This is a genomic window from Mumia zhuanghuii (assembly GCF_042681565.1).
Classification (GTDB): domain Bacteria; phylum Actinomycetota; class Actinomycetes; order Propionibacteriales; family Nocardioidaceae; genus Mumia.
In genome coordinates this window covers 1,288,142-1,507,751 of sequence record NZ_JBHUFT010000008.1, presented here as the reverse complement: position 1 = coordinate 1,507,751, position 219,610 = coordinate 1,288,142, and the positions used below count along the sequence as shown (strand labels likewise).

231 protein-coding genes, 1 tRNA gene, 1 pseudogene and 1 riboswitch (1 of these 234 only partly in view) are annotated in these 219,610 nt (G+C 70.4%); of the genes and pseudogenes, 115 read left to right on the top strand and 118 right to left on the bottom strand.

The features are described from left to right. From ACFSDF_RS15760 to ACFSDF_RS15750, 3 genes are all read left to right on the top strand, one after another. A protein-coding gene (locus ACFSDF_RS15760) for an alpha/beta fold hydrolase (RefSeq protein WP_377158195.1) crosses the window boundary here: on the top strand, positions 1–699 show its 3' portion. It extends 213 nt beyond the left edge of the window; 699 of the gene's 912 nt are visible here — the last part of the coding sequence; the start codon falls outside the window, past its left edge; it ends in the stop codon at positions 697–699. An 84-nt stretch (positions 700–783) separates the two neighbouring features. Next, positions 784–1,179 carry an SHOCT domain-containing protein gene (locus ACFSDF_RS15755; protein ID WP_377158193.1) on the top strand — a complete coding sequence of 132 codons (396 nt, stop codon included), beginning with the start codon at positions 784–786 and terminating at the stop codon, positions 1,177–1,179. A gap of 85 nt (positions 1,180–1,264) precedes the next feature. Then, positions 1,265–1,825 carry a DUF1269 domain-containing protein gene (locus ACFSDF_RS15750; protein ID WP_377158191.1) on the top strand — a complete coding sequence of 187 codons (561 nt, stop codon included), beginning with the start codon at positions 1,265–1,267 and terminating at the stop codon, positions 1,823–1,825. Between the two features lie 185 nt (positions 1,826–2,010). Here the strand turns inward: ACFSDF_RS15750 and ACFSDF_RS15745 are convergent, their stop codons facing one another. From ACFSDF_RS15745 to ACFSDF_RS15720, 6 genes are all read right to left on the bottom strand, one after another. Continuing rightward, complete coding sequence (locus ACFSDF_RS15745; RefSeq protein ID WP_377158189.1) at positions 2,011–2,472, bottom strand: GNAT family N-acetyltransferase; 462 nt, start codon at positions 2,470–2,472, stop codon at positions 2,011–2,013. 55 nt (positions 2,473–2,527) lie between these two features. Next, entirely contained in the window at positions 2,528–2,923 is a 396-nt protein-coding gene (locus ACFSDF_RS15740; RefSeq protein WP_243842987.1) for a DoxX family protein, read from the bottom strand. Between the two features lie 46 nt (positions 2,924–2,969). Continuing rightward, positions 2,970–3,875, bottom strand: a complete 906-nt coding sequence (locus ACFSDF_RS15735; RefSeq protein ID WP_167004117.1) for a DUF1838 family protein — start codon at positions 3,873–3,875, stop codon at positions 2,970–2,972. A 68-nt stretch (positions 3,876–3,943) separates the two neighbouring features. Next, complete coding sequence (locus ACFSDF_RS15730; protein WP_167004120.1) at positions 3,944–4,921, bottom strand: ArsR/SmtB family transcription factor; 978 nt, start codon at positions 4,919–4,921, stop codon at positions 3,944–3,946. Between the two features lie 245 nt (positions 4,922–5,166). Beyond that, positions 5,167–5,562: a VanZ family protein gene (locus ACFSDF_RS15725; protein ID WP_243842988.1), complete on the bottom strand. Its 396-nt coding sequence runs from the start codon at positions 5,560–5,562 to the stop codon at positions 5,167–5,169. After that, positions 5,559–6,065: a D-alanyl-D-alanine carboxypeptidase family protein gene (locus ACFSDF_RS15720; protein WP_243842989.1), complete on the bottom strand. Its 507-nt coding sequence runs from the start codon at positions 6,063–6,065 to the stop codon at positions 5,559–5,561. The genes ACFSDF_RS15725 and ACFSDF_RS15720 overlap by 4 nt, the downstream gene beginning before the upstream one ends. Before the next feature lie 87 nt (positions 6,066–6,152). Here ACFSDF_RS15720 and ACFSDF_RS15715 point away from each other — a divergent pair, with 87 nt between their 5' ends. Together ACFSDF_RS15715 and ACFSDF_RS15710 are read left to right on the top strand one after the other, a co-directional pair. Further along, positions 6,153–6,848 carry a response regulator transcription factor gene (locus ACFSDF_RS15715; protein ID WP_167004126.1) on the top strand — a complete coding sequence of 232 codons (696 nt, stop codon included), beginning with the start codon at positions 6,153–6,155 and terminating at the stop codon, positions 6,846–6,848. Next, positions 6,841–7,935 carry a sensor histidine kinase gene (locus ACFSDF_RS15710; RefSeq protein ID WP_167004129.1) on the top strand — a complete coding sequence of 365 codons (1,095 nt, stop codon included), beginning with the start codon at positions 6,841–6,843 and terminating at the stop codon, positions 7,933–7,935. Before ACFSDF_RS15715 ends, ACFSDF_RS15710 begins: the two co-directional genes overlap by 8 nt. A gap of 188 nt (positions 7,936–8,123) precedes the next feature. On the opposite strand, the gene ACFSDF_RS15705 is transcribed toward ACFSDF_RS15710, so the two are convergent. Both ACFSDF_RS15705 and ACFSDF_RS15700 read right to left on the bottom strand, forming a co-directional pair. Continuing rightward, positions 8,124–8,633: a flavodoxin family protein gene (locus ACFSDF_RS15705; protein WP_167004132.1), complete on the bottom strand. Its 510-nt coding sequence runs from the start codon at positions 8,631–8,633 to the stop codon at positions 8,124–8,126. After that, a complete protein-coding gene (locus tag ACFSDF_RS15700; RefSeq protein WP_377158185.1) occupies positions 8,630–9,004 on the bottom strand; it encodes a hypothetical protein in 375 nt (124 codons plus the stop codon). The genes ACFSDF_RS15705 and ACFSDF_RS15700 overlap by 4 nt, the downstream gene beginning before the upstream one ends. 178 nt (positions 9,005–9,182) lie before the next feature. On the opposite strand from ACFSDF_RS15700, the gene ACFSDF_RS15695 reads away from it, so the two are divergent. Continuing rightward, positions 9,183–9,758, top strand: a complete 576-nt coding sequence (locus tag ACFSDF_RS15695; RefSeq protein WP_167004137.1) for a TetR/AcrR family transcriptional regulator — start codon at positions 9,183–9,185, stop codon at positions 9,756–9,758. Between the two features lie 63 nt (positions 9,759–9,821). Here the strand turns inward: ACFSDF_RS15695 and ACFSDF_RS15690 are convergent, their stop codons facing one another. Next, entirely contained in the window at positions 9,822–11,681 is a 1,860-nt protein-coding gene (locus ACFSDF_RS15690) for a glycoside hydrolase family 3 protein (protein ID WP_377158183.1), read from the bottom strand. Between the two features lie 383 nt (positions 11,682–12,064). Further along, on the bottom strand, positions 12,065–13,027 hold the full coding sequence (locus ACFSDF_RS15685) for a DMT family transporter (protein WP_377158181.1): 963 nt from the start codon (positions 13,025–13,027) through the stop codon (positions 12,065–12,067). Between the two features lie 36 nt (positions 13,028–13,063). On the opposite strand from ACFSDF_RS15685, the gene ACFSDF_RS15680 reads away from it, so the two are divergent. Next, positions 13,064–13,636: a TetR/AcrR family transcriptional regulator gene (locus ACFSDF_RS15680; RefSeq protein WP_377158179.1), complete on the top strand. Its 573-nt coding sequence runs from the start codon at positions 13,064–13,066 to the stop codon at positions 13,634–13,636. Between the two features lie 20 nt (positions 13,637–13,656). On the opposite strand, the gene ACFSDF_RS15675 is transcribed toward ACFSDF_RS15680, so the two are convergent. After that, entirely contained in the window at positions 13,657–13,851 is a 195-nt protein-coding gene (locus ACFSDF_RS15675; RefSeq protein WP_377158177.1) for a hypothetical protein, read from the bottom strand. A 123-nt stretch (positions 13,852–13,974) separates the two neighbouring features. Then, a complete protein-coding gene (locus ACFSDF_RS15670) occupies positions 13,975–14,802 on the bottom strand; it encodes an MBL fold metallo-hydrolase (protein WP_377158175.1) in 828 nt (275 codons plus the stop codon). 123 nt (positions 14,803–14,925) lie between these two features. Here ACFSDF_RS15670 and ACFSDF_RS15665 point away from each other — a divergent pair, with 123 nt between their 5' ends. Beyond that, the gene (locus ACFSDF_RS15665) at positions 14,926–15,540 is read left to right on the top strand and encodes a dihydrofolate reductase family protein (RefSeq protein WP_377158173.1); all 615 of its coding nucleotides are present in this window, start codon (positions 14,926–14,928) and stop codon (positions 15,538–15,540) included. 18 nt (positions 15,541–15,558) lie between these two features. On the opposite strand, the gene ACFSDF_RS15660 is transcribed toward ACFSDF_RS15665, so the two are convergent. After that, positions 15,559–16,899: an FAD-dependent oxidoreductase gene (locus tag ACFSDF_RS15660; protein ID WP_377158171.1), complete on the bottom strand. Its 1,341-nt coding sequence runs from the start codon at positions 16,897–16,899 to the stop codon at positions 15,559–15,561. 90 nt (positions 16,900–16,989) lie between these two features. Between ACFSDF_RS15660 and ACFSDF_RS15655 the strand changes: the two genes are divergently transcribed. From ACFSDF_RS15655 to ACFSDF_RS15645, 3 genes are all read left to right on the top strand, one after another. Continuing rightward, complete coding sequence (locus ACFSDF_RS15655) at positions 16,990–17,592, top strand: DUF4304 domain-containing protein (protein WP_377158169.1); 603 nt, start codon at positions 16,990–16,992, stop codon at positions 17,590–17,592. A 255-nt stretch (positions 17,593–17,847) separates the two neighbouring features. After that, on the top strand, positions 17,848–18,252 hold the full coding sequence (locus tag ACFSDF_RS15650) for a VOC family protein (protein ID WP_167250141.1): 405 nt from the start codon (positions 17,848–17,850) through the stop codon (positions 18,250–18,252). Continuing rightward, positions 18,249–18,530: a winged helix-turn-helix transcriptional regulator gene (locus ACFSDF_RS15645; protein WP_377158167.1), complete on the top strand. Its 282-nt coding sequence runs from the start codon at positions 18,249–18,251 to the stop codon at positions 18,528–18,530. The genes ACFSDF_RS15650 and ACFSDF_RS15645 overlap by 4 nt, the downstream gene beginning before the upstream one ends. 442 nt (positions 18,531–18,972) lie before the next feature. On the opposite strand, the gene ACFSDF_RS15640 is transcribed toward ACFSDF_RS15645, so the two are convergent. From ACFSDF_RS15640 to ACFSDF_RS15630, 3 genes are all read right to left on the bottom strand, one after another. Beyond that, positions 18,973–19,383 carry a helix-turn-helix domain-containing protein gene (locus ACFSDF_RS15640; RefSeq protein ID WP_377158165.1) on the bottom strand — a complete coding sequence of 137 codons (411 nt, stop codon included), beginning with the start codon at positions 19,381–19,383 and terminating at the stop codon, positions 18,973–18,975. A gap of 78 nt (positions 19,384–19,461) precedes the next feature. Beyond that, a complete protein-coding gene (locus tag ACFSDF_RS15635) occupies positions 19,462–20,094 on the bottom strand; it encodes a dihydrofolate reductase family protein (RefSeq protein ID WP_377158163.1) in 633 nt (210 codons plus the stop codon). Positions 20,095–20,096: 2 nt separating this feature from the next. Continuing rightward, positions 20,097–20,720 (bottom strand): dihydrofolate reductase family protein, encoded by a 624-nt coding sequence (locus ACFSDF_RS15630; RefSeq protein WP_377158161.1) that lies wholly within the window; start codon positions 20,718–20,720, stop codon positions 20,097–20,099. Positions 20,721–20,795: 75 nt separating this feature from the next. Here ACFSDF_RS15630 and ACFSDF_RS15625 point away from each other — a divergent pair, with 75 nt between their 5' ends. From ACFSDF_RS15625 to corA, 4 genes are all read left to right on the top strand, one after another. Next, on the top strand, positions 20,796–21,674 hold the full coding sequence (locus ACFSDF_RS15625) for a LysR family transcriptional regulator (RefSeq protein WP_167004184.1): 879 nt from the start codon (positions 20,796–20,798) through the stop codon (positions 21,672–21,674). Between the two features lies 1 nt (position 21,675). Next, entirely contained in the window at positions 21,676–22,185 is a 510-nt protein-coding gene (locus ACFSDF_RS15620) for a GNAT family N-acetyltransferase (RefSeq protein WP_208322381.1), read from the top strand. Between the two features lie 120 nt (positions 22,186–22,305). Then, positions 22,306–25,572 (top strand): family 78 glycoside hydrolase catalytic domain, encoded by a 3,267-nt coding sequence (locus ACFSDF_RS15615; protein WP_377158158.1) that lies wholly within the window; start codon positions 22,306–22,308, stop codon positions 25,570–25,572. 101 nt (positions 25,573–25,673) lie between these two features. Further along, on the top strand, positions 25,674–26,690 hold the full coding sequence (corA, locus tag ACFSDF_RS15610; protein WP_377158156.1) for a magnesium/cobalt transporter CorA: 1,017 nt from the start codon (positions 25,674–25,676) through the stop codon (positions 26,688–26,690). 9 nt (positions 26,691–26,699) lie between these two features. Here corA and ACFSDF_RS15605 read toward each other — a convergent pair whose 3' ends face one another. Next, positions 26,700–27,299 carry a GNAT family N-acetyltransferase gene (locus tag ACFSDF_RS15605; RefSeq protein WP_167004190.1) on the bottom strand — a complete coding sequence of 200 codons (600 nt, stop codon included), beginning with the start codon at positions 27,297–27,299 and terminating at the stop codon, positions 26,700–26,702. Positions 27,300–27,385: 86 nt separating this feature from the next. Then, positions 27,386–28,066, bottom strand: a complete 681-nt coding sequence (locus ACFSDF_RS15600) for a GAF and ANTAR domain-containing protein (protein WP_167004193.1) — start codon at positions 28,064–28,066, stop codon at positions 27,386–27,388. 145 nt (positions 28,067–28,211) lie between these two features. On the opposite strand from ACFSDF_RS15600, the gene ACFSDF_RS15595 reads away from it, so the two are divergent. Both ACFSDF_RS15595 and ACFSDF_RS15590 read left to right on the top strand, forming a co-directional pair. Continuing rightward, entirely contained in the window at positions 28,212–28,787 is a 576-nt protein-coding gene (locus tag ACFSDF_RS15595; protein WP_377158154.1) for a dihydrofolate reductase family protein, read from the top strand. Positions 28,788–28,819: 32 nt separating this feature from the next. Continuing rightward, positions 28,820–29,371, top strand: coding sequence for a sugar O-acetyltransferase (locus ACFSDF_RS15590; protein WP_167004199.1), 552 nt, complete (start codon positions 28,820–28,822; stop codon positions 29,369–29,371). On the opposite strand, the gene ACFSDF_RS15585 is transcribed toward ACFSDF_RS15590, so the two are convergent. Continuing rightward, entirely contained in the window at positions 29,368–30,003 is a 636-nt protein-coding gene (locus ACFSDF_RS15585; protein WP_167250119.1) for a TetR/AcrR family transcriptional regulator, read from the bottom strand. The two genes, ACFSDF_RS15590 and ACFSDF_RS15585, sit on opposite strands and share 4 nt — an antisense overlap. Positions 30,004–30,176: 173 nt before the next feature. Between ACFSDF_RS15585 and ACFSDF_RS15580 the strand changes: the two genes are divergently transcribed. From ACFSDF_RS15580 to ACFSDF_RS15555, 6 genes are all read left to right on the top strand, one after another. Beyond that, a complete protein-coding gene (locus ACFSDF_RS15580; protein ID WP_167004205.1) occupies positions 30,177–31,400 on the top strand; it encodes an oxygenase MpaB family protein in 1,224 nt (407 codons plus the stop codon). Between the two features lie 62 nt (positions 31,401–31,462). Further along, entirely contained in the window at positions 31,463–33,748 is a 2,286-nt protein-coding gene (locus ACFSDF_RS15575) for a molybdopterin cofactor-binding domain-containing protein (protein ID WP_377158151.1), read from the top strand. 37 nt (positions 33,749–33,785) lie between these two features. Next, complete coding sequence (locus tag ACFSDF_RS15570) at positions 33,786–34,262, top strand: (2Fe-2S)-binding protein (RefSeq protein WP_167250113.1); 477 nt, start codon at positions 33,786–33,788, stop codon at positions 34,260–34,262. Between the two features lie 41 nt (positions 34,263–34,303). Further along, positions 34,304–35,020: a YwaF family protein gene (locus ACFSDF_RS15565; RefSeq protein ID WP_167004215.1), complete on the top strand. Its 717-nt coding sequence runs from the start codon at positions 34,304–34,306 to the stop codon at positions 35,018–35,020. A gap of 441 nt (positions 35,021–35,461) precedes the next feature. Continuing rightward, on the top strand, positions 35,462–36,040 hold the full coding sequence (locus ACFSDF_RS15560) for a dihydrofolate reductase family protein (RefSeq protein ID WP_167004218.1): 579 nt from the start codon (positions 35,462–35,464) through the stop codon (positions 36,038–36,040). 348 nt (positions 36,041–36,388) lie between these two features. Further along, positions 36,389–37,054: a GyrI-like domain-containing protein gene (locus tag ACFSDF_RS15555; RefSeq protein ID WP_377158148.1), complete on the top strand. Its 666-nt coding sequence runs from the start codon at positions 36,389–36,391 to the stop codon at positions 37,052–37,054. A gap of 258 nt (positions 37,055–37,312) precedes the next feature. Here ACFSDF_RS15555 and ACFSDF_RS15550 read toward each other — a convergent pair whose 3' ends face one another. Together ACFSDF_RS15550 and ACFSDF_RS15545 are read right to left on the bottom strand one after the other, a co-directional pair. Next, positions 37,313–37,813, bottom strand: a complete 501-nt coding sequence (locus ACFSDF_RS15550) for a DUF4383 domain-containing protein (protein WP_167004222.1) — start codon at positions 37,811–37,813, stop codon at positions 37,313–37,315. Positions 37,814–37,858: 45 nt separating this feature from the next. Further along, positions 37,859–38,431, bottom strand: coding sequence for a TetR/AcrR family transcriptional regulator (locus tag ACFSDF_RS15545; protein ID WP_377158146.1), 573 nt, complete (start codon positions 38,429–38,431; stop codon positions 37,859–37,861). A 53-nt stretch (positions 38,432–38,484) separates the two neighbouring features. Here ACFSDF_RS15545 and ACFSDF_RS15540 point away from each other — a divergent pair, with 53 nt between their 5' ends. After that, positions 38,485–40,140 carry an FAD-dependent oxidoreductase gene (locus tag ACFSDF_RS15540; RefSeq protein WP_377158144.1) on the top strand — a complete coding sequence of 552 codons (1,656 nt, stop codon included), beginning with the start codon at positions 38,485–38,487 and terminating at the stop codon, positions 40,138–40,140. 39 nt (positions 40,141–40,179) lie between these two features. Here the strand turns inward: ACFSDF_RS15540 and ACFSDF_RS15535 are convergent, their stop codons facing one another. Beyond that, positions 40,180–40,428 carry a hypothetical protein gene (locus ACFSDF_RS15535; RefSeq protein WP_377158142.1) on the bottom strand — a complete coding sequence of 83 codons (249 nt, stop codon included), beginning with the start codon at positions 40,426–40,428 and terminating at the stop codon, positions 40,180–40,182. Positions 40,429–40,616: 188 nt separating this feature from the next. On the opposite strand from ACFSDF_RS15535, the gene ACFSDF_RS15530 reads away from it, so the two are divergent. Then, positions 40,617–41,318, top strand: coding sequence for a GAF and ANTAR domain-containing protein (locus tag ACFSDF_RS15530; protein ID WP_167004234.1), 702 nt, complete (start codon positions 40,617–40,619; stop codon positions 41,316–41,318). A gap of 212 nt (positions 41,319–41,530) precedes the next feature. Here ACFSDF_RS15530 and ACFSDF_RS15525 read toward each other — a convergent pair whose 3' ends face one another. The 4 genes from ACFSDF_RS15525 to ACFSDF_RS15510 form a co-directional block, all read right to left on the bottom strand. Beyond that, entirely contained in the window at positions 41,531–42,097 is a 567-nt protein-coding gene (locus ACFSDF_RS15525) for a hypothetical protein (RefSeq protein WP_167250102.1), read from the bottom strand. Between the two features lie 88 nt (positions 42,098–42,185). Next, positions 42,186–42,737 (bottom strand): RNA polymerase sigma factor, encoded by a 552-nt coding sequence (locus tag ACFSDF_RS15520; protein ID WP_167004239.1) that lies wholly within the window; start codon positions 42,735–42,737, stop codon positions 42,186–42,188. A 77-nt stretch (positions 42,738–42,814) separates the two neighbouring features. After that, positions 42,815–43,840, bottom strand: coding sequence for a zinc-dependent alcohol dehydrogenase family protein (locus ACFSDF_RS15515; RefSeq protein ID WP_377158139.1), 1,026 nt, complete (start codon positions 43,838–43,840; stop codon positions 42,815–42,817). A gap of 70 nt (positions 43,841–43,910) precedes the next feature. After that, positions 43,911–46,118, bottom strand: a complete 2,208-nt coding sequence (locus tag ACFSDF_RS15510) for a glycoside hydrolase family 15 protein (RefSeq protein ID WP_377158137.1) — start codon at positions 46,116–46,118, stop codon at positions 43,911–43,913. Positions 46,119–46,346: 228 nt separating this feature from the next. Here ACFSDF_RS15510 and ACFSDF_RS15505 point away from each other — a divergent pair, with 228 nt between their 5' ends. After that, complete coding sequence (locus ACFSDF_RS15505) at positions 46,347–47,054, top strand: GAF and ANTAR domain-containing protein (RefSeq protein ID WP_377158135.1); 708 nt, start codon at positions 46,347–46,349, stop codon at positions 47,052–47,054. Positions 47,055–47,074: 20 nt separating this feature from the next. On the opposite strand, the gene ACFSDF_RS15500 is transcribed toward ACFSDF_RS15505, so the two are convergent. The 3 genes from ACFSDF_RS15500 to ACFSDF_RS15490 all read right to left on the bottom strand — a co-directional run bounded on the left by ACFSDF_RS15500 (position 47,075) and on the right by ACFSDF_RS15490 (position 48,819). Continuing rightward, the gene (locus ACFSDF_RS15500) at positions 47,075–47,242 is read right to left on the bottom strand and encodes a hypothetical protein (RefSeq protein ID WP_167004249.1); all 168 of its coding nucleotides are present in this window, start codon (positions 47,240–47,242) and stop codon (positions 47,075–47,077) included. Positions 47,243–47,446: 204 nt separating this feature from the next. Further along, entirely contained in the window at positions 47,447–48,286 is an 840-nt protein-coding gene (locus tag ACFSDF_RS15495; RefSeq protein WP_167250094.1) for an alpha/beta fold hydrolase, read from the bottom strand. 62 nt (positions 48,287–48,348) lie between these two features. Beyond that, the gene (locus ACFSDF_RS15490; RefSeq protein ID WP_377158132.1) at positions 48,349–48,819 is read right to left on the bottom strand and encodes a hypothetical protein; all 471 of its coding nucleotides are present in this window, start codon (positions 48,817–48,819) and stop codon (positions 48,349–48,351) included. 196 nt (positions 48,820–49,015) lie between these two features. Here ACFSDF_RS15490 and ACFSDF_RS15485 point away from each other — a divergent pair, with 196 nt between their 5' ends. From ACFSDF_RS15485 to ACFSDF_RS15475, 3 genes are read left to right on the top strand one after another with little or no spacing between them, the layout of a single operon-like run. Continuing rightward, positions 49,016–49,630 (top strand): DUF998 domain-containing protein, encoded by a 615-nt coding sequence (locus ACFSDF_RS15485; RefSeq protein WP_377158130.1) that lies wholly within the window; start codon positions 49,016–49,018, stop codon positions 49,628–49,630. A gap of 23 nt (positions 49,631–49,653) precedes the next feature. After that, positions 49,654–50,025: a YciI family protein gene (locus tag ACFSDF_RS15480; RefSeq protein WP_167004257.1), complete on the top strand. Its 372-nt coding sequence runs from the start codon at positions 49,654–49,656 to the stop codon at positions 50,023–50,025. A 10-nt stretch (positions 50,026–50,035) separates the two neighbouring features. Further along, on the top strand, positions 50,036–51,277 hold the full coding sequence (locus ACFSDF_RS15475; protein WP_377158128.1) for an RNA polymerase sigma factor: 1,242 nt from the start codon (positions 50,036–50,038) through the stop codon (positions 51,275–51,277). A gap of 63 nt (positions 51,278–51,340) precedes the next feature. On the opposite strand, the gene ACFSDF_RS15470 is transcribed toward ACFSDF_RS15475, so the two are convergent. Beyond that, positions 51,341–51,925 (bottom strand): hypothetical protein, encoded by a 585-nt coding sequence (locus ACFSDF_RS15470; RefSeq protein WP_377158126.1) that lies wholly within the window; start codon positions 51,923–51,925, stop codon positions 51,341–51,343. A gap of 337 nt (positions 51,926–52,262) precedes the next feature. On the opposite strand from ACFSDF_RS15470, the gene ACFSDF_RS15465 reads away from it, so the two are divergent. Both ACFSDF_RS15465 and ACFSDF_RS15460 read left to right on the top strand, forming a co-directional pair. Beyond that, positions 52,263–53,384 (top strand): YncE family protein, encoded by a 1,122-nt coding sequence (locus tag ACFSDF_RS15465; RefSeq protein WP_377158124.1) that lies wholly within the window; start codon positions 52,263–52,265, stop codon positions 53,382–53,384. Further along, positions 53,381–53,893 carry a hypothetical protein gene (locus ACFSDF_RS15460; protein WP_377158122.1) on the top strand — a complete coding sequence of 171 codons (513 nt, stop codon included), beginning with the start codon at positions 53,381–53,383 and terminating at the stop codon, positions 53,891–53,893. The genes ACFSDF_RS15465 and ACFSDF_RS15460 overlap by 4 nt, the downstream gene beginning before the upstream one ends. Positions 53,894–54,104: 211 nt before the next feature. On the opposite strand, the gene mdlC is transcribed toward ACFSDF_RS15460, so the two are convergent. The 7 genes from mdlC to ACFSDF_RS15425 all read right to left on the bottom strand — a co-directional run bounded on the left by mdlC (position 54,105) and on the right by ACFSDF_RS15425 (position 64,690). After that, positions 54,105–55,775 (bottom strand): benzoylformate decarboxylase, encoded by a 1,671-nt coding sequence (gene mdlC / locus ACFSDF_RS15455; RefSeq protein ID WP_167004263.1) that lies wholly within the window; start codon positions 55,773–55,775, stop codon positions 54,105–54,107. A 172-nt stretch (positions 55,776–55,947) separates the two neighbouring features. Beyond that, positions 55,948–58,539: a LuxR C-terminal-related transcriptional regulator gene (locus ACFSDF_RS15450; protein WP_377158120.1), complete on the bottom strand. Its 2,592-nt coding sequence runs from the start codon at positions 58,537–58,539 to the stop codon at positions 55,948–55,950. A 193-nt stretch (positions 58,540–58,732) separates the two neighbouring features. Then, positions 58,733–59,752, bottom strand: coding sequence for a linear amide C-N hydrolase (locus ACFSDF_RS15445; protein WP_167004267.1), 1,020 nt, complete (start codon positions 59,750–59,752; stop codon positions 58,733–58,735). 35 nt (positions 59,753–59,787) lie between these two features. After that, positions 59,788–60,393: a hypothetical protein gene (locus tag ACFSDF_RS15440; protein ID WP_208322384.1), complete on the bottom strand. Its 606-nt coding sequence runs from the start codon at positions 60,391–60,393 to the stop codon at positions 59,788–59,790. Positions 60,394–60,489: 96 nt separating this feature from the next. Beyond that, on the bottom strand, positions 60,490–61,896 hold the full coding sequence (locus tag ACFSDF_RS15435; RefSeq protein ID WP_167004270.1) for a glutamate decarboxylase: 1,407 nt from the start codon (positions 61,894–61,896) through the stop codon (positions 60,490–60,492). 63 nt (positions 61,897–61,959) lie between these two features. Then, positions 61,960–63,918: a YhgE/Pip family protein gene (locus ACFSDF_RS15430; RefSeq protein ID WP_377158117.1), complete on the bottom strand. Its 1,959-nt coding sequence runs from the start codon at positions 63,916–63,918 to the stop codon at positions 61,960–61,962. Between the two features lies 1 nt (position 63,919). Continuing rightward, positions 63,920–64,690 (bottom strand): P-loop NTPase family protein, encoded by a 771-nt coding sequence (locus ACFSDF_RS15425; RefSeq protein ID WP_377158115.1) that lies wholly within the window; start codon positions 64,688–64,690, stop codon positions 63,920–63,922. Positions 64,691–65,129: 439 nt separating this feature from the next. On the opposite strand from ACFSDF_RS15425, the gene ACFSDF_RS15420 reads away from it, so the two are divergent. The 5 genes from ACFSDF_RS15420 to ACFSDF_RS15400 all read left to right on the top strand — a co-directional run bounded on the left by ACFSDF_RS15420 (position 65,130) and on the right by ACFSDF_RS15400 (position 69,826). Beyond that, on the top strand, positions 65,130–65,903 hold the full coding sequence (locus tag ACFSDF_RS15420; protein WP_167004275.1) for an SDR family oxidoreductase: 774 nt from the start codon (positions 65,130–65,132) through the stop codon (positions 65,901–65,903). Between the two features lie 153 nt (positions 65,904–66,056). Continuing rightward, a complete protein-coding gene (locus tag ACFSDF_RS15415; RefSeq protein WP_377159068.1) occupies positions 66,057–67,103 on the top strand; it encodes an ABC transporter substrate-binding protein in 1,047 nt (348 codons plus the stop codon). Next, positions 67,100–67,957, top strand: coding sequence for an ABC transporter permease (locus tag ACFSDF_RS15410; RefSeq protein WP_377158113.1), 858 nt, complete (start codon positions 67,100–67,102; stop codon positions 67,955–67,957). Before ACFSDF_RS15415 ends, ACFSDF_RS15410 begins: the two co-directional genes overlap by 4 nt. Continuing rightward, positions 67,954–68,742 carry an ABC transporter permease gene (locus tag ACFSDF_RS15405; protein ID WP_377158112.1) on the top strand — a complete coding sequence of 263 codons (789 nt, stop codon included), beginning with the start codon at positions 67,954–67,956 and terminating at the stop codon, positions 68,740–68,742. Before ACFSDF_RS15410 ends, ACFSDF_RS15405 begins: the two co-directional genes overlap by 4 nt. After that, positions 68,735–69,826 (top strand): ABC transporter ATP-binding protein, encoded by a 1,092-nt coding sequence (locus ACFSDF_RS15400; protein ID WP_167004287.1) that lies wholly within the window; start codon positions 68,735–68,737, stop codon positions 69,824–69,826. The genes ACFSDF_RS15405 and ACFSDF_RS15400 overlap by 8 nt, the downstream gene beginning before the upstream one ends. A 46-nt stretch (positions 69,827–69,872) precedes the next feature. On the opposite strand, the gene ACFSDF_RS15395 is transcribed toward ACFSDF_RS15400, so the two are convergent. Further along, a complete protein-coding gene (locus ACFSDF_RS15395; protein WP_167004290.1) occupies positions 69,873–70,517 on the bottom strand; it encodes a TetR/AcrR family transcriptional regulator in 645 nt (214 codons plus the stop codon). Between the two features lie 96 nt (positions 70,518–70,613). Between ACFSDF_RS15395 and ACFSDF_RS15390 the strand changes: the two genes are divergently transcribed. From ACFSDF_RS15390 to ACFSDF_RS15370, 5 genes are read left to right on the top strand one after another with little or no spacing between them, the layout of a single operon-like run. After that, entirely contained in the window at positions 70,614–70,946 is a 333-nt protein-coding gene (locus ACFSDF_RS15390; RefSeq protein ID WP_377158109.1) for a (2Fe-2S)-binding protein, read from the top strand. Then, positions 70,943–72,136 carry an NAD(P)/FAD-dependent oxidoreductase gene (locus tag ACFSDF_RS15385; RefSeq protein ID WP_377158108.1) on the top strand — a complete coding sequence of 398 codons (1,194 nt, stop codon included), beginning with the start codon at positions 70,943–70,945 and terminating at the stop codon, positions 72,134–72,136. Before ACFSDF_RS15390 ends, ACFSDF_RS15385 begins: the two co-directional genes overlap by 4 nt. Further along, on the top strand, positions 72,133–73,533 hold the full coding sequence (locus ACFSDF_RS15380; protein ID WP_167004299.1) for a (2Fe-2S)-binding protein: 1,401 nt from the start codon (positions 72,133–72,135) through the stop codon (positions 73,531–73,533). Before ACFSDF_RS15385 ends, ACFSDF_RS15380 begins: the two co-directional genes overlap by 4 nt. Positions 73,534–73,546: 13 nt before the next feature. Next, positions 73,547–74,935, top strand: a complete 1,389-nt coding sequence (locus ACFSDF_RS15375) for an aldehyde dehydrogenase family protein (protein WP_167004302.1) — start codon at positions 73,547–73,549, stop codon at positions 74,933–74,935. Between the two features lie 4 nt (positions 74,936–74,939). After that, positions 74,940–76,325 carry an NAD(P)/FAD-dependent oxidoreductase gene (locus ACFSDF_RS15370; RefSeq protein WP_377158105.1) on the top strand — a complete coding sequence of 462 codons (1,386 nt, stop codon included), beginning with the start codon at positions 74,940–74,942 and terminating at the stop codon, positions 76,323–76,325. A 19-nt stretch (positions 76,326–76,344) separates the two neighbouring features. On the opposite strand, the gene ACFSDF_RS15365 is transcribed toward ACFSDF_RS15370, so the two are convergent. Both ACFSDF_RS15365 and ACFSDF_RS15360 read right to left on the bottom strand, forming a co-directional pair. Then, a complete protein-coding gene (locus ACFSDF_RS15365; RefSeq protein WP_377158103.1) occupies positions 76,345–76,671 on the bottom strand; it encodes an antibiotic biosynthesis monooxygenase family protein in 327 nt (108 codons plus the stop codon). 43 nt (positions 76,672–76,714) lie between these two features. After that, the gene (locus tag ACFSDF_RS15360; protein WP_167004311.1) at positions 76,715–77,461 is read right to left on the bottom strand and encodes a dienelactone hydrolase family protein; all 747 of its coding nucleotides are present in this window, start codon (positions 77,459–77,461) and stop codon (positions 76,715–76,717) included. A 172-nt stretch (positions 77,462–77,633) separates the two neighbouring features. Here ACFSDF_RS15360 and ACFSDF_RS15355 point away from each other — a divergent pair, with 172 nt between their 5' ends. Beyond that, the gene (locus ACFSDF_RS15355) at positions 77,634–77,903 is read left to right on the top strand and encodes a VOC family protein (RefSeq protein WP_347877934.1); all 270 of its coding nucleotides are present in this window, start codon (positions 77,634–77,636) and stop codon (positions 77,901–77,903) included. A 24-nt stretch (positions 77,904–77,927) separates the two neighbouring features. Here ACFSDF_RS15355 and ACFSDF_RS15350 read toward each other — a convergent pair whose 3' ends face one another. Beyond that, on the bottom strand, positions 77,928–78,869 hold the full coding sequence (locus ACFSDF_RS15350) for a GlxA family transcriptional regulator (RefSeq protein WP_167004314.1): 942 nt from the start codon (positions 78,867–78,869) through the stop codon (positions 77,928–77,930). Between the two features lie 70 nt (positions 78,870–78,939). Between ACFSDF_RS15350 and ACFSDF_RS15345 the strand changes: the two genes are divergently transcribed. Further along, entirely contained in the window at positions 78,940–79,998 is a 1,059-nt protein-coding gene (locus ACFSDF_RS15345; RefSeq protein ID WP_167004317.1) for a saccharopine dehydrogenase NADP-binding domain-containing protein, read from the top strand. 668 nt (positions 79,999–80,666) lie between these two features. On the opposite strand, the gene ACFSDF_RS15340 is transcribed toward ACFSDF_RS15345, so the two are convergent. Beyond that, the gene (locus ACFSDF_RS15340) at positions 80,667–81,524 is read right to left on the bottom strand and encodes a hypothetical protein (RefSeq protein WP_167004319.1); all 858 of its coding nucleotides are present in this window, start codon (positions 81,522–81,524) and stop codon (positions 80,667–80,669) included. Positions 81,525–81,671: 147 nt separating this feature from the next. Here ACFSDF_RS15340 and ACFSDF_RS15335 point away from each other — a divergent pair, with 147 nt between their 5' ends. Next, positions 81,672–82,436: a nucleotidyltransferase domain-containing protein gene (locus ACFSDF_RS15335; protein ID WP_167004322.1), complete on the top strand. Its 765-nt coding sequence runs from the start codon at positions 81,672–81,674 to the stop codon at positions 82,434–82,436. Here the strand turns inward: ACFSDF_RS15335 and ACFSDF_RS15330 are convergent. From ACFSDF_RS15330 to ACFSDF_RS15320, 3 genes are all read right to left on the bottom strand, one after another. Next, entirely contained in the window at positions 82,405–85,113 is a 2,709-nt protein-coding gene (locus ACFSDF_RS15330) for a glycoside hydrolase family 3 protein (protein WP_167004325.1), read from the bottom strand. The two genes, ACFSDF_RS15335 and ACFSDF_RS15330, sit on opposite strands and share 32 nt — an antisense overlap. A gap of 167 nt (positions 85,114–85,280) precedes the next feature. Beyond that, complete coding sequence (locus ACFSDF_RS15325; RefSeq protein WP_208322387.1) at positions 85,281–85,496, bottom strand: hotdog family protein; 216 nt, start codon at positions 85,494–85,496, stop codon at positions 85,281–85,283. Between the two features lie 159 nt (positions 85,497–85,655). Next, positions 85,656–86,078, bottom strand: a complete 423-nt coding sequence (locus ACFSDF_RS15320; protein WP_167004328.1) for an Hsp20/alpha crystallin family protein — start codon at positions 86,076–86,078, stop codon at positions 85,656–85,658. A 106-nt stretch (positions 86,079–86,184) separates the two neighbouring features. On the opposite strand from ACFSDF_RS15320, the gene ACFSDF_RS15315 reads away from it, so the two are divergent. The 4 genes from ACFSDF_RS15315 to ACFSDF_RS15300 all read left to right on the top strand — a co-directional run bounded on the left by ACFSDF_RS15315 (position 86,185) and on the right by ACFSDF_RS15300 (position 93,025). Further along, positions 86,185–86,460 carry a MerR family transcriptional regulator gene (locus ACFSDF_RS15315; RefSeq protein WP_167004331.1) on the top strand — a complete coding sequence of 92 codons (276 nt, stop codon included), beginning with the start codon at positions 86,185–86,187 and terminating at the stop codon, positions 86,458–86,460. Between the two features lie 54 nt (positions 86,461–86,514). Beyond that, positions 86,515–87,816: an MFS transporter gene (locus tag ACFSDF_RS15310; protein ID WP_167250077.1), complete on the top strand. Its 1,302-nt coding sequence runs from the start codon at positions 86,515–86,517 to the stop codon at positions 87,814–87,816. Further along, positions 87,813–90,602: a DUF2804 family protein gene (locus tag ACFSDF_RS15305; RefSeq protein WP_377158099.1), complete on the top strand. Its 2,790-nt coding sequence runs from the start codon at positions 87,813–87,815 to the stop codon at positions 90,600–90,602. The genes ACFSDF_RS15310 and ACFSDF_RS15305 overlap by 4 nt, the downstream gene beginning before the upstream one ends. A 290-nt stretch (positions 90,603–90,892) precedes the next feature. Next, positions 90,893–93,025, top strand: coding sequence for a DEAD/DEAH box helicase (locus ACFSDF_RS15300; protein WP_347877935.1), 2,133 nt, complete (start codon positions 90,893–90,895; stop codon positions 93,023–93,025). Between the two features lie 24 nt (positions 93,026–93,049). On the opposite strand, the gene ACFSDF_RS15295 is transcribed toward ACFSDF_RS15300, so the two are convergent. Continuing rightward, on the bottom strand, positions 93,050–94,495 hold the full coding sequence (locus ACFSDF_RS15295) for a DUF1254 domain-containing protein (protein WP_377158098.1): 1,446 nt from the start codon (positions 94,493–94,495) through the stop codon (positions 93,050–93,052). Between the two features lie 84 nt (positions 94,496–94,579). After that, positions 94,580–95,116, bottom strand: a complete 537-nt coding sequence (locus ACFSDF_RS15290; RefSeq protein ID WP_377158096.1) for a helix-turn-helix domain-containing protein — start codon at positions 95,114–95,116, stop codon at positions 94,580–94,582. Between the two features lie 77 nt (positions 95,117–95,193). On the opposite strand from ACFSDF_RS15290, the gene ACFSDF_RS15285 reads away from it, so the two are divergent. Further along, on the top strand, positions 95,194–95,562 hold the full coding sequence (locus ACFSDF_RS15285) for a hypothetical protein (RefSeq protein WP_377158094.1): 369 nt from the start codon (positions 95,194–95,196) through the stop codon (positions 95,560–95,562). Between the two features lie 35 nt (positions 95,563–95,597). Beyond that, on the top strand, positions 95,598–95,897 hold the full coding sequence (locus ACFSDF_RS15280) for an ankyrin repeat domain-containing protein (RefSeq protein WP_167004349.1): 300 nt from the start codon (positions 95,598–95,600) through the stop codon (positions 95,895–95,897). 3 nt (positions 95,898–95,900) lie between these two features. Here the strand turns inward: ACFSDF_RS15280 and erm are convergent, their stop codons facing one another. The 3 genes from erm to ACFSDF_RS15265 form a co-directional block, all read right to left on the bottom strand. Then, the gene (gene erm / locus ACFSDF_RS15275; protein ID WP_167004352.1) at positions 95,901–96,668 is read right to left on the bottom strand and encodes a 23S ribosomal RNA methyltransferase Erm; all 768 of its coding nucleotides are present in this window, start codon (positions 96,666–96,668) and stop codon (positions 95,901–95,903) included. 223 nt (positions 96,669–96,891) lie between these two features. After that, positions 96,892–97,542, bottom strand: coding sequence for a response regulator (locus tag ACFSDF_RS15270; RefSeq protein ID WP_167004355.1), 651 nt, complete (start codon positions 97,540–97,542; stop codon positions 96,892–96,894). After that, on the bottom strand, positions 97,539–98,642 hold the full coding sequence (locus ACFSDF_RS15265) for a sensor histidine kinase (RefSeq protein ID WP_167004358.1): 1,104 nt from the start codon (positions 98,640–98,642) through the stop codon (positions 97,539–97,541). Before ACFSDF_RS15265 ends, ACFSDF_RS15270 begins: the two co-directional genes overlap by 4 nt. Before the next feature lie 131 nt (positions 98,643–98,773). Here ACFSDF_RS15265 and ACFSDF_RS15260 point away from each other — a divergent pair, with 131 nt between their 5' ends. The 5 genes from ACFSDF_RS15260 to ACFSDF_RS15240 all read left to right on the top strand — a co-directional run bounded on the left by ACFSDF_RS15260 (position 98,774) and on the right by ACFSDF_RS15240 (position 102,865). Beyond that, positions 98,774–99,691, top strand: coding sequence for an ABC transporter ATP-binding protein (locus ACFSDF_RS15260; protein WP_167004361.1), 918 nt, complete (start codon positions 98,774–98,776; stop codon positions 99,689–99,691). Further along, positions 99,688–100,557, top strand: a complete 870-nt coding sequence (locus ACFSDF_RS15255; protein WP_377158093.1) for an ABC transporter permease — start codon at positions 99,688–99,690, stop codon at positions 100,555–100,557. The genes ACFSDF_RS15260 and ACFSDF_RS15255 overlap by 4 nt, the downstream gene beginning before the upstream one ends. A 118-nt stretch (positions 100,558–100,675) precedes the next feature. Further along, entirely contained in the window at positions 100,676–101,101 is a 426-nt protein-coding gene (locus ACFSDF_RS15250; protein WP_167004366.1) for a DUF6069 family protein, read from the top strand. Between the two features lie 49 nt (positions 101,102–101,150). Further along, the gene (locus ACFSDF_RS15245; protein ID WP_377158092.1) at positions 101,151–102,263 is read left to right on the top strand and encodes a sensor histidine kinase; all 1,113 of its coding nucleotides are present in this window, start codon (positions 101,151–101,153) and stop codon (positions 102,261–102,263) included. Further along, the gene (locus tag ACFSDF_RS15240; protein ID WP_377158091.1) at positions 102,260–102,865 is read left to right on the top strand and encodes a response regulator; all 606 of its coding nucleotides are present in this window, start codon (positions 102,260–102,262) and stop codon (positions 102,863–102,865) included. The genes ACFSDF_RS15245 and ACFSDF_RS15240 overlap by 4 nt, the downstream gene beginning before the upstream one ends. 9 nt (positions 102,866–102,874) lie before the next feature. Here ACFSDF_RS15240 and ACFSDF_RS15235 read toward each other — a convergent pair whose 3' ends face one another. After that, positions 102,875–103,546, bottom strand: a complete 672-nt coding sequence (locus ACFSDF_RS15235) for a SanA/YdcF family protein (protein WP_167004372.1) — start codon at positions 103,544–103,546, stop codon at positions 102,875–102,877. 90 nt (positions 103,547–103,636) lie between these two features. On the opposite strand from ACFSDF_RS15235, the gene ACFSDF_RS15230 reads away from it, so the two are divergent. The 7 genes from ACFSDF_RS15230 to ACFSDF_RS15200 all read left to right on the top strand — a co-directional run bounded on the left by ACFSDF_RS15230 (position 103,637) and on the right by ACFSDF_RS15200 (position 111,898). Beyond that, complete coding sequence (locus tag ACFSDF_RS15230; RefSeq protein ID WP_377158089.1) at positions 103,637–104,329, top strand: response regulator transcription factor; 693 nt, start codon at positions 103,637–103,639, stop codon at positions 104,327–104,329. Beyond that, positions 104,326–105,336, top strand: coding sequence for a HAMP domain-containing sensor histidine kinase (locus tag ACFSDF_RS15225; protein ID WP_167004378.1), 1,011 nt, complete (start codon positions 104,326–104,328; stop codon positions 105,334–105,336). The genes ACFSDF_RS15230 and ACFSDF_RS15225 overlap by 4 nt, the downstream gene beginning before the upstream one ends. Further along, positions 105,333–106,832, top strand: coding sequence for a DUF4153 domain-containing protein (locus tag ACFSDF_RS15220; RefSeq protein WP_167004381.1), 1,500 nt, complete (start codon positions 105,333–105,335; stop codon positions 106,830–106,832). The genes ACFSDF_RS15225 and ACFSDF_RS15220 overlap by 4 nt, the downstream gene beginning before the upstream one ends. A 321-nt stretch (positions 106,833–107,153) precedes the next feature. Then, positions 107,154–108,464, top strand: a complete 1,311-nt coding sequence (locus ACFSDF_RS15215) for a lipase family protein (RefSeq protein WP_167004996.1) — start codon at positions 107,154–107,156, stop codon at positions 108,462–108,464. Between the two features lie 49 nt (positions 108,465–108,513). After that, on the top strand, positions 108,514–109,425 hold the full coding sequence (locus ACFSDF_RS15210) for an ATP-grasp domain-containing protein (protein WP_377158086.1): 912 nt from the start codon (positions 108,514–108,516) through the stop codon (positions 109,423–109,425). A 35-nt stretch (positions 109,426–109,460) separates the two neighbouring features. Further along, entirely contained in the window at positions 109,461–110,699 is a 1,239-nt protein-coding gene (locus ACFSDF_RS15205) for a glycosyltransferase family 2 protein (protein WP_243845072.1), read from the top strand. Further along, entirely contained in the window at positions 110,627–111,898 is a 1,272-nt protein-coding gene (locus tag ACFSDF_RS15200; protein WP_167250050.1) for a hypothetical protein, read from the top strand. The genes ACFSDF_RS15205 and ACFSDF_RS15200 overlap by 73 nt, the downstream gene beginning before the upstream one ends. On the opposite strand, the gene ACFSDF_RS15195 is transcribed toward ACFSDF_RS15200, so the two are convergent. The 3 genes from ACFSDF_RS15195 to ACFSDF_RS15185 all read right to left on the bottom strand — a co-directional run bounded on the left by ACFSDF_RS15195 (position 111,852) and on the right by ACFSDF_RS15185 (position 115,666). Continuing rightward, a complete protein-coding gene (locus ACFSDF_RS15195; RefSeq protein ID WP_167004391.1) occupies positions 111,852–113,666 on the bottom strand; it encodes a sensor histidine kinase in 1,815 nt (604 codons plus the stop codon). The genes ACFSDF_RS15200 and ACFSDF_RS15195 overlap by 47 nt on opposite strands. Further along, the gene (locus ACFSDF_RS15190; RefSeq protein ID WP_167004394.1) at positions 113,663–114,718 is read right to left on the bottom strand and encodes a PIG-L family deacetylase; all 1,056 of its coding nucleotides are present in this window, start codon (positions 114,716–114,718) and stop codon (positions 113,663–113,665) included. Before ACFSDF_RS15190 ends, ACFSDF_RS15195 begins: the two co-directional genes overlap by 4 nt. A 93-nt stretch (positions 114,719–114,811) precedes the next feature. Further along, the gene (locus ACFSDF_RS15185; protein ID WP_167250048.1) at positions 114,812–115,666 is read right to left on the bottom strand and encodes a YybH family protein; all 855 of its coding nucleotides are present in this window, start codon (positions 115,664–115,666) and stop codon (positions 114,812–114,814) included. A gap of 31 nt (positions 115,667–115,697) precedes the next feature. Here ACFSDF_RS15185 and ACFSDF_RS15180 point away from each other — a divergent pair, with 31 nt between their 5' ends. Beyond that, positions 115,698–116,684: a sigma-70 family RNA polymerase sigma factor gene (locus ACFSDF_RS15180; protein WP_377158083.1), complete on the top strand. Its 987-nt coding sequence runs from the start codon at positions 115,698–115,700 to the stop codon at positions 116,682–116,684. Positions 116,685–116,688: 4 nt separating this feature from the next. Here ACFSDF_RS15180 and ACFSDF_RS15175 read toward each other — a convergent pair whose 3' ends face one another. Both ACFSDF_RS15175 and ACFSDF_RS15170 read right to left on the bottom strand, forming a co-directional pair. After that, positions 116,689–117,351: a response regulator transcription factor gene (locus ACFSDF_RS15175; RefSeq protein ID WP_167004417.1), complete on the bottom strand. Its 663-nt coding sequence runs from the start codon at positions 117,349–117,351 to the stop codon at positions 116,689–116,691. Further along, positions 117,333–118,619 carry a sensor histidine kinase gene (locus tag ACFSDF_RS15170; protein ID WP_377158081.1) on the bottom strand — a complete coding sequence of 429 codons (1,287 nt, stop codon included), beginning with the start codon at positions 118,617–118,619 and terminating at the stop codon, positions 117,333–117,335. Before ACFSDF_RS15170 ends, ACFSDF_RS15175 begins: the two co-directional genes overlap by 19 nt. Positions 118,620–118,748: 129 nt before the next feature. Here ACFSDF_RS15170 and ACFSDF_RS15165 point away from each other — a divergent pair, with 129 nt between their 5' ends. Together ACFSDF_RS15165 and ACFSDF_RS15160 are read left to right on the top strand one after the other, a co-directional pair. Next, positions 118,749–119,516 (top strand): ABC transporter ATP-binding protein, encoded by a 768-nt coding sequence (locus ACFSDF_RS15165; protein WP_377158079.1) that lies wholly within the window; start codon positions 118,749–118,751, stop codon positions 119,514–119,516. After that, positions 119,516–121,444: an FtsX-like permease family protein gene (locus tag ACFSDF_RS15160; protein WP_167250032.1), complete on the top strand. Its 1,929-nt coding sequence runs from the start codon at positions 119,516–119,518 to the stop codon at positions 121,442–121,444. The genes ACFSDF_RS15165 and ACFSDF_RS15160 overlap by 1 nt, the downstream gene beginning before the upstream one ends. A gap of 24 nt (positions 121,445–121,468) precedes the next feature. Here ACFSDF_RS15160 and ACFSDF_RS15155 read toward each other — a convergent pair whose 3' ends face one another. Beyond that, positions 121,469–121,972 (bottom strand): MarR family winged helix-turn-helix transcriptional regulator, encoded by a 504-nt coding sequence (locus ACFSDF_RS15155; RefSeq protein WP_167004430.1) that lies wholly within the window; start codon positions 121,970–121,972, stop codon positions 121,469–121,471. 79 nt (positions 121,973–122,051) lie between these two features. On the opposite strand from ACFSDF_RS15155, the gene ACFSDF_RS15150 reads away from it, so the two are divergent. Further along, positions 122,052–123,497, top strand: coding sequence for an MFS transporter (locus ACFSDF_RS15150; protein WP_208322877.1), 1,446 nt, complete (start codon positions 122,052–122,054; stop codon positions 123,495–123,497). Here the strand turns inward: ACFSDF_RS15150 and ACFSDF_RS15145 are convergent. Next, positions 123,445–123,891 (bottom strand): hypothetical protein, encoded by a 447-nt coding sequence (locus ACFSDF_RS15145; RefSeq protein WP_208322389.1) that lies wholly within the window; start codon positions 123,889–123,891, stop codon positions 123,445–123,447. The genes ACFSDF_RS15150 and ACFSDF_RS15145 overlap by 53 nt on opposite strands. Positions 123,892–124,009: 118 nt before the next feature. On the opposite strand from ACFSDF_RS15145, the gene ACFSDF_RS15140 reads away from it, so the two are divergent. Further along, the gene (locus tag ACFSDF_RS15140; protein ID WP_377158076.1) at positions 124,010–124,609 is read left to right on the top strand and encodes a TetR/AcrR family transcriptional regulator; all 600 of its coding nucleotides are present in this window, start codon (positions 124,010–124,012) and stop codon (positions 124,607–124,609) included. Between the two features lie 10 nt (positions 124,610–124,619). Here ACFSDF_RS15140 and ACFSDF_RS15135 read toward each other — a convergent pair whose 3' ends face one another. Then, positions 124,620–125,108, bottom strand: coding sequence for an FBP domain-containing protein (locus ACFSDF_RS15135; protein ID WP_167004436.1), 489 nt, complete (start codon positions 125,106–125,108; stop codon positions 124,620–124,622). Positions 125,109–125,581: 473 nt separating this feature from the next. Between ACFSDF_RS15135 and ACFSDF_RS15130 the strand changes: the two genes are divergently transcribed. The 5 genes from ACFSDF_RS15130 to ACFSDF_RS15110 all read left to right on the top strand — a co-directional run bounded on the left by ACFSDF_RS15130 (position 125,582) and on the right by ACFSDF_RS15110 (position 129,519). After that, a complete protein-coding gene (locus tag ACFSDF_RS15130; protein ID WP_167250030.1) occupies positions 125,582–125,971 on the top strand; it encodes a group I truncated hemoglobin in 390 nt (129 codons plus the stop codon). 4 nt (positions 125,972–125,975) lie between these two features. Further along, positions 125,976–127,130, top strand: coding sequence for a globin domain-containing protein (locus ACFSDF_RS15125; RefSeq protein WP_167004442.1), 1,155 nt, complete (start codon positions 125,976–125,978; stop codon positions 127,128–127,130). 6 nt (positions 127,131–127,136) lie between these two features. Continuing rightward, positions 127,137–127,688 (top strand): DivIVA domain-containing protein, encoded by a 552-nt coding sequence (locus ACFSDF_RS15120; protein WP_167004445.1) that lies wholly within the window; start codon positions 127,137–127,139, stop codon positions 127,686–127,688. A gap of 123 nt (positions 127,689–127,811) precedes the next feature. Next, positions 127,812–128,231: a YciI family protein gene (locus ACFSDF_RS15115; RefSeq protein ID WP_167004448.1), complete on the top strand. Its 420-nt coding sequence runs from the start codon at positions 127,812–127,814 to the stop codon at positions 128,229–128,231. Next, on the top strand, positions 128,209–129,519 hold the full coding sequence (locus ACFSDF_RS15110; RefSeq protein WP_377158073.1) for an RNA polymerase sigma factor: 1,311 nt from the start codon (positions 128,209–128,211) through the stop codon (positions 129,517–129,519). The genes ACFSDF_RS15115 and ACFSDF_RS15110 overlap by 23 nt, the downstream gene beginning before the upstream one ends. A gap of 15 nt (positions 129,520–129,534) precedes the next feature. On the opposite strand, the gene ACFSDF_RS15105 is transcribed toward ACFSDF_RS15110, so the two are convergent. Continuing rightward, positions 129,535–130,302 carry an SDR family NAD(P)-dependent oxidoreductase gene (locus ACFSDF_RS15105; RefSeq protein WP_167250028.1) on the bottom strand — a complete coding sequence of 256 codons (768 nt, stop codon included), beginning with the start codon at positions 130,300–130,302 and terminating at the stop codon, positions 129,535–129,537. Between the two features lie 95 nt (positions 130,303–130,397). Between ACFSDF_RS15105 and ACFSDF_RS15100 the strand changes: the two genes are divergently transcribed. Together ACFSDF_RS15100 and ligD are read left to right on the top strand one after the other, a co-directional pair. Next, positions 130,398–131,189 carry an isocitrate lyase/PEP mutase family protein gene (locus tag ACFSDF_RS15100; RefSeq protein WP_182397103.1) on the top strand — a complete coding sequence of 264 codons (792 nt, stop codon included), beginning with the start codon at positions 130,398–130,400 and terminating at the stop codon, positions 131,187–131,189. A gap of 41 nt (positions 131,190–131,230) precedes the next feature. Further along, a complete protein-coding gene (ligD, locus tag ACFSDF_RS15095) occupies positions 131,231–132,664 on the top strand; it encodes a non-homologous end-joining DNA ligase LigD (RefSeq protein WP_377158070.1) in 1,434 nt (477 codons plus the stop codon). Here the strand turns inward: ligD and ACFSDF_RS15090 are convergent. Next, complete coding sequence (locus tag ACFSDF_RS15090; protein WP_167004459.1) at positions 132,657–134,222, bottom strand: FAD-dependent monooxygenase; 1,566 nt, start codon at positions 134,220–134,222, stop codon at positions 132,657–132,659. The genes ligD and ACFSDF_RS15090 overlap by 8 nt on opposite strands. A gap of 118 nt (positions 134,223–134,340) precedes the next feature. Here ACFSDF_RS15090 and ACFSDF_RS15085 point away from each other — a divergent pair, with 118 nt between their 5' ends. Next, positions 134,341–135,825 carry an MFS transporter gene (locus tag ACFSDF_RS15085; protein WP_377158068.1) on the top strand — a complete coding sequence of 495 codons (1,485 nt, stop codon included), beginning with the start codon at positions 134,341–134,343 and terminating at the stop codon, positions 135,823–135,825. Positions 135,826–135,828: 3 nt separating this feature from the next. Here ACFSDF_RS15085 and ACFSDF_RS15080 read toward each other — a convergent pair whose 3' ends face one another. After that, positions 135,829–136,770 carry an MBL fold metallo-hydrolase gene (locus tag ACFSDF_RS15080; RefSeq protein ID WP_377158066.1) on the bottom strand — a complete coding sequence of 314 codons (942 nt, stop codon included), beginning with the start codon at positions 136,768–136,770 and terminating at the stop codon, positions 135,829–135,831. A gap of 86 nt (positions 136,771–136,856) precedes the next feature. Here ACFSDF_RS15080 and ACFSDF_RS15075 point away from each other — a divergent pair, with 86 nt between their 5' ends. Further along, positions 136,857–137,249, top strand: coding sequence for a MerR family transcriptional regulator (locus ACFSDF_RS15075; protein ID WP_167250020.1), 393 nt, complete (start codon positions 136,857–136,859; stop codon positions 137,247–137,249). 162 nt (positions 137,250–137,411) lie between these two features. On the opposite strand, the gene ACFSDF_RS15070 is transcribed toward ACFSDF_RS15075, so the two are convergent. Next, positions 137,412–138,059: a TetR/AcrR family transcriptional regulator gene (locus tag ACFSDF_RS15070; protein WP_167250018.1), complete on the bottom strand. Its 648-nt coding sequence runs from the start codon at positions 138,057–138,059 to the stop codon at positions 137,412–137,414. Positions 138,060–138,142: 83 nt separating this feature from the next. Between ACFSDF_RS15070 and ACFSDF_RS15065 the strand changes: the two genes are divergently transcribed. Continuing rightward, entirely contained in the window at positions 138,143–139,930 is a 1,788-nt protein-coding gene (locus ACFSDF_RS15065; RefSeq protein ID WP_377158064.1) for a bifunctional sugar phosphate isomerase/epimerase/4-hydroxyphenylpyruvate dioxygenase family protein, read from the top strand. A 20-nt stretch (positions 139,931–139,950) separates the two neighbouring features. On the opposite strand, the gene ACFSDF_RS15060 is transcribed toward ACFSDF_RS15065, so the two are convergent. Continuing rightward, on the bottom strand, positions 139,951–140,940 hold the full coding sequence (locus ACFSDF_RS15060; RefSeq protein WP_167004471.1) for a LacI family DNA-binding transcriptional regulator: 990 nt from the start codon (positions 140,938–140,940) through the stop codon (positions 139,951–139,953). Between the two features lie 79 nt (positions 140,941–141,019). Between ACFSDF_RS15060 and ACFSDF_RS15055 the strand changes: the two genes are divergently transcribed. The 6 genes from ACFSDF_RS15055 (at position 141,020) to ACFSDF_RS15030 (ending at position 146,394) form a co-directional block, all read left to right on the top strand. Then, on the top strand, positions 141,020–141,598 hold the full coding sequence (locus ACFSDF_RS15055) for a TRAP transporter small permease (RefSeq protein ID WP_167004474.1): 579 nt from the start codon (positions 141,020–141,022) through the stop codon (positions 141,596–141,598). Next, positions 141,595–142,869 carry a TRAP transporter large permease gene (locus ACFSDF_RS15050; protein ID WP_167004477.1) on the top strand — a complete coding sequence of 425 codons (1,275 nt, stop codon included), beginning with the start codon at positions 141,595–141,597 and terminating at the stop codon, positions 142,867–142,869. Before ACFSDF_RS15055 ends, ACFSDF_RS15050 begins: the two co-directional genes overlap by 4 nt. Further along, positions 142,866–143,819, top strand: coding sequence for a shikimate dehydrogenase (locus tag ACFSDF_RS15045; protein ID WP_167249998.1), 954 nt, complete (start codon positions 142,866–142,868; stop codon positions 143,817–143,819). Before ACFSDF_RS15050 ends, ACFSDF_RS15045 begins: the two co-directional genes overlap by 4 nt. A gap of 2 nt (positions 143,820–143,821) precedes the next feature. Continuing rightward, positions 143,822–144,841 carry a DctP family TRAP transporter solute-binding subunit gene (locus ACFSDF_RS15040; RefSeq protein WP_167004484.1) on the top strand — a complete coding sequence of 340 codons (1,020 nt, stop codon included), beginning with the start codon at positions 143,822–143,824 and terminating at the stop codon, positions 144,839–144,841. Continuing rightward, positions 144,838–145,818: a phosphotriesterase family protein gene (locus tag ACFSDF_RS15035; RefSeq protein ID WP_377158061.1), complete on the top strand. Its 981-nt coding sequence runs from the start codon at positions 144,838–144,840 to the stop codon at positions 145,816–145,818. The genes ACFSDF_RS15040 and ACFSDF_RS15035 overlap by 4 nt, the downstream gene beginning before the upstream one ends. Positions 145,819–145,881: 63 nt before the next feature. Further along, a complete protein-coding gene (locus ACFSDF_RS15030) occupies positions 145,882–146,394 on the top strand; it encodes a hypothetical protein (protein ID WP_377158059.1) in 513 nt (170 codons plus the stop codon). Positions 146,395–146,397: 3 nt separating this feature from the next. On the opposite strand, the gene ACFSDF_RS15025 is transcribed toward ACFSDF_RS15030, so the two are convergent. Then, the gene (locus tag ACFSDF_RS15025) at positions 146,398–147,294 is read right to left on the bottom strand and encodes a LysR family transcriptional regulator (RefSeq protein ID WP_377158057.1); all 897 of its coding nucleotides are present in this window, start codon (positions 147,292–147,294) and stop codon (positions 146,398–146,400) included. 92 nt (positions 147,295–147,386) lie between these two features. On the opposite strand from ACFSDF_RS15025, the gene gabT reads away from it, so the two are divergent. Together gabT and ACFSDF_RS15015 are read left to right on the top strand one after the other, a co-directional pair. Continuing rightward, positions 147,387–148,703, top strand: a complete 1,317-nt coding sequence (gene gabT, locus ACFSDF_RS15020; protein WP_167249990.1) for a 4-aminobutyrate--2-oxoglutarate transaminase — start codon at positions 147,387–147,389, stop codon at positions 148,701–148,703. 1 nt (position 148,704) lies between these two features. Further along, positions 148,705–150,183 carry an NAD-dependent succinate-semialdehyde dehydrogenase gene (locus ACFSDF_RS15015; protein ID WP_377158054.1) on the top strand — a complete coding sequence of 493 codons (1,479 nt, stop codon included), beginning with the start codon at positions 148,705–148,707 and terminating at the stop codon, positions 150,181–150,183. A 4-nt stretch (positions 150,184–150,187) separates the two neighbouring features. Here ACFSDF_RS15015 and ACFSDF_RS15010 read toward each other — a convergent pair whose 3' ends face one another. Continuing rightward, positions 150,188–150,820: a methyltransferase domain-containing protein gene (locus ACFSDF_RS15010; protein ID WP_167004501.1), complete on the bottom strand. Its 633-nt coding sequence runs from the start codon at positions 150,818–150,820 to the stop codon at positions 150,188–150,190. Between the two features lie 299 nt (positions 150,821–151,119). On the opposite strand from ACFSDF_RS15010, the pseudogene ACFSDF_RS15005 reads away from it, so the two are divergent. Next, a pseudogene (locus ACFSDF_RS15005) lies at positions 151,120–151,563 on the top strand (choice-of-anchor A family protein); the annotation flags it as partial. A gap of 273 nt (positions 151,564–151,836) precedes the next feature. Here ACFSDF_RS15005 and ACFSDF_RS15000 read toward each other — a convergent pair. Continuing rightward, positions 151,837–152,787 carry an NAD(P)/FAD-dependent oxidoreductase gene (locus tag ACFSDF_RS15000; protein ID WP_377158052.1) on the bottom strand — a complete coding sequence of 317 codons (951 nt, stop codon included), beginning with the start codon at positions 152,785–152,787 and terminating at the stop codon, positions 151,837–151,839. Between the two features lie 101 nt (positions 152,788–152,888). Here ACFSDF_RS15000 and ACFSDF_RS14995 point away from each other — a divergent pair, with 101 nt between their 5' ends. Further along, positions 152,889–153,488 carry a helix-turn-helix domain-containing protein gene (locus ACFSDF_RS14995; protein WP_167004505.1) on the top strand — a complete coding sequence of 200 codons (600 nt, stop codon included), beginning with the start codon at positions 152,889–152,891 and terminating at the stop codon, positions 153,486–153,488. A gap of 32 nt (positions 153,489–153,520) precedes the next feature. Here the strand turns inward: ACFSDF_RS14995 and ACFSDF_RS14990 are convergent, their stop codons facing one another. The 3 genes from ACFSDF_RS14990 to ACFSDF_RS14980 are packed head-to-tail and all read right to left on the bottom strand — an operon-like array spanning position 153,521 to position 155,492. After that, complete coding sequence (locus ACFSDF_RS14990; protein ID WP_377158050.1) at positions 153,521–154,450, bottom strand: hypothetical protein; 930 nt, start codon at positions 154,448–154,450, stop codon at positions 153,521–153,523. A gap of 27 nt (positions 154,451–154,477) precedes the next feature. After that, positions 154,478–154,939, bottom strand: coding sequence for a GNAT family N-acetyltransferase (locus tag ACFSDF_RS14985; RefSeq protein WP_167004510.1), 462 nt, complete (start codon positions 154,937–154,939; stop codon positions 154,478–154,480). 58 nt (positions 154,940–154,997) lie between these two features. Then, positions 154,998–155,492, bottom strand: coding sequence for a VOC family protein (locus ACFSDF_RS14980; RefSeq protein WP_377158048.1), 495 nt, complete (start codon positions 155,490–155,492; stop codon positions 154,998–155,000). 101 nt (positions 155,493–155,593) lie between these two features. On the opposite strand from ACFSDF_RS14980, the gene ACFSDF_RS14975 reads away from it, so the two are divergent. Beyond that, a complete protein-coding gene (locus ACFSDF_RS14975) occupies positions 155,594–156,733 on the top strand; it encodes a glucose-1-phosphate adenylyltransferase family protein (protein WP_167004516.1) in 1,140 nt (379 codons plus the stop codon). Positions 156,734–156,753: 20 nt separating this feature from the next. On the opposite strand, the gene ACFSDF_RS14970 is transcribed toward ACFSDF_RS14975, so the two are convergent. Next, complete coding sequence (locus ACFSDF_RS14970; RefSeq protein ID WP_243845070.1) at positions 156,754–157,413, bottom strand: nitroreductase; 660 nt, start codon at positions 157,411–157,413, stop codon at positions 156,754–156,756. Between the two features lie 10 nt (positions 157,414–157,423). Then, positions 157,424–158,041: a TetR/AcrR family transcriptional regulator gene (locus ACFSDF_RS14965; RefSeq protein WP_167004519.1), complete on the bottom strand. Its 618-nt coding sequence runs from the start codon at positions 158,039–158,041 to the stop codon at positions 157,424–157,426. Positions 158,042–158,118: 77 nt separating this feature from the next. Between ACFSDF_RS14965 and ACFSDF_RS14960 the strand changes: the two genes are divergently transcribed. Beyond that, the gene (locus tag ACFSDF_RS14960; protein WP_167004521.1) at positions 158,119–159,489 is read left to right on the top strand and encodes a pyridoxal phosphate-dependent decarboxylase family protein; all 1,371 of its coding nucleotides are present in this window, start codon (positions 158,119–158,121) and stop codon (positions 159,487–159,489) included. An 87-nt stretch (positions 159,490–159,576) separates the two neighbouring features. Beyond that, positions 159,577–160,809: an oxygenase MpaB family protein gene (locus tag ACFSDF_RS14955; protein ID WP_167004524.1), complete on the top strand. Its 1,233-nt coding sequence runs from the start codon at positions 159,577–159,579 to the stop codon at positions 160,807–160,809. A gap of 97 nt (positions 160,810–160,906) precedes the next feature. Here ACFSDF_RS14955 and lhgO read toward each other — a convergent pair whose 3' ends face one another. Continuing rightward, positions 160,907–162,106, bottom strand: coding sequence for an L-2-hydroxyglutarate oxidase (lhgO, locus tag ACFSDF_RS14950; RefSeq protein WP_167004527.1), 1,200 nt, complete (start codon positions 162,104–162,106; stop codon positions 160,907–160,909). Between the two features lie 64 nt (positions 162,107–162,170). On the opposite strand from lhgO, the gene ACFSDF_RS14945 reads away from it, so the two are divergent. Then, positions 162,171–162,914, top strand: coding sequence for a maleate cis-trans isomerase family protein (locus ACFSDF_RS14945; RefSeq protein ID WP_167004530.1), 744 nt, complete (start codon positions 162,171–162,173; stop codon positions 162,912–162,914). Between the two features lie 5 nt (positions 162,915–162,919). After that, entirely contained in the window at positions 162,920–163,516 is a 597-nt protein-coding gene (mug, locus tag ACFSDF_RS14940) for a G/U mismatch-specific DNA glycosylase (protein ID WP_377158044.1), read from the top strand. Positions 163,517–163,523: 7 nt separating this feature from the next. On the opposite strand, the gene ACFSDF_RS14935 is transcribed toward mug, so the two are convergent. Next, a complete protein-coding gene (locus tag ACFSDF_RS14935) occupies positions 163,524–164,288 on the bottom strand; it encodes an N-acetyltransferase (protein WP_167004536.1) in 765 nt (254 codons plus the stop codon). An 89-nt stretch (positions 164,289–164,377) separates the two neighbouring features. Here ACFSDF_RS14935 and ACFSDF_RS14930 point away from each other — a divergent pair, with 89 nt between their 5' ends. The 3 genes from ACFSDF_RS14930 to ACFSDF_RS14920 all read left to right on the top strand — a co-directional run bounded on the left by ACFSDF_RS14930 (position 164,378) and on the right by ACFSDF_RS14920 (position 167,899). Then, the gene (locus tag ACFSDF_RS14930; protein WP_167004539.1) at positions 164,378–165,313 is read left to right on the top strand and encodes an endonuclease/exonuclease/phosphatase family protein; all 936 of its coding nucleotides are present in this window, start codon (positions 164,378–164,380) and stop codon (positions 165,311–165,313) included. Positions 165,314–165,361: 48 nt separating this feature from the next. After that, positions 165,362–166,711, top strand: coding sequence for an NADP-specific glutamate dehydrogenase (gdhA, locus tag ACFSDF_RS14925; RefSeq protein ID WP_167004542.1), 1,350 nt, complete (start codon positions 165,362–165,364; stop codon positions 166,709–166,711). A 63-nt stretch (positions 166,712–166,774) separates the two neighbouring features. Beyond that, a complete protein-coding gene (locus ACFSDF_RS14920; RefSeq protein WP_167004545.1) occupies positions 166,775–167,899 on the top strand; it encodes an endonuclease/exonuclease/phosphatase family protein in 1,125 nt (374 codons plus the stop codon). Between the two features lie 24 nt (positions 167,900–167,923). Here the strand turns inward: ACFSDF_RS14920 and ACFSDF_RS14915 are convergent, their stop codons facing one another. Continuing rightward, entirely contained in the window at positions 167,924–168,763 is an 840-nt protein-coding gene (locus tag ACFSDF_RS14915) for a class I SAM-dependent methyltransferase (RefSeq protein ID WP_377158041.1), read from the bottom strand. A 95-nt stretch (positions 168,764–168,858) separates the two neighbouring features. Between ACFSDF_RS14915 and ACFSDF_RS14910 the strand changes: the two genes are divergently transcribed. Further along, positions 168,859–169,536 (top strand): winged helix-turn-helix transcriptional regulator, encoded by a 678-nt coding sequence (locus ACFSDF_RS14910; RefSeq protein WP_167004551.1) that lies wholly within the window; start codon positions 168,859–168,861, stop codon positions 169,534–169,536. 10 nt (positions 169,537–169,546) lie between these two features. Here ACFSDF_RS14910 and ACFSDF_RS14905 read toward each other — a convergent pair whose 3' ends face one another. From ACFSDF_RS14905 to ACFSDF_RS14885, 5 genes are all read right to left on the bottom strand, one after another. Next, on the bottom strand, positions 169,547–170,086 hold the full coding sequence (locus tag ACFSDF_RS14905) for a nucleosidase (RefSeq protein WP_167004554.1): 540 nt from the start codon (positions 170,084–170,086) through the stop codon (positions 169,547–169,549). A 9-nt stretch (positions 170,087–170,095) separates the two neighbouring features. Continuing rightward, entirely contained in the window at positions 170,096–171,142 is a 1,047-nt protein-coding gene (locus ACFSDF_RS14900) for a YihY/virulence factor BrkB family protein (protein ID WP_377158038.1), read from the bottom strand. Further along, entirely contained in the window at positions 171,139–171,429 is a 291-nt protein-coding gene (locus tag ACFSDF_RS14895; protein ID WP_167004560.1) for a YtxH domain-containing protein, read from the bottom strand. Before ACFSDF_RS14895 ends, ACFSDF_RS14900 begins: the two co-directional genes overlap by 4 nt. 63 nt (positions 171,430–171,492) lie before the next feature. Next, entirely contained in the window at positions 171,493–172,020 is a 528-nt protein-coding gene (locus tag ACFSDF_RS14890) for a PaaI family thioesterase (RefSeq protein ID WP_167004563.1), read from the bottom strand. Further along, positions 172,017–172,565, bottom strand: coding sequence for a winged helix-turn-helix transcriptional regulator (locus ACFSDF_RS14885; protein WP_377158036.1), 549 nt, complete (start codon positions 172,563–172,565; stop codon positions 172,017–172,019). Before ACFSDF_RS14885 ends, ACFSDF_RS14890 begins: the two co-directional genes overlap by 4 nt. Before the next feature lie 98 nt (positions 172,566–172,663). On the opposite strand from ACFSDF_RS14885, the gene ACFSDF_RS14880 reads away from it, so the two are divergent. Both ACFSDF_RS14880 and ACFSDF_RS14875 read left to right on the top strand, forming a co-directional pair. After that, positions 172,664–173,512, top strand: coding sequence for a CatB-related O-acetyltransferase (locus ACFSDF_RS14880; RefSeq protein WP_279587863.1), 849 nt, complete (start codon positions 172,664–172,666; stop codon positions 173,510–173,512). A 27-nt stretch (positions 173,513–173,539) separates the two neighbouring features. Continuing rightward, positions 173,540–173,824, top strand: a complete 285-nt coding sequence (locus ACFSDF_RS14875) for a hypothetical protein (protein WP_167004569.1) — start codon at positions 173,540–173,542, stop codon at positions 173,822–173,824. Between the two features lie 17 nt (positions 173,825–173,841). On the opposite strand, the gene ACFSDF_RS14870 is transcribed toward ACFSDF_RS14875, so the two are convergent. Next, positions 173,842–174,060 carry a hypothetical protein gene (locus ACFSDF_RS14870; RefSeq protein WP_167004572.1) on the bottom strand — a complete coding sequence of 73 codons (219 nt, stop codon included), beginning with the start codon at positions 174,058–174,060 and terminating at the stop codon, positions 173,842–173,844. Positions 174,061–174,130: 70 nt separating this feature from the next. Between ACFSDF_RS14870 and ACFSDF_RS14865 the strand changes: the two genes are divergently transcribed. Further along, positions 174,131–175,099, top strand: coding sequence for an L-lactate dehydrogenase (locus ACFSDF_RS14865; protein ID WP_377158033.1), 969 nt, complete (start codon positions 174,131–174,133; stop codon positions 175,097–175,099). Between the two features lie 4 nt (positions 175,100–175,103). Here the strand turns inward: ACFSDF_RS14865 and ACFSDF_RS14860 are convergent, their stop codons facing one another. From ACFSDF_RS14860 to ACFSDF_RS14850, 3 genes are read right to left on the bottom strand one after another with little or no spacing between them, the layout of a single operon-like run. Then, the gene (locus ACFSDF_RS14860; RefSeq protein WP_377158031.1) at positions 175,104–176,243 is read right to left on the bottom strand and encodes an FUSC family protein; all 1,140 of its coding nucleotides are present in this window, start codon (positions 176,241–176,243) and stop codon (positions 175,104–175,106) included. A 28-nt stretch (positions 176,244–176,271) separates the two neighbouring features. Next, complete coding sequence (locus tag ACFSDF_RS14855; protein ID WP_167004582.1) at positions 176,272–176,592, bottom strand: GroES family chaperonin; 321 nt, start codon at positions 176,590–176,592, stop codon at positions 176,272–176,274. Beyond that, positions 176,593–176,877, bottom strand: a complete 285-nt coding sequence (locus ACFSDF_RS14850; protein ID WP_167004585.1) for a DUF3618 domain-containing protein — start codon at positions 176,875–176,877, stop codon at positions 176,593–176,595. Positions 176,878–176,976: 99 nt separating this feature from the next. Between ACFSDF_RS14850 and bcp the strand changes: the two genes are divergently transcribed. Together bcp and ACFSDF_RS14840 are read left to right on the top strand one after the other, a co-directional pair. Then, a complete protein-coding gene (gene bcp, locus ACFSDF_RS14845; RefSeq protein WP_377158029.1) occupies positions 176,977–177,447 on the top strand; it encodes a thioredoxin-dependent thiol peroxidase in 471 nt (156 codons plus the stop codon). Positions 177,448–177,466: 19 nt separating this feature from the next. Further along, positions 177,467–177,548 (top strand) — tRNA-Leu (locus ACFSDF_RS14840). A gap of 338 nt (positions 177,549–177,886) precedes the next feature. Here the strand turns inward: ACFSDF_RS14840 and ACFSDF_RS14835 are convergent. Both ACFSDF_RS14835 and ACFSDF_RS14830 read right to left on the bottom strand, forming a co-directional pair. After that, positions 177,887–178,318 (bottom strand): VOC family protein, encoded by a 432-nt coding sequence (locus ACFSDF_RS14835; RefSeq protein WP_377158027.1) that lies wholly within the window; start codon positions 178,316–178,318, stop codon positions 177,887–177,889. Between the two features lie 4 nt (positions 178,319–178,322). Then, entirely contained in the window at positions 178,323–179,186 is an 864-nt protein-coding gene (locus ACFSDF_RS14830) for a helix-turn-helix domain-containing protein (protein ID WP_377158025.1), read from the bottom strand. A gap of 54 nt (positions 179,187–179,240) precedes the next feature. Here ACFSDF_RS14830 and ACFSDF_RS14825 point away from each other — a divergent pair, with 54 nt between their 5' ends. After that, positions 179,241–179,705, top strand: a complete 465-nt coding sequence (locus ACFSDF_RS14825) for a tRNA (cytidine(34)-2'-O)-methyltransferase (protein ID WP_377158023.1) — start codon at positions 179,241–179,243, stop codon at positions 179,703–179,705. 56 nt (positions 179,706–179,761) lie between these two features. On the opposite strand, the gene ACFSDF_RS14820 is transcribed toward ACFSDF_RS14825, so the two are convergent. The 5 genes from ACFSDF_RS14820 to murI are packed head-to-tail and all read right to left on the bottom strand — an operon-like array spanning position 179,762 to position 183,121. Next, positions 179,762–180,154, bottom strand: a complete 393-nt coding sequence (locus ACFSDF_RS14820; protein ID WP_167004600.1) for a hypothetical protein — start codon at positions 180,152–180,154, stop codon at positions 179,762–179,764. A 7-nt stretch (positions 180,155–180,161) separates the two neighbouring features. Further along, a complete protein-coding gene (gene rdgB, locus ACFSDF_RS14815; protein WP_167004603.1) occupies positions 180,162–180,776 on the bottom strand; it encodes an RdgB/HAM1 family non-canonical purine NTP pyrophosphatase in 615 nt (204 codons plus the stop codon). Continuing rightward, complete coding sequence (rph, locus tag ACFSDF_RS14810) at positions 180,773–181,504, bottom strand: ribonuclease PH (RefSeq protein WP_167004606.1); 732 nt, start codon at positions 181,502–181,504, stop codon at positions 180,773–180,775. The genes rdgB and rph overlap by 4 nt, the downstream gene beginning before the upstream one ends. A 37-nt stretch (positions 181,505–181,541) precedes the next feature. Further along, positions 181,542–182,303: an MBL fold metallo-hydrolase gene (locus ACFSDF_RS14805; protein WP_377158021.1), complete on the bottom strand. Its 762-nt coding sequence runs from the start codon at positions 182,301–182,303 to the stop codon at positions 181,542–181,544. Continuing rightward, the gene (murI, locus tag ACFSDF_RS14800; protein ID WP_377158019.1) at positions 182,300–183,121 is read right to left on the bottom strand and encodes a glutamate racemase; all 822 of its coding nucleotides are present in this window, start codon (positions 183,119–183,121) and stop codon (positions 182,300–182,302) included. The genes ACFSDF_RS14805 and murI overlap by 4 nt, the downstream gene beginning before the upstream one ends. Positions 183,122–183,263: 142 nt before the next feature. Between murI and ACFSDF_RS14795 the strand changes: the two genes are divergently transcribed. Continuing rightward, positions 183,264–183,767, top strand: a complete 504-nt coding sequence (locus ACFSDF_RS14795; protein WP_167004616.1) for a DinB family protein — start codon at positions 183,264–183,266, stop codon at positions 183,765–183,767. Between the two features lie 113 nt (positions 183,768–183,880). Here the strand turns inward: ACFSDF_RS14795 and ACFSDF_RS14790 are convergent, their stop codons facing one another. The 6 genes from ACFSDF_RS14790 to clpS form a co-directional block, all read right to left on the bottom strand. Beyond that, positions 183,881–184,828, bottom strand: a complete 948-nt coding sequence (locus tag ACFSDF_RS14790) for a PLP-dependent cysteine synthase family protein (protein WP_167004618.1) — start codon at positions 184,826–184,828, stop codon at positions 183,881–183,883. A 27-nt stretch (positions 184,829–184,855) separates the two neighbouring features. Further along, positions 184,856–185,134, bottom strand: coding sequence for a MoaD/ThiS family protein (locus tag ACFSDF_RS14785; protein WP_167004621.1), 279 nt, complete (start codon positions 185,132–185,134; stop codon positions 184,856–184,858). Beyond that, a complete protein-coding gene (locus ACFSDF_RS14780; protein WP_167004624.1) occupies positions 185,134–185,595 on the bottom strand; it encodes a M67 family metallopeptidase in 462 nt (153 codons plus the stop codon). Before ACFSDF_RS14780 ends, ACFSDF_RS14785 begins: the two co-directional genes overlap by 1 nt. An 80-nt stretch (positions 185,596–185,675) precedes the next feature. Further along, positions 185,676–186,146, bottom strand: a complete 471-nt coding sequence (locus ACFSDF_RS14775) for a 2'-5' RNA ligase family protein (protein WP_167004627.1) — start codon at positions 186,144–186,146, stop codon at positions 185,676–185,678. A gap of 31 nt (positions 186,147–186,177) precedes the next feature. Then, positions 186,178–186,759 carry a DUF2017 domain-containing protein gene (locus tag ACFSDF_RS14770; RefSeq protein WP_167004630.1) on the bottom strand — a complete coding sequence of 194 codons (582 nt, stop codon included), beginning with the start codon at positions 186,757–186,759 and terminating at the stop codon, positions 186,178–186,180. Beyond that, positions 186,756–187,061: an ATP-dependent Clp protease adapter ClpS gene (clpS, locus tag ACFSDF_RS14765; RefSeq protein ID WP_167005016.1), complete on the bottom strand. Its 306-nt coding sequence runs from the start codon at positions 187,059–187,061 to the stop codon at positions 186,756–186,758. Before clpS ends, ACFSDF_RS14770 begins: the two co-directional genes overlap by 4 nt. Before the next feature lie 58 nt (positions 187,062–187,119). On the opposite strand from clpS, the gene ACFSDF_RS14760 reads away from it, so the two are divergent. From ACFSDF_RS14760 to ACFSDF_RS14750, 3 genes are read left to right on the top strand one after another with little or no spacing between them, the layout of a single operon-like run. Continuing rightward, complete coding sequence (locus ACFSDF_RS14760; protein WP_167004633.1) at positions 187,120–188,430, top strand: fibronectin type III domain-containing protein; 1,311 nt, start codon at positions 187,120–187,122, stop codon at positions 188,428–188,430. A 21-nt stretch (positions 188,431–188,451) separates the two neighbouring features. After that, positions 188,452–189,771, top strand: a complete 1,320-nt coding sequence (locus ACFSDF_RS14755) for a nicotinate phosphoribosyltransferase (protein WP_255490664.1) — start codon at positions 188,452–188,454, stop codon at positions 189,769–189,771. Next, positions 189,768–190,322: an isochorismatase family protein gene (locus ACFSDF_RS14750; RefSeq protein ID WP_167004636.1), complete on the top strand. Its 555-nt coding sequence runs from the start codon at positions 189,768–189,770 to the stop codon at positions 190,320–190,322. The genes ACFSDF_RS14755 and ACFSDF_RS14750 overlap by 4 nt, the downstream gene beginning before the upstream one ends. A gap of 11 nt (positions 190,323–190,333) precedes the next feature. On the opposite strand, the gene ACFSDF_RS14745 is transcribed toward ACFSDF_RS14750, so the two are convergent. Beyond that, positions 190,334–190,930, bottom strand: coding sequence for an acyltransferase (locus ACFSDF_RS14745; protein WP_167004639.1), 597 nt, complete (start codon positions 190,928–190,930; stop codon positions 190,334–190,336). Next, positions 190,920–191,810, bottom strand: a complete 891-nt coding sequence (locus tag ACFSDF_RS14740) for an oxygenase MpaB family protein (RefSeq protein ID WP_167004642.1) — start codon at positions 191,808–191,810, stop codon at positions 190,920–190,922. The genes ACFSDF_RS14745 and ACFSDF_RS14740 overlap by 11 nt, the downstream gene beginning before the upstream one ends. A gap of 50 nt (positions 191,811–191,860) precedes the next feature. Here ACFSDF_RS14740 and ACFSDF_RS14735 point away from each other — a divergent pair, with 50 nt between their 5' ends. Beyond that, complete coding sequence (locus ACFSDF_RS14735; RefSeq protein WP_167004646.1) at positions 191,861–192,742, top strand: hypothetical protein; 882 nt, start codon at positions 191,861–191,863, stop codon at positions 192,740–192,742. On the opposite strand, the gene ACFSDF_RS14730 is transcribed toward ACFSDF_RS14735, so the two are convergent. From ACFSDF_RS14730 to ACFSDF_RS14720, 3 genes are read right to left on the bottom strand one after another with little or no spacing between them, the layout of a single operon-like run. Beyond that, positions 192,739–193,155: a hypothetical protein gene (locus ACFSDF_RS14730; protein WP_377158014.1), complete on the bottom strand. Its 417-nt coding sequence runs from the start codon at positions 193,153–193,155 to the stop codon at positions 192,739–192,741. The genes ACFSDF_RS14735 and ACFSDF_RS14730 overlap by 4 nt on opposite strands. Before the next feature lie 13 nt (positions 193,156–193,168). Further along, the gene (locus tag ACFSDF_RS14725) at positions 193,169–194,170 is read right to left on the bottom strand and encodes an alpha/beta hydrolase (protein WP_167004651.1); all 1,002 of its coding nucleotides are present in this window, start codon (positions 194,168–194,170) and stop codon (positions 193,169–193,171) included. A gap of 10 nt (positions 194,171–194,180) precedes the next feature. Beyond that, a complete protein-coding gene (locus tag ACFSDF_RS14720) occupies positions 194,181–195,554 on the bottom strand; it encodes an FAD-binding oxidoreductase (RefSeq protein ID WP_167004654.1) in 1,374 nt (457 codons plus the stop codon). 21 nt (positions 195,555–195,575) lie between these two features. Here ACFSDF_RS14720 and ACFSDF_RS14715 point away from each other — a divergent pair, with 21 nt between their 5' ends. The 3 genes from ACFSDF_RS14715 to ACFSDF_RS14705 are packed head-to-tail and all read left to right on the top strand — an operon-like array spanning position 195,576 to position 197,543. Next, entirely contained in the window at positions 195,576–196,073 is a 498-nt protein-coding gene (locus ACFSDF_RS14715; RefSeq protein ID WP_243842999.1) for an Lrp/AsnC family transcriptional regulator, read from the top strand. A gap of 7 nt (positions 196,074–196,080) precedes the next feature. Beyond that, a complete protein-coding gene (locus tag ACFSDF_RS14710) occupies positions 196,081–196,965 on the top strand; it encodes an SDR family NAD(P)-dependent oxidoreductase (RefSeq protein ID WP_208322394.1) in 885 nt (294 codons plus the stop codon). Further along, positions 196,962–197,543 carry a carboxymuconolactone decarboxylase family protein gene (locus ACFSDF_RS14705; protein ID WP_167004657.1) on the top strand — a complete coding sequence of 194 codons (582 nt, stop codon included), beginning with the start codon at positions 196,962–196,964 and terminating at the stop codon, positions 197,541–197,543. Before ACFSDF_RS14710 ends, ACFSDF_RS14705 begins: the two co-directional genes overlap by 4 nt. Here ACFSDF_RS14705 and ACFSDF_RS14700 read toward each other — a convergent pair. The 5 genes from ACFSDF_RS14700 to ACFSDF_RS14680 form a co-directional block, all read right to left on the bottom strand. After that, positions 197,516–198,922 carry a M1 family metallopeptidase gene (locus ACFSDF_RS14700; protein ID WP_167004660.1) on the bottom strand — a complete coding sequence of 469 codons (1,407 nt, stop codon included), beginning with the start codon at positions 198,920–198,922 and terminating at the stop codon, positions 197,516–197,518. The genes ACFSDF_RS14705 and ACFSDF_RS14700 overlap by 28 nt on opposite strands. Positions 198,923–198,940: 18 nt before the next feature. Continuing rightward, the gene (locus ACFSDF_RS14695; protein ID WP_167004662.1) at positions 198,941–200,752 is read right to left on the bottom strand and encodes a DEAD/DEAH box helicase; all 1,812 of its coding nucleotides are present in this window, start codon (positions 200,750–200,752) and stop codon (positions 198,941–198,943) included. Further along, complete coding sequence (locus ACFSDF_RS14690) at positions 200,752–201,792, bottom strand: M43 family zinc metalloprotease (protein ID WP_377158010.1); 1,041 nt, start codon at positions 201,790–201,792, stop codon at positions 200,752–200,754. The genes ACFSDF_RS14695 and ACFSDF_RS14690 overlap by 1 nt, the downstream gene beginning before the upstream one ends. Continuing rightward, a complete protein-coding gene (locus ACFSDF_RS14685; RefSeq protein WP_167004666.1) occupies positions 201,785–202,048 on the bottom strand; it encodes a DUF3039 domain-containing protein in 264 nt (87 codons plus the stop codon). The genes ACFSDF_RS14690 and ACFSDF_RS14685 overlap by 8 nt, the downstream gene beginning before the upstream one ends. A gap of 62 nt (positions 202,049–202,110) precedes the next feature. Further along, a complete protein-coding gene (locus ACFSDF_RS14680) occupies positions 202,111–202,716 on the bottom strand; it encodes a YqgE/AlgH family protein (RefSeq protein ID WP_167004668.1) in 606 nt (201 codons plus the stop codon). Positions 202,717–202,796: 80 nt separating this feature from the next. Between ACFSDF_RS14680 and ACFSDF_RS14675 the strand changes: the two genes are divergently transcribed. Further along, on the top strand, positions 202,797–203,594 hold the full coding sequence (locus ACFSDF_RS14675; RefSeq protein ID WP_167004671.1) for a MerR family transcriptional regulator: 798 nt from the start codon (positions 202,797–202,799) through the stop codon (positions 203,592–203,594). A gap of 142 nt (positions 203,595–203,736) precedes the next feature. Here the strand turns inward: ACFSDF_RS14675 and ACFSDF_RS14670 are convergent, their stop codons facing one another. The 8 genes from ACFSDF_RS14670 to ACFSDF_RS14635 form a co-directional block, all read right to left on the bottom strand. After that, positions 203,737–204,762 (bottom strand): DUF3048 domain-containing protein, encoded by a 1,026-nt coding sequence (locus ACFSDF_RS14670; RefSeq protein WP_167004674.1) that lies wholly within the window; start codon positions 204,760–204,762, stop codon positions 203,737–203,739. A 73-nt stretch (positions 204,763–204,835) separates the two neighbouring features. Further along, on the bottom strand, positions 204,836–205,426 hold the full coding sequence (locus tag ACFSDF_RS14665) for a C40 family peptidase (protein WP_208322395.1): 591 nt from the start codon (positions 205,424–205,426) through the stop codon (positions 204,836–204,838). Positions 205,427–205,432: 6 nt separating this feature from the next. Then, positions 205,433–205,588: riboswitch (cyclic di-AMP (ydaO/yuaA leader) on the bottom strand. 327 nt (positions 205,589–205,915) lie between these two features. Then, positions 205,916–207,055: a cysteine desulfurase family protein gene (locus tag ACFSDF_RS14660; RefSeq protein ID WP_377158007.1), complete on the bottom strand. Its 1,140-nt coding sequence runs from the start codon at positions 207,053–207,055 to the stop codon at positions 205,916–205,918. 1 nt (position 207,056) lies between these two features. After that, on the bottom strand, positions 207,057–207,911 hold the full coding sequence (gene nadC, locus ACFSDF_RS14655) for a carboxylating nicotinate-nucleotide diphosphorylase (RefSeq protein ID WP_167004680.1): 855 nt from the start codon (positions 207,909–207,911) through the stop codon (positions 207,057–207,059). After that, the gene (gene nadB / locus ACFSDF_RS14650; RefSeq protein ID WP_167004683.1) at positions 207,905–209,467 is read right to left on the bottom strand and encodes an L-aspartate oxidase; all 1,563 of its coding nucleotides are present in this window, start codon (positions 209,465–209,467) and stop codon (positions 207,905–207,907) included. The genes nadC and nadB overlap by 7 nt, the downstream gene beginning before the upstream one ends. After that, complete coding sequence (gene nadA / locus ACFSDF_RS14645) at positions 209,464–210,732, bottom strand: quinolinate synthase NadA (RefSeq protein ID WP_167004686.1); 1,269 nt, start codon at positions 210,730–210,732, stop codon at positions 209,464–209,466. The genes nadB and nadA overlap by 4 nt, the downstream gene beginning before the upstream one ends. 25 nt (positions 210,733–210,757) lie before the next feature. Further along, entirely contained in the window at positions 210,758–211,447 is a 690-nt protein-coding gene (locus ACFSDF_RS14640; protein ID WP_243843000.1) for an NUDIX hydrolase, read from the bottom strand. Between the two features lie 127 nt (positions 211,448–211,574). Continuing rightward, complete coding sequence (locus tag ACFSDF_RS14635) at positions 211,575–213,146, bottom strand: GGDEF domain-containing protein (RefSeq protein WP_167004689.1); 1,572 nt, start codon at positions 213,144–213,146, stop codon at positions 211,575–211,577. A 132-nt stretch (positions 213,147–213,278) separates the two neighbouring features. Between ACFSDF_RS14635 and ACFSDF_RS14630 the strand changes: the two genes are divergently transcribed. Continuing rightward, entirely contained in the window at positions 213,279–214,454 is a 1,176-nt protein-coding gene (locus ACFSDF_RS14630; RefSeq protein WP_377158004.1) for a glycoside hydrolase family 3 N-terminal domain-containing protein, read from the top strand. Between the two features lie 3 nt (positions 214,455–214,457). Here ACFSDF_RS14630 and poxB read toward each other — a convergent pair whose 3' ends face one another. Next, the gene (gene poxB, locus ACFSDF_RS14625; protein ID WP_167004692.1) at positions 214,458–216,191 is read right to left on the bottom strand and encodes a ubiquinone-dependent pyruvate dehydrogenase; all 1,734 of its coding nucleotides are present in this window, start codon (positions 216,189–216,191) and stop codon (positions 214,458–214,460) included. 124 nt (positions 216,192–216,315) lie between these two features. Here poxB and ACFSDF_RS14620 point away from each other — a divergent pair, with 124 nt between their 5' ends. Continuing rightward, positions 216,316–216,642: a TraR/DksA family transcriptional regulator gene (locus tag ACFSDF_RS14620; RefSeq protein ID WP_167004695.1), complete on the top strand. Its 327-nt coding sequence runs from the start codon at positions 216,316–216,318 to the stop codon at positions 216,640–216,642. 22 nt (positions 216,643–216,664) lie between these two features. Here ACFSDF_RS14620 and ACFSDF_RS14615 read toward each other — a convergent pair whose 3' ends face one another. Beyond that, positions 216,665–216,925 (bottom strand): hypothetical protein, encoded by a 261-nt coding sequence (locus tag ACFSDF_RS14615; RefSeq protein WP_167004697.1) that lies wholly within the window; start codon positions 216,923–216,925, stop codon positions 216,665–216,667. Positions 216,926–217,056: 131 nt separating this feature from the next. Between ACFSDF_RS14615 and ACFSDF_RS14610 the strand changes: the two genes are divergently transcribed. Both ACFSDF_RS14610 and ACFSDF_RS14605 read left to right on the top strand, forming a co-directional pair. Further along, a complete protein-coding gene (locus tag ACFSDF_RS14610) occupies positions 217,057–217,359 on the top strand; it encodes a hypothetical protein (RefSeq protein ID WP_167004700.1) in 303 nt (100 codons plus the stop codon). A 71-nt stretch (positions 217,360–217,430) separates the two neighbouring features. After that, positions 217,431–219,002, top strand: a complete 1,572-nt coding sequence (locus tag ACFSDF_RS14605) for a carboxypeptidase-like regulatory domain-containing protein (RefSeq protein WP_167004703.1) — start codon at positions 217,431–217,433, stop codon at positions 219,000–219,002. Here ACFSDF_RS14605 and ACFSDF_RS14600 read toward each other — a convergent pair. Further along, the coding region (locus tag ACFSDF_RS14600) for a class I SAM-dependent methyltransferase (RefSeq protein WP_377158001.1) at positions 218,992–219,610 on the bottom strand (619 nt) is incomplete at its 5' end. The genes ACFSDF_RS14605 and ACFSDF_RS14600 overlap by 11 nt on opposite strands.

The following is a 219,610-nucleotide window of genomic DNA, read 5'->3' as shown; positions in this document are numbered from 1 at the left end:
GAGGGGCCCGCGGGCATGACGGCGCACGCGCGGGACCTGGTCGCCGTGCTGGACGCCGTCGGTGCCGATGCGGTCACCGTGATCGGGCACTCGATGGGTGGCTTCGTCGCGTGCGTGCTCGCTGACCAGTTTCCGGACCGAGTAGGCAGCCTTGTGCTGCTGGACGGCGGGCTCCCGCTGGACGTCCCCGAGGGGCTCGACGCAGACGAGGTGATCGCCACCGTTCTCGGGCCGACCGCCGAGCGGCTCGCGATGGAGTTCGCCGATGTCGAGGCTTACTTCGCGTTCTGGCGCAGGCACCCCGCCTTCGCCGACGGCTGGTCTTCGGAGCTCGAGGACTACTTCGCGTACGACCTGGTCGGGGAACCACCGGCGCTGCGGGCGGCAACCAGCTACGCGACGATGTCCGAGGACACCGTCGACCTCAACGCAGGCGCCGCCCCTGCGCAGGCGATCGCGCACCTGCGGCACTCGACACTCTTTGTCACGGTGCCCCGAGGGCTGCTCGACGAGAAGCCCGGCTTGTACGCCGACGAGCGGATCCCCGCACTGCTCGCCGACAAGCCCACGATCCGGCACCACCGGGTCGACGACGCCAACCACTACACGCTCGTCCTGTCGGCACGCGGCGCGGACGCGGTCGCAGAACTGGTGCGTGACGAGGTTGCCTTGACCACCCCAGAAACATCCCACCCGTGAATTCAGACTGTCCGAGCCCGCCAGGCTCTGCCACACTCCGTCTACCCGGTCGACAGCGACCCGGCTCTAGGAGAAGAGGCTGCCATGGACTCCGTGACCAATGACTTCGGAGATGTCCTTCTCTGGTCCTTCTGGTTCTTCATCTGGATCGCCGCATTCATGGTGTGGGTCCGGTGCCTGTTCGACATGTTCGGCGACCACACGCTCAGCGGCTGGGCGAAGGCCGGATGGGCAGTGCTCCTCATCTTCGTGCCCTGGGTCGGCGCTCTGATCTACCTCATCGCACGCGGCCGAAGCATGACCGAACGGCAGCAGGCCAAGGCCCAGGAGGTCCAAGCCGCCCAAGCCGACTACATCAAGCAGGTTGCCAGCACCTCGACGTCGGCAACCGACCAGATCGCCAGCGCCAAGGCGCTCCTCGACTCCGGCGCCATCGACCAGGGCGAGTACGAGACCTTGAAGGCCAAGGCTCTCGCGTGACGCCGGCGGCATCACCCGCATCGGGTGATGCCGCAGCGTTCGTGCCGCCGAAGAGTGAGAGCCCTATCGATCAAGGGAGCTCGCCATGTCGGACGACAGCAACACCCCCAACCCTGACATCAACGCGGCCGTCGTCTCCGACGGCGCCTACACCCTCCTCGTCGCAGACTTCAGTGACACCAGCGCGGCATGGGAGGCGTACGAAACCCTCAAGGCCACCGAAGACGGCCGCACTGTCGAGATCGAGGGCGTGGTCGTGGTGACCCGCTCGGCCGAGGGCAAGCTGGCAGTCCAGAAGGCAACCGACCACAGCACGAAGACCGGGCTCAAGTGGGGCGTGGTCGGGGGCATTGCGCTCGGCGTGATCTTCCCGCCATCGATCCTCGGGACCGCGGTCGTCGGAGGCTCCGCGGGCGCCCTCGTCGGCAAGCTGCGTCAGCGCCACCACCACGGCGAGCTCGAGCAGCAGCTCGAGAACGCCATCCCGCCCGGACACTCCGGCCTGCTCGCGCTCGTCTCCGACCCCGGCGCCGTCAAGATCCGGAAGGCTCTCGAGCGGGCCGACGCCATCATCGAGTCCGCCATCGACACGGTCGAGGCTGATGACATCAAGGCGGCGGCCAAGCAGGCCCAGCAGGATGAATGAAGAAGCCGCGCTGCAGGCGAGCCGGACTGCGGGACTCGCCACTCTGGTCATCGGCGCAGCGTTGCTTGTCGGTCAGCCCCGGTGCGAGCGCGAGATCGACCAAGCCGAGCCTCCGCGCCGCGACCGACGACGACCGCGGTAAGGCTGCCAAAACCTTGCACGCGCTCGGACGCTGATCTTCGACCTCAGCGAGCCGCGCACACCTTCCGCATGTGCACCCGCCGGAACGGGTCTTCCGCAGCAACGCGCGTGATCTCGAAACCGTGCCGCTGATAGAAGGCGATGTTCTCGACCATCGTCTCGTGGGTGTAGAGGCGGACCTCGTCGTACCCGCGACTCGTCGCGCGGGCCTCGGCCCAGGCCAAGATCCCGCGGCCGAGTCCCCGCGACTGCCGCGCAGGTACGACCGCGATGTTCTCGACCAGGAGGTGGTCACCTCCCCCGCGGGTCACGACAACAGCGACGAGCTCGCCGGCCTCGCGTACGACGTGGACGTCCCCGTCCTCGATGTCACGCGCGTAGTCGGCGTTCATCGGTGCCGGCTCCTGCCCCATGCGCGGGACGTACGGCGCGTACGCGCTGCGCACCAGCTCGCGTACGGCCGTCGCGTCCGCAGGCTCGGCGGGTACGGGAATCACGTCAGGCACGCACCTCACGATCCTCCGTACGCCCAAGCCGCGCAACGACCCCGGGCGCTGCCAGTCAGCTCACGAGCGGGTAGGACCCGAAGCGACCCCACGCGATGAAGGCCGCGAGGGCGAGGTAGCCCCCGGTGAGCACGACGAGCGAGGATTGCCCCAAACGGCCGTGAGTGATCATCGCGCCGACCATGAGGACGACCCAGCAGGCTGCAGTCACGGGTACGAGCACCGGCGCAGCACCGACAAGGGCGGGCAGGACGAGGCCCACGGCGGCAAGAAGCTCGAGGACACCGAGCGTCTTGACGAAGCCGACGCTCGCGTCAGCGGTCCATTCGCCGCCGTGCTGCGCGGCCAGCCTCTCCTTGGGGACGAAGGTCTTGGTCACGCCGCCGACCAAGGCGACCACGGCCAGCAGACCGGTGGCGATCCACAACACCACGTTCATCTCGATGGTCATGCCATGAAGACACCGGGCGATCGCTCCGTGTGACAGATCGCGGCGGCTACGCCTCGCGCGGGGTGTCGCGGGCGTACGCCTCCCACGACGACAGGATCGGGCCGGACACGTCCCAGCCCTCCGGCGCCTCGAAGAACTCCGGGTGGTGCTTCTCGGTGTACGCACGGATCTTGGGCGGCACGTCGTCGAGCCCGCGGATCGTCTTGCGGCTGTGCAAGCGCCCGGTCATCACACCGCCCTCGAGTCCCGAGCCGCCCATCCGCATCCACGGCCAGAACGGCGAGACCCGCGAGAAGCCAGCACGGAAGTGCGCCGAGGCGAGGTCGCGGTCCTCCAGCTCACGCTTGGACGTGTAGATGACGAAGTGCTCCGACGGATTGATCGTCGCGCCCGTCGACGAGCGCGGCCAACCCGACGGCGTGACCGGGTTCGGATATTCGTGAGCGTAGTCCCACTCCAGCAGCACCTCGTCCCCGTACACCGCCCACGGAAGGAGGAACGGCAACGACCCGTCGTCGGAGGCATCGACGTTCTCGTTCATCGCGACGCCGTGCTCCTCGGCGTCACCGACGAACAGCCTCGGCATCTCGAGGGTCAGCTCGCCGCCGATCTTGTCGTTGAGGAACGGGAAGACGTCGACGGTCTCACCGGTGAACGGGTTGTCCCAGGTCTCGATGACCTCACCCGTCCGCAGGTCGTAGAAGAACCCGGTCTCCTTGCCGCGCATCTGCAGCCGCTCGTCCGCGCCCTCGCCGACGAAGCGAACCTTCGTGATCCCGGTGCCGGCGTACCCGAACAACGGCTGCTGCCTCGACGTCCCAATCGAGGCGTACATCGTGCCGTGGAACGTCGAGATCAAAGGGTCGTCGCCGAAGGTCCCCCACGTCTTGCCGAACGCGTACAGGTTGTCTCGCGGTGATGCGGCCAGGTCGAGCGGTACGAAGCTGGTCACGGTGGGTCCCTTCGTCAGCGCCGCCCTCCGCGGGCGGTGGTGGAGGGACGCTAGCACCGTGCGGCGCCTCAACGGGTCTGGCGCATCAGCTCGATGCCGAGCTGGGTGACGGAGTGCATCACGGAGTCGGTGTCGCGTCGACTGCTGATCAGCCCAGCCTCGCGCAGCGTACGAGTGTGATAGCTGACCGTCGCGGCCGAAATCCCCAGCTGGCGCGCGATCTCGGAGGTGGTGGCGCCGGCCGCGCAGGCCGCCAGCACGAGAGCGCGGCTGCCACCGATGAGGGCAGCAAGCGCCCGCTCCGGGTAAGCCGCGACGTGGTCCGCAGCAGTACGCGGCAGCGGATAGACGAGGACCTGCGGCAGCGACGGGTCTGCGAAGGTGACTGGCTGGTGCCAGCAGAAGTACGAAGGGACGAGGCGAAGCCCGCGTCCGCCGAGGTGGACATCGCGATCGTCGATGTGGTCGAGGACGCTGAGAACCGGCGGCTGCCAGCGGAACGCTGGGCCTAGACCTCGGAGAAGGCCATCCACTCCCCCATCCAGCAGATGGCGAGAGCGCACCGCCCGCTCGCCGTCGAGCAGGGCTTGCATCTCGCTGGCGACCGGCTCGATCACGACCTGGTGGTAGGCACGCAGCGTCTCGGTCAGGACACGTCGCTCTCGCGGCTCCGCGAGAGCACGCAGCATCGGCCCGTTTCCCTTGCGGAGATCGAGCCGTGAGATCTCTTGGGTGACCTGGCTCTCCGGGAGGGCGAGGATCGCGTCGAGCCCTGCGTCGAGGCTGTCCGCGCCCTCCCCAGGAGTGAGGAAGTCCGGGAAGTACTGGGCCCGCGGGTACAGCGGCATGAGCAGAGTGCGGACGGTGCGACCGAGTGCGGTGTCGCGCAGCGTATGAAGGGCGTGCTTGTGCCAGCGCTCGTGCGCCCAGCGCCCCCGGCGAGTCTGGAATCGGTGCAGGCTCGAGGCGATCTCCCACATCGGGTCGGGTTGGGCGGTGACCCTGGTCCGGGCAAGATCGAGCTCACTGAAGTGGATGCGAAGCACTGAATCCCCCTTGGTCAGGCTTCCGAGAAGAGTCACAGACTCAGGGACTCACCGCCCACCGCATTTCAAGCCTCGTCGAAATGGCTCCGCGGTCAAGCGCGTCCAGCAGATCGCGGGCATCACTGCCGACGGCGTCTACGGCCCGGGGACCCGGTACGCGATGCTGCACCGCCAGGATGCGTGGGAGGGCGACCAGGACCCCAACGTCTGCCGGAAGCTCTGAGCTCCTGACGGATCAGAACTCCTCACCGCCGGCGCCACCATCGGCGGGACGCGAGAGCGGCAAGCCCGGCGCCGGCGGTGTTGAGCAGGACGTCGTCGACGGAGGACACCCGGCCCTGTTGTGCGACGTACTGCGCGGTCTCGATCAGGACCGAGCAGACTGCCGCGACGGCGACGGTACGGGGGATGCACGCGAGCGCGCTGAACCGTACGGGGGCGAAGAAACCGAGCGCCGCGAAGACCAGCAGGTTCCCGACGATCTGGTAGGGCGGCATGCTCGACAGGTCCCGCAGCGGCACGAGACTCACCGTGCCGTGCGCGGCGCCGCCAGCCGGCCGCAGAGTGAGCCACACCCATGGCAGCGTCCCGCAGACGATGCCGATCTCGGCCAGCGTCGTACGCAGCGCCGGCCTGCTCACCGCTGCAGCCTCGGGTCGTGCGTGGGGTCGGCGTAGGTCTCCGGACACCCCTCGGCGATCGCATCGGGACGCAGCTCGAAGTGCCACGGTTCGTTGCCGTAGATCCGGCACAGCCCGAAGGAGGCGCCGTGCTCGGCCAGCCATGTCGCAGCCGACGACGGACCGATGTCGACCGCGTCGCCGTCCTCGTGCACCGAGGTGCCGGGACGCGCGACCCATCGCTCGGCCGCGTGGTCCGATCCAAACCGCGTGACTGCTTCCTGGAAGAGCTGCTTCTGGTAGCCGGTCGAGCGCCATCCGCTGGTGACCTCGAGCTCGACCCCGTCGTCGGCCGCTTCAGCCGCGGCCTCGCGCAGGGCGGCGAGGAGCTTCGGGTCGAGGTTCGCCACCGCCGCACGGGTCTGCTCCGGCGGATCAGCGGCCGGGCTGCAGCCGAGACAGAGCACGGGCGCCGCGACGGCAATCGTCACGGCGAGGGCGCGTCTTGCGTGGTTGCGGGACATGCCACCAGTCAAAGAAAGGTGGTGTTGCCAGCACGTACGCGGATTTCGATACGGCGACGATAGGCGGCGGGTCCCTACCATCGGAGCATGCGCGTACTGGTCGTCGAGGACGAGCCCCTGCTCGCGGAGGCCGTACGCGACGGGCTCCGGCTGGAGGCGATCGCGGCCGACCTCGCCGGGGACGGCGACACCGCGCTGGAGCTGCTGGGCGTCAACTCGTACGACATCGCCGTGCTCGATCGCGACATCCCCGGTCCCTCCGGGGACGAGATCGCCCGACGCATCATCGCCTCCGGCAGCGGCATGCCGATCCTCATGCTCACCGCGGCCGACCGCCTCGACGACCTGGCCTCCGGGTTCGGGCTCGGTGCTGACGACTACCTCACCAAACCCTTCGAGCTGCGGGAGCTGGTGCTCCGGCTGCGAGCACTCGACCGTCGGCGCGCGCACATCCGACCTCCCGTACGCGAGATCGCCGGCCTGCGGCTCGACCCGTTCCGCCGCGAGGTCTATCGCGACGGCCGCTACGTCGCCCTCACCCGCAAGCAGTTCGCGGTGCTTGAAGTCCTCATGACAGCCGAAGGCGGTGTCATCAGCGCCGAGCAGCTCCTCGAGCGAGCGTGGGACGAGAACGCGGACCCGTTCACCAACGCCGTGCGCATCACCGTCTCGGCCCTGCGCAAACGGCTCGGCGAACCCGGACTGATCGCCACCGTCCCCGGCGTCGGGTATCGCATCGACACGCAGCCCGAGACCGAGCGCGAGGGAGGCGATCGTGGCTAGAGCGCCGGGTCTCAGTGTCCGCCTCAAGCTCACGCTCAGCTATGCGGGCTTCGTCATGGTCACCGGTGCACTGCTGCTCGCCACCGTGTGGGTGTTCCTCCTGCGCTACGTGCCCGATCGCGCGAACCGCGGCCCCGGCCCCTTCACGCCCACGCGCTCCGACCTGCTGGAAGCCTTCGCGCCGAGAGCGGCCCAGGCGCTGGTGTTCCTGCTCGTCATCGGTGTCATCGGGGGCTGGCTTCTCGCGGGACGGATGCTTGCTCCCCTGACCCGCATCACCAACGCCACCCGCCGCGCGGCGACCGGGTCGCTCTCGCACAGGATCGAGATGGAAGGCCGCCAGGACGAGTTCCGCGAGCTCGCCGACTCCTTCGACACGATGCTCGGGCGCCTCGAGGCCCAGGTCGCCGAGCAGCAGCGGTTCGCCGCGAACGCCTCGCACGAGCTGCGTACGCCGCTGGCGGTCACGCAGACACTCCTCGACCTCGCCCGGAAGGATCCGAGCCGCGACCCCGCCGAGCTCGTCGACCGCCTCTACGCCGTGAACGCCCGGGCGATCGACCTCACGCAGGCACTGCTTCTGCTCAGCCGGGCGGATCAGGGCTCGTTCACCCGAGAGCCCGTCGACCTGTCCCTCCTCGCAGAAGAAGCCACCGAGACGCTCCTTCCCCTCGCGGAACGGCGCGGCATCACCCTCGAGACGTCCGGCGACGTCGCGACGACAGTCGGCTCACCTGCACTGCTGCTGCAGATGACGACGAACCTCGTGCACAACGCGATCGTCCACAACTCCCCCGACCAAGGGAGCGTGCGGGTCACCACCAGCGTCCAGTCGTCGGGCGTGCTGCTCACCGTGGAGAACACCGGCGCGAAGCTCAGCCCGCACCTGGTCGCCACGCTCGCCGAGCCGTTCAGACGCGGCTCCGACCGTGTCCACGACGACCACTCCGGTGTCGGCCTGGGACTGGCGATCGTCGAGCACATCGGCCGTGCGCACGACGGCACCCTCAGCCTCACCGCCCGCCCGGCCGGCGGGCTCTGCGTCACGGTACGGCTCCCCGCCGCACCACCACGACGCGAGAGGTGACGAGGCGTCGACAGCAACGACCAAGGCCGCCGAAGGGATGATCGAGGGAGGACCGTCGAGGCCGAAGCACTGTCAGAGGCGGTACGCAGCTCCACGTCAGGAAGACCGTGAACGACGGGCAGCGGTGGACCACGCTCGCCCAGAGCTACGGCGGGGATCGCCGAGCCAGCCCGCACGAAAATCAACCTTCACACGGTCAGGGACTGGATGAAGTCCTGTCCCCATCGGTGCGCGCGTCGAAGCTCCGCCTCGAGCAGTGGGCCTTGGACTCCCGTGACGTAGAAGCTCGGACCGCGTCGCGCGTCGTTGAATCCTCGCTTCTTGAGCGACTTGTATGCCGCTTTGGAGGCGGTGCCAGGCGTGAAGCGTGTCTTGGTCGAAGTATCGATCGTGACAACCGGGAGGTCGGCGACTGGCTGGAGGACCTCGATCCACTCACGGACTCCCCGCGTGTTGCTCGCGGTTGATCCCTTGGTCCGAGCTTGCTCTCGCGTCCGTGGAGTGGGCAGCGAGAAGTCGTGTGTGGGCGCCGCGACGATCACGGCCTTCAACCCGGCCGGCAGGGTCGCACCCGCATCGCCCGCCGTCACGATCAAGGTCCGGCTTGCCCCGAGGACGTCGGTGAGCCCTTCGGTGATCGCATCCGCGATCGCCGAGGTGTTGCCGAAGTAGGACTCGGTGGCGATGAGGATGCTCACTCCTTGATCCGTTCGGTGGTAGGAAGCCACGCGACCGCGAGGGCTATGGCGCCGAACACGGCCAGAGCAATGCTCACGACGCGCCACGAGAGCGGCAGAATGGGTGTCTCGTGCTCGAAGACGACCGCGGTGAAGATCAACAGTGCACTGCCCACCACGAAGCAGGCCGTGGACCACCACCGCGCCCAACTCGCCCCGCGCCACGTTACTGCGAGGGCGGTCGCCCACCCCAACGCTCCGAGACCGAACACGCTGTACAGGCAGATCCAGGGCACGATCGGGTCGGGGATCTGGCCGTATGGCTCGTAAAGCTCGTGGACGCGTGACGCGACGCTGTCACCGGTCGCCTGGTCGACAGCCATCCAGATCATGGCGACCACCGTGGCGGCCAATCCGAGTCCCAGACAGATTGACAGCGCGACCCTTCGTGACGCCGTGCGTTCTGATGTCATCACAACCCCTTAATTGACAGTCACTATCAGTTGATGGTGACTGTACTGAGCCGCAGAGGTAGTGTCAACTAGTAGTGACTTGCAGTATGATGGGCCAATGGCACCGGGGCTGAGAGAGCGCAAGCGGCGCACGGCGATGGGCCACATCCAGCGAGTCGCCCTCGACCTGTTCGACGAACGCGGCTACCAGCATGTGAGTGTCGAGCAGATCGCCGAGGCAGCAGATGTGTCACCGTCCTCGGTCTACCGCTACTTCGGCACCAAGGAAGGGCTCGTCCTCGCCGACGACTTCGACGCCCTGAGCGACGTCGAACTTGCCGCGGTTATCGACCCCGATGACCTGGTCAGCACCGTACGAACCGTTGTTGCACGGTTCGAGCCAGGCCCAGACCAACAAAACCCCGACGACAGCCTTGCACGACGACGTATTCGCTACTTCTTCGACGAACCAGCGGTCCGCAAGGCCTCTTACGAGACTCTGGCCAACGCTGTCGAACGGATTGCTCCGATCCTGACCGCGTCCGGTGGCCTCACCACCTCGGAAGCTCGCGTCGTGTCCTCTGCCTTGGTCTTCGGCTACTTCTCAGCACTTGAGCAGTGGCACCGCGACCCGGCCGGCCGGCCGATCGCCGATGTCCTCGAGGCCGCTCTCGGAGCGCTACGCCGCCTCTAACCCGAAGGCGGGCACCGTGGTCAGCGGAGGATGCGCCTTCGCTGACCACCGTGCCCGGCGCCCTCAGTAGCCGAGCCCGTGGCCGAACGGGAACAGCACCCCGGTGCCGTCCGCGCGCGGGATCGAGACCGGCAGCTTGCCGGTCGGGTTGACCTCACCGAACAGCACCCGTACGAGCGACTCGAGCTGGCCCACGGTGTAGCCGTAGGTGTCGAGCACGGTCGCGGCCTCCGGGAACGACGCGACGTCGTACGGGTTGCGCATCGCCGCGACGACGACCGGCTTCCCGGTCGCCAGCAACGCCCGTACGAGCGCCGTCTGCGCCACTGCTGCGGGGGTCGGCTGCCCGGTGTCCGCGTTGATGGCGTAGGCGTTATTGGTCGACACGACCACGAGATCGGAGTTCTGCGCGGCGGCGACGGCATTGGCGATCGCCGTTGCCGACGGTGTCGTGCCGGACTCGAGGACCTGCGTCGTCGCGCCTCGCGCGCCCATCGCGTTCGCGATGCCCTGCGTGGTCCCGACGCCCCACCCGGCGACGAGGACGCGGCGCGGACCGGCCGTCAGCGGAAGCAGCCCGGCGTCGTTCTTGACCAGCGTCGTGGTGCGGTTGGTGATCGCCTGGGCGTCGGCCAGGTGCTGCGGCGCACCCACGACCTGCGTCGCGGCGGCCGGGTCGACGAACGGGTCGCGGAAGATGCCCTCGCGGTGCTTGTGCAGCAGGATCCGATAGACCGACTCGTCGAGCCGCTTCTTGCTGATCTCACCGCTACGGACCGCGTCGAGCACCGCCCCGTACGCCACGTCCATCTGCGGCGGGACGAGCAGCTGGTCGGCGCCGGCGAGGAAGGCCCGGACCGGCGCGACGTCCGGCGGGTAGGTCGACGTCGCGCCCTGCATGTCGAGCGCGTCGGTGACGACCAGGCCGTCGAATCCGAGATCGTCGCGCAACAGCCCGGTGAGGATCTTGTGCGACATCGTCGCCGGCACGTCGGGATCGATCGCCGGCAGGACGACGTGGGCGGTCATGATCGTGTCGATGCCAGCGGCGATCGCCGCACGGAACGGCGGCAGGTCGACCGCCTCCATCTCGGCGCGCGTGTGGGTCACCTCGGGGAGCCCGAAGTGGCTGTCCTTCCCGGTGTCACCGTGGCCGGGGAAGTGCTTCGCGACGGCCGACACCCCGCCGGCGCGGTAGCCCCGGACCTGCGCCGCGACCAGATCGGACACGAGCGCTGGGTCGGAGCCGATCGACCGGATCCCGATGACCGGGTTGTTGGGGTTGACGTTGACGTCGGCCACCGGCGCGTAGTCCTGCGTCACGCCGACCGCGTCGAGCTCGGTGCCGATGACCTGCGCTGACCGCTTTGCGTCTGCCGCCGAACGACCAGCACCCAGCGCCATGTTGCCGGGCATCTGCGTCGCGGGAGCACCGAAGCGCGCCACGAGCGCGCCGCCCTCCTGGTCGACCGAGATCTGCAGCGGGATGCGACGCGGCTGCGCGAGCGCAGCGGCCTGCAGACCGTTGGACAGCGTCGCGACCTGGGCCGGGTCGCCGATGTTGTCATCGTTGTTGCGTGTCGTGTAGTAGATGACGCCGCCGGGTCGGTACTTCGCGACAGCCTGGGCCGGGGTGTCGACTCCATACATCCGCTGGTTGATCGCCTTCGCCGCGTCGCTCGGTGTGTTCGCGTCGCGGCCGGCTACCTCGATGACGAAGAGCTGGCCGACCTTCTCCTCGAGAGTCATGTGCCGGAGCTGGGAGATGATCTTGCCCCGGTACGGCGCATCACCGGAGTGCCCTGGGCCGCCGGCCGTGGCAGCGGGTGGGCCGAACGCCGCGGCCAGCACCAGGGCCAGGCCGAGGATCAAGAGCCGGAGCGGCGTCCGGCTCTCGCGGATGGATGCTGACCGACCGAACATGAGCGCCTCCGGGAGTGGCCGTTCGTGTGATGCGGATCACACGAACAGTAGCGCTTGACGTTCCAGAAAGCACTACCTCAGATTCACAGTTACGTACCGGATCATCCACACGCGAGGCGCACACCTCGGCGCAGCGTCAGCGCGTGGCCAGCGCCCGTCCGGCAGCAAGGGCCGCATCCTCGGCCTCCTTCTTCATCAGTGCCGCCGACTCGAGGAACGCGTCGAGTGCCGGGTTGACGCCGACGAGAGTGACCTCGCGCTCGACGACGGTCAGCTCCGCCTGCCAGACGTCGGCGACGATGCGGCGGAGGTAGCCGAGGTTGTGGTCCCACCCCTCCTTGGGCGTGCTGCGCGTCCAACGCGCCGTCGTACGGGGGCAGTCCTCACCGACACGGGCCGCGAGAAGCTCGAGGCGCTCGGTGAGGCCTCGCGAACGATCGTCGCCTCACGACGACCGTCGCTGCGGCAGCCAGCGCGAGCGCGAGTCCCACGATCGTCAGGGCAGTCAGCGGCTCGCCGTACAGCGCAGCACCCCACAGCGTCGTCACCCCGGGCACCAGGAAGAGGAGGGCGTTGGTCGAGGTGATGCCAACGCGTTCAATGAGGGCCCAGTAGGCGCCGTACGCGCCGAGCGTCGCCAGAACCACGAGCCAGGCCACCGCCAACCAGAACTTCCCCGACGCCGGCGGTACGGCGTTCCCGGTGGCAACCGCAAGCACGCTGTAGACGACGGCCGACGCCGCGCAGTGCACGGCGAGCGCACGTCGCGCGGTCGTGCGGATGACGTCGAGGCGGGACACGAAGGTTGCGCCCACCAAGCTGAGCATCCCGAGAAGTGGCACCGCGTACGCCCACAGCGGCGCTTCGGTGCCCGGAGACGCCACGTCGGCCCAGGTGACGACGGCAACGCCGAGGAGCCCGAGACCGAGCCCGATCCACTGTCGCCGGCTCGTCATCAGCCCGAGCAGGGGTGCGGCGAGCGAGGCCACGACGAGCGGCTGGATCCCGTCGATCAGGGCCGTCGTGCCGGTGCTCACGCCGAGCGCGATCGCCCAATAGACGGTCAGCGTGTAGCCGGTCTGCGAGAGCAGGCCCACGACGACCTGGCCGACGAGCTCGGCGCCGGACCACCTGGCGATCGCGCCACGTCCCCCCGATCGCAGGAACGCAAGGAGGATCACCGCGACGATGAGGAACCGCCACATCAGAACGGTCAGCACCGACGTGTCCGACGCGGTCAGCTTGGCGCCGACGAAGCCCGAGGACCAGCACACGACAAAGCCGACCGCGAGGACGACGGTGACGAGAGGTGCGGATCGAGGTATACCGATCGGTTTATCTCTCATCTCCGCAGACTATACCGATCGGTGTATTCTGACCAAATGGAATCTGCCATCGGCTGGACCCCCAAGGCTCGCGCCGTACTCGCGGCTGCGTCCGAGCTCTTCTACTCCCAGGGCATCCACGCTGTCGGCGTCGATGCGATCGCCGAGCACGCTGGGGTGACGAAGAAGACCCTGTACGACCGGTTCGGATCCAAGGACCGCCTTGTCGTCGAATACCTCGTCGACCGCGAGCAGCGGTGGCGCGACTTCCTGCTCCCCCGGCTCGAGGCCGCAGGCACAGACCCCGCCTCCCGGCTGGCGGCGATCTTCGACGCCGTCGCGATCTGGTCGGGCGACCACGGCGGCAAGGGGTGCAGCATGATCAACGCGCATGCCGAGATCAGCGACCCGTCACATCCGGCGTACGCGGTGATCATCGAGCAGAAGCGGTGGACCCTCGCGCTCTTCGCGGACCTCGCCCGCGACTCCGGTGCCGCCGACCCCGGCGCGGTGGCGGAGGACCTGATGATCCTGCACGAGGGAGCCATGGTCACCGCGGGCATGGGGGTCGTGCCGTCCGCGTACGACCGGGCGCGCGAGGCCGCGCTCAGACGCCTCCGCGCAGGCTGAGCGCCCGGGTCACTCTGTGGCTAGACTGCCGCCGTGCTCTCGTGGCGTTCGAAGAACTCGTTCTTGTCGATCTGTTCCGAGAGCTCGGTGCTGTCCATCGGGAGCATCGGGTCGATCGCCTCGATCGGGTCGATCGGTTCGGTCCTGTCTGCCGGGTCGCTCGGATCCGTGATGTCGGCCATGTCGATGCTCTCGCACCAGAGCAACTGCTCCATCCTGTGTCGGCAGAGCAACTGCTCGATCCTCAGCGACCAGAGCAGCACCTCGATCCTCAGCCGGCGCAAGAACAGGTCGGTGCTGAACCGCCGGCACTCTCACTCGACGGGCTGACCCGCGACTCAGCCGCTGGTCGCGATCCCGGTCTCGCCGTCGTGGTCGCCGCGGACCCACGCGATGTGGCGAGCGGCGGAGTAGGCGAGCACCGCCTTCGCGTCGCCGTCGATCGGGTTGCCGAAGTTGCCGATGATGCGGTCGAAGTCGAGCGTCGCGAGCCGGTCCGCGATCGCTTGAACGACGGCGGCCGACAGCGGGATCTTGTTCGGATAGCTGCGCAGGAAACCCAGCGACGCACGGTCGGGGTTCGGGAACACGGTGTCGCCGCTGAGCAGGAGGCCTCGCCCGGTGGAGTCGTCGGCCCAGAGCGCGACCGCGGATCCCGCGAAGTGGCCGCCGATGCGATGGAGGCTCAGGCCGGGCGCGAGATCGACGTCGTCCTCCCACACCGCGATGCGCTCCGTACGACGGCCGATCCACTCCGCGTCCGACGCGCACACGAGTACAGGCGCGTCGAGTGCATCGCCCCACGCGGTCTGGACGCCGAACATGTGCGGGTGACTCGCGGCGACCGCCAGCACAGGACCGCGGTCGAGGATCCGCGCGGCGGTCTCGTCGTCGACGTAGCCGGGCGGGTCCCAGAGCAGCGAGCCCTGTGCCGTCGTCACGAGCTGGGAGGTCTGACCGATCCCGACCGTCGGCTTGGTCCTGATCTCCGCACGGCCCGGCTCGCGGTCGGCGACGACCAACTGCTGGCCGGCGGCGGCGAGGTCCGCGCTCGTGGTCCAGCGCTGCCCGTCCGCCGGCACCCACTGACGCTCGTCGGCGCAGATCGGGCACACCTCCGGCAGAGGCTCGCTGAACTCGACGCCACACGTGGCACAGATCCGCATCGCTCCCCCTCGCGGGTGCTCGTCGCTCGACCCGCACACCGTACGACAACCGTGGGTCCGATGACTTCGCTCCTCCGCGCGGGTCGTCACTAAAGCCGGATCCGAGGACGAGGAGGAGACGCGATGGGTGAGCTGCACGTCAACATGAACATCACGCTCGACGGCGTGATCCAGGCCAACGGCGGCCCGACCGCGCAGGACGCGGGCTTCGCGTACGCCGGCTGGGAGCGGCCGTACTGGGACGAGACGGCCGGTGCGCAGATCGTGGCGGACGTCGAGGAGTCTGACGCGCTGCTGCTGGGGCGTACGACGTACGACATCTTCCGCAGCTACTGGCCGGGGAAGACCGACGAGATCGGGCGGGCCTTCGACCGGGTGCCGAAGTACGTCGCCTCGCACGGGACGCCCGAGCTCTCGTGGGACACGAGCACCCAGGTCACCGACGCGGCCACCGAGGTCCGCGACCTGCGCGAGCGCCACGAGCAGATCCACACCTGGGGCAGCGCGGACCTTCTGCAGACCCTGTTCCGCGAGTCGCTGGTCGACCAGGTGAACCTGTGGATGTGCCCGGTCGTGATCGGGCAGGGCAAGAGGCTCTTCCCCGAGGGGGCGACCGCCGCCCGGTTCGCGCAGGCCGAGCCGCCGACGGCGTACCCGGCTGGTGTCGTCCTGCTGCGCTACCGCTGCCTCGACGGTCCGCCGGAGACGGTGAGCGACGAGGTCAGCGCGGACGACTGAGCGACGGGCGCTCCACCGTCAGCCCCGCGAGACCCGGAGCATGTCCTCGCGCGGGACCACCTTGACGCGCTCGCGCCCGGCGTCCTCGCCCAGCGCCATCTCGTGCGCGTCCAGGCGGTCCCACCCCTCCCCCGTCGTGAACTCGACGCCGCGGTCGGTGAGGTGCTCGACGATCGCGGTCGGGTCGTCGTACGAAGGCAGGTCGAGGCCGTCGAGGTCGGCGAGGAGATTGGTGATCGTCTCGTTCGCGTCGGACTTGGTGTGCCCGATCAGGCCGACCGGTCCGCGCTTGACCCACCCGGTGACATACACGCCGGACATCGGGGTGCCGTCGACCTCGAGCACGCGTCCCGCGTCGTTCGTGATGACGCCGGCGTCGTGGTCGAACGGCACGTCGGGAAGGTGCGTCGAGAGGTAGCCGACCGCGCGATAGACGGCCTGGACCTCGGTATCGGTGAAGTCGCCGGTCCCGTGCGCGACGCCGTCGCCCCGCATCTCCGTACGCTCGGTCCGCAGGCCCTCGACGCGGTCGGTGCCGAGCACCTCGACGGGCGCCTGGCACATGTGGAGATGGATGCGTCGTGGGGCGCCAGTGGGCTCGGCCTCGACGTACTTGAGCAGAGTGTTGACGACCAGGCGCGTGCCCTTGCTCTTGGCGATCGCCTCCTGGCCCGCGTCGTCGATCTCGAAACCTTCGGGGTGCACGATCACGTCGACCGACGGCGAGTGCGACAGCTCGCGCAGCTCCATCGGCGAGAACTTGATCTGCGCGGGGCCGCGTCGCGCGAAGACGTGGACGTCCTTGACGTTGCTCGCGGCGAGCCCCTGATGGACGTTGTCGGCGATCTCGGTGGTCAGCTGCTCGTCTGCGGGCTTGGCGAGCATCCGCGCGACGTCGAGCGCGACGTTGCCAGCGCCGATGACGGCGACGCTCTCGGCATCCATGGGCCAGTCGCGCGGGACGTCGGGGTGGCCGGCGTACCAGGACACGAAGTCCGCGGCGCCGTAGCTGCCCGGCAGGTCGATCCCGGGGATGTCCAGCGGACGGTCGGCGATCGCGCCCGTCGCGAAGATGACCGCGTGGTAGTGCTGCTGCAGCTCCTTGAGCGACACGTCGACGCCGTACTCGACATTGCCGAAGAACCGGATCTGGTCACCCCCGAGGACGCGCCGCAGAGCCTTGATGATCTCCTTGATGCGTGGGTGGTCCGGCGCGACGCCGTAGCGGACCAGCCCGTACGGGGCGGGGAGCCGATCGAACACGTCGACCTGAGCCGCTTCGTGCTGCTTGGTCAGGATGTCCGCGGCGTAGATTCCGGCCGGTCCGGCGCCGATGACCGCGACGCGCAGGGGACGCATCCGAGATCCTCTCGTTGGTAAGGCTAGGCGGTCCTAACCTACCTTTCGGCGCACGGCTCTCCCCCGCCGGGACGGGAGACGCTCGTCACGGTGGTGCGGGCAACATGCGCCGATAGGTGGCGGGCATCGCCCTGCGCGGGTGACCGCCCAAACCGCCTTGAAGGATGCCCTTCGCGACCATGTTGGCCCCGCCGCCCGCAGCCACGGCTACAACAGGTCATCTCCCACCTGGCGCAAGTCTTCGAGCACCGGCGATGGCAGTCGGAGAACCTCGGCCCGAGCATGCCCAAGTCGATCTCTGAGTCGCTCGGGCTCTACCGAGATCGGCTCCACCCCAGCGGAACACAAGAAGGCACGGACGGCTGGTGGGAAATCACCGACGAGAACTCAGCCAACGAGGCCGTCACGGACATGATCTCCCAGCTGGATCGGGCCGGTTGGCCCGTTCTGGAGCGCATGTTCTCGCGTGAGGCAATGATGGCGCGATTGCACGACGGCGACCTCGGCATGATGAAGCGCTCCAACCTGGGAGTCTTCTTCGCTCGTGCCGAGGCCCTGATGCTCATGGACGCTGGACCCTCCCACGCGTTGGATTCGCGGCTCGACGATGCGCTCACCAACGGGACGCCGACACAGCGCGACCACGCCGAACGATTCGATACGTGGGTTCGTGCCGAGGCCGCCAAGGCATGACCTGAAGCGCACGCTCAACTTCCCGTCTTCGCGCATGGTCAGGTGCTGCATATCGCCGCGTTGCGGACACGTCCGAACCTGACTAGAGCTCGCCGGAAAGCCTGCCAGCGAGGGTCAGCAGCTCATTCCTCCGGGGGCGCGACCCGAGTAGCAGCATTGCGCTGCCGAGACGGATCGTCCCCGAACCGGGCGGGACGTGCCGCCCCACGCGCAAGCGCCTTGACGGACTACTTGTATTTTGCAAGTATCCTTCACATGAGCCTCTTCATCACCTGTCCGGTCGACAGCGTCGAGCGCGCGACCGTCTTTTACACGGCCCTCGGCTGGACCTTGAACACAGAGATGTCCGACCACAATGTGTCGTGCTTCGCGATCGCGCCCGAGCAGTACGTCATGCTCGGCAGCCACGAGATGTACGCCAGCGTCGGCGGCGTCGAGGAGCTCATCGGCGGACCTGGCACCCCCTCGAAGGTCACCGTCTCGTTCGACCTCGGAAGCCGGGAGGCGGTCGACGAGCTCGTCGAGCGCGCCGGTGCCGCTGGCGGGCGGATCGGCGACACCGACGACTACCCCTTCATGTACCAGCGCCAATTCGACGACCCCGACGGCTACCACTACTCGCCGTTCTGGATGAAGCCGGAGACCGACCCGACCGCGTGAGCGACCTCGCCGCAGCCCTGGAGATCGTCGGCGCACGGTGGGCACTGCTCATCGTTGAAAGGCTGCTCGACGGGCCGCAGCGATACGGCGACCTTCATCGCGAACTAGGAGTACCGACAAACATGCTCGCCACCCGCCTGCGTGAGCTCGAAGCGGCCGGCGTCCTGACGCGCATACCCCTGCAGCACAACACCCGGGCCTACACGCTCACCGAGCGCGGGCTCGCCCTCCGTGAGGCGATCCATACGCTCGGAGACTGGGGCCGCGGACAACGCTAGACCAGTGACGACCCAGCCGGACGGAGTGTGCCGGAACGCCCGGATCTGCCGCGACGCTGCGCGCTACTCCGCCGCGTGACGGGCGCTCCGGGAACGCGCTGTCATGCCGATGAGCGTGCCCTACGCTGGCGAACATGCGGGAGGACCGCCACGAACGGCGGCGGCGAGCACGTGCCGGTCCTTGGGATCGCACGCCATCTCGTCAACGAGGTCATCGAACCCATCAACCAATGCCTCCACACCGAAGGCATCTCTCATCATTGCGATTCGACGGGCCGCATCATTGGGTGCCACCCCGACCTTCGGAAGATTCCTGTTCACCTCGTCCAGGATGGCTTCGGACCACAACGGCTGGAACAGCTCGGCCTCAGCGAGCCACAGCAACGTGGTCGCAAGACGGATCGGAATGAGCGCGCACCATCGAGAACAGCAACCGGCCGGCTCACCGGGTGCGGATGACCTGGTCAGGCGGCGTGTCCTCACCGATCTCCTGAGCGAGCTCATGCAGCGCAGCTCTGCGCCGATGCGCGCTCGCCTCCCGGTAGCGCGCGACTTCCGAAGCTGCGACCCGACGATGCACTCCGCCCCCCTCAGCCACAAGGTCACCGCGATCTATCAGCCGCACCACTGTCATTCGACTGACACCGAGGAAGTCGGCGGCCTGCTGAGTGCTGACAAGCGTTTCGGACGGCAGGACGACTGCTTCAGCATTGGACTCGAGCACATCGACGAGGCGAAGGAACGTGTCACGAGCCGAATCGGACACATCGGGCGAATCCTTCGGCTCCTGGAACACACCCTCGAGCGCGGCGCGCAAGCGTTCCGCCTGATCGTGCGCGATAGCACCAGCCATGGATCGAGGATACCTCGAAACGCTCAAAACGCACAGGGCCTATCGCTACAGGGCGGGGCGCAGTTTGAGCCGGGCACCTCACCCCACCGCCCGGTCGAACGTCACGTGCGTGACTCCGCTCGGCGAGGACGTGGCCTCGATCCGGTAGTCCTCCTCAAGTCCCTCCAGCCCGTCCCACAGCCGCACGCCACGTCCAAGCAGGATCGGGACCACCACCGTGTGCATATGGTCGATGAGCCCGGCGGCCAGGAAGTCGCGGATCACGGTCGGCCCACCGCCGATGCGTACGTCCTTGCCTTCCGCAGCTTCCTTCGCCGCCTTGAGCGCTTCGGCAGGTGAGGCGTCGAGGAAGTGGAAGGTCGTACCGCCCTCCATCTCGATCGACGGCCGCTGGTGATGCGTCAGCACGAACACCGGTGTGTGGAACGGCGGGTTCGGACCCCACGCGCCCTTCCAGTCCGGGTCCTCCTGCCATCCGGGATGGCCCCACTTGCCGGCGCCCATGATCTCGGCGCCGATCCCCGGCTCGTGCTGCTGGGTGAAGGCGTCATCGACACCACTCGAGCCTGCGGGGTCCCACCATCGGGTGGCGAACATCCACCGGTGGAGCCGGTCCCCCGCGTGACCGAAGTGCGCATCGGCGCTCTGGCCCTCCCCCGTGCCGAAGCCGTCGAGCGAGATCGCGAAGTTGTGGACGCGTACGTGAGACATGGCTACTCCTTCACCGGAACGTAGGTCAGATGGGTCACCGACTTCGACGCCCGCGACTTCACCTGCTCGAGCGCCAGCGGCGGCACGCCCTCGAACAGCCGCGCGCCCGCGCCGAGCGTGAGCGCGACGACGTGCAGCCGCAGCTCCTCGACCAGACCGGCAGCGAGGTACTGGTTGATCGTGTCCGCGCCACCCAGGATCGACACGTCACCGCCGCCGGCCGCCTCGCGCGCCTGCGCGAGCGCGGACTCGATCCCCGACGTGACGAAGTGGTACGTCGTGCCGCCCTCCATCGGCTGCGGCTCCCGCGCGTGGTGGGTAAGAACGAAGACCGGGGCGTGGAAGACCGGGTCGTCGCCCCACCACCCGTTCCAAGGCCGGTCCCACTCACCCCGTACAGGTCCGAACATGTTGCGGCCCATGATCACCGCCGAGTACGCAGCCAGCTCGTCGACCTCGGCCTGGTTCGCCTCGGGGTCGTCGAACATCCAGGCGTGCAGCTTGCCGCCGGATCCGTCGCCACCGTCGTCGCCGAACGGGCGCTCCTCGGTCTGGTTCAGCCCAGCCGCATACCCGTCGGCCGAGATCGTGATGTTGCCGATCACCTTGCCCGTCGGTGGAGTCATGCACTTCAGCATCGCGCGGCACTGCCATGACGTCTAATGCCAATCACGCCCAAATCGCATTAACATCGTTGATCGATGCTCAACATCGTCCATCTCAAGGTGCTGGCCGCGGTCGCGCGCTGCGGCTCGGTGACGGAGGCCGCCCGCGAGCTGCACTATTCGCAGCCGTCGGTGAGCCACCACCTGTCCCGCCTCGAGTCGGCCACCGGCGTCAAGCTCGTCCAGCGTGTCGGTCGTGGCATCCGGCTGACTCCCGAAGGGAAGCTCCTCGCCGCGCGTGCTGCCGAGATCCTCGGCCGGGTCGATGCCGCGACCAACGAGCTGGCCGCGCACGTCGGGTTGCAGGCGGGGCGCGTACGACTGGCCGCCAACGCCTCCACGCTGAGCACAATCGTGCCGCGCGCGGCGTTGTCCTTGGCCGAGAACCACCCGGGACTCGAGCTGAGCCTGTTCGATCGGCATCCCGTCGAGGCCCTGGAGATGCTGCGGCACGGCGAGGTCGACGTCGCTCTCGTCTTCCGTCACGCAGGCGCTCCGCCCCTCGCGGAGGGAGCCCGCCTCGTCCATCTCGCCGACGACCCGATCTACCTCATCAGCGGGCAGGCCGACGACAGCCTCGCGAACCACCACGACTCCGGATGGATCGGCGGCTGCGACCGGTGTCAGGAGGAGCTGAGTGCGGTGTGCCGACGGCATGGCTTCAGCCCTCGCATCGCCTCGTACAGCGACGACATCGTCGTCGTCCAGGCCCTCGTCGCCGCCGGCGCCGGTGTCACCACGCTGCCCGGCCTCGCACTCCAAGCCCACCGACGGCCCGACATCCACACCGCCGAGCTCGTCGGGTCCCAGCGCGAGGTGTACGCCGCCACGTACGGCGACCCGCCCGATCCGCCCGCCGTCACCGCCGTCCTGGCCGCACTCACCGACGCAGCGGCACAGGCGACAGCGCTCTGACATGAGCTCGCCGCCGACCGTACGCCCGGCGCGGGCGGCGGACGCCGCGCTGATGGCGCGCGTGAACGTACGGTCCTGGCGGGAGACGTACCGGGGCCTCATGGCCGACGACGTGCTCGACGACCCCGGCCTCGAGGCCACGCGCGAGCGGTTCTGGACGTCCGCCCTCACCGACCCGCGCTTTCGCGAGAACCGCGTGGCTGTCGCCGAGCGCGACGGCGAGCTGGTCGGCATCGCCATGTCAGGACCGCCGCTGGACGACGAGACGCCGTGGACACGACAGCTGTATGTGCTTTACGTTCACGCAGCCGACCACGGCACCGGCGCGGGCTCGGCGCTTCTCGACGCCGTCGTCGACCCCGACGAGCCGGTGGCGCTGTGGGTCGCCGACCCGAACCCTCGCGCCCAGGCGTTCTACCGCAAGCACGGCTTTGTGGCCGACGGGGCCAGCCAGGTCGATGACGGCGTGCGGGAGATCCGCATGGTCCGCAGCGCGAAGCCCAAGCATTAACCCGCTCGTGGCCGGATCCGGTCATAGTCGTTGACCGCACGCGTGCCGACCCCGAGTGTGTGGCGAGGGATTGAACCGTTTCATCCGAGGCGGAACTCCTGGCACGAAGGGTGTGGCGACGTGACGAAGAGACGAGCTCCAGGAATCGCGATCGCCGTGTTGACGGCGTTCACGCTGTCCCTCGGTGTCATGCAGGCGACAGCAGCTCCCCCGGCCCCGGCCGCCGGTGTCCCGCACGGCGCACACCCCCACGGCATGCAGGTCGAGCGCCTGACCACAGAGCACGCCGTCGACCCCCTCGGCATCGACGTCGCGCACCCGCGGCTGAGCTGGATCCTGAGCTCGCCGGACCGCGGCGCCCGCCAGTCCGCGTACCAGGTCGTCGTGTCACGCGAGCGCGACGGCCGCCGTCCCGTGTGGGACAGCGGCAAGGTGCGCTCGACGCGGTCGTACGACGTCGCGTACGCAGGCCGCGCCCTGGAGTCGCGGACGCGCTACACGTGGCAGGTGCGTGTCTGGGACGAGAACGGCCGTGTCTCCGGGTGGAGCAAGCGGGCGACGTTCGAGACCGCCTTCGTCGACGACGCGGAGTTCGCCGGCGAGTGGATCGGCTCGCCGAACCGACGGCCCGAGGCATCGCTCGACGGGTCCGGCTGGATCTGGGGCGACGGCGCCGGAGCAAGCGGGAACGCGAGAGCCGGCGACCACTTCTTCCGTACCGAGGTCGAGATTCCTGCCGGAGCAGACATCGTCTCCGCACAGCTGCAGGTGACCGCCGACGACTACTTCGCCCTCTTCGTCAACGGCTCCGAGGCGCTCAGCTCGCCGACGCAGGGCGAGGCGTGGCGGACCGTGCGGGTCACTGATCTGGCCAGCGACCTTCACACCGGGAAGAACGTCCTCGCCGTCCGCGTGACCAACAGTGCCCAGGGCTTCGCCGGGCTGCTCGGCAAGCTGCGGATCGAGCTGGCCGACGGCACAGTGATCGACGCCGTCACCGACGACTCCTGGCGTGCGAGCGGAGCGACGACCCCCGGATGGGAGCAGCCGAGCTTCGATGACTCCGGCTGGTCCGCCGCGGTCGTCGGCGCCCCGTACGGGGGTGGTCCGTGGGGAAAGAACGTCAACGTCCCCTCGCCGCCGGAGGCTCTCGTACGCAAGGACTTCGACGTCGCCACGTCAGGCAAGAAGGCCAAGAAGATCGCCTCGGCCCGCGCCTACGTCACTGGGCTGGGCTACTACAAGCTCTTCCTGAACGGCCAGCGCGTCGGCGATCACGAGCTCGACCCCGGCTTCACCGTCTACGACAAGACGACCCTGTACGCCACGTACGACGTGACGAAGGCGCTGCGGTCCGGGGAGAACGTCCTCGGAGTGAGTCTGGGACGCGGCTACTTCGGCCAGACCTTCCCGGACGACTGGGCGGGTGAGCCGTGGCACGACGACACGAAGCTCAAGCTCGAGCTCGACATCGCGTACGTCGACGGGACGACGCAGCAGGTCGTGAGCGATCGCACCTGGAGCACGGCCGAGGGTCCCACGACGTCCGACTCGGTCTGGATGGGTGAGAGCTACGACGCCCGGCTCGAGCAGCCGGGATGGAACGCGCCGGGGTTCGACGACTCCTCGTGGCGGTCAGCGGTCGCCGTAGCCAGCCCCGGCAAGGACGTCGCGCTCCGCTCACAGCAGTTCCCCGCCATCGAGGTCACCGACCAGCTCGAGCACACCGCGACGAGCGTGCCGCGGACCGGGACCACCGTGTACGACTTCGCGAGTCCCACGGCCGGCTGGGCGAAGCTCACGGTGGACGGGCCCGCAGGCGCCACCGTCACGGTCAGCTACGGCGAGAAGCTCAAGGCGGACGGCACCGTCGACAGCAACCTCGGGTTCTTCGACGGGCAGACCTACCGCTACACGCTCAAGGGCGGCGGGCCGGAGTCGTACCAGCCGAGCTACAGCTATGCAGGCTTCCGGTACGTCCAGGTCACCGCACCCGAGGGCGTGACGATCCGCGGCGTGGACGGGATGCGTGTGCACACCGCGGTCGAGCGCACCGGTGGTTTCGGAAGCTCGGACAACCTCTTGAACCGCTACCACGAGGCGCAGGCGAACACGATCCTGAACAACCTGCACTCGATCCCCACGGACACGCCCATGTACGAGAAGCGTGCCTACACCGCGGACGCGTACCTCACCGCCGACTCCGCCATCGCCGGCTTCGACATGCAGAGCTTCTACGAGAGCTGGGTGCGCACGCATCGCGACGACCAGTTGCCCGACGGCACCTTCGGCGCCACGGTGCCCGGATCGGCGGGGTCGAAGGAGCAGTCCGTGGACCCGCTCTGGTCGTCGAGCTATGTGCTGATGACATGGAACCTGTACTGGTACTACGGCAACACCCGTGCGCTGGAGGACAACTACGCAGGAATGAAGAAGTGGCTGGACCACTACGAGGCGACGATCGGCGCGACCGGCAACGTCTACACCGGGTTCAGCTTCGGCGACTGGCTCGACCCGACCCCGGGCGCGGGAGCGGGTACGCGACTGCCGGCGACCGCCTACCTTCACAGGACCGCGACCCTCATGGCGAAGATCGCCACCGTGCTGGGCAAGAAGGCTGACGCGGCGCACTTCGAGACGTTCGCCGGCCAGGTCGCCGACGCCTTCAACGACACGTTCTACGACGAGGACCGCGGCACGTACGCCGACAACCCGTCCGCCGACTACCGACAGACCGCCAACGTGCTCCCGCTGGCGTTCGGCATCGTCCCCGAGGAGCACCGCGAGACGGTGCTGGCGAATCTCGTCAAGGACGTCGAGGCGCGCGGCAACCACCTCAGCACCGGCGCGATCGGCACCAAGGACCTGCTTCCGGTCCTCACCGACAGTGGCCACGGCGAGCTTGCGTACGACGTCGCCACGAACCCCACATATCCCGGCTGGGGCTACTGGTTCGAGGAGCTGGGCGCGACGACGATGTGGGAGGAGTGGCCGGCGCACTCACGGTCGCAGAACCACGCCTTCTTCGGCACCGTCGACGACTGGCTCTATCAGCAGGTCGCGGGCATCACGCCGGCCGCGCCCGGGTTCTCGAAGGTCAAGATCCAGCCCTCCCCCGTCGGCGACCTGGACCACGCGTCTGCGACGGTCGACTCGCCGCGCGGCCAGGTGACGTCGAGCTGGCAGCGCTCCCGCCACCAGCTCACCCTCCGCGCGACGATCCCGGTCGGCGCCACTGCCGAGATCCACGTCCCGGCCCGTCGGCGAGGTGACGTCACCGCGCCGCGCGGAGCCTCGTACGCGGGAGTCCGCGACGGCTACGTCGTGTACGAGGTCGGCTCGGGGGACTACGAGTTCCGCGCGAAGGCGCCGGACGACCCCCGGTGACACCCGCGCGCAAGCCCTGACACGATCTTGACGGACCGGGCGGGCGGGCTCGCACGCCCGCCAACAGGTACGGTCATCGTGGTCGCGAGAGGAGGCAGCCGATGGGGATCGTGGACAACGCCGTGTACGTCGAGGGCACGCGCAAGGTCGAGCCGCCGACCCTCGAGGACACGTACGAGCTGCTGCGTGACGAGCACGGGATGGGCTGGATCGGCCTCTACCGTCCGACCCGCGACGAGATCGACTCCGTCGCCGAGGAGTTCTCGATCCACGAGCTCGCGGTGGAGGACACGATCCGGGCGCACCAGCGCCCGAAGCTCGAGCGCTACGGCGACGTCCTCTTCACGGTCCTGCGGCCGGCGCGCTATCTCGATGCCGAGGAGCGCGTCGAGTTCGGCGAGGTCCACGTCTTCACCGGCCCCGACTTCGTCGTCACCGTCCGGCACGCGGAGTCGCCCAACCTCGGACACGTCCGGCGCCGTCTCGAGTCCTCCCCCAACCTGCTCTGCCTCGGCCCCGAAGCCGTCCTGTACGCGATCTTCGACGAGGTCGTCGACGAGTACGGTCCGGTGGTCGCCGGCCTCGAGAACGACATCGACGAGATCGAGTACCAGGTGTTCGCCGGCGATCCGACCGTCTCGCGGCGCATCTACGAACTGTCGCGCGAGGTCATCGAGTTCCAGCGCGCGGCCCGTCCCCTCCTCGGCATGCTCGACGCGCTCCGCAGCGGCTTCGAGAAGTACGCCGTCGACGAGGAGCTCCGCCGCAACCTGCGCGACGTCGAGGACCACGTGATCCGGATCGTCGAGCGGATCGAAGGGTTCCGGGTTCTCCTCCAGAACATCCTCGCCGTCAACGCCACCCTCGTCGGCCAACGACAGAACGAGGAGATGCAGCGCCTCACCGAGGCCAGCTTCCGCCAGAACGAGGAGCTCAAGCGCATCTCGTCGTGGGCGGCGATCCTCTTCGCGCCCACGCTGGTCGGCACGATCTACGGGATGAACTTCGAGCGGATGCCGGAGCTCGGATGGGCGTTCGGCTATCCGTTCGCGATCGTGCTCATGGCCGCCGTCTGCGTGACGCTCTACGTCGTGTTCAAGCGGCGCGGCTGGCTCTAGCGACGGGCCTCAGCGCTCGAGCTTCATCGACACCAGCTCGGTGAAGCCGACGCGTCGGGCGAAGCGCACCTTCTTACGCTTGTAGACCGTGAAGCCGAGCTTGGCGTACACGGCGAGCGCCGACGCATTGGTGTCCTTGATGTCCTCGAGCACGAACTCGCGATAACCGGGCAGCGCCAGCAGGTGACGCAGCAGCGCGGTCGCGACACCCCTCCCCTGGTATGCCGGCTCGGTGGCAACGAACCCGATCTCGGCCAGTCCGGGCCGTGCTCCCTCGAACGGACGCATGAACCAGCGCTGGATCACCACATAGCCGAGCAGCCCCCGTACGAGTCCGAGGTGGCGACGGATCTGCGACCACTGCGGCGCGAAGAGCGTCTGGTCGCCCTCGGTGAACGAGGCGATGCCCGCAGGCTCACCCTCGACGAGCGCGACATAGAACCGCTCGATCAGCAGCATGTGCTCGAACGCGTCGGCCAGCGTGTCGGTGTCGCGCGAGAACGCGACGAAGTCGTCGGCGAAGCTGCGGACGTACACCTCGGTGATGCGGCGCCGGTATTCCTCGCCGAGCTCGTCGCCCCGCTTGACCACGACCGTCGTCTCGCCCATGCCCCGCCCGCTTCGCTCGCCACCCGTACGGGCCGACCCTATCCACACGCGGCCGGCACTCCAGCGGTGGTTTGCGCCGTGCCAGGTCAGGACGGCAGCGTGCGGGTCTCCACGAGCATCCGCGCCACCGCGCGCAGCTTGAGGTTGTGCTGCTGGGAGTAGCGCCGCAGCACCTCGAAGGCCCGCGGCTCGTCCAGGCCGTATCGCTCCATGAGGATGCCCTGGGCCTGCCCGATGAGCTTGCGCGCGTCGAGCGCGATCTCGAGGTTCTCCTCGCGCTCGGCACGAAACAACGCGATTGCGGCGTGACGCGCGAAGATGTGGGCGAACGCCACGTCATCGTCGTCGAAGAACCGCGTGTCCTCCGAGTAGAGGGTGACCACGCCGATCCGGCGGGAGCTCGGCGCGAGGCTCACGCCGAGGAGGCTCGCGACGCCGAGGTCCGTGACCGCCTTCGTCCAGCGCGGCCATCGCCGCTCTCGCCGTAGGTCGCCCAAACGGAGGGTCTCGTCCCAGTCGTCGCTGCGGGCCGGTCCTTCGCCGAGCGCGACCTGCAGCTCGTCGGCCTTCTTGATGAGGTCGTCGGTGGCAGAGACGGTGTCGAGCCGGCCACCGCCGCGGATCATCGTCACGCCGCCGCGATCCATCTCGACGGTCTCGCACAAGCGCGTGATGATCTGCTCGGCCGTCTGCTCCGCGGAGTCAGCGGCGTGGAGGTCTTCGACCAGGTCCGCGAGCTCGTGATGATCGAGCACCTCGTCCGTCATCTGACACCCCCGCTCACGCCGTGGGGCGCGCGTCTGCACCCGTCAGGATTTTACGCCCGGGTTGCGTTCCGGCGACAGCGATGAGGTTCCGCCGCCCGGTCGGTCAGTCTCTTCAGACGGACCCGCCGACTGCGAGGAGAGCACCATGACCGCGACCTACACCTTCGACGTCGTGTCCACCATCGACGGCTTCGGCTCGTACGGAGGGGGCGGCGACTGGGGCGGGTACTGGGGCAAGCAGGGCCCCGAGTTCCTCGACCACCGCCTCGCGCAGTACGAGGCGGAGCAGCGGATGGTCCTCGGCGCCCACACCTATCGGGAGTTCGTCGAGCTCCTGGGCGCGAGCACCGACGAGCTCGACCCGATCAATGCCCGGATGGTGAACCTCCCGACGACGGTGGTCTCGACGACCCTCCAGGGACCGCTCGACTGGCCGAACGCGGCCGTCGTGAGCGGCGACGCCGTCGACATCGTCGCGCGGCTCAAAGAGGAGTCCGACGTGCCGTTGCGCTCGCATGGCAGCCTGTCGATGAACCGCGCGCTGATGGCGGCCGGTCTCGTCGACCGCGTCCAGGTGACGCTCTTCCCGGTGATCAGCGGTCAGACCGGGACGGACCCGATCTTCGCAGGATCGGCCGACTTCGACCTCGAGCTGCTCGAGAGCTGGACGTTCGACGGCCACACCCAAGAGCTCACCTACCGTCCGACCGTGCACGGCTGATTCCGTCACTCCCCTCTGCCAGCATCGGGGGCATGTTCGAGAAGCGCCGCCTGCCCACTCGTACGCCCGAGTCCCGCGCGTTCGCCGAGCGCGTCCAGGTCGCCATGGAACTCACGTCGCGGCTCAACGTCCTCCCGCACGGTGACGTCGACGCACGCATCGCTCTGCTGAGCGAGATCTTCGGCCAGCCCCTGCCGGAGTCGCTCACGATCTATCCGCCGTTCTTCTGCGACTACGGCCTCGGCGCGACGTTCGGGGAGCGCGTCTTCATCAACCAGGGGTGCTACTTCCTGGACTTCGGCGGCATCACGATCGGCGACCGCGTCCTGATCGGCCCCAACGTCACACTCAGCACCTCCGGGCATCCCGTTGAGGTCGCCGAGCGGTTCGACTACCTGACTCACGCCCCCATCGTCATCGAGGACGACGTCTGGATCGGCGCCGGCGCGACGGTCGCACCCGGCGTGACGATCGGCCACGGATCGGTCGTCGGCGCGGGCACCGTCGTCGCGAAGGATGTCCCGCCGCTGAGCGTCGTCACCGGTGCCGGCGCGATCCAGAGGAACGCCGTCCAGCCGTCCTAGGACTGACCGCCGCCCGGTCGCCCCGCGCCTTCGACCAGATCGGGGATGGTCCTCCGTACGAGGTCGACCAGCGCCTCGCACAGCAGCCGCTCGAGCTGCTCTCGTGTCAGCTCGGCCCCGCGCAACCAGCGACGCGTGACGACCGTCGCGTACGCCGAGTAGCCGTGCAGCGCGACCCGCACCACCGGGTCTTCTCGTACGACGTGCAGGCCGGCGATCTCGCAGATCTGGTCGGCCATGGCCTCGGTGTACTCGCTCACCAGCGCCTGGACCTGCTCGTCCTGCGACTCCCCCGTCAACGCCGACGCCGACAGCCACGTCTCACGGCTGCGCAGCACCATCCCGACCCACTCGTGGACGCTCTGCGCGATGCGTTCCTCCGGCCGCGCCCCCTCCACGTACGCGGGGGTCGGGAGGCGCGGCGCCTGGAGCAGCTTCGCGACGACGGCGACGTAGAGGTCGCGCTTGGTCGGGAAGTAGTGGTTGAGCAGTCCTCTACTCACGCCGCATGCACCGGCAAGCTCGCCCGTCGACACGTCGTCGTACGGGCGCTCGGCGAACACGCGGCCGGCGGCGCTGACGATCTGCTCGCGCCGTACGTCCGGCGGGAGTCGGCGACGCGTAGATCCCATGCCGGAATCTTGCCGTACACCTCGCTCGACCGGGCAAAGAGTGCAGATCGGACGATCGACCTCGTTCCCTCTAGCCATCCCCGTCCTCCTCTATTAATATGACGCAAGTCACTATTGGCAAACTGCCGATAGCCTCCGCCTGGCTGTCGCGAGGACTCGACGAGGAGCACGAAATGGCAGACCTCAGCAGGAGAAACCTCTTACGGGCGGGAGGAGCCCTCGGTGCGCTCGGCGCCTTCACGGTCGCCGCCCCCGCCAAGGCGTGGACGTGGTCCTCGGCGGGCTCGATCGCCGGCACGGGCACCGGTCGCGACCCGCGCTACGTGTGGGACGACCTGGCGGATCCCGTGCTCGCCTCGCTCCTCGAGCGCGGCGGTGTCCCCGCCGTGAACGACGTGCTCCGTTCGTGGACGAAGAACGGTCAGACCGTCCCCTCCGGTCTCCCCGCCGACGTCGCAGCACTGGTCAACCAGACCCGCACGCTTCCCGCGTGGGCGGACCAGCGCAAGCTCGACCTCGCGTACCAGTTCACTCGCAAGCGCGGGCTCTACCTGGGCGTCCTGTACGGCATGAACAGCGGCATGATGAGCGCCGCCATCCCGCGCGAGGCACGCGCCGTCTACTACTCCAAAGGCGGCGCCGACCTGACGGACCGCATCGCCAAGACCGCGAAGCTCGGGTACGACATCGGCGACTACCACGCGTACCGGCCGGACGGCGAGATGGTCGTGACCTGTGTGAAGACCAGGCTCACGCACGCCGCCGTTCGCCATCTACTCCCCCAGTCCCCGCACTGGGTGGCCTCGGCCGACGAAGAGATCCCGATCAGCCAGTTCGACATCATGGTGACGTGGCACAGCCTCGCCTCGTCAGTCTGGCAGAAGCTCATGGACTGGAACATCCGGATCCCCAAGGCCGAGGCTGACGCCTACCTCCACATCTGGCAGGTGACGGCGTCGATGCTCGGCGTCCTCGACGAGTACATCCCCGCATCCTGGGACGAGGCGCTGGCCCAGCGTGAACAGGTCCTGGTGCCGCTCCTCGGTCCGACCCCGGAGGGCGTCAAGCTCGCGGAGATGCTGACGAACCTGGGAGACCGCATCGACTTCACCCTGGTCACGAAGCCCGCGTTCGAGTCGGTCACCCGATACATGCTCGGCGACCAGGTCACCGACTGGCTCGGGATCGACCGCAACCCGATCCTCGACGCGACCGTCGCCGCCGCCTGGATCCCGTTCGTCCGGCTGCGCGAGCTCGGCCTCCCGCTGCTCGGGGTGCCGTCGATCTACTTCGTGTTCGAGGAGCTGATCCGGAAGTTCGCGCTCTTCTACCTCGAGCCCGGGCAGCAGATCAACATCGACATCCCGACGATGAACAACCCGAACTACCCGTCCTGAGAGCGAGGAGCCGAGCCATGCGCGACCTCAGCAGACGCCAGAGTCCGTTCTAACACGCCGACATGACAGACGAGATTAACGAGCCCGACGGCATCGGACGTCGGAGTTTCCTCGGGTACGTGCTGGCATCGGCGACCCTCGTCACCGGCGCCCGCCTGGCCCTCCCCGGTGAGGCCGAGGCCGCAGCCCTGCCGCAGCTGACGGACTTCCTCGACCTCAACGACATGATGACGGTGGCGGCGCTGCCGACGTCGCACCTCATCACCGTCGAGGTACGCCCCGACGGCACTGTGGCGTTCTCCCTCCCCCGGGCCGAGGTGGGCCAGGGCATCACCACCTCGACGGCCATGCTCATCGCCGAGGAGCTGGACGTCGGTCTCGACCGGATCCGCGTCACGCTCGCCGACGCCCGGCCGGAGCTCCTCTTCAACCAGCTCACCGGAGCCTCCAACACGACGATCGCCACGTTCACGCCGATCCGCGTCGCCGCGGCGATCGCGCGGCTCCGCCTGCTCGCCGCGGCCGCGACCGAGCTCGGCCGTCCGGCAGCCGACCTCACACTGAAGAACGGCGTCGTCACCGCTCCCGGTGGCGCATCCCTCGACATCGGTGCGCTCGCGGCGAAGGCGGCCAGCTCCCGCGTCGAGACCGTACGGGTCACGCTCAAGCCCAGCGACGACTTCACCGTGATCGGCACGCCCCGAACGCGCGTCGACGCGCTGGCTGCCGTGACCGGACGCAAGCAGTTCGCGATGGACCTGCAGGTCCCCGGCGCACTGCCGACGATGGTATGCCGGCCCCCGATGCTCAACGGCACCGTACGGTCGGTCGCCAACCTCGCCGCGGTGCGCGCCATGCCCGGCGTCACCGACGTGGTGCCGATCGCGACCGGCGTCGCCGTACGCGCCGAGACGTTCGGCCAGTGCATCGACGCGGTGCGAGCGTTGGAGGTCTCGTGGGGTCGGGGCACCGCTGAGGGCAAGTCGGACGACGACGTGCTCGCCGAGCTGCGGCGGGCCGAGCTCCCGATGGGACTGCCGCCCCTCACGCCGACGATCGACACCAGGTTCACGTTCGCGTTCCGCAGCAACAGCGCACTGGAGACGAACTGTGCCATCGCCGACGTGCGCGGTGGACGGGCCGAGATCTGGTCGTCGCTCAAGTCGCCGATCATCGCGCGGCAGACCCTCGCGCTCACGCTCAAGATCCCCGCCAGCGCCGTCACCGTGCACGTCACCGAGGGCGGCGGCTCGTTCGGCCGCAAGCTCTTCTTCGACGCCGCGCTCGAGGCCGCCGAGGTCTCGCAGAAGATCGGCAAGCCGGTGAAGCTGATGTGGCACCGCGCCGACGACAGCCGCCAAGGGCGCACCCACCCGATGGCGACCTCACGCGTGCGCGCGAACTACCTCGGCAGCTCCGTGCTCGGCTTCAAGCAGGTCCACACCAGCGTCGCCACCGACCTCGGCCACGGCCTGGGCGAGCTCATCACCGCGACGGTCGCGGGGCTGCCGGTGGGCGATTCGGCGTTCTCGCAGGTGTTCTTCCAGCTCTCGCAGACGATGCCGTACGACTTCGGGGTCGTCAGCCGGGTCCTGAACGAGACCGACCGCGGGTTCAACACCGGCAGCATGCGCAACGTCTACTCCCCCGACGTGACGTGCGCACGCGAGCTCGTCGTGGACCAGCTGGCGGCACGGATGCGCAAGGACCCCTACCAGTTCCGCCGGTCGATGCTGCGGACCGATCGAGCGCGCGCCGTCCTCGACAAGGTCGCCCAGGTCGGCAGCTGGGGACGGACGATGCCGGCCGGCACGGCGCAGGGCATCGCGCTCCACGACGAGTACCGCTCGGTCAGCGCCGTGCTCGTCGAGCTCGACTGCCGTCCCGAGACTGTCGGACGGCAGATCAGGGACGCCGTCGCCGGTCCTCGCGTCACCAAGGCCGTGATCGCGGTCGACGCCGGCCTCGCGGTGAACCCGCGCGGCCTCGAGGCGCAGATGATGGGGTGCCTGATGGACGGAATCGCCCTCGCCCTGACCTCCAGCCTCCACCTCCGCGACGGGTCGTTCCTCGAGGCCAGCTGGGACAACTACTTCTATACACGGCAGTGGAACACGCCCCCCGAGATCAAGATCGTCATCATGCCGACCACCACCGGCGAGCCCGGAGGTGCGGGCGAGCTCGGCGTCGCCGCGTCGTTCGCCGCCGTCGCCTGCGCGTACGGGAGAGCGACAGGGACCATGCCGACGTCGTTCCCGATCAACCATTCGACGCTCTCGTTCACCCCCAAGCCCACCGTTCCTCCGATCCCGCAGTCGCCCACCGACGGACTGACGTTCGTCCGCTGACGCACCGCATTCCCCCACGAGACCAAGGAGAACCACCGTGCCCCAGCACACCTTCGTGCTCAACGGCCGACAGGTCAGCGTCGACGTCGCTGACGGCGTGCGACTGCTGTGGGTCCTGCGTGACGTCCTGGGTGTCACTGGCCCGAAGTACGGCTGCGGGATCAACGTGTGCAAGGCATGCACGAGCCACCTCAACGGCAAGGCGTTCAACCCGTGCGCTGTCCCGGTGGACGCGCTCTCGCCGACCGACGAGGTGACAACGATCGAGGGGCTCCCCGACACGATCGGCGCCGAGCTCCACCCCATGCAGGAGGCGTGGCTCGCGCACGACGTCGCGCAGTGCGGCTTCTGCCAGCCGGGCCAGATCATGGCCGCCGTCGACCTCGTACGCCGTGTCGCCGCCGAGGGTCGCAGCGTCACCGACGACGACCTCGACAGCATCCGAAACATCTGTCGCTGCGGTACCTACCCCCGCATCCGGGAGGCGATCCGTACCGGCGCAGCGCGCATGTGAGTGTCGGACTGCGCGACCTCCGGCGGCCTTAGCCTGATCCCATGGTGAGCCTGGCCGCAGACGGCCGTTTCGAGACGTTCGGCTCGCAGCACCTCGCAGCGCTGGGTGTGTTCGCGGTTGGCCTCATCGCCGTGGTGTGGGTCGGGTGGCACGTACGGGGCACGGCCACCGAGACGCGGGTGAGCCGGGCGCTCGCAGTGGGCATCTGCGCGGTGACCATCCCGCTGCAGATCATGCAGTTCCTCCCGGACGAGTGGAACCCCCGTACCTCGCTCCCCTTCCAGCTCTGCGACCTCGCGTGGCTCTTCGCCGTGCACGCGCTCTGGACGCGCTCGCGCCTGACCGCCACCGTCACCTACTTGTGGGGCATCACGCTCACGACCCAGGGGATGCTGACCCCCGACCTCGCCGCGGCCTGGCCCGAGCCGCGCTTCCTCATGTTCTGGGCGATGCACCTCCTCATCGTCTGGGCGGCGGTCTATCTCGTGGTGGGCCTCGGGGTCTGGCCGACGTGGGCGACCTATCGGCGCACGGTCGCGATCACGCTCGTCTGGGCAGTGCTCGCCTTCATCTACAACGCGATCGCCGGGGTCAACTACGGCTATCTCAACGCGAAGCCTGGCCGGGCCTCGCTGCTCGACTATCTCGGGCCGTGGCCGTTGTACGTGGTCCTCGAGATCGTGATCGTCGCCACCGTCTGGGCGCTGCTGACCTGGCCGTGGACCCGCCGCGAGGCCAAGGCCACCGTCGCCGCTTAGCGCTCGTTCCGAAGGCCCTTGCATCGTCCCCACCCGCGGCCGGATCCGGCGACGGTCGCGCACCGGGTCGAGCCCGAAGACCGCGACCTCTCCGGCAGTCGGCTCTGCCAGCCCCTCCAGCAGGTCGAACGTCGAGGTCGAGCGACCGGACGGCCTCGAACGCGGTGTCCCCTTCGCCGTAGACGCGCCGCAGCCCTCGTACCTCGATCACGGGAGCCCGGTCAGCGGGCCTGGTCGCACTCCGTTCGTGGTTCATGCCTCCAGCCTCGTGGCGTACGGGCGCGGGCAGGAGTGCCGGCCGTCATGAAGGCGTGTGGATCCTCCACGGCCCGGGGATGACGAATGTCACGCGAACGCGGCGACCGTTCGATGGGAGCGATGAGTTCGACCCGGCCCGCAGGTCGACACCACGACCTGATCAACCGTCCCGAGGAGTGCACGATGACTGCCACCTACACCTTCGACGTCTTCTCGAGCCTCGACGGTTTCGGCACCGCCAGCGGCGGCGACTGGGGCGGCTACTGGGGCAAGCAAGGCCCCGAGCTGCTCGACCACCGTCTCGCCTCGTACGACGAGGAGCAGCGGATGGTCTTCGGGGCCAATACGTACCGGGCGTTCGTCCAGCTGCTGGGTTCGGGCACCGAGGAGTCGGTGTACGACGCCTGGGTCACCCGGATGATGAGCTTGCCGACGACGGTCGTGTCGTCCACCCTGCGAGGACCGCTCGACTGGCCGGACGCCACCCTTGCGGCTGGTGATGCCGTCGACGTCGTCGCCCGGCTCAAGGAGGCGTCCGACGTGCCGTTGCGCTCGCACGGAAGCCTGTCGATGAACCGTGCCCTCATGGCCGCTGGCCTGGTCGACCGCGTCGAAGTGACGGTGTTCCCTGTGATCACCGGGCAGTCCGGAACCGACCCGATCTTCGCCGGAGCGGCCGACTTCGACCTCGACCTGCTCGAGAGCCGGACCCTTGACGGCCGCATCCAAGAGCTCGTCTACCGGCCCACCCTGCACGGCTGAGCAGCGTGGAGCATCAACGAAGCGCTTGACCAGCAGGGCTATTCCAGTGCCAGAATAGGTGCGTGGACGAGGCCTCGTCCACGTGCGCGACGCCCCGGCCGCGCGAAGTCACGGCGCGTCTTCCACACGACGGACCTCGGCCGAGAGAGCGCGGCACGCAACGCCCTCGCGTTCCTCACCGAGCTCCGGACGGTGCCGCACCCGTTCCTTCTCGGCGTGGCCAACCTGCCGCTGCTCAACGAGCGCCAGTACGGCGCGGCGCTCCGTACCCGGCTCACCCGTCGAGGTACTCTCCGTGCCTCCTGGAGGCGGAAAGGCAGTGGCTCGCCAGCCGAGTCCAGGTGCTCGATGATCCGCACGACCGACAAGACCGACAAGACCGACATCAAGAAGAGCCTTGACGCCTACCAGGCCAAGAGAGGCGTTTTCAGACTCCTGGACGTGCCCGACATGCAATATCTGATGGTCGACGGACACGGCGATCCCAACACCTCACCGGCGTACGCCGACGCGCTCGCCGCGCTGTATCCCGTGGCGTACGCCGTGAAGTTCGCGAGCAAGAAGGACCTCGGACGTGACTACGTCGTTCCGCCGCTGGAGGGCCTGTGGTGGGCCGAGGACATGGACGCCTTCACCACGACGCGCGACAAGTCGCAGTGGGACTGGACCTTGATGATCATGACCCCGGACTGGATCGACCAGTCCATGGTCGACGCGGCCGTCGCCCGCACCGCAGCCAAAGCCCGGCCGGTCCGGCTCGACGAGCTGCGCCTCGCACCGCTGTCCGAGGGACGGTGCGTGCAGACGCTGCACGTCGGCTCCTTCGACGACGAGGCCGAGGTGCTGGCGCGGATGCATGACGAGTTCGTCCCCGACCACGGCCTGCGGATGACCGGCAAGCACCACGAGATCTACCTCAGCGACGCACGCAGGGTCGCCCCCGCCAAGCTGCGCACGATCCTCAGGCAGCCGGTGTCCCTCGCGCGGTCAGTGGCTGACGACCCCGCGACGTGACTGCAGGCGGGGCGCGATCCAGCGGTCCGAAAACCAGCCGGTGACTGTCGAGTAGACCGCCTTGTGGAAGAAGTCGGCCCGACGCTCGGTGCTCTCCCAGGTCGAGGGGCGGGGCACCCACGCCCGTCGCGTTCTCGACCACCCCGCGCAGCGCACCGAGCGTGGCCCTGTCCCTCAGTGCATCGCGTGGTTCCAGACCGGCGCCCGTCAGGGCGGCCCGACCGAGCAGGCCCGCCCTGTCGCGGTCCTTGCCCGCCCTCACGGGCGACGGCCCGGTGGACCCGTCGCCGCTCGACGCGGCGCGATCATGCGCGAGCCCATCACCCCCAGCACGACCATCACGACGCCGAGGCCGAGGTGGAGCCAGTTGTCCGCGTCGTTGACCGGGATGAAGTTCGCCGCGTGGTCGTGGTCGATGATCAGCCCGTAGAGCCACAGGAGGAGATAGACCACGCCGCCGCCGATCAGGTACGGCACAGCGGTCCTCGCGGCCCGTGCCGCCCAGAGCCCGACGACGCCGAACAGGAGGTGGACGATGTTGTGCAGGATCGAGACCTCGAAGATCCCGAGGAGCTTCGCATCGCTCTCATGTCCGGCGAAGGTCATCGTGTCGTAGTTCGTCGTGATGCCAGGGATGAACCCGAGGATCCCGACCAGGAGGAAGACCGCTCCCACGACCATCGTGAGGGTGCGCACGGTCTTCTCCTTCGCGGCGAGATCGCTGTCGTGGCCGCGGCTGGCTGCTGCTGAGTCGTCCATGGGAGACTCCCTTCGTCTCCGGACCGGTACCCGTCCCCGGCGTCCTCACGCCCGAGGGGCAGGAGGCAGCCTCGGGATGAGCGCCGTCGCCGCCGCCACGGCGACGCGCGCGGCGGCCTCGTCCTCCGAGGTGGCGACGACGCCGAACACCATGCGATGGGCGAGCAGAAGGTCGGCCATCGTCAGCTCGGGGTCGACGCGGCCCGCAGCGCGTGCACGGCCGAGGGCCGGTTCGAGCAGAGCGACCAAGCGCTCGGCGCCGTCGTAGTCGGCGGTGGCACGACGGGCGTCCACGAACATCTCGACGAACGCGGCATCGGTGATGGTCAGGTCCAGCAGCCGCGCCCACAGCTCCTCAAGCGCGCCTGCGTCGTCGCGCGACGAGACCTCTCGCAGCTCGACGAAGTTCTCCTCGAACACCGCGAAGCCGAGGGCGAGACGGTTGGGGAAGTGGCGGTAGAGCACACCCTGGCCGACCCCGGCCTCCTTGGCGATCTTGTACAGCGGAGCGTGATAGCCCTGCTCGGCGAAGACGCGCCGCGCCGCCGCCAGGATCGCCGCCCGGTTCTCGCCGGCCGCAGCAGGGCCGCGGTTGATCTGACGGCGCGGGGAAGGCATGCTGGGATCCTACTCCGGACAAGATTGTCCGGTAGCCTGTACAGGAGGCCTCCATGCCCGCGAACTCCCGTCCCGCGTCCTCGTACGACCACACTTACGACGTCGTTGTCGTCGGGTCCGGAGCCGCGGGGTTGTCGACCGCGATGGCAGCCGCCGACTCCGGGCTGAGCGTCGTGGTGCTGGAAAGCACCGACAAGTGGGGCGGCAACACGGCGATGTCGGGCGGCGGGATGTGGCTGCCGAACAACCCGCTGATGAAGCGTGACGACGTCGGCGACTCCCGAGAGGAGGCGCTGGCCTACCTCGAGGCCACCGTCGGGGAGCCGGGAGCCGCCAGCAACAGGGCCCGCAAGGAGGCATTCGTCGACGGCGTCGAGGACTTCGTCCTGACGGCCGAGAAGTACGGCGTGGAGCTGGTGCGCGCACCGGACTATGCCGACTACTACCCCGAGAAGTCGGGCGGCAAGATCGGTCGCGCTGTCGAGGTCAAGCCGTTCGACGTCAAGCGCATCGGCTCGTGGTGGGAGACCTGCCAGGCCCCGGTGGCCCTGCCGGTGAAGACCGACGACGTCTGGCTGTTGGGACGGGCATGGTCGACCCCGGCCGGATTCCGGCGCGGCGCCGAGCTCGTGTTCCGCGCCGCGGGAGGGGTCCTGCGCGGCAAGAAGCTCGCCGGCATCGGCGCTGCCTTCGCCGCCTCCTTCGTCGACGTGGTCGTGCAGAAGCAGAAGACTCCGCTGTGGCTAAACGCGCCGCTCGAGGACCTGATCATGGACGAAGGACACGTGGTCGGCGTCCGCGTCACCCGCGACGGCGAGCCCCTCACGATCGAGGCACGCCGCGGCGTCATGCTCGCTGGCGGCGGGTTCGACCAGAACAAGCAGATGCGACGCGAGCTGCAGGGGATCGAGGGCAACCCGTCCGGCGCACCTGGCAACCTCGGTCGCCCGATCGAGATCGCCTACAAGGCCGGCGCGGCGCTCGAGCTGATGGACGACGCCTGGTGGGGTGCGTCGATCGCGCCCGTCGACGGACACGGCGCGGCATTCATCGTCGGCGAGCGGTCGTTCCCGTACTCGATCATCGTCGACGGCAAGGGCGAGCGGTTCGCCAACGAGTCGGAGTCGTACGTCGACCTCGGGCACCACATGCTCGAGCACGACAAGGACGGACCGTACTGGTTCATCGCCGACACCCGGCACGCACGCCGTTATCTGCGGACGTACGCCATGGACCCGCGCCTCAACAAGAAGATGACCGAGGCAGGGATCATGGTGAAGGCCGACTCGCTCGCCGAGCTCGCCGGCAAGATCGGCGTCGACCCCACGCGTCTCGACGCGACGGTCGACCGCTTCAACGGTTTCGCCAAGGCGGGCGTCGACGGCGACTACGGCCGTGGCAACTCCGCGTACGACCGCTACTACGGCGACCCGCTCGTTCGCCCCAACCCGTGCCTGGGCCCGCTGGAGAAGGGCCCGTTCACGGCGTTCAAGGTGGTGATCGGCGACCTCGGCACCAAGGGCGGTGTCGTCACCGACGCCGATGCGCGCGTCCTGCGCGAGGACGGCTCGGTCATCGAGGGCCTGTACGCCGCGGGCAACAACTCTGCCGCCGTGATGGGGCGCACCTACCCTGGTCCCGGGTCGACCATCGGACCCGCAGCGGTGTTCGGCTTCCGCGGCGCGCGCCACATGGCAGCCTCGCGCTGAAAGGACGCGCCGCCGCGGACCGAGGTCCTCGGCAGCGTGTCAGTCACCGGTCTTCGTCACGCCGAACATCAGCACCCGACGATCGATGTCGTAGAACACGTTGGTCGTGTTGGTGAGGACGTCCTGAAGGTTGTCGGCGTCGTCCGCACTGACCGTCAGGACTTCCTCCCATGCGCCCTCGTCGAGCACCAGCTGAAGCGTCCAGAGGCCGTCCTCTCCGGCGCCGCCAGCAGCCCAGCTGAACTGGTAGTGCGTGACCTGGCGCACTCGCAGGCTGTCGTCGGTCACTCGTGTGCCACCGCTGTTCGCGGCCTTCTTCCTAGGGGGCATCGCCCTACTCCTCTTCCTCCCGCCCCGGCGCCCTATCGCGCCGTTGCTCCAGGAAGAAGCGGTACCCGGGCCTGCGGGACCTAAGCCCACACCTTGGGTCGCCAGCCACTCTCCCCATGCGTCCGCACCACGATTACGATGACGGGATGCCACGCCGACAAGATCCTGACGACTGGTTCGCCGAGCTGGCGCGGTCCTTGCGGGACCAGGGCGACGAGACCGACACACTCGACCAGGCCCTCAAGCTGGCGGTTGAGACGATAGAGGGCTGCGACGACGCTGCGATAAGCCTGATCCGCCGTGGCGGACGGATCGAGACCATCAACTCCACCGGGCCGCGAGCGCGAGAGGCCGACCACCTGCAGTACAAGATCGGTACGGGCCCGTGTCTCGACACGATCCACGACCACGAGACCACGCTGGTCCGCGACCTTTCGCAGGAGGACCGATGGCCGCGATGGAGCGAGCAGGTCAACCGCGACCTGGGGTTCGGCAGCGTCCTGTGCTTCCAGCTCTTCACCACCGCCGACGACTACGGCGCGCTGAACCTGTACGCCGACAAGGTCGACGCCTTCGACGACTCTGACCAGGTCGTCGGTGCTGCCATGGCCGCACACATCGCCGTGGCCGTCGACTCCTCACGGCAGATCGACCAGCTCGGCCGGTCGGTGCGCACGCGCACCGTCATCGGCCAGGCGATGGGCATCGTCATGGAGCGGTACGACCTCGACGCCACGCGGGCCTTCCGCTTTCTTCAGCGTGTCTCGAGCATCACCAACACTCGGCTCCTCGCCGTTTCCGAGCACATCGTGGCGACCCGGCAGATCCCCCAGCCTGACAACACCTAGCCCGCCGACGACTCCGCGCGGCGGCGATGTCACAAGGGACAGCCCGGGCGTCCGTTTTCTCGACCCGCCCGGGCCTGATGCTCGACCGTTGGCGCCCACGGCCAAGCAGTGCTCGTCCGGTGCCCCACTGTGCCCGGTCCTAACGGCAGGAACGTGCCCAATGGGCCGGTGGGAGGCATCGCGCCTGCCCCCCAACCGGCCCAGAGCATGAGTCAGAATCTCCCGAACGGCCGCGGGCTCGCGTACCCGAACGTGTCGCCGGCGCTGAACGCGTTGACGCCGAACGTCGAGTTGAGCGCACCAGCAGCAGTGCCCGTCAAGGTCAGCTTGACCAGGCCCAGCCCTGGGCGGTTCGAACGGCGGATCTTGAACAGGTCGACGCGCCCCACGTTGCCGACGGAGCCGGAGACCTTGCCGCTGACCCGCTGGCGGCCGAGATCGATGGTGAACTTCCTCAGCGAGATCGTGGCGGATCCTGCCGTGAGGCTGATCCCGCCGCTGTGCTTGATCTGCACCTTCTTGAGCGAGTAGCCGGTGATCGGGAACCGGGCCGCGAGCGTGCCCTTGTAGGCGAACGCTTTCGCCCCACCGACTGCCGCGGGCGTGATGCCTGCGCCTGCGATGAGCGAGTAGACGGCCGGATCGACGACGACCTGCGTGTAGCCGACCTTCGCCCGCCGCTGCTCCTGTGCCTGTGCCGGGGCTCCGACCCCGATGGCGACCAACCCCACGACCGCAAGGAACGCGGTGAGGACCTTGATGAACGTACGTTTCGACATGCGAACAATCCCTCCATCTGGTGGCGACCAGATACCTGGTCTCTGTGTTCTTCGGTCGCTGACCCCGTTCGGTTGCCGGGGGCAGGCGTCATCTCGCAGGTTCGTCGGCCGCTCTCAAGATCTCTCCCAGCCGTCGCTTCCCTCGGAAGGCACGCGCTTTGACCGTCCCCATGGGGACCTGGAGGCGCGCGGCGATCTCTCGCAGCGGGAGGTCGTCGAAGTACGCCAGCTCGAGGACCGCGCGTTCATGCCCGGGCAACCTCGCGACGGCGGACCGGACGAGCGCGGCATCCGCGAGCCGGTTTACGGTGTCCCTTCCGTCTTCTCCTGCGAGCTCACGCAGCGCTTCGAGGTCGACGACCCCATGCCTGCGAGCCCGCAGCGCATCGATCGCACGGTGATGAGCGATCGTGAAGAGCCACCCGGTGAACCGCTGGCTCGGGTCGTACCCCGACGCTCCCCGCCACACGTCGAGGAAGGTGCGCTGCATCACGTCCTCTGCCTCGTGCCTGCCGACATATCTGGTCACGTAGGCGAGCACGACAGGGGCGTACGTCTCGTAGGCCTCGCGGAGGGCGGCCTCGTCCCTCCGGGTGATGCGCACGCCGAACGTCTGCTCACCGGGATCGAGAAGGTCCATGCGGGTGCTTCGCGGCCGACGCTGGCCTGGATGGCCGAACGGGACAATTTTCGGGCATCAGGTGGGCGGCCCGTACGTCAGAGGGTCAGGAGGACCTTCGTCGCTCGTCGCTCGTCCATCGCCCTGTAGGCCTCAGCAGCATCCGCGAGAGGCAGGGCGAGATCGAAAACCCTGCCGGGATCGATCGTACGGTCCCAGATCAGCTGGATGAGCTCAGGGAGGAACCGGCGCACCGGGGCGGGCCCGCCGTGCAGGTGCACGCTGGTGAAGAACAGCTCCGTGCCGTCGAGCTCCACGCCGTGGGAGACACCGACGTATCCGACGTACCCGCCGGGGCGCGTCGCGCGGATCGCCTGCCACATCGCCTCCTGAGAGCCGACAGCCTCGACCGCCCCGTGAGCCCCGTACCCGGCGGTGAGCTCGACCACCTTCGCCGCGCCCTCCTCGCCGCGTTCCTCGAGGATGTCGGTCGCGCCGAACTCGCGAGCCAGGGCCTGGCGTGCGGGGTGCCGACTGAAGGCGATGATGCGCTCGGCGCCGAGATGCTTCGCCGCGAGCACCGCCGAGAGACCGACCGCACCGTCGCCGACGACGGCGATGGTCTTGCCCGGACCGGCCTCGGCGGCGACCGCCCCGTACCAGCCGGTCCCGAGCACGTCGGACGCGGCGAGCAGCGACGGGATCAGATCGTCATCCGGCTGTCCGGGGGTCGCGACGAGCGTGCCGTCGGCCAGCGGGACGCGCGCCCGCTCTGCCTGCGTCCCGAGCGCGCCCATCATCACCTGGTGGATGCAGCGGGACTGGTAGCCGGCCTGGCAGATCTCGCACGTGTTGTCGGAAGCGACGAACGAGCCGACGACGAAGTCGCCGACCTTGACGTTCTTCACGTCCGACCCGATCTGCTCGACCACCCCGACGTACTCGTGCCCCATCGCCGCCGGTGACGCGGCCATCGGCTCGACGCCGCGGTACGGCCACAGGTCTGACCCGCACACACAAGTCGCGGTCAATCGCAAGATCGCGTCCGTCGGCTCGACGATCTGCGGGTCGTCTCGCTCCTCCGTACGGACGTCGCCGGGGGCGTACATCATGACTCCACGCATGTCGGTAACCTCCTCACCGCCACTCTCCCCGCCCTCGCACCGACGCGCTCGGCGGACGGGTCCGTCGTGCTCAGTCCAGGTAGCGCCGTGCGACCACGGCCTGCTGGTCCGCCGGACGGCCACGCTGCATCGTCCACGCCAGCCGCACGAGCAGGCCGTGCGACCAGACCAGCGGCGTCGCCGCACGGGTGCCCTCCCCGGCCGTACAGCATGGCCGTCCGGTCGGTGGCCGACCGTCCCACACCTGTTCGGAGATCATGTCGCCACCGTTGGCTGACGCCGCGATCGTGGCGAGGTACGAGGACGCGTCGCGCCCTGCCGCCACCTCCTGCTCTCCGCGCTCGCCGGTGAGGATCGGCCAACCGCGACCGAGGGTCGTGAAGGTGCCTGGCTCGGTGATCTCCCACTGGCCGCCGTCGCGCGTCTCTCCGTAGCCGTCGAGGCTGAACCGCCGCCAGAACGGTCCGTTCGGGGTCTGCACCTTCAGCTCCTGGTCGACCACGGCCAGCGAGGAGGCGATCACCGGGTCGTCGGCGGGCAGGATCCCCCACCGTGCGAGAGCGAGGAAGCTAGGGTCGACCACGCGGCGCTGGTCGATCTGCACGGGCCCGCCGTCGCCCATCTGGTATGGCGAAGCGGTGTTGGGCAGGCCGTTCTTCGTCAGCCGCAGGAAGTACGGGTTCGTCGAGAGCGGACCGTTGGTGGTGACGGTCCAGCCCTTCGCCTGCGCCGCCCAGCTGTCGGCGAGCCTCAGCCAGCGCTGCGCGGACGCCGGGTCACCGTTCGTGCGGGCGATGTCAGCGGCACACACGAGACCCGCGATCTGCGCGGCGATCGAGTTCGGCGAGTAGCCGGACTGGTTCTCCCAGCGTTCCTGGGGCGAGTACGGGGCGGGGCGCCCCGTCTCCTCGTCGCGGAAGCGCTCGAGGAAGGTCGCGGCACGTTTCACGCCCTCGTACGTCCGGCGGTCGGTCTTGCCGGTAAGCCTCGCGAGCACGATCGGCAGTGCCACCTCGTCGAGCTGCAGCTCCGACCACACAGGGGTGCCCTGCACGTCGGAGTTCTGCGGGAAGGACCCGTCAGGCCTCTGCTGGACACGGAACAGCCAGTCGACGATCCGCCGTGCGGCGGCCTCGTCGCCCATGGCCCACATCGCGCTGCCGAACTCGTACGAGTCGCGCGACCAGACCAGGTGATAGGCGCCGGACGGCGACGACAGGTCCGGCACCTCGTCGCCCCACACCCACGGCGCGGACGGCGAGGCGACGACGGCGCCGGGGTTGCGCTTGTCCTCGGCAGCCGCGAGCACGAGCGCCGACGCGAGGTACTGGCGCCTGACCGGGGCCGCGGTCGCCGGCACCCGCTTCAGGCCGGCGAGGTAGCGGTGCCAGCCTCGGTCGTACCGGCGCTGCAGCGACGACCAACCGGCACGCGCGCTCGACGCGGCGGTCGCGCGCGCGTCGGACACACCTCGTCCGAAGCCGAGCGTCAGCGTCGCGCGCTGCCGACCGGGCAGCCCGTCGACGCGACTCACGCGTGCGGTCTGGACGACGTTGCCGGGACCGGCCGATCGGTGACGTCGATCGAGCCTGTGGTCGTCGCGCAGGTCTGGCCACCCGTCGCTGGCCAGCCCGGCGTAGCCGTTGCTGCTCGCTCCGAGCCGCGGCTGCGCACGCAACGCGGTGGCGACCTGACCGTCGGAGGCCACGAGCGTCTGGCCGACCGTACGGGCGCGGTCGTCCATGCCGCCGTTGTTCAGCGCCGGGTCGTGCCGGACGAAGAGCCGGTAGCGGCGACCGTCCAGCGACTGCAGCCGCACACGGACCACGAGCGCGGCACGACGTGGGTCGGTCACGACCTGCTTGACGACGCGATAGCGCCCGGGACGGCCGCCGACCTGGCGGAACCGCAGGCTGCGCGCATCAGGACGGGCGGTGGCCGGGCGCATGTCGACGGCCTCGCGGTCGGTGAACGTGGCACCGTCGGTGACGGCGAGCTCGAGGCTGCGCACGCTGGGCGTCGACAGGTCCGGATAGAACACCTCGCTCACCCGGCCACGCTGCAGCGTGAACCACACGTTGCTGCGTCGGTCGCGCGCGGTGCCGAAGCCGGTCTTGTCGGCCTCGGTCCAGGTGCTCTTGACTCCCGGACCACCGGGTGCGGGAACACCGGGTGCCGCGGAGGCCGACGGGCTGGCGAGCAGCGAGGCACCGAGCAGCAGTGCTGCGGTGGGCGCCAGAGCGGCGCGAGGATGCGGGATCGGGCGGTGTGCGGACATGAGGGACCTCCGTAACGCTGCCCGACTGGTTCCCCTCGACCGGTTTCACAAACCACGAGCGTCGATTGCGTCGAGGTCGCGGAGGGCAAGGCGGAGGTGCTCCCACTCCTCCGCGAGGACGACGTGCAGACACGACAGAACGGACTTGCGTGCGATGCGACCACGGGTTCGTACAGCAGTGACGTGTCGGCTCGAGCGCATCGGAGTACGGTCAGGCGAGGAGGTGCGATGAACGCAGGATCTCTCGAGATCGCCCAGGCGCTGACCGATGCCGCGCGGGCGATCCACCAGCCCCGCTCGCTCGAAGCCACTCTCGATGCGATCGTCGAGGCCGCGCGCGACACCGTGCCGGGGTTCGACCACGTCGGCATCTCGGTCGCCCACAGCAACGGCGAGATCGAGACGCTCGCCGGCACCGACCAGCTGGTCTGGGAGCTCGACACCCTTCAGTACCAGCTGGGCCAGGGACCATGTGTCGACGCGATCCGCGAGTTCCCCATCGTGCCGGTCGAGAAGGCAGCAGAGGACCCGAGGTGGCCCGACTACATGCCGGCTGCCGCACGGGCCGGCCTGCGCGCCCAGCTGGGCGTCCGGCTGTTCAACGAGGACGAGACGCTCGGAGGCTTGAACCTCTACTCGGTCCACGCCGACACGATCGCCGCAGGAGCCGTCGAGCTCGCGGCCCTGTTCGCCTCCCACGCGACCATCGCGCTGGGACGTGCACGCAAGGAGGAGCACCTCAACGATGCGCTGGTGACCCGCAAGGTGATCGGGCAGGCCATCGGGATCGTCTGCGAGCGCTACAAGATCACTGAGGACCAGGTGTTCCACTTCCTCGTTCGCGCGTCGTCGACCAGCAACATCAAGCTCCGTGGCATCGCACAGGAGATCGTCGACAGCACCAACCAGGAGTACGAGCGGGGAGCAGACGACTGAACGATCCAGCGTGCCTGGCGTCAGCCGAGCGGCTCCAGCCCTGCGATCCCGATCGCGACGACAGCAGCGAGAAGGATCGAGCCCGTCGCCACCACCAGCCATCTCACCCGGTCTGCGCGCCTGCTCCGCTTCTCGTACGTCGCCGCCGCATCTTCGACCGACACAGCGTCGTCCTTGTTTCGTCCCACCTGTTGACCCCCTGTCTCCACCGTCCTCGGGCGTCCTCGCCCGGACGTGCTGGACGGGTACCCACTTGCAGCGGACCCAAGCGGCTCTCGGCCGAGCAGGCGGATGGAGCGATGTACGAAGACTCGCCGCGCTGGTGATCGCTGCCTTCGCCGTCCGCGAGGGCGTCGAAGGCTTGGTGCGGTGACACCTGCTGATGCCCTCCGCTACCGGCTGAGGGCTCGTACGGCGAGCGTGCGGAAGGACGCAGGGTCGTCCACCCACGGGAAGTGCCCGGCGCCCTCCTGGACGACGAGCTCGCCACGGGGGAACAGGCCGGCGACCTCCGACATCGCGTCAACGGGGTTGCCCACGTCCGCGCTGCCGGCGACGACCACGACCGGGACGTCGAGCGCGGCCAGCGCCGCCCGCGTCGCCGGCGGGTCGAACGCCCCGTCCGCCCCGAACGCCTGCGCCGCCACGGCGTTGCGCGACGCCTCCATCGCGGCGTCGTACGCGGCCACCTCCGCGTCCCAGCGCCCGTAGCTGAACGGGGTGATCGCCGCCCAGTCGCCGTCGCCGGCAGCACCAGACTGGACCCGCGCCAGTGCGGCTGCGGCAGCGTCGTACCAGGGCTCAGCCGAGCGAGACCGCGCCACCTCCGACCGCGCCTCGTCGCTAATCTCGACACCGACGGCCCGCGTGCTCGGTGTCACCAGCACCAGCCGATCCACGCGGTCGGGATAGCGCTCGGCATAACGGAACACGACGTTCGCCCCGGCCGAGTGCCCGAGCAGAGCGACGCGGTCGAGCCCGAGATGGAGGCGGAGCGTCTCGAGGTCGTCGACGAGCCGGTCGCACCGGTACGTCGCCGGGTCCGCCGGCGTCCCCGAGGCACCGCTCCCTCGGGGGTCGACGAGGACGAGCTCGGCGTGATCACTCAGGCCACCGAGGTCTCCGAGATAGTCAGCCGGGAGCATCGGGCCACCCGGGACGCAGACGAGCGGCGCGCCAGCCCCGATGCAGCGGTAGGCCAACAGCGTCCCGTCAGGAGCATGGAGAGGCATGCCGAACCGCCCGTCTTCGCCGGTGCCGCTGACGAACGCGGCCGTGATGCCCGATCGTACGGTCAGCGCCTGGTCATGGTGGACGGGTAGCCGCCGCCTCCCGGATAGACCCACTCCCCCGCCATGCTGCGGTCACCGTCGGTGAAGGTGCCACGGAAGTACGCGGGGCTCCCCTTGGCGCCCGCCCAGATCGTCAGCGTGTCGCCGTCGAGCTCGTACACGTAGTCGAGCGTGTTGCCGGTCGAGTCGTAGAACCGCGAGACGACATCCTCCCCTGCCGGCTCACCGAACGGACGGAGGTTGCCGATGACCTCGAACCCCGTCGTCGCCTGCCCGAACTGTGACAGCTCGACGCGTTGGATCAAGAAGTAGCCACCGTCCATCCACTCGTAGGTGACGACGCCCTCGGCGCCGCCGGTCACCTCCCAGGTCCCGACCAGGCGATCGAGTGCGACGAGCGCCTTGCTCGGTGCAGGCGGCGCCTCCATCCCGTACGCGTCGATGTCGGCGGCCGTCGTGTCCTTCGTGCTCATGCGAGCTCCTCTCCAGTGGTGCGCACCCCGAGGGGTGCCGTCACTGCTACCTCGGAGCCGGTTCGCCGGTCTCGACATCGCGACATGAGCGCGTGACGTGATCCAGATCACCTGGCGCGCGATGTCGAGATCCTCGCGGCCGCAACGAGGTGGCGGTGACGGCGACTCCAGACGGCGTCTCCAGGAAGGGCAGACCATGAGCACACCCACCCGGCGGCTCCTTGCCGCGGCAGCCCTCGCAGGCCCCGTGTTCTACACCTCCGCGATCGCGCAGATGGTCACGCGTGACGGGTTCGACCTGCGCGAGCACCCGATCAGCCAGCTCTCGACCGACGACCTCGGCTGGGTCCAGAGGGCGACGTTCGTCATCGCCGGTCTCGGCGTGCTCGGCCTCGCCGTGGCACACCGCCGCCTCGTGACCACCGGCGTCGGTCGGCGCTGGTTGCCGATCCTCATCGGCGTCTTCGGGGGCGGACTGGCCGTCGCCGGCCTGTTCGTGATGGACCCGCAGTACGCCTTCCCGGCCGGCACCCCGGACGCCCCGGCGCCGGAGATGTCCTGGCACAGCGTGGTGCACTCCGGAGCTGCCGCGGTCGCGTTCACCGCGCTCGCCGTCGCCTGCGTCGTGCTGACCGTGCGCGCGATCGGCGCACGTCGTACGCTGCCCGCGATCGGCAGCGGACTCGCCGCCGTGATCCTACTCGTCCCCGTGTCGCCGACCCACGCGAGCATCCAGATCGCCGTCACCGGCCTGGTCGCCTTCGGATGGGTGTCGGCGTACGCCCTGCACCTTCGCCGTCTCGCCTCGTGACCGTCCCGCCCAGGAGGAACCTCATGAAGTACCTGCTTCTCAGCTACACGCCGTCGGCCGATTGGGACGCGGCCACCGCCGACGTCCCCTCGGAGGAGGCGTTCGCCGCCTTCGAGGCGTACCAGAAGTTCGAGGCCGAGCTCCGCGAGACCGGGGAGTTCGTGACGAGCGAAGGGCTTGGACACCCCGCCGTGACGACGACCGTCCGCAAGACAGACGGTGGGGTCGTCGCCACCGACGGGCCGTTCGCCGAGCTGAAGGAGGTCCTGGCGAGCTTCGCGGTCATCGACTGCGCGAGCCAGGAGCGGGCGGTCGAGATCGTCGGCCGGATGGTCGACGTCCTCGGTGAACCCATGGAGATCCGGCCGATCATGGGCGACGACTACGCCGCCTGAGGTCGGGTCCATGTCCGAGGAGAGGTCGATCGAGAACCTGCTGCGCAGCGAGGCGCCGCAGGTGCTCGGCGCGCTCGCACGACGGTTCAGCCGCTTCGACGTCGCCGAGGACGCGGTCCAAGAAGCGCTCCTCGCGGCGGCCCGGCAGTGGCCGGCGGACGGCGTGCCGGTCGACCCGCGCGGGTGGCTGATCCGGATCGGCTACCGACGGATGGTCGACATCCTGCGCTCCGAGCAGGCTCGGCACCGGCGCGAACGACTCGTCGGGACGTCCGAGCTGGCCGACCGAGAGCCGGACCGGCGACCTGCCGTGATCGAGGACGACGACAGCCTCACTGTGCTCCTGCTGTGCTGCCACCCCACGCTCAGCCCGACCTCGCAGGTCGCGCTCACGTTGCGCGCGGTCGGCGGACTGACGACCGCGGAGATCGCACACGCGTACGGCACCTCCGAGGCCACCATGGGCACCCGGATCAGCAGGGCCAAGCACCAGCTCGTCCGAGAGGGGACCCGCCTTGTCGCCCCCTCCAGTGCCGACCGCGCGTCACGCATGGCCTCCGTCCTGCGCGCCCTCTACCTGATCTTCAACGAGGGCTACACCGCCAGCTCCGGGGACGACCTCGGCCGGATCGACCTCAGCGCGGAGGCGATTCGTCTCACGCGGACGGCCCTCGCGCAGACGCCGGACGACCCCGAGGTCGCCGGCCTGCTCGCTCTCCTCCTGCTGACCGAGGCTCGGCGGGACGCCCGCACCGACGGCGAGCACCGTCTCGTGCCGCTGGACGAGCAGGACCGCAGCCGGTGGGACCGCACGATGATCGCCGAGGGCGAGCAGATCCTCAAGCGCGCGTGGGCGCAGCGGGAGGTCGGGCCGTACCAGCTCCAGGCCGCCATCGCCGCCGTTCACGACACGGCGCCTCGCGACGACGCGACGGACTGGCCGCAGATCGCCGCGCTCTATCTCTGGCTCGAGCGCCTCACCCCGACCGGTCCCGTACGACTCTCCCGTGTCGTCGCGGTCGCCCGAGCCTTCGGCGCCCAGCGTGGGCTCGACCTGCTCGACGACCTCGACCGGCGCTTCGGTCTCAGCGGTGACGCCCTGACGCGGCAGCGCGTACGGGCCGTACGGGCGCACCTGCTCGACGAGCTCGGGCGTCGTTCGGAAGCGGCCGTCGCCTTCCGCGAGGCCGCGGAGCTCACGCACAACGCGGTCGAGCGTGACTACCTGCTCGACCGCGCGGAGGCGCACTAGACGGTACGGAGTGAACCGGTCGTGGTGACGGGGTCGCTATGCACCGTCGAACGCTCTCCTGGCTCACTCGCCGGAAGCCACGAGCTCGAACGGGTTGCCGTCGAAATCATCGTCCCCGTCGTGGAAACGACAGGTGATCCAGTCCCGCGCGAGCTCCATCCCAGGTAGTCCCGACAGTGCGGACACCCCGTCGGCGTGGATCACCTCGAACACCGCCGAACGTACATCCGCTACCCGGACCCGAGCGTCTTCGGCTTCTTCGTTCGGCCACGCCCGCATGTACGCCTCTCGTCCGGCGGTCACCACGGCACCGTCGTCGTGCACGACGACGTCATGGCGCCCGAAGACCGACATGATCGGTCCGTCGGCTCCGACCTCCTCATCTGCAAAGTCATCGTCGTCGACCCACTCGTCGAGGTAGAGCGGCGCGGAACCGCACCAGTCGAACTCGGCGTCGGCGAACTCCCTGAGGGCATCGCGGAGCCGATCGGTGGAACGAAAGTAGTCACCGACCTCCCGCTCGTGGCCACGCCGAGCGCTGTTCGATGTGACGTGCTCCTGCAGCACGGCAACGAGTTCTGCAGCCTTCGCCCCATAGACGGACAGCGCGACGGGGGTCCACTGGGTTGAGTCGTCCTCGTTCTCCATCCGCGCACGCTATCGCCCGTCGACACGATTCCGCCGGCCGCTTCGGCGATGGACCGCCGACGCACCCGTGAGCTGGCACCTGGGGTGAGCGGGGACCCGCGACCTCATCCCGACCGTGTGCGCGAGGCCGTCGAGGAGCTTAAGCGCGTTCGGCGCCGACGGGACCCTCGGCTGCTCCATACTGTGCATCGTGCTTAGACACGGGGGCTTGTCTCACCGGTGGTCGATCCGCTCGGCGCTCGCCGCCACGGTATCGGTGTGCGCGCTCGTCGCGGCCGCCCCCAGCACCCATGCCGATTCCATTGATGCGCCAAGCGACGCGCGACTGCCAACCGTCGTGAACGCACCAGGCACGTGGTCGGACGACGCAGACCTCTCTGGCCCGGTCGCAGCCGTCGGTATCGCCACCCGCACCGTCCCGGTTGGCCTCCGCGACGCGCGCATGGCGCCGTCCTACTTCGCGACGTCCGCACGCGATGGCAGTTCTTCATGGCTGGACCTGCCCGGGTTCTCCCTGGAGCGCTCGGGACTGTCGGGCGGGGTCGCGGTCTCCCCAGACGGCCGTAGGCTCGGATGGGCCCGGTTCGCGACGCGCCGTGCCCTGGCAGGCTGGTCCGTGTTGGACACGACGACCGGAAAGCTGCAGAACCTGGAGGTCGAGGGCTTCGACCGGGTGCGCCCCACGATGTCCGAGCTCGCCTTCTCCGGCGACTCCCGCTATCTGCTGACCAGCTTCGAGACCCCCGATCAGCCCAAGGACGGTTCGCGCGGCCATCAGTTCGTCGCCTGGCGAGTGTCGGATGGCGCCGCGACAGTTCTGGAGGATCCCGGGTTCTCCTGGCTGCCCAGCCTCGGGTACGCCGAGACGGGCGTCGTCTGGTCGAGAAATCACACGGTGTTCCGCGTCGATCCGGAGACCGGGCGCCACAGCACGTTCACCCTGCCACGCAACGTGATGATGGCTTCTTGGGCGCCGGACGACGCCGCCTTCGCATATATCGGACGCGACGATCCCAAGAAGGGCGACCCACCGGCGGACATCCGGCTCTACGTCGGTGCGAACACCTCGAGCGCGCATCGCGTGGTGGACCTGCCCGACACGAGCCCGATCGGTGAGTTCCTCGCATGGCGCGACCCGACCCACGTCGCCCTGGGGAACTATCGCGGCGAGGTGTACGTCGTCGACATCACCGACGGAAGCCACGAGACGATCGACATGGTCGGTGGCGGCGACCAGATCAACACGCCGCTCCTCGCCACCGGTCTGTGGGCCAAGCCCATGGTGACTCCCGCGGCGACGACCGGCGCGACCGATCCCCGGCAGTTGTGGAGATGGGCAGGGCTCGTCGTGTTCGTCGCGCTGCTGGGCGCGGGTGCGGGTCTTCTGCGGCGTGCGGATCAGGCGGCGGGGCGGCGTCGGTCGCCTGCTGCGCCGAGCGACCGGAGTCGAGCGTCGTGACCGTCCATGACACGGCGCCGATCGTCGACAAGATCCCGACGGCCGCCTGGGCGTTGGCCTGGCTCTTCCTCGTCGGCCAGTGCGTGGAACTGGTCGCCCGTGGCCCGAACTCCTCCGACCTCCCGTGGGTCGTGGCCTCCATGGCGCTGACGGCGCTGGTCGTGTACTGGTTCGCCGACGGGGTCCTTCGCGGGCGCACAGCGCGACTGGTCATCGTGTGGATCATTCTCAGCGCTGCAACGTCGTTGGGGCTGGTAGGCCTTCTCATCGAACCCGCCGAAGCGGAGACCACCGATCTGATCTCCTGCGCGTTCACCGTCGCCCAGCTCATCGCGCTCGGCGTCTTCTGCTCATCCGACTACTTCACGACACAGCGGTCGCGCCAAGATGCGCCGCGCTCAACGCTGGCTCCGCTCCTCATGATCGCCGTTGCGACGGGCCTCCTCGGCGGCCTGACGGCGCCGGACGGGAGCGAGTCGGCACCGATCCACTTGCGGATCGGGCTGTAGCGAGCACGCGCCTGAAATCCGTGCGACAACCCCAAGCCGCAATCGGACGGAGGGCCCAGCGCCGTCACGGTTGGCCCGGATGCGGCCGTCCGACATCGAGATCACGGCCTCCGGGCGGTTCCGGGCGGTGAGGTCGAGTGCGGTGGAGAACAACGTGATCCGACCGTCGAGCGCGACTACCTGCTCGGCCGCGCTACCGGCTAGCGACAGCTCAGATCAGCGGCGGCACCGTCGGTGTCACCGGCACCACGATCACCGTGGGGCCGGAGCGGTCGAACGCTGCGGCAAGGGCCGAGCTGACGTCGTCGGAGGTCTCAGCGAGGACGCCGTGACAGCCGTAGCCGTTCGCGAGCGCGACGATGTCCAGGTCCGGGATGTCGAGGCCGGGGACTCCCGGAGTCTCCTCGAGCACAGCGAACGACTTGAGGATCGCGTACTCGGCGTTGCGGGGCACCACCACGACGACCGGCAGCGCGTGCTGCGCTGCGGTCCACAGCGCCTGGATCGAGTACTGCAGCGATCCGTCGCCGATGACGGCGAGGACGGGACGGTTGCGGCCGCTGTCGCGCTCGGCCATCGCGATCCCGACCGATGCGGGGAGGTTCCAGCCGAGGCTTCCGGAGGCGAACGTGAAGAACGAGTCGGGGCGCTCGACCGGCCAGGCCGCGTGAAGCTCACCCAGGTTCGAGGGCGACTCCTCGACGAGGACGGTCTCGGCTGGCGCCGCTGCGCGCAGGGTCCGGAACAACGCGAGCGGGGTGAGCCTGGCGTCTCGCGCCTCGGCCTCGCCAGCGGGGGCGGCCGGATGCGGCGCGAGGCGGTGCGGCTGCGTGACGACACTGCTCGAAGGCGCTGTCCGAGCGGCGACATCGGCCGCGAGAGCCTCCAGCGTGAGGACCGCGTCGCCGAGCAGGCTGTCCCCGACCGGGGCCTTCGCCGCCTCCACCGGGTCGTCGGTGACGTGCAGCAGCCGAAGCCCGGCAGGAAGGTACGGTCCGGCCACGTACGGGTAGTAGCGAAACACCGGTGCACCGATCACGAGGGCCACGTCGTGGCCGCTGAGCTTCTCCGAGAGCGGACCGATCGCGAACGGGAGCCCTCCCGCATAAAGAGGGTGGTTCTCGGGGAACGGAGGCCGTTCCGAGGCTGGCGCCGCCCACACCGGAGCGCCCATCTTCTCCGCGAGCGCGACCGCCTGGTCCCATCCTCGGCCTCGGGCGATCGCCGAGCCAAAGATCAGGACGGGATTCACCGCAGCGGAGAGCTGCGCGCAGAAGTCAGCGATCCGCTCCGGGTCGGGCGCGGTCCTGGTCGCGACCGAGCGGACGACCGCCACGCCGTCCGCGGTCTGGTCCCAGTCGTCGAGCGGGATCGACAAGAAGACGGGGCCGGCCGGTGGCTGCGTCGCGACCGCGTACGCCCGCATGAAGGCCGCCGGGACGTCGCCCGCACGGACCGGCTCGTAGCTCCACTTCACCCAAGGCTTGGGCAGCTCGGTCGGTTCGATATTGGTCAGCCACGGCTCCATCAGGAGCATGTCGCGCGTCTGGTTGCCTGCGGTGATGATCAGTGGCGTGCGGTTCATCGATGCAGTGAGAATGTTGGACATCCCGTTGCTGAGACCCGCGGCGGTGTGCACGTTCACGAGGGCCGGCACACGGTTGGCCTGGGCGAAGCCATCTGCGATCCCCACCGCCGATGCCTCAGCGAGGGTCTGGACGTAGGTGAAGTCCTCGGGGAAATCCTTGAGGAAAGTCTCCTCCGTCGAACCCGGATTTCCGAAGACTGTTCTCATCCCCAGCTCACGCAACAGCTGGAACGTAGCCTCTCGCACTGTCGTGGACACCGTTCTCCCTTCGGCGCAGCTGCCGCGTCGCGACATGGGCGCAAACGTCAGGCGGGGCCTCAGATCCCCCAATCCGAGGCCCCGCCCCCCCGAGGCAAGTCACCGTTTCCGGCTGATTCATCCCCTGCAACTATTACGCCGTACGACACAGGGGCAGACCATCCCAGATCGGAGACTTCACCCACGGCTTCACCCCCTGGGAGCCCCGTCAGCGGGAGGGGTCGAGCATCCCGCGGATCGCCGCCGCGTGAACGGCCTCGTCGCGCGAGCGGACACCGAGCTTGCGATAGAGGCTGCGGGTCTGGGACTTGATGGTGTTCACCGAGACGTGCAGGGTCTGGGCGATGTCATCGATGGTGCGGCCGGTCGCGATCTCCGCGAGGACGACCTCCTCCCGAGGAGTCAGCTCGACGATCTCGAGCTGCCTGGGGAGCACATCCCGTACGTGAGCGTCGTCCAGCGCCGCGACCACCGTGGCCAGCGTGGGAAGCTGTCCCGCCGCGGCAGTCAGCAGGTCGCGCGGGATCATCGCGAAAGGCCTGTAGATCCCGCCGTCGGCCATCGAGAGCGCGCGACCGAAGTCTGCGAGCGCCTCGCCCTCGTCCCCTCCCGCGAGGACGGCCGCGGTGTAGGTGAGGTTCAGGTCCGTACGCACGCGGCTGCTGCAGCGGTCGTCCCAACGGCGCGATCCCGCGATCCGCTGGGCTGTGCGGTGGTCGCCGACGACGAGCGCGAGCCGCGCACGGGCCAGGTCGACGATCGGGTGGTCCGACTCGATGGAGGCCAGGAGTCCGCTGGCACGCGACGCGCACTGCAGCGAGATCAGGAGGTCGACCTCGACGGCGGCCACCACGGCCTCGGCGAGCGATCCCGCGACGACCCTGCGCCCACGGCGCGACCTCTCAGCCGCGATGCGGTGCAACATCCCGATGCGGTCTCCCCACAGGAGAGCGACCTGCCCGCGTGCGTACAGCTCGTGGAACCACAGCTCGTTCGAGGCCTCCGGCGGTCGGAGCCCGCGCTCCAACGCCTCTTTGACGAGTCGTCGGTCAAGGCGCTCCACCCCCACCAGGGCCATGGCGGTGCTGACGTCCTGCTCGCTCGGCGCCTCGGCATCGAGGCTCGTCTCTGACAGCTTCGCGTGCTGAGCGATCCACGCCTCGGCCTCGGCGACGTCACCGTCGACCGCGAGGGTCAGGGCGAGGGCGGCGCTCACGTCGCGCGCAGCCCCCGGTATGCGAGACGACGAGGCCGTCTCGTACGCCCACGTCAGGGCTTCCTTGGCGGCGCGCGTCTCACCTGCGACCAGATGGAGGATGCCGGTCTCCTTGAAGACCGGGCAGAGCAGGTCCCCGACGTGGTCGGACGACGCGCCCCGCGCCGCCGCCGCGATCGAGGTGAGGCGTACGGCGATGTCGCGGGCCTGACCGAGGTCGCCGTGCCGGCGCAGCGAGAGGAGCGAGAGGAGCCCGTCGTCCAGCGCGCACCGCGGGTCGCTCGACCGACCGATCAGCTCGAGCTCCGTACGGCCGAGCAGGACCGGGCCTTCCGACGCCGCCGCACCGTCTCCACGCAACGACTCGACCAGCTCATGGATCGCCCGAAGCTTGGGGCGCTGCGGGAGATCAGCGGCAGGGAGCCGGGTGAAGAAGGCCTCGAGCCCGTCCTGGTCGACGGCCAGCAGACTGAGCCAGCCCTCCTCGACCGTCTCGTGAGCGCGATCGAGGTCGTCCGCCGCGAGCGCGTGCGCCAAGGCGTGGGCGTGATCCCCGTGAGCGCGGAACCAGTCGGCCAGCTCGCTGTCGAGGCGCCTGACGACCTGGGGCCGCTCCGACACGAACAGGGACAGGAGCGCGGAGCGGACGAGCCGAGGCCAGACGTAGGTCGGCGTCGGCGCGGTCGGCGTCGAGACCAGAAGGCCGTGGGAGACGAGACAGTCGAGGACGGGCCGCGGATCGTCGCCTCCGTTCACGAAGCGGGCGACCTCGTCGTCGAGCCGAGCGGGGACCGTCATCCGGAAGACCCGTTCGGTCGAGGCCAGCGGCGCCAGCGCCGGGAGCACCTCGCTGCGTACCCACTCGTGGGCATGATGCCGGACGACCTCGTCGACCGGCAGCGTCCATGGGGAGGGCTCGTGCGCGAGGGCGTTGCCAATCGTCCACAGGATCGCCGGCCACCCGCCCGTCTCGCGGTGCAGGTCAGCCAACCTCGCCGGCGGGAGCGCGAGTCCGAACGACTCGAAGAGCGCGTGCGTCTCCTCCCGGGTCAGCAGGAGGTCACGCACGTCGATGACGTCCGACTCGACGCCCTGCTGTCGGCACGCCTCACGAAGCCGGCCGTCGTCTCGGGTGCACGCGATGACACGGAGGTTCGGGCACTGACGGAGCATCTCGGCGATCTCGCGGTGAGCCTCGTCCCCGTGGACGCGCTCGTACGCCTCGACCACAAGGATCACCGGGGCGGCCCAGGCGTGGAGCGCGCGTCGGATCGCCAGACGTGCCCCGATGTCATCGGCGTCAGAGGCGAGGACGCCGGTCACGGCCAGCGCCTGATGCACCTCTTCCCAGAGGTCGTCGGCGCTACGGGCGTCCCTGTCCAGGGTCACCCACGCGGCATCGGCGACGTCAGGTAGGCAGGCGATCCACTGGGCGACGAGCGTGGTCTTCCCGATGCCGACCGGCCCTCGTACGACCACGAGCGGGACCTGTGAGTCGAGGCGCTCGAGCAGCCTCCCCCGCTTGGCCAACGGCCGCGGCAACCGCGGGACCGCGTACCGGAACCCGCCTCCGCTCGGCGCCATCCTCTGCTCTGAGCTGGCTACGCCCACGCTCATCCTCGCCCCCGAGAGTCCGTTCATGGAGAGCGCGCCCCGATGACACGCCGTATTTATCCATGTCATGAATTATCGCGGGATCTGTCAGCCCCGCACGGTAAGCCGCTCACTCCTCCTGTGCCCCTGTCCCGACAACCAGGAGCACAGGAGGAGCGAGACCTCAGTCCTTCGCGCCGGCCTTGAGCGCGTCGACCATCGCCAACGTCAGGAAGTTGAGCGCGCCGTCATCCTCGAACTTGTCGCTGACGTTGCCGGCGATCCCGCCCTCGAGCGCGAGCTTGCTCAGCAGATCGAGCTTGAGCGTGGGCGACTCCTCACTGAAGTCGAGGTCGGCCAGGTCCACCCATACGATGTTGGGGCGGGTCGTCGACTCGAACACGTACCGCTTGTTCGTGAGGTCGGCGACCACCTGCCAGATCGTCTGCGAGGCGTCAGGCTTGCCCGGGTCGGGCACGCGGAACGGCTGTGCCGCGTTGCGGATCACGCTGAACATCGCCGCGATCGCCTCGACCTGCGACTGCGGCTGCGACAGCCGACCGACGTAGTAGAGCGCACGGGCGAAGCGGTCGGTGGCAAGCGTCGAGCCCGGGAGCGGCTTGTCACCCCCCAGCCCGTCGACATGCGCGACCAGCTCGAGCTGCTTGTCGAAGGTCGGCGAGTTCGTCATCACCTTGTAGTCGCGACCGTGGTGGATCTGCGCGTTGCCGTCGATGTACTCGATGATCACCGAGTCGCCGGTCGCGTCGTCCAGCGCCAGGTGGATCGCCGGGACCTCGCCGCTCGACGGGTCGGTCAGCTGAACCACCTGTGCGTCGTTGCCCTGGATCCACGCGACCACCTCCGCGACGGTCGCATGGTTGTCCAGGAAGTACTGGAGCCAGACGGCCTGGCTTAGCGCGGGCCGCGACTCGTCACGCGGCTCGTACGTCGACTCGGCGAGCCACAGGACGTGCCCCGAGAGCCCCGCCTCGTTGATGCCGTCGACCGAGATCATGTCGAACGCCGTGGCGACCAGGCTCCCGTACTTCGCCGTCCAGGTGAGCTCGCCCTTCACTCCGTCGTCGCGGGAGATGCCGCGCGGCAGCTTCCAGAGGTTGGTCCCCAGGTCGCGGTGGTAGTCCATGTTGCGACCGACGATCACCGATCCGGCGGCGTCCGGCCAAATGACTCTCGTGCACATATCTTCTCGCTTTCAGGTGTACGAAATGCTGGACATCACGAGTGGCTTTCTCGGCTCCTTTCACGCCGCGGCAGAACAATGAACGACGCCATGAAGAAACACACCGCACCGATCAGAGTGCCGACGTTTGCCACGGCATTGTTGACAGAATCCCCACCGGGCAGGATGTAGGCGCCCACCGCCGAGATCGCGAATGCCACGCACCCGACAAGATTGATCTGGGCCGACCACCACTGTCGCTCGCCTGGACTCCATGCCTTGTTGAGGTGGTTGTAGGCGACGATCACGAAAACACCGCTCACGAGGAACGCCACCGACCCGCCCGCGTCGGGCGACCAGACGAAGTGCTTCTGCGCGGAGACGGTTCTCGCCTCGAGCGCGGCCGTCGTGCTCACGTTGAAAAGCACGGTGCCGAAGGACTGGGTCGCGGCCGCCAGCCACTCCGCCCGCACCATCGTCCCCCTCCCGTAGGACACCGGTACGGTCACGGCCCCGCTCATGAGCAGCTGGGCCAGGCCCGCAGCCGTGAAGAACCAGGCGCCGACGAAGTAGCACATGTTCGACGTCGCGGCCGACGCCCAGTCGCCCAGCGCGAGGGCAGACCCCAGGGCGAAGAGCGCGGAGCCGATCATGAACCCCACGCACTGCTTGGTGAGCGTCGGTGTCAGCGCCGCCCGTTGCAGCGACGAGCTCTGTGCGATCTCGCTCATGGCAGCTCGCCGTCGATGATGGCGATCTCAATGATGGAAGTGCGCACCTGCGACCTCGCGGGGCAGTGGAGCCTTGAGGCCGTCGAGGTAGGCGACCTCACCTTCGAGGTCCCGTAGGAGTGCATTGGCCAGGTCGTGGCTCAGCCCGGCCCGTACGACGATGCGCTGAACCGTGACCTCGGCGAGGTCGTCGGCGAGCGGATACGCCGGGACGAGCCAGCCCTTCATCCGGAGCCGGTCCGACAGGTCGTACAGGTTCCAGTTGGCGGTGTGGTCCGGCTTCAGCTTCCACGCGAAGACGGGGATGGTGTCGCCCCTGCTCACGAGCGTGAAGGGACCGATGTTCTCGATGGCGGACGAGAGGTACTGCGCCACGTCGAGGGAGCTCTGCTGGACCTCGCGATAGCCGTCGCGACCGAGGCGCAGGAACATGTAGTACTGCAGGAGCACCTGCGCGCCCGGACGCGAGAAGTTGAGCGCGAGCGTGGGCATGTTCCCACCGAGATAGCTGCAGTGGAACACCATGCTCTCGGGCAGGGCCTCGGTGTCGCGCCAGACGATCCACCCGACTCCCGGATAGACCAGGCCGTACTTGTGGCCGGAGGTGTTGATCGAGACGACCCTCTCGACACGGAAGTCCCACTCGAGCTCGGGCTGGCAGAACGGGGCGATCATCGCCCCCGAGGCGCCGTCGACGTGGATCTTCACGTCCAACCCGGTCGCGGCCTGGATCTCGTCGAGCTTCTTCGCGATCTCGGCGATCGGCTCGTACATGCCGGTGTAGGTCTGCCCCATGATCCCGACGACGCCGATCGTGTTCTCGTCGACGTACTTCTCCAGGTCGTGGCCGTCGAGAACGAGATGCTCCTCCGAGACCGGGACCCAGCGGGGCTCGACCTCGAAGTAGTTGCAGAACTTCTCCCAGCACACCTGGACGCCGGTCGAGAGCACGAGGTTCGGCGACTCGACCGACTTGCCCTCCTCGCGGCGCCGGGTCTGCCAGTGCCGCTTCAGGGCGAGACCGCCCAGCATGCAGGCCTCCGACGAGCCGATCGTCGACGTCCCGATCGTGGCGGCGCCGTCCGGCGCGTGCCAGAGGTCGGCGAGGATCCGCCAGCAGCGCTCCTCGATGGCCGCCGTCTGGGGGTACTCGTCCTTGTCGATCATGTTCTTGTCGGCGGTCTCGGTGTAGAGCTTCTTCGCCTCGTCGTCCATCCACGTGGAGACGAACGTCGCGAGGTTGAGCCGCGCGTTGCCGTCGAGCATCGCCTCGTCGTGGACGATCTGGTACGCGGTCTCAGGGAGGCTCGCACGGTCGGGCATCTCGAACTTCGGCATCTCCGTGGCCTCCCCCGGGCGCACGAAGACGGGGTTGACGATGAGCGATTCGCCGATGTTGGTGGTCTGGCGAGCGTTGGTGTGTCTGACGGACATGGGTGTCCTCTCTCGGTGACGAGTGATTGTTCGCGGCCCGCAGCCGGTGCGGGCCGACGATTCCTAGACCTCGATCGGCGGATAGAGCCGGTCCATGGTGTATTGCCGATTTCGTCGGGCCGCCCACGTCGAGACGGCGAGGAACAGCACGGTGAGGCAGACGATGACCGTGATCGAGACCCACAGCCGGCTGTCGATCCCGCCGACGGTCAGCTGCCGTAGCCCCGTGACCGTGTACGTCATGGGGTCGATCACGTGGATGTACTGGAACGGTTTGGTGGTGGTCGGGACGGGATAGATCCCGCCTGCGGAGACCAGCTGGATCATCAGGAAGGCGAGCGTCACCACGCGTCCGACCGCGGGCCCGAACAGCGCGTTGAACATCTGGATCATGGCGAGGAACATCGCCACGATCAGCAGCATGAAGCCGAAGGTCGCCCACGGATGCGTCGGTCTCAGCCCGATCGCGAACACGACGACGGCATAGAGGAGCCCGGCCTGGAGCACCCCGATCGCGTACGTCGGCGCGTAGGACGCGAGCACAACGCGGAACGACCCCAACCCCTGGACGAGCGGCCTCGTCTGCAGCGGCGTGAAGAGCATCCACGCGATGATGCCGCCGACGAACAGGGCGAGCCCGAAGAAGAACGGCGCGAAGCCGGTGCCGAAGGTCGGCGCCTTGTGGAGGTAGTCCTCCTGGAGCTGCACGGGCTTCGCGAGGGCCTTGGCGATGTCGCTGCGCTGCTCGTCGGACCAGGAGGGGATCATGCCGACCCCCTGCTTCAGGCCGCTCGCCAGCTCGGCGGACCCGGCCGAGGCCGTCTTGGTGCCGGCGGAGAGCTGGTCCGCTCCGCTGCTGAGCTTCACCAGTCCGGAGCTCAGCTCGTCGGCGCCGCTCTTCAGCTTCCCCACGTCGGTGCGGGCGGTCTTGATCTGGCTGACGACCTCGCCGCTCTCAAGGACGCGCAGGGCCCCGCTGATCCGGCTCTGCGAGTTGCCGAGCTCGGAATCGAGCAACCGGGCGTCGCCCCGGATCGCAGTCAGCTGGTCGTTCGCGCGCGGGCCCAGCCCTTTCGTCGCGAGCGCGTCCTGCACCGGGCTCAGGGCGTTGGCCAACCGGCGTTCCGCTGCGTCGCCGCTCGCTCGCAGCTGCGCGACCACCGTGTCGAGGCGCTGGCTCGCGACGGCCTGCGCGGAGGTCACGTCGTCGAGGACCTTGACGACCTCGTTCGCGTTGACCTTGAGCTGGTTCGCCGTGGTCCTGATCTCCGCGCCGGTGATGCCCGACTTGTCGATCTCGGCCAGCAGGACCCCGGTCACCGAGTCGACCTTCGCGTCGAGCTCGTCCACACCGCTCGCGAGCTCGGCAGAGCCGTCCTTGGCGGTGACCATCTTGGTCGAGAGCTCTTGCGCCCCGGAGTTCAGCTTCACCAGACCCGTGTCGAGCTGGGTGGCGCCGCTGGACGCCTCCTTCACCTTCGGCACCAGGTCGTTGGTCACCTCGTTCAACGCGATCTCGAAGGTCTTGACCCCCACTTGTGCCGAGATCTCGTTGACCGCCTGCTGCGCCGCGTCCTGCCCGATGATCGTCGCGAGGTAGTTGTTCACGTCGTTGTACGTGAAGATGAGGTCCGCCGACCGCGGCTTGTCGCCGGCCGGAGAGGCGACCGCCTCACTGAAGTCCTTCGGCAGGGTGACGGAGAAGTAGTAGGTCCCGTCGGCAACGCCGTCGGCACCTTCCTTCGCCGAGACGAGGTGCAGGTCGAGCTGCTTGGAGGCGATGAGGCCGTCCGCGACCTGCTTGCCGGCGTCGAGCTTCTCCCCCTGCACGACCGCGCCGACGTCGTCGTTGATGAGGGCGACCGGGATCTTGTCGGCGGCCGCGAACGGGTTCCAGAACGCCCAGAGATAGAGCGCGCCGTACAGCAGCGGCATCGCGACGATGACGACGAGCGCAAGGCGCGGCATGTGTCCGCGGTAGTAGCGCTTGAGGTCGCTTCCCGGGGAGAAGGCGGCAAACATGTCAGCTCAACGCCTCTCGTTCAAGCTCGACGAACTCGTTGTCGATGAGGTTCGGCACGTCGATCACGTCGTGCAGACGGCGGTCTCCGTACCCGGCGTTGATGTCCGCGGTGATGACGGTCTGCTCCGTGCCGAGCACGATCAGCCGGTCGAGCAGCTTGTACGTCGCGCGGACGCTCGAGAGCGCGTCCACTCCCCCGACGACCAGCAGCGGCGGCTTGTGCGTGTTGGCGACGGCGATCCGCAGCAGCGCGGCGGTGAGTTCCGGGAGCTCCTCGACGTACGCGTCCATCGCGGGCAGGGTGAGGTCGCCGAACACCGGCCGGCAGATCCGCTCCAGGTCCTCCTGCCGGGACTGCCTGACCCACCGGTACCAAGGCGCCTCCCAGCGCACCTGCTCGGTGATGAGGTCGTGCACGCGGATGGCCTGGGCGACCCCGTCGATCTCGTCGATGTCTGCCACGACGGCCTTGGAGAAGAGGTCGTGGGCGTCGTTGATGCGACCGAACGCCTTCAAGAAGCCGGTCGTCGGCTTCATCCTCCCGGCGAGGGTGAGCAGCAGCGCGACCCGCCCTCGACCCCCAGGACCCGCGAGCACCGTGAGACCACCCGTACGGATCGACAGGTCGATGGGGCCGTAGATCTGGCCCCATGATGCGTCGACCCCGATCGACGTCGCCTCCAGCAGCAGCGGCTGCGGATCATCGACCTCAGGACTTCCCCACGCAAGCTCGCTCGAGCCCGACTCAGGCCCCCCGGTTGACACGGTCACGCACTTCCCCCTCGTTCAGCGGACGATGACGGTTGATATCCGGTGTCACATCTGCCGTCGTCGAGAAGGCGTACGCAATGACAGCAGAAGCGTGCGAGCGTGCCATTCGGCGTCGTGGAGAGTGTCGTTCTTCACCGTGGGTTCCATTTCTGACTCGGGCACAAGGTGGTAGCACCGCGAGAATGCAGTCGCGGCACTCGGAGATAGGCCGGGGCCGCGTCGACGGAACGTCGTGACGCCTACCCGAGATTGCGGAATCATGCTTCGTAAGCGCCACCATAGGACAGCATTTCGGCATCCGCAGATTTGCCGTACAAGAAACTGCAAAAGCGTTGGCGAGCGGTCAATACCACACATTCAGGTTCGCCGCGGCCCACCTGCCGACCTCCTCGAGCCCGTGCCATACCCGTTCGGCGTCGATCGGGGGTCCAATGGAGACATGGGAGCGACCACCGTCCTCTGCCTCGGCGGCACCGGATCTGTCGGACGGCTTGTGGTGGCGGAGCTGACCCGGGCGGGAGGCACCGCGCGGGTGCTGACCCGCGACCCGCGACGCGCGCGCAGCATCGCGGATCCGGCGGTGGAGATCGCCGGTGGCGACTTCAGCGACGTGGCAAGCGTGGCCGCTGCGCTCACCGACGTGGAGGCCGTCGTCATGACCCACGGCGCCCCATACGGGTCCGGGGACTACGAGGCGGTCGACTACGGTGCAGTGCGCACGCTTGTGGAGGCCCTCGGCGACCGCACCGCGAGGGTGGCCCTGATGACGTCGATCGGCGTGACCGGCACCGGGACCGGCGACGACGCGGCCGACCTGCTCCGCTGGAAGCGGCGCGGCGAGCGCCTGCTCCGAGCCAGCGGCCTCCCGTATACGATCGTGAGGCCGGGATGGTTCGACACCGGCACCGGCGACGAGGAACGGGTCGACCTGCGACAGGGTGACCTGACCGAATACGGCCCGGTCCGGCGCCGGCACGTCGCCGAGACGTTGGTCCACGCACTCCGCACGCCTGCGGCGACCGGCCGCACCGTCGAGGTGTTCTCCGTCGACGGCCCTCCGCTCGACGACTGGGAGGCGGCGTTCGCGTCGACCGACCCCGACCCGCTGCCGTCGACTGCGTCGGCGTTCAACGGTGCGCACGACCGGGCGACACTCCCGCTGGACCAGGAGCCTGCGGGAGTCCTCGCCGACCTGCGACATGCCGCGAGGTAGGCCGCACCACGTTCCTCGAGGGCTCGCACCACCCACCAACTTGGTCTCAAAGCGTCCACGGTTGCGCCGCAGCCCTTGACAAGGTGACATTAATAATAGTGCACTACTTAAAACCGGGCCCCGGCCCGCCGATGCAGGAGTGCACACGTGACCATGAAGACATCCCTCGGATGCCGGACGATCGCGGCGATCGCGGCGACCATGCTTCCGCTCGCCCTTGTAAGCGCCTGTGGCGCCGATGCCTCTGACGACGGCAAGACGACGCTGACCGTCGCCAGCTATGGAGGGCCCTACCAGGAAGCCCAGGCGGAGGCGTTCTTCGAGCCGTACATGAAGGCGAACCCTGACGTGAAGATCGTCCAGGACGGCCCCTCCGAGAACGCGAAGCTGCGGGCGATGGTCGAGTCCGGCAAGCCGCAGTGGGACGTCGTCCTCCTCGCCAACGACTTCGGCAACGAGAGCCAGGGCAAGTGGCTCGAGCCGATCGACTACGACATCGTCGAAAAGGCCTCGCTGCTCGACGGGTACGCCGACAAGTTCCGTGCCGGCGCCGACGTCGAGGGCACCGTGCTCGCGTACCGCGAGGACGAGCTCCCCACGGCGCCGACGTCGTGGGCCGACTTCTTCGACACCAAGAAGTTCCCCGGCAAGCGGGCCGTCAACAAGTTCGCTGCCGGCGGGATCCTCGAGGCGGCACTGCTCGCCGACGGCGTCCCCGAGGCCGAGCTCTATCCGCTCGACGTGGACCGCGCGCTCAAGAAGATCAACACCATCAAGGACCGCATCGTCTGGTGGGACACCGCGGCCCAGAGCCAGCAGCTGCTCGAGTCCGGCGAGGTCACGATGGGCCTCGTGTGGGTCGGCCGCGCCGTCGACGCCGGCAAGGCGAGCCCGGTCAAGATCGACTGGAACACCTGGCTGAGCCAGGACGCGTACTGGATGGTGCCGAAGGGCACGCCGAACGCAGAGGAGGCGATGAAGCTCATCGCCTACATGATCACGAAGGACCCGCAGGTCGCGTTCACCCAGCTGATCGACTACGGCTCCGTGAACCGCGAGGCCGCCGAGGACGAGACCGTACGGGCCAACCCGAACCGTCCGAGCAACCACCTCGACACCCAGGTCCCGATGAACGACGACTGGTGGGCCGAGAACCTCGAGGGCGTTATGGAGACGTTCAACGCCTGGGTCCTCGCGTGACGGTCGGCACGGTGCCCGCCCCTCGCCGACGGGGCCGTCTCGGCCCCGGCGGCGGGGGGTGGACCCTTGTCGTCCCCCTGGTCCTCTTCCTCGGCGTCTTCTTCCTCTATCCGCTGGTCCAGATGGCGCGCGAGAGCGCCAGCGGCGGGCTCGCCACGTACGAGGCGATCATGACGTCGCCGGTCTATCGCAAGGTCTTCGCGAACACGCTGACCATCGCGGGCGCGACGACCCTCCTCTGCCTCGTGCTCGCCTACCCGTACGCGTACGTCATGAACAAGGTCTCGCCGCGCCTGCGCCTGGCGCTGATGGCGTTCGTGCTGCTGCCGTTCTGGGCCAGCCTGCTCGTCCGCAGCTTCGCGTGGATCGCGCTCCTGCAGGACAGCGGCCTGATCAACCAGGCCCTGCAAGGGCTCGGGATCACCGACGACCCGGTGTCGCTCATCCGTACGACGCCCGGCGTCCTCATCGGGATGGTCCACATCATGCTCCCGTACATGGTGCTGCCGCTCTACACGGCGATGGCACGCGTCGACGGCCGGCTGCTGCTCGCGGCCTCCAGCCTCGGCGCGACGCCGTGGCGCCGGTTCGTGCGGGTCTTCCTGCCGCTGACCCTGCCCGGCCTGGCCGCCGGCTGCCTGCTCGTCTTCACGATCTCGCTCGGCTTCTACATCACGCCGGCGCTGCTCGGCGCCCCGAGCCAGGCGATGCTCGGCGAGGTCATCGCCGAGCAGGTCGAGCAGTTCGGCCTGACGACCGCGAGCGCGCTCGGCATCGTCCTGCTGACCGGAACGCTGATCATCCTCATGGTGGTCGCCCTGTTCGCCAAGCGCCTCGGGAGGGCCTCACGATGAAGAAGCCACCCGTACGGTGGGTCGTACTGACGACTGCCACCGTCCTCACCGCGTGCTTCCTGCTCCTGCCGACGCTGGTCGTCGTCCCGATGTCGTTCAACGGCTCGTCGACGCTCGGCGTGTTCAACGGCGAGTGGACGACGCACTGGTACGACGAGCTGCTCACCTCGCCCGAGTGGGGTACGGCAGCCCTCAACAGCCTGCAGGTCGCGCTCGGCTCGACGGTGCTCGCCACGGTCCTCGGGACCCTGGCGGCGTGGGGGTTCAACAAGCTGGGCGTGTACGGACGCGTGATCCAGGGCGGCAGCATCGCGCCCGTCGTCGTGCCGCCGATCATCCTCGGCGTCGGCCTCTACAGCGTGTTCCTCACCTGGCAGCTGAACGGCACGGTGCTCGGCCTGATCCTGGCGCACACCGTGCTCGCGATCCCCTTCGTCGTCATCGCCGTCGGCGCGAACTTCGCGCAGCTCGACCCCGTCTACGAACGCGCCGCCGCGAGCCTCGGGGCCAAGCCGTTCCAGACGCTGCGCCGCGTGATCCTGCCGCTCCTGCTCCCCGGCGTCGTCGCCGGTGCGCTCTTCGCGTTCGTCACGTCCTGGGACGAGGTCGTCGTGTCGATCTTCCTGACCGACGCGCAGACCCGCACCCTCCCGGTCGAGATGTGGATCCAGGTCCGCACGCAGGTCACCCCCACCCTCGCGGCGCTCGGGACGTGCCTCCTGCTCGTCTCCAGCCTCGCGCTCATCGCCATGCAAGTCCTCCGCAGGAGTGAACGAGATGCCTGACAACAGCCCGGTCGCGACCGGTGCAGCCCTGACCCTCTCAGGGGTCACCAAGCGGTTCGGCGATGCGGTCGCCGTCCACGAGATCGACCTCGACCTGAAGCCGGGCGAGTTCCTCACGATGCTCGGCCCGTCGGGCTCGGGGAAGACCACGACGCTCAACATGGTCGCCGGGTTCCTGCAGCCCGACGCCGGGACGGTCACGCTCGACGGGCGCGAGATCACCAGGACGCCCGCGCACGCGCGCAACATCGGCGTGGTGTTCCAGAACTACGCGCTGTTCCCGCACCTGAGCGCGCAGCGCAACGTCGCGTTCCCGCTCGAGATGCGCGGTGTCGGCCGCAAGGAGGCGATGCGCCGTGCGTTCGCCGCGCTCGAGCTCGTCGAGCTCGAGAAGTGTGCCGACCGGCGGCCGGCTGAGCTGTCCGGCGGCCAGCAGCAGCGGGTGGCGCTGGCACGCGCCTTCGTCTTCGAGCCCGGGTTGCTGCTCATGGACGAGCCGCTCGGCGCACTCGACAAGCGCCTGCGCGAGACCATGCAGCTGGAGATCATGCGGCTCTGCCGCCGGGTCGGCAGCACGGTCGTCTATGTGACGCACGACCAAGAAGAGGCGCTCACGATGAGCGACCGGATCGCGATCTACAACGACGGCGTGATCGAGCAGCTCGGCACGGCAGAGGACCTGTACGAGCGTCCGGCAACGACGTTCGTGGCCGACTTCGTCGGTGACTCGACCATCCTCGCGGGCGAGTCGCAGGGCGACGGGACGGTCGTCGGCGACGGTTGGATCGCGGCGGGCCCGGAGCGGGGTGCGACACCGAAGGGGTCACCGGCCTCGGTCATCATCCGTCCGGAGATGGTCCGCCTCTCCCCTGCCGAGGACTCGAAGTCGGCCGTCAACCAGATGACCGGCCGCGTCGCGGACGTCGTCTATCTGGGGTCGCAGGTGAAGTACATCGTCGCCGGCGACGGCGGCGACGAGGTCCACGCGAAGATCGCCCGCTCGGCGCAGTGGTCACGCTTCGAGCGCGGAGACCGGGTCAGCGCGACATGGTCGGCCGAGGACTGCGTCGTCCTCGGGAGCTGAGGTCGTACAGCCGGTTCGTCCGGGCACCGGTGAGCCCGTGCCCGGATCAGCCGGCGTCCGCCGCGGCGCCGGCGTCGTACCCGAGCAGCGCCCCCGCGACCGCGGTCATCTCGTCGGCCACCTTGTCGACGTCGGTCTTCTCCTCGATCGCGAGCGCGACCTCGTACCCGTCGATGAGCGCGAGGAGGTTCTCGACGACCGACGCGGGCGGGAGGACGGGGTGGAAGATCCCTGCGTCGACCCCTGCCTGAACCGCGTCGTTCAGCGGGACGCGCCAGCGACCGTACGCCTCGGTCATCAGCGTGCGCAGCCCGACGTCGCGCGAGGCCGCCGCGGCGAACTCGACCCACAGCGAGCAGCGCTGCAGGTAGTCCTCGGGGTTGGTGATGCTGAGGACGAGCGACCGGATGCGCTCCCACGGGTCGACGTCGGCGCGCGACGCGACCTCGACGCGGGCGACGACCTCCTGCGCGTGCGCCGAGAACGCCTCGTGCAGCAGCGCGTCGCGCGTCGCGAAGTAGTGCTGGAGCATGCCGACCGAGACGCTCGCCTCCTGTGCCACGTCACGCAGGCGGACGCGGTCGGCGCCGTCGCGCGCGACGAGGGCGAGGGTTACCCCCAGGATGTGGGAGCGGCGCTGCTCGACGGCTTCGTCGTTGAGAGGCGGTCGACCGATTCGGACGGATGCCACATTTCCTCCTGTAGGTCGAGCCCTGACGAGCCCCATGCGTCGATCGTAGGAACTCAAGGGCTCAGGGCGTTGACAACACGGGATCGATTCATAATAGTGACGTATTATGAAGTCTCCCGCGAGGCGGCGTCGATGAGCGCGCGTGCCGACCGCCGCACGATCGTCTGCCCGTGCCACGACGTCACGCTCCACGACCTCAAAGTCTGCTGGAAGCGCGGCTACACGCACCCGGAGACGCTCAAGCGCGCGACGGCCCTCTTCATGGGCCCGTGCCAAGGCAAGCTCTGCGCTCCCGCGCTCGACGAGTTCCTCGAGAGTGTCGGCGCGGCGCCGGCCGCAGGCGACTCCCCCGCCCGTCCGACGGTCCGTCCCCCGCTGTACGCGGTGCGCCTCGGCGAGCTCGCCGACCCCGACGCGGAGCCCGCGTGAGCGCCCCCGGCGTCCGCGCCGGAGACCCCGACGCCTCGTACGACGTCGTCGTCATCGGCGCCGGCATCCAGGGACTCTCGACCGCGTACGAGCTGGCCAAGCGCGGCGTGAAGCGCATCGCCGTGCTCGACCGCGCGTGGCCCGGCGGCGGCGCGAGCGGTCGCAACGGCGAGCTGATCCGCTCGATCTTCTCGTCGCCGGAGTGGGTCGGCCTGTTCGACCTGAGCCTCACGCGCTGGCACCAGCTGTCGGCCGAGCTCGAGATGAACGTGCTCTTCAGCTCCTCGGGCTATCTCGTGCTCGCCTCGACCGACGAGCAGTGGGCCAACTGCGAGCGCGACCACGCCTACCACCGCTCCGAGGGCGTTGACAGCGACCTCCTCTCCCAGGCCGACGTCCTCGCGCTCGTCCCCGCGCTCAACCCCGACGTCGTACGGGGCGGCGTCGTCCAGCCGTCCGGCGGCTTCGCCCACCACGACGCCGTGAACTGGGCATACCTCAAGGCCGGCGCGCGCCGCGGTGTCGAGGTCTACTGCGACCTCACGGTCACCGGCCTGACGACCGCGGCCGGCCGCGTCACCGGCGTGCAGACCAGCCGCGGCCCCATCGCCGCCGGCCTGGTGCTCAACGCCGCGGGCGGCAACGCACTCGACGTCAACGCCTGGGCCGGCATCACGCTCCCCATGGTCACGAGCCGGCTCGAGATGCTCGTGACCGAGCCGCTCGCGCCGTTCCTGCGGCAGGGTCTCGCCGCGCTGGCGCTCCTCGGCTACTGCCACCAGACCGCGCGCGGCGAGTTCGTCGGCGGCACGGAGAGGCACCACGTCGACGAGTCGCGCAGCCAGAACAGCACGTGGGACCTGCTCGCCGACATGGCGACGAAGTGGGTCACGCTCTTCCCGCTGCTGTCGGGCGCACGCCTGCTGCGGAACTGGGCCGGGACCGTCACGCAGGCCGCCGACCTGGCGCCGGTCATCGGGTCGGTGCCCGACGTCGAGGGTTACGTGATGACCTGCGGCTGGGTCTACGGCTTCATGGGCGCGCCGGGCGCGTCGACACTGCTCGCCGAGGAGATCGTGACCGGCACGCCGTCGCCCGTCCTCGCCCCGTTCTCGCCACGCCGCCTCACCGAAGGACGCATGATCGCCGAGTCGTCCCTCGTCGTTCCCACCGGGGAGGACCACGCATGACCGACGACCGTACGCCCAGCCCGGTCCGGTTCACGTTCGAAGGGCGCAGCGTCGAGGCCACGGCCGGCCAGACCCTCGGCGGCGCGCTGCACGCCGACGGCGTCCGGATCCTCACGCGCAGCTTCAAGTACCGGCGACCGCGCGGCTACACGTGCGGCTACGGCGCGTGCGGCAACTGCCCGCTGACCGTCGACGGGCTGCCGGGCGTCAACGCGTGCGAGCGTCCGGTCGAGGGCGGCGAGGACGTTCGCCGCGAGCGCGGCTGGCCCAGCTCGGGCATCGACATCTTCCGCGCCTCCGACGCGGTCGCGCCGCTGCTGACCGCGGGCTTCCAGTTCCGCCTGTTCACCAAGCGACCGCGGCTCGCGCACCTGGCCGAACGGGTCATGGCGTGGGTCGCCGGCGCCGGACGCCTCCCGACGCCGCAGGCCGCGGCGGCCGTACGGGCGACGACGCACGAGACCCGCGCCGTCGACGTCACCGTCGTCGGAGGCGGGCTCAGCGGCCTCGCCGCCGCGCTCGGCGCCGCAGCTGACGGCGCGTCGGTGCTCCTCGTCCACCGAGGTGCGCTCGGCGGACGCTCCCTCGGCCGTACGAGCACGGCCGCCGGGCGCACCCACACGTACGACTCCGACCGCGACGCCGCCCTCGCGCTCGCGGGCCAGGTCGAGGAGCATCCGCGCATCGAGGTGCTGGACGGGACCGCGGTCGCCACGTTCGACGGCGTCGACCTGATCGTGGTCTCGCGACGCCGCCGCATCCGTGTCACCACACCCGCGATGGTCGTGGCCACCGGCTCGTACGACGTCCCGCTGGCCTTCGCCGGCAACGACAAGCCGGGCGTCATGCTCGCCTCGGCCGTCCGGCGACTCCTGCACGTCGAGGGCGTACGCCCCGGACGCCGGGCGGTCGTCGTGGCCGAGAACGCGACCGGGTACGAGATCGCGCAGGAGCTCCTCGCCGCGGGCGTCACCGTCACTGCGGTCGTCGACCCGGAGCCGGACGCGCGGGCCGTCGCGCTGGTGGCGCCGGTGGCCGGGGCGGGCGTGCCGGTCGTCTCCGGTCGTCCGGTACGGGTCGTCGGGCTGCGCGGCGCGCGCCGCGTCGTCGTCGCGGGCGCCTCCGGCAGGCGCAGACTGCGGGCCGACCTCGTCGTCGTCTCGCGCCCGGAGCGGCCGGCCGAGGAACTACGGTGGCAGCGCCACTACGTCGAGGCCGGAGACACATACGCGCCGACGGGCTCCCCCGCCGCGAGCGCGTCCGACACGACCGTCGTCGTCGGATCGGCTGCCGCACTGCCCGCACAGACCCTCGAGGACGCCACGGACGCCGGCCACCGCGCCGCACGCGCCGCCCTCGCCCGACGCGGGCCCCGCGTAGGAGATCAGACCCCGTGAGAAGAGGAATGCCATGACCGCCCAGCCCGTCCCGTACCGCTCCGTCAACCCCGCGACCGGTGTCGAGGTCCGCCGGTACGAGACCGCGACCGACGCCCAGGTCAGCGACGCGCTCGACGCCGCCGACGCCGCGTACCGCGCGTGGAGCCGGCTCACGGTCGCCGACCGCGCCGAGCGTGTCGCGGCGTTCGGCCGCCTGTTCGCTGAGCGCGCCGACGAGCTCGCCGCGATCGCCGCGGAGGAGATGGGCAAGTCGGTGAGCGAGGCCGCCGGTGAGGCGCGGTTCAGCGGCGACATCTTCGCGTACTACGCCGACAACGCCGCGACGCTGCTCGCCGACCAGCCGCTCACGGTCTCCGGCGACGCGGAGGCGGTCGTGCAGCGGCGCCCGATCGGCGTGGTGCTGGGCATCATGCCGTGGAACTACCCCTTCTACCAGGTGGCGCGTTTTGCGGCGCCGAACCTGGTCCTCGGCAACACCGTCCTGCTCAAGCATGCCGAGTCGGTGCCGCGGTCGGCCGAGGTCATCGCCGAGCTCGCCTCGGAGGCGGGGCTGCCGGACGGCGTCTACACGAATGTCTTCGCGTCGCACGACCAGGTCGGCACGATCATCGACGACCCGCGCGTGCAGGGCGTCTCGCTGACCGGCTCCGAGCGTGCCGGCAGCGCGGTCGCCGCCCGCGCTGGTGCCGCGCTCAAGAAGTGCGTGCTCGAGCTCGGCGGCTCCGACCCGTACATCGTCCTCGACACCGACGACGTCGCCGCGGCCGCGCAGCAGGCGTGGTCGGTGCGCGTAAGCAACATGGGCCAGGCCTGCAACGCCAACAAGCGGATGATCGTGCACGAGAGCATCGCGGACGCGTTCGTCGCCGAGCTCACCGCGCTCGCCGAGGGGCTGGTGCCCGGCGACCCGACCGACCCGACGCCGGGGACCTACCGCCCGCTCTCCTCGCGTGCCGCTGCCGAGTCGCTCGCCGCGCAGATCCAGGACGCGGTGGACAAGGGCGCGACGCTGCACGCGGGCGGCACGCTCGAGCCCGGCCCGGCGGCCTACCTCGCGCCGGCCGTGCTCTCCGGCGTCACGCCGCAGATGCGCGCGTACGCGGAGGAGCTGTTCGGCCCGGTCGCGGTCGTCTACTCCGTACGGGACGAGGACGAGGCCGTCGCGCTCGCGAACGCGTCGGCGTACGGGCTCGGCGGTGCCGTCTTCAGCGCCGATGCCGAGCGTGCGCGCCGCGTCGCCGACCGTCTCGAGGTCGGCATGGCGAACGTCAACACGCCTGCCGGCGAGGGGACGCAGATCCCGTTCGGCGGCGTGAAGCGCTCCGGTTTCGGTCGCGAGCTCGGACCCCTGGGCATCGACGAGTTCGCCAACAAGCGCGTGTTCTACGTGGAGCGGTGACCATATGAGCATGCGCAACGGCGACGTCTCGCACTGGATGCACGCAGGCGACGCTCCGGCGTTCGGCCCCGCCGCGCTCGAGGACGCGTACGACCTCGTCGTGATCGGCGGCGGGCTCACGGGGCTGTGGACCGCGTACTACGCGATCGCGCGCGACCCCTCCGCGCGCGTCCTCGTGCTTGAGGCCGTCGAGGTTGGCTACGGCGCGTCCGGTCGAAACGGGGGCTGGCTGTCGCCGCTGCTGCCGGGCAACCGGGCGGTGTACGCGCGGAAGTCGGCGCAGGGCGCTGACGGCGTGGTCGCGTTCCAGCACGAGATGTTCGGCGCGATCGACGAGGTCCTCGCCGTCCTCGAGCGCGAGCGCGTCGACGCCGACCAGGTGCGGGGCGGGCAGCTGACGCTCGCGCCGACGCCGGCCGCGATGGCGCGCGTGAAGGCGACCCGCGAAGCGCACCTGCGGTACGGCTATGAGCCGTCGCAGGTCGTCCTGCTCGACGCCGACGAGACGCGGGCGCGGGTGAGCTCGGCAACGGCGCACGGCGGCATGTTCTATCCCGACACGGCGCGGGTCGACCCGGCGAAGCTGACCCGCGGACTCGCTGAGGTCCTGCGGCGCCGCGGCGTCACGATCAGCGAGCACACCCCGGCGCGGGAGGTCACCGCGCACCGGGTGCGGACCGATCGCGGATCGGTCGACGCCGGCCGCATCGCGGTCTGCCTCGAGGCGTACACGAGCCAGCTCCTCGGCGGCCGCCAGGTCATCCCGGTGAACTCGTCGATGATCGTGACCGACCCGCTCCCGGCGTCGTCGTGGGAGCAGATCGGCTGGGATGGGCGCGAGTGCCTGAACGACGCCGCCCACACGTTCATCTATGCGCAGCGCACCGCCGACGACCGGATCGCGATCGGCGGCCGCGGGACCCCGTACACGTACGGCTCGGGGACTCCCGGCCTCGGCGCCTCCGACGCGAAGACGACGGCGAACTTGCGGCGCCGGCTGGAGTCGATGTTCCCCGGGATCGACTTCCCGGTCGCGCACGCGTGGCGCGGCGTCATCGGCGTCACCCGCGACTGGTGCGCGAACGTCACGCACGATGCCGCCAGCGGCGTCGGCGTCGTCTACGGGTTCGCGGGCCACGGTGTCACCGCGACGAACCTCGCCGCCCGCACCCTGCTCGACCGTCTCGACGGAGTCGACTCCGCGCTCACGCGCCTGCCGTGGAACGAGCACCGTACGCGCCAGTGGGAGCCGGAGCCGCTGCGGTGGATCGGCGTGCACGGCATGTACGCGCTGTTCGGGCTCGCCGACCGGTGGGAGGAGCGCACACAGGCGGAGAAGACTGCGCTCCTCGCGCGCGCCGGGTCGCGGATCGCCGGGCTGCACGAGTGAGCGGCGGCCCGGAGGCGGGTCAGTCCCGAGTCTCCGGGCCGTACTCACGGGTGACGGTCGCGACGCGCACCCGGTAGTCCTCGTACCAGACGTCACGCCCGCGCTGCTGCGCGACGAGATGCCCGGCGACCTGCTTCCACCTGGCGGCTGCGGCGTCGTCGCGCCAGTACGAGACGGTGATGCCGAGCCCGTCGCGAGCAGCCTCGATCCCGAGGAATCCCGGCTGCTCGCGAGCGAGCTCGTCCATCCGCGCCGCCATCACGGCGTACCCCCGGTCTCCGTCGGTGCGCAGCGACGTGAAGATCACTGCCGTGTACGGGGGCTCGGGCGTGTCGGCGATGCTCACGCCGCCCACCGTAGCGTCGGGGCGGCCCGCCGCCCGCGTCGTGCTAGCTCAGGTGCCGGGCGAAGAACCTGGCCGCATCGTCCGCCGCGAACCGGGGGACGCCGGTGTGCCCGCCCATGTTGGCGTACAGCGTCTTCTCCTTCGAGCCGAACGCGTCGAACAGGTCCAGCGCGAGCTGCCGGTCGTTCCCCTCGTCGTCCCACTGCAGCAGGACGTGCAGCGGGATCGTCAGCTGACGGGCCTCCTCGAACATGGCGCGGGGCACGAAGCTCCCGGCGAACAGGTTGGCGGCGGCGATGCGTGGTTCGACCAGCGCCAGCCGGATGCCGATCGCGATCACCCCGCCTGAGAATCCGACCGGGCCGCCGATCTCGGGGAGCTCGAGGAGGGCGTCCAGGGTGGCCTGCCACTCCGGGACCGCTACGTCGACCAGCGGGAGGACCAGCCGGTCGACGATCTCGTCGACCGGCTGGCCGGCCTCGATCGCCCGGACCAGATCGGCGCGAGCCTGCTCGGCGGCGGGCAGACGGGGCCGGTCACCGCCCCCTGGGAGCTCGATGGTGGCTGCCGCGAAGCCGTCCGCCACGGTGCGCCGAGCCCGACCTGCCAGCCGGGGATGCATCGCACGCAGCCCGCCCGGGTGGCCGATCAGGATGAGCGGAGCCGGTGCGGGAGCCGGTACGGAGGCCGGTGCGGGCGCCGGCGTCCACAGGATGCCGGGGATCTCGCCGAGGGTGAACTCGCGTTCGAGGACGCCGTCGTCGAGTTGTCGTTCAGAGGTGAAACGCATGGTCGTGCCTTTCGGGAGTGCTCGTGAAACGGCGCTCCCGGACGACCTATCGCCCGACCGTGACCCCAGAGGGGAGCACCCATGTCGATACGTTCACGGGTACCACCTCCTCGTTCTCTCGCACGGCCTTGTGGGAGGTTAACAGCGGTCGACGCCATAGAGGAACAGGATTATGCGTCGCCCCGGTGCGTCAGGCGATCACGCCGATGAGGAGCTAAGGCGCGACTCTCACGAAGCTCGACCCGGACGGCGCGATGGCGGACACGTTCACTACGTCTCTGTACGCAGCGCCGTTCCCGAGGAGATCACCACCGTGTGGGAAAAGCTCGTCGCCGGCGCGACGATCATGCAGCCGCTCGCGCCGTCGGGATGGGCGTCGCTGTATGGGATGCTCACCGACCCGTACGGCGTCACGTGGGTGCTTGACGTCGTCCCGCAGTAGCGGCGGATGGGCGCCTCGGCGCGCTCAGCCGCGGAAGGTCGTGCGGTACGCCGTCGGGCTGACTCCGACGGCGCTGACGAAGTGGCGTCGCAGGGTCGTCGCGGTGCCGAGCCCGCACCGGCCGGCGATCTGCTCGACCGACGCGTCCGTCCGCTCGAGCAGCTCCTGGGCACGCAGGACCCGCTCTCGGTGCAGCCACTTCAGCGGGGTCAGTCCCGTCTCGGCGCTCATCCGGCGCGCCAGCTGGCGAGCACCGAGCCCGGCCTCGCGGGCCAGGTCGGTCACCGTCAGCGGCTGGTCGAGGCGTTCGCGGGCCCAGTCCAGCGCGGCACCGACGTGGTCGGACCCGGTCGGGCTCACAGGGGCGGCGATGAACTGTGCCTGTCCCCCCGGCCGTTGTGCGGCCACCACCAGCCGGCGTGCCAGCCCGTTCGCGGCAGCGCTGCCGAAGTCGGAGCGCACGAGGTGGAGGCAAAGGTCGAGAGCAGCGGTCTTCCCGGCCGAGGTCAGGAGCTGACCGTCATCGACGTAGAGCACGTCGGCGCGCGCCCGTACGGAGGGATAGAGGCGCTCGAGCTCGGCGACGTGCATCCAGTGCGTCGCGGCCTCGCGTCCGTCGAGCAGCCCGCTCGCAGCGACGACGAAGGCGCCGGTGCACAGCGACGCGATCCGCGCTCCCCCGGCGTACGCAGCCCGGAGCGCATGCAGCAGGGACGGATCGGGTGCGCCGTCGAGGTGGTTCGTCGACGGCACGATGACGAGGTCGACCTTGGCGAGGGCGTCGTACCGCACACTCTCGGCGTCGGTGAGCCACGGCGCCGGCGACCCGTCCGGTGTCGCGACGACGAGGGAGTACCAGTCGCCGTCGGTCGACAGATCCGACCGATCGACGCCGAAGACCTCCGCCGCGATCGCCGTCTCGTACAGCATCGCGTCGGCATGCAGCGCTAGCCCCACCGTGACCATGTCGGAAACTGTACGACAGGCGTCAGTTCAGACACTGGCTCGACGGGGCGACGCGCGATGGGATGGGGCCATGACTTCTTCTTCCCTCGGTCCCGTCGTCGTCTATGGGGCGTACGGTCACACGGGCCGCTTCGTCGTCGACGAGCTGCTGCGACGCGGGCTCACGCCGATCCTCTCGGGTCGTGACGAGACGCGACTCGAGGCGATGCGCGCTGGTCGACCGGGCCTCGAGATCCGGCCCGCGCGAGTGGACGATCCGGCATCGTTGCGCGGCGCGCTGTCCGGTGCGGCCGCGGTCATCAACGTCGCCGGCCCGTTCCTCGATACCGGGGTGATCGTGTCGGAGGCTGCCGTCGCGGCCGGAGCCCACTATCTCGACGTCACCGCAGAGCAGCCTGCCGTAGAGGCCGTGTACGCCGCGCGGGCTGCCGATGCGGAGCAGGCGGGCGTCGCGGTGATCCCGGCGATGGCGTTCTACGGCGGGCTCGCCGATCTGCTAGCGACTGCTGTGCTCGCGGGTGAGACCGAGCCGGCCAGCCTCACGGTCGCGATCGGCCTCGACCGCTGGTGGCCGACGGCCGGCACACGGCTCACGGGAACCCGCAACACCGCACCGCGACGGACCATCGTCGACGGGAGGCTGGCACCACTCCCCGACTCTGTCCCCCGCGACACCTGGCACTTCACCGAGGGGTTCGAACAAGCGGTCGTTGCCGTCCCGTTCTCCGAGCCCGTCCTGATCGCACGGCACCTGCCCGTCGACAGGCTGTACTCCTACCTCAGCGCATCCGCGCTCTCCGACATCCGCGATCCGGCGACCCCTCCTCCCCCGGCCGACGACGACCGCGGTCGTTCGTCCCAGCAGTTCGTGGTCGATGTCGTCGCGCAGGTCGGTGCGCAGACGCACCGCATCGCTGCCAGCGGTCGCGACATCTACGCCGCCACGGCGCCGTTGATCGTCGAGGCGACGGCGCGCCTGCTCGACGGCCGCGCCACCCGTACGGGTGTGGTCGCTCCGGGCGAGGTGTTCGACGCCGAAGACTTCCTGCGCGCGCTCACGCCCAACACGCTCACACTGCGGCGTGAGGTCACAGCCACCGGTCGCGACCCGCAGGCGATGTCCGCGTGACCCAGGGGCTCACAGCAGAATCTCGAGGGCGTTCTGCAGCGCCCTACGGGCAGCAGGGAAGTCGCGGGCCATGTGCATCACGATCGACGGCTGGCCTCGGCGTCGCAACCAGTTGCGCAGCGCCTCGTTCGCGATCTCTGATCCTTCGAGGTGACGCAGCCGGAACGCGTCGATGATCGACCGTTCGGCAGAGTAAAGCCCGATCGCTGCACCGTCGTTGAGCTCCAGCTCGTCGCGGCCGATGTCGAACGTGTCGGCGTCGAAGTGGTGCCAGGCTGCTGGCGCGGCACTGGCCAGTGCGGGACCGATACCACCGGAGTCACCGAACCGTTATCGGTTTCCGGTCGACGCGAAACTCAGGGCAGGACCTCGTACGACCCGCGCGCGAATGCCTCAAGGATGGGCTGCGGATCGAGCGGTCGATCGCGCAAGCCTGGTCGGCCCGCGTCCGTGTTCCGCCGACGCTGAACCAGCTCGGCGGCGTCGGCAGCTTCCGCGGCGGCGAGGCATGCGGCGCACAGGAAGAAGGAGCTCGCCGCACGCAGGTCGCCGGTTGCGACGAGGGCTGCGGTGGGAGCGCCGTCGCATACGCGGCATCGACTGGTCGACCAGTACGGGTGAAACGGCCCGAGGCTCCACGACGCTCGGTCGGTGCGCCCCTGCCAGAACTACTCGTTCCTCTCGTCGGTGAGTGCTTCGCGGATCCGTCTCCGTTCTACGCGCGCGACGCGCCGCAGCTGCATTTCAGCCACCGCACGCGCACCAGTCCGGTCAACGTCGAGCAGGTCAGCCAACCGGTGGATGAGGTCGTCCCCGTCCTCGACCTCCGCCGCCAACGGGGCTATCTCGTCCCAGCGAGACAGGGCCTTGTCGAGGGCATCCAAGGTGTCAATCCGCGAACCCGTCGACCCATGCAACCCCTCGCCCTCAACGCCGTCAGACTCCCTTCGTACCGAACCGTCCCACGAGAACAGTGCGTCATCGAGCGCGTCGCCGACGGAGATCTCGAGCCACTCGGCCACCTTGATCGCATTGCCCTCGCCCGAGCGGTGCAGCACGAGCCCCGTGTCGTCGTCGATCACGAGCCGACGCTCGGAATGCCGCCAGCGCACGTCCCACGCACGCCGACCGAGGAACGTCGCGGACCTGATCGGCTCGATCGGCCGCTCGTCGTCCTCGTCCCACTCGAAGACGTGCTCCCGCGTGATCAGGACGTCCTCCACGAAGGCCGACACCGCATGCGGGTCGCACACCGGCGGCAGGTCCGGGTCGTCCCAGATCCACTGATCTTCCCCGTCAATCGCCCACACGACACCGTCGAGCGACTCGCGCCGTACACGCTCGCCGCTCACGAAGACGCGATGCACTGTCACCATCGTCTCCTCGCCGTCGTCCTCGTCGTCCTCGTCGTCGTCGTCCTCGTCGGTCGACACCACCCGTACGACACCGGAAAAGTCGGGCAGCGGCCCGCGCCCCACGATCATCAGGCCGACGATCTCCGACCACGATGCGACTGACTCCGTCACCGCAGGCTCCTCACGCTCTGCGCTCCCCGGGCGGGTCTTGCGCAGACGATGTCTACCAGCCGTTGGACCTTCTGCGCGGGACAATGCGCTGTGGAGACCTTGCCAGGAAGACGTCGCCGTACGAGAGCACGAGGCTGAGACGGTCTGATGGACACGCGACTGGCAGCGGCACCCGTGGTCCTGGACCTGGCGCGGGCGCTCGACGGCGTCCTCGTCGGCCTCTACGTCGGCGGGTCCCTCGCCACCGGTGACTACCACCCCGGCATCAGCGACATTGACGCGGTCGCGCTCCTCGACCGCTCCCCCACGCTCGCGACCCGGGCGATGCTCATCGAGACGCACGGGCGACTCGTGCGCGACGCCGAGGGAGGGAGCGCACTGCACTGCGTGTACGTCCCCGACGACGACACCGTCGACCCGGCGCACAAGCACTGGACCTGGGCGTTCGGCGAGCTCTACCGCCGCCCACTCAGCGGGATCGCACGCGCCGAGCTTCTGGCCGACCCGGTCGTCGTCGTGGGCCCTCCCCCGTCGGACTGGCTTCCACCGATGGACGTCGTCGACATCGCTGAGGCTGCACGCGCCGAGCTGGCCGGCTACTGGACGCAGGCCCTGCGCAAGCAGGCGATCTGGCTCCAGGACCTCTACGTCGATCTCGGGCTCATGGTGCTCGCCCGCGCCGACGCGACGATCCGCGAAGGACGGCTCATCACCAAGGCCGAAGCTCTCGGCCGCATGGCCACCCTCGGGGTCCCCGCCAGCCTCGTCGCCGAGGTCGCCCAGCGCCGCAACGGCGAGCAGGTGGACCTCGATGACGGTCAGCGCCAACGGCGAGCCGCGTACGTCCGTCAGTTCCTCACCGGCGAGGTTGCCCGCCTGCTCACGGCCTCCGTACGGTCAGCGTCCGAGTGAAGCGGATGTCCTGTGACGAGCTGCCGACGTACAGGCGGGTCCTGCCGGTGGGCGTGATCCAGTAGCCCCACTCGGTGTCCCAGTACGCGAGCTTGTGCTCAGGCGTGTAGAGCTCGATCGGGATCGTGACCCACCGCGTCTCGCGCGGCCCGAGCGTGACCTGCGCCCAGCCGAGCAGCTGCTTCGGCGGCGTCTCGGCGCGGTCCGTGTTCAACCGCCCGTTGTAGAGCTGCACGGTCTCGGTGCTCGTCCGCCTGCTCGTGTTGGTCACCCTGACCTGCACCCGTCCCGGCCGGTATGCGTTCGGACGCGCGTCGTCACGCGCACGCGGGTTGTCGACGCGCACGTTGCGGTAGCGGAAGCTCGAGTACGACAGCCCGTGGCCGAACGGATAGAGCGGCCTCACGCCGTTCTCCTCGTACCCGCGATAGCCGACGAAGACCCCGTCGTCGTAGTCCACGGTGATGTTCGGGTTGTTGACGTCGGGGAACGGGCTCTCGAGGTTGAGCCCGCGCTCGACCTGCCGATCCGAGCGCGGCCAGCTCAGCGGCAGCTTGCCGGAGAAGTTCTCCTCGCCGAACAGGAGCGCAGCGATCGCACGGCCCTGCTCCTGCCCTGGATACCAAGCCTCCATCACGGCATCCACCCGACTCAGCCACGGCAGGGGCACAGCGCCGCCGGTGGCCAGCACCACCACCGTGTTCGGGTTGGCCTGCGCCACGGCGCGAATCAGGCGGTCCTGGTCCTGCGGGAGGACCAGGTCGCCGCGGTCGAGCGACTCGCCCATGTAGTTGGTCGCGACGACGACGGCGACGTCTGCCTCACTCGCAGCCTCCACGGCCTCGTCGATCTGCGGCGAGGCGTTGGCGACCGGTGGACGCCACGTGAACCTGACGCCGGGCCCGAAGTTGGAGGTGACGATGCAGCACTGGTCGGGCGCGTCAGCGACGTACTCGATGCGCACGTCGTACGACTCCCCCGCCTGCAGGTTCAGGTCGACCGACTCCTGCCGGATCCGGTCGGCGCTCGCCGTGAGCACTTCCTCGTCGTTCACCCAGAGCGTGGCGCTGCCCAGGAGCGTGAGCCCGAGCGAGTAGCGCCCGCTCACGGTCGGCTCGAGCGTCCCGGTCCAGCGTGCCGACGGCTCCTCGGCCGCGAGGATCGCGTCCGGGAGCTTCGGCGCCGGTGTCGGGTCGTACCCGAATCCGGCGAGCGTGCCGACCAGCCCCTGGCCCCAGTTCACCTGGTCCTCGACCCGGCTGGCAACCGGCGTCCCGGAGAGGTCCGGGGTCGTGAACCACTCGGCGGCGAGCCCGTCGCCCGTCCCCTCTGCAGGCTGCAGGACGCTCGACGGTACGGGCTGGTCGCCTGGCATGTTGTCTCCGGCGCGGACAGGATCGCCGCCCGCGACGTGCGTGACGTCGACCCCGGTGCCGGCCCGGTCCTCGATCCCCTCGACGACGGTGCTCACGTTCGTCGGATCGATGACGGTGTCGCTGCCGAAGCCCTGGATGTAGCGGTCGGCGGACTCACCGATGACCGCGACAGAGTCGAGGTCGCGCCCGTCGAGCGGCAGGGCGTCGCGGCGGTTGTGCAGCAGCACCGAGCCCTCGACGGCAGTCCGGTACGCCCGCTCGCGGCCGTCCGCGACCACGTCGTCCGGCAACGCCTCGGGATCCGGCCGTGGGTTCTCGAGGCTTCCCGGCGGTGGGTTGTCCATCAGCCCGTCGGCGAAGTACGTACGCAGGACGCGGTGCACCATGTCGTCCCACCGCTCCGCCGGGATCGTCCCGTCCAGGACGGCCGCACGCAGCTGCGCCGGGTCGGGGAAACTGGGACCGCACACGTCGGTGCCGTAGACGTAGGCGTCCAGGCTCTTGCACGCGTTGAAGTCGGAGCTCACCCAGCCCTCGAAGCCGAGCTCACCCTTGAGGATGTCCCACAGGAGGTGCGGGTTCTCGCAGGACGGGCTGCCGTTGACCTTCGGGAACGCGCACATGATGACGCCGGGCTCCTCGGCGACGATCGGCTCCCACTGCCGGGTGTAGATCTCGCGCAGGGTGCGTTCGTCGAGGACCGCGTCGAGCGTCGTCCGCTGGGTCTCCTGGTTGTAGACGTTGTAGTGCTTGACGATCGAGTACACGCCGTTGGTGTCGTTCGTCTGGTCGACCCCGTCGACGGCCGCGGCCGGGATCAGTCCGCCGAGCAACGGGTCTTCACCGAACGAGCCCCACTGCCGTCCGCTGTAGGGAGTTCGCAGCAGATCGACCTCCGGGCCGGCCCAACCACTGAACCCGGTCAGGTGCGTCTCGAGTCCGACCTGCTGCCCGAACTGGCGAGCGCGCGCGAGGTTCCAGGTCGAGGCGATCGCGAGGCCGGCCGGGAACGCCGTCGTCGGTGTCCCGCCGGTGATCACCCCGGTGGCGCCGTCGATCTCACGCCGCGCGGGGATCCCGAGCTCGGGGATGGCGACCGCCCCCGCGCCGCTGCCCTCGAAGAGCGTCAGCTTCTGGTCGAGCGTCATGACGGCGGCGAGCAGGTCGGCCCGCTCGTCGGGACTCAATGACGTATCCATCCAGGGCGGGTCGGCGGCCTGGGCACTCGTTGGGACGAGTGCCAGTCCTGCAAGGAGTACGGCGGACGCCGTCACCTGGAGGATCCGTGAGCTGAGTCGCATGATGCCCTCCCACATTGGGGGCCTCGCGTGATGCTGCCGGTACGACGCCCGTATGGTCTGGTTGTCTGCTGCCCCGAGACCCGGTGTCTGAAATGTCCACTCTGGCACCTAATGTCCGACCTTGCTCTTGATGCTCGCCGAGCGCAACCCCACAGGCCGACTCGCCGTCACGACGCCGCTGGAGCCAGCACGATCTCTCCGCCCGTCAGCGCCGGCGCACCCTCGCGATCGACAACCTGGGTCGCGAAGAGGATCCGGTCGGAGGAGACCCACACCGCGGTCCGCAGCGTCTCCCCCGGGAAGACGACACCGGAGAACCGCGCCTCGACCGCGCGGACGCCCCCCGAGCGGCCGCCGAGGACATGATCCCCGATCGACCGCACACCAGGAAGGACACGGACGGGCGCACACCTCGGCTCTGCCTGCGCGAGGGATCGGCCGATGCACCTCGACCCGCTGGCTGGCGTGCAGGATCGACCGCACGTCCACGTCCACCCCGACGAGGAGGCGGGGGCCGCGTACGGCCCCCGCCTCCGTGATGGTCAGGCGCTGATCGCGCGGCTCTCGCCCTTGTCGCGGACGACCTCGACCTTGCGCGGACGAGCGCGCTCCGCAACGGGGATCGTCACACGGAGCACGCCGTCGGCGTAGCGTGCCTGGACGGCCTCGGTGTCAAGCGTGTCGCCGAGGATGAGCTGACGACTGAACACGCCTCGCGGCCGCTCGGCGGCGATCAGCTCCTCGACGCCCTCACGCGCCGGGCGGTCGGCCCGGACCGTCAGGACGTTGCGCTCGACGTCGATGTCGATCGAGCCGGGCTCGATGCCCGGAAGATCGAGCTCGACCACGAACGTGTCACCCTCACGCCAGGCATCCATCGGCATCCCGGCCGGTCGGGCAGCGGTCCCGAAGACCTGCTGGGTCAGACGGTCGAGCTCACGAAACGGATCGGTGCGCATGAGCATGCTCTCTCACCTCCACAGACTCCGACATGCAGAGCATGTTCTGTAACGGTTGGTATAGTTTTTATATAGCAAGCGAAAGACACGAGTGCAAGGGGTACCCACGACGATGGATGGACGCAGCCCGCATCAGGCGGTGTACGCGATCTCCGTCGCCGCCGAGCTCGCAGGGACCGCCGCCCAGAACCTCCGCGTCTACGAACGCGTCGGCCTGGTGACGCCCAGCCGGACGAGCGGAGGCACGCGGCGCTACAGCGACGACGACGTCGTCCGCCTGCGCCGGATCATCGCGCTCCTCGACGACGGCCTCAACCTCGTCGGGATCGCGAGGGTCCTCGAGCTCGAGGACGAGAACGCGGTGCTGCGCGACGCCGCAGGACGCTGACGGGACGCGCCCCGGCCCACGTCCGGCGTGACCTGGGCCACTAAAGTCCCGCTCATGCATGAACGTCAGGCGGACCGACGCCTCTGGACATGGGTCGTCGTCCTCGGCCTAACCGGCCAGCTGGCCTGGACGGTCGAGAACATGTACCTCAACGTGTTCGTCTACGACACGATCACCGACTCCCCCGCCGCGCTCGCGACCCTGGTCGCGCTCAGCGCGTGCGCCGCGACAATCGCTACCCTCCTCGCCGGGGCCGCGTCCGACCGCAGCGGCCGGCGGCGCGAGTTCATCGCTGGCGGCTACGTGCTGTGGGGCCTGTGCACCGCCGCGTTCGGACTGGTCAACGTCGACGCCGCCGCCTCGATGCTGCCGATGCTCGACGCGGTCGTGGTCGCCGTCATCACGATCATCGTGCTCGACTGCGTGATGAGCGTCCTCGGCGCGACCGCCAACGACGCCGCGTTCAACGCGTGGGTCACCGACTCCACCAACCCCGGCAACCGCGGCAAGGTCGACGGCGTGCTCGCCACCATGCCGCTGCTCGCGATGCTGGTGGTCTTCGGCGCGCTCGACCCGCTGACCCGGGGCGGCCACTGGGTCCTCTTCTTCTCGATCATCGGCGGCGTCACCGCGGTGGTCGGCGTGATCGCCTGGTTCGGGCTGCGCGAGCCCCGTCAGCCGCGCCCCGGAGGCAGCTATCTGTCGTCGGTCGTCCACGGCCTGCGCCCGAGCACCGTGCGCGCCAACCCGCCGCTCTACATCGCCCTGGTGGCGTGGGCGATCCTCGGCACGAGCACGCAGGTCTTCCTGCCGTACCTGATCATCTACGTCCAGCGCTACCTCGACATCGAGGGCTACGCGATCGTGCTCGCCTCGGTCCTGATCGGTGCGGCCGTCATCAGCATCGTCGGCGGACGGGTGCTCGACCGTGTCGGCCCGTCGCGGGCGATCCTGCCCGTTGCCGGGATCTATCTCGTCGGCCTGCTCCTGATGTTCCCCGCCCGCGGCATGCTCGCGGTCATCGGCGCCGGGATCGTGATGATGGCAGGCTTCATGCTCGGCGTTGCCGCTCTCTCCGCGACCGTCCGCAACCTCACCCCGACCGACCGGGCCGGACAGGTCCAGGGTCTCCGGATGATCTTCGCGATCCTCATCCCCATGGTCGTCGGCCCGTTCCTCGGCGCCGCGGTGATCGCGAGCGCGGACGAGACCTTCACCGAGCTCGGCGTCGTCAAGCAGGTGCCGACGCCGTGGATCTTCCTCACCGCCGCGCTCGTCGTGGTGTTCCTCGTCATCCCCGCCCGCCGGCTGCGGACGGTCGGGCCCCTCCCGAAGACCCTGGAGACGACCGCGTGATCACGACCTGGGGCGAGGCCCTCGATCCCGACCGCGTCTTGCCCGAGTACCCCCGTCCCCAGCTCGTCCGCGACTCGTACGTGAACCTCAACGGACGGTGGGAGCACGCGTTCACCCCGGCCGGCGTGACCGAGGCGCCCGTACGGTGGGACGGCGAGATCGTCGTGCCGTTCTCTCCCGAGGCGCCGCTGTCGGGCGTGAACCGGATGCTCACGCCGGACGAGGCGCTCTGGTACCGCCGGACGGTCCGGCTCCCCGACGGCTTCGTCCGTGACCGGGTGCTGCTGCACTTCGGCGCGGTCGACCAGGACTGCGAGGTCTGGGTCGACGGCACGCGGGTCGGCAAGCACCGCGGCGGCTATCTCCCGTTCACGCTGGACGTGACCGATGCCCTCACCGGCGACGAGCATGCGCTCGTCGTCCGCGTCCGCGACGTCACCGACACGTCGTGGCGCAGCCGCGGCAAGCAGAAGCTCGAGCGCGGCGGCATCTGGTACACCCCGCAGTCGGGGATCTGGCAGACCGTCTGGCTCGAGTCGGTCCCCCGCCAGTGGGTCGCCCAGCTCGTCCTCACGCCGTCCCTCGAGACCGGTGAGGTCGAGGTCTGCGTGCTGCCCGGCGGCGACGGCGACCGTACGGCGGAGGTGGCCGTGAGCGCGGACGGCCACGAGGTCGTCCGCACGAGCGTCGAGGTCGGCGTCCCGACGCGCCTGCCGCTCGGCGACGACCTCCGCCGGTGGTCGCCCGAGGACCCGTTCCTGTACGACGTCGAGGTGCGGCTCGGCGACGACCACGTCACCAGCTATGTCGGCATGCGCTCGTTCGGGATCGGGCCCGACGCGCACGGCCGTACGCGCCTGCTGCTCAACGGCGCGCCGTACCTGCACGCCGGGCTGCTCGACCAGGGCTACTGGCCCGACGGCCTCTACACCGCGCCGTCGGACGAGGCGCTGGTCCACGACATCCGTACGGCCAAGGAGCTCGGCTTCACGATGCTGCGCAAGCACATCAAGATCGAGCCGATGCGCTGGTACCACCACTGCGACCGCCTCGGGATGCTCGTCTGGCAGGACATGGTCAACGGTGGGCGCCGCTACAACCCGGCCGTCATCACGACGCCCGTGGCCCTGCCGGTGACGCTCGCCGACTCCCACCACGCGCTGTTCGGACGACAGGACGAGGAGGGGCGCACCGAGTTCCTCGACGAGCTCGACGCCACTGTGGCGCTGCTGCGCTCGGCGCCGAGTGTCGCCGCCTGGGTGCCGTTCAACGAGGGATGGGGGCAGTTCGACGCGATGGCCGCCGCCGCACGGGTGAGGGAGCTCGACCCGACGAGGCCCGTCGACCACGTGAGCGGCTGGTACGACCAGGGCGGCGGCGACATGGCGAGCCGGCACGTCTACTTCCGGCCGTACCGGCTCTCGCGCCGCGACGCCGAGGACCCGCGCGCGGCGGTGCTGTCGGAGTACGGCGGCTACTCCTACCGCGTGACCGGGCACGTGTGGAACGACAAGGAGTTCGGCTATCGCAAGTACGCCGAGCGGGCGTCGTTCGAGCGCGCGTACCTGCGCCTGCAGCACGCCCAGGTCGGACCGGCGGTCGAGAAGGGCCTGGCGGCGTTCGTCTACACCCAGCTGGCCGACGTCGAGGACGAGACCAACGGCCTCATGACGTACGACCGCCGCGTGCTCAAGGTGGACACCGAGGCGGTCCGCGCCTCGAACCAGCGGCTGCGCCAGCGCCACGACCACGCGGCCGGCGGAGCCGCGCTCCCTGTCGCCGTGCACGAGCGCGAGATCACGGCGCCGGTGTCGCTGACCCTGCCCGACGGACGGCTCAACCCGGACGCCATCGGATGGACGCGTACGCCGCTGGTGACCACCGACGGGGTCGGTCGAGGGCGCGTGGGCAGGGGTCGCAACAAGCGCTGGGAGTACTGGGCGGTGACGACGCCGACCCACATCGTCGCGCTCGTGGTCTCGGACATCGACTACGCGGCGGTGCACGGGCTCTGGCTGCTCGACCGGACCAGCGGCGAGACGATCTCGTACGACGCGATCGGCGTGCTCGGCGGCAGCGCCACGCTGCCCGGCACGCTCGGCGCCGGTCCGGCCCGAACGTCGACCAAGAACCTTCAGATCGCCCTCGACGAGGTCGACGGCGGGACGCGCCTGCGGTCACGTACGGAGCGCGTCGAAATCGACGTGGTCGCGCACCGGCCCGTGGGGCACGAGTGCCTCGGCGTCGTGGTGCCGTGGACGGATCGGCTCTTCCAGTACACCGTCAAGGACGTCGCGAGGCCCGCGACCGGGACGCTCCGCGTCGACGGCGTGGCGGTGTCCGTGCCCGAGGGCGAGTCCTGGGCGACGCTCGACCACGGGCGGGGCCGCTGGCCGTACGCGGTCCACTGGAACTGGGGCGCCGGCTCCGGCCGTACCGATGGTCGCGTCCTCGGCCTCCAGGTCGGCGGGAGGTGGACCGACGGCACCGGGTCGGTCGAGAACGCGCTGGTCGTCGACGGACACCTGTCGAAGATCAGCGAGGAGCTGGTCTGGGCCTACGACACGGACGACTGGATGGCACCGTGGCGGATCACGGGCGACACCGTCGACCTCACGTTCACGCCGTTCCACCTGAAGGCGTCGGTGACCGACCTCAAGGTGTTCTCGTCACGGAGCCACCAGTGCTTCGGCCACTGGTCCGGACACGTGCGCGACGACACCGGGGCGTGGGTTCGCGTCGAGGATCTCGTCGGCTGGGCGGAGGACGTCCGCAACCGTTGGTGACAGCCAGATGACGCCGCGAGACACATCCTCCGACGCGACGGCGCTCCGGGCGCGTATCATCGACTCCGCAGCCATATCCGGAAGCCCGCACGAGGACATCGGCGCTCGCCATCTCCCCGATGCGGCCGGTGTCCGTCGCCAGGAGCACTCGCTCGGCGATCGCTCACTCGCCGCGGCGCGCAGGCATCGGAGACGGAACGACCGTCTCCTCCGTGTCTCGCCCAGGCCGTCCGGCTGGCTGTCGGGGTGCGCCAGCACCCCGACAGGCGTACCGAATCCGAGGAGGATCGTTGGCCCGACCGGCCCAGCGTCGACCGGACCCCCGCCGCAAGGGGGGTTCTCGCCGACCACAGCGTGAGCGCACCAACGACGGCGACAACGTCGGCCTCCTCCCCCTGCTTGCGCAGGCCGTGCGAGAGGTCGAGCGTGCGGTCCAGCGCGGGACGGCCTCGGAGTCCACGCGGACCGCGTTCCAGGTGATCGCGTTGCTCGTGCGCGAGGAGCGCGCGAGGGTCAAGCAGGACGAGATGCCCGAGGCCCGCCGCGCGGAGCAGCTCAAGCGCCTCGACGGGATCGCCACGATCCTCGCGACCACGGCGGCACGCGATCCTTCTCTGTTCACGCTGCTCGCGGACGACGCCGTCATCTCCCCCGCCGCGATCAGGCTCCGCCGCGAGATGCTGGTCGCCGCCGGCCTCGAGGTCGAGGAAGAGCCGGAGCCTGAGCCTGAGGCGAGCGCGCCGACGACGACCGAGCGCCAGGTCCGGCCCCAGTCGGTCGTGTCGCGACAGCTCGCCAACCCGTTCCTCACCCCGGACTTCTCCACGGCGTCGACCCCCAGCCGACCTCGTACGGGGCGTCTGGCCAACTGGGAGCTGATCGAGCCCCTGCTCCGCTCGTTCGAGCGCGGGGGGCCGGCGTCGAGCATGAAGCTGCCGGTCCCGACCTCGCTGAGCACCCGTGAGGGTCGCGAGCTCATGCCCCACCAGGCAGAGCTCGTCGCGGCCGCGACCGACGGGCACAGGACGTTCCTGCTCGCCGACGAGCCCGGCCTCGGCAAGACCGCCCAGGCTCTGCTCGCGGCCCAGGCCGCCGACGCGTTCCCGCTCCTCGTGGTCGCCCCCAACGTCGTCAAGATCAACTGGGCACGCGAGGCGGGCCTGTGGACGCCGCGTCGCAGCGCGACCGTCATCCACGGCGACGGCAACACGATCGACGGGTTCGCCGACATCGTCGTCGTCAACTACGAGGTCCTCGACCGCCACATCGGCTGGCTCGGCGAGCACGGCTTCCGCGGCATGGTGGTCGACGAGGCCCACTTCATCAAGAACCGCAAGTCCCAGCGCTCGCAGCATGCGCTCGAGCTGTCGGAGCGCATCCGCGCCCGGACGATGCGCCCGCTGCTGATGGCGCTCACCGGCACGCCGCTCATCAACGACATCGAGGACTTCCGCGCGATCTGGCAGTTCCTCGGCTGGATCGACGACCGCAAGCCCCTCCCCGAGCTCATGTCGGCGCTCGAGGAGACCGGGCTCTCCCCCGGCGAGCCCGGCTTCTATGCCGCGGCGCGCCGATGCGTCGTCGACATGGGCATCGTGCGACGCCGCAAGCTCGACGTCGCCGCCGACATCCCCGCACGCCGGATCGCGGACATCCCGGTGGAGCTCGACGACGAGACCGGCCGTTCGATCCGCGAGGCCGAGCGCGTGCTCGCCCGCCGCATGGTCGCCCGGTACGACAACGCCCTCGATCACCGGTCGTCCGGCAAGGTCGTCGACGGCATCGACCACGAGCTCGTGCGCCTCGTCGCCAAGTGGGAGCGCGAGGAGGACACGAACGAGACGGGCAACGTCTTCGGGATGATGCGGCGGATCGGCCTGGCGAAGGCCGGGCTCGCCGCCGACTACACAGCGCAGCTCGCCCGCAGCGTCGGCAAGGTCGTCTTCTTCGCGAAGCACCTCGACGTCATGGACGTGGCCGAGGAGACGCTCGCCAAGCGCGGGCTGCGCTACGCGACGATCCGCGGCGACCAGACCTCGACGCAGCGCCAGCGCGACATCGACGCCTTCGTCAACGACCCCGAGGTCGCGGTCATCGTGTGCTCGCTGACCGCTGCCGGAGTGGGCGTCAACTTGCAGGTCGCGTCCAACGTCGTGCTCGCCGAGCTCTCGTGGACCGATGCGGAGCAGACCCAGGCGATCGACCGGGTGCACCGCATCGGTCAGGCCGAGCCGGTCACCGCGTGGCGCATCATCGGCGCGCAGACCATCGACGCGAAGGTCGCCGAGCTCATCGACTCCAAGGCTGCCCTGGCCGCGACGGCACTCGACGGCGAGGTCGTCGACGAGAAGGCCTCGACCGACGTCCAGCTGGAGGCCCTGGTCGGTCTGCTCACGGACGCGCTGGTCGAGCGCGGCGACTGACGGTGGAGCGCAGCCCGGTCGGCGTCATCGCGGGCCGGGCTGCCTCTCCAGCTCGCCAGGGCGCCAGGTCTTCTCGAACCACGGCTCAAGAGGGCCGTACAGGCGCAGGATGGGGAACCAGCTCTTGCCGGGCACGGTCTGGATCCAGTTCGCCTCGCGACCCTCGGGCGCGGTCGGGCCGAACCAGACCGTGATCGACCCGTCCGTGTTCGCGGCGACGTCGCCGGTCAGGCTCATGACGCTCGGGTACGGGTCGTCGGTCTGCAGCAACGACCGGGTCTGCGTGTCGTACACGTCGATCGACCAGAAGTTCTTCGCCGGAGGGTCCGCCGGCAACGTGAGCGTGTAGGTGCTCCCGCCGTCGAGCACCTCCCCCTCGGCGTCGCGGGCGACGTACGCGTACGCAGAGCCCGCGCCGACCTGCGCATGCGCCATCGCGGGCGTGATCACCGTCGCGAAGTAGTGGAACTGCGTCCGTGAGTCGAGGAGCCTCGCGCCGTCTCGGAGGAACTCGTAGCTGCCGCCGGTGAAGGCCGACAGCCAGGACGACCCCTCGTAGAGATACGCGTCGGGGTCGCGCGGCGCGTACACGAGGGCACGGCTGATCGCCGCTCCCGTCTTTGCCGCGTCATCGAGGATGCTCCGCAGCCGGTCGTCGGGCGCGAACGGCTTGCCGTGGACGATGCCGACGGCGGCGAGCTGTCCGGCGCGCTCGGCGTCCAGAGCTGCGACCGGCTCCTCCTGCACGAGCTCGTCGATCTCCTCATAGAACGTGACGTCGTTGGCGTGGACGGTGTTGAACGCGAGCCCGGCGATGTTCACGTAGTCCATCTCGGGCGGGTCGGCCGCGTCGGAGAGCGCGTAGACCTTCGTCTCCTTCAGGGCGGGCACGCCGCCGAGTGCGCGGAAGACCACCCAGTTGGTGTACGTCGATGTGCGGGAGACGAAGTAGCCCTCCGGGACGTCACCGTCGTAACCGGGCGGCAGGAACAGATAGCGTCCGCCCTCGCCGCGGTCCGGTCCGGCGATCCCCATGTCGGCGACGTAGCGGAACCAGAAGTCGTCGACGACGCACAGGGACTGCTTCGGCGGCTCGATCACGATCGGCCCGCTCGCCCGCAGGTCGAGGAACATCGTGCCGTAGGTCGTCGCCGTGTTGGGCGTGAGGAAGTAGCTGCTGGAGCTGGCCCGCGGATCGGTGTACGCCAGCTGGTGCGGCGCGGTGATCCCGACGCTGCGCAGGCCGCTGCGCATCGCCACCAGCGACGCCCCAGGCATCGCGTTGAGGAAGACCTCGACCCCGCGCATGAAGTCGAGGCTGTCGTACAGCCGCCCGACGGAATCTCCGACCGGGACGCCGTCGAACAGCGTGAACTCCCCCAGCGGTGTCGTGATCGTCGGCGGTGTGCTGACCGCGTCCAGTGCCCGTGCCAGGTCCGCTGCGTGCGAGCTCCGCACCTCGTCCGTCATGGGTGTCCCCCTCTCGTGCTGCCGGCGCAGCGTGTCCGAGACGCTAGCGGCTCCGCGCGTGCTGCGCCCGATTCTGTTCGCTGCTCACTCGTCGTCGGGTTCGGGAAGGAGGATCGTCGCGAGGCTGACCCGTCGCTTGCCGGTGCCGTCGTCGGTGAGGTACGGGGCGAGGAGGTCGCCGAGCCCGGCCTGGATCGCGGCGAGGTCGTCCGCCGTCACGTAGAGCGGCCCCCGCCCGAATCCGAGGTAGTCGCGAAGGCTCGCCTCGGGGTGGTCGACGATCCTGTCGAAGCTCGCACTCACGTCACCGAGGTAGGTGAGGAACGCCGTACGCAGCTGCGCCGCGCTCATCGCCCGGAGCTCGGCCTGGCCGACGTGCGCCATCTGCTCGCCCAGCGCGAGCGTGCGCTCGACCGCTCCTCGCACCCTCCGCTCTCCCACGACCTCGAGGATCCCGGCCTCGACCAGCGTCGCGACGTGGCGATAAAGAGTCGCCTGCGTGACGTCGGGCAACGCCTCGCGGAGCTGCGCCGTCGTGAGGCGACGTCCACCAAGCTGCTGGACGATGCGCAGCCGTACCGGATGCATCACCACGTCGGCGACCGACGACCTCTGCGCCATGAATCGACTCCCGTCATTGTTCTCATCATGATAATGTTCGCAACGTCAGGTTGATTCTAGGTTGACGGAGGACGTTCATGACGCACATCAGCGCCGACGCCGCAGGCATCCATCTCGAGTTCCCCGGCTGGGAGCGGTGGATGGCAGGGCGGTCCGCCTTCACTGCCCCGCTGGACGCGATCGTCGACACCTCCGTCGAGCCTGGCTGGACCTCAGAGATCCTTGGGATCCGTTCGGGTCTCGTCGTCTCCGGCTATCTGAAGGTCGGCACGTTCCGGCACCCATCCGGCGTACGCCGCCTGGTCTCAATGCGGCGCGGACAGCCGCTGCTGCGCGTCGCGCTCGATCGCGGGACGACCGGCTTCGACGAGCTCCTGCTCGGCAGCCCCGACGCGGCGGCGATCGCGCAGGCGATCGACGCGACCGCGCACCACCACCGCTACTAGGGTGGGGCGCCAGTTCGAGGCGACCAGGAGAGGCGATGTCCGGCGGCGACTGGAAGGACATGTTCGGCGCGGCGTGCAAGGGCGACGTCGAGCTGGTCTGCTATCACCTCGACCAAGGCGTGGACGTCGACTACGCCCACCCGGAGTTCCCGTCGACGGCGCTCGTCGCGAGCATCCTGGCCGGGCAGGAGGAGAGCGCAACCGTCCTGCTCGACCACGGTGCCGACCCGCTCCTCGAGTCCGAGCTCGACGAGCAGACCCCCGTACAGGCTGCGCGTCACATGCGCATGGCCGCGCTCGAGGCACGGCTCCGCGACCTCGGCGCCCGAGCCTGAGCACTACCACTGCCCGACCCGCCTCCACAGTGAGGCCCACTGGTCGGGCGTGAGCTCCCTCGGCAGCGCTCCGCGCGCGACCTCCGCGTCCCGCAGCGCGTGCCGGACCTCACCCGAACGTGCCCCGCCCGCCCGTACGAGGATCTGCTCCAGACCGGAGCCACGGCCGGTGAAGACCGCCTTGACGAAGCGCTCGTACGGGGCGCGCTCGGTTTCCGGGACGAGCGGCCGTTCTCGGCGGTCGACGGCGAGGATCCCGCCGTCGACGCTCGGCATCGGCGTGAAGTGGCGAGCCGGGACGCGCTGGTGCAGCCCGAACGCGAACCACGGCGCGCTCTGCGCCGACATCATCGTGCTCCCGCCGACGCCGGCCCGCTTCCGCGCGACCTCCCACTGGGTCAGCAGGACGGCGTGCCGCCAGCCGGGCGAGCGGAGCAGGCGCCGCAGGATCGGTGTGGTGAGGTGGAACGGGACGTTGCCGACGACCACGGGACGATCGAGCCTGACGTCGAGCGCGTCGGCGTGACGGACCGTGACCGACGGAAGCCGCGACCGGAGCCGATCGACGCGGCGTCGGTCGAGGTCGACCGCGGCCAGGTCACGGCCGAGGCGCGCGAGCGGGTACGTGAGAGCGCCGTCGCCGCAGCCGATCTCGAGGATCGGCCCGTCGGTGGCACGGACGAGCGCGACGATCCGCTCGATCGTCGGACGGTGGTGGAGGAAGTTCTGGCCGAGCTCGTGCCGGCCGCCAAGAGGGGTGCGTGATCGCAAGGGAGCGCTCCAACCGGAGGAGAGGAGCACCCGGACGCGGGGGTCGTTCGACGCGCTGCCGGGTGCGGGGGCATCCGGAAGACGGCGCGGAAGGTGAGAAGAAGGTCGCGCCGTCAGGCTCGGCGGGGGCGCACCACGAGGGTCGCCACGCGAGCCAGCGCGGGAGTCGTACTCATGGACGTCACCGTACGCAGCGCCGCGACGGCCGTCATCCGGTTTTCGGTCAGCGCCGAAGGCCGGACTCGATCGCGAAGACGACGAGCTGCGCCCGGTCTCGCGCGTGGAGCTTGACCATCGCGCGGCTCACGTGCGTACGGACCGTGTCGGGACTGACCACGAGCGCGTCGGCGATCTCCTGGTTGGAACGGCCCGTCGCGACCCAGCCGAGGATCTCGCGCTCCCTCTCTGTGAGGTCGTCCAGCCGCGGGTGCGGGCGCGCCGCGGCGGACGAGCCGCTGAACCGCTCGATCACGGTGCGCGTCACCGACGGGGCGAGCAGCGAGCCGCCGGCCGCCACGACGCGGATGCCGTCGAGCAGCGCCGTCGGCTCGGCGTCCTTGAGCAGGAAGCCGCTTGCTCCGTGGCGCAGCGCCTCGAAGACGTACTCGTCGAGCTCGAACGTCGTCAGCATCACGATGCGGACGCCGTCGAGCGTGGCGTCACTGTTCACGTCGGCGAGCAGCGCGAGGCCGTCGAGGACCGGCATCCGGATGTCGCACAGCACGACGTCGGGCGTCGTCCGGCGGATCAGCGCGAGCCCCTCGCGACCGTCGGCAGCTGCACCCACGAGCTCGAGGTCGTCCTCGGTCTCGATGAGGGTCGCCAACCCCATCCGGACGAGCGGCTGGTCGTCGACCAGCGCCACCCTGATCACCGCTGCTCCGGGAGCGTCGCGCGGACACGGAAGCCCGTGCCTTCCACCGGCCCGACCTCGAGCACGCCGCCGACCTCACCGACCCGTGCCCGCATGCCCAAGATGCCCATGCCCTCATCCTGGCCGGAGGTCGGGCCACCACGCCCGTCGTCGCTGACGGCGACCACCAGCTCTCCGTCGGCCCGGACGAGCGAGAGCACGGCCCGCGTGGCACTCGCATGCCGCAGGACGTTCGTCAGCGCTTCTTGCGCGACCGCGTACACGACCTCGCCGAGACGATCGTCGACATCGCCCACGTCACCGGTCCGGACGACCTCCAGCCCACCCGCGCGCACCCGGTCGAGCAGCGCGTCGAGGTCGCCGATCCCCCGTACGGGTCGGCGCGCGGCCTCCGCGCCCGACATCCGCCCAAGCTCGGCGCGCAACGCGTCCAGCGACTCGCGGCTCGTCGCCCGGATCGCCTCGATGCTCTCGCGAGCCTTGGCCGGGTCGCGGTCGAGCACGTGCAGCGCGACACCGGCCTGCATCGCGATCACCGCGAGGCCATGGCCGACGCCGTCGTGCAGGTCCTGCGCCATCCGCAGCTGCTCCTCGGTCGCCGCACGCGCGCTGCGGTCGGCGCGCGACGCCTCAAGCTGGCTCACGGCGGTGGCGACGGCACCCGCCGCGGCGACCACGGCCAGCAGCCCGATCGCTTGCCAGACCTCCTGAGGACGGTCGGCGCCGGTGACGAGCATCCGGGCGAGCAGGGAGCTCGCGGCGACGAGGGCGGCGCCGGCGGCCCACGGCACCCACCTCCACGACGTCGCCCGCAGCGCGACCACGAACGTCACGGTCGGAAGAGCCAAGAAGATAGGCCCGTCCGCGAAGCCCGCGCCGAAGTAGACGGCCGTGCAGACGCCGCTGGCCACGACGGCGACCTCAGGTCGCCACGGAAGCACAGTAGGAAGGACGGCGAGCACCGCGATGATCACGGCGCCCAGCACCTCGCCGTGACCAGGGTCCACGTCGCGGTTGGCCGCGAACGTGCCGAGCAGCACGACGACCACCATCGCCCACCAACCGTGGGCGTTCGCTAGGACGCTGCGCCGGTCGCTCACGGGCCGAGGATAGACCGCGGCGAGCCCTACGGCGTACGGCCACGCGAGGCTTCGGCGTACGCAGATCCGCGTACGGAGGAGCCGCGTCAGGGCGGACGCTTTCCGCGCCCCAGGCGACGACCGTAGGGGGCATGGACGATCTGGTGGTACAGACAGACGGGCTGACCAAGAGGTACGGCGACCGACTCGCCGTGGACTCGGTCAGCATGACCGTACGACGGGGCGAGGTCTACGGATTCCTCGGCCCGAACGGGGCCGGCAAGACGACGACCCTGCGGATGATGCTCGGACTGATCCGGCCCACGGCTGGAGAGGCGAGCGTCCTCGGACGCCCTGCGGGACGTCCTGACGTGACCGCACGGGTCGGTGCGCTCGTGGAGGGGCCGGGATTCTTCCCGTACCTGTCCGGGCGGGACAACCTGCGGACGATGGCCCGCTACCGGGGCCTCGGCGACGATGCCGTCGACGCTGCGCTCGCGCGTGTCGATCTGACCGACCGCGCGGATGACAAGTTCAAGGCGTACTCGCTCGGCATGAAGCAGCGGCTCGGTGTGGCCTCCGCGCTCATGGGCGACCCGGAGCTGATCGTGCTCGACGAGCCCACCAACGGCCTCGACCCGGCCGGGATGGCCGACATGCGGGCTCTCGTGGTGTCGCTCGCGCGCGGCGGCCAGACCGTGCTGCTCTCCAGCCACCTCCTCGCCGAGGTCCAGGAGATCTGCGACCGCGTCGGCGTCATCAACGACGGTCGGCTCCTGCGCGAGGCGCGGGTCGACGAGCTGCGCGGTGACGCGACGCTACGGGTCCGCGCGACCCCGGAGGACGCGGCCATCGCGGTCGCGATGCGCGTCGCGGGCGAGGACGCCGCACGCCGCACGCCGCACGGGCTCGAGCTCGCGCTGACGGCGGCCGCTGCCCCCGCACTCGTCCGCGACCTTGTCGCGGCTGGTGTCGACGTCCACGAGGTGTCCCCCACCGAACGCAGCCTCGAGGAGGTCTTCTTCGAGATGACCACCGAGGCACCGACCACGAAGGAGAAGGTGGCATGACCACGCTGATCGACAACCCGATGACGCGCAGCACCCGGGCGGAGCTGTTGCGGCTCCGCAAGTGGCCGGCCGTGTGGGTGCTGGTGGCCGTCTGGGTCGCCCTGGCCCTGGTCTTCGGCTATCTGTTCCCGTACCTGTCGTACCGGACGGGCGACCTCAGCTTCGCCGGCGACGGCGACACCCGCGCGCAGCTGCTCGTCGAGATGCTCCCTGCGGCGCTGCCGACGGTGCTCGTCCAGGGGCTGCCGATGTTCGGCGGTGCGCTGGCGCTGGTGCTCGGCGCGATCGTGGCCGGCAACGGCTACGGCTGGGGGACGTGGAAGACGGTCTTCACCCAGGGGCCGTCGCGCCCCGCCACGGTCGGAGGCTCGCTCGTCGCGCTCACCGCCGCAGTCCTCGGCAGCCTCGCGCTGACGCTCGTGCTGTTCACCGGGGTCTCGCTCCTCGTTGCCGGTACGGAGTCGCAGGCAGTCACCTGGCCGTCGGTTGGCGCGCTGCTCGAGTCCTTCGGCGGCGGATTCCTGGTGCTCGAGATGTGGGCGCTGCTCGGCTATGCGCTCGGCACCGTGGCGCGGGGGCCCGCGCTGGCGGTCGGGTTCGGACTGGTGTGGGCCCTGGTCGTCGAGAACCTGCTCCGTGGGGTGGGCGCGCTGCTCGGCCCGGTCGAGGCGGTGACGGAGGTCCTGCCCGGGACGGCCGGCGGCTCGCTGGTCGGCGCCATCGTCGACGTCTCGTCCAACCCGAACGAGACTCCCGGCATCCTCGAGGTCCTCACCGGCGGCCAGGCGCTCGCGACGGTGGCGGCGTACTGCATCGGGCTCGTGGTGCTGGTGCTCGTCGTAGTCCGGCGACGGGACGTGGCCTGACAGCTCCTCGCTCGCGAGCGCGGTAGGACATCTGTCCTGCCGCGTTCGCGACATCGTCCTCTGCGGTGAGGGGGTCCTCGGTGCCTAGGGTCGAAGACACCGAACCGAAGGAGCGCCGATGTCTACCGTCAGCACACCCCGCACCAGACCCACCGCCGCCCGCGTGCCGTGGACCGTCGACCTCGTCATCGTCGCCGCTGCGACCGTGTGCGCCATGATCGCCTGGACGTTCGCGTCGAAGGTTGCCGGCGTCGAGCTCACTGTCGAGGCCGGCGACGGGGTGCAGGAGGTCGGCGTTGCGGCGGTGGCCGCGTCCGCAGCGGCCGGAGCCTTGCTCGGGCTGCTGATCCTGCGGCTCCTCGAGCGACTCACGGCTCGGGCACTGCCGATCTGGACAGCGCTCGTGATCGTCGGGACGCTCCTCTCGGCCGTCGGCCCGACGGCCGCCCGGTCACCGGCGGCAACGGGGGCACTCCTCTCCCTGCACGCGGTCGTCGCGGTGGTCGTCCTCGTCGCTGCGCACCGTTCGCGGCGGCTGCGGTGAGCGCAAGCCGCGGGGCCACGGAGAGCCCGCCGGGCGTACGGTGAGCACCGTGTCGCGTCTCGCGCGAGTCCTCCCTAGGCATGCCGCCGTGCTGGTGTGGGTGCCGGTGCTCCTCGCGGCACCGGCACTTGAGGTCCGCTCCGGACCGGGCCCGGTGGTGCTCGCGCTGGGCCTGGTCGCCCTCGCCGCCACGAGCTGCGTCGTCGCGGTCCTGAAGAGCTGGCCGTGCTCGAGCACCGTCTCGACGGCCGCCTGGGTCGTGCTGACAGTCTCGGTCGGGATCGGCTCATTGGCCTACGACGGGTGGCCTCCGGCGTGGCTGCTCGTCGCGATGACGGCAGGGGTCACCTTCCGACCGGCCGTGGCTCTCGGCGCGATCACCCTCGCGGTCGTGCTCGCGACCTCAACGCTCGCGCGCGGCGGCGCCAGTGTCGAGGACGTGTACTCGCAAGCGTTCGTCGTCGCCCTCGCCGGAGCCGCGGCCGCGACGTTCAGCCACCTGGTGGCGACCGCCGATGCACTGCGTCGTACCCGGGCGCAGCTCGTCGTCGCGGCCGTCGCCGACGAGCGCGAGCGGTTCTCCCGCGACCTTCACGACGTGCTTGGGCACACCCTCTCCGTCATGGTGGTGAAGGCGCAGGCAGTCCGGCGACTGGTCCCCACCGACCCCGACGCCGCTGCAGTCCACGCCGCCGACATCGAGCAGATCGGGCGGACCGCGTTGACGCATGTGCGTGAGACCGTCCACGCAGTCCGAACGCTGACTCTCACCGAGCAGCTCGAGGCAGCGCATGACGCGCTGACCGCCGCCGGCATCCGTGCCGACGTGCACACGCCGACGTCGTCGGTCGACCCCGCGGTGGGCACTCCGCTCGCATGGGCGCTGCGCGAAGGAGTGACGAACGTGCTCCGCCACTCCAGCGCCAGCACGTGCAGGATCGACCTCGTACGTCGTGGGACGTCGTTCGAGCTCCGCGTCTGCGACGACGGCGTCGGGACGCCGCCACCGGAGCACGAGGGACGGATCGGTGGCCTCGACGGCCTTCGGTCCCGCCTCGTCGCCGCCGGCGGCGAGCTGGAGGTCGCGCCCGGCCCCGACGGGTTCTCGCTCACCGCACGTGTGCCGGCAGCACTGGACGCGGCGCCGGAGCGATCGCGGTGATCCGCCTGCTGCTGGCCGAGGACCAGACGATGATGCGCGGCGCCCTCGCGGTGCTCCTCGGGCTCGAACCCGATCTCGAGGTCGTCGACCAGGTGGCTGACGGCCGCGACGTGCTCCCCCACGCGCTCCGCTCTCGACCGGATGTCGCGCTGCTCGACATCGAGCTGCCGGGGCGCAGCGGTCTCGACGCCGCCGAGGACCTCGCTCGCGAGTTGCCCGCGTGCCGCGTCCTGATCGTGACGACGTTCGCGCGGCCGGGCTACGTCCAGCGTGCGATGGCGGCCGGCGCGAGCGGCTTCGTCGTCAAGGACGATCCCGCGGAGCACCTCGCCGCGACCGTCCGCCACGTCGCGGGCGGCGGCACCGCCATCGACGCAACACTCGCCCGTCGCGCCTTGCGCGAAGCCGCCTCGCCTCTGACCGACCGCGAACGAAGCGTGCTCACCACCGCCGAGGACGGGGCGACGATCGCGGACATCGCCGAGCGGATGCACCTCTCGAAGAGCACGGTCCGCAACTATCTGTCCAGCGCGATCGGCAAGACGGGGACGCGCAACAAGGTCGAGGCAGCGCATCTCGCCCGACGCAACGGCTGGCTCTGACCGCGGCGCCTAGGACGTCGCCTCGGGCTTGGCCCAGGAGGTGCGGCCGTCGCCGGTGATGGGGATCTCGGGTCCCTGCATGACGTCAGGACGGAGTGTCGCCTCGCCGAGGCCCCGTACGCGGGCGAGCAGCTCGCGTGCGCTGACCCGCAGGCGGTTGGCGTCGCCGACGCCGAGCCCTCGTACGTCCATCCCGGCGGCGCTTGCGAGATCCACGGCGCGCGCGATGTGGAAGTCCTGCGTCACGACGACGGCCGTCTCGACACGGAAGACCTCGCGGGCGCGGCGCATCGTGTGCCACGTGCTGCGGCCGGCGTAGTCGGTGAACACGTCCTCGGGCGGCACCCCTGCACGGAGGACGGCATCGCGCATCGCGTCGGGCTCGTTGTACGCGTGCGTCCGGTTGTCGCCGGAGACGAGGACCTTGTCGACCGTCCCCGCGCGATAGAGCGCGACCGCCGCGTCGACGCGCTGCTGGACGACCGCGCCGAGCCTGCCGTCGGGGAGCACCCACGACCCGGGGACGATCGCGACCTGGGCGTGCGGCAGGTCGTCGGGGTCGTCGGTGACCCGGTCGTCGGTCCGCTTCACCACGACGGCGTTCGCGGCAGCGACCGCGAGGACCCCCGACAGCGCGGCGGTCCCGGCGACGATGATCAGGCGGTGGCGCAGGCGACTCATGCCGGTGAGCGTAGGCGACGCGGTCAACCTGCACAGGATCTTCACACCTTCTCGGCACCACCTGCGCAGCCGCGAACTTACGCTCAGGACATGGGCACACCGGCAGCACGGATCCTCGTCGTCGAGGACGAGCGTGTCATCAACCAGTCGGTCGTCGACCGCCTCGTCGCCGAGGGGTTCGAGGTCCGTCAGGAGTACGACGGCCCGAGCGCCGTCGCCACCGCCGCCCAGTGGCCACCGGACCTGGTCGTCCTCGACGTGATGCTGCCCGGATTCGACGGCCACGAGGTGTGCCGCCGCGTGCAGGCCGAGCGCCCCGTACCGGTCCTCATGCTCACCGCCCGCGACGACGAGACGGACGTCCTCGTCGGGCTCGGGGTCGGAGCGGACGACTACCTCACCAAGCCGTTCAGCATGCGCGAGCTCGTCGCGAGGGTGCGGGCGCTCCTGCGGCGGGTCGAGCGCGCGGCCGCGCTGACGGTCGCTGCGCCCGAGGCGCTCTCGCTCGGTGCGCTCGAGGTCGACCGTGCACGTCGCCAGGTCCGGCTCGACGGCACGCTCGTCCACCTCACCCCGACCGAGTTCGACCTGCTGGTCTGCCTTGCGACCGAGCCCGGCACGGTCCTCACCCGCGAGCAGCTGCTGGACGAGGTCTGGGACTGGCGCGACGCCGCCGGCACCCGTACGGTCGACAGCCACATCCGATCGCTGCGCGGCAAGATCGGCGCCGAGGCCGTACGCACCGTGCACGGGGTCGGGTACGCCCTCGAGGTGACGCCATGAGGCCGCTCGACCGACTCGGTTCGATCAAGACGAAGCTCGGGGTCCTCGTCGCGGTGACCGTCGCCGTCGCCGCCGTGCTCCCCCTCGCCGGGTCGCGTCTCGGCCTCGACCCGCTCCTGACGGTGCCCGCCACGGTCGCCGTCGCGCTCCTCGTCACGCAGCTCCTCGCCCGCGGCATGACGTCGCCGCTGCGCGAGATGACGGCGGCGGCACGGACGATGGCGACCGGCGACTACTCCCGCCGGGTGACCGCATCCTCGCGCGACGAGGTCGGCGAGCTCGCCCGCGCCTTCAACACGATGGCCGCCGACCTCGAAGCCGTCGACCGCCAGCGCCGCGACCTCGTCGCGAACGTCTCCCACGAGCTGCGCACTCCGGTCACGGCGCTGCGGGCGCTCCTGGAGAACCTCGCCGACGGCGTCGTCGATCCCGACCCCGAGCAGCTCCGTACGGCGCTCGAGCAGACCGAACGGCTCAGTCACCTCGTCTCCGACCTGCTCGACCTGTCCCGCGTCGATGCCGGGATCAGCGCACTCGACGCGCAACCGATCGAGGTACGACCGTTCCTCGACGACGCCGTCCGCGAAGCGGCGCTCACCGGGCAGCCGGTGCGCTTCGCGGTGTCGGTCGAGCCGTCCGACCTCGTCGTACGCGCCGACCGCGCCCGGCTCCACCAGCTCGTCGCCAACCTGCTCGACAACGCCGCACGCCACAGCCCCGACCAGGGCGCCGTGCACGTCCAGGCGCGGCCCGGCGAGCGCGGCATGGTGCTCGAGGTCTCTGACGAAGGACCCGGCATCGACCCCACCCAACGGACGGCCGTCTTCGAGCGCTTCACGACCGGCACCGGCGCCGGCCAGCACGACGGCGGCACCGGCCTCGGCCTCGCGATCGCCCGCTGGGTCACCGACCTGCACGGCGGCTCGATCGAGGTCGCCGACACCACGACCGGATGCCGGATCCGCGCCTGCCTCCCCGAGAACCTCCCGGAAGGAACACCCGCGTGAGCTCTGCCTACCCTGCGTACCCCGTTCCGCCAGCGTCCCCGAAGCCCGAGCCCCTGCTCGACGCCCTCTTCGGCCAGCTGTGGCCCGAGCCGTCGGTACCTGCACGGCCCCGGCTTGTCGTCGCTGCCGCCGCCGTCGGCGCGCTGGCCGCCCTGGTGCTGCCGTTCCGCGACCTCGGGATCGGCACGTTCCTCGTCTTCGTCGGCGTCTGTGGTGTCGTCGCCGTCGCCGACGAGCGGTTCCGCCGCCCGTACCACCTGGTGTCGGCCACGCTGAGCGTCCTCCTGCTGACGCCGCTGTTCCTGCTCGCGGCGGAGTGGGTGAGCATCTTGTGCCTGCTCGCGGCGTTCGCGGTCGGCGCGACGGCGCTGGCGGGGGGCCGCTCGGTCCCCGGGATGGCCGCCTCGATGGCCGCGGTCCCGCTCGCGGCGGTACGGGGGCTCCCCTGGCTGGGCAGGTCGCTCACCGTCGCGCCCGGTTCGCGCACGTGGGCCCCGATCGTCCGTACGGTCGTGCTGTCGGCCATCGCCGTCGTGGTCTTCGGCGCGCTCTTCGCGTCCGCCGACGCGGTCTTCGCCCGCTGGGCGGACGCGCTCGTGCCCGACCTGACCCTCGACGACATGCCCGTTCGCGCCTTCACCGGCCTGGCACTCGGGGGCCTGACGCTGGCCGGCGTCTACGTCGCGCTCAACCCGCCGCGTGTCGAGCGCCTGGCGGTTCCGGTCGGCTCCCCGGTGGTGCGACGCTTCGAGTGGCTGGTGCCGGTGTCGCTGGTCGTCGGGCTGTTCGCCGTCTTCGTCGTCGCGCAGCTCACCGTGATGTTCGGCGGTCACGACTACCTGCGACGGACGACCGGACTCACGTACGCCGAGTACGTGCACCAGGGCTTCGCCCAGCTCACGATCGCGACGCTCCTCACCCTCGCGGTGGTCGCGCTCGCGGCACGGAAGGCCCCGCGCGTGACGGCCCGCGACCGGCTGCTCCTGCGCATGGTGCTGGGCGCGCTGTGCCTGCTGACGCTGGTCGTCGTGGCCTCTGCGCTGCACCGGATGAGCGTGTACGAGGAGGCGTACGGCTTCACCCAGCTCCGGCTCCTCGTGTCATTCTTCGAAGGGTGGCTCGGCGTCGTGGTCCTGCTCGTCCTCGTCGCGGGGATCAGGCTTTCGGGGCGGTGGGTCCCCCGCGCCGCCCTGCTCACCGGGGCGGCCGCGCTCCTCGCGATGGCGGCGCTCAACCCGGACGCGTACATCGCCGAGCGCAACCTCGACCGGTACGAGGCCACCGGCAAGATCGACTGGTACTACCTGTCCGACCTCTCCGCCGATGCCACGCCGGTCCTCGCGGACCTGCCGGCCGACCTGCGCGGGTGCGTCTGGGTGGACGCCGCCCGTACGGGCGACTGGTTGGAGTGGAACCTCGGCCGTGCCCGTGCCCACGAGGCGGCACCCGGTGGCCTCGCCGGCGGACGCGACTGCGAGGGCTCGCCAAAGGGGTGAGGGGATCGCCTCGCCGGTCGACAAGGCCAGCCCGCCGGCGGCATCCGTCAGGCGCGTCGCCATCGTTGACGTCGCCACGTCGTGCGCGAAACAACACGAGCCCCTAGGCTCCGTTACCAATCAGTAACGTCCTCGCAAAACTGCCGTGAAGACGTTGCAGCCCGCGCACCCGGGGGACCCTTCAGCGGGCACTGCCCGCTGCGCCACGCCTCGCTACCGCGAGTGACCGCAGTCGGATTCTCGTCACGTCGCCACGCTCTCGTCGGCGTCGTGCACCCACCGATACAGGAGTCACTCGTGAAGCAGCTGCGCAGACCCCTCATGACCGCGGCCTTGTCCGCGCTCGTCCTCTTCGGCGTCCAGGCGCCCGCCTCGGCGGCCGAGGACACCCCGGTCGTCTCCCGGGGCATCACCATCCCGACGTTCTACAACCCGCCCACGTCCTTGCCGTCCGCCAACGGCGCCCTGATCCGGAGCGAGCCGCTCACGCTCGGCCTGAGCCTGCCCGGCCTCAGCGGTCCGCTCCCGGGGACGGCGACCCGGATGATGTACAAGTCGACCGACTCGAACGGCCAGCCCGTCGCGGTGACCGGCGCCTACATCGAGCCTGCCGCACGGTGGACCGGCAGCGGTCCGCGCCCGCTCGTCGTGCTGGCGCCCGGCACCATGGGCCAAGGCGATCAGTGCGCGGCGTCGCTCGCGCTCGAGAACGCGCTCGCGCTCAACCTGACCGAGGGCACGGTGTCGGTCGGTTACGAGAACCTCGCCACGTACCGCCTCCTCGCCAAGGGCATCGCGGTCGCCGTCACCGACTACGTCGGGCTCGGGGCGACCGACCGGCTGCACACCTACGTGAACCGTGTCGACGAGGGCCACGCCGTGCTCGACGCCGTACGGGCGACGCGCTCGCTGACCGGGACCTCGGTCACCGCCTCCTCCCCCGTCGGCCTGTACGGCTACAGCCAGGGCGGCGGCGCGACCGCGTCGGCGGCCGAGCTCCAGCCGACGTACGCACCGGACGTCACGCTCGCCGGCGTGTACGCGGGCGCTCCGCCGGCTGATCTCGTGAAGGTCCTCCCTGGCATCGATGGCAGCGCGCTCGCCGCGGCCGCCGGATGGACGGTGAACGGGCTCGCCCAAGCCAAGCCTGCCCTCCAGCCGATCATCGACAGCTACATCAACGACGCTGGCCGCGCGGCGCTCGCCGACGTCTCGACGATGTGCGTCGGCGACGGCATCCTCGGCTACCCCTTTGCCAAGACCAAGAGCTGGACCAAGCAGGGCATCTCGCTCGGCGACGTCATCGCCCGCGAGCCCGCGGTGAAGGCGGCGGTCGACGCGCAGCGCATCGGTCGGATCAAGCCGTCCACGCCCGTGCGCGTCGCCACCGGCGTCGCCGACGACACCGTCCCGCACGGTCAGGCCCGTCAGCTCGCGGTGGACTGGTGCGCCAAGGGCGCCAACGTCACGTACGAGCCGATCTACCTGCCCAACCTCGGTGACAAGATCGTGCTCACGAACCACTTCCTGCCGCTCATCGAGGACCAGGGGTCGGCGATCGGCTGGCTCACGGACCGACTCGAAGGCCGGCGGGCGTACTCCAACTGCTGGAAGCTGCCGCTGATGCTGTGAGGTGACGCGCCGGAAGGCGATCTGGCGCCGTCGGTGGCAGACTCGCCGCATGCCCACCGTCCTCGTCACCGGCGCCGGTGGTCCTGCAGGGTCCTCGCTCGGTCGTCAGCTCGCCGACCGTGCTCGCGACGGGCGTACGTTGCGCACGATCGGTGTCGACCTCGACTCTCTCGACGGAGGACCGTTCACCGACATCGCCACGGTCGCCGCCGCGGCCGACCCCGCGTACGCCCCGTCGATGCGTGCGGTCGTTGAGCGCTTCCGCCCCGACCTCGTGATCCCCACGGTTCAGGACGAGCTCCCGCAGGCGGCCGTCCTCGCGGACGTGATCGCGGAGGCGGCCGCGCCACGCGCCTCGGTGGTGATCGCGAGTGCTCGCGCCTCCGGCCTCGCCGCGGACAAGCTCCTCACGATGTGGACGCTCGCGAGCGCCGGTGTCCCGGTGCCCGTCCACACGGCAGCCTCCGAGCTGCCGGACGCGGCCGGCGCGCTCGCGTGGGCCGGCGGACCGGTCGTGGTCAAGCCTCGGGTGTCGCGCGGCGGGCGCGGCGTCTCGGTCGTGGAGAAGCCCGAGGACCTCGACTGGTCGGCCACCGATGCCTCATGGATCGTGCAGGGCTTCGTCGACGGACCCGAGTACGCCCCGCAGGTCTACCGCTCACCACGCACCGGGCTTACGACCGTCGTGGTCCTCGAGAAGACGGTGCTCAAGGAGGGCCGCGTCGGCAACGCGGCCGACGCCGTACGCCTGCCGGACAGCGCCGTCCCCGATGTCACCCAGATCGCTGCCGCGACCGTCGAGGCGCTCGACCTCGTCGGTCCGGTCGACATGGACGTGCGTCGGGACACGGCCGGCGCGCCGTACGTGCTGGAGGTCAACGGCCGGTTCGGCGCCCTGTCCGCGCACGCACCCGAGCTGCTCGACCTAGTCCTCGACGAGTGGCTCGGCCCCAAGCCGTGAGTGCCTTCCTCGGTGCGCTCGCGACCGTGGTGAGCGTGACCGTGCTCGTGGCAGGTCTCCTCCGGCTGCTCTTCGTGCCGTTCTCGCTGCTGTTCGAGGTGCGTCACCGCGGCCCCGACGACACGAGACCTGTCGACGTCGGCACGATCTTCACCGAGCCGCCGTTCGTGAGCGTGGTCGTGCCCGCCTACAACGAGGGCGTCGTCCTCGAGAACTGCCTGCGCTCGATCGCGAACAGCGCCTACGACCGGTACGAGGTGATCTGCGTCGACGACGGGTCCACCGACGACACGTACGCGGTCGCGCAGGCGGTCGCCGACGAGCTAGGGCCGGTCACGGCGCTCACCCAGGCCAACGCCGGCAAGGGCGCGGCGCTCAACACCGGGATCGCGCACGCTCGTGGCTCGGTGCTGATGCTCGTCGACGCCGACGGCCTCTTCGGGCCGCACACGATCACGCGCATGCTGCAGGCGTTCCGGCAGGAGGACGTCGGCGCGGTCTGCGGCAACGACCGTCCCGTGAACCTCGACCGCGTGCAGACCCGGTTCCTGGCGCTGATCAGTCATCTCGGCACGGGCCTCATGCGCCGCGCGATGCACGAGCTCGGATGCCTGCCGATCGTGTCGGGCAACATCGGGGCCTTCCGCCGTGACGTGCTCGACGTGGTCGGAGCCGTCCGCGAGGACACCGTCGGCGAGGACCTCGAGCTCACGTGGCGCGTGTACGGCGTGGGTTACCGCGTCGCGTTCGCCCCGCACGCTCTGCTCTACGCCGAGTCGCCGTCGACCCCGCGCGCGCTGTGGCGGCAGCGGGTGCGGTGGGCCCGGGGTCTGCTCCAGGTGACCCGACGGCACCGGCGCATGGTCGGCAACCTGAGGTACGGGGCGTTCGGCGCCTTCCTCGTGTTCAACACCGTCACGCAGATCGTCGTCCCCTTCCTCCAGGTGCTCGCCGTGCTCGTGATCGCCTCGCTCGCGGCGGCCGGCGACGTCCCCGCGCTCCCCGCGAACCTGTGGACGGCCCTGGTCCTCGTCGGCCTCCCGATCTCCGTCGTCCTGCTCCTCCTCGCGGTCGCGCTCGACCGGGCTCCCCGGGACCTGCGCTACGTGTGGACGCTGCTGGCCTGGCCCGTCTATTCAGGTGTGATGAGCCTCGTGATGGTGCGCGCAGTCTGGCTCGAGCTGAAGGGAGCCGAGAACCGATGGAACAAGCTCGACCGCACCGGGACGGTGTCGGTGGACGGCCTGGTCGACGACTCCGGGGCATCGTCCTGATCGGCACGCTCGCCGTCGCCGCGGCAGTGGGTGCCGTGCTGCTGCCCGACAATCCGTCTCCGGAGGACGACGGCCCGCTCCCGACCCTGCGCCCGAGCCCTGCCCCTAGGGAGGTCCGGTCGCTGAGCGTCGACTTCGGCAGGGTCATCGACCCCGAGACCGACTGGGACGCCGTCTCCGAGCAGCTCGCCGACGCTCACGCGACGACGGTGAACCTCGGCGCCGGACGGGTCGAGTTCACCGCGTTCGACTGGTCGGAGCACCCGGACGCTGCCGCCGAGCCCGGCACCGACCACCTCGCGGTCGCGGCACGGATGCTGCGCGAGGCGCCGGACGGGAGCCCCCGCCAGATCAACCTCATCGTCGACGCCTTCGTCCCGGAGTGGATCAAGGAGGACCCGAGGGTCGCCGGGACGGGCGTGCGTGGGAGGCGTTCCACCCATGGCGCCTCGGCAACGCAGCTCGCGACCGGCGAGGTCGGCGACCGCCTGGTCGCGTACGTCGCCGCGCTGGGCGAGCGCTACGACCCCGCCGCGATCGAGGTCACCGAGCTGTTCTTCAGCGCCTACACCTACGGCGACGAGGACCTCGCCCTCTACCGCGAGATGTCCGCGGAGGCGGACTGGCCGCGCACCGAGGATGGCGCCATCGACACCGAGTCGCCGCTGATCGGCAGGTGGCGCTCGGAGGTGATCGCCGGACTGCTGGGCCGGATGCGTACGGCCCTCGACGCCGTGCGGGACGGCGAGGGCCGGCAGATCGGGCTGACGATGGACGTGGGGGTCGACTGGGAGGACCCGGCGTCCGGTCGACCGAAGAGCGGGCAGGACTACCGGATCCTGCTGTCCTCCGTCCGCGACCTGCGCCTACAGCTGTGGGCATACATCGGCATCCCGCTCCGCCCGCCGGCCGACATCGAGCAGGTCACGGCCGCGCTGCGAGACGGCGGGTACGACATGACTCGGTTCCTGGTCTCGGTCGGTCTGTGGGGCGACCGGTCGACGGGCAAGGCGCGCCGGATCACGACGACCGCGCTCGACAGCGCCGTACGGAGTGCTGCCACGAACGGGATCACCAATGTCAACGTCACCCCGTACTCGTTGATGACCGCGGGCGACTGGGATGTCCTCCGGTCCGCGTGGGCCGATACGACTACGTCGACGGGGGCAGCGTCGCCTGTGGATCCGGATCAGCGCTGACTGCCGGCGCCTCGCGGGCGTCGGGAAGATCGACCGTGACCGTCGTCCCCTCCCGCGGTGTGCTGCGGATCGCCATCGTCCCGCCGTGCGCGGTGACGATCGCGTCGACGATCGAAAGGCCCAGGCCGAGGCCACGGACCCGCTGCTGCTGCGCCGTACGGGTCCGGAAGAAGCGCTTGGTGACCCGCTCGAGCTCGTCGGCGGTCATGCCGGCACCGTCGTCGGCGACCACGAGCTCTGCTCCCCGGCCACCGTCACCGGCGGCGGTCGCGTGGACGGAGACACGGACCGTCCCCCCGCGCGCGGAGAACTTCACCGCGTTCGCGACGAGGTTCTCGACGACCTGTCCGAGTCGTTCGGGGTCGGTCACGAGAGACACCCCCTCCGGTGCGTCGACCGTCACGGTCACGCCGGCCGTGTCGGCGGTGGGCATCAGATTCGCGACCGATCGTCGGACCGTCTCCGTAGCGTCGAGAGGACGGGCGTCGAGGGCGAAGGTCCCCGCCACGACCTGCACGCTGAGGAGAAGGTCCTCGACCAGCCGGAGCAGCCTCTGAGCGTTGCGTTCGACCACGTCGAGCGAGTGGTTCTGCGCGACGGTGAGCGCGCCCTCGTCGGACCGCAGCAGCTCGACGTACCCCATGATCGACGCCAGCGGCGTCCGCAGCTCGTGGCTGACGAGCCCGATGAACTCGTCCTGGAGGCGCTCGGCCTCCTTCCGCTGGGTCAGGTCGGTCGCGACGAAGAGGTATCCGTCCGCCTCAGCGTCGTCGAGCAACGACCGGCGCGTGACCGTCACCTCGACCGGCAGGGACGAACCGTCGAGGCGCACCAACGTCCACTCCCGGTGCTCCGGACGCCCCACGCCGGCCTCCCCGACGAGGCCCTGGAGGAGGTCGACAGCCGTGCTCCCCAGCCCGCGAGCCGCGGCAGCACCGCGGAGGCCCTCGGGGTCGAAGAAGTCGGTGACCGACGATCCGGTCAGCACTGCGTCGGTGCCGCCCAGGAGCACACGAGCACCTGGGCTGTTGATCATGATCGTCCCGACCTCGTCCGTCCCGACGATGAGCTGCTCGGTGGCGGCCTCGACCACACTCGCCAGCAGGTCGCGTGACTGCTCGAGCCGAGCGGAGAGCGCCTGCAGCCGGTCGCGGCTCCCTTCGAGCGAGTGCATCGTCGCGACCTGCTGCCGACGCAGCGACTCGAGCGTCGCCGCCTGCTCGCGCAGCCGCTGCGTGACGGCGGACGCACCGGTGCCGACCAGGAACGCGCACGTGGTCACCACGATCGCCCGGGTCGGCGCCGACGGGGAGACGTCGGGACGGACCGACAGGAACGCCGGGAGCATGGTCACGACCCCGGCCCCGGCGGTCCCGAGCGCGAGCCCCAGGTAGCCAGGCTGGAGTGCGAGGTTGATGACCGGCAGGAAGAGCATGCTCGAGAAGTAGCTCGCGGCCTCCCCGGAGCCGTACGCGAGTCCGCCCAGGGCCGCGATCTGCGCGAGGGGTAGCGCGTATTGCCACCAGTGCGGCCACCGCTCCCACGCGCCGAACAGGGCGACCAGCTGCACGACGATGACGATGCTCACGGCGACGACCGTCGACCGCGGGTGCGGGATCGTCCCTCGAACGACCTCCACCGCGACGACGATCCCGAACACGCCCGTGAACGGGAGTTCGCGAAGTCCGACCATCTCGGGGTCGAACTGGCTGCCGAAGACCCGGGTCAGCCGACGCAGCCGTGACCTCGGGCGAGCCTGCGTCGTCACGCGTGCTCTCTCACGGAATCGGCCTCCGCCGTCGCCACGACCTCCGGGGCCGCCACCAGCTCCGCCGCGCGCACCGTCTCGAGGGGCTCGACGTCACGCGCCGGGCTGAAGCGCGACCAGTAGCGCGCCGTCGCCCTCACCAGCTCGGGCTGCACGTAGTCGCGATGACGTTGCGACGCGTACGCGGCGAGCATCCTCAGTTTGGTCTCCACGTAGCCCTCGACGTCGATGAAGCGGTTGGGGCGGAACTCCACGGTGCTCGACGGGCTCTGGTAGCACCACAGGCCAGGGACCCGCCGCGCGGCGACCTGCACGGCCTCGTGGACCGCACGGTGGTCCTGGTGCCGGTCTCGCGCGCTGTGCGTGTAGACGCGGTCCGGCTGCACCTCGGCGACGACCTCCTCGATCGCCGTGATGACCCCGTCGGCCGGGTCGAGATAGGTGTCCTGGAAGTCCAGGTGCACCAGACGTGCGCCGACGACCGCGGCCGCGGCGAGCGCCTCCTCGTGACGCACCGCCGCCTCGCCCCCGATCGCGCCGCCCGAGAGCGTCATGATCACCAGCTGGTCGCCAGCGGCCGCGTGTGCCGCGAGCGTCGCGCCGATCCCGATCTCGACGTCGTCGGGGTGCGCGCCGACCGCCAGCACGACCGAACGGGACCGCGAGCGGACCAGCTTCGCCTCCTGCGCGAGCTGGGTCGCCCGGGCCGCGAGGTCCGTGGGCGCGATCGGCTTGACCAGGAACTCGTCGGCGTCGCTGCGCAGGGCCTCGACCGCGTACGAGACGACCCCGTGCGCGGTGAGGATCACGACCGGGACACCGGGGGCGAGCATCCGCACCTGGGGAAGGATGTCCAGCCCCGAACGTCCGGGAAGCTCGATGTCGCTCACGATCACGTCGAAACGGTCGACGGCGAGGACCGTGAGCGCCTCCTCCGCGTCGGAGGCGATGGCGACCTCCATGTCCGCGAAGCGCTCGAGCGCGATCCGGGCGAAGTTGGCCGCGTCCGGATCGTCCTCGATCACCAATGCCCGGAGCTTCTGGACGTCCACGATCTCCCCCTCAACCGACTCGATTGGCAGCAACCTATATCCGCGGGGTCGGACGAGCGAGGCGGAAACGACGTCAGGACGGGTGCGAGCACCTCAGCCGATCGCCGCCACCGTGGGAGGTGGGAGGTCCACCCGAGCCCGGTCGGTGCCGGTGGTGAGCGGGTACGAGAGGTGCTGGTGGACCAGCAGCCACTTCCCGTCTCGCCGCCGGAAGACGCGTGTCCCGCGCGACCAGGTCGTGACGCTGTCCCCCTCCGCCTGCGGGACCTCGACGCGGTCGAGCCCCCACGCCACGGCGACGTCGTCGCGGACGACGATCTCGGGGTCGACCACCGTGAAGTCGACCTTCTCCTGCGTCGCCTCCAGCCCCCGACGGCAGTTCTCACGGACGGCGTCGACGTCGGGGAGCACGTGCGGCTCCTCGTACTCGTACGACGCCACGTCCCTCGCGATGTCGGCCATCAGGCCGTCGAGGTTCTTGGCGGCGGTGTCGTCGTGCCAGCGTCGCAGCACCGCCGCGATGTCAGCCTCGCCGGCGCGGTCGCGCCGGTCACGGTCGTCGGCGAACGAGTGGTGCTCGTGCGCGATGCGCCACCGTCCCTCGACCCGGCGCAGGCCGAGGGTGAGGCGCAGCCGCTGGTCGGGGTGCTCGTCGTGGGCCCCCGTCGAGCGGCAGACGACGAGCCCGTGCGCGAACGCGACGTCGTCTCCCGCCGTGATCTCCAGGGACTCGAGGGCGAACTGTCCGTCGCCGCGCTGCCAGGCGAGGAACGCAGGCCACGAGTCGCGGTACGCCTGCATGCCGCGGTTGCCCTCGTACGGCGGAGGGACGTCGTACATCACGACGTCGTCGGTGTGGTCGGCGAGCACGGCGTCGAGGTCGGTCCCACGGTCGACGGCGTCGATCCAGCGGGTCACCAGGGTGCGGATGTCGGATTCGTGGTCCATCGCGGAGCCTCCGGTCTGAGAGTGTGCTGTCGTGGAAGGAACCTCGCAGAGCGACGAAACTCATCGCGACGACCACGAGGACGACCTCGCGAGCGCTCGCGCCGGCGACGAGGACGCCTTCGCGCGCCTCGTCACGCCGTACCGCCGCGAGCTGCGCCTCCACTGCTACCGGATGCTCGGCTCGACCGCGGACGCGGCGGACGCGGAGCAGGAGACGCTGGTCCGCGCGTGGCAGGGCCTCGCACGCTTCGACGGCCGGCACCTGCGGGCCTGGCTCTACCGCATCGCCACCAATCGCTGCCTGACGCTGAGCGAACGACGCGGCCGCCGCGAGCTCCCCGTCGCTCTCGGCGCAGGCGCGACCGAGGTCGCGTGGCTCGAGCCGCTGCCCGGAAGCTGGCTCGAGGCATCCCCCGAGGATCAGACGGTCGACCGCGAGACCGTACGCCTTGCGTTCGTCGCCGCGCTGCAGCACCTCCCGGCGTCGCAGCGCGCCGTCCTCCTGCTGCGCGAGGTGCTCGCGTTCCGCGCAGCCGAGGTCGCCGGCATCCTCGACCTCACCGTCGCCGCGGTGAACAGCCTGCTGCAGCGGGCGCGCGCCGCAGTCGCGGACGGGCTGCCACCGGCACCAGCGTCGTACGACGGAGGGCTCGACGCACTGGCCGACCGCTACGCCCGTGCGTGGGAGGAGGGCGACGTCGACCAGATCGTGGCGCTGCTCGCCGACGACGTCCGCTACTCGATGCCGCCGCTCCCCCGTTGGTACGCAGGTCTTGCCGACGTCACCGCGTTCCTGCGCAGCGGCCCGGTGCGGGAGTCCTGGCGGTTCCTGCCGACGACCGCGAACGGGCAGCTCGCGTTCGGGACGTATATGCGCGACGCCGAGCGCGGGGAGTTCCGACCGGGCGGGCTGGACGTCCTCACGGTCGAGGACGGACGAGTCACCGAGGTGGTCGCCTTCCTCGAGGCGGACTTCACCGCGTTCGGGCTGCCGGTGTCGCTCCCCGTGCAGCGGTGACGCCTCAGCCGGTGCCGCGGAGGTAGGTCAGGACGGCCGACACGCGCCGGTCGCTCGCAGGGTCCAGGTCGAGCTTGGCGAAGATGCTGCCCACATGCTTGCGGACGGCGGCCTCACTCACGAACAGCGCCTCGGCGATCGAGCCGTTCGTCCGCCCCTCGGCCATCAGCGACAGCACCTCCCGCTCGCGCGCGGTGAGTGCGGACAGAGGCCCGTCGTCGCGACGACGTGCGAGCAGCTGCCGGACGACGTCGGGGTCGACGACCATCCCGCCGTCGGCGACCGTCCCGAGGTCGCGGAGGAACTCGGCGACGTGCCCGACGCGGTCCTTGAGGAGATAGCCGACCCCGCCCCCGTCGGTGGACTCGAGAAGCGTCGGGAGGTAGGCGTCCGCGACGTACTGTGACAAGACGAGGAGAGCCACGTCGGGATGGGTCTCGCGGATCGTCGCCGCTGCTCGCAGCCCCTCGTCGGAGTGGTCCGGCGGCATCCGCACGTCGGTGATCACGACGTCGGGCGGCTCACGGCGCACGTACGCGACGAGCGCGTCACCATCCTCGACGGCCGCGATCACGCGGTGCCCCGCGCGCTCGAGGATGCCGACCATGCCCTCGCGCAGCAGCGCCGAGTCCTCGGCGAGGACGATCGTCAGGGCTCGATCTGGCACGGGCACTCCATCCGCAGCCGGGTCGGTCCTCCGACGGGACTCGACACCTCCAGGGTGCCACCCAGCGCGTCGAGCCGAGTCACGAGACCAGCGAGCCCGCTCCCCGGCTCGACCGTGGCTCCGCCGACACCGTCGTCGGTGACCGTCAGGACGAGCCGGTCGTCACGGACCCACGCGACCACCGCACCGTTGCGGGCACCGGCGTGCTTGACGACGTTGGTGAGGCCCTCGCTCGCGACGAAGTAGGCCGCAGCCTCGATCGGCGAGGGCAGGCGAGCATCCAGGCTGATCTCGACCGACACGGGGATCGGCGTACGGTCCGCCACCTCACGGACGGCCGCGGCGATCCCGTGGTCGACCAGCACCCGCGGGTGGATGCCACGGACCGCGCTGCGCAGATCGGCCAGCGCCTCCTCCGCTTCGTGGTGCGCCTGCTTCACGAGGTCGAGCCCCTCCCCTGGAGGGACGTCCATCTCGGCCCGACCCAGGGTCATCGTCAGCGCCACGAGACGCTGCTGCACCCCGTCGTGCAGGTCGCGCTCGATGCGGCGCCGCTCGGTCTCGAAGGCGTCGACGAGGTTGATCCGCGAGCGGCGCAGCTCGGCGACGTGCGCCGCCAGCCTCTCCTCCGTGGGGCTGAGAAGGAGGCGGGCGAGCGCGGCCTGGCCGGCTGCTGCCGCGGTGAGGAGGTACGCGCTGATGACGAGGGCGATCGGCGTGGCCACGAGCGCGAACGGCAGCGCCTCCACCGTGCTGTCGAAGGTCCACCCGAACACCATGACCTGGTCGTACGCAGCACCCAACGGCGACAGGGCGAGTCCGCCGACGAAGGTGGCGACGAACGAGACGAGCACCGCGTCGACGATCCACAGGACGACGGCGAGGAGGATCGCGTAGCCGAGCTCGCGCCACGACCCCGGCTCCTTGCGGACCTGTCGCAGGCGCGCGAGCAGCGTGAGCCCCGTGAGGTCGGGGTGAGGGCTGAGCAGGGCGGGCTCCCCCGGCGACTGCATGAGTCGCAGGCGACGCCTCTCGATCGCCCCCACCGCGACACCGAGCGCAGGGATCGTGGCGAGCACGAACACTCCGATGACGAGGATGCTGGTCACGACGCCGACGGCGACGACGACGAGGAACACGGCGAGGACCAGGACGCCGACGAGCGCCGACGACGCCAGGTAGGCGAGCGAGCGCCATGGCCACGCCGAGAAGAGGAACCGCGCGGGGTTCCCCGTCAGCGACGACCAGACCGTGCCCGAGCGACTCACCTCTCGAGCGTAGAGGGCGGCGGACGCGGGGACAGTCGACGGTGCGCGAGTCAAGAAGTAGCGCGCACGCTACCTCGATGGGGCGCGCAGGCCAGGGGAAAGCACGGGCGGCGACGGTTCGCTGGAACCATGAAGAACGCCACTCCCACCGTGACGGCCCCGCCGACGACGACAACCCATGCGATCACCCTCGACGCCGTGACCAAGCGGTACGCCTCTGCGGCTGGCGACGTGACCGCCCTCCAGGGGATCACGCACACGTTCGCTCCGCACACCTTCACCGCGGTGATGGGCCCGTCGGGATCGGGCAAGTCGACCCTGCTCCAGTGCGCGGCGGGACTCGATCAGCCGTCGTCGGGATCGGTGTGGATCGGCGACGTCGAGCTCGGCCGGCTCGGCGAGGTGCAGGCGACCGAGCTGCGGCGACGAGCGATGGGGTTCGTCTTCCAGTCGTACAACCTCCTCCCCGCGCTGAGCGCGTACGACAACGTCGCGCTCCCCCTGCGTCTCGCGGGGCAGCGGCCCCGACGCGACGTCGTCCTCGGCGCCCTCGCGACGGTGGGGCTCGGCAACCATCACCGGCGCCGCCCCGCGGAGCTGTCCGGCGGGCAGCAGCAGCGGGTCGCGATCGCGCGCGCCCTCGTCGCGCGACCGTCGGTGGTCTTCGCGGACGAGCCGACAGGCGCGCTCGACCGCGCGACGAGCCGCGACGTCCTGGCGCAGCTGCGCGCCGCCGTCGACCGTGACGGCCTCACGATCGTCATGGTGACCCACGACCCGGTCGCCGCCGCCTCCGCGGACTCGGTCCTGTTCCTCCAGGACGGGCGCGTGGTGGGCTCCCTGACCAGCGCGACGGCGACCCAGATCGCTGCCGCGATGAGCGAGATGGAGCGGTGATGCTGTCGCTCAGCAGGCAGGTCGTCCGGAGCAGCTGGACGCTGTATGTCGGCGCGTTCGTCGCGCTCGCGCTGGGGGTGGCGCTCATCGGGCTCGCCACCGAGCTGACCGCAGCGGCAGGCACGGCGTACGACGCCCTGGGCGCTGGCGAGGACGCCGCGCGCGAGCAGCTCGACGGTCTCCTGTCGATGCTCGGCTTCATGGCGGGGATCTCCGGGTTCATGGCCATCTTCGTCGTCGCGAGCACGTTCTCGTTCGTCGTCTCGGCCCGCCGCCGCGAGCTCGCCCTCCTCCGGCTTGTCGGCGCCACACCCCGGCAGGTACGGCGGATGATCCGGGCGGAGGCTCTCGTGGTGGCGCTCTTCGCCGCCTGTGCAGGCGTCGTGGTCGGCCACCTGCTGACGGGTCCGACGCTGTGGTTCCTCGCGCAGCGCGGGCTCGCACCGGAGGGGATGTCGACGCCCTCGCCGTGGTGGGCGGTGTCGATCGCGCTGCCGACGGGGGTGCTGGTGGCCTTGCTGGGTGCACGCGCGGCCGCACGACGAGCGTCGCGTGTCCCCGCCGTCGACGCCCTTCGCGAGTCGGCCGTCGAGCGCCGCCGGATCGGGTTCTGGCGTGCCGTCACCGGGGTGGCCTGCGTGGCGGGCTCTGTCGCGATGCTCGTCGGCACAGGCACGCTCGACAGCGAGCTCGTCATCCTCTTCGCCATCTTCGCGCCGCAGCTGATCGTCATCGCCCTGGTGTGCTTCGGCCAGCTCGTCATCCCCCCGGTCGCGCGCCTCGTCGGACGGCTCGGGCCCCGCGGGGACGTGGCGCTGCGACTCGCTCGCGACAACGTGTCCGCGCAGTCGCGGCGTACGGCCTCGCTCGCGGCGCCGATCCTCGCAATCTCCGCGATCGCCGGCTCGCTGCTGCTCACGATGAGCTTCTCCGTCGACTGGGTGCGCGCGCTCACGACCGAGCGGCTCCAGGCACCGGTCGTCGTCCAGACCGACGGCAACCCCGACGCGATGGACGCCCTCGAGCGGTCGCGCGTCGTCGGCACGCTCGACGCGGGTGTCCCCGTGGTGGTCAAAGCCCGCATGCACGGCGAGACCGTACGGGAGACCGCCGAGGGCATCGACCCGTCGGCGGCTGCCGCGGCCCGCGGGACACGTGCGCGTACGGGCTCGCTCGACGACCTGTCGGGGCAGACTGTCGCGTTGTCGCAGCAGTACGCCCGCGACTACGGCCAGCGCGTCGGCGACCGGGTGGCGTTCACCTTTCCCGACGGCACGACGGCGCGGCTGACGACCGTCGCCGTGGTCGACGACGCCCCGGAGCTCCAGGCGGACGTCCTGGTGCCGCGGGCGCTCGCGCTCAGACACGCACCCGAGGGCGTCCCGGAGCACGCTTTCGTCCTCCCCGCGTCGGGGGTGCCGGCGAGCGAGACCCTCCGCGTCCTTGACACCGAGCTCGCGGCGAGCGGGGCCGACGTGTCCACCGCCGGCTCGTGGATCGACCAGCGCGATGCGGAGCAGCGGCACATGAACCAGATCGCGATCCTGGTCCTCCTCGGACCCGCGGGGGTCTACTCGGCGATCGCGATCGCCAACACGCTGCTGATGGGCAGCCTCCAGCGTCGGCACGAGTTCGTGACGACGCGCCTGATCGGCGCCACGACCCGGCAGGTACGTCGCATGGTGCTGTGGGAGTCCGCGCTCGTCTCGGCGGCCGCACTGCTCCTCGGCGCGCTCACTATGGCAGGGATCGGCGCGCTGATGCACGCCTCCCTGTCAGAGCGGCTCCCCGACATGGCGGCGACCGTCCCCTGGGGAAGCCTTCTCGTGATCGGCGCCGCCTGCGCCGTGACCGCCATCGGTGCAGCGCTCGCCCCGACCCGGTTCATGCTCCGCCGTACGAGCCCGTCGGAGGCCACGGTCGAGTGACGGCGACGGGTCGTCGCGCCGCGGTCAGCCCCGCAGGCCGGGATCGGTGTGGACGAGGAAGGCCCGCAGGTCGTCGCTCAGCCGGCGGAGCAGCTCGGGATCGATGTCGGCGAAGAGCACGCGCTCCAGCTCGTCCTGCCCGGCGATGAGCTCCTGGGCACGCTGCTCGCCCTCGGCAGTCAGCGTCACGAGGATCTGGCGACGGTCCGCCGCCGAGACGACCCTGCGGACAGCACCCTTGTCCTCGAGCCGGGTGATGCGGTTGGTGATCGCGCCGGCGGTGAGCTGCGCCGCCTCCTGCAGCTGACCGACCGACATCTCTCCGCCGTGGCGTACGAGGTTGGCGAGGATCTCGAGCTCCCACAGCTCCGTGCCCTTGGGGGCCAGGCGCCTCGCGACGGTGTCGACGTAGTGCGCGGCGCGGCGCAGGCGCAGCACGACGGCCTTGGCCGTGAGGTCGCGCGAGCCGTCGTGGTCTCGGACGTAGTCGAGGATCGGGTCGACGCGATCGTGCTCGGGCTCGGTCATGGGCAGCTAAGTCTCTCTTCTGGATTTACTTTAACGCTGCGACTATCGTTGTACTAAGTCAATCAAAGGGTCTTAGTTCATGATGTCAGCCGTCACCGGCCAGCACACCCACGAGCACCAGCGCCGCATGACGATCGGTCTTGCGGTGCTGGGCGTCTTCGTCACGTACGTCCCGATCACGGCGGTCGCCGTCACGCTCACGACGATCGGAGGTGCGACCGGCGCGACCACCACCGACATGCAGTGGATCACCGACGCGTACGTCATCCCAATGGCCGCCGCGGTCCTCTCCGCCGGAGTGTGGGGCGACCTGCACGGTCGCCGCCGCATCTATCTCATCGGCATGGTGCTGACCGTCCTCGGCGCCACGACCGCCGGACTCGCGGCGACCCTCGCAGACAGTGCGGCGGTCAATCTCCTGATGGTCGGTCAGGCCGTCTCCGGGCTCGGCGCGGGACTGCTGCTGCCGACGACGCTCGCCCTGATCGCGCACGCCGTGCCCGACCCGCGCGAGCGCGGGAAGTACATCGGCATGTGGGCCACCGGCATGATGGCCGGCCTGGCACTGGGCCCCCTGATCGCCGGCACGATCCTGCGCGTCGCCGCATGGGGCTGGATCTTCGTCCCGACGGGCGTGCTCGCTCTGGTCGCGGCCGGCGGGGCGCTGAGCCGTCTCCCCGAGTCGAGCACGCCCGAGGGGCGTCACCTCGACTGGCCGGGCCAGATCACCGCGACGCTCGCGATCGCCGCGTCGATCTTCGGCATCATCGAGGGCGGCGCCAAGGGATGGGACTCCCCCGAGGCGATCGCCGGCCTCGTCGTCGGCGCGTGCGCCTTCCTCGCCTTCGTCGTCGCGGAGAAGCGGTCGTCCTCCCCACTGATGGACCTGTCGCTGTTCCGGTCTTCGACGTTCTCGGCCGCAGGATTCTCCGCGCTCGTCGCCCTCTTCTCGATCGTGGGGACGATGTTCCTGCTGAGCCTGTTCCTCGGGTACGCCCAGGAGCTGAGCCCGCTCGAGATCGGCACACGGCTGCTGTTCGTCACCGGCGTCGGTGCACTCGTCAATCCTCTCGTCGGGCACCTCATGCACCGCGTCCGCGCGATCAACGTCCTGATCGCCGGCCTCGTGCTGGCCGTCGTCGGCGCGGTGTCGATCAGCGGCATCGACACGGGGACCGGCTTCGGCGACCTCGCCTGGCGCCTGGCCGTCTTCGGGGTGTCGGTAGCGATGATGATGACCGCCGTCTCCACCGCCGCGATCAACGCCGTGCCGTGGCAGCGTGCCGGCATGGCCGCAGCGAGCAACACCGCGATGCGCCAGTACGGCGGCGCCCTTGGTCCGGCGATCCTCGGCGCCGTGTTCACCGGGCAGCTCGCCGCGGGAGCCAGTCACGCCGAGTCGCTGCGCGCGGCGCTGCTCGTGAACGCCACGCTCCTCGTGGTCGCCGCCGTGGCGTGCGTCGCCGCCTCGCTCAGTGAGCGTGCGCGTACTCGCCGAACCGCAGCAGCATCGCCAGCAGCATGAACACGGGCATGAGGACGTGCCCGACCATCATCACGCCCATCTCCCCGATCATGCCCGCCCACAAGAACGGGTAGAGCACCCAGAACCCCGCGTACATCGCGAGGGTCATCTCCGCGACCGGCCGGAAGCTGTGGCCGCGGAAGATCATCCACGCGACCATCGGCGCGGCCATCGCCGTCGCCATCACCGTCGTCTCGACGTCGGTGCGGTGGACCCACGCCGACTCGGCCAGCCCGTCGGTGGCGAGCATCCACAACGGATAGAGGACCGCCATGCCGAGCAGCATCGCGGCGATCATCTCGAGGTAGTGGCGCGTGAAGGTCCAGCCGGACCGCTTCCACCACGGTCGTGCCGTGGTGGGAGCGGCGGCGGCCGCTGCGTGGTGGCCTGACATGGCTCCCCCTAAGTCGTACGTGCGTGTACGAGATCACGCTAGCACGAACATGGACATCCGAGTACGAGTTAGCATGGACGCGGCCCGCCTGCCGACGGCGAGGCCGTGAGGAGCTGACGTGATCGACGACGTCCAGGAGGCCTCCGCGCCTCGACGCGCAGACGCCCTGCGCAACATCGCCACCATCGTCGAGGCAGCGACGCGCTGCCTCGCCGACGACCCGGACGTGAGCATGAACGCGATCGCCAAGGCCGCCGGCGTGGGCCGGATGACGCTGTACGGCCACTTCCCCTCCCGAGCGACCCTGGTCGCCGAGGTCGTCGACCGCGCACTGCGCGACGCCGAGTCCACTCTCGGGGCGGTCGACGTCAGCGGCGACCCCATGGCAGCGATTGGGCGACTGCTCGACGCGTCGCTGCGTGTCACCTACCAGTACGGCGGCCTCGTCCAGGCCGCAGAGCAGTCGCTCTCGCCCGATCTGTTCCAGCGCGCACACGCGCAGCAGATCGACCGCATGCAGGCGCTGCTGAAGCGCGGACGACGTGGCGGACAGTTCCGTCGTGACCTACCGCTCGAGTGGCAGGTCACGACGATCCAGAGCATCCTGCACACCGCAGCGACCGCCGTCCACCAGGGCACCGTCACCGCCGAGCAGGCGCCGACACTGGTGACCACCACCGTCCTGGCGATGCTCGCACCCGCCCGGCCGGAGGAGTAGCGACCGCCGCTCAGGCCGCCGCGACCCGTTCGGCGAACCGCGCCGACCTCTCCCGCAGGCCGGCGACACGTCGCGCGATGAACGCCTTCGGGTCCCCGGCGCCCTCCGACGGGGCCGGCCGGCGCCGGGCGTGACGCGAGCACGACAGATCGGCATGGATCAGCGTGCCGACGGTGTCGCCGTTGCGCCCAGCCGCCCCCGCACGCTTCGCGACGTACAGCACGACGTCGTCAGTCTCCTTGACGTCCTCGCACCACGTGCAGATTGCCGCCCGCTGCACGGAAGGGTTGGTCGTACGGAGGATCAGACCGACTGCACCGCCGTCGGTCGGCACCACGACGTACGCGCGACGCGGGTTCTTCGGGTCGACCCACCCGAGGACGTCGTGGTCGTCCCACGCGACGACGTCGAGCTGGGGCGGCAAAGGCGCCTGCGTGGCCTCGCGGCGGGAGGCGTTGACGAAGGACGCGCGGATCTGGTGTCCGGTGAGGGGATGCATGGCAAGGCTCACTCTCGAATGCAGGAGAAGGGTCGCGGAACCACACCCAACCCGGCGCGCTCGCGAGGAGTCAGGCAGCCGTGGTCGAGGCGGTGGCACCGAGGCCCAAGCAGGCCGAGGAGGCCGCCCCGCTCCCTGCGTACCGCATCTCGAACTCCTGTCACGCGGACCTGGTGAGCACCTTCGGCCACACCGATACGCGGTCACCTTACCGGCGCGATCAAGGGGTTATCGCAGCACGGTCCGAGATGTTGTGGATTCATTCCAGTGTGATCCAAATCACACCGCAATCCGCCCTGTCGCTCCGCCGCAGGTGGAGGCACCAACCCGACACAACGCCGCGTCACGAAGCCACCAACGGCATTCCGATTACCGCCTCGACGCCTTTACCGCGCACCGAGAACACTGCTATACAAGCGGCCGACACCGCGTGCGTCGCAAGAGGAGCCGACCGCGCAGACGGGAGCACCACAATGACCGAGGTCGAGACTGTCCAGGACGAGCAGTCGCCTTATGTGCGGGTGGGTGGCGGCGCTGCTGTGCGCGTCGTCGTCGATCGCTTCTACGAGCTCGTGATCGGCGACCCCACGCTCGCGCCGTACTTCGTCGACAGCGACCTGACGAACCTCAAGCGCCACCAGGTCCAGCTGATCTCGCACCTCCTCGGCGGCCCCGTCACGTACGCGGGACGCGAGCTGCGCGACGCGCACGCCGGCCTGGCGATCACCCCGGAGGCGTACGGCCGCGTGGTCGAGCACCTGGTCGGCGTCCTCGTCGACGCTGGTGTCCCCGACGACATCATCGCCTCGCTCGGTGGCACCCTCGAGGCCGTGCAACCCGACATCGTCAGCCAGCAGAGCTGAGCCCGTGGATCCAGCAGCACTCAAGGAGAGCTGGGCGTACGTCGCCAAGAGCGGCGACGACGTCCCCCTCTTCTTCTATTCGCACCTCTTCCTGTCCCATCCCGATGTGCGCAGCATGTTCCCCGTCTCGATGTCGGCTCAGCGCGACAAGCTGGTCACGGCACTCGGCACGGTGGTGAGCAACGTCGACCAGTTCGACACCGTCGCTCCCCTCCTCGGCCAGCTCGGCAACGACCACCGGCGCTTCCGGGCGACGCCCGACCACTACAACGCCGTCGGCGCTTCGCTCCTCGCCACCCTGAAGCACTTCCTCGGTGACCAGTGGACCGACGAGCTCGCCACGGACTGGGCGGCGGCGTACGGCGTGATCGCCAAGACGATGGTCCAGGGTGCCGAGGAGTCGGCCAAGTCCACGCCCTCGTGGTGGAACGCCGAGGTCATCTCGGCCGACCGCCGCACCCTGGACGTCTCCGTCCTCCAGTTCCGTACGGAGCAGCCGCTGCCGTACCAACCGGGACAGTCGGTCGCGATCGAGGTCCCGCAGCGCCCGAGGCTCTGGCGCTACTACTCCCCCGCCAATGCGCCCCGTGAGGACGGCACGATCGAGGTGCACGTCCAGATCGTCGACGGCGGCCAGGTGAGCAGCGCCATGGTCAAGGATCTGCAGGTTGGCGACACGGTGCGGATGAGCGCAGCCGTCGGCACCGCGCTCACACTCGACGACCCGACGCAAAACCTGCTTCTCGTCGCCGGAGGCACCGGACTGGCGCCACTCAAGGCCGTCGCCGAGCAGGTCGACCGGCACTGGCTCGCCACCGGTCGCGGACCGAAGGTCCACCTCTTCCACGGCGCGCGGATGCCGTGGAACCTGTACGACGAGGACGCGATGCGGGCGCTCGCCGATCGCCCGTGGTTCTCCTACGACACCGCAGTCTCCGACGACTCGACCTACCCCGGGCGACGCGGGATGGTGGGTGACGTCGCGGTGTCCAGTGGTGGTTGGCGCGGATATCGAGCTCTGGTGTGCGGGTCCCGCGCGATGATCCAGGCCACGGTCTCCCAGCTCATCGCTGCCGGCATCCCTCCCGAAGAAATCCGGTACGAGGACTTCGGCGAAGGCGGCTACCGACCGCGTAACGACACGCAAAAGGACGGGTGAACAGCCATGACGACCCCCACAGACGTCAGCAGTATCGCGTCCGAGATCCGCCGGGCGACCTTCACCGTGCGCAGGCGCGGGTTCGACGAGGACGAGGTCGTCGACTACCTGAGCCAGCTCGCGACCACGGTCCAGCGGCTGGAGGCCGAGAACTCACGACTGCGTGCCGACCTGAGCACCGAGCGACGGGCCCGTGAGGACAAGGGCAACGAGCCGATCAGCGCGCAGGCCGTCCTCATGTTCGCCGAGGCTCAGAAGGTCGCCGACAGCCTCATCGACGAGGCGGTCACCCACGCCCGCGACCTGATGATGTCGGCGCGGTCCCAGCAGCGTGACATCGTCCGCGACGCGCACTCGGCGGCCACGGAGGCGGTCCACAAGTCGGAGGCGGTGGCCATGCAGCATGCTGATAGCGCGGGCTACGACCACCCGATCCCCGAGATCGAGTACGTGCGCACGTTCGCGAAGGTCGCGCAGATCCAGCTCCGTTCGGTGCTTGACGCACTGACCGAGCAGGTCGACGCCCTCGGCGAGATGCCGCGCCTCGAGAAGGACTGAGTGTCGGCGCGGTAGGCCACGGCCGCTCCACGAAATGACGCCGAGAGGTGTCGATCCAGGTCTGGCCCGTTCGACCCAGGGGTGAGAGGGTCCGAGAGGGACCTGTCCAGACAGGAGCGAACGATGGCGAAGTACATGCTGATCATGCGGACGACCGACGAGGGCTTGGCGAAGTTCGAGAACGTCGACTTCGACGAGATGCTCGAGATGATGGGCCGCTTCAACGAGGAGCTCATGCGCGCCGGCGTGCTGCTTGCCGCCGAGGGCCTCGAGGACCCCGCCGAGACGGTGGTGGTCGACTTCAGCAACGAGACACCGGTCGTCAGTGATGGTCCGTACGGCGAGACCAAAGAGCTCTTCGGCGGCTACTACATCCTGGACGTCGCGTCGAAGCAGGAAGCCGTCGAGTGGGCCAAGCGCCTCCCGTACGCGCAGGGGACGAAGGTCGAGATCCGTCGCGTGCCGACGATCGACGAGTTCCCGCAGGACAACGAGTGGATCCAGAAGGAGCGCGCCTGGCGTGAGCAGACCGGGCAGCTGTGAGCCTGGCCGCCCCCAGCACGTGACGATGGACGGGCAAGAGGCGAGGCGCGCCGTCGAAGCGGTGTGGCGGATGGAGTCCGCCCGCATCGTCGGCGCCCTCGCCCGCTACACCGGCGACTTCGCGCTCGCCGAGGACGTCGCGCAGGAAGCGCTCGCCGAAGCCCTCGTCGGATGGTCGACGAGCGGAGTCCCGGACAGTCCCGCCAGCTGGTTGCTCGCGGTCGGCCGTCGGCGGGCGATCGACGCGTTCCGACGCCGGTCGGCGAGGGACGAGCGGTATGCGGTGCTGGCGAGGGATCTCGACGAGAGCACCGCCGGTGCCGACGACCTGTTCGACCCCGACGCGATCGACGACGACGTCCTCGCCCTCGTCTTCACCGCGTGCCATCCCGTCCTCTCGAGAGAGGCGCGCGTCACGCTGACGCTGCGCGTCGTCGGCGGCCTGACGAGCGACGAGATCGCCAAGGCGTTCCTCGTCCCGGTCCCGACCGTGCAGGCACGCATCACTCGCGCAAAGAAGACGCTCGCGGCCGCGCACGTCCCGTTCGCGGTCCCTGAGCGGCACGAGCGGGCAGAGCGGATCGGGTCGGTCTTGAGCGTGATCTACCTGATCTTCACGGAGGGGTCGTCCGCGTCCGGTGGTGACGCGTGGATCAGGATCGACCTCGCGCAGGAGGCGGTGCGTCTGGCGCGGGTGCTCGTACGGCTCACGCCGGAGCCAGAGGTGTTCGGGCTCCTCGCGCTGCTCGAGCTGACGGCGGCCCGCTTCCCGGCTCGCCTCGACGCGCACGGCGAGCCGGTGCTCCTGGCCGACCAGGACAGGCGACGCTGGGACCGCTCGGCGATCCTCCGGGGCCGCGCGGCGCTCGCGAGCGCGGTCGCCGCCGGGCGCGGCCTCGGGCCGTACGGGCTGCAGGCGGCGATCGCGGCCTGCCACGCCGACGCACCGTCCGTCGACCAGACCGACTGGGACCGCATCGTCGTGCTGTACGAGGCACTCGGTCAGGTCGCTCCCTCGCCGGTGGTCGAGCTCAACCGCGCGGTCGCCCTCGCGATGGCGTCCGGGCCAGCGGCCGGGTTGCGTCTCGTCGACGAGATCGCCGAACGGGGCGACCTCGCGTCGTCGCACCTACTGCCCTCCGTACGGGCGGAGCTGCTCGTACGACTCGGGGCCAGGGACCAGGCGCGGGAGGAGTACGCCCGTGCTGTCGAGCTGTGCGGGAACGCCGCCGAGCGGGCCGTGCTCGAAGGCAAGGCGGACGCGCTAGGACGCGACCTCGACCGGTGAAAGGGCCCGTGCCGTCTAGCGCTCGGGCCGCGTGTTGAGCGCGTCGGCGAGCCCTTGCATGCCTGCGAGGAGACCGCCGTCGACCCGCAGGTCGGTGCCGGTGATCCAGCTCGCACGGTCGGAGAGCAGGAACGCCACGGCGTCCGCGACGTCCTGGGGTACGCCGACCCGCCCCAGCGGGTACCAGTCGGTGGCACGGTCGAGCGCGTGCGGGTCGTCCGCGAGCTGACGGCGCCGCTGAGCGTTCACGACCGTCCCGGGCGAGACGGAGTTGACCCGGACGCCGTACGGGCCGTACTGGACCGCGAGCGTCTTCGTGAGGTTGAGGACGCCGGCCTTCGCGGCGCTGTAGACATCGGCGCCGAAGTAGCTGTGGCCGTTCACCGAGGCGATATTGACGGCCGAGCCGCGCCCTGCCGCGCGCATCGACGGGAGGAACGCCTGCGACACCCGGATCGTGCCGGCGAGGACGACCTCGAGGTCCTGCGCCCACGTCGCCTCGTCCACCGACTGCAGCGAGCCGCCGTTGCAGAGCGCGGCACCGTTGACGAGCTGGTCCGGCGCGCCGAGGCGCTCCACGAGGTCGGCGCCGACCTGTCGGACAGACTCGGCCGACGCCAGGTCGAGGTACACCGCCTCCGTCCCCGGCAGGTCCCGCGCTAGGGCCTCGACGGTGTCGAGGTCGTTGTCCGCCAGCACGACGTAGCTGCCGTCGGCCACGAGGGTCCGGGCGATGGCCTGCCCGATGTCACTTGCTGCACCTGTCACGATCGCGTTGCTCACGAGGGCTACCTTCCCGCGCGGGCACCGTCGTGGCAACCATGGTCGCGTCCGATTCCCGCCGGAACGTGTCTGACCCGCGCGGAAGACTGACACGCATGACCTCCCATGAGAGAGCCAAGACCTTCCACGCGCTCCACGACGACGTGCTCGTGCTCCCCAACGCGTGGGACGCTGCGTCCGCGCGGCTGATCCAGGAGGCCGGTGCCCCTGCGATCGCCACGACCAGCGGGGGCGTCGCGTGGGCACTCGGTGCCGCGGACGGCCAGGCACTGGATCCGACGGCGCTCTTCGACGCGGTGCGTCGGATCGTGGCCGCCGTCGACGTCCCAGTCTCCGCCGACATCGAGGCGGGCTTCGGGGACGTCGCCGCGACCGTTGCCGGAGTGATCGAGGCGGGCGCCGTCGGCATCAACCTCGAGGACTCCGAGTCCGGCACGCTGCTCGCGATCGACACGATGGCGGAGCGCGTCTGTGAGGCACGCGCGGTTGCCGACGCGGCTGGTGTGCCGCTCTTCGTCAACGCCCGGACCGACGTCTATCTGCTGGGCGTGAACGACCTCGACGACGCCGTCGCCCGCGCCCGTGCGTACGCCGCGGCCGGCGCGGACGGCGTGTTCGCCCCCGGCCTGAGCGACCTGGGCGCCCTCGCCGCGGTGACGCAGGCGGTCGACGTGCCGGTCAACGCGATGGCCGGGCCCGGCTCGCCGTCGGTCCGTGAACTGGCGGCGGCTGGAGTCTGTCGGATCAGCACCGGCACGGCACTCGCCCAGGCGGCGTACGGCCTCACCGAGCGCCTGGCTCGCGCCGTCCTCGCCGACGGGACGTTCGACGCGCTCGCGGGCGGCGCCGACTACGGCCGGATGAACGCGCTGCTCGCCAACAGCTGAGCGGCGGGCATGGTTCGTGCTCACCCGGCACCATGTCTTCCATGGGCGATCCGCTCGAGGTCTACCGTCGCAAGCGCGACTTCGCGCGCACGCCTGAGCCTGCCGGGGAGGGCGCCGGCGGTGTGGGCGGGCCCCTCCGCTTCGTCGTGCAGCGCCACCGTGCAAGTCGGCTGCACTACGACCTGCGGTTCGAGATCGACGGCGTCCTGGTCAGCTGGGCGGTCCCCAAGGGACCGACCCTCGATCCCGATGCCCGCCGGCTCGCGATGCACGTCGAGGACCACCCGATCGAATATCTCCTCTTCGAAGGCGTCATCCCGTCGGGCGAGTACGGCGGCGGCGACGTCATCGTCTGGGACACCGGGACGTGGGAGCCCACCAAGACCGACGACCCACGGGCGGCGATCGAGGGTGGTGAGCTGCACGCCGAGGTCCACGGGAAGAAGCTGCGCGGCCGCCTGGTCCTCGTACGCCGTGGTGGAGATCAGGGCGAGAACGCCTGGATGCTCCTGCACAAGCACGACGACTTCGCTGCCTCGGGCTGGGATCCGGAGGACCATCCGCGCTCGGTGCTCAGCGGGCGTACGAACGACGAGGTGAAGGCCGACCCGCACTTTCTGTGGCGGTCCGACGCGCCAGCCGCGGAGGCGGCTGTGTCGCTGCTGCCCGAGCCGCTCCCGGACCAGGCGATCGACGACCTGATGGCGCTCGGCAAGCGGGGCACCTGGGAGGTCTTCGGCCGCAGCCTGAAGGTCACCGGCCTCGACAAGGTGCTCTTCCCGGGAGACCCGCCGGTGACCAAGCGCGAGCTGCTGGCGTACACCGCACGGATCGCGCCGATCGCACTGCCGTACGTCGAAGGGCGCACCTTCGCGGACGACCCGGCGGCGCTGGTCGAGGCCGCGAACCTCGGTGCACGGGAGTGGGCGGTGCCGATCTCCCGCGCCGACGCGCCGCGCGAGCCGACCTACGCGCTGATCGACCTCGAGCCGGGCGACCGTACCTCGTGGGACGACCTGCTCACCCTCGCCCGGCTGCACCGTACGGCGCTCGGGCACCTCGGCGTGACGGCGCGGCCGAAGGTGACAGGTCGACGCGGCATCCAGATCTGGGTCCCGGTCGTCGCCGGCTACTCGTTCGACGACACCCGCACCTGGGTGGAGAGGCTCTCAGAGACGGTCGGCCAGGTGGTGCCTGAGCTGGTCAGCGCGAAGGCGGACGTCAAGCAGCGCAAAGGTCTCGTCCGGCTCGACGGCACCCAGAACGCGATCGACAAGACCCTGCTCGCGCCGTACTCGCCCCGCCCCGACTTCGGCGCGCCAGTGTCGGTGCCGCTCGGCTGGGACGAGCTCGACGATCCGGACCTGCGACCCGGTGGTTGGACGATCCGTACCGTCCTGGACCGCCTCGAGGAGAAGGGCGACCCGTTCCGCGTGCTCCTCGGCGCCGCGCAGGAGCTGCCGGAGATCACGTGAGGCCCGCAGGGGTGAGCCCGACGACGTCGGCGAGGTAGCGGTCGACGGCGGCGAGGTTGTCCTCGCGGTCGGTCGCCCCGACGTAGCCGTCAGGCCGTACGAGCAGCGCCGACGCCTCTCCGACGCCAGGCACAACCGTCACGCGGACGACCCGCAGGAGGTCACCCCAGCGGCGGACGAGGACATCCACGTCGGCGGCGCGCGTGTGACCGTACGGCCCGACGAGCACGAGGGTGAAGGCGGTCGGCGACAGGCTCCTGTGGAGCGTCGTCGCGATGCCGTCGACGACGACCGGTCCGTCCGGGACGCGGTCGCCGGGGCGCAGAGCCCGGTGCGTGCGCTGCCCGTCTGCCGCTATCGCGCCGACACGATAGCGGACGTCGAGCTCGGCGACCGCCCGGAACGCGGTCCGACGCAGCGCCGGCACCCGAGCGAGCAGCGGCAGCACCGTCGTCCCGACGAGGGTGCGCACGCGGCCGAGGGTGCGGTTCGACGACGTCGCGACCCGGAACACGCGCCCGGTGGCCTCCAGGACGTCGCGCGCGACCGGCAGCCGTTCGGCCTCGTACGAGTCCAGCAGATCGCTGCCCGCCAGTCCTCGGCACACCAGCGCGAGCTTCCAGCCGAGGTTGACCGCGTCCTGGATACCGGTGTTCATCCCCTGGCCGCCCGCGGGACTGTGGATGTGCGCGGCGTCGCCGGCGAGGAGGACGCGCCCGGTGCGCAGATGGTCGACACAGCGCTCGGAGATCGAGAAGTCCGTCAGCCAGACCGGGTCGCGGACGACGACCTCGCCGTTGGTCCGGGTGCCCACGAGCCGCTCGAGGTCGGCGAAGGCGGTCGCGTCGTCGCCGGGCGGACGCATCGTGAGCGCACGCCACGACGCCGGGCTCCCCAGCGGGAAGAAGAACAAGAGCCCTTCCTCCCCGAGGTACGCGTGGGCCTGGCCGTGATCGATGCCGTCGGCCTCGACGTCGGCGAGGACGAAGGTCTGCGGGTAGGTCGATCCGGCGAAGTCGGCACCGACCACCGTACGGACCGCACTGTGGGCGCCGTCGCAGCCAACGGCGTACCGGGCCCTGATCGTGGTCCGCTGGCGGCCTGCGCGGTCGACGACGGCCGTCACTGCGTCACTGCCCTGCTCGAGGCCGGCGAGGGTGCTGCCCCGCTCGACGTCGACGCCCGCGCCGGCGAGGTGGTCCAGCAGGATCCGTTCGGTGCGCGCCTGCGAGAGGAAGAGGAGGAACGGGTACGCGGTCTCGGTGATCGCCGGGTCGAAGAGGCGGATCGCCGCGGTGCGCCCGCGCCCGTGGATCGTCACGCCGGAAGCCCGATCGCCCGCAGCCACCAGGTCGTCCGCGACCCCGAGCCTGTCGAGCACCTCCAGCGTGCGTGCCTGGACGACGAGTGCTCTCGACTCGTGGACGGCATCGGGTGCGGCGTCGACGACGCGGACGGCGAGCCCTTGGGCAGCCAGCTCCAGCGCCATCGTGAGCCCGGTCGGCCCCGCACCGACGACCAGCACATCCGTCATCGCTGTCTCTTCGGAGTCGTCCATCGTCCGAGCGTAGGAGTCGAGAACGGTCATGGCGATGCGGCGCGAGCGGCCCGCCGCTAGCGTGTGGCCAGACGTCCGGAGGCCACGGTGACCACCGGCACACAGGGGGTGGCCCGTGATGTCGACCGACACTGCCGCGAAGACCGGTGGCGTGCTGGCCGCCACGTGCCTGTCCACGTTGGTCGTGAACGCCAACACGTCCGCGGTGAGCATCCTGCTCCCGGCGATCAGCGACGACACCGGGATGTCGGTCGACACGCTGCAGTGGGCGGTGACCGGCTACTCGCTCGTCGGTGCCGCGGTGATCGTGACCTCGGGCGCCCTCGGCGACGTCTTCGGGCGCAAGCGGGTCTTCCAGCTCGGTCTGCTGCTGTTCGTCCTCTCGTGCCTCGTCATCGCCCTGGCGAACACCGGCGAGATGGTGATCATCGGTCGCCTGATTCAGGGTGCGGCCGGTGCCACGATCCTCGCGTGCGGGCTGAGTCTCCTGTCCGTCGCGAACTCCGGCGACGCACAGCTCAGAGCCGTGTCGCTGTGGGGTGCGGCCGCTGCCGTGGGGGCGGCCGCGGGTCCGCTTGTGGGCGGCGTCCTCGTCGACTTCACCGGGTGGCAGGGGTTGTTCTGGATCGACGCCGGCATCGCGATCGTCTGCATGGTGATGACGTTCGCGACGGTCACGGAGTCCCGGGACGAGACACGATCGCGCTCGATCGACTACGCCGGTGCCGTCCTCGTCGCCCTCACGCTGAGCCCGATCCTGCTGGGGACGAGCAAGGGCAGCGACTGGGGCTGGTTCAGCGTGGCCACGATCGGCTGCTTCGCGATCGCCGTGGTCGCCGGCTTCGCGTTCGTGGCGGTCGAGAAGCGGGTCCGGGTGCCGCTCCTGGACCTCGCCCTCCTGCGCAACCGCACGCTCGTCGGCGCAACGATCGCGATCCTCGTGGGCGCGGGCACGATCAATGCGCTGATGTATCTGCTCAGCCTCTATTTCCAGAACCCTGCCGCCCTCGGGTTCACACCGTTCCAGGCCGGTCTGGCGACGCTTCCGGCGACTGTCGGACTGGTCGTGGTCGCCCCTCTCGTGCCGACGATGGCGGCCAAGGTCGGTGGGCGCCAGGTCGTCTCGCTCGGGTTTCTCATCACCGGAGCGGGGTTCGCCGTCGTCGGTCTGACCCAGGCGGACTGGCGCTACCTCGCGTTCCTGCTGCCGCTCGTCGCGATCGCGGTCGGCATGGGCATGTCGAACGGACCTGCGTCCTCGGCGGCGACGGCCTGCGTCGACGCCGACGACGTCGGCGCGGCCTCCGGCGTCTCGAACATGGCCCGGTACGTCGGCGCGGCCGTGTTCACCGCGGTCGCGGCGACGGTGAATGCGGCCGTCATCACGAACCGCACGGACGCCGGTCACTCGCAGGGCGACGCGCTCGCGGCCGGGATCGGCGCCGCCTCGTGGGTGATGGCGGGGCTCAGCTTCGCCGCGGTCCTGCTGGGCGTCCTCATGAAGCGGCACCGCCAGGCGAAGGGCACGCTCACCGACGCCGTCGCCTCCGCCGCCGCGCCGATCCAGACCCTGCCGACGACGGCGACGCCGCATCCCCGCTGAGCATCAGCGCACGGGGACGGCGCTGGACAGTCGTCGGGCCGCGTCCGGGTCGTGCGTCGGAACGATCCCGACGCGTTCTCTGACGGCATGGAGGCGGTGCAGCGTACGGAACGTCTCGCCTCGGTCCTCGTCGGCGAGCCCGCCCGGGAAGGCGGACTTCTGGCGTAGATCCTCGACCTGGTAGCTGTGCCACGCCGCGTCGCCCGCGAGCAGCACCCACCCGCGCTCGGTGTGCAGGAGAACGCCGACGCTCCCAGGGGTGTGGCCCGCGAGGTCGACGAGCACGACCGAGCCGTCACCGAAAAGGTCGTGGCTCGCGGCAAACGTGAGGACGGGCGGCCCCTCGAGGTCGTACAGGACCGTCGTACGCCCCCGCAGTGCGTCGCGGACTCCTCCGACCGGTGCGATCAGCCCGTCCATGACCCAGTCCCGCTCGCGGGTGTGGAGCCGCACCGGCAGGTCGGGAAGGTCGAGCAGGCCGCACACGTGGTCCCAGTGCGCGTGGGTCGGCAGGGCGAAGTCGAGTGCAGGCGCCGGGTCGAACTCACCGAGGGCCGTGACGGTCGCGACGGTCCGGCCCGGGGGGCTCATCACAGCCCGAAGGACCGCAGGCAGCTGCGCGACCGCACGCCGCTCGACGTCGAGGCACAGGCTCGGATCCACGAGGAACGTCGCTTCAGGGTGGGTGACCACGAACGTCTGGAGCGCGTTGGGGATCCGGCGCGGGCTCCGGCGGCCCTCGACGATCATCGCGGTCGGGACCGGGCGGGCCACCTGACGCAACGGCGTGACAGTCACGGTCCGGGTCGCGTACGGGAGGCCTGCGTCGGTCAGGCTGCGGAGGAACCGCTCGTCCCGTGGCCGCGGACGCACCACGCCTTTCAGGAGGCCTGCGGCTGCTGCGCAGCATGCGGCGATGCTGGGAGTTCGAACGTCTTCGGACACCGGGGTGACCGCCTTCCGTCGTCGGGTTGACCATCGATGACGGGACGCTATAACTTCAGGTCGACCTGAAGTAAAGAGGTGATCCGATGCCCGAGACGGAGATGCGGGTCGGCGACGCCGCCGCCGTCCTCGGCATCGCGGCGCACGTCCTGCGCCACTGGGAGGACGTCGAGCTGCTCCGACCACCGCGGCTCCCCTCGGGCCATCGCGTCTACGACGAACAGTCGCTCGCGCAGGCTCGGATGATCCAGATCTGCCAGCGCGCCGGACTCTCGTTGGCCGAGATCCGTGACCTCGCTGCCGCGGAGCGCGCCGACCGGATCGGGATCATCGCTGCCAAGCGAGTCAGCATCGCCGAACAGGTCGCCGATCTCGAGCTGGCCGACCGGTTTCTCTCGCACGTGGTGACCTGCGCCCATCCGGTCGTGTCCGACTGCGACGAGTGCTCCGCCCTGGTGGCGAGAGCGCGACTCGGATGACGCAGCGGATGGCCCCGTCCCCGATTCGGGCATTTTGCCACCGAATCCGCTGTCGGGTTGGGTGTCAAAGTGCCCGAATCGGGGACGGGGCCTCAGCGGATCAGGCAGCGACCGAGATCGCACGAGGGTGACCGAGACCCGGGGTCTCGATACGGGCTCGCCCTACGCGACCGGGGACCCGGGGCGCAGCCAGGACACGACGACGTCGCCGATCAACGCGCGCAGCCGCGGGCGCTGATCGTCGGCGAGCAGGTCGACGTCGAAGAGGTAGCCGAACGTGTACTGGTTGGCGACCTGGAACACGCAGTACGAGCTGATCAGCAGGTGCACGTCGAGCGCGTCGACGTCGTCACGGAACACCCCGTCGGCGACGCCTCGCTTGAGGATCGTCTCGAGGACCTCCATCGCCGGCTTGCCGAGGTCACGGAGCACCTCGAGCTTGCGGATACCCTCACCGCGGTGGATGTTCTCGATGGCGACCAGGCGCATGAAGTCCTGGTGCTCGACGTGGTGGTCGTACGTCAGCTCGGCGAGCCGCCTGATCGCGTCGACAGGGCCGAGGTCACCAACCTCGAGACGCTCCTCGGCCTGACGGATCCCGCGGTACGCGTTCTCCAGAACGGCGAGATAAAGCTGCTCCTTGCCGCCGAAGTAGTAGTAGATCATCCGCTTCGTCGTGCGAGTGCGCTCCGCGATCTCGTCGACGCGGGCACCGGAGTATCCGTCCTCGGCGAACGCCCGTGTGGCGACCTCGAGGAGCTCCGCCTTCGTACGCTCGGGATCGCGCTGCCTCGAGACCTGGTCAGTCACGGCACCACCCTAGTCGAGCGAGGCCACCGAGGACCGGCAGTCGGCCCTGGCCCCCGCAATGTACGAAATGGTACGTTCCTCGCGTGCGTACGTCGATCGCCACCGTCTGCCTCAGCGGAAGTCTCGTCCCCAAGCTCCACGCCTGCGCCGAAGCCGGCTTCGACGGCGTGGAGATCTTCGAGCCCGACCTCGTGACCGCGTACGAGTCGCCCGAGGAGATCCGCACGCTCGCGGACCGGCTCGGGCTGTCGCTCGACCTCTACCAGCCGTTCCGCGACTTCGAGGGCGTCGACGAGGAGACCTTCGCCGACAACCTTCGCCGCGCGGAAACGAAGTTCGCGCTGATGAACCGCCTCGGTATGGACCTGATCCTCGTGTGCAGCAACGTCGCCACCGCCACGATCGACTCCGACGAGGTGTCGGCCCGTCAGCTGCGCGCCCTCGGTGAGCTCGCCGCCTCGTACGGGGTCCGCATCGCGTTCGAGGCGCTCGCCTGGGGCAAGTACATCGACGACTACCGCCGCGCATGGCGGATCGTAGAGCGCGCGGACCACCCCAACATCGGCGTGTGCCTCGACTCGTTCCACATCCTGTCTCGCGGCCACGACCCGAGCGACATCGAGAAGATCCCGGGCGACAAGATCTTCTACCTCCAGCTCGCCGACGCCCCTGCCCTCGACATGGACGTGCTCTCGTGGAGCCGGCACCACCGCCTCTTCCCAGGCGAGGGCAGCTTCGACCTCACCGGCTTCCTCGGCCACGTGCTCGCCGCCGGCTACACCGGACCGCTGTCGCTCGAGGTCTTCAACGACGTCTTCCGCCAGACCGACGTGCGACGCACCGCTGCGCACGCGCACCGCTCGCTGGTCTGGCTCGCCGACCAGGTACGCCGTCCCGACATCGCAGCCACCACCAGGCCGCTCACCGCCGTCAGCCCGCCGCAGGCCTTCGACTTCGTCGAACTGCGCGGGTCAGGGCTCGACGACACCGACCTCGTGCTCGAACAGCTCGGCTTCACCTTCCGCGGCCGGCACCGCACCAAGCCCGTACGACTCTGGTCGTCGGGGAGGGCCCGCGTGATCCTCAACGACCGCGGAGGGGACAAGCCGGCCCACCTGGCCGCGTTCGGTCTCGAGGTCGCCGACGCGGACGCGGCGCTGGCGCGGGCCCGCGAGCTCGACGCGCCCCCGGTGTTCCGGCAGACGCACGCGGGCGAGCAGGACCTGCCGGCGACGGCGGCACCCGACGGAACGCAGATCCTCTTCAGCGACCACGGACCCGATCCACGCTGGCTCGACGAGTTCACGTACGGCGATCCCGAACGCTCCGACGTCGCCCGCTCCATCGACCACGTCAACGTGACGCAGCGCTGGCAGGACTTCGACGAGGCCGTGCTCTTCTATCAGAGCGTCCTCGGCCTCGACCCGGAGCCAGCCCGCGAAGTCGCCGGGCCGAGCGGGCTCGTCCGCAGCCAGGTGATGCGTACGCCGGACGGCTGCGTACGACTCCCCCTCAACGTGGAGCCGCAGGGCGAGGACCGCCGTGCGCAGCACGTCGCGTTCGCCTCAGACGACGTCGTCGGGCTCGCCCGTACGGCACGGGGGCGCGGACTGTCGTTCCTCCCCGTACCCGACAACTACTACGACGACCTGCGCGCGCGCTTCGGCCTCGACGACGCGTTCCTCACCGAACTGCGGTCGCTGGACCTGCTGTACGACGAGGACGCCGACGGCGGGTTCGTGCACTTCTACACACGCACCCTCGGTGACGTGTTCTTCGAGTTCGTCGAGCGGCGCGGTCCGTACGACGGGTACGGTGCCGCGGACGCGCCCGTACGACTCGCCGCGCAGCGCGCCACCGGCGCCTTCTGACCCGTCGGACAGCCGCGGCCCTACGGCGCCTCGCCGGTCGAGTCGCGGAGCACCAGCTCGGTCGGGAGCACGACACGCGCAGGCGTACGGGGCTGGCGTGTCGGCGTCGCCATGTCGAGCAGGATCTCGACCGCCGCCCGTCCGACCTCGCCGTGCGGGCCCCCGAGGGTCGTGAGGCGCGGGGTGCACAAGTCCGAGGCGAAGATGTCGTCGAACCCGACCACGCTCACGTCCGCCGGCACCCGCACACCGCGCTGCGCGAGCCGCTGGACGACCCCGATCGCGAGCAGGTCGTTGTGCGCGACGACGGCAGTCGCGCCGGTGTTGAGGGCACCGTCGGCCGCGACTCCTCCGTGCGAAACCTTGGGCGTGAACGGCCCCACGCGCTCGACCCGGATGCCGAGGTCGTCGCCGGCGACGCGCAGCGCGGACCACCTCGTCGCCGCCATCCACGAGTTGCGCGGCCCGGCGAGGTAGACGAGATGGCGGTGCCCGAGCGACGCCAGGTGCTCCACGAGCTGGCGGCACCCCTGGACGTGGTCGAGGACGACGCTCGAGAGCCCTGGGAGCTCGCGGTTCATCAGGACGACCGGGCGTTGCGCCGAGATCTGCTCGAGGTTCTCGTCCGGCAGGCGGCTCGCGGCGAGCACGAACCCGTCGACCGAGCCGACGAGGCGCTGGATCTGGTCGTACTCGATGCGCGGCGACTCCTCGGCGTTGACGAGCACGAGCGTGTACTCCGACGCCTTCGCCCGCAGCTCGGCCCCGCGGATCAGCTCGAAGTAGTGCGGGTTCGTGATGTCGGAGACGACCATCGCGACGGTGTGGTGGCGGCCGGAGAACAGCGCGCGGGCATGCGGGTTCGGCCGATAGCCAAGCTCGGCAGCGACCGCGAGGACGTGCTCGCGGGTCTTCGCACTCACTCGCGTCGGATGGGAGAACGCGCGTGACACCGTCGAGGTCGCGACCCCGGCGGCCGCGGCGACGTCGTAGATCGTGGGGTCGGCCATGTCACATAGCGAACACGATCTGGCAACCCGATGGCAACCGCTTGCCACGACAATCTCGTCGTCCCTAAGTTCCCCTCCTATGACGTACGCCACACCACCCCTGCGTGGTCCCGAGCGCGTGAAGGCGTTCTTCGACGCCCCGCCCCGGTGGGCATCGAGGACCGTCCGGGTGCTGACCGCGATCGAGCTGGCGATCGGCATCGCCGCTCTGCTGCTCATCTTCTTCCTCGTGCTCGCGCAGGCCGCGCAGCGCTACCTCCCGTTCGACGGCTGGCCGTGGACGGGCGAGCTCGCCCGCTTCTGCCTGGTGTGGCTGACCTTCGTCGTGGCAGGTGTGCTCGTCACGAGCGACTCCCACATCGCGATCGAGATGGTCGACGCGATCGACAACGAAGTCGTACGCCGCATCGTCCGCGTCATCTCGTGTGTCGTGGTCGCGGCCGTCGGTGCCGCCCTCACCGCCGAGGCGTGGTCGCTGACGATGGACCAGGGCATCATCAAGTCGCCGGCCATGCGGATGCCGATGTCGTGGCTCTATGCGATCTCGCTGGTCGGATTCGTGAGCACCACCCTGCGCGCCGCGTTCGCCGCAGTGCAGTACGCCGTCGTCGGCGTGCCGCAGGACCGTACGCGTGACATGGAGGCCCCGGTCGCATGAGCCTCCTCGTTCTCGGCCTCCTCATCACCGTCCTCCTGGTGATCCGGGTCCCGATCGCGTTCGCGTTCATCGGCCCGTCGCTGCTCTATCTCATGACCAACGATCAGTCGCTGGGCCTCGCGCTGCGCCTCGTCGCGCAGTCCACGGCCAGCTTCCCGCTGCTCGCTGTGCCTCTGTTCATCCTGCTCGGCTGCCTGGCCAACCACGCCGGTATCGCGGACCGCCTGTTCGACTTCGCGCTGGCCCTGCTCGGCCGGGTGCGCGGCAGCCTCGGCTACGTGAGCGTCGGCGTGAGCCTCGGCTTCTCCTGGATGAGCGGGTCGGCCGTCGCGGACGCCGCCGCGCTCGGCAAGGTCCAGATCCCGGCGATGCTCCGCAGCGGCTACTCCAAGAAGTTCGCCCTCGGCGTCACCGGCGCCGCCTCGCTCATCGCCCCGGTCATGCCGCCGAGCATCCCCGCCGTGATCTACGCCGGGCTTGCCGCGGTGTCGACGGGCGCGCTGTTCGCCGCCTCCGTCGTTCCCGCGCTCCTGATGGCACTCGGCCTGTGCGTCGTCGTGTTCTTCTGGGTCCGCCGCGACCCCAACATCGAGCGCACCCAGTTCAGCGGCGCGCGGGTGTGGGAGACCGGCAAGCGCGTGATCGCGCCGCTCGGGGCGCCGGTCATCATCCTCGGCGGCATCCTCGGCGGCTTCTTCACCCCGACCGAGGCGGCAGCGGTCGGCGCGGCGTACATGGCGATCCTCGGCTTCGCGTACGGCACGCTCAAGATCCGCGACCTGCCCAAGGTCCTCACCGAGGCGGTCCTCACCAGCGGCGCGATCATGCTGATCGTCGCGTCGGCCAACCTGCTCGGCTACATCTTCGCGAGAGAGCAAGTCGCGCAACACCTCTCGGCCTGGGTCCTCGACCTGACCTCGAGCCCGACAGTCTTCCTGCTGCTCGTGCTCCTGCTGTCGCTGGTCCTCGGCACGGCCCTCGACGCGATCGCCGTCCTCACGTTGACCGTCCCGATCCTGCTGCCGATCGCGGCGGTGTACGAGGTGGACCCGATCGCGCTGGGCGTGCTGATGATCCTGTCGCAGATGATCGGCCTGCTCACTCCCCCGGTGGGCACCGTCATCTTCGTCCTGCAGGCGATCGCGAAGGCGCGGATGTCGGAGGTGTTCTGGGGCTCGCTACCGTTCATGGTCCCGCTTCTCCTGCTGTGCCTGGCGATCGTCTTCTGGCCCGATGCGATCCTCTACCTCCCGAAGGAGCTGGGCCTGTGACCGGGCATCACGACAGCCGCGGCTCCGTCCTCGCCGGCCTGCTCGGCCAGGGCGTCAAACCGTCGCTCACCCCGCCGATGCACGAGCGCGAGGCCGACCGGCACGGGCTTCGCTACGTCTACAAGGTGGTCGATCTCGACGACACCCAGGTGGACGCCGACCACGTGCGCGACCTCCTCGCGGCGGCGGTCGAGCTCGGCTTCGACGGGCTCAACGTCACCCACCCCATCAAGCGGACCCTGCTGCCGTACGTCGACGAGCTCGCCTCCGAGGTCGTCCGCATCGGCGCCCTCAACACCATCCTGATCCGCGACGGCGTCACGACAGCGCACAACACCGACGTCACCGGCTTCACCCGCGCGTTCCACGAGGGTCTGCCCGGCGCGGACCTCGACGACGTCGTCCTGCTCGGCGCCGGCGGCGCGGGCACGGCGGTCGCGCACGCGCTCGCCGACCTCGGGGCCACGCGGCTCCACGTCGTCGATCCCGATCAGACGCGCGCCGAGAGCCTGCGCGCCTCGGTGTCCGGCACGGGCGCGACGCCCAACGTCCGTACGCACGCGCCGTCTGCACTCGCCACCGTGCTCGCCGGCGCCTCCGGACTCGTCAACGCCAGCCCGGTCGGCATGGCCCAGCACCCCGGCTCACCCGTGCCGGACGAGCTGCTCGCCCCGCAGCTCTGGGTCGCCGACATCGTCTACCGCCCCCTCATGACCGAGCTGCTCCGTACGGCGCGAGCACGCGGTTGCCCCACCCTCAGCGGCGCCGGGATGGCGGTCCACCAGGCCGCCGACACCTTCGAGCTCCTCACCGGCAGGACAGCTCACCGCGAGGAGATGTTCCGCGACTTCGACGAGATGGTCTCCGCCGAGACCGCCCCGCCGCAGGACGCGGACGTCGACCATCCCACCCATCGGTCTCGGGAGACCTCCGGAGAAAGGAACCAGTAGCCATGTCTACACACCGATTCCGCCGTACCACCACGATCGCCGTCTGGGCGGTCGTCCCCGTGCTCGCGCTCACCGCCTGCGGTGGGGGCGACGACGAGGGAGGTGACGGTGGCGACGTCGAGCTCACGCTCGCGCACAGCTACACCGAGAACCAACCGCAGCACCGCTGCGGAGCCCAGGTCATCGCCGACGAGGTCGAGAACGCCGACGTCGGGGTGACGGTGAAGCTCCACCCCAACAGCCAGCTCGGCGGCGACGCCGACCGGATCAGCTCGGTCGTCTCCGGAGACATCGACATCGACATCCAAGGCGCCTCGGCGCTCGGTGCCGTGTACGAGCCGGTCGCCGTCCTCGACGCCGCGTACGCCTTCGACGACAACGACCACCTCGTACGGTTCTTCGAGAGCGACGACTCAAACGAGCTGCTCGACGGCTTCAAGGAGGAGACGGGCGTGACGACGCTCGGCGCCTGGTCTGCCGGCATGCGGCAGTTCACCGCCAACGAGCCGATCCGTACGCCGGCAGACCTCGAGGGCCTGCGGATGCGGTTCCCCGCGTCGCCGCAGTTCCTCATGAACGCCAAGGCGCTGGGGGCGAACGCGACCGAGGTGGCGTACGAGGAGCTCTTCCTCGCGCTTCAACAGGGCACGGTCGACGGCCAGGAGAACCCGATCGTCAACATCGACGCCGTCAGCCTCGACGAGGTGCAGGACTACATCAGCATGTCGTCGCACCAGGCCAACTCCAACCTGGTGATCATCGGCCAGAAGTGGGACGAGCTGTCCGACGAGCAGCAGGAGGCGTTGCAGGCGGCGGTCGACAAGGCCGTCGAGGAAGTTCCGGGCTGTGTCGACGAGGACGAGCAGAAGACGCTCGCCGAGTGGAAGGACAGTGGGTCGCTGAAGGTCGTCGACGACGTGGACGTCGAGGCGTTCCGAACGAAGGCCGACACCTACTTGCGCGAGAACTTCAACGATGAGCAGCTCGCCGTCTACGAGGCGATCCGGGGCACGGCTGAATGACGGGGTCGGGGGAAGTCCAGACCTTCACCGGCCCGGTTGACGAGGGCGACCTCGGGGTCACGCTGATCCACGAGCACGTCTTCGTCGGGCATACCGAGCTGGACCTGAACTTCCCCCATCCGGAGTGGGACGAGGCCGCGGCGGTCGAGACGGCCGTCGCGGGCCTCGACCGCCTGTGGGACCTGGGCGTACGGACGGTAGTCGACCTCACCGTCCTCGGTCTCGGACGTGACGTGGCGCGGGTGGCGACGGTTGCCGCCCGGTCACGCGTCCGGCTCGTCGCGTCGACGGGCTACTACACGGCGGACGTGCTGCCGCCGTACTTCCACACCCACGGGCCCGGCCTGCTGATCAACGGGCCGGACCCGCTGGTGGAGATGTTCCTCGCCGACATCGAGAACGGCATCGCCGGCACGGGCGTCCGAGCCGGGATGCTCAAGGTGGTGACCGACCGGGCCGGACGCACCCCGGACGTCACGCGGGTGATGACAGCGGCGGCGATCGCGCACCAGCAGACCGGGGTGCCGATCACCACGCACACGCACGCACCGTCGGAGAACGGCCGCGACCAGCTCGCGTTCCTCGGCAAGCACGGCGTCGCGCCCGACCGCGTGATCGTCGGACACTGTGGCGACTCCGAGGACCTCGCCTATCTGCGCGCGCTCGCCGACACCGGGGCGACGCTGGGGATGGACAGGTTCGGGATGGAGCACCTGCTGGCCGACGAGAAGCGCGTACGCACGGTGCTGGCGTTGCTGCCTCTCGGCTACGCCGACCGCATGGTGCTGTCGCACGACGCCGCGTTCTTCAGCCGGGTGACACCGCCGAGCTGGCGCGCCACGCATGTCCCGAACTGGCACATGGAGAACGTCCACCGGCGCATCGTCCCGATGTTGCGCGAGGGTGGCGCGAGCGAGGCCGACCTCGAGCAGATGCTGGTCCGCAACCCCGCGCGGCTGCTGGCGCCGTCGCGCTGATCGGGCGGGCCGCGCCATCGTCACCGCACGAAGTGTGCGACCACGGTGCACCATGAATACGTGATGTCTCCACCCACGAAGCGTCCGCCCCTCGACCGGGAGCGCGCCGCCGCGCGGGTCAGCGCATACCTGTATGGCAACATCCTGGTGCTCGCAGCGCTCGTGTCGCTCCACCCCGAGGACCTCGACGGACCGACCGGAGCCGTCGTCGTTCTGGGCACGGCGGTCTCCACCTTCATCGCGCACGCCCTTGCGGAGACCGTCGCCCTCGACGTCCGCAGCACGGGATCCGTCTCGCGCACGATGCTCCTCCACGAGCTGCGAGACGCCCGCCCCATCGCGTCGACCGCGTCGCTGCCCGTCCTGCTGATGCTTGCCGCGTACGCCGGCTGGATCGCCGAAAGTTGGGCGCTCGGCCTCGCGATCGCCGTCATCGTCGTGCGACTCGCCGCTCTGGGCTGGATCGTCGCGCAGATCGCCGGCAAGCGGGGGTCACGTGAGATGTTCGGCTCCGGCTTCGCACTCGCCGTCCTCGGCATCCTCGCTGCGGTGCTCGAGTGGCAGCTCAAGCACTGACCCTCATCTCGCAGGCGGCGCGACGCCCGCCCCGTACCGCGCGACGCAGAAGTCCCGCAGCCGACGGGTCAGGTCGGCGAGGGTCGCGGCCGCGTGATGGTCGGGCTCCCATGCCGCCCACAGGTGGACCCGCAGCGGCCCGTGGGCGCCGTCGACCTCGAGCGGGACGAGGGCGAAGCGCGGATCGTCGGTGACGACCGCGATCCCTCGCCCCGCCGCCGCGAGCGCCTGCGCGACCTGAGGGTGGGACGACTCGACGTACGACCCGAGCGCGAGCCCGGCGTTCTCGACGGCGACGTCGAGCACGTGCCGCGCCCTCATGCCCGTGCGTAGCACCACGAGCCGCTCACCGACGAGCTCATCGAGCCCAACGCTCCCCCGCGGCGCCCATACATGGTCCGTCCGGACGTACGCCCACACCGGCAGCACAGCGACCGGCGCACCCGCGAGGTCCGGACCGGGCCGGTCGAACACGAGCGCGAGATCGGCGCCGCCGCGCAGCGACACGTGCGGGTCACCGACCTCGGTCTCCAGCACGGTGGGCACCGGGTCGTCAGGCTCCAGCTGCGCCACGAACGGCGCGATGACGTCGGTCAGCGTCGTCGTCCGGGTCGCGATCGTCAACGCCTCGAGACGCCCCGCCGCCATCGTGGACGCCGTAGCGCGGGCCTCGTCGGCGCGCCGCAGCAGATCGCGCGCGACTGGGAGGAACTGCGTGCCCGCCGCGTTGAGCGCCAGTCGCCCGCGCGACCGCGTGAAGAGGTCGACGCCCAGCTCGCGCTCCAGGCCGCGCAGCTGCCGCGACAGCGCCGGCTGCGTCATGTGAAGGGCAGTCGCGGCGCCGCTGACCGTGCCGGCGTCAGCGGTCGCGACAAAGTAGCCGAGCACCCGCAGCTCCATCCGAACCTCCGATCCTCCTATGCCTGTACGGCATACGTAGGCAGCATATTCGGTATTGGACGGCATAGCCTCGCAACCCCGATCCTGTCTGCATGGCTCTCACCCAGGAACGTCGCCTCGTCACCCCTATCCCGGGACCGGCCTCGCAGGCGCTGATGGCACGCAAGCACGCCGCAGTCCCCGCCGCAGTGGCGACGACGATGCCCGTGTTCGCCGCCGAGGCGTCCGGCGGGATCGTCAAAGACGTCGACGGCAACCAGCTCATCGACCTCGGGTCGGGCATCGCCGTGACGACCGTGGGCGTGAGCGCACCGCGGGTCGTCGACGCCGTGGCTGCCCAGGCCGCCGCCTACACACACACCTGCTTCATGGTCACCCCGTACGAGCCGTACGTCGCGGTTGCCGAGGCCCTCAACCGGCTCACCCCGGGCGACCACGAGAAGCGCACCGCGCTGTTCAACTCCGGCGCCGAAGCCGTCGAGAACGCGGTGAAGATCGCCCGCGCCCACACCGGTCGGCAGGCGGTCGTCGTGTTCGACCACGCCTACCACGGGCGGACCAACCTCACGATGGCGATGACGGCCAAGTCGATGCCGTACAAGCACGGGTTCGGGCCCTTCTCCCCCGAGGTCTACCGCGCCCCCATGTCGTACCCCTTCCGCGACGGCATCAAGGACGGCCGGCTCGCCGCCGAGCGGGCCCTCGATGTCATCGACAAGCAGGTCGGCGCCGCCAACCTCGCGGCCGTCGTGATCGAGCCGATCCAGGGCGAGGGCGGGTTCGTGGTGCCCGCGGAGGGCTTCCTCGCGGCGATCGCGCAGTGGTGCGCCGAGAACGGCGTCGTGTTCGTCGCCGACGAGGTGCAGTCGGGCTTCGGGCGTACGGGGGCGATGTATGCGTGCGAGCACGAGGGCGTCGTACCCGACCTCGTCGTCACGGCCAAGGGGGTGGCCGACGGCCTGCCCCTGTCCGCCGTGACGGGGCGCGCCGCGATCATGGACGCCGCGCACGCCTCGGGCCTCGGCGGCACGTACGGCGGCAACCCGCTGGCCTGTGCCGCGGCGCTCGCGACGATCGAGATCCTCGAGGCCGAGGGGCTGGTGGCGCGGGCAGGTGCCATCGAGTCACTGATGCGCGACCGACTCCACCGCGTCGCGGCCGACGACCCGCGCATCGGCGACGTGCGCGGACGCGGCGCGATGATCGCGATCGAGCTCGTCGACGCGGCCGGCGAGCCCGACGCCGCGCTCGCCAAGCGCCTCGCCTCCGCCTGCCACACCGAGGGCGTCATCATCCTCACCTGCGGCACCTGGGGCAATGTGATCCGCTTCCTGCCGCCGCTGACGATCTCCGACGCCCTTCTCCACGAGGCGCTCGACGTCCTCACCACCGCTCTGCAGGAGGCCTGACATGACCGCGACGTACGAGCCCTCCGCGCTCGAGCGCCACCTCGCCGAGCTCGATCCCGAGCGCGGCCTGTTCGTCGGCGGCGAGTGGCGGTCGACCGCCGCGACCTTCGTCGTCGACGACCCCGCGACCGCCGCCCTCGTCGCGCACGTCGCCGACGCCTCCCCTGCCGACGCGACCTCGGCCGTCGACGCCGCTGCGCGCGCACTGACCGCGTGGCGCCGCACCGCGCCACGCGCCCGCTCGGAGATTCTGCGACGCACGTACGACCTGATGGTCTCCGACGTCGACCGGCTGACTGCGCTCATCTGCGCCGAGAACGGCAAGTCGCTCGTCGACGCACGCGGCGAGGTGATGTACGCGGCCGAGTTCTTCCGCTGGTTCTCCGAGGAGGCCGTGCGGAGCTCCGGCGACTACGGCCCGGCGCCGGCCGGCGGCACCCGTACGCTCGTGACCCGCCGCCCCGTCGGCGTCGCCGCCCTGGTGACCCCGTGGAACTTCCCCGCCGCGATGGCGACCCGCAAGATCGCCCCGGCGCTCGCGGCCGGGTGCACGGTGGTGCTCAAGCCGGCGGCCGAGACCCCGCTCACCGCCCTCGCGATCACCCGGATCCTCACCGAGGCCGGGGTGCCGGACGGGGTCGTCAACGTCGTCCCGACCACCGACGCGGCCGCAGTCGTCGGCACCTGGCTCGCGGACCCCCGGGTCCGCAAGATCTCGTTCACCGGATCGACGAACGTCGGCCGGATCCTGCTGCGCCAGGCGGCGGACCGGGTCGTGAACAGCTCGATGGAGCTCGGCGGGAACGCGCCGTTCATCGTCACGGACGACGCCGACCTCGACGCGGCCGTCGAAGGGGCAATGGTCGCGAAGTTCCGCAATGGCGGGCAGGCCTGCACCGCGGCGAACCGCTTCTACATCCATGCCGACGCCGCTGACGCGTTCACCGCACGCCTGGGGGCAGCCGTCGAGGCGCTGACCGTCGGTCCGGCGTCAACCGGCGCCCAGATCGGTCCGCTGATCTCAGCCAAGGCGCTCGCGGGCGTGCAGGCACTCATCGACGCCACCCTCGCCGCTGGAGCGACGGTCGCGCACCGCGCACCGCTCGACCCGACGCTAACCGGGCACTTCCTCGCCCCGGTCGTGCTCGCCGACGTCGCCCCGGACTCCCCGGTCGTCACCGAAGAGATCTTCGGACCGGTCGCCCCGATCGTCAGGTGGCGCACGGAGGAGGAGCTGCTCGACTACGTCAATGCCAGCGAGTACGGCCTCGCCGCGTACGTCTACGCGGGCGATCTCGGCCGCGCGCTGCGTCTCGCCGAGGAGATCGACGCGGGCATGGTCGGCATCGGGCGCGGCCTCGTCTCCGATCCGGCCGCACCGTTCGGCGGGGTCAAGCAGAGCGGCCTGGGTCGCGAGGGTGCACGCGAGGGGTTGGAGGAGTTCAGCGAGACACAGTACTTCAGCGTCGCGTGGCAGTGACGGCTCAGTCGTTCTCGCTGCCACGGAGCACGAGGAGCGCACCGCGCGGATAGCGCTCGACCGCGACGCACGTCAGCGGCAGGCCGTCGATCGCCTCCACGACGGCCTCCGCCTGGCGCTCCGGGCCGACCTGGACCACGGCGTACCCACCGGCGGTCAGGTGGCGCCCGATGACCTCGAGGCTGCTGCGGACGAGGTCCATCCCGTCCGCGCCGCCGTCGATCGCGAGCGGCGGGTCGTCGGGGAACCGGCTGATCTCGGCGCTCGGCACCCATGGCGGGTCGGCGATCACGAGAGAGAACCGCTCGTGCGGCTCGAGCGCGTCCTCGAGGAGGCCACACCGTACCGTCACCGCGTCGGCCAGACCTGCCGCTTCCGCATTCGCGCGGGCCCACGCACAGGCGTGCGGGCTGGCGTCGACCTGGACCAGCGGGCGCCCCGTGCGCGCGGCCACGAGCAGCCCGATGTGGCCGACACCGCTGAACAGCTCCAGCACCGGACCGTCGTGCGTCGAGGCCGCGAGCTCGACCGCGAGCTCGGCCTGACGCGCCGTCCACGCTCGCGGCTGGAGCACCGTCTCGTCGTACGCGATCGTCAGCGGGCCGAACGTCAGCGTCTGCACGGAAGTCGAGGTCACGCCTCCATTCTGACGAGAGGCGAGAAGAGTCGCGCAGTGCCACCTCCCTTCATGCGCCCCCTCACGCGAAGCCGCGGCATGGCTGCTGCCGGGACTGTCGTTGCGTGCACGGGTGCGGTTCTCCTCGCGCTGTCCGCACCGCTCCCCCGCGCGTACGCCGACCTCGACGGGATCAACCCCGTACGGATCGATCCGCTCGATCCGGCGAACAGCAGCTTCTTGGTGTTCGTTGAGGGCGACGTCACGCTCAACGCCGACGAGTCGGAGGGGACGGTTGCCTCGACGGCGACGCGTTCACCGCCCACAACACCGACACGAACGGCGCCTCCGCCCTCTACCAGGTCGTCCAGCCCGGCGCGCCGTACGGATCCGCGCCCCGGATCGAAGGCACCACCTCGCGACAGTCACCCGCGTCGGTCGCGGAGCCCGTTGGCGACCTCATCGACATCCCCGGCGCATTCGCCCAGTACCGCGACCTGACACGCGAGATGGGCACGTGCGCGCAGACCCTCACACCACGCAACGCGAACGGCGAGGCCCTGGAACGACCGCTCGACACCCCGGGCACGCAGGTCTCCCTCGACCTGGAGGCCGGGCGGACGAACGTGCTGAACCTGACCGCCGCCGAGCTGGGCAACGTCGCCAGCTTCACCTACCGAGGGACGCCGCCGGGGGGTGTCACCACGCTGCTCGTGAACGTCAGCGGCACGGAGTACACCGGGACGATGCCGAACCAGGCCGACGCCTCCTCGGACGCCTCAGCTGTGCGAGCAGCCCGACCGAGCCCACCACTGAGCCGACGACTGAACCGACGACTGAACCGACGACGGCGCCGCCCACGCGGACGCCCGGCACGCCCGCAGACGCCGCCGACAGCGAGGACGGGGGCTCTGACAGCACGCTGCCGTCGACCGGCGGTCCCCCGCCGTGGGTCGCGGCAGCCGGGCTCGCCCTCGTCGTCGGCGGGGCGGCGGTGGCCCTGCTGGCCGGTGTCCTCCGCCGCACGACCACGCCCGTCAGCGCGCAGCCACCGCAGACCTCGCCTCCTCGGCGACCAGATCAGTGTTGATCTGCGCGGCAGCGAACGCGCCCGCGGCCGCCGCCGCCCCCACCTGAGCGCTGAGGTCGGTGGCGTTGCCCGCGATCCACACCCCGGCCACGTCCGTTCGACCGGTGGGATCGCAAGGCACGTGCGTCCCCATCCCCGACGGATGCTCCACAGGCTTGATCCCGAGGGGCGCGAGGAACTCGACTCGCGCCGACATCCGTGCACCCACGGCCACCACGTCGCGCGGGATCGTGGTGCCGTCGACCAGCCGCACGCCGGTGATCCGGTCGCCCGAGATCTCGAGCGCCTCGACGGCACCTTCGACCACGGCGACGCCGCGCGCCGCGAGCTGCTCCGCCTGCTCCTGCGGCAGTGCACCCTGGTCGTTCACGAACACCGTGACGTCGTCGCTGAGCTGCCGGAACAGCAGCGCCTGATGAGCCGCCATCGGCCCGGTCGCGAGGACGCCGATGGCCTGGTCGCGGACCTCCCAGCCGTGGCAGTACGGGCAGTGGACGACGTCACGGCCCCATCGCTCGCGAACCCCGTCGACCTCCGGCAGCTCGTCGACGAGCCCCGTCGCCACGAGGACGCGACGGGCCGTGACCGTACGCCCGTCGGTGAGGGCCACGGCGAAGCGCCCGACGCCACCGGTCACCGCCTCGACCGTGCCCGTGGCGATCTCGGCGCCGTACTGACGGATCTCGTCCCGTCCGCGCTCCAGCAGCTCACCCGGCGGCATCCCCTCGCGGGCGAGCAGCCCGTGCACACCCTCGGCAGGGGCATTGCGTGGCTGCCCGGCATCGATCACGACCACCGAGCGCCGTGACCGCGCGAGCACCAGTGCTCCGCTCAGCCCAGCAGCGGCCCCACCCACCACGACGACGTCGTACGCGTCCTTCATCGCCCCGTCCTTCATGCCTAGTCCTCTCCCGGAGCCACCGTGGCCCCACGTCGCCCAGCGTGCGTCGCGGCAACCGATTCTCGCAAACGTCCTTGCCGGTATGGCAAACTCGAAGGATGGACCACGCACTCGACCAGACCCTCGACGCCGTCGGGACCCGCCTGCGGGCCCTGCGTCAGGAGCGAGACACCACACTTGCCGACCTGTCCGAGGAGACCGGCATCTCCGTGAGTACGTTGTCGCGCCTCGAGTCGGGCGCCCGCAAGCCCACGCTCGAGCTCCTCCTCCCGCTCGCCCGGGCGTACGGGGTGACGCTGGACGAGCTCGTCGACGCGCCGCCGACCGGTGACCCCCGCATCCACCTGCGGCCTCGGAAGGCGTTCGGCATGACGACGATCCCTCTGACCCGTCGCGCCGGCGGCATCCAGGCGTACAAGCTGGTGATCCCCGGCGGCAGCGACAGCGGCACGCCCGACCTGAAGACGCACGAGGGCTACGAGTGGGTGTACGTGCTCAACGGGCGTCTGCGCGTCGTCCTCGCCGAGCACGACATCGTCCTCGCACCGGGAGAGGCGGCCGAGTTCGACACCCGTACCCCGCACTGGTTCGGCGCGGCCGACGACGATCCGGTCGAGTTCCTCAGCCTCTTCGGCAAGCAGGGCGAGCGCGCGCACCTGCGGGCTCGCCCGAAACGCACCTCCCCGTCCGCGCCGTGAAAGCAACCTGACCGAATCGGCGGGAGAAACGGTCAGGTTGCTTTCACAGCGCGGGCGCGTTCGGCGGCACGGCGGGCCTTGGCCTCGTCGCGCTCGGCGTCGGCGCGCTCCTTGCGCGCGGACGAGTCGGCCGTACGGGCGTCGGCGAGCGCGGACTCGACCTCATCAAGCTCCTCACGGAGGGCCTTGCGGCGCTGTTGGAGATCCTCGACCGCCGTGCGGGTCTCGGCTGCTCGGTCGTGCGCCTGCGCCGCACGGCGACCCATGTCCTCGAGCACCTTCTCGGCGCGCGCGAGCTCCTCGGCGTCGCGACGGGCCCGCTCGGCAGCCTTCGGGTCGGGCTTCGGGGCGGATTCCGAGGCTGGCTTGGCGGGCTTGGCAGCCTTGGCGGGCGTCGAAGGCGCAGCCTTCTTCCGCGGCGCGCGCGTCCGTGGCTGTTCGGCGACAGCCTCGGGCACGGCCACCTTGCCGTCGAGGTCGACCGGCTCGAACCCCGCCGTCGTCAGGGCGTCGACCAGCAGCCCCGTCTCCATGGCAGCTGCTGCGGCCGCGTCGGCGAGCGCCGCCTGCAGCGTCTGCGTCAGCTGCTCGGCCACCGCGTCACCCAGCGGCGCATCGGCGTCGGTCGCGAGACGGCGTGCCGATGCCACGGCCTCACCGATCAGGGCGCGCCGCTGCGAGGCCAGCGCGCGCAGCTCCGCCCCGGCCAGCTGCTCTTGCGCCTCACGCAGCTCCTCGCCCAGCGCGAGCAGCGCCTCCACGCGCTCAGCGTCGCCCCGTACGAGGAGGTTCACCGCCCACGCCGCTCGAGTCGGCTTGCGAAGCGCGCTGATCCGGCGGGCGAGCGGCGCGTCCCCGGCCTTGCGCGCCTGGGCCGCGAGGGCCTTGCGCGCCGCGATGAAGTCGTCGGGCATCCCCTCGTACAGGGGACGCGCCACCGCCTCGAACGTCTGCTCGGTCACCTCACCAGGGTGCCCTGAGGACGCGCGTCACACCATGCGTGTCATGTACGTGCTGTGCGGATCGAGCACGTACGTCCCGAACGGCCCGCAGACCTCGAAGCCCGCCTTGGCGTACAGCGCCCGTGCCGGGAGGAAGAAGTCCTGGCTGCCGGTCTCGAGGGACACCCGTCGTACGCCTCGGGTGCGGGCGTCGTCGAGAAGGTGCCCGACGAGGTCGCGCGCAAGCCCGCGTCCTCGCGCGCGAGGGTGGGTCCGCATGCTCTTGAGCTCCTCGTGCGCGGGCTCGACGACGACCAGCGCGCCCGTCGCGACGATCCCCTCGGGGTCCTCGACGCACCACATGCGCACGGCGGGACGACGCAACCCGTCGAGGTCCAGCGCGTGCTGGCTCTCCGGCGGCGCGGTCGGCGCGAGGTCGTCGAGATGCTCCTGCAGGAACGCCGCCAGACGGGGGTCGTCGAAGTCGGCGCGGTCGGTCGCGAGGGTCATGCGCCCATGGTGCGCGGCGATTGTTTCCCAGACGTGACACGACCAGGCCGACAAACGATCAGCCGACGCGTGAGCGCATCTCCGCGTCGAACGTCGCCATCAAGGTCTCCATCTGCTGCTGGTACGCGGGCTCGGCGAGGCGGCGCTCCATCTCCTCTGCTGTGATGTCCTCGAGGTGCGAGGCCAGCCACCAGATGTTGCCGAACGGGTCGCGGACGCGGCCACCTCGGCTGCCGAACGCGTCATCGGCCAGCGGGGTCACCTCGTGAGCGCCTGCTTCCAGCGCCGCCGCGAACGTGGCGTCCACGTCCTCGACGTACAAGCTGAGCAGCGAGATGCAGTCGGGCCACTCCGGCGCCGCGTCGAACGCCATCACGACGCGGTCGCCGATGAGCACTTCGGCGTGTCCGAGCCGCCCGTCGGGCAGCACGAAGCGCCCGCGCTCGACGGCCCCGAAGGCGGCCACCATGAAGTCGACGAACTCGGCTGCTCCGCGGACGCATACGTAGGGGCTGACAGCGCCGTAGTCGGCGGGAATGCGTGTCGTGGTCATGCCCCGAGGCTAGGAGCGTTTGCGGTCAGGTTCTGTCCGGATCGCGGGCCTCGGCTCGCTCGCGACCGGCGGGGCACGCTGCGGCCGCTTACAGTTCCCTCATGCGTCCCCTTGATGTCATCGCCATCGTTCTCGCCGGTGGCAAGGGCGGACGGCTCGGTGAGCTCACCGAGCGACGCGCCAAGCCCACCGTCCCGGTCGCCGGCTCCTACCGTCTCGTCGACATCGTGCTCTCGAACCTCGTGCACAGCGGGATCAGCGACGTCTGGATGATCGAGCAGTATCTCCCGGGCTCGCTCAACGAGCACCTGGCCCACGGTCGGCCCTGGGACCTCGACCGCTCGTGGGGCGGGCTGAGGGTCGTTCCGCCGTTCGAAGGCGCCGAGGGCGGCGGCTTCGCGCAGGGCAACGCCGACGCGCTCGCCCGCCAGGCCGAAGCGTTGCGTGAGCGCGCGCCCGACGTGACGCTCGTGCTCAGCGCCGACCACCTGTACACCCTCGACCTGCGTGACGTCCTCGAGACGCACGAGAGTGCGGAGGCCGACCTCACAATCGTCACTACCACCGGCGTCCCCGACCCCTCCCGCCACGGCGTGGTGGAGACCGACGACGACGGCCGTGTGACCGGGTTCGCCTACAAGCCCGACGAACCAGCGACCGACGTGGTCGCGGCCGAGATATTCGCCTACCGCACGACGACGCTCCTGGACGCGTTCGACCACCTGCTGGAGGCCGACGGCCAGCTCGAGGACTACGGCGACCAACTCGTGCCCCACTTCGTGGAGAACCAGCACGTGGTCGAGCACCGGCTCGACTCCTACTGGCGCGACCTTGGCACCGTGCCCGGCTACTGGCAGGCGCACATGGATGTGCTCGACCGCACCGGAGTCCGGCTGGACGACCCCCGGTGGCCCATCCGCACCGCCGCGCCGGTACGCCTGCCGGCGCGCGTAGCACGCTCGGCCGACGTCCAGGATGCGCTCCTCGCCCCGGGAAGCCAGATCTCAGGGTCGGTGCGGCACAGCATCGTCGGGCCGGGCTGCGAGGTGGCCGCCGGCGCGGAGGTCGTCGACAGCGTCCTCCTGGACGGGGTCACGGTCGGTCCCGGCGTGCGCCTGGTCGGCGTGGTGGCCGACGCGGGCGCCGTGATCACGGGCGGCTCCGTCCGCGGCTCGGACGACGTCGTGACCCTCGTCGGGGCCGAGGGGAACGTCGCCGAGCGGGCGCCCCGCGAGGAGTGAGCGAGGAGCCCTGCGCTGCGTCACTCGACGAACGTGACCGCCTCGTCGACCGACGCCCGGCTCGTACGGAATCCGTTGACCGGGTGGTCTTCGTCGGCGAAGCCGAGCGCGATCGCGCACACCACGAGCCGGTCGTCGGCGAGCCCGAGGAACTCCCGTACGTGTTCCGAGTACATCGCGACCGCCGCCTGCGGGACCGTCGCGATGCCTGAGGCGTGTGCAGCGTTAACGAGGTTCGCGACGTACGCACCGCAGTCGATCGCCCCGTACACCCCCTGGCTCCGGTCGGTGGTGACCACCGCGACCTGCGGCGCACCGAAGAACGAGAAGTTCTTGAGCATCTGCGTGCCCCGCGCCTCAAGGTCGGACCGCTCGATGCCGAGGCTCGCGTACAGCGCGAAGCCGGACTCGCGACGCCGCTCGCGATAGACCCCCACGTAGTCCTCCGGCATGGGCAGGTCGGACGACGGCGCGGAGGACTGCACGTGCGCGGTCAGGCTCGCCGCGAACCGCGCCGTCGCCTCTCCACCGACGACGTGGACGTGCCACGGCTGCGTGTTGCACCACGACGGTGTCCGCTGCGCGAGCGCGAACACGTCCCGCAGCGTCTTTTCGGGCACCGGCTCGGGACGGAACGCACGGCAGCTCCATCGTTGCGCGAGGATCTCCGACAGCAGCACAGCGACTCCCTCACTCGACCGGTTCGGACAAATACCGCACGCACAGGCGCACCATCTCGTCGAGCACCTCGTCACGCGACAGCGGCGGCGCGTCGAGCACCCACCGTACGGTCAGGTTCTCGACGGCCAGCACGAGCACCCACGCGACAGCCGCCGGGCGCCGAGCCGTGGTCGCCCCCGGCTGCGCGGCGAGGTAGGCCGCGACGAGATCCTGCACGCGACGCTCGAGCGCAGCGCGGCGGGCGCCGTTCTGACGCGCCGGCAGCTCCTCGAAGACCACCCGGAGAAGGTCCGCGTGCTGCTCGAGCGCGGCAAGGAGGGCGTCGGCGCACGCGCGCACCATGTCTGGCCCGACCTTTCCGAGCCGGTCGGTCAGCGACGCCGCGACCTGGTCCGCGACCTCGTCGGCATAGCGCTCGACGATGGCGGCGACGATCGCGTGCTTGTTCGGGAAGTACTGGTAGAGCGACCCCGGGCTGATGTCCGCGGCATCGGCGACGCGGTTGGTCGAGAACGCGTCGTAGCCGTCACGCAGGAGCACCTCGCGACCCGAGCTGACGATCCGCTCGACCGTCGCGCGGGAGCGTGCCTGGCGGGGACGCTTGCGTGGAGCCAGCACAGGATCCATGCCCGCATCGTAGGCGAGCGATCGCTCGCATGAAACACCATCGGCGCACACCGCCTGTCTCGCTAGCGTGGATGTCCATGAATGACCGGATCAGCCCGCTCGACGCTGCTCACGCCCAGGCACGACGGTTCCTCGACGGACTCGACGCGCGCCCCGTGTGGCCGACGGCGTCGTACGAGGAGATGCTCGCCGCGCTCGGAGGTCCGCTCCCGGAGGACGGGGCGGACGCCGACGAGGTGGTCGAGACGCTCGCCCGTACGGCCGATCCTGGGCTCGCCGGGATCGCAGGCGGACGGTTCTTCGGGTTCGTGATCGGCGGCGCGCTCCCCGCCGCGCTCGGAGCCGACTGGCTCACCTCGATCTGGGACCAGAACGGCGCATTGACCTCGCTGACGCCCGCCGCCGCAGCAGCCGAGCAGACGGCGGGACGATGGATCGTCGAGGCACTCGGCCTGCCGACCGGGACCGCGGCCGGCCTCGTGACCGGAGGACTGATGGCCAACTTCACCGGGCTCGCCGCAGCGCGCCAGCGGGTGCTCGCCGAGGTCGGATGGGACGTCGCGCAGCGCGGGCTCGCCGGTTCGCCACCGATCCGGCTCGTCGTCGGTGCGCTTCGGCACGACACGATCGACCTCGCAGCGCGCTACCTCGGGTTCGGCCGCGACACGCTCGTCCTCGTCGACGCCGACGACCAGGGCAGGATGCGCCCCGACGCACTCCGCACGGCGCTGACCGCCGGGAGCGGCCCGACGATCGTCTGCCTGCAGGCCGGCGAGGTGCACACCGGCGCGTTCGACCCGTTCCGCGAGCTCATCCCGTTGGCGCGCGAGGCAGGGGCGTGGATCCACGTCGACGGCGCGTTCGGGCTCTGGGCCTCGGCGAGCCCGCGCCTGTCCTCGCTCACGGCGGGCATCGAGGACGCCGACTCGTGGGCGACCGACGCGCACAAGACGCTCAACGTGCCGTACGACTGCGGCGTCGCGCTGGTCCGCGACCCGGGGGCGCTGGTCGCGGCGTTCGCGATCGACGCCGACTACATCCCCGGCTCGGGCGACGACCCGATGGATCTCGTGCCGGAGTTCTCGCGGCGCGCCCGCGGCTTCCCGGTGTGGGCGGCGCTGCGCAGCCTCGGCCGGAGCGGGCTGGTCTCGCTCGTCGAGACCCTGGTCGCCCACGCGCAGTCGTTCGCCGAGCGCTTGTCTCGGCTTCCGGGTGTCGAGGTCGTCAACGACGTCGCGTACACCCAGGTGATGCTCCGGCTCGAGACCGACGCGCTCACCACCGAGGCCGGCGAGCGGATCCTCGCCGAAGGCACGGCCGTCCTCACGCCGGCGGAGTGGGACGGACGCGCGGTGCTGCGCTGCTCGGTGTCGAGCTGGGCCACCACCGAGGACGACGTCGAGCGGACGGTCGCCGCGGTCGAGCGGGTGCTCGCCGACCTGCGCTGAGGGTGGATCGCCGCCTCGACACGGGGCTTCGTACGCGACTCCGTACGCGACTGGTATACGAGCAATTGCTCGCGTCACGATGAAGGCATGACCACGATCGAGGACGCCCCCGTCGCGCCCGTCTCCCCGGCCTTCCCGACCCGCTTCCGCGAGGCCGAGGAGCGCAGCGCCCGCATCGCCCGCCCATTGAAGCTGGTCGGAGGTGTCCGCGAGGTCGACGAGGACCTCATGTCACGACTCGGCGCCGGGTTCCTCGCGTGCGACGAGGCCGGCAACCGCCTTGCCGAAGCGATGCGGATGCGAGCAGGCGAGGCCGGACGCGTCTCGATGCGCGACTTCTCGACGCGACTCGCCGACGGTCCGAACGCCATCGCCGACCCTCCCCCGGCGCTGGCCGACTTCTTCGCCACCGTCGAGGCGACCCCGGACTGGGTCGACCACGCGCTCATCGCCGAGGGTGGGCGCGTCGCCCGTCGGTTCGGGCGCAATGCCGCCGACGTGCTTCTCCAGCTCTCTCTCATCGGGGGGTACCGGTTCGGCGGACCGACCGACCTGCTCGTCGCGACCGGGGGTCTCACTGGCAACATGACCCGCCGGCGCATCGCCGAGACCCAGAAGTGGTCGGTCGCGATCATGCAGCCGGGCGCGCTCGTCCCGTACGCCGAGGGCTGGCGGCTCACCGTCCATGTCCGCGCGATGCACGCGCTCGTCAACCACGCGTTCGGCGAGACGTGGGACGTCGAGCGGTGGGGCCTGCCGATCAACCAGACGGATCAGGCCGCCACGCTCGGCCTGTTCGACGGCGTCCTGCTTCTCGGGTCGCGCGCGCTGGGCGTCCCGATCACGCGCGACGAGTCGCACGCCGTCATGCACCTGTGGAAGTACGTGGGCTGGCTGATGGGCGTGGACGAGCAGTGGCTCGTCGACAGCGAGCGCGAGCGCCACCGGCTCAACTACCACGTCGTACGGGCGCAGGCCGACATCACCGCCGCCGGGCCCGAGCTCGCCCAGGCGATCATGGAGACCGTCGGCGCGCTGCCGTACGGGCGGTTCCGTCGCGAGCGCACGCTGTCGATGCTGACCGCGTTCCTCGGCCCCCGCAGCATGCGGGAGCTCGGCCTGCCCGTACGCCTCCCCTGGGCCATAGCCGCGGCGATCGCCGCCAACACCGTCCGCTATCGCGTCCTGAACCGCGGCGAGGCCGGCAGGCGCCGGCTCGAGCGGTGGGGCGACCGGGTCGCGAAGCGGGTCCTGCGCGACTACTACGGCGACGCAGAGCAGGAGGTCGGCGCCCTCGAGACCCCCACCCGCGGGCGTTAGCGCATCCGTCCACAGGCACCTTTCGACCCTCACCGCACCCGTCGCGACGTCGGCCGTCAGGGACGTCGGCGCTGACAGAACGACGGGCGGCGGCGCCTCAGCGGCCCAGCCCCAGCCGGTCGACCACGTGCTCGGCGATGGCAAGGCTCGACGTCGCCGCCGGTGAGGGCGCGTTGCGGATCGCCGTGATGCCGTCGCTGTGGTCGATCACGAAGTCGTCGACGAGCGACCCGTCGCGCGCCACAGCCTGCGCCCTCAGGCCGAGCCCGTGGCGCGTCACGTCGTCCGCGCCGATCGACGGGACGTAGCGCTGCGCGGCCCTCATGTACGACCGCGTGGACAGGACGCCACGGATCTCGCTGAGACCCGTCCGCCAGTGCTCACCGGCAAAGCGCCAGAAGCCCGGCCACGTCACCGTGTCCGCGAGGTCGCGGGCCGAGAACGACGCGCGGCCGTACCGCTCCCGGCTCAGCGCCAGGAAGGCGTTGGGCCCGACCTCGAGGCCACCGCCGACCCGGCGCGTGAAGTGCACGCCGAGGAACGGGTAGCGAGGGTCGGGGACCGGATAGATCATGCCGCGCACCCGGTCCTGCTTGTCGGCGGCGACAGCCATGTACTCACCGCGGAAGGGCACGATCCGCGGCCCGCCGTCAGTCCCGGCGAGCGCGGCGACGCGGTCGCTCTGCAGGCCCGCGCACAGCACGAGCCGATCGACCTGGTGCACCCGCGCGTGGGCAGTCACGGCGATCCCGCCTGCGCGACGCTCGACCGCGGTGACCGGCGCCGAGAGGTGGACGACGCCACCCGCCTTCTCGATGTCCGCCCCGAGCGCGCGAGTGATCTCCCCGTAGTCGGTGATCGCGGTCGCCGGTGAGTGCAGGGCGGCGACACCCGCCGCATACGGCTCGAGGTCGGTGATGCCGGTGCCGTCGACGCGGGTCAGGCCGGGGACGCCGTTCTCGCGGGCGGTCCGCTCCAGGACGTCGAAGCGCCCCATCTCAGCCTGGTCGATCGCGACGACGAGCTTGCCGCACCGGTCGTACGGGATGTCGCGCTCGGCACAGAACTCCTCGAGCAGGCTCCGCCCACGGGTGCACAGCGCGGCCTTGAGGCTGCCGGGCTTGTAGTAGAGGCCGGCGTGGACGACACCGGAGTTGTGCCCGGTCTGGTGGGCGCCGAGCCGGTCCTCCTTCTCGAAGACCACCACCTGGTCGTCCGGATACCGCAAGGCGATCTCGCGCCCGACGGCCAACCCGACGATGCCTCCCCCGACGATGCCGATCGTGCGACTGGTCAAAAGGATCGTGCTCCTTCCTGCTTCCTCGTACCCGCACTCAACCTAGGCGGTAGTCTCTGGCGCCGTGACGAACGTCGTAGGACCCCGCGCCGTGTTCGGCGTCATCGTGCCCAGCACCAACACCGTCGTCGAGCACGACTACTGGCGCGCCGGTGTCGAGGGCGTCGCGTTCCGTGCCGGGTCGATGCACATCGCCGACCCGTCGATGGCCGGCAACGCGGGCTTCGAGGCGCTTCTCGTGCAGATCCGTGCCTCGATCGACGCGGCGGTGCGCGATGCGTTGACCGCCGAGCCGGACCGGCTCGTGATGGGCATGTCTGCCGAGACGTTCTGGGGCGGCGTCGAGGGCAACGCCGCGTTCGAGCGCCGGCTGCGCGAGTCCATCGGGCTGCCGGTGACCACGGGCGCCAGCGCGTGCCGAGCCGCGCTCGAGGCGCTGGACGTCCGGCGCATCGCCGTCTTCTCGCCCTACCAGCCGGTCGCCGACGTCGAGGTCGGGCGATTCTTCACCGAGGCAGGCTTCGATGTCGCGGCGATCACCGGCCTGCGCTGCCCGACGGCGACGGACATCGCGCGCGTCGACGAGCCGCGGCTGCGCGAGGTGGTCGCGCAGCTGGACGGTCCGGACGTCGACGCGATCGTGCAGGTCGGGACCAACCTCTCGTTCGTCGGGTTGGCGGAGGCGCTGGAGGCCGAGCTCGGCAAACCGGTCGTCGCGATCAACGCCGCGACCCTGTGGCACGCCTTGCGCGAGCACGGCATCGACGACCAGGTCACCGGCTCCGGCACGCTGCTGCGCGAGCACTGACACCCATGGCTCGGCAGAACGGTGCGAGGGAGGCCGATCGTGACGGACCACCGCCGCGCCCGACTCCGCAGGAGGTGGCGTCAGCCGAGGGCCGTACGATCCCGGACTGGATGCGCCCTGGCCTCCGTGTCCTGTTCTGCGGACTCAACCCGGGGCTGTACTCAGGGGCGACCGGCTTGCACTTCGCCCGGCCGGGCAACCGGTTCTGGCCGGCACTGCACCTGTCAGGATTCACCGAGCGCCGCCTCGAACCCTGGGAACGGGACGCGCTGCTCGACCACGGCCTCGGCATCACCAACCTCGTCACCCGGACGACCGCCCGCGCCGCAGAGCTGACGCGCGAGGAGCTCGTCGCGGGCGGGCGGGACCTCGAGGCGCTGGCGGCCCGCGTACGACCGGAATGGGTGGCCGTCCTCGGCATCACCGGCTACCGGGCGGCGTTCCACGAACCCGCCGCGGTCATCGGCCCGCAGGAGCGACACCTCGGAGGAGCACGCACCTGGGTGCTGCCCAACCCGAGCGGACTCAACGCCCACTACACGCTCCCGCGGCTGGCCGAAGAGTTCGCGCGGCTCCGCGAGGAGGTGGAGCGCGGTCGGTGACGGCCGCTCACCCCGTCCGGTGCCGCACCCACACGTTCGCCTCCACGTACACCGCGTGGTCCTGCGCGACGTCGCAGTGCACAGGCGCGAGCGCACCGGGCACCTCGACCGGGCCGGTGGTGTCGAACGGCAGCCCGGTCCAGCCGCGCCACTCGTCGAGCGTGCCGGAGACGACCATCGAACGCGGGGCGACGGCCTCGATGACGCCGCCGGCACGCACGTGCGTACGGAGCCAGGGGTCCTCGGGGAGTCCGTCGTCACGCACCCGCGCTGCGTACTCCTCCATCGGCACGTCAGGAAACGCGTGCTTGCCGCTCGGGCGTACGGGCGCGACGAGCGTGTCGAAGCCGAGCCGGGCGGCGTTGGCCCGCATCGCGGCGAGCATCACCCCCGACAGCCCACGCCCCCGCAGATCCGGCTGCACACAGATCTCCAGCGCGGACACCATCGTCGGCGTCGTCTCGAGCGTGCGGTTGAGCGTCGCCCGTTGGATCATGCGGTCCCAGCCGCCCGTCGGCAGCGGCTCGTCGCCCCACGCGAGCGGCACGCTGAAGGCGCACGCCATCGCCCGGTCGGGCACCTCCGGGTCGAGCGCGACCAGCGCGAACTCCGGATAGACCTCCTCGACGACCGCGTAATAGAGCGCCCCCATCGGGTCCCAGCGCATGAACTCCGGCCACGCCCCGTCGAACCCGTCGAGCAAGGGCCCGAGCTCGGGCCGCGACGCCAGCGTCACCACCTCGACAACTCTGTCTCCGGACTGCACGGTCATGGCGGCAGGCTACGGGGCGCCACCCTGACGAGCCACCGACTTCCCGAGGTGCGTTTGCGCATGTGCGGAGATCGGTATCGCATGGAGTCATGTCCCTCCTCCGGACCTGCGCTTCCCTCGTTGCCGTCGCGAGCGCCTCCGCCGCCCTCGCCGCTGTCCCGGTCGTGCCTGCGTCGGCCGAGCCGACCGCGACGGGCCGTACGACCGTGCGCCTGGGCTCGTACAACGTCCATAAGGACGACCACGTCCTCCCGTGGACCGGCAAGCGGCGCAACCGCGTCGCCTCGCAGATCCTCCGCAACGGCTTCGACGTGATCGCCCTCCAAGAGGCCAATGGCAACACGATCTTCCCGTCGCTCTACCGCAAGGTGAAGCACCGCTACGCCTCCAACGCGAGGTGCGCGAAGATCAAGGGCACGCCGGTACGGGACGCCAGGGCGCGCATCCTGTACGACCGCACGCGGTTCAGGGGTTCCCGCGAGATCTCGGGGCGCATCCGCCTGGACCGTTCGTACGCCAAGAGCGCCGACTACGCCTGCTACCAGCTGCTGACCGAGAAGGCGACCGGCGCGCAGTTCCTCGTCGCGTCCGCACACCTCATCAACGGGCCCGGCGCCGCCAAGGACCGCAAGCGCTACCGCCAGACTCAGAACCTGATCGCCGACACCCTCGCCGTACGGCGCGCCCACGGCGCCTCCTGGCCGATCGTGTGGGCCGGCGACTACAACTCCTCCGGATCGCGCAAGTACACCTTCGACGGCCCCCGCAGGGCGATGCGCCAGGGCGCCGCGGCCCGGGACGCCTTCGCCGTCGCCCGGGCCCGCAAGAACGCCAGCTACAACAGCGCCAACCAGCTGCGGCGCCGGCCGTGGCGTACCCACCACCACGTGGACCACGTGTATGTCTCGCCCGGGATCGGGGTCGCCGGGTTCCGGGTGATCGTGCGACTGAAGGGCAGGCTCTATCGGACGCCGTTCGCCTCTGACCACAACCCGATCCGAGCCACCCTGCGTATCCCATATTGAGCCACCGGCTAGCCTCGTTCGGGGTATACCAACAGGAGGTGGCACCACGTGTCGAGCGTCGACGAGAAGCTTCAGGGTGTGTACGACGAGGTCCTTCGTCGCAACCCGGGCGAGGCAGAGTTCCACCAGGCGGTCCGCGAGGTCCTGGTGAGCCTGGGCCCCGTGGTGTCCAAGCGCCCCGAGTACGTCGATGCCGCGATCATCCGCCGCATCTGCGAGCCCGAGCGCCAGATCATCTTCCGGGTGCCGTGGGTCGACGATGCCGGCCGCGTGCAGATCAACCGCGGCTTCCGTGTGCAGTTCAACTCCGCGCTCGGTCCGTTCAAGGGCGGCCTGCGCTTCCACCCGAGCGTCTACCTCGGCATCGTGAAGTTCCTCGGCTTCGAGCAGATCTTCAAGAACTCGCTGACCGGCCTGCCCATCGGCGGCGCCAAGGGCGGCTCGGACTTCGACCCCAAGGGTCACTCCGACGCCGAGGTCATGCGGTTCTGCCAGTCCTTCATGACCGAGCTGACGCGCTACATCGGCGAGTACACCGACGTTCCCGCCGGCGACATCGGCGTCGGTGGTCGCGAGATCGGCTACCTGTTCGGCCAGTACAAGCGCATCACTTCGCGCTACGAGTCTGGTGTCCTCACCGGCAAGGGCCTCACGTGGGGCGGCTCGCAGGTTCGCAAGGAGGCCACCGGGTACGGCACCGTCTTCTTCGTCTCCGAGATGCTCAAGGCCGCGGGCGACTCCTTCGACGGCAAGCGCGTCGTGGTCTCCGGCTCCGGCAACGTGGCGACGTACGCCATCGAGAAGGTCCACGAGCTCGGCGGCACCGTCGTGGCCTGCTCGGACTCCAGCGGCTACGTCGTCGACGAGGGCGGCATCGACGTGGCGCTCCTCAAGGAGGTCAAGGAGGTGCGCCGCGGCAGGATCTCCGAGTACGCGGACCTGCGCGGCAACGGTGTCCGCTCCACCGACGCAGGGTCGATCTGGGACGTCGCGTGCGACATCGCCCTGCCGTCGGCGACGCAGAACGAGCTCAACGGCGCCGACGCGGTCACCCTCGTCAAGAACGGCTGCACCATCGTCGCCGAGGGCGCCAACATGCCTGCCACCCCGGAGGCGATCGCGGTCTTCGAGGACGCCGGGGTGCGCTTCGCGCCGGGCAAGGCCGCCAACGCCGGCGGCGTGGCGACGAGCGCCCTCGAGATGCAGCAGAACGCCTCGCGCGACTCGTGGACTTTCGAGCACACCGAGGAGCGCCTGGCCGAGATCATGCGCGGCATCCACGACCGGTGCGCCGAGACGGCGGACGAGTTCGGGACGCCGGGCAACTACGTCGCCGGCGCCAACATCGCCGGGTTCGTGCGCGTCGCCGACGCGATGCTCGCGCTCGGCGTGATCTGACCTCCGACAAGTCCCCGTGCCGTGACCCGTGCCCGGCGCAGACTGACGGACGGGGGGATCACCATGCGCATCGCATCGTTCAACGTCGAGAACCTGTTCGCGCGGCCGAAGGCGATGGCCGACTCCGAGGGCGACGCCGCCACCCGCAAGAAGGTGCTGGCCGCTCACGCGCGCCTGTCCGACCTGTTCGAGCGGCACAGCTATGCCGGAGCCGAGGACGACATCCTCGCTCTGCTCGACACGGTTGGGGTGCTGCGCTCCGACGAGGGCCCGTACGTCCGGCTGCGCAAGCTGCGCGGCCAGCTCGTCCGGCGACCCCGTACGGGTGAGGTCACCCTGGTCGCGAAGGGACGTGCCGACTGGGTCGGCTGGCTCGAGCTCAAGACGATCGCCGTGAACGCTCTCGCCACCGAGAACACCGCGCGGGTCTTCGAAGCACTCGACGCCGATGTGGTGACCGTGGTCGAGGCCGACGACCGGCCTGGTCTCCAGATGTTCTCCGAGTCACTGCTGCCCGCCGTCGGCGGCACCCCGTACGAGCAGGTCATGGTGCTCGAGGGCAACGACCTGCGCGGCATCGACGTCGGGCTCATGGCGTCCGGCGACTACCGACTGGTGCAGATGCGCACCCACATCTTCGACACCGACCCGCAAGGGACGGTGTTCTCGCGCGACTGCTGCGAGTACCACGTCGAGACCCCGCTCGGGACGCGCCTCGTGCTCCTCGCCAACCACTTCAAGTCCAAGGGCTACTCCTCGCCCGGTGACCCCACGGGCGCGAAGCGTCGAGAGCGCCAGGCGTCCCGCGTCGCGCGGATCGTCCGGTCGCTGCGCAGCGAGGGCGTCGACCACCTCGCGGTCACCGGAGACCTCAACGACGACCCGGACAGCACCTCGCTGGCGCCGCTGCTGGAGATGGACGGGCTCACCGACGTCAGCGCGCATCCCGCGTTCGACTGGAACCACCGTCGCGGGACGTACGGGTCGGGCAACGAGGACGACAAGATCGACTACATCCTCCTCTCCGACCCGCTCTTCGCGCGGATGACTGCTGGCGGCGTCTTCCGCAAGGGTGTCTGGCGCGGTCCCCGTACGAAGGACCCGTGGGAGATCTTCCCGACCCTCACCTCGCGGGTCGAGGAAGCCTCCGACCACGCCGCACTGTGGGCCGACCTCGCCGGGGTGTGACCCCGACGCGACCGGCCCACCCCCTCAGGCGCGGCGGGCGGTGAACAGCAGGTAGTCCCACGGCATCGCGCCGTTGCGGACACCGAACGTCTCCGCGAGCGCGGCGAGCTCGCCGTCGAGCGCCGCCACCTTCTCCGGGTCGTCGGCGATCGCCTTGTAGACCGCGATCGTCGGTCCGTACGTCGCCTTGAAAAAGTCCCGGAACTCCGCGCCGTCGAAGAAGCGGTCCACGGCGAGCGTCTGCGTCGTGGCCTCGACGTCGGTGACCCGATTGCCGAAGAGCGCGCGGACGTGGTCACCGTCTCCCCACAGCGGCGGGGGCTGCGCTCCGGGCGGAGGCGGCGGAGCGTACGGCTTCATCGTCGCGAACATCTGCCCGATGAAGCCCTGCGGCGTCCAGCTCACGAGCCCGATCGTGCCGCCGGGCTTGGTGGCACGGACGATCTCGTCGGCCGTCTCCTGGTGGTGCGGCGCGAACATCGCCCCGACGCACGACATCACCACGTCGTACGAGGCGTCCTCCACCCCCAGGTGCTCGACGTCGTCCTCGCGCCAGGTCAGTGTGAGGCCTTCGTCGTCGGCCTCCGCGCGCCCGACGTCGAGGAGCTCGGGCGTCAGGTCGCTCGCCGTCACCGTCGCGCCGGTGCGCGCGGCGGGGAGTGCGGCGTTGCCGGAGCCCGCACCCACGTCGAGCACGGTCTGCCCCGCCTCGATGCCGCAGGCGTCCACGAGCACCGGGCCCAGGCTAGCGATCACCTCCGTCGCGACCGCCGGATAGTCCCCCCACGCCCACATCGCGCGGTGCTTCGCCTTGATCGCGGCATCGTCCGTGGTGGCCGACGCCGCTGTCGTCTCGCTCGTCATGACAAGATTCCCCCTTCGTTGTGCGTGAGGTCGACGCTACGGACGAGCAGACAACGGGCCTAGTACGAGATCTGTACCGGTCGTACGCTGCACGGATGGGGGCCCCATACCACCAGTTCTGCCCCGTCGCGAAGGCGATGGAGCTGCTGGACGAGCGCTGGACGATGCTGCTCGTCCGCGAACTCGTCACGGGGAGCCAGCGCTTCAACGACCTGCGGCGCGGCCTTCCCCGCATGTCCCCGTCGCTGCTGTCCAAGCGCCTGCACCAGCTCGTCGTCGCGGGCATCGTCGAGAAGCAGGTCGAAGGCAACGACGTCCGCTACGTCCTGACACCGGCCGGCGAGGAGCTACGCCAGGTCGTCGAGTCGGTCGGCACCTGGGGCGTGCGGTGGATCGGCACGCTCGGCGACGAGGACCTCGACCCCAAGCTTCTGATGTGGGACATGCACCGCAAGGTGGACCTCGATGCCGTCGCGGACCCACCCGAGGTCGTGCACTTCGTGTTCGACGACGTCCGCGGGGCGTCGCGGCGATGGTGGATCGTCATCGAGCCCAACGACACCGACGTGTGCGACATCGACCCGGAGAGGCCCGTCTCGGTGACGGTCACGACCGGCCTGCGGGCGCTCACCCAGGTCTGGCGCGGCGACACGACGTGGGACCGTGCGCTACGGTCCGGTTCCGTCCGCGTCGACGGCCCGACGATGCTGCGCCGGGCGGTGCCCGCGTGGTTCCCACCGACCGGACTCGCGCAGGTCGTCCGTCCCACGTGAGTGAGCCGCGTCAGGCGTTCTGGCTCAGCCACTCCCCCAGCACCCGGGCGCTCGCGTCGACGACCTGCGGCCAGTCCATGGCCGACTCGTCCGCCTGGTCGCTCACGTGCTTCACGAGGCGGACCGGCACGTCGAAGTGGCGGGCCACCGCGGCCACGGCGAACCCCTCCATGTCGACCAGCGCAGCACGCTGAGCCAGCAGGTCGCGGACGGCCGGGTCGTTGACAAAGGTGTCCCCGCTGGCCAGCACGGTGCCGTCGCCGCCTGCGATCTCGATCTCGTCGACCGCGTCATAGCCGAGGAGCCGCAGCTCCGCCGCACTGAAGTCGTGGTTCAGCACCCGCGACGGCAGCCGCAGCCCCGTCGCGCCACCGAGCGCACCGGCGGTCCCGACGTTGAGGACGACCGACGGGCGACGCTCGGCGAGCGCGAGCGCGGTGACCAGCGTCGCCTGGACCTTGCCGATCCCGGTGACGAGCACCGAGAGGCCCGGCGGGACGTGGGCGGCTTCGGCGGCGGTCGCCGCGACGACGAGAGGCTCCGAGGGCATACGAGGAGCCTAGTCAGTCGTATGCCCTCGACTCTCCCGCAGTCGACGCCCGCGCGCGACGTCGTCCTCGTGCTTGGCGGCCGCCTTGTCGCTCTTCGTGGTGTCTCGCGGCGGCAGCTGGATCCTCTCCTCCGCCGCGATCCCGCCCTGCAGCTGACGTCCCCGCTCCAGCTCCGCGTCGAGCTCAGCTCCGAACAGGAGCGCGAGGTTGGTGATCCACAACCACAGGAGGAACACGACCACCCCGGCCAACGACCCGTACGTGCGGTTGTAGCTCGAGAAGTTCGCGACGTAGAAACCGAAGGCGACCGACGCGATGATCCACACCACGATCGCGACGACGGCACCGACGCTGAGCCACCGGAACTTCGGCTGCTTCACGTTCGGGGTCGCGTAGTAAAGGATCGCAACAAGCACCATGACGGCCAGCAGCATCACCGGCCACTTCGCGATGTTCCACACCGTCACCGCCGTGTCGCCCATGCCGATCGCGTCGCCGACGGCCTGGGCGGCAGGCCCGGTCAGGACGAGCGCCAGGGCGACCAGCGCACACAGGACCACCGTGATCAGCGTGACGAGCAGCATGACCGGTCGAAGCTTCCAGATCGGCCTGCCTTCATCGACCTCGTACACGCGGTTCATGGCCCGCCCGAAGGCGCCCACATAGCCCGACGCCGACCACAGCGCGACCGCGAGGCCCAGCACGAACGCCAGCCCCGCTCCGCTGCCGCTGCTCAGCTGGACGAGCGTGGGCTCGAGGGTGTTCGCCGCCGAGTCCGCGCCGACGTCGCGGAGGACGCCCAGCAGGGTGTCAACGGTCTCGCGGCCCTGGCCGAACAGCCCGACGAGCGACAGCAGCGCGATCATCATCGGGAAGAGCGCGAGCACCGAGTAGTACGTCAAGGCGGCCGCGATGTCGAGGCACTCGTCCTCCGAGAACTCGCGGACCGCCTTGCGCACCACGTAGGTCCACGAAGGCTTCGTGATCTCGGTCGGCGACCCCGGCTTGGCCGGGTCGTCCGGGTGAGGCGCGCGCTCGGGTTGGGCTTCGGTCATCCGGTCGGCCCCGTGTTCGACGGCGCGGCGTTGTGGTCGCCGCTGCCCTCCTTCCGGTGGGTCACCTTGCCGACGGTGTCCTTGGCCGTCTGTGTGACCTTGTCCTGCACCTCAGGAGCCTTCTCCTTCGCGAAGTCCTGAGCATCGCTCACCTTCTGCTGCACAGTGGGGTCGTTCCACATGCTCTGGGCCTTGCCCTTGATCTGCTCGAAGCGCTCACGGCCGTCGCGCGTACCGAGTACGTAGCCCACGGCGAGGCCTCCGAGCAGAGCCAGCTTTCCCTTCATGGGGATTCCCTTCGTTCGTCATCGAGTACCGGTCACAGGACGGGTACCCGATTCCGAGCAAGATCAACCCGCCGCGAGGATCAGACAGCTACTCGTCGCGTGCGCAAGGAGGCGACCGTCGGCGTCGAGCAGCTCGGCCTCGGCCAACGCGGTCGTACGGCCACGGTGGCGGACGCGGCCGACGGCACGCACCGGACCGGTCTCGACGGTGAGGCGGCGGAGGAACTTCACGTTGAGGTCCTGGCTGGTGTAGCCGACGCCCTCCGGGAGCGTCGTGTGCACCGCGCACCCGGCAGCGGAGTCGAGCAACGTCGCGAACACTCCGCCGTGGACGGAGCCGATCGGGTTGTACTGGAACTCCGCCGGCTCCAGCGTGAACTCGACCTCGCCTTCCTCGACCGAGGTCAGCGCGAACCCGACGAGCCGCGCGATCGGTGCCGGCGGCACGAGCCCGTCGCGGACAGCGCGCATGAGCTCGAGCCCGCTGCGTCCGGCCGCCGCGTGCACGGTCGCCATCGGGTCGTCCCAGGTGTGCGTACGCTCACGTGTCGCGGCCTCGGCACCAGTACGGTCGGTGGGCGGTGCGGTCATCTCGGCTCTCCTCGCTCCCGGTCGCGCCGGGATCGTCGGTCGGTACGGGAGGCGAAGCGCCGTTGGGTCTCGGGTCCTGCGGCAGGACCTGCCGTCGCCTCCAGTCGCAGCTGCGACAGCGGCGTGCCGGTGGCGGCGTCGACGAGGACGGGCTCGATCTCGCGCCCCGAGTCGCGGTCGACGAGCACCACCGCGCGGTCGGCGGCATCGAGGTCGTGGTTGCCCCAGGCCAGCAGCGCCAGCACCACGCTCTGCGAGGCACGGCCGCGGTCGGTCAGGCCGTACTCGAAGCGCTCGGGCCGCTCGCTGTAGCGACGTCGCTCCATCAGCCCGCGCTCGACGAGCGTGCGGAGACGCCGCGTGAGCATGGCCGGCGAGATCGCCAGGTCGTCGGCGAACTCGTCGAACCGACGCATCCCGTCGAGGGCGTCGCGCAAGATGAGCAGGCTCCACCAGTCTCCGAGCTCGTCGACGCTGCGTGCGACGGGGCACTCAGCGTCGCTCAGATCGGTACGCCGCATCGTCTCTCCTCTCGCGATCGCCATGACTACCATGATGATAGTCACCGCGATGAGCAGAAGCCGACCAGATCCGACCGCGGACCGAGTCCGGGCATCGACCGGCCCAGGGAGGTCCCTAGGCTGTGACGACCGACGTCACCCGCCCCCAGGGAGTCCCCTTGCGCTCGCCGCTCCGTCGCCGACCCGACGCACCTGTGCCCGCTGCCGCCGCCCCGCCGCCTGCCCTGCCAGCACCGGACCCGGAGCCAGCACCAGAGCCGGAGCCAGCGCCGGGCACCGAGCCGCCAGCCCCCGAGGTCGTCGGCATCGACGGCCTCCAGCGGCTGCCCGCTGTCTCGGTCGGCAACCTGACGTGCGAGCCACCTGTCCAGATCGCCGGCCGCATCCGTGTCACCAGCCCGGTGACTGTCGGGGCCTACACCTATCTCACGTCCGGCCTCATCAAGACGTCCGGCTCCATCGGACGCTACTGCTCGATCGGCCCCGACGTGGCGATCGGCCACCCCGAGCACCCCATCGAGTGGCTCAGCACGTCGCCGTTCCAGTACAACCCGCGGCGGTTCGGCTGGCACCCCACCGCCGAGGAGTTCCCGTCGGCGTCGACGATCGCGGGCGCCGACACGTCCTGGCGCGGAGGCTCGTTCACGATCGGCAACGACGTCTGGATCGGGGTCAACGTGACGATCCTGCGCGACGTCACGATCGGCGACGGCGCCATCATCGCGGCCGGCGCGGTCGTCACGAAGGACGTCGCTCCGTACACGATTGTCGGCGGTGTCCCCGCCCGGCCGATCCGTCAGCGCTTCGACGACGCCACCGTCGCCCGCCTGCTGGCCTCGCGGTGGTGGGAGCTCAGCCCCAACCAGATGCGCGACGTCCCCGTCACCGACGTGCACGCCGCGTTGGAAGCGATCGAGGCCCTGCGGGCCGGCGGCGTGTCCGCGTACGAGTCCGAGCAGGTTCCTGTCTGACCCGAGCGGTCCGTAGGATCGGGGGCTGTGACCCCCGAGACGACACGCCGCCCCGCCGTGCCCCGGCGGACCTGGCTCGGCGTGCTCTTCGCCGTCGTGGCGATCGCCTCGCTCGTCGCGTGCGTGCCTGCGTTCGCCGCGAGCGACTGGTTCGCGGCGGGCCGACGGGCGATGTTCGGTGGCTTCTTCGTCCTGTACGCGGTGGGCCACTTCCGATGGCCGCACACGCGCTGGCCGAAGCACGGAGAGCGGGCGGCGGCCACGCTCGTGCTCGGCTACCTCGGGTGCGTCGGCCTGTCGATGATCGACTGACACCTGCGGCCGACGCGCTAGGTGCCCGGTTTGGTCTGGCCCGCGTACTCGGCCGGCAGCGCATCGCCCTGCTCGGTGGGGATCGCCTCGGACTCCGGATCCACGAGGTACCACGCCTCGGGTCCCGCACCAGCGCCGCCGAGGATCAGCACGAAGCCGTCCGCGTCGGGCTCCACGTCGTCCCACACCTGGTTGGCGTACTCCAACGGACCGCCGAACGTCACCACCATCGCCATGCGACGACGGTAGTACCGCGAGGCCCGTTGCGCTCTGCAGAGCGGCAGGGCCGATGACAGACTCGTGAGCATGGCGGAGCCGGGGCGAGGCACCAAGATCGCGGTCTGCGGCGCGGGCTCGGTCGGGAGCACCGTCGCGTACGCCGCGCTTCTGCGGGGGCTCGCCGACGAGATCGTCCTGTACGACATCGCGACCGCGCTCGTCCAGGCACAGGCCGGTGACCTCAACGACGGGGCGGCGTTCGCCCCGCCGGCGACGATCGTCGGCAGCGACGACCCGGCGGCATGCGCGGGCGCCGACGTCGTCGTCATGACCGCCGGCGCGCGGCAGAAGCCGGGCCAGACCCGCCTCGACCTCGCGGAGGTCAACATCGGCATCACCCGCAGCGTGCTCGGCGCCGTACGCCAGCATGCGCCGGACGCGATCTACCTCATCGTGACGAACCCGTGCGACGTCCTGGCGTACGCGGCGGTCGGCTTCCTCGACCTCCCACCCGGACGCGTCTTCGGCTCGGGGACGGTCCTCGACACGGCACGCCTGCGCTACCTGCTCTCACGCCGGCTGCACGTCTCGACGCGCAGCGTGCACGCGCTGGTCGCCGGCGAGCACGGAGACACCGAGATCGTCCTCTGGTCGTCGGCGAACGTCGGTGGCGTGCCTCTGGCCTCGTACGACGTGGAAGGCCGCGCGATCCCGGTCTCGGAGTACGGCGAGATCCGCGACGCCGTCGCCAACTCGGCGTACACCGTGATCGAGGGGAAGGGCGCAACCAACTATGCGATCGGTCTGGCGATGGCCGACATCATGTCGGCGGTGCTGCGCGACGAGCACCGGTTCCTGCCGGTGTCCACGCTGTTCACCGGCCAGTACGGCATCAGCGACGTCTGCCTGTCCGCCCCCTGCGTGGTCGGCACGAACGGCGCCGCGGGGCCGGCCGTCCTCCCGCTCGACGACACCGATCTCGAGGGTCTGCGCGCTTCTGCCGAGGCGTTGCGCCACCAGAACCGCAAGCTCGGCCTCCCGTCGCCCGCCAACTAGCCCCCTACAACTCGCGCACCTCGAGCGCCCGGTCGACCTGCGCCTGCGTCATGCCCGTCGCATAGAGCAAGTCCGACGCGAGCGCACGCACCTGAGCGACCACGGCGGCGTCGTTGATCGTGGCGGCAGCCGGAAGCGCCACCGTGGCCATCCGCGCCGCCTCGACGAGCTTGCTGCGTGCCTCGTCGTACGCGTCGGCCGCCGCGATGTCGTCGGCGAAGATGCCGACCGCTTCCTGGAGGAGACTCACCGCCTCCGGCATCCCGGGGAACGACCGCTCTCCCTTGCGCAGCATCGTATGGACGCGGCGTGCGAGCACACGGGCGTCGCGGACCGCGTTGTCGACGTCACGGATCGCGACGACGTAGCGCTCGACATGGCTGCGCTGGCGCCAGCGCAGCGGTGAGTAACGGGCGATCTCGTCCGCCCCGGAGACCGTCGTCGCGAGGCGCTCGATCGCCGGCTGGAGCCCGCGGACCTGCTGCAGCGCCGTCCACGCGGGCCCAGCGTCCTCGAGGCGCAGCGCAAGCTCGATGCCGCGCAGCGCCTGGTCGAGCGTACGGAGCACCGCCTGCATCTCGCGGTTGGCGCGGCGCGCGGGGTTGCCCGGGATGAGCAGCGCCATCGCGAGTCCGACGAGGCCGCCGACCACGGCGTCGATGAAGCGGATGACCGCCGGGTTGCCCGCCGTTACCGGCAAGATCGCGGCCAGCAGGCTCGCCGACGTCGCCGCCTGGGTGCGCGCCAACCCGCGCAGCCCGAGGAACGTGGCCGAGACCGAGGCGAGGGCGACGATCACGCCGATCTGCCACCAGCCTCTGCCGATCAGCGTGATCAGCGTCTCGCCGACGAGCACGCCGACCGAGACGCCGACGAACAGCTCGAGCATGATCTGCCGACGACCACCCACCCCCGCATAGACGACGAGGATCGCCGCGACCGGCGCGAAGAACGGTTGCTGGTGGCCGATGATGTCGTGCGCGATCACCCACGCCAGCGCGGCACCCACCGACACCTGGACGATCGCCGTCAGCTGCGTGCGTACCCATTGCAGACGTGCACGCAGCGCCACTGGCATCCGTGCACCGCTGCGGACGTCCCCGCCGTCGCCGATGCGGGCGAGGAAACCCTGCTCGCGCGCCATCGGCCCTCCCCCCGTACTGGTCCGTGCCCTACAGGTAGAGACCGGTCTGGTCGTCGTCGATCCGTTTTGCTGCCACCGCGTGCAGATCGCGCTCGCGGAGAAGGATGAAGTCCTTGCCGCGCACCTCGACCTCGGCCCGGTCGTCCGGGTCGAACAGGACGCTGTCGCCGACCTGGACCGTACGGACGTTGCTGCCGACCGCCTCGACCCTCGCCCACGCCAGACGCCGGCCGAGCGCGGCAGTCGCCGGGATGACGATGCCGCCGGACGAGCGCCGGTCGCCGGACTCGGGGTCGATCGACACCAAGAGCCGGTCGTGGAGCATCCGGATGGGGAGCCCGTCGGCCATTCAGTTGCTCACGATCTTGCGGATCACGATGATGAGCCCGAGGACACCGACGACGGCGCCGGCGACGGGCAGGATGTTCTCGAGGCGAGGCTCACCCGACGGCGTCACGAAGCGCGCCTTGACGTCGGCAATGCGGCGACGGGCCACGTTCTTGGGGTTGGCGAGGTCGACGAGCTGGTCGACGTTGGACGCGAGCCGGTTCCTGACCTCGTCGATCTGGGAGACGAGCTGGTCAGGCGTCCCGGTGATCGTCGTCGGGGCCTCTGGCCTGGTGTCGTTCGCCACGTCGTCTCCTCGCTGCGTCTTCGCGGTCGCGGCGCCGCCCGACCCGAGGGGCTGCGGTCACCTGTCGAGTCCACGTTACCGATAGGCAAGGATAGGGCCATGACCACACGACTGCAGCCAGGTGATCAGGCCCCGGACTTCACGCTTGTGGACGACCACGGCAAAGAGGTCACGCTCTCCGACCTCCGGGGCGGCAAGGTCATCGTCTACTTCTATCCCGCGGCCATGACCCCGGGCTGCACGCGCGAGGCCTGCGACTTCACCGCCGAGCGCGAGACGTTCGACTCGTCGGGCTACACGGTCCTGGGCATCTCGCCCGACAACACCGAGAAGCTCGCGACGTTCCGTGAGAAGGAGGGGCTGGAGATCACGCTGCTCTCCGACCCCGACAAGGAGGTGCTCCGCGCCTGGGGCGCCTACGGCGACAAGAAGCTCTACGGCAAGGTCATCGAGGGTGTCATCCGCTCGACGTTCGTCGTCGACGAGGAGGGCAAGATCGAGGTCGCGCAATACAACATCAAGGCGACGGGTCACGTCGAGCGGCTCATCCGTCAGCTCGACATCGCCTGAGCCCTAGAATGTCCGACGGGCCGGTGTGGTGGAACTGGTAGACACGCAGGATTTAGGTTCCTGTGTCGAGAGACGTGCAGGTTCGAGTCCTGTCACCGGCACCCGTCGTTCCTACCTACCCTCGCGCATCGCCGCGAAGGATGCCCGAAGCTCCCCTACGAAGATGTCCGGCTGCTCGAACGCCGCGAAGTGGCCGCCCCTCTCCGGCGTGCCCCAGTAGCGGATGTCGCTGAGGCGTCGCTCGGCCCCGGAACCATCCGTCGACGGTCTCGTAGCTCTCCCAGTACAGCCGCGTCGACGAGGCAGCGGTCCGACTGGCGCTAGCGGCGGGGCAGCCACAGGGTCGACGGGGCTCCTGGCAGGACAGATGATCCCCGGAACGCGGTCCCTCAGAGTCATCTCGTGGCACCGATAGACCGCGTTGACGTCTGCCAGATCGTCAGTGCGGCTCGCCGCGGTAGGTCCCGAACGACCAGGAGTTGCCCTCGGGATCGGCCGCGATGAAGTCCCGGCTTCCGTAGTCAGTCGTCGTCAGCTCCATGACGATCGTGGCGCCGGCCGCCTTCGCCCGCTCGTAGAGCGCGTCCGGGTCGGAGCACACGACGTACGCACCGAAGGTGCCGGCCTTCTGCTGCCAGTGGCCCTCGGTCTTCTCCGAGCCCATCATGATCCCGCCGCCCTCGGGCCAGGCCAGCTCGGCGTGCTGGACGCGGTCGCCGTCGGCGATCACGACCACCCGGCGGAAGCCGAACGCCCGCTCCAGGAAGTCGATCATGCCGAGCGCATCGCGGGCCGCGAGGGCGGGCCACACGGTCGGTGCCGGCGTCGTGGTCTTGGTGGTCTGGTCCGTGGTCTGCTGTTCAGTGCTCATGGCCTCACCCTGTCGCGGCACCGTGCCCTCCGGCTTGGATGTTTCGGCGCTCTTCGGCCAGCCAGCCCGTCGGCGACGTCCCCGCCATCGCCTGGAACTCGTGGACGAGGTGCGCATGGTCGGCGTATCCCGCACGCGCCGCGACGTCGCTGAGCGTCTCCTCCCCCGGCTGGGCGACCTGGTCCCGCACCATGGCGACCGCGCGGTCGAAGCGCACCAGCCGTCCGAGCACTTTCGGACCGAAGCCGAGCTCCTCCACGAAGACCGCCCGCAACCGCCGCGGGCTCAGCGCGACGTGCGCGGCGAGGTCGTCGATCCGTCCGTTGCCTCCGTGGGCCACGATCCAGCGCCACCCCTCGACCACCTCGGGCCGCGGCCGGGACGCCGCCGCGCCGCTGGCCGTACGGGCACGTACGGCCAGGAAGTCACGGACCATTCCGAACCGGGTCGACCAGTCGTCCACGTCCCCGACCCGCCGGCGCAGCGCCGGTGCCGACGGGCCGAGGACATCGCCGAGGTCGAGCGCGAGACCGGGGAGGCGACTCGCGGGCGCGCCGAACAGCCAACGCGCCGCAAACGGGTGCACCGCGAGCTGCACGCCCTCCTGGGTGTCCGGCTGGGCGATGTACGCCGGCCGCGTCGAGAGCGGACCGAGCATGTCGTACGCGGCGACCGGCGCCTCGTCGCCCTCTCGCTCGCCCACAACCACCGGGGTGTCGAGGGCGACGACGAGCGTGAGGTACGGAGACGGCAGCCCACGGTGCAGGCGCTGCGTGACCCCGCTCTGCCGGTATCCGACCATCGAGGTGACCGCCCCCGCGAACGGGCCGCGCGGGTCCGCGCGGACGAAGTCCATGGAGGTGGTCACGCTTTGAGTATCCGCCCGATCGGTGCCCCAGGGCAGCCGCGATAGCCTCGGACGATGTTCCGAATCCTCTACTACGAGCCGCGGATCCCGCCCAACACGGGCAATGCGATCCGCTTGGCGGCCGCGACCGGCGCCCAGCTGCATCTTGTGGAGCCTCTGGGGTTCGACCTGTCCGACGCCAAGCTCAAGCGGGCCGGACTGGACTACCACGACCTGGCGGACGTCTCGGTCCACGCCGACCTCGAGGCCGCGTTCAAGGCGCTCGACCCGGTCCGCGTGTTCGCGTTCACGACCAGCGCCACGACCTCGTACGCGGACATCGCGTACGAGCCCGGCGACGTGTTCCTCTTCGGGCCGGAGCCGACGGGGCTGCCCGAGCACGTCCTCGCCGACCGGCGCGTGACCGATCGGCTGCGGATCCCGATGCAGCCGGCACGTCGCTCGCTCAACCTCGCCAACTCGACGGCGATCGTCGTGTACGAGGCGTGGCGCCAGCAGGCCTACGCCGGAGGCGTGTAGCTCGTCAAGCACAGCGCCGGAGGCGTGTAGCTCGTCAAGCACAGCGCCGAAGGCGTCTAGGACGCCACGGCGGCGGGACGGCGACGCGGCCGTACGACCCGGCGTACGAGCGCGATCACGACCAGCGCCGCCGCGAAGATCCACCACGCACCCGCCTGCTCGAGACCGGGGCTCGACTCACCGACGATCCATGCGTACGCGGCCACCATGAACGCTCCCCCGAGCGTCACCAGCATCGCCGGAACGAACATCGTCACGAGCGCGGCGCCGAGGATGACGAGGCCGACCTGACGGATGTCGTCCTGGTTCGTGTACCACCAGAGCGCGTCCGCACTCATCCCCTCGGGGTCGGGCATCCCGGTGGAGCTCAGCGCACGCCACGTCGCGACGAACGCCACTGCCCACGCGATGAGGGCGGCGATGCGCAGGAGCGGCAGCAGCGTACGCACAGCGGCCTCAGGCCAGCAGCGCGACGAGGTGCGGGACCATCGCGCGCAGTGCGTTGCCCCGGTGGCTGATCGCGTCCTTGTCCGCGGGGGTCAGCTCGGCGGTCGACACGTCGTAGCCGTCGGCCGCGAACAGCGGGTCGTACCCGAAGCCCCCGTCACCGGTCGCCTCGCGCTGGATCCGGCCGCGCATGATGCCGATCTCGACGACCTCCGCCCCGCTCGGCATCGTGAGCGCCATCGCGCACCGGAACTCCGCGCCGCGGCGCTCGTCCGGCACGTCGGCCAGCTGGTCGAGCAGCAGCGCGTTGTTGCGCGCATCAGACTTGGGTCGACCGCCCCAGCGAGCCGAGAGCACGCCCGGCATGCCGTTGAGGGCGTCCACGCACAGACCGGAGTCGTCGGCCAGCGACGGCAGGCCGGTCGCCTTCGCCGCGGCACGCGCCTTGAGCAGCGCGTTGCCCTCGAAGGTCGGCTGGTCCTCTACCGGCTCGGCGAAGTCACCGATGTCGCCCAGCCCCAGCACCTCGATGCCCGGGAGCTCGGGCTCCAGGATGCGGCGCAGCTCGGCGAGCTTGCCCGTGTTGTGGCTCGCCAGGACGACCCGGCGCCCCGCCTCGCTCACGCCGCGCCCCCACCGAGCGCGGCCGCCTGGATCGCCGTGAGATCGGCGCAGCCCTTCTCGGCGAGCGCCAGCAGCGCGTCGAGCTCCACACGGTCGAACGGCGCGCCCTCAGCGGTCCCCTGGACCTCGACGAATGCGCCCGAGCCGGTCATCACGACGTTCATGTCCGTCTCGGCGCGGACGTCCTCGGTGTACGGGAGGTCGAGCATCGGGGTGCCGTCGATGATCCCCACCGACACCGCAGAGACCGACCCGGTGAGCGGCTCCGCCACCAGCGAGCCGCGCCCCCGCAGGTAGGAGACGGCGTCCGCCAGGGCGACGTACGCGCCGGTGATCGCTGCCGTGCGGGTGCCGCCGTCGGCCTGGAGGACGTCGCAGTCGATGACGATCGTGTTCTCGCCGAGCGCCTTGTAGTCGATCACGGCACGCAGCGAGCGCCCGATCAGGCGCGAGATCTCGTGCGTACGACCGCCGATGCGGCCCTTCACGGACTCGCGGTCGGACCGGGTGTGGGTCGCGCGCGGCAGCATCGCATACTCGGCCGTCACCCAGCCGAGGCCGGAGTCACGACGCCAGCGCGGCACCCCCTCGGTCACGCTCGCGGCGCACAGCACCCGCGTACGTCCGAACTCGACCAGCACCGATCCCTCGGCGTGGTCGAGCCAGTTGCGGGTGATAGTGACCGGACGCAGCTCGTCGACGGCGCGGCCGTCCTCGCGGGAAGTCATGCCCGCGAGCCTAACGCGGTGGCCGTACGGGCCTGCGTCACACCTCGTAGACGTTGCCCGGGACCACGAGCTCGCTCTGCCCGGCGAACGCGGCCTTGGCCTCTGAGGCGACGACGTCGTGGTCGGTCCAGGTCGGCACGTGGGTGAGCAGCAGACGACCGACACCGGCCTCCGTCGCCGCGACGCCGGCGTCCGTCCCCGAGAGATGGAGATGGGGTGGGTTGCCCCCGGCGTCGACGAACGAAGCCTCGCAGAGGAAGACGTCGGCATCACGGGCCGCGTCCGCGAGCGCCGGCGTCGGGCCGGTGTCGCCCGAGTAGACGAGAACCCGCCCTTCGGTCTCGATCCGCAGCGCATACGACTCGACAGGGTGGTCGACCAGTGTCGGCGTCACTGTGAACGGGCCCAGCGTCACCGGCTCGCCGTCGGTCCACGCGAAGACGTCGAGCTCCTCGGTCATGCCGGGATCGCGCGGGAGGTCGTACGCCTCGGCGAACCGCTGCGCACTCCCTTCGGGGCCCCACAGGGGGATGCGTGGGAGCGGGCCACCAGGGACGTACTTGCGGTAGACGTACATCCCGCAGATGTCCATGTAGTGGTCCGGGTGCAGGTGCGAGACCGCGATCGCGTCGAGGTCCTCGATCGCGGCGTACTGCTGCAGGACACCGAGCGCACCATTGCCGAGATCCACGACGAGCCGGTAGGTACGGCCCTCGTACGGCGCCTCGACGAGATAGCAGCTGGCGGCGGAGTCGGGCCCTGGGTAGGAGCCTGCGCACCCGATGATCGTGAGCCTCATGCGCCCACCCACGCGGTGATGCCCATCGAGGAGAACTGGTCGACCTGCTCGATCTCGGGGCCGAGGAAGCGACGGCCGAGCGTACGGAACTGCTCCGGCTGGCCCGTCGTGAGGAAGCGGTGCTCGGGCAGCGTGTCCGTGGTGCGCTCGAGCTCGTGGCGCACCAGCAGCGCGTACACGTCCTTGGCGGTCTCGTCGGCGCTCGACACCAGCGTCACGTCGTCTCCCATCACGTACGAGATCACGCCGGTCAGCAGCGGATAGTGAGTGCAGCCGAGCACGAGCGTGTCCACGCCGGCGGCCTGCAGCGGCGCGAGGTATTCGTGGGCGACCTCCAGCAGCTCGGGCCCGGACGTCACCCCTGCCTCGACGAACTCGACGAAGCGTGGGCACGCCTCGACGGTCAGCTGGACGGTCGGGTTGGCGGCGAACGCATCCTCGTAGGCCATCGAGGCCTTTGTCGCGCGCGTGCAGATCACGCCGACATGGTGGTTGCGGGTGGCCGCGACCGCACGTCGAGTCGCGGGCACGATCACCTCGACGACCGGCACGTCGTAGCGTTCGCGGGCGTCGCGGAGCACGGCGGCACTCGCCGAGTTGCACGCGATGACCAGCGCCTTCACGCCCTGGGTGACGAGGTGGTCGAGGCACTCGAGGGCGTACTCGCGGACGTCACCGATCGGCTGCGGCCCGTACGGCTGCCGGGCTGTGTCGCCGAGATAGAGGACCGCCTCGTTCGGCAGCTGGTCGATCACGGCACGAGCGACGGTGAGACCGCCGAAGCCGGAGTCGAAGATGCCGATGGGCGCGTCGTTCACCCGAGCGAGCCTAGTGGGCGATTCACACGCACGAAACACATTGCGGTCCAGGCCACACGGCGCGTCGCGTCACCCACCGGCTGGTCGAGCAGCCGCGAGGAACGAGCGGCGTGTCCACACCACGCTCCCCTACAGTCCCTCCATGAGACGAGTTCCTTTCACCGGAGACGAGAAGGAGAGCCTGTACGTGGCTCTCGACCGGCACCGCGACGCCATCTTGTGGAAGATCGACGGGTTGTCCGACGACGACCTGCGGCGGCCCATCGTGCCGTCAGGCACGACGCTCCTCGGGATGGTCAAGCACCTGGCGTCCGTCGACTACGCCTGGTTCTGCTCGACGTTCGGCCGCGAGTCGCTCGAGGTCCCGGCCGACGAGGACGACTGGGACGCCGACTGGCGCATCGAGCCGTGGGAGACGACCGAGGGCGTGCTCGCCTACTTCGCGATGGCGCGCAAGGCCGCCGACGAGGTGATCCACGACCTGGACCTCACCGACACCGGCACGGCCTGGTACGGCCCGACGGTCTCGCTGCGATGGGTGTTGATCCACATGGTCGAGGAGTACGCCCGCCACGCCGGCCACGCGGACATCCTCCGCGAGCTGGTCGACGGGGCGACGGGCCCGTTCGAGGGCTACCCGACCTGAGCGATGGTCCCGCCCCTCCCATTTTCCGTTGGCCCCAAGGAAGAGTGCAGGCCCCACCGCGCATGTGCGGTGGGGCAACACTTCTTCGTTGGGGCCAACGGAAAGTGGAGGGCCTACGCCCAGAGCTGGCCCTCGAGGCGCTCCTCGGCCTCGTCGATCGTGCCTTCGTACGCGCCGGTCGAGAGGTACTTCCAGCCACCGTCCGCGACGACGAACGCGATGTCGGCCGATGCCCCCGCCTTGACGGCCTTCGAGGCCTGGGCAAGCGCGGCGTGCAGGATCGCGCCGGTCGAGATGCCGGCGAAGACGCCCTCGGCCTCGAGCAGCTCACGCACGCGCCGGACGGCGTCGCGCGGGCCGACAGAGAAGCGGGCGTCGATGTACTGCGGGTCGTACAGCTCGGGCACGAACCCCTCGTCGAGGTTGCGCAGCCCGTACACGAGCTCGCCGTAGCGAGGCTCGGCGGCGACGATGCGCACCTCGGGCTTGGCCTCGCGGAAGAACCGCCCGACGCCCATCAGCGTGCCGGTCGTGCCGAGCCCCCCGACGAAGTGCGTCACCTCGGGCAGGTCGGCCAGGATCTCGGGCCCCGTGCCGCGGTAGTGCGCGTCGGCGTTGGCGGCGTTGCCGTACTGATAGAGCATCACCCAGTCGGGATGCTCCTCGGCGACGCGCTTCGCGACGCGGACGGCCTCGTTGGAGCCGCCCGCCGCGGGCGACGAGACGATCTCCGCGCCCCACATCCGCAGGATCTGGCGCCGCTCCTCGGACGTGTTCTCCGGCATGACGCACACCATGCGGTAGCCGCGCAGCTTGGCGACCATCGCCAGCGAGATGCCGGTGTTGCCGGACGTCGGCTCGAGGATCGTGCACCCCGGCCGCAGCACGCCCTCAGCCTCGGCGCGCTCGATCATCGCGAGCGCGGCACGGTCCTTGATGGAGCCGGTCGGGTTGCGGTCCTCGAGCTTGGCCCAGATCCGGACCTCAGGGGTCGGCGACAACCTCGGCAGCCCCACGAGCGGGGTGTTGCCGACGGAGTCGATCAGGTTGTCGAAGCGCATGAGGTCAACGTGCGTACGGGGCGCCGGTCAGCGCGAACCGCCCGCGACCGCGGGCAGGATCACGACGACGTCGCCATCGGACAGCGGCGTCTCGAGGCCGCCGGAGAACCGGATGTCCTCGTCGTTGACATAGATGTTGACGAAGCGACGCGGCTGGCCGTCCTCGACCAGCCGGTCCTTGATGCCGGAGTGGTTCGCCTCCAGGTCCTCGATCAGCGCGCTGACCGAGTCACCGGCGGCGGACACCTTCTTCTCGCCGTCGGTGTAGGTGCGGAGAATGGTGGGGACTCGGACCTCGATGGCCATCAGACGTCTGCTTCCTTCGAACGGGTGCTTACGTCGTCGTAACGTTCAACGACCTTGACTTCTTCCTCGGTGACCTCACCGTCGACGATCCGGTACGACCGGAACTCGACGGGGCCGGACTCGTGTGCGCCGTCACGGGTCGACACGAGGACGTAGTGGGCCCCGGGCTCACCGGCGAGGTTGACGTCCGTACGGGATGGGTAGGCCTCGGTCGCGGTGTGCGAGTGGTAGACGACGACGGGCTCCTCGTCGTTGTCGTCCATCTCCTGGTAGAGCCGCAGCAGGTCGGTCGAGTCGAACTCGTAGAACGTGGGCGACATCGCCGCGTTGACCATCGGCGCGAAGCGCGTCGGCAGATCGGATCCGACGGCCCCCGCGACCACGCCGCAGGCCTCGTCGGGATGGTCCCGACGGGCGTGCGCGATGATCGCGTCGTAGGTCGCCTGGTCGATGGTCAGCATGCCTCACAGGGTACGCGGTCCCGAATGGCGGACGCCCGGCATCCACCATGCGGGAAGCCGAGCGTGTGGGACAGTGCACGTCAGGGTGTCGCAGGGCCACCGAGCGGCCAGGTCCGTACGACCCGTCGTCGCCGTGCATCGCCGTCCGGGCGCATCGCGACCAGCGAGACGTCCTCGAGCCGTACGGGCGCGCCGATCTCCACACCGCGCCCGCGCTGCTCGGACACGTGGGGTCGGAACCGGTCGCCGACGTGCCGCATCGCCCGGACGTCGACGCCGACATCGTCGAGCGCGGCGAGCATCGCGCGGTGCAGGGCGTCGATCTCGTCCACGCGGGCCAGCTCGGCGACGCGGACCTCGCGGCGCCGTCCGAACCAGGTGTCGGCGACAGCGCGGGTATCGATCGGCGGGCGGCCGGCGAGCACACCGCTCAGCGCTCCGACGACGTCGTCCTCGGCGGCGTCGAAGGGCGGGACCCACGTGACGTGCAACGGCCAGGCGTCGCGGCCGAACTCCTCCGGCGCAGGTTCAGACTCGACAAACGTGACCACGCACCAGCGCGTACGGTCACCGGCCACGTCGTCAGTCCAGCGCGCTGACAAGCGACTCCTGCACGAAGCCCAGCCAGTCGTAGATGTCGACGACGACGGACACCGCCTGGTCGTCGCTCTCGGCAGCGGCCTCGGCGTCCTCCTCGGACTCGATCCCGAGCCTGACGGCGAGCGCCAGCCGGATGTCGGTCAGCGCCCGCATCCACGACTGCGCAGCACGGTCGCCGAGCTCGACCTCGACCGGGTCCTCGGAGCTCTCGGGGTCCTCGAGATCGAAGCCACCCGCGACCAGCGAGGCCACCACAGCCTGCGCGTTCTCGACCTTCACGGTGGACAGGCCCCGCTCGGTGAAGCGACGGAAGTCACCGGCCGCCTCGTCGTCGTCGCGGTAGGCGTCGGGCAGCAGGCGGCGCAGCACCGGGTCCTCCGGCGGCAACGACGAGCCGGTCGTGCCGAGCTGGCCGAACAGCGGGTCGATCGACGACTCCTCAGGCCCGTTGCGGTCGCGCAGCAGCTCGATGATCTGACCGAGCAGGTTGATGAGGAGCGCCGCCTCGGCCGGCTCGAACTCTGCCCGGATCCGGCCGCGCTTGCGCCGCTCGAACGCCTTCACGCGTCCTCCCGCTGGAGGGTCGCCCACAGGCCGTACTCGTGCATCGCCTGCACGTGCCGCTCCATCTCTTCGCGCGGGCCGGACGAGACCACGGCCCTGCCGTCGTTGTGCACCTTCATCATCAGCTCGTGCGCCTTGGCGTCGGAGTAGCCGAAGTAGTTCTTGAACACGTAGGCCACGTACGACATCAGGTTGACCGGGTCGTTCCAGACGATGGTGACCCACGGTCGGTCGAGCTCGGTGACCTCGTCGGTCTCCGGCTCGTCGAGCTCGATCGGCGCTGGCGTGCTCACCTGCACCATTGTGGCGCACGTGCAAACCCCGATCGCCTGGCCCTGCTGCCCTGCTGTGATGCGGCACATGAGAAGAGCCCTCGCGGCCACCGCCGCTGCCGCCCTGGTCGCTGGCGCCCTCGCAGTCATCCCCTCGCCCGCCACGGCCGGCGACCCGGCCGTACGGCCGGCCGCCACGATCGCCCCGGCCCCCGACCGGGTCATCTCAGGGCCGTTGACGGGCCTGCAACGTCCGGTCGGCCTCGCGATCGGTCCGGACGGACGGATCTTCGTCAGCAACTTCCTCAGCGGGTCGACGCTGGGGTCAGTACGGGTCTTCGCCGCCGACGCCGCGGGCGACACCGCCCCCGGCGCGGTCCTCGACTCGACGTCTCCCGGGATGAGCTTCCTGACGAAGCCCGCCGGCATCGTCGTCGGGACGGACGGCCGACTCCACATGGCGGCGTACAACGACAACGCGATCCGGACGTACGCCGTCCCGGCAAGCGGGAACGGGTTCGTCATGCAGTCGGCGATCGGCGCGGCGACGCTGATCTCCGCACCGAACGACCTCGCGACGACGTCGCCGACCGGCTTGTGGGTGACCAGCGGAGGCACTGACGAAGTCGTCCGCCTGGAGGTCGGCTCCACCACCCGGCTGCGGACGCTCAGCACCTCGGCTCCCCTCGGCGTGGCGGTGCACGGCACGTCGCTCTATGTCAGCGGTGGCAACCCGGCTGCTCCGTACGTCAAGGTCTTCACCGCGGGTGCGAGCGGCCCCGCGACGCCGTCGCGGACGATCTCGGGACCAGCGACCGGCCTCGAGGAGGTGGGCGGCGTGGCCGTCGACCGGTACGGCCGGATCTACGTCGCCAACGGAACGGACGACTCCGTCCGGGTCTTCGCCCCTGGAGCGAACGGCAACGCCGCGCCCGTCTTCGTCATCAGCGGTGCCGCGACGCAGATCGACTACCCGTCGGACCTTGCATTCGACGCTGCGGGGCGCCTGTGGGTTGCCAACGACACCGCGACGGGCAAGGTCCTCCGTCTCCCGGCCCTCGCTGCCCCGCCAGTCCCGCGTCCACCTGCACCGCCGCCCCGTACGACCGCGCCGTCGAAGCCGCGCGCGCTGAAGGTCACCGGCAAGACGACCGCGAAGAAGCGCACCGTCCGCTGGAAGGCACCCGCGCGCAGCGGCGGGACGCGCGTCCTGCGCTACCGCGTGGTGATCAAGAAGGGCAAGAAGGCCCTTCTTGCCCGTACCGTCTCCGCCTCCACGCGGAGGCTGATCGTCAAGCGCAGCAAGCTCCGTACGGGCAGGCTCACGGTCCACGTCCGGGCGGTCAATGCCAAGGGCGCCGGCCCGTACGCGACCACGCGCTTCCGCGTGCGCCGCTAGGAGCCGCACTACGCTGACGCCGTGACCTCCACCGCCTTGCTCACGGACCACTACGAGCTGACGATGCTCCAGGCAGCGCTCGCCGACGGCACCGCTGAGCGGCGCTCGGTGTTCGAGCTGTTCGCACGCCGGCTGCCCGACGGGCGGCGCTACGGCGTGGTCGCAGGGATCGGACGGATCCTCGACGCGATCGAGGCGTTCCGGTTCACCGACGACGACCTCGCGTTCCTCCGCGAGACGTCCGTCGTGGACGAGCCGACACTCGCGTGGCTGGCCGACTACCGGTTCAGCGGCGACGTGTGGGGGTACGCCGAAGGCGAGACCTACTTCCCGCAGTCCCCCGTCCTCGTCGTCGAGGGCACCTTCGGCGAAGCCGTGGTTCTCGAGACGGTGCTGCTCTCGATCCTCAATCACGACTCGGCGATCGCCTCGGCGGCGGCGCGCATGATCGTGGCCGCCGGCGACCGCCCGTGCATCGAGATGGGCTCGCGGCGCACCCACGAGAGTGCCGCGATCGCCTCGGCCCGCGCCGCGTACGTCGGCGGATTCTCGACGACGTCCAACCTTGCGGCCGGGCGCCGTTATGCGATCCCGACCACGGGGACGTCGGCGCACTCGTTCACGCTGCTGCACGACACCGAGCGCGACGCCTTCACCTCCCAGGTCGAGTCGCTGGGCGTCGGCACGACGCTGCTGGTGGACACGTACGACGTCGCGGAGGCGGTACGCCTCGGCATCGAGGTCGCGGGCACCGACCTGGGCGCCGTACGCCTCGACTCCGGCGACCTGCCGCTGCTGGCCAAGCAGGTCCGGCGCCAGCTCGACGACCTCGGCGCGACGGCGACGAAGATCGTCGTGACCAGCGACCTCGACGAGTACGCGATCGCCGGACTCGCCGCGGCGCCGGTCGACGGGTACGGGGTCGGCACATCGTTGGTCACCGGCTCCGGACACCCCACGTGCGGCTTCGTCTACAAGCTCGTCGCGCGGGCCGACGGTCTCGGCGCGGACGCGACCATGGTGTCGGTCGCGAAGGCCAGCAAGGACAAGATCTCGATCGGCGGCCGCAAGTACGTCCTGCGTCGACTCGACGACCGCGGCACAGCGACGGCGGAGGTCATCGGCATCGGCGAGGCCCCCGAGGGCGACCACAACGACCGCCCGCTGCTGGTGCCGCTCGTCCGTGACGGCGAGCGGGTCCACGACGAGCCGCTCGACGTGGCCCGTGACCGGCTCCGCGCCTCGCTGGCCGAGCTACCCTTGCAGGCGCGGCAGCTGTCGCGGGGGGAGCCTGCGATCCCGACTGTCTTCGAGGGCACGGCGAGCGAGGGAGCACGATGAGCAAGGCACTGGTCGTGGTGGACGTGCAAAAGGACTTCTGCGAGGGCGGCTCGCTCGCCGTCGCCGGGGGCGCCGACGTCGCCGAGCGGATCGCGAAGCTCGTCGCCGACGGCGGGTACGACATCGTCGTCGCGACCAAGGACCACCACATCGATCCCGGGACGCACTTCAGCGAGGCTCCCGACTTCGTCGACTCGTGGCCGCCGCACTGCGTCGTCGGCACGGAGGGCAACCAGCTCCACGAGCCGCTCCGCGAGGACATGTTCGCGGCGGTCTTCGAAAAGGGGCAGTTCGACGCGGCCTACTCCGGTTTCGAGGGCACGGCCACCGGGTCCGAGGACGCTCTCGACGCGTGGCTGCGCGACCGCGGCGTGGACGCGGTCGACGTCGTCGGGATCGCGACCGACTACTGCGTACGGGCGACCGCCCTCGACGCGGCAGCGAACGGCTTCGCGACGACTGTGCTCATGGATCTCACGGCTCCGGTGTCCGAGGCCAACCTCGCCAAGACCCGCGCCGACCTCGACGCGGCGGGCGTCATCCTCGCCTGACCGCTCCGCGCTCAGTCGTACGAGATCGTCCGCACGACCTGCGCCGGGGCACCCGCGGCGACCGAGAACGCCGGCACGTCCCGCGTGACGACGGAGTTCGCGCCGATCACGCACCGCTCGCCGATCGTCACACCGCTCGTCACGACGACGTTGGCGCCGAGCCAGCAGTTGTCGCCGATCACCGTCGGCCCCTTCGACGTGAAGCCCTGCCACGGCACGGGCACCCCGGGATCGTCGAACCGGTGCGCCGAGTCCGTGATCAGGCACCCGTTCGCGATCATGCAGTGCGCCCCGATCTCGACACGCTGCGACGCCGCGACCATGACTCCGAGATTGAGGAACGTCCCCTCGCCGATCACGATCCGCGCGTCCGGGCCCCCGGTGATCCAGACGCCCGGCTCGAGGAACACCTGCGGCCCGACCTCGAGGCGCCCGTCGCGCAGCATCTCGAGCGCCTCGCCGTACACGACTCCTCGGGCGTACGCACGCCTGCGCGCCAGCTCCACCGTGAGCCGCGCGCGGTTCAGCGGGCGCGTCGCCCGGCCGTACCAGCGCTGCTTGCGCCACCACTCGAGGGCGAGCTCGTACGTGCTGAGCTCACTCGACATGCGTGCCGAGATCCTCGATCCGGTAGCCGCCGGGCAGGTACGTCCGCACGACCCCGCGGTCCTCGGGACGCGACGGCTTCGACCGTGGCGGCGCGAGCCGCAGCAACCGGCCACGCAGCTTGAGCGCGCCCCTCGAGAGCGCGACCACCGCGCGAGGCGGCGTCGCATAACCGAAGGCCTCACGCACGTGGTCGTCCATGATCGCCCGCGAGAAGACCTCGACCCCGCGACGCAGCACCTTGGGGTAGTACGAGCACAGCAGGTCGAGCGTCGCGTCGGCGACCTCGCGTGAGCGCGCGTCGAACGCGAAGTTCTTGCGCTCGTAGTCGTCGAGCAGCGTCTCGAACTCCTCGTACGAGGCCGGGATGTCCTTGATGCCCATCAGCTCGCCCATCCGCGTGTACGAACGTGTCGAGGCCTCGACCTCGGCGCGGCTGAGCTCGCGCCACCCATAGTCGGCGATCCATCGCACCGGCGTGACGACGAACGTCGCCAGCACGTAGCGCATGTCGTCGTTGCTGATGTCGTACGACCCGTGCATCTTGTTCATGCGGCGGACGGCGCCGCGGCCGCCCGGCGACTCGAGCCCGTGCTCGATCACCGCATCGAGCACGAGCACGGTGTCGTCGTGCCGCTTCTGGGTGCGTGCGGTGAACTCGTGGGTCTCGTGCAGCAGCACCCCGATCGACGGCACCGCGAACGTCCGGAACAGCGCGAAGCTCAACGCCTGCTGGATGTCCCACGGGAACTCGTACCGGGCGTTGATGACCGAGATCCGCTCGAAGTCGTCGACGGGGTCGAGGGTGGCGATGACGCGAGGCCAGGCGTCACGGCGGAAGCGGTCGCGACCTCGGGGCGGAGACGGATCAGTGCGCGCCATAGCCAGACGCTACTGGCTGCGGGCGCCGATGTCTGCACTAGATTCAAGGGGTGAGTGCTCCGTTCCTGGTCGATCTCGCCTCCGACGCCGCCTCGCTCGTCGAGGGTGCGCCGCCCTTGACCGACGTCATCGCTGCGCACGTCGCACGTCGTACGGCCGCGGGTGACGTCGTCGACGTCCTCGGCCCTCTCGTGGTCTCGGACACCGCGCTCCCGTCGGTCCAAGGGGTGGTCGACTCCCTCGGCACCGACCCGCTGGACGTGGTCGTCACGGTCACCGGCGGCGCCGGTGCGATCGAGCCTGCCGTCCGTTGGGCGGTGCGGCAGCCGGGGATCCGGCTGCGGGGCCTGGTCGCCGCGGTCCGCGACCTCGACGACCTCACGCGCGGCGCACACCGGGTGGCGGCGATGGTGTCCCAGCTTGACGCCGAGGGGCTTCTCGACGAGGTCCGGGTCGATGTGAGCCTGCCGCTCTACGCGCGTACGGAAGGCTCGTCACGCTGGCAGCACGCGCTCGACACGCTCGCCATGGAGGACCTCCACCTGCTCCTGCGCACCGGCGGCGCCGACGCGGACGACACACCCTCTCCCGAGACCCTCGCCGGCGCGATCGGCGACGCGCTCGACCGCGAGGTGGCCTTCTCGTGCGCAGGTGATCTCGCGCATGCGGTCGCGTGGCGCGAGCCCGACACCAGCCGCGTACGCCACGGGGTGCTGAACATCCTTCTCGCGACGCGCGCCAGCCTCGACGGCGCGAACGCCACCGACATCGCTGAGCGCCTGACGATCGCCGACCCCGAGCGCGTCGTGGCTGACCTCGGGATCATCGGCGAAGCCGGCCTGCAGTCCGCCCGACGATGGTTCGCCGGGGTCGCGTCCGACGACGTGGACGCGACGCTCGCCGACCTGCGCACCCTCGCGCTGCTCCCCTAGCTCGTGCCTCGGGTCGCACGGCGCCGCACCGTGCGCAGCATCCGCGTCGTGGCGACGACGTGGAAGCGCGTGCCGATGACGAGCAACCGGTACGCCGCACCGTGCGGCCCCGGGAACGCCGCGTACGACCGGGCGCTCAGCCGCGTCGCTCCCCCGGCCGCGTCCTCGAGCGCAAAGACCAGGCGATAGCGGGAGAAGTGGTGACGGCCCGTGAGGGCGAGTCGTTCGCCAGGGATGCGCTCGTCGACGTCGAACCCGCCCGGCGGATCGGTCCCGAGGATCCGCGAGATCAGCGGGCTCGCAGCCTCGGCGAGGTCGTGGGTCGCGTACTGCTCCAGCGCCGCCCACACGACGCTGCGCGGGGCGGCGACGACGCGGGCGTGCTCGTCGATGTACGGCAGGGACCCGGTCATGGTGCTCCTAGGCCTAGCCGCCCGTGGCCGCACGGACGAACGCGACGATCTCGTCCCGTGCCCGCGTGGCTGACGGCGACGCTCCTGGCAGGCTCACGAACCCGTGGACGGTGTCGGCGTAGTCGGTCAGCGTCACCGTGCCGCCCTTGCCCTCCAGCGCCTCGGCATAGGCGACCCCGTTGTCGCGCAGCGGGTCGTGCCCCGCGATCTGGATCAGCGCCGGCACCCGCGCCCCTGCGAGGGACCCGTGCAGCGGCGCCGCCGTCGGCGCGTACGGGTCGGCGCCGTCGAGGTAGAGCCGGACGAACGCCCGCATCCCCCGCGACGTGAGCACCGGCGCGTCGGCGAACTCGACCTCCGAGGGCAGGACGGCCTCCATCTCGACCGCCGGGTAGACGAGCACCTGTGCGACGGGGCGCGGCCCGCCCTCCTCCACCGCGATGGCGGCGACGACGGCCGCGAGGTTGCCGCCCGCGCTGTCCCCGGCGACGATCAGTGCCGCAGGGTCTCCGCCGAGCTCACCGGCGTGCTCGGCGACCCACTGGAGCGCGGCCCAGGCGTCGAGCACCGCGGCCGGGTAGGGGTGCTCGGGTGCGAGCCGGTACGCGACGGAGACCACGAGGCACGGCGTCATCACGGCCAGGTGGGTCGCGAGCCACTCGTCCTGCTCCGGATCTCCGAGCACCCAGCCGCCACCGTGAAAGAGGACGACGACCGGCAGCGGCTCCGGGCCGGGGCTCGGCGGCTGGTAGACGCGCAGCCGCAGCGTCACCGGTTCGGTCTCGGGCGCGACTCCGGGGATCGTCACCGGAGCCATCTCGACGAGCCGGTCGGCGATCTGGGCGTCCGGGTGCGGCGCGCCGGCGACCAGCCGGCCGACCGGGCTCGCCAGCAGCTTTGCGCGCCTGGTCCGGCGGGCCGGGATCTCCTCGCGCGAGGCTTGGTCGATCGGCGTGTTGACGAGCCGCTCGATCGCGGCGAACACGCGCGTACGCAGGGGCAGGGGCGCAGCCATGGCGGTCAGACTAGAGGACCTTGCCCGGATTGAGGAGGCCCTGCGGATCGAGCGCGTCCTTGACCGCGCGCTGCACTGCCATCCCCACCGGGCCGAGCTCGCGCGCGAGCAGCTCGCGCTTGAGGACGCCCACGCCGTGCTCGCCGGTGATGGTCCCGCCGAGCGCGAGACCGAGCACCATGATGTCGTCGAAGGCGGAGCGCGCACGCGCGGCCTCGTCCGGATCGTCGGCATCGAAGATCACGCACGGGTGGAAGTTGCCGTCTCCCGCGTGGCCGACCACACCGACCACCACCTCGCGCTTCGCGGCGATCTCCTCGACGCCGTCGACCAGGTCCGCGATCCGGTTGCGCGGCACGCAGACGTCGTCGACCATCGTCGTGCCCATCGCCTCGAACGCGGTGAGGACCTCGCGGCGCGCCGTGAGCAGCAGCGCCGCCTCCGCCTCGTCGGCGGCGAGCACCACGTCGTACGCCCCCGCGCCGCGCAGGTGGCCGGCGATCTCGGCGATCTCCTCCTCTCCCGCGAGCCCCGCCGCGTCGGACTGGGCGAGGACGAGCGCGCCGACCTCCTCCTCGAAGCCGAGGTGGAACGCGTCGTTCACGGCGTGCAGGCTGGTCCCGTCCATCAGCTCGAGCAGGTTGGGGATCACTGCCGAGCGGGTGATCGCGGCGATCCCCTCGGCGGCGTCGTGGACCGAGCCGAACGTCGCCGCGAGGGTCCGTGGACGGTGCGCGGCGGGCCGCAGCCGCAGCGTCGCCTCGGTGATGATGCCGAGCGTGCCCTCCGACCCGACGAAGAGCCGCGTCAGGTCGTACCCGGCGACGCCCTTGACCGTACGGCGTCCGGTCCGCAGCACCTCGCCCGACGCGAGGACGACCTCGAGCGCGAGGACGTAGTCCGTGGTCACGCCGTACTTCACGCAGCACAGGCCGCCCGAGTTGGTCGCGAGGTTGCCGCCGATCGTGCAGAACTCCCACGAGCTGGGGTCCGGCGGATAGAACAGCCCCTGCTCCGCGACGGCGCGCGACAGGTCAGCGTTGAAGACACCGGGCTGCGTGACCACGAGGCGCTCGTCGGCATCGATCTCGAGGACCCTGTCCATCCGCTCGAGTGCGATCACGAGGCCCCCGTCGACGGCGTTGGCCGCACCGGACAGCCCGCTGCGCGCCCCCTGCGCGACGACCGGGACTCCGTGCGCCGCTGCGACTCGCACCGCCTCGGCGACGTCGGCGGTCTCGCGGGCCAGCACGACCGCGCACGGCGTGCCGGCGTCGCAGAACATCGCCCGGTCGGTGCGGTACGAGGCGAGCCGGTCCGGGTCCGTCACGACGACCTCACCGAGCGCGTCGACCAGTGCCTGCACGAACGCGTCGTTGGACATACCTCACCCTATGCTGACCGGGTGGCCCCGATCGACGACCTCGACGCCCAGATCGTCCGCCTGTTCCTCGACGAGCCCAAGATCGGCGTGCTCGAGGCCTCGCGGCGACTCGGCGTCGCCCGTGCGACCGTCCAGTCGCGGCTCGACCGTCTTGCCGAGCGCGGTGTGATCGCCTCCTGGTCGCCGACCGTGTCGCCCGCCGCGCTGGGGTTCCCGGTGACCGCGTTCCTCACGCTGGAGGTCGTGCAGAGTGCCGGACGACCACCTGCCGCCGACCACCTCGCATCGATCCCCGAGGTCCTCGAGGCGTGCACGATCACCGGCGCCGGCGACCTGTGGTGCCGCGTCGTCGCGCGCTCCAACGCCGATCTCCAGCGTGTCCTGGACGCGGTCGTCTCGGAGCCGTCGATCGTCCGCGTCGCGACCGTCATCGCGCTCCAGACGGAGCTGGCGCCGCGGGTCGCTCCGCTGCTCGACGCCACGGCGGCCCTCGACACCGCGGTGCCACCCACGTCATAGTGTGCGCGTGGCAACCCCAGACGGACTCGCAGGCCGACGTGTGCTCGTGACCGGTGCCGCACGCGGCATCGGAGCGGCGCTGGGTGTACGCCTCGCCGAGCGCGGCGCGCAGGTGGCCCTTCTCGGCCTCGAGCCGGACGCGCTCGCCACGACCGCCGCACGCGCGGGCGACGCTCCCTGGTTCGCGTGCGACGTCACCGACCGGGCGGCGCTCGAGGAGTCGGTCACCGCCGCGGTCGCGGCGCTCGGCGGCCTGGATGTCGTCGTCGCCAACGCCGGCATCGCCGCGCAGCTGCCCCTCGTCGGCGGCGACCCGTACGTCTGGGACCGGACCCTCGCGGTGAACCTCACGGGCGTGTACGACACCGTGCGCTTCGCCGGGCCGCACGTGAGCCACGACCGCGGGTACGCCCTGCTCGTCTCGTCCCTCGCCGCGGCCGTGCACCTCCCGCTGATGGGCGCGTACTCCGCGTCGAAGGCCGGGGTGGAGGCGCTCGGTGACGCGCTGCGGATCGAGCTCGCACCGAGCGGTGCCCGCGTGGGGGTCGCCTACTTCGGCGAGCTCGACACCGACATGACCAGCCGCGGGTTCGGCACCGAGGCGGCGACCAGGCTCGTCCGCGGCACCCCGCTCGGCCGGGTCGCTCCGCTCGACCACGCGATCGATGCCCTCGAGCGCGGGATCGCCCGACGCTCCCGCGTCGTCATGTCGCCGCGCTTCGTCCGCGCGGCACTGCCCGCCCGCTCGGCCGTCCAGCGGGCGATCGAGCGCACCCTGCGTCGTTCGCGCGTACGCCATGCGCTCGACATCGCGCGTCACGAGGATGCCTCGCTGACCACACCTCAACCCGGGCGGTCTGCCGTACGGCGCGAGCCCGAGGACGTCGTATGACGTCTCCTCCTCGCGTCTCACCCGGGGGTCGGCGCGACCTCGGTCTGCTGAATGCCACGCTCGCCCGAGTCGCCTCGCGCGTCGTCGGGGTCCGCGATGTCCACCTGTTCTCCGTGCTGGGTCGCACGCGCGGCCTCTTCCGAGGCTGGCTGCACTACTCGGGACGGCTCATGCCGTTCGGGACGCTCCCGCGCCGTCAGGCCGAGCTGGTGATCCTCCGGGTCGCCGCGCTACGGGAGTCGGCGTACGAGCTGGACCACCACAGGCGTCTCGGCGCGCGCGCAGGCCTGCGTGCCGAGGAGATCGCGGCGGCCACCGATCCCGATGGCCGGTGGCCGTGGGCGGAGGACGACCGGGTACTCCTCGACACCGCCGACGCGCTCGTCCGCACGCGCGACGTCGACGACGTGACGTGGGAGGCGCTGGCCGCCCGGTTCTCGCCGCGCGCGCTGGTCGAGATCGTCCTGCTGGTGTGCCAGTACGACGGCCTTGCGACGACCCTGCACACCCTGCGCGTCCCGCTCGATGTGAGCGCAGGCCGGGCCGGAGCTCAGAGTGCCGGACGCTTGCCGCTGTAGAGCCAGGCGTCGAACAACGTGTCGAGCTGCTGACCGCTGACCTTCTCGGCGAGTGCGACGAACTGGGCGGTCGTGCCGTGACCGTCCTTGCGCTCGCTCACCCACCGCCGCAGCAGCGAGAAGAACGCGGCGTCGCCGATCTCGCCACGCAACGCGTGGGCGGTCATCGCGCCGCGCACGTAGACCTCGTAGTCGAAGATGTGGTTGCGGCCGGGCTTGCCGATCGGGAGCCGCCAGAACCATGCGCCCTTGACCGAGTACCAGGAGTCGAAGACCGTCTCGACGTCGTCGAGCCCGCGCGACTCGTCCCACATCCACTCCATGTAGGTGGCGAGCCCCTCGTTGAGCCAGATGTCGCGCCACCGACGCAGGGAGACGGAGTTGCCGAACCACTGGTGGGCGATCTCGTGGGCGACGACCGACGTGTTGCGCCGCGCGTCGAGGCTCGAAGCACGGCGGAAGAAGGTGGAGTCGTAGACCGGACGCGCCTGCGTCTCGAGCGCGAACTCGAGCGGTGCCGAGGTGACGACACCGCCGAGGTCGGCGTACGGGTACGGGCCGAGGTGGCGGCTGAGGAACGCGGTCACCTGCGGCGTCGCGCGCAGCGAGCGGATGGCGCGTCGCCGCAGCGCCGGGCTCATCGCCTTGTCGTACGCATAGAGGTAGCGGACGCCGTTGACCTTGCCACGGTCGATGCGGAAGCGTCCCCACGCCGCGAACGCGAGGTAGGTCGCCATCGGCTTGCGCATGACCCAGCGCCACTGGTTGCCACCGGCAACCGCGCGGTGGCTGGCGAGGCGTCCGACGCTCAGCGCCTGCTGGCCGCGAGGCGCGCGCAGCCGGATGTCGAACGTCGCCTTGTCGCTCGGGTGGTCGTTGCTCGCGAACCACCACGGCGCGACCTGGGGCTGGCCGACGGCAACGGCGCCGCTCTTGGTCGTCAGGAAGGGGGTGACCCCCTTCTCGCGCACCGACGCCGGCCGCCCTGCGTAGCGCACCGTCACGACGAACCGCGCGCCCTTGCGGATCGCGCGAGCGGGCGTGACGACGAGCTCGCGACCGCGCTGGGTCAGTCGTGCCTTCCGTCCATCGACGCGCACCGACGAGGCATCGAGAAGCAGGTCGAGGTTGAAGCGGGTCAGCCGCTTGAAAGCGACCGCGCGGATCCGGGTCGTCCCCTTCAGCCGTGCGCGAGGCGCGTCGTACGCCGCGTTGATCCGGTAGTGGCGGACGTCGTAGCCACCGTTGCCGTGACGCGGGAAGTAGGGGTCGCCGGCGCCCGGTCCACCGACGGTGCTGTCAGCAGCCGAGGCCGTCGGGGCAACGGCGACCGTGGCCGCGACGAGGACGGCCGTCACCATGGCGAGGAAGGGGCGCATGCCCGGAACATTACGGCGTCACGCCGACGGCTTGCTCGCCCACTCACGAATCTTGTCGATGCGCGCACGGAGGTCGTCCGCCGACGCGCTCGCGGCCGGCGGACCGCCGCACGCCTCGCGGAGGCGGTTGTGGGTGACGCCGTGCGGCGCTCCGGTCCGGTGGTGCCACGCGCCGACCAGCCCGTTGAGCTCGCGACGCAGCATCGCCCGCAGCTCGTGCGCCGTCGGCTCGTGCAGCTTCGGCCCCGGGGGCGGCGCAGGTGCCTGCTCGTCGGCCGCTGAGGCTGCGGCCGCCGCGGCCGACGCACCGGCCGCGCGCTCGGCCCCTCGCGAGCGCGCGTGGTGCAGCAGCTCGCGGACCTGATCGGGCTCGAGCAGCCCCGGGATGCCGAGGAAGTCCATCTCCTCCTCGGAGCCGACGGCGACCTCGCCCTCGTGGCCGAACTCACCGCCGTCGTACAGCACACGGTCGAACGACGCCTCGCTGTCGAGCGCCTCGAACGAGAACTCCTCGAGACCGCCCTCGGACTCGGTCGCCTGCGCGGCCGCGATCAGCGCGTCGTCGAGCGCATAGGGGTCGTCGGGGTCAGCGTCCGGGCGACCGAGCACGTGGTCGCGCTCGATCTCCAGCTCGGCGGCCAGACCGAGCACGCGCGGCACGCTGGGCACGAACACGGTCGCCGTCTCGCCGCGCCGCCGGGCCCGGACGAAGCGGCCGACGGCCTGGGCGAAGAACAGGGGCGTCGAGGTGATGGTCGCGTACACGCCGACCGCGAGCCGGGGCACGTCGACGCCCTCGCTGACCATCCGGACCGCGACCATCCACCGGTCGTCGGAGTCGGCGAACGCACTGATCCGCGCGCTGGCCTCCTTCTCGTCGGAGAGCACGACCGAGGGCCCCGTGCCGGTGATCTCCCGCAGGATCTTGGCGTAGGCACGGGCGGAGTTCTGGTCGCTCGCGATCACGAGCCCGCCAGCGTCGGGGACGTGGCGCCGCACCTCGGACAGCCGCTTGTCGGCGGCGGCGAGGACGGACGGGATCCACGAGCCCTTGGGATCGAGCGCCGTACGGAGCGCCTGCGCGGTGAGGTCCTTGGTCATCGGCTCACCCAGGCGGGCGGCCACCTCGTCGCCGGCGCGCGTGCGCCACCGCAGGTCGCCGGAGTAGGCCATGAACAGCACCGGACGGACGACCCCGTCGGCGAGCGCCTCCGAGTAGCCGTACGAGTAGTCGGCGACGCTGCGGCCGATGCCGTCGGAGCCCGGGGCGTACGTGACGAAAGGGATCGGGTTGGTGTCGGACCGGAACGGCGTGCCGGTCAGGGCAAGACGACGCGTCGCCGGCTCGAACGCCTCGCGGACCGCGTCGCCCCACGACAGCGCGTCACCGGCGTGGTGCACCTCGTCGAGGATGACGAGGGTGCGGAAGCGTTCGGTGCGCAGCCGGTAGGCCGTCGGGTTCGTCGCGACTCCGGCGTAGGTGAGCGCGAAGCCGCGGTAGTCCGACGCCATGGCACCGCTGCGTCCGTTGAACGACGGGTCGAGTGGGATGCCCGCCCTTTCGCCCGCCTCGGACCACTGGGTCTTGAGGTGGTCGGTCGGCGCCACGACGACGACGCGTTCGACGACGCGTGCCTCGAGCAGCTTCGCGGCCACCGTCAGCGCGAAAGTGGTCTTGCCCGCCCCAGGGGTCGCGACCGCGAGGAAGTCTCGCGGGTTGCGCTCGCCATAGAGCGTGAGTGCGTCAGCCTGCCACGCGCGCAGCTTGGGGGCGGTGCCCCATGCTGCACGATCGGGATAGGCCGGTGGGAGATGCGCGGCCCCGGACATCAGCGGCGATACACCCGCCAGAGCTTGCGCATCCGGTCGATCTGACCGGGCGTGAAGTGGTGCATGCACCGGTCGTACGAGTAGTCCATGAAGTTGTGGATCGGGTCCAGTCCCGGTGACGGGCAGGTGTCGCGGCCCTTGGGGCACTCGAAGCTCGGGACCCGCTCGGCGGGTGTGTCAGCGACTCGGTCGTTCTTCTTGCCGCAGCCGCCGTGGAACGTGTGGTAGAGCCCGAGCCAGTGGCCGGTCTCGTGGACGGCCGTGTCGCCCTTGTTGTAGCCGCGGAACCGTCCGCCCGGCATCGAGTCCTTGTGGATGACCACACCGTCCGTCGCGAGCTTCTTCTTGGCGCGCTGCGGGAACGTCGCGTAGCCCAGGAGCTGGAGACCCCCACGCTCGGTCGGCGCACCGATGTAGAGGTTGAGGTCGCGCTTCTTGCCGCGGTGGAGCTCCTTGCGCATCTTGCGCGACGCCTTGGAGCCGAGTGACGCGTAGTACCACGACTTGTTGACGGCGGTGTCGACCTTCTTGACCGAGAACCGGAACCGGGCGCTGCGGGCCTGGCTCCACTGCTTGCCGGCGTAGGCGCGGTTCATCACCTTGATCTGCCGCCGGATCTTGGCGCGGCTGACGGCCTTGGCCTTGGTCGAGGGCTTGATCACGTGGACGTACACGCGCACCTTGATGCGGTGGGGCGCGTCGCCCCGGGCCTCGGGGCTCGTGCGGGCCGAAGGGTCCGCAGCGAGACGGCGCTCGAGGTCCCGCTCGTACGCCGCGGCCGTCGCATCTGACGGCTCAGGGCCGCGGACGACGCCGTCGAGCCCCTCGAGCGTGCGTGCGGACAATGCCTCGGCGTCGCCAGGGTCGCAGGCGTCGTGAGAGGTGTGTCCGTCGCCCTCTGCGGGGTCAATGCCCTCTGCGGCGGCCGCGGGTGTCGTGACCGCTCCCGACAGGACCGAGCCGCTCAGCAGCAGGCTGCTGCTGGCCACGAGGACGGTCAACAGCAGCGGCAGCGCGCGACGTCGGCCGCGCTCAGTCATCGCCACCGGCGTCGTCAGCGTTAAGCGACGCCCAGATCTCCTTGCACTCCGGGCACACGGGGAAGCGCTGCGGGTCACGACTGGGCACCCAGACCTTGCCGCAGAGCGCCACGACAGGCGTGCCCTCGATCATCGCCTCGGTGAGCTTGTCCTTGGGGACGTAGTGCGAGAAGCGCTCGTGGTCACCGTCGTCGAGACGCGGTTGCGTACGGACGTCCTCGGACGTCTGGGCTCCGGGGCTGAAGGTGGTGGACACCTCCGCAGTCTATGTCAGGCAGGTCGTCCGCCCCAGTCCGTCGACACGCGGGTGTGGACGGCTCAGTTCATGTGGGGATCGTCGGGGAAGGTCGAGAGCATCGCGAGATCGCCGCCCTGGCGGCGCAGCACGTCGCGCCACAGGGCCTCCGGATTCGGCGAGAGGAGATCTTCGGCAAAGCCGTCGACGACGACCCACGAGCCCTCTTCGATCTCCTCCTCGAGCTGACCCGGACTCCAGCCGGCATACCCCGCGAAGACGCGCACACCGCGCAGTCCGACGTGCGTGCCGGCCGCGGGGATGTCGAGGTCGACGAGCCCGACGCGGTCGTACATCTCGCGCCACCCGTCCGGCGTCTCGACACCTGCCGAGGCCATCACGCCGATGGCCAGGGCCGAGTCCGACGACACCGGCCCGCCCGAAAAGACGGCCGACGGGCTCGCGACGAGGCTCGACCACTCCGGCAGGACGTCGGAGACCGACGCGTCGAGCGGTTGGTTGAGGATCACGCCCAGCGCGCCGCCCCCATCGTGGTCGAGGACGGCCACGACCGTACGGAAGAACGGCCCGGCGCCGAGCAGCGGCGTCGCGACGAGAAGACGGCCCCGGTACGAGCGGTGACGTGGCGACAAGTCGTCAGGCGTCTCGGCCGGCTCTTGCTCGGTCATCGGGGCCTCCTCACGCCGTCCGTCGCTCGCCTCTCAGCGTACGCCGTGCCACACCGGAACGCGGGCGTCCAGGCCGTAGGATGACGGAACCGTTGACCCACTGCCCCGAGGACGAGATGGCCGACACCGAACACGAGGGCGAGCTCACCGTCGACGAGCTCGCTGCGCGCGTGGGGATGACCGTACGCAACGTCCGCGCCTATGCGAGCCGTGGACTCCTCGACCCTCCGCGACTGGAGGGACGGACGGGCTACTACCAGCGGTCGCACGTCAACCAGCTCAAGCTGGTCCGCACGCTCCTCGATCGCGGCTACACCCTGCAGGCCGTCGAGAAGGCGCTGCAGGACAAGCCGTCCGCGACCGCCGACTACGCGCTCGACCTGATCGGCGTCCTCGACTCCCCTCTCGCCCGCGAGCAGGAGCCGGAGATGATGTCGCGCAGCAGCCTGATCGCGCTCACCGGCGTCCCCCGCGGCACCGACCTCGTCGAGCGGATGGTCGACGCCGGGCTGGTCGCGGTCGTCGACGACGACACCCTCGAGGTCTATCGCCCCGACGTGGTCCGCGCCGGGGTGTCGGCGATCGCCATGGGCCTGTCGCCCGAGACCGTGCTCGAGCTGCTCCCCGCGCTCTCGTCGCCGCTGCGCACGGTGGCCGACGACCTCGTCGCCCGCGTCCGCCACGACATCTGGCAGCCGTTCGCGCAGCGCGGGATGCCCGAAGAGGAGTGGAACTCGGTCGTCACGTCGATCGCCAACCTCCTGCCCGTCGCGGCGCAGGCCGTGGTCGCGGTCTTCCGTGACGAGCTCGGTCACGCGATCGATGAGGCGCTCGGCGAGGAGCTCGCGGCGCTGGCGGAGCAGAAGCCCGCGAGCTGAGCCCCGCAGGCCTCGCTGCGAAGAGACGACGGCCCCACCCGACGCTGGAGGGAGGGACCGTCAGGTGGGGCCGACCTCTGGGGTCGATGCTAGGTCGCGAGGCGGGTCACAGCCCACCCTTGTGGCGTGTGATGTCGCTCGCTCAGCCGCGGACGGAGATGCCACCCGCACCCTGGGGCACGAGCTCGACGAACACCTTGCCGGGCTCGAGCACGACCGGCTTGCCGCCCGCGACCAGCCGGACCGGCGCGCCGGCGTTCTTCTTGCTCCAGCGGGCCTCGAGCATGGTGCCGCCGTGGAGAACGACGGCCTTGCCTTTGCCGGTGAACACCGTCTCGGGGACGGGGTTGCCAGCCGGGTCGCGGTAGCCCGCGTCGGCCTGGCGCGTGAACAGCACGAGCACCGTGTCCGGGGAGAAGTCCTTGCCCTTCTGGGCGTGCCCGTTGACGCGCGTGTAGCGACCATCCGCGTACTTCCAGCGGGTCGCCGAACCCCGCGAGAAGCGGACGTCGAACGAGGTCGCCTTCTTCTTCGCAGCAGTCGGTGTCGCGCCGAACGGGAGGTAGGGGGCGGGGATCGCCGCCTTGCTGGACGCGTGCTGGTCGGCGTAGGCGTCGAGGTCGAGCAGCCGGTCGTACGGGGCACTCTTGGCGGAGTCTCGCGTGAGTGTGAGGTTGCCGGTGTCCTCGCTGTGGAAGTCGACGCCGGCGGCCTTGATCTTGCGGACGGCGACACCGGCGCCGCCGGAGGCGATGAGATGCCCACCGGTCGGCTTCACGAGCGCGATGTCGGTCGTACGGGTCGACCGTACGTGCCCGACCTTGTCCGGAGTCTGGGAGTAGAAGAATGCCGCGAGACGGGTCAGCCCACCCTCGACGAGCTCCTCGACGACCATGTCGGCCTCGGACAGCCCGTACTGCGGAGCACCGGCGGCCGTGTTCTCGATCTTGACGAGGAACGCGGGGTGGTCGGGCAGTCCCTTGGGCGCCGCCTTCCCGGTGAACGGGTTGGCACGGATCAGCGTCGCGGCATCACGGCTCGCGTCAGGCGTGTCGGGCGTCGGCTCCGGCTCGGGATCAGGCGAGCTCGAGCACGCAGCGACGAGGGCGAGCGCAGCGAGGGCAGCGGTAGCGCGCGCGGTCGCGCGGAGGTAGTTGCTCACGGGCATGCTCTCCATGGTGGAGCAGGGCCGGTGCCAGGTGTGGCACCGGCCCTGCCGTGTCGGTCTCGAGGGTCGTACGTCAGGCGCGCAGACGGACCGTGCCGGCGGACCAGCCCTTGGTCCAGATCCGCTCGACCTTCACGCGGCTCCCGGAGTAGGGCGCGTGGAGGATGCGGCCCTTGCCCCAGTAGATGCCCACGTGGTACTTGCGGGATCCGCCGAAGAAGACGAGATCGCCCTTGCGGATGTTCTTCTTCTTGATCTTGCGCACGTGGCGGTACTGCGAGTTCGCGGTACGGGGCAGCTTCACGCCGGCCCTGCGGAACGAGTACGACGTGAGACCCGAGCAGTCGAAAGCGCCCGGGCCACTGGCGCCGTAGCGGTACGGGTCGCCCTTCTGGCGGGCAGCGACGCGCGAGGCCTTGCTGATGCGGGCAGCACGGCGCTTCTTGGCGGCGACGCGCTTGGCCTTCTTGCGGGCCTGCTTGGCCTGCTTGGCGGTCGGGGTCTTGGCTGCGGTGGTCTTGGCGGCCGCCATCTTGGTCGACGAGGTCGACGCCTTGGCGGTGGCGGCCTGCGACTCGCCGGCGGTCGAGACCACCATGACGAACGCAGCGAGCAGTGCGATGGGCAGCGCGACGAGGCGATGCATCCGGGGGTTCGCGAACATGAGTGCGTGGTTTCCCTTCCACGCCTGCGAAGTGAGCTGTCGGATTAGGGCCGAAGGATGGCCCTGCCCTTGCGGGCTTCACCCCGAGCACGCATGACCGCGGACGGTCTTCGTGCAGAGTTGGTTCCTCCGCTCCTGCCCCTGGGTGGGGGTCGATGATGGGGGCGTGTGCAGGTGGGGCAGGACTCGGCGTTTCCCACACACGATGTTCAGTTGTCGAGCCTCCGGGTCGCGTTCTCGGCTGGCTCATGTGAAGTTGTCCAGGCCCGTAGTCGAGCCGCGGGTCACCATAGACACGATTCGAGCCGAGTCTCAAACCCCCCCCAAGCCATCACAAGACGTACATGGGCACCTGTCCAGGTACGGACCCCCTGAGATCACAGGGATCGAACGGGGTCGTCGTGAAGCCGCTCACATTGATCTCGGTTATGCATCGAGACGGTAACAGAATGGTTACGGCCGCAACGGCAGACTTGCCGGAACGGTCAGTTATCCGGCCAGTGCACGCAGCGTTGACACTGCGTTGATGACGGCTGCTGCGACACCGTCGAAATCAGCTCCCGACACTGCAGCGAACCGCACCGCCGTCTGGGCGACCTCCGGCTCCAGTCCGAGCGCAAGCAGCACCGCTGACGGCTCGTCCGAGCCGGCCGCACAGGCAGATCCGCTCGAGCAGACGATGCCGTGGTCGTGCTCGAGGACGAGGAGCACCGCCTCCCCTGAGGTGCCGGGGAAGCAGAAGGACGCGTGGCCGGGGAGGCGGTGCTCGGCGTGTCCCGTGAGGAGTGCGCCGGGCGCGCCCTCGAGCACCTCGCGGACGAACGCGTCCCGCCCCGCGGCCAGGTCGGCACGCTCCTCGTCGCACCCTGGCCCCGTCGCCAGCCGCACAGCGGTCGCGAGACCGACCGCCGCCGCGACATCCTCCGTACCCGACCGGCGACCGCGCTCCTGCCCTCCGCCGTGCACGAGAGGCTCCAGCGCGACCCCTCGGCGTACCCAGAGCGCCCCGCTCCCCTTAGGCGCACCGAGCTTGTGGCCGCTCAACGACAGCGCGTCCACGCCGAGATCGGCCGGATGGACCGCGACGGCCCCCATCGCCTGGACGGCGTCGGTGTGCATCAGCGCGCCGGCCCGGTGGGCGATCGCGGCGAGCTCGGCGACCGGCTGGAGGCTCCCGATCTCGTTGTTGGCGAGCATCACCGAGACGAGCGCGGTGTCCTCGTCGATGACATGCGCAGCCTCCGCGAGGTCCACCACGCCGTCGCCATCGACGCCGAGACGGTGGACGTTGAAGCCGTGGAAGCGTGCCAGGTAGTCGCACGCCTCCAGGACCGCAGGGTGCTCGACGACCGAGGTGACGATCGCGCGACCGCGAGGCCGTGCCAGCGCCAGGCCCTTGACCGCGAGGTTGTCGGCCTCCGTACCGCCGGCGGTGAAGACGACCTCGGTCGGTCGGCCGCCGAGGGCGGTCGCGACCTGTGCGCGCGCCGCGGTCAGCGCACGGGCCGCGGCGTCGCCGAGCCCGTGGCGGCTGGACGGGTTGCCGAACTCTCCCGTGAGGTAGGGCCACATGGCCTCCAGCACCTCACGGCGTACGGGTGTCGTCGCCGCCGCGTCGAGGTAGCGCACCTCAGCTCGCCACCTCGACGTCCAGCCCGAGGTCGAGGGCGCGGACGGAGTGCGTGAGTGCGCCGACGGAGATGAGGTCCACACCGGTCAGGGCGACCTCCCTGATGCCCGGCAGGGTGATCCCGCCGCTGGCCTCGACGAGCGCACGCCCGGCGATCGTCGCCACCCCCGTCCGCAGGTCCTCGAGCGAGAAGTTGTCGAGCATGATCGTGTCGACCCCTGCGGCGAGGACCGCGTCGATCTGGTCCAGCCGGTCCACCTCGACCTCGAGATGGACGGTGTGCGGGAGCCGTTCGCGCGCGACCCGCAGCGCCGCCGTGATCTGCTCGGGGTCGTCGCCGAGCACGGCGAGATGGTTGTCCTTGGCCATCACGGCGTCCGACAGCGAGAAGCGGTGGTTGTGCCCGCCGCCGCACGCGACCGCGTACCGCTCGAAGGCACGCAGGCCGGGCGTCGTCTTGCGGGTGTCGACGATGCGGACGCCCGTGCCGGCGACGGCGTCGACGTACGCGCGGGTCTGGGTCGCGATGCCTGACATCCGTTGGGCGAAGTTGAGGGCGACTCGCTCGGCGCGCAGGACGGCGCGGGCGCGGCCCTCGACCGTCGCGACGACCGTACCGGGCTCGAGGAGATCGCCGTCGCGGAGGACGAGGTGCACCGTCGTCGCAGGGTCGACCTGACGGAAGGCCGACTCAGCGACCCGTGCGCCGGCAAGGACACCGCCCTCACGGGCGACAAGGACGGCCGACGCCCGCGCGTCTGCAGGGACGAGCGTCTCGCCCGTGAGGTCGCCCCACGGAGCGTCCTCCTCGAGCGCGGCGGCCACGGTCTTCTCGACGTGAGCCTCGGTCAGCACGGGTGTCCTCCCTTGCGCACCCACGACAGGTGCCGGTCGAAGGCGTGGTCACGCTCGGGATGGTCGGTACGGAAGTGGGCGCCACGCGACTCCTCACGGGCGAGCGCAGCCATCACGACGACTCTCGCGACCTCGAGGAGGTTCGCGTCCTCGTACGCCGCGGTGGTGCCGTCGACCACAGCTCTCCAGCCGGCGAGGGTGTCGGCCGCCGCGGCGAGAGTCTGACCGTCACGGACCAGGCCGGCCGCGGCCCACATCGTCGCCTGGAGCCGCGCACGGTCCACAGGTGTCGCCGCAAGAGCCGGAGGAAGGTCCTCGTACGGGCTCGGCTCCCCGTCCCAGGGCGCGGGCGCCTGGACGCCGAGCGCGGCAACGCACCGGCGAGCCATCACCGCCCCCTCGAGCAACGAGTTGGAGGCGAGCCGGTTCGCGCCGTGCAGACCGGTGCAGGCCACCTCGCCGACGGCGTACAGTCCGGGGACGGTGGTCCGGCCGTCGAGGTCGGTCCGGACGCCCCCCATGAAGTAGTGCGCAGCGGGAGTGACGGGGATCGGATCCTCGTCCCAGCGCAGGCCATGCGCACGGCACCGGGCGTCCAGCCCCGGGAACCGGCGCGCGAGGAAGTCGGCCCCCAGCGAGGTGGCGTCGAGCCGGACGGGCTCTCCACCCTGCTCACGCATCACGCGGGCGATCTCGCGGGCGACGACGTCACGAGGGGCGAGCTCAGCGTCGGGGTGGGCCTCGCGCATGAACCGGTGCCCCCGCGCGTCTCGGAGGACGGCCCCCTCCCCGCGTACGGCCTCCGAGATCAGGCCGCCGCCCGGGACCGCCAGGCGCGTCGGGTGGAACTGGTACATCTCGAGGTCGCCCACGACCGCGCCAGCGCGCATCGCAACGGCGAGGCCGTCCGCGGTGGCCACCGCGGGGTTCGTGGTGTGGGCATAGAGCTGGCCCGCTCCCCCGGTCGCGAGCACGACCGCGTCGGCGACGAGCGTATGCGGCGGACCGCTGGGGTCGCCGACGATCGCGACCCCGGCGACGACTCCGTCGTTCACGACGAGATCGGTGACGAACGTGTGCTCGCGCACCTCGACGTCGCTGGCGTGCAGCCTGGCGACGAGCGCGCGGACGAGCTCGGCCCCCGTGGCATCGCCCGCGGCGTGCAGGATGCGTGGCGCCGAGTGCGCTGCCTCCAGCCCGAGCGCGAACCGCCCGTCGTCGCGATCGAAGCGGGTGCCCCACCGGACGAGGTCGGCAACGGCGTCGGGGCCGCCCCCGCACACGGCCTCTGCGACGGCGCGGTCGACGAGGCCTGCGCCCGCCGACAGGGTGTCGGCGACGTGGGCGGCGACGGAGTCCTCGACACCAGGACGTGAAGCCGGGTCGAGGACGACGGCGACACCCCCCTGGGCGTACTGGGTCGTCGACTCCGTGAGCGCTCCCTTGGTCACGAGGACCACGTCGTGGCACGCGCTCGCCTCGATCGCTGCGGTCAGGCCCGCGATGCCCCCGCCGACCACGACGACGCGGAGCCGCCGTCCGGCCGCCGCACTCATGCGCGCTCCGGCGGACGGGCGGCCAGCATCCGCTCCAGCGCGACCCGCGCGCCGGCGGCGACGTCCGCGCCGACCGTGATGCGGTTCTCGACCCGTCCCTCGACCAGACCTTCAAGGACCCAGGCGAGGTAGCCGGGGTGGATCCGGTACATCGTCGAGCACGGGCAGACGACCGGGTCGAGGCAGAAGATCGTGTGCTCGGGGTGCTCGGCGGCGAGGCGGTTGACGAGGTTGATCTCGGTGCCGATCGCGAACGTCGTCCCCGCGGGCGCGGCCTCGACGGCCTTGCGGATGTAGTCGGTCGAGCCTGCCTCGTCGGCGGCGTCGACGACCGGCATCGGGCACTCGGGGTGGACGATGACGCGGACGTCCGGGTGCTCCGCGCGCGCCCTCTCGATCTGTGCGACCGTGAAGCGCTTGTGGACCGAGCAGAAGCCGTGCCACAGCAGCACCTTGGCCTCGAGGAGGCTCTGCTCGTCGTTGCCGCCGAGGGGCTTGTGGGGGTTCCACATCGGCATCGCGTCGAGGCCGACCCCCATCGCCTTGGCGGTGTTGCGGCCGAGGTGCTGGTCGGGGAAGAACAGCACGCGGTGCGCGCGCTCGAACGCCCAGGTCAGGACCGTCTCGGCGTTGGAGGACGTGCAGACGATGCCGCCGTGGTCGCCGCAGAAGCCCTTGAGCGCGGCGGACGAGTTCATGTAGGTCACCGGGATCACAGGGACCTTGCCGTCAGCGTCGGGCTCGGTGCCGTACAAGGCCTCGAGCTCGGCCCAGCACTGCTCCACCGTGTCGATGTCGGCCATGTCTGCCATGGAGCAGCCAGCTGCCAGGTTGGGCAGGATCACGGCCTGCTCGGGGCGGGAGAGGATGTCGGCCGTCTCGGCCATGAAGTGCACGCCGCAGAAGACGATCGCCTCGGCATCGGGGCGGGTGAGGGCGGCGTTGGCGAGCTGGAACGAGTCACCGAGGAAGTCGGCGTGCGTGACGACCTCGTCGCGCTGGTAGAAGTGGCCGAGGATCACGACGCGGTCGCCGAGCGTCGCCTTCGCCGCACGGATCCGCGCGTCGAGCTCGCTCGCCGACATCTGCGTGTATGCGGCGGGCAGGCCGCCCTGCCGTGGCGCGTCGGCGGGGATCGCGTCGGCCATCGACGCCCCGGGCCCGTACGATGGCGGCGCGAGGTCGAACGTCCACGGGCCGTCGGCCAGGTCGGGCGCGCAGGTGGCGCCAGGGGCGCTGCGGACGACAGTGTCGACAGAGGTCATGGTGGTGCCTTCCTGGAGGAGCCTGTCAGAGGCCCGTGAGAGGTCCGTTGTCCGCGAGGTCGTTGGCCTCGCGGTGGCGATAGAGCTTCGGGGGACGGTGGCGGCCACCGACGAGGTACTCCCCTGTCGGCTCGACGTCGCCGCTGGCCTCGACCTGCCGGCGGAAGTTCGCCGGGTCGAGGGTGCGCTGGAGGACGACCTCGTACACCTGGCGCAGCTGGGCCAGCGTGAACGTCTCGCCGAGGAACGCCTGCGCGATCCGGGCGTACTCCATCTTGGTCCGCAGGCGCCACAGGGCGTACGAGACGATCGTGCTGTGGTCGAAGGCCAGCTCGGGAGGGCTGTCGGCGGGGTGCCAGGCGACGTTCTCATCCTCGATGCCGCGCTCGGCCTCCTCGGGCCGGACGAGCGCCCAGTAGACGACCGAGATCACGCGTGGCCCCGCGGCGGACCGGGCCGAGCGCTCGACCCGGCCGAACGTGTAGAGCTGCTCGAGGTACGTCGGGCTCAGGGCGGTGGTCTCGACAAGGGTCCGGCGTGCAGTGTCGGCGAGGTCCTCGTCAGGCCGTACGGGGCCGCCTGGAAGGGCCCATCGTCCGGCGTACGGCTCACGGACGCGGCGTACGAGCGGCATCCACAGCGACGTGCAGTCCTTGGCGCTGTCGTGGCGCAGCGCGAAGATCACCGTCGAGACCGCGACGTCGATGCCTTCCACGTCTCCCCCTCGCCACGCCGACGGCGCCGCCTCTGCAGTAAGTGTCACCTTGACCTGAACACATAATAGTCACAAGCACCCTTACTCGCGACAGTGGGGCCCACCGAAGAATGAACGCGGCGAGGGATCAGGCGACGGCGCCGGCGCGGCGGCGCTTGTCCTCGTACATCCGCGCATCGGCGACCGCGAAGAGCGCGTCGGACGACAGCCCCTCGCTCGACGAGGCGACGCCCATGCTCAGGCCGATGCCGCTCTGCTCGACCGACGTCGGCAGGATCGCGACCGTGGCGGCGAGCTGCAGGCGGTCCATGACGAGCTGCGCCTCGACCGGGTCGGAGGAGGCGAGCACGATCGCGAACTCGTCACCGCCGATGCGAGCAGCCCGGTCACCGCTCCGGATGTTGGCGCGCACCAGGTCGGCGACCGCACGCAGCGCCCCGTCACCGACCGCGTGCCCGTGAGTGTCGTTGAGCTTCTTGAGGCGGTCGACGTCGACGAGGACGAGGCTGACGTCATCGCCGGAGGCGCCCGCGTCCGTGATCCACTCGTCGAACGCGCGCCGGTTGCCGAGCCCGGTGAGCGCGTCCTCGCGCGCCGCCTGTACCGCAGCCTCGTGAGCCCGAGCACGCTCGTAGCCCGCGATCGCCGCCCGCATCATCTCCAGGTCGCTGTGGTGCTGCTGGCGCCACGCCCACGCGATGCTGCGGCCGTAGCCGAGCCCAGCGCCGGCCGACGGGTATCCCATGGCGTCCGCGACCCGCAACGTCGCCCAGCGGACGTAGCGCTGCACGTTGAGGTCCTCGACACCATCGAGGCGGATCAGTGCGCGCCGTGCCTCGCGCTGGGCGTCAGCGATCTCGCCGACCTCGACGTACGCCACCGCCAGCAGCGCGGTCGCCTCCATCTCGAAGCCCGCGTACGAGGTCTCGCCCAGGTTGCTCCGGCACACGTGGAGCTCACCGATCCAGCGTGCCGGGTCGGACGGCCACGCAGCAGCCGCGCGAAGATACCGAGCCAGCGGGAACACCGAGCCCTCGACGTGCTCGGAGTCGGCGAGCGCCAGCGACCGCTCGGCCCACCTGACCACCTCGGCCCGCCTCCGCTCGACCTCCTCGTCGAGGTCGGGCTCCATGAGCATGTCGAGCTCCTTGGACCAGTGATAGTTCACCGTGGCGAGGTTGCGTGCATCGATCGCCCGGGAGCCGGCGAGATCGAGCACCCGCGCCTCGATTGCCATCGCGGCCTCGTAGTGCGGCACGGCCAGCTCGAAGAGGCCGAACTTCTCGTAGCCCTGCCCGACCTGCGTGTGCGCCCAGGCGCGCAGGCCGTCCGAGTACGAGCTGCGGAGCTCGTACTCGGCACGCACGAGATCGGCAACGGCGTCGGCGGGACGGTTGTCGTGAAGGACGGCCAGCGCACGGGTCGCGCACCCGATCGCGACCCATCCCGGCTCCCCCACGGCCAGACCCACGGCCTGGCAGGCGGCGGCGGCACGCGCGGCCTGGCCGTTCGCGCCCTGCTGGATCGCGGCGAGCGCGAGGACGTACTCGGTGAGGGCCCGCAGCTCTGACGGCTCGCGGCCAAGATCGCGGAGCAGGTTCTTCATCGCACCGACGGCAGAGGCACTCTCACCGGCGCGGATCCCCGCCAGGGCAGTCGTGAGGCGGGCGGCGTGGGCGGGCGGGATCGACGCGTCCATCCTCACTCCTTCCCGAGCACTCCATGGCAGTATGGCCGCTTCGGTCCGAATTGGTCCGAGGTTTACATGGAACTGCACACGAAGGTTCGCCTCGAGCGTGATTGTACGCTCGCGCCCACTACTCTGGACCCGATGATCCGATCCCCCCTTGCCCGCCGGATCGCCGTGAGTGCGTCGATGGTCGTCGTTCTCGCTGGATGCGCCGGGGTCCCCCGATCCCCCGCCGGCACGGCCGAGCCGACGGGCGGTTCGACAGCTCCGCGCCCGTCGGCGTCAGCGTCGACGCCATCCACCATGTCCCTGCCGGTCCTGGTCGGACAGGTGTTCATGACGGCGACCGAGCCTGACGCGGCCCAGCCCGAGACCGTCGAGGCCCTCACCCGCCACCACGTCGGCAACGTGATGTTGCGCGGCCGCGGCACCGACGGCGTGAAGGCGACCGCCGACGTGGTCCGTACGCTGCGCCGCGCGGCCGACGACCACACCGGTGGGCTCCCGCTCCTGGTCGCGACCGACCAGGAGGGCGGGCTCGTCCAGGTGCTGCGCGGTCGCGGTTTCACCGAGATCCCCCGCACCACGACACAGGGGAGCTGGTCGCCCGCGACCCTGCAGAAGCAGGCAACGGCGTGGGGCCGTGAGCTGCGCGCCGCAGGGGTCGACCTCAACCTGGCGCCGGTCCTCGACACCGTCCCCAGTCCGACGTTCGCCGAGCGCAACGCGCCCATCGGCTACTTCGACCGCCAGTTCGGTTTCACACCCGCCGACGTCACCCGCCAGGGCCTCGCGTTCCTCGACGGCATGGAGGCGGCCGGGGTCATCGGGACCGTCAAGCACTTCCCTGGGCTCGGGCGCGTGACGGCCAACACCGACACGGCAAGCGGCGTCCGCGACACGGAGACGACGGCGACCGACGCCTACCTCGAGCCGTTCCGCGCCGCGATCGCCGCCGATGCGAAGGTCGTCATGATGTCGACGGCGTACTACGACAAGATCGACCCGCACGAGTCCGCCGCGTTCTCACGCCCCATGATCACCGGGCTCCTGCGCGAACGACTCGGGTTCGAGGGGGTCGTGATCTCCGACGACCTGTCCGCAGCACGGCAGGTCTCCGACCGTCCCCCAGCCCGCCGGGCGGTCGACTTCCTGCGCGCGGGCGGCGACCTGGTCCTCGCCATCGACCCCGCGCACATGGCGGAGATGACGTCGGCGGTGGTCGCCGAGGCCGAGAAGGACCCCGCGTTCCGTACGCGTGTCGAGCAAGCGGCCGCGAGGGTGGTCTCTCTCAAGCGGGAGCACGCGGCCGGCTGACCGTCAACGGTCCCGCAGTCTCCGGAAGACGTTCGTCTTGGCCAGCTCGAAGATCTCGTCGCCCCGTCCGTTGAGCACGGTCCGCAGCGCGTACAGCGTGAATCCCTTCGCCTGCGCCGCGGTCACCGCCGGCGGGATCGAGAGCTCCTGGCGCTCGACGATGGCCTCGACGAGCGCGGGCCCTGGCACCGCCAGCGCTTCCGAGATCGCGTGCGGGAGCCGTTCGGGCTGTTCGACACGCTCACCGTGCATCCCCATCGCGCGCGCGACGGCGGCGAAGCTCGGGTTGACCAGGTTCGTGCCGAAGTTGACGATCCCCGCCGCCTTCATCTCCAGCTCGACGAACGCCAGCGACGCGTTGTTGAAGACGACCATCTTCACCGGGAGCCGTTGCTGCACGAGCGTGATCATGTCCCCCAGCAGCATGGACAGGCCGCCGTCGCCGCACAGCGCCACGACCTGCCGGTCCGGGTAGGCGACCTGAGCGCCGATCGCATGCCCGAGCGCGTTCGCCATCGTCCCGTGGGTGAAGGACCCGACGACAGACCGACGCCCGTTCATCTCGACGTAGCGGGCCGTCCAGATCACCGGCGTCCCCACGTCGCACGTGAAGACCGCGTCGCCGCTGGCCAGGTCGGACACGCTCTTGGCGACGAACTGCGGGTGCAGGGGCCCGTCCTTGCCGGGCGCCGCCAGCTCATCGAGCTCGCGGCGAGTCTTGGCGTAGTGGCCGACCATCTTCTGCAGGTGGGCGTCGTCCGACCGCGGGTTCAGCAGCGGGGTGAGCGCCCTCAGGGTCTCGCGTACATCGCCGACCAGCCCGAGGTCGAGAGTGGTGCGACGCCCCAGCTGCTCCCCGCGCACGTCGACCTGGATGACGGTCGCGTGCTCGGGATAGAACTGCGGGTACGGGAAGTCAGAGCCGAGCACGAGCAGCACGTCGCACGCCTCCATGGCGCGGTAGCCCGACGAGAACCCGAGCAGCCCGGTCATCCCCACGTCGTACGGGTTGTCGTACGCGACGTACTCCTTGCCGCGCATCGCGTGCACGATCGGTGCCTTGAGCGCCTCGGCGATGCCGACCAGCTCGTCGTGCGCGCCCGCGCAGCCCGCGCCGGCGAGGATCGTCACCCGCTCGGCGCCGTCGAGGATCGCCGAGGCCCTCAGAAGATCGGTGTTGGCGGGGACGACGAGCGCACGCGGCGCCTCGATCGTCTTCGGGGGGCGCCGCCCCGCGGCCTCGGCCTGCATGACGTCGCCGGGGACGACGACCACTGCGACACCGCGTTCGGAGATCGCCGACCGCATCGCGATCTCGAGGATCCGGGGAAGCTGCTCGGGCACCCCTGCCATCTCGCAGTAGACCGAGCACTCGCGGAACAGCTCCTGCGGGTGCGTCTCCTGGAAGTAGCCGCTGCCGATCTCGACGCTCGGGATGTGCGACGCGATCGCGACGACCGGGACTCGGCTGCGCTGCGCGTCGTACAGGCCGTTGATGAGGTGCAGGTTGCCCGGTCCGCAGCTCGCGGCGACCACCGCGACCTCGCCAGTCAGGTGCGCATCGGCCGCCGCGGCGAAGCCGGCAACCTCCTCGTGACGGACGTGGATCCAGTCGAGCGTGCCGTCCCTGCGCAGCGCGTCCGTGAAGGCGTTGAGGGAATCGCCGGGGAGGCCGAACACCCGGCGTACGCCCGCGGCCTTCAGCGTCTCGATCATCACGTCCGCTGTGCTCGGCATCGCTCGCTCCCCCGGTCGGCCGGTCTGCTCCTCGGCCATCGTGACCCGGCAGGCGCGACTTCGCCGGTCGAGACTTCGCCGGTCGAGACGGAATGCCCGCGCGTGACCTGACGCTGAACTCGACGTGGACACCGCACCGATCTCCGCGCGCCTCGCCAGGGTCGACGACCAGCTGGCGGCGCTGCGGCGCGACCACGCGGCGATCCTCGCGGCGTCGGAGGCGTCCAACGCCGATGACGAGCACGATCCTGAGGGCGCGACGATCGCGTGGGAGCGCGAGCAGGTCGCCGCGCTGATTGCACGGCTCGAGGAGGACCGGGCTCAGCTCACTGCCGCGGCCGAGCGGGCGCGCGACGGGACGTACGGCCGCTGCGAACGGTGCGGGAGGGAGATCCCTGCCGAGCGCCTGGCCGTACGGCCCGCCGCACGCACCTGCGTCGGGTGCGGCTGACGACAGGCCGTACGACGTGCCGTCAGCGACTCTTGTTGGCGGCGATCCGACTGCCGAGGAACCCGGCGTACGCCAGGAGCCCCACCGTCGCGATCTTGCGAGTACGACGCGAGAGCAACCCGAGGCCGATCGCGACCTCCGTCGCTCCGTTGCGCTTGATCCAGGTGCCGGTGTCCTTGGGGAACGCCGCCGCCGAGATCGGCTCGAACGTCTTCGGTGAGACGAAGTGGGCCGCTCCGGTGGCAGCGATCGCGGTCCCGGTGAGCGCGGCAAGCTTGGCCATGTGTGTCCTCCGATGTGTCGTGGCTCACCGTGACCGTACCGAGGGTGCATCGCGCGGACAAGGCTGGGCCCCAGCCCCTCCTCGCTCTACGCTGGGTCCCGGACCGATCGCGTGACCGAGGAGAGCCAGCCATGGGGATGTTCCGGAGCAAGGGCGGACCGGAAGAGGCTAAGAGCATCACCTCCGGCCAGCCGTACGAGCCCGACCTCAAGGCGGTCACCGAGGTCGTGACGTCGACCTCGTTCGGGGTCACCTGGCAGATCGACCCCTCCGCGCCGCGCCCCGTCGCGCCCGACGCGGCCGCCGATCCAGAGCCCGAGGACGAGGCACCGCAGAGGGAGGACCTGGCGGACGGACTGCGCGAGTGGCTCCGCGAGCGCACCCAGCGCGAGTCCGAGGGCCCGTCCCAGGGCGAGGCGACGCCGCAGGACTGAACCCGTACGCGGTCTACCATGGTCGCGCGTTCGGGGCACCCCGGTCCCGGCGACGTCCTCGGGAGCCCTCCATGCTGTCCTCTTCCCCTGCCCGCTGGCGCCTGCGCGCGCTCGTCGTGGCGCTCGTGGCCGCGCTCGGGCTCTCGATGCTCGTCGCCGCCCCCGCCCAGGCCGCCGCCGGCACGGTCAGCGGCAAAGTCCTCGCCCAGTCGCCCGGAGGTACGGCGTCCGGCGCCTTCGGTGTCGGAGTGGGCCTCTACCCGGCCACGGGTGGCGGTGGCGCGGTCGCCTCGACTGCCACCGGAGCCGGCGGTTCGTACACGATCCCCGGTGTCCCCGACGGTCGTTACACGGTCCGCACGTGGAGCCCTCCCGCCGGCTACGCCGCCGAGTACTACGGCAACGCCTGGTCGGTCTACGACGCCACGGTGATCGAGGTGAAGAACGGTGCCGCTCTCGTCCTCGGCGACATCGTCCTCGAGAAGGCGGGCTTCATCCGGGGCACCGTCAAGGACGAGTTCGGCATGCCTGTCGCCGGCGCGTCAGTCAGCTTCCGCGAGTCGGAGATGTCGGGCGGCTACGGCGTGACGACGGATGCCAGCGGCGCGTACGAGAGCCAGTCCGGCGACGATTCGAAGGACCTTGTCCCCGGCGACTACTGGGTGAGCGTCTCCGTCTACGACGACTCCAACAACGGCTGGCCGTACTACTACGTCGATCAGCGCGTCGTGGTGTCCCCTGGTACGACCACCACGTTCGACGTCACGCTCCAGGAGCGTCCCACCGTCGACTTCACGGTGCTGGGCCCCGACGGCAAGCCGCTGGTCGACGCGCCGCTCCTCATCCATGTCTTCTCCAACGGGGCTTGGGGTCCCATCCAGTCCGGTCCGCACATGACCGACGACGAAGGCCACTACCGCTTTACCGACAGCGCCGAGGCATACAAGGTCTACTTCGGGGTTCCCGCCGGCTACACCGGCGCCGCCGTCGGCCAGTGGTGGAAGGACGCGGCGAGCGTCGCCGGCGCGACCCCGATCACGTTCCCGACCCGCCAGACGCATCTGAGCCACACCGTGCAGCTCGCCGCACCGAGCACGCCTCCCACACCCATCGCGGCAGCGACCCCGCGCATCACAGGCTCCGCACGCACCGGTCAGGTGCTCCGCGCCGTCCCCGGCGCGTGGGCACCGGCGGGCGTGAGCCTGCGCTACCAGTGGCGGGCCGACGGCATGGCGATCGCAGGCGCGACCGCGTCCACCTTCCGCGTCGGCAACGCGCACGCCGGCAAGCGCTTCACGGTGACCGTCACCGGTTCGAAGTCGGGCCTCGCCTCCGTCGCACGGACCTCGGCCCCGACCGCCCGCGCCATCGGAACGCTCACTGCGACGACGCCGAGGATCTCGGGCAAGGCCAAGAAGGGCAAGAAGCTCACGATCAAGGCCGGTGCCTGGGGTCCGGGCAGGGTCCGGCTGTCGTACCAGTGGTTCCGCAACGGCAAGAAGATCACCAAGGCCAGGAAGGCGTCGTACACGCTGACCAAGCGCGACGTCGGCAAGCGCCTCACCGTCAAGGTCACCGGGACACGCACCTCGTACGCGACCGTGGTCAAGACCAGCAAGAAGACCGCGAAGGTCAAGAAGTAGCGGAGCCGCGCAGAGTCCGTCTGGCGACCAGATCGCCTTGCCGCCGTACGCCAGGGTCCTGGCGGGCCGAGGCCCGCTCGATCACGAACCCGTGCGGCGCGAGCAGGCCCCCGAGTGCGTCGGCGGACCAGTAGTACGCCGTCGTCACCGCGTGGTCGAACGCGGCGCGAGCCTCGCCCTCGAAGAACCCGAGCAGCAGGGATCCTCCGGGGGCGAGGACGCGGGCGAACTCACGCACGATCGCCGGAACGTCGGCCGGTGGGGTGTGGATGATCGAGTACCAGGACAGAATGCCGCCGACCGATCCGGTCGCGAGAGGCAGCGCGGCGAGATCGGCCCGCGAGAGGTCGAGGAACGCGGACCGCCCTCGTGCCGCGTCCAGGAAGCGAGCCGACGCGTCGACTCCAACAACGTCCCGGCTCCCACCGCGCGAGAGCATCTCGGTCCAGTGCCCGGGGCCGCAGCCGGCGTCGAGGATCCGTCCGTCGACGCCTGCCTGCCAGCGTTCGATCGTGTCCCGAACCTGCTGCGCTGCCTGATCGACCGACCCGAACAGCGCGACGTACTCGTCCGCTCGCGCGTCGTACGCGCCTCCAATGTCCGCCATG

Bases quoted from the DNA above. Each gene is read 5' to 3' on its own strand.
- ACFSDF_RS15755 (WP_377158193.1), top strand. From the start codon at position 784: ATGGACTCCGTGACCAATGACTTCGGAGATGTCCTTCTCTGGTCCTTC.
- ACFSDF_RS15750 (WP_377158191.1), top strand. From the start codon at position 1,265: ATGTCGGACGACAGCAACACCCCCAACCCTGACATCAACGCGGCCGTC.
- ACFSDF_RS15740 (WP_243842987.1), bottom strand. From the start codon at position 2,923: ATGACCATCGAGATGAACGTGGTGTTGTGGATCGCCACCGGTCTGCTG.
- ACFSDF_RS15720 (WP_243842989.1), bottom strand. From the start codon at position 6,065: ATGTCCCGCAACCACGCAAGACGCGCCCTCGCCGTGACGATTGCCGTC.
- ACFSDF_RS15715 (WP_167004126.1), top strand. From the start codon at position 6,153: ATGCGCGTACTGGTCGTCGAGGACGAGCCCCTGCTCGCGGAGGCCGTA.
- ACFSDF_RS15700 (WP_377158185.1), bottom strand. From the start codon at position 9,004: ATGATCTGGATGGCTGTCGACCAGGCGACCGGTGACAGCGTCGCGTCA.
- ACFSDF_RS15695 (WP_167004137.1), top strand. From the start codon at position 9,183: ATGGCACCGGGGCTGAGAGAGCGCAAGCGGCGCACGGCGATGGGCCAC.
- ACFSDF_RS15690 (WP_377158183.1), bottom strand. From the start codon at position 11,681: ATGTTCGGTCGGTCAGCATCCATCCGCGAGAGCCGGACGCCGCTCCGG.
- ACFSDF_RS15685 (WP_377158181.1), bottom strand. From the start codon at position 13,027: ATGAGAGATAAACCGATCGGTATACCTCGATCCGCACCTCTCGTCACC.
- ACFSDF_RS15680 (WP_377158179.1), top strand. From the start codon at position 13,064: ATGGAATCTGCCATCGGCTGGACCCCCAAGGCTCGCGCCGTACTCGCG.
- ACFSDF_RS15675 (WP_377158177.1), bottom strand. From the start codon at position 13,851: ATGGAGCAGTTGCTCTGGTGCGAGAGCATCGACATGGCCGACATCACG.
- ACFSDF_RS15670 (WP_377158175.1), bottom strand. From the start codon at position 14,802: ATGCGGATCTGTGCCACGTGTGGCGTCGAGTTCAGCGAGCCTCTGCCG.
- ACFSDF_RS15665 (WP_377158173.1), top strand. From the start codon at position 14,926: ATGGGTGAGCTGCACGTCAACATGAACATCACGCTCGACGGCGTGATC.
- ACFSDF_RS15660 (WP_377158171.1), bottom strand. From the start codon at position 16,899: ATGCGTCCCCTGCGCGTCGCGGTCATCGGCGCCGGACCGGCCGGAATC.
- ACFSDF_RS15650 (WP_167250141.1), top strand. From the start codon at position 17,848: ATGAGCCTCTTCATCACCTGTCCGGTCGACAGCGTCGAGCGCGCGACC.
- ACFSDF_RS15640 (WP_377158165.1), bottom strand. From the start codon at position 19,383: ATGGCTGGTGCTATCGCGCACGATCAGGCGGAACGCTTGCGCGCCGCG.
- ACFSDF_RS15635 (WP_377158163.1), bottom strand. From the start codon at position 20,094: ATGTCTCACGTACGCGTCCACAACTTCGCGATCTCGCTCGACGGCTTC.
- ACFSDF_RS15630 (WP_377158161.1), bottom strand. From the start codon at position 20,720: ATGACTCCACCGACGGGCAAGGTGATCGGCAACATCACGATCTCGGCC.
- ACFSDF_RS15625 (WP_167004184.1), top strand. From the start codon at position 20,796: ATGCTCAACATCGTCCATCTCAAGGTGCTGGCCGCGGTCGCGCGCTGC.
- ACFSDF_RS15620 (WP_208322381.1), top strand. From the start codon at position 21,676: ATGAGCTCGCCGCCGACCGTACGCCCGGCGCGGGCGGCGGACGCCGCG.
- corA (WP_377158156.1), top strand. From the start codon at position 25,674: ATGGGGATCGTGGACAACGCCGTGTACGTCGAGGGCACGCGCAAGGTC.
- ACFSDF_RS15605 (WP_167004190.1), bottom strand. From the start codon at position 27,299: ATGGGCGAGACGACGGTCGTGGTCAAGCGGGGCGACGAGCTCGGCGAG.
- ACFSDF_RS15600 (WP_167004193.1), bottom strand. From the start codon at position 28,066: ATGACGGACGAGGTGCTCGATCATCACGAGCTCGCGGACCTGGTCGAA.
- ACFSDF_RS15595 (WP_377158154.1), top strand. From the start codon at position 28,212: ATGACCGCGACCTACACCTTCGACGTCGTGTCCACCATCGACGGCTTC.
- ACFSDF_RS15590 (WP_167004199.1), top strand. From the start codon at position 28,820: ATGTTCGAGAAGCGCCGCCTGCCCACTCGTACGCCCGAGTCCCGCGCG.
- ACFSDF_RS15585 (WP_167250119.1), bottom strand. From the start codon at position 30,003: ATGGGATCTACGCGTCGCCGACTCCCGCCGGACGTACGGCGCGAGCAG.
- ACFSDF_RS15580 (WP_167004205.1), top strand. From the start codon at position 30,177: ATGGCAGACCTCAGCAGGAGAAACCTCTTACGGGCGGGAGGAGCCCTC.
- ACFSDF_RS15575 (WP_377158151.1), top strand. From the start codon at position 31,463: ATGACAGACGAGATTAACGAGCCCGACGGCATCGGACGTCGGAGTTTC.
- ACFSDF_RS15565 (WP_167004215.1), top strand. From the start codon at position 34,304: ATGGTGAGCCTGGCCGCAGACGGCCGTTTCGAGACGTTCGGCTCGCAG.
- ACFSDF_RS15560 (WP_167004218.1), top strand. From the start codon at position 35,462: ATGACTGCCACCTACACCTTCGACGTCTTCTCGAGCCTCGACGGTTTC.
- ACFSDF_RS15555 (WP_377158148.1), top strand. From the start codon at position 36,389: ATGATCCGCACGACCGACAAGACCGACAAGACCGACATCAAGAAGAGC.
- ACFSDF_RS15550 (WP_167004222.1), bottom strand. From the start codon at position 37,813: ATGGACGACTCAGCAGCAGCCAGCCGCGGCCACGACAGCGATCTCGCC.
- ACFSDF_RS15545 (WP_377158146.1), bottom strand. From the start codon at position 38,431: ATGCCTTCCCCGCGCCGTCAGATCAACCGCGGCCCTGCTGCGGCCGGC.
- ACFSDF_RS15540 (WP_377158144.1), top strand. From the start codon at position 38,485: ATGCCCGCGAACTCCCGTCCCGCGTCCTCGTACGACCACACTTACGAC.
- ACFSDF_RS15530 (WP_167004234.1), top strand. From the start codon at position 40,617: ATGCCACGCCGACAAGATCCTGACGACTGGTTCGCCGAGCTGGCGCGG.
- ACFSDF_RS15525 (WP_167250102.1), bottom strand. From the start codon at position 42,097: ATGTCGAAACGTACGTTCATCAAGGTCCTCACCGCGTTCCTTGCGGTC.
- ACFSDF_RS15520 (WP_167004239.1), bottom strand. From the start codon at position 42,737: ATGGACCTTCTCGATCCCGGTGAGCAGACGTTCGGCGTGCGCATCACC.
- ACFSDF_RS15515 (WP_377158139.1), bottom strand. From the start codon at position 43,840: ATGCGTGGAGTCATGATGTACGCCCCCGGCGACGTCCGTACGGAGGAG.
- ACFSDF_RS15510 (WP_377158137.1), bottom strand. From the start codon at position 46,118: ATGTCCGCACACCGCCCGATCCCGCATCCTCGCGCCGCTCTGGCGCCC.
- ACFSDF_RS15505 (WP_377158135.1), top strand. From the start codon at position 46,347: ATGAACGCAGGATCTCTCGAGATCGCCCAGGCGCTGACCGATGCCGCG.
- ACFSDF_RS15495 (WP_167250094.1), bottom strand. From the start codon at position 48,286: ATGCCTCTCCATGCTCCTGACGGGACGCTGTTGGCCTACCGCTGCATC.
- ACFSDF_RS15490 (WP_377158132.1), bottom strand. From the start codon at position 48,819: ATGAGCACGAAGGACACGACGGCCGCCGACATCGACGCGTACGGGATG.
- ACFSDF_RS15485 (WP_377158130.1), top strand. From the start codon at position 49,016: ATGAGCACACCCACCCGGCGGCTCCTTGCCGCGGCAGCCCTCGCAGGC.
- ACFSDF_RS15480 (WP_167004257.1), top strand. From the start codon at position 49,654: ATGAAGTACCTGCTTCTCAGCTACACGCCGTCGGCCGATTGGGACGCG.
- ACFSDF_RS15475 (WP_377158128.1), top strand. From the start codon at position 50,036: ATGTCCGAGGAGAGGTCGATCGAGAACCTGCTGCGCAGCGAGGCGCCG.
- ACFSDF_RS15470 (WP_377158126.1), bottom strand. From the start codon at position 51,925: ATGGAGAACGAGGACGACTCAACCCAGTGGACCCCCGTCGCGCTGTCC.
- mdlC (WP_167004263.1), bottom strand. From the start codon at position 55,775: ATGTCGCGACGCGGCAGCTGCGCCGAAGGGAGAACGGTGTCCACGACA.
- ACFSDF_RS15450 (WP_377158120.1), bottom strand. From the start codon at position 58,539: ATGGCGCCGAGCGGAGGCGGGTTCCGGTACGCGGTCCCGCGGTTGCCG.
- ACFSDF_RS15445 (WP_167004267.1), bottom strand. From the start codon at position 59,752: ATGTGCACGAGAGTCATTTGGCCGGACGCCGCCGGATCGGTGATCGTC.
- ACFSDF_RS15435 (WP_167004270.1), bottom strand. From the start codon at position 61,896: ATGTCCGTCAGACACACCAACGCTCGCCAGACCACCAACATCGGCGAA.
- ACFSDF_RS15430 (WP_377158117.1), bottom strand. From the start codon at position 63,918: ATGTTTGCCGCCTTCTCCCCGGGAAGCGACCTCAAGCGCTACTACCGC.
- ACFSDF_RS15420 (WP_167004275.1), top strand. From the start codon at position 65,130: ATGGGAGCGACCACCGTCCTCTGCCTCGGCGGCACCGGATCTGTCGGA.
- ACFSDF_RS15415 (WP_377159068.1), top strand. From the start codon at position 66,057: ATGAAGACATCCCTCGGATGCCGGACGATCGCGGCGATCGCGGCGACC.
- ACFSDF_RS15405 (WP_377158112.1), top strand. From the start codon at position 67,954: ATGAAGAAGCCACCCGTACGGTGGGTCGTACTGACGACTGCCACCGTC.
- ACFSDF_RS15400 (WP_167004287.1), top strand. From the start codon at position 68,735: ATGCCTGACAACAGCCCGGTCGCGACCGGTGCAGCCCTGACCCTCTCA.
- ACFSDF_RS15380 (WP_167004299.1), top strand. From the start codon at position 72,133: ATGACCGACGACCGTACGCCCAGCCCGGTCCGGTTCACGTTCGAAGGG.
- ACFSDF_RS15375 (WP_167004302.1), top strand. From the start codon at position 73,547: ATGACCGCCCAGCCCGTCCCGTACCGCTCCGTCAACCCCGCGACCGGT.
- ACFSDF_RS15370 (WP_377158105.1), top strand. From the start codon at position 74,940: ATGAGCATGCGCAACGGCGACGTCTCGCACTGGATGCACGCAGGCGAC.
- ACFSDF_RS15360 (WP_167004311.1), bottom strand. From the start codon at position 77,461: ATGCGTTTCACCTCTGAACGACAACTCGACGACGGCGTCCTCGAACGC.
- ACFSDF_RS15355 (WP_347877934.1), top strand. From the start codon at position 77,634: ATGCGTCGCCCCGGTGCGTCAGGCGATCACGCCGATGAGGAGCTAAGG.
- ACFSDF_RS15350 (WP_167004314.1), bottom strand. From the start codon at position 78,869: ATGGTCACGGTGGGGCTAGCGCTGCATGCCGACGCGATGCTGTACGAG.
- ACFSDF_RS15345 (WP_167004317.1), top strand. From the start codon at position 78,940: ATGACTTCTTCTTCCCTCGGTCCCGTCGTCGTCTATGGGGCGTACGGT.
- ACFSDF_RS15335 (WP_167004322.1), top strand. From the start codon at position 81,672: ATGGACACGCGACTGGCAGCGGCACCCGTGGTCCTGGACCTGGCGCGG.
- ACFSDF_RS15330 (WP_167004325.1), bottom strand. From the start codon at position 85,113: ATGCGACTCAGCTCACGGATCCTCCAGGTGACGGCGTCCGCCGTACTC.
- ACFSDF_RS15320 (WP_167004328.1), bottom strand. From the start codon at position 86,078: ATGCTCATGCGCACCGATCCGTTTCGTGAGCTCGACCGTCTGACCCAG.
- ACFSDF_RS15315 (WP_167004331.1), top strand. From the start codon at position 86,185: ATGGATGGACGCAGCCCGCATCAGGCGGTGTACGCGATCTCCGTCGCC.
- ACFSDF_RS15310 (WP_167250077.1), top strand. From the start codon at position 86,515: ATGCATGAACGTCAGGCGGACCGACGCCTCTGGACATGGGTCGTCGTC.
- ACFSDF_RS15295 (WP_377158098.1), bottom strand. From the start codon at position 94,495: ATGACGGACGAGGTGCGGAGCTCGCACGCAGCGGACCTGGCACGGGCA.
- ACFSDF_RS15290 (WP_377158096.1), bottom strand. From the start codon at position 95,116: ATGGCGCAGAGGTCGTCGGTCGCCGACGTGGTGATGCATCCGGTACGG.
- ACFSDF_RS15285 (WP_377158094.1), top strand. From the start codon at position 95,194: ATGACGCACATCAGCGCCGACGCCGCAGGCATCCATCTCGAGTTCCCC.
- ACFSDF_RS15280 (WP_167004349.1), top strand. From the start codon at position 95,598: ATGTCCGGCGGCGACTGGAAGGACATGTTCGGCGCGGCGTGCAAGGGC.
- ACFSDF_RS15260 (WP_167004361.1), top strand. From the start codon at position 98,774: ATGGACGATCTGGTGGTACAGACAGACGGGCTGACCAAGAGGTACGGC.
- ACFSDF_RS15255 (WP_377158093.1), top strand. From the start codon at position 99,688: ATGACCACGCTGATCGACAACCCGATGACGCGCAGCACCCGGGCGGAG.
- ACFSDF_RS15250 (WP_167004366.1), top strand. From the start codon at position 100,676: ATGTCTACCGTCAGCACACCCCGCACCAGACCCACCGCCGCCCGCGTG.
- ACFSDF_RS15235 (WP_167004372.1), bottom strand. From the start codon at position 103,546: ATGAGTCGCCTGCGCCACCGCCTGATCATCGTCGCCGGGACCGCCGCG.
- ACFSDF_RS15230 (WP_377158089.1), top strand. From the start codon at position 103,637: ATGGGCACACCGGCAGCACGGATCCTCGTCGTCGAGGACGAGCGTGTC.
- ACFSDF_RS15225 (WP_167004378.1), top strand. From the start codon at position 104,326: ATGAGGCCGCTCGACCGACTCGGTTCGATCAAGACGAAGCTCGGGGTC.
- ACFSDF_RS15215 (WP_167004996.1), top strand. From the start codon at position 107,154: ATGACCGCGGCCTTGTCCGCGCTCGTCCTCTTCGGCGTCCAGGCGCCC.
- ACFSDF_RS15210 (WP_377158086.1), top strand. From the start codon at position 108,514: ATGCCCACCGTCCTCGTCACCGGCGCCGGTGGTCCTGCAGGGTCCTCG.
- ACFSDF_RS15200 (WP_167250050.1), top strand. From the start codon at position 110,627: ATGGAACAAGCTCGACCGCACCGGGACGGTGTCGGTGGACGGCCTGGT.
- ACFSDF_RS15185 (WP_167250048.1), bottom strand. From the start codon at position 115,666: ATGGACCACGAATCCGACATCCGCACCCTGGTGACCCGCTGGATCGAC.
- ACFSDF_RS15165 (WP_377158079.1), top strand. From the start codon at position 118,749: ATGAAGAACGCCACTCCCACCGTGACGGCCCCGCCGACGACGACAACC.
- ACFSDF_RS15160 (WP_167250032.1), top strand. From the start codon at position 119,516: ATGCTGTCGCTCAGCAGGCAGGTCGTCCGGAGCAGCTGGACGCTGTAT.
- ACFSDF_RS15155 (WP_167004430.1), bottom strand. From the start codon at position 121,972: ATGACCGAGCCCGAGCACGATCGCGTCGACCCGATCCTCGACTACGTC.
- ACFSDF_RS15150 (WP_208322877.1), top strand. From the start codon at position 122,052: ATGATGTCAGCCGTCACCGGCCAGCACACCCACGAGCACCAGCGCCGC.
- ACFSDF_RS15145 (WP_208322389.1), bottom strand. From the start codon at position 123,891: ATGTCAGGCCACCACGCAGCGGCCGCCGCCGCTCCCACCACGGCACGA.
- ACFSDF_RS15135 (WP_167004436.1), bottom strand. From the start codon at position 125,108: ATGCATCCCCTCACCGGACACCAGATCCGCGCGTCCTTCGTCAACGCC.
- ACFSDF_RS15130 (WP_167250030.1), top strand. From the start codon at position 125,582: ATGACCGAGGTCGAGACTGTCCAGGACGAGCAGTCGCCTTATGTGCGG.
- ACFSDF_RS15120 (WP_167004445.1), top strand. From the start codon at position 127,137: ATGACGACCCCCACAGACGTCAGCAGTATCGCGTCCGAGATCCGCCGG.
- ACFSDF_RS15115 (WP_167004448.1), top strand. From the start codon at position 127,812: ATGGCGAAGTACATGCTGATCATGCGGACGACCGACGAGGGCTTGGCG.
- ACFSDF_RS15100 (WP_182397103.1), top strand. From the start codon at position 130,398: ATGACCTCCCATGAGAGAGCCAAGACCTTCCACGCGCTCCACGACGAC.
- ligD (WP_377158070.1), top strand. From the start codon at position 131,231: ATGGGCGATCCGCTCGAGGTCTACCGTCGCAAGCGCGACTTCGCGCGC.
- ACFSDF_RS15090 (WP_167004459.1), bottom strand. From the start codon at position 134,222: ATGGACGACTCCGAAGAGACAGCGATGACGGATGTGCTGGTCGTCGGT.
- ACFSDF_RS15085 (WP_377158068.1), top strand. From the start codon at position 134,341: ATGTCGACCGACACTGCCGCGAAGACCGGTGGCGTGCTGGCCGCCACG.
- ACFSDF_RS15075 (WP_167250020.1), top strand. From the start codon at position 136,857: ATGCCCGAGACGGAGATGCGGGTCGGCGACGCCGCCGCCGTCCTCGGC.
- ACFSDF_RS15060 (WP_167004471.1), bottom strand. From the start codon at position 140,940: ATGGCCGACCCCACGATCTACGACGTCGCCGCGGCCGCCGGGGTCGCG.
- ACFSDF_RS15055 (WP_167004474.1), top strand. From the start codon at position 141,020: ATGACGTACGCCACACCACCCCTGCGTGGTCCCGAGCGCGTGAAGGCG.
- ACFSDF_RS15050 (WP_167004477.1), top strand. From the start codon at position 141,595: ATGAGCCTCCTCGTTCTCGGCCTCCTCATCACCGTCCTCCTGGTGATC.
- ACFSDF_RS15040 (WP_167004484.1), top strand. From the start codon at position 143,822: ATGTCTACACACCGATTCCGCCGTACCACCACGATCGCCGTCTGGGCG.
- ACFSDF_RS15035 (WP_377158061.1), top strand. From the start codon at position 144,838: ATGACGGGGTCGGGGGAAGTCCAGACCTTCACCGGCCCGGTTGACGAG.
- ACFSDF_RS15030 (WP_377158059.1), top strand. From the start codon at position 145,882: ATGTCTCCACCCACGAAGCGTCCGCCCCTCGACCGGGAGCGCGCCGCC.
- ACFSDF_RS15025 (WP_377158057.1), bottom strand. From the start codon at position 147,294: ATGGAGCTGCGGGTGCTCGGCTACTTTGTCGCGACCGCTGACGCCGGC.
- gabT (WP_167249990.1), top strand. From the start codon at position 147,387: ATGGCTCTCACCCAGGAACGTCGCCTCGTCACCCCTATCCCGGGACCG.
- ACFSDF_RS15015 (WP_377158054.1), top strand. From the start codon at position 148,705: ATGACCGCGACGTACGAGCCCTCCGCGCTCGAGCGCCACCTCGCCGAG.
- ACFSDF_RS15000 (WP_377158052.1), bottom strand. From the start codon at position 152,787: ATGAAGGACGGGGCGATGAAGGACGCGTACGACGTCGTCGTGGTGGGT.
- ACFSDF_RS14995 (WP_167004505.1), top strand. From the start codon at position 152,889: ATGGACCACGCACTCGACCAGACCCTCGACGCCGTCGGGACCCGCCTG.
- ACFSDF_RS14985 (WP_167004510.1), bottom strand. From the start codon at position 154,939: ATGACCCTCGCGACCGACCGCGCCGACTTCGACGACCCCCGTCTGGCG.
- ACFSDF_RS14980 (WP_377158048.1), bottom strand. From the start codon at position 155,492: ATGACCACGACACGCATTCCCGCCGACTACGGCGCTGTCAGCCCCTAC.
- ACFSDF_RS14975 (WP_167004516.1), top strand. From the start codon at position 155,594: ATGCGTCCCCTTGATGTCATCGCCATCGTTCTCGCCGGTGGCAAGGGC.
- ACFSDF_RS14965 (WP_167004519.1), bottom strand. From the start codon at position 158,041: ATGGATCCTGTGCTGGCTCCACGCAAGCGTCCCCGCCAGGCACGCTCC.
- ACFSDF_RS14960 (WP_167004521.1), top strand. From the start codon at position 158,119: ATGAATGACCGGATCAGCCCGCTCGACGCTGCTCACGCCCAGGCACGA.
- ACFSDF_RS14955 (WP_167004524.1), top strand. From the start codon at position 159,577: ATGACCACGATCGAGGACGCCCCCGTCGCGCCCGTCTCCCCGGCCTTC.
- mug (WP_377158044.1), top strand. From the start codon at position 162,920: ATGGCTCGGCAGAACGGTGCGAGGGAGGCCGATCGTGACGGACCACCG.
- ACFSDF_RS14935 (WP_167004536.1), bottom strand. From the start codon at position 164,288: ATGACCGTGCAGTCCGGAGACAGAGTTGTCGAGGTGGTGACGCTGGCG.
- ACFSDF_RS14930 (WP_167004539.1), top strand. From the start codon at position 164,378: ATGTCCCTCCTCCGGACCTGCGCTTCCCTCGTTGCCGTCGCGAGCGCC.
- ACFSDF_RS14920 (WP_167004545.1), top strand. From the start codon at position 166,775: ATGCGCATCGCATCGTTCAACGTCGAGAACCTGTTCGCGCGGCCGAAG.
- ACFSDF_RS14915 (WP_377158041.1), bottom strand. From the start codon at position 168,763: ATGACGAGCGAGACGACAGCGGCGTCGGCCACCACGGACGATGCCGCG.
- ACFSDF_RS14910 (WP_167004551.1), top strand. From the start codon at position 168,859: ATGGGGGCCCCATACCACCAGTTCTGCCCCGTCGCGAAGGCGATGGAG.
- ACFSDF_RS14905 (WP_167004554.1), bottom strand. From the start codon at position 170,086: ATGCCCTCGGAGCCTCTCGTCGTCGCGGCGACCGCCGCCGAAGCCGCC.
- ACFSDF_RS14900 (WP_377158038.1), bottom strand. From the start codon at position 171,142: ATGACCGAAGCCCAACCCGAGCGCGCGCCTCACCCGGACGACCCGGCC.
- ACFSDF_RS14895 (WP_167004560.1), bottom strand. From the start codon at position 171,429: ATGAAGGGAAAGCTGGCTCTGCTCGGAGGCCTCGCCGTGGGCTACGTA.
- ACFSDF_RS14890 (WP_167004563.1), bottom strand. From the start codon at position 172,020: ATGACCGCACCGCCCACCGACCGTACTGGTGCCGAGGCCGCGACACGT.
- ACFSDF_RS14885 (WP_377158036.1), bottom strand. From the start codon at position 172,565: ATGGCGATCGCGAGAGGAGAGACGATGCGGCGTACCGATCTGAGCGAC.
- ACFSDF_RS14870 (WP_167004572.1), bottom strand. From the start codon at position 174,060: ATGGCGATGGTGGTGACGTTCGGCGGTCCGTTGGAGTACGCCAACCAG.
- ACFSDF_RS14865 (WP_377158033.1), top strand. From the start codon at position 174,131: ATGGCGGAGCCGGGGCGAGGCACCAAGATCGCGGTCTGCGGCGCGGGC.
- ACFSDF_RS14860 (WP_377158031.1), bottom strand. From the start codon at position 176,243: ATGGCGCGCGAGCAGGGTTTCCTCGCCCGCATCGGCGACGGCGGGGAC.
- ACFSDF_RS14855 (WP_167004582.1), bottom strand. From the start codon at position 176,592: ATGGCCGACGGGCTCCCCATCCGGATGCTCCACGACCGGCTCTTGGTG.
- bcp (WP_377158029.1), top strand. From the start codon at position 176,977: ATGACCACACGACTGCAGCCAGGTGATCAGGCCCCGGACTTCACGCTT.
- ACFSDF_RS14835 (WP_377158027.1), bottom strand. From the start codon at position 178,318: ATGAGCACTGAACAGCAGACCACGGACCAGACCACCAAGACCACGACG.
- ACFSDF_RS14825 (WP_377158023.1), top strand. From the start codon at position 179,241: ATGTTCCGAATCCTCTACTACGAGCCGCGGATCCCGCCCAACACGGGC.
- rph (WP_167004606.1), bottom strand. From the start codon at position 181,504: ATGACTTCCCGCGAGGACGGCCGCGCCGTCGACGAGCTGCGTCCGGTC.
- ACFSDF_RS14805 (WP_377158021.1), bottom strand. From the start codon at position 182,303: ATGAGGCTCACGATCATCGGGTGCGCAGGCTCCTACCCAGGGCCCGAC.
- ACFSDF_RS14795 (WP_167004616.1), top strand. From the start codon at position 183,264: ATGAGACGAGTTCCTTTCACCGGAGACGAGAAGGAGAGCCTGTACGTG.
- ACFSDF_RS14790 (WP_167004618.1), bottom strand. From the start codon at position 184,828: ATGCGCTTCGACAACCTGATCGACTCCGTCGGCAACACCCCGCTCGTG.
- ACFSDF_RS14785 (WP_167004621.1), bottom strand. From the start codon at position 185,134: ATGGCCATCGAGGTCCGAGTCCCCACCATTCTCCGCACCTACACCGAC.
- ACFSDF_RS14780 (WP_167004624.1), bottom strand. From the start codon at position 185,595: ATGCTGACCATCGACCAGGCGACCTACGACGCGATCATCGCGCACGCC.
- clpS (WP_167005016.1), bottom strand. From the start codon at position 187,061: ATGGTGCAGGTGAGCACGCCAGCGCCGATCGAGCTCGACGAGCCGGAG.
- ACFSDF_RS14760 (WP_167004633.1), top strand. From the start codon at position 187,120: ATGAGAAGAGCCCTCGCGGCCACCGCCGCTGCCGCCCTGGTCGCTGGC.
- ACFSDF_RS14750 (WP_167004636.1), top strand. From the start codon at position 189,768: ATGAGCAAGGCACTGGTCGTGGTGGACGTGCAAAAGGACTTCTGCGAG.
- ACFSDF_RS14745 (WP_167004639.1), bottom strand. From the start codon at position 190,930: ATGTCGAGTGAGCTCAGCACGTACGAGCTCGCCCTCGAGTGGTGGCGC.
- ACFSDF_RS14740 (WP_167004642.1), bottom strand. From the start codon at position 191,810: ATGGCGCGCACTGATCCGTCTCCGCCCCGAGGTCGCGACCGCTTCCGC.
- ACFSDF_RS14730 (WP_377158014.1), bottom strand. From the start codon at position 193,155: ATGACCGGGTCCCTGCCGTACATCGACGAGCACGCCCGCGTCGTCGCC.
- ACFSDF_RS14725 (WP_167004651.1), bottom strand. From the start codon at position 194,170: ATGGCTGCGCCCCTGCCCCTGCGTACGCGCGTGTTCGCCGCGATCGAG.
- ACFSDF_RS14720 (WP_167004654.1), bottom strand. From the start codon at position 195,554: ATGTCCAACGACGCGTTCGTGCAGGCACTGGTCGACGCGCTCGGTGAG.
- ACFSDF_RS14705 (WP_167004657.1), top strand. From the start codon at position 196,962: ATGACGTCTCCTCCTCGCGTCTCACCCGGGGGTCGGCGCGACCTCGGT.
- ACFSDF_RS14700 (WP_167004660.1), bottom strand. From the start codon at position 198,922: ATGCGCCCCTTCCTCGCCATGGTGACGGCCGTCCTCGTCGCGGCCACG.
- ACFSDF_RS14695 (WP_167004662.1), bottom strand. From the start codon at position 200,752: ATGTCCGGGGCCGCGCATCTCCCACCGGCCTATCCCGATCGTGCAGCA.
- ACFSDF_RS14690 (WP_377158010.1), bottom strand. From the start codon at position 201,792: ATGACTGAGCGCGGCCGACGTCGCGCGCTGCCGCTGCTGTTGACCGTC.
- ACFSDF_RS14680 (WP_167004668.1), bottom strand. From the start codon at position 202,716: ATGACCGAGCAAGAGCCGGCCGAGACGCCTGACGACTTGTCGCCACGT.
- ACFSDF_RS14675 (WP_167004671.1), top strand. From the start codon at position 202,797: ATGACGGAACCGTTGACCCACTGCCCCGAGGACGAGATGGCCGACACC.
- ACFSDF_RS14670 (WP_167004674.1), bottom strand. From the start codon at position 204,762: ATGCCCGTGAGCAACTACCTCCGCGCGACCGCGCGCGCTACCGCTGCC.
- ACFSDF_RS14665 (WP_208322395.1), bottom strand. From the start codon at position 205,426: ATGTTCGCGAACCCCCGGATGCATCGCCTCGTCGCGCTGCCCATCGCA.
- nadB (WP_167004683.1), bottom strand. From the start codon at position 209,467: ATGAGTGCGGCGGCCGGACGGCGGCTCCGCGTCGTCGTGGTCGGCGGG.
- nadA (WP_167004686.1), bottom strand. From the start codon at position 210,732: ATGACCTCTGTCGACACTGTCGTCCGCAGCGCCCCTGGCGCCACCTGC.
- ACFSDF_RS14635 (WP_167004689.1), bottom strand. From the start codon at position 213,146: ATGGACGCGTCGATCCCGCCCGCCCACGCCGCCCGCCTCACGACTGCC.
- ACFSDF_RS14630 (WP_377158004.1), top strand. From the start codon at position 213,279: ATGATCCGATCCCCCCTTGCCCGCCGGATCGCCGTGAGTGCGTCGATG.
- poxB (WP_167004692.1), bottom strand. From the start codon at position 216,191: ATGCCGAGCACAGCGGACGTGATGATCGAGACGCTGAAGGCCGCGGGC.
- ACFSDF_RS14615 (WP_167004697.1), bottom strand. From the start codon at position 216,925: ATGGCCAAGCTTGCCGCGCTCACCGGGACCGCGATCGCTGCCACCGGA.
- ACFSDF_RS14610 (WP_167004700.1), top strand. From the start codon at position 217,057: ATGGGGATGTTCCGGAGCAAGGGCGGACCGGAAGAGGCTAAGAGCATC.
- ACFSDF_RS14605 (WP_167004703.1), top strand. From the start codon at position 217,431: ATGCTGTCCTCTTCCCCTGCCCGCTGGCGCCTGCGCGCGCTCGTCGTG.